196 protein-coding genes and 1 pseudogene (1 of these 197 only partly in view) are annotated in these 229,980 nt (G+C 71.3%); 69 read left to right on the top strand and 128 right to left on the bottom strand.

The window, feature by feature from the left end; all coding sequences use genetic code 11:
• Positions 1-812 carry the 3' portion of a serine hydrolase domain-containing protein gene (locus ACIQMR_RS27865; protein WP_401392771.1) on the top strand. It extends 415 nt beyond the left edge of the window, so 812 of the gene's 1,227 nt are visible here — the last part of the coding sequence; the start codon falls outside the window, past its left edge; it ends in the stop codon at positions 810-812.
• A gap of 175 nt (positions 813-987) precedes the next feature.
• Here the strand turns inward: ACIQMR_RS27865 and ACIQMR_RS27860 are convergent.
• The 4 genes and pseudogenes from ACIQMR_RS27860 to sucC all read right to left on the bottom strand — a co-directional run.
• Positions 988-1,227: pseudogene (locus tag ACIQMR_RS27860) on the bottom strand (hypothetical protein); the annotation flags it as partial.
• A 139-nt stretch (positions 1,228-1,366) separates the two neighbouring features.
• Positions 1,367-2,926 carry an aldehyde dehydrogenase family protein gene (locus tag ACIQMR_RS27855; RefSeq protein WP_401392768.1) on the bottom strand — a complete coding sequence of 520 codons (1,560 nt, stop codon included), beginning with the start codon at positions 2,924-2,926 and terminating at the stop codon, positions 1,367-1,369.
• A 128-nt stretch (positions 2,927-3,054) separates the two neighbouring features.
• Entirely contained in the window at positions 3,055-3,936 is an 882-nt protein-coding gene (sucD, locus tag ACIQMR_RS27850) for a succinate--CoA ligase subunit alpha (RefSeq protein ID WP_401392765.1), read from the bottom strand.
• A gap of 11 nt (positions 3,937-3,947) precedes the next feature.
• Positions 3,948-5,087 (bottom strand): ADP-forming succinate--CoA ligase subunit beta, encoded by a 1,140-nt coding sequence (gene sucC, locus ACIQMR_RS27845; RefSeq protein WP_401392763.1) that lies wholly within the window; start codon positions 5,085-5,087, stop codon positions 3,948-3,950.
• A 179-nt stretch (positions 5,088-5,266) separates the two neighbouring features.
• Between sucC and ACIQMR_RS27840 the strand changes: the two genes are divergently transcribed.
• The 4 genes from ACIQMR_RS27840 (at position 5,267) to ACIQMR_RS27825 (ending at position 11,860) form a co-directional block, all read left to right on the top strand.
• Positions 5,267-6,961 carry a thiamine pyrophosphate-binding protein gene (locus tag ACIQMR_RS27840; protein ID WP_401392760.1) on the top strand — a complete coding sequence of 565 codons (1,695 nt, stop codon included), beginning with the start codon at positions 5,267-5,269 and terminating at the stop codon, positions 6,959-6,961.
• A 12-nt stretch (positions 6,962-6,973) separates the two neighbouring features.
• Entirely contained in the window at positions 6,974-8,203 is a 1,230-nt protein-coding gene (frc, locus tag ACIQMR_RS27835) for a formyl-CoA transferase (RefSeq protein WP_401392757.1), read from the top strand.
• Positions 8,203-10,353, top strand: coding sequence for an acetate--CoA ligase family protein (locus ACIQMR_RS27830; RefSeq protein WP_401392754.1), 2,151 nt, complete (start codon positions 8,203-8,205; stop codon positions 10,351-10,353). The genes frc and ACIQMR_RS27830 overlap by 1 nt, the downstream gene beginning before the upstream one ends.
• A gap of 118 nt (positions 10,354-10,471) precedes the next feature.
• The gene (locus tag ACIQMR_RS27825) at positions 10,472-11,860 is read left to right on the top strand and encodes an OFA family MFS transporter (RefSeq protein ID WP_401392751.1); all 1,389 of its coding nucleotides are present in this window, start codon (positions 10,472-10,474) and stop codon (positions 11,858-11,860) included.
• Here the strand turns inward: ACIQMR_RS27825 and ACIQMR_RS27820 are convergent.
• The 16 genes from ACIQMR_RS27820 to ACIQMR_RS27745 all read right to left on the bottom strand — a co-directional run bounded on the left by ACIQMR_RS27820 (position 11,857) and on the right by ACIQMR_RS27745 (position 32,582).
• On the bottom strand, positions 11,857-12,888 hold the full coding sequence (locus ACIQMR_RS27820; protein ID WP_401392748.1) for a sugar phosphate isomerase/epimerase family protein: 1,032 nt from the start codon (positions 12,886-12,888) through the stop codon (positions 11,857-11,859). The two genes, ACIQMR_RS27825 and ACIQMR_RS27820, sit on opposite strands and share 4 nt — an antisense overlap.
• Positions 12,889-12,922: 34 nt before the next feature.
• The gene (locus ACIQMR_RS27815; RefSeq protein WP_401392745.1) at positions 12,923-14,326 is read right to left on the bottom strand and encodes a nucleotide pyrophosphatase/phosphodiesterase family protein; all 1,404 of its coding nucleotides are present in this window, start codon (positions 14,324-14,326) and stop codon (positions 12,923-12,925) included.
• Positions 14,323-15,522 carry a metabolite traffic protein EboE gene (gene eboE / locus ACIQMR_RS27810; protein WP_401392742.1) on the bottom strand — a complete coding sequence of 400 codons (1,200 nt, stop codon included), beginning with the start codon at positions 15,520-15,522 and terminating at the stop codon, positions 14,323-14,325. Before eboE ends, ACIQMR_RS27815 begins: the two co-directional genes overlap by 4 nt.
• 13 nt (positions 15,523-15,535) lie before the next feature.
• Positions 15,536-16,384 carry a TatD family hydrolase gene (locus ACIQMR_RS27805; RefSeq protein WP_401392739.1) on the bottom strand — a complete coding sequence of 283 codons (849 nt, stop codon included), beginning with the start codon at positions 16,382-16,384 and terminating at the stop codon, positions 15,536-15,538.
• Positions 16,384-16,974, bottom strand: a complete 591-nt coding sequence (locus tag ACIQMR_RS27800; protein WP_401392736.1) for an EboA domain-containing protein — start codon at positions 16,972-16,974, stop codon at positions 16,384-16,386. The genes ACIQMR_RS27805 and ACIQMR_RS27800 overlap by 1 nt, the downstream gene beginning before the upstream one ends.
• Positions 16,962-17,828, bottom strand: coding sequence for a sugar phosphate isomerase/epimerase family protein (locus ACIQMR_RS27795; RefSeq protein WP_401392733.1), 867 nt, complete (start codon positions 17,826-17,828; stop codon positions 16,962-16,964). Before ACIQMR_RS27795 ends, ACIQMR_RS27800 begins: the two co-directional genes overlap by 13 nt.
• Positions 17,825-19,066: an SCO3242 family prenyltransferase gene (locus ACIQMR_RS27790; RefSeq protein WP_401392809.1), complete on the bottom strand. Its 1,242-nt coding sequence runs from the start codon at positions 19,064-19,066 to the stop codon at positions 17,825-17,827. Before ACIQMR_RS27790 ends, ACIQMR_RS27795 begins: the two co-directional genes overlap by 4 nt.
• A 356-nt stretch (positions 19,067-19,422) precedes the next feature.
• The gene (locus tag ACIQMR_RS27785) at positions 19,423-20,574 is read right to left on the bottom strand and encodes an inositol-3-phosphate synthase (RefSeq protein ID WP_401392731.1); all 1,152 of its coding nucleotides are present in this window, start codon (positions 20,572-20,574) and stop codon (positions 19,423-19,425) included.
• Positions 20,575-20,667: 93 nt separating this feature from the next.
• Positions 20,668-24,384 (bottom strand): ThuA domain-containing protein, encoded by a 3,717-nt coding sequence (locus ACIQMR_RS27780; RefSeq protein ID WP_401392728.1) that lies wholly within the window; start codon positions 24,382-24,384, stop codon positions 20,668-20,670.
• Positions 24,385-24,676: 292 nt separating this feature from the next.
• A complete protein-coding gene (locus ACIQMR_RS27775; RefSeq protein ID WP_401392725.1) occupies positions 24,677-25,681 on the bottom strand; it encodes a sugar phosphate isomerase/epimerase family protein in 1,005 nt (334 codons plus the stop codon).
• 13 nt (positions 25,682-25,694) lie between these two features.
• On the bottom strand, positions 25,695-26,921 hold the full coding sequence (locus ACIQMR_RS27770; protein ID WP_401392722.1) for a Gfo/Idh/MocA family protein: 1,227 nt from the start codon (positions 26,919-26,921) through the stop codon (positions 25,695-25,697).
• Between the two features lie 45 nt (positions 26,922-26,966).
• Positions 26,967-28,013, bottom strand: coding sequence for a substrate-binding domain-containing protein (locus ACIQMR_RS27765; RefSeq protein ID WP_401392719.1), 1,047 nt, complete (start codon positions 28,011-28,013; stop codon positions 26,967-26,969).
• A 157-nt stretch (positions 28,014-28,170) separates the two neighbouring features.
• Positions 28,171-29,202: an ABC transporter permease gene (locus ACIQMR_RS27760; protein ID WP_401392716.1), complete on the bottom strand. Its 1,032-nt coding sequence runs from the start codon at positions 29,200-29,202 to the stop codon at positions 28,171-28,173.
• A complete protein-coding gene (locus ACIQMR_RS27755) occupies positions 29,199-30,734 on the bottom strand; it encodes a sugar ABC transporter ATP-binding protein (RefSeq protein ID WP_401392713.1) in 1,536 nt (511 codons plus the stop codon). The genes ACIQMR_RS27760 and ACIQMR_RS27755 overlap by 4 nt, the downstream gene beginning before the upstream one ends.
• A gap of 174 nt (positions 30,735-30,908) precedes the next feature.
• Positions 30,909-32,090: an ROK family protein gene (locus ACIQMR_RS27750; protein WP_401392806.1), complete on the bottom strand. Its 1,182-nt coding sequence runs from the start codon at positions 32,088-32,090 to the stop codon at positions 30,909-30,911.
• Positions 32,091-32,282: 192 nt separating this feature from the next.
• Positions 32,283-32,582 carry a hypothetical protein gene (locus ACIQMR_RS27745; RefSeq protein ID WP_401392710.1) on the bottom strand — a complete coding sequence of 100 codons (300 nt, stop codon included), beginning with the start codon at positions 32,580-32,582 and terminating at the stop codon, positions 32,283-32,285.
• A gap of 243 nt (positions 32,583-32,825) precedes the next feature.
• On the opposite strand from ACIQMR_RS27745, the gene ACIQMR_RS27740 reads away from it, so the two are divergent.
• Positions 32,826-33,680 carry an NAD(P)H-binding protein gene (locus ACIQMR_RS27740; RefSeq protein WP_401392707.1) on the top strand — a complete coding sequence of 285 codons (855 nt, stop codon included), beginning with the start codon at positions 32,826-32,828 and terminating at the stop codon, positions 33,678-33,680.
• Between the two features lie 210 nt (positions 33,681-33,890).
• Here ACIQMR_RS27740 and ACIQMR_RS27735 read toward each other — a convergent pair whose 3' ends face one another.
• From ACIQMR_RS27735 to ACIQMR_RS27720, 4 genes are all read right to left on the bottom strand, one after another.
• On the bottom strand, positions 33,891-36,494 hold the full coding sequence (locus ACIQMR_RS27735) for a SpoIIE family protein phosphatase (protein WP_401392705.1): 2,604 nt from the start codon (positions 36,492-36,494) through the stop codon (positions 33,891-33,893).
• Between the two features lie 49 nt (positions 36,495-36,543).
• Positions 36,544-37,218, bottom strand: a complete 675-nt coding sequence (locus tag ACIQMR_RS27730) for a GntR family transcriptional regulator (RefSeq protein WP_401392702.1) — start codon at positions 37,216-37,218, stop codon at positions 36,544-36,546.
• Positions 37,219-37,288: 70 nt separating this feature from the next.
• Entirely contained in the window at positions 37,289-38,233 is a 945-nt protein-coding gene (locus tag ACIQMR_RS27725) for a beta-ketoacyl-ACP synthase III (protein ID WP_401392699.1), read from the bottom strand.
• 200 nt (positions 38,234-38,433) lie between these two features.
• Entirely contained in the window at positions 38,434-38,790 is a 357-nt protein-coding gene (locus ACIQMR_RS27720) for a VOC family protein (RefSeq protein WP_401392696.1), read from the bottom strand.
• A 164-nt stretch (positions 38,791-38,954) separates the two neighbouring features.
• On the opposite strand from ACIQMR_RS27720, the gene ACIQMR_RS27715 reads away from it, so the two are divergent.
• Genes ACIQMR_RS27715 through fdhD form a run of 5 tightly spaced genes read left to right on the top strand, consistent with a single transcriptional unit; the run spans position 38,955 to position 45,371 of the window.
• Positions 38,955-39,926, top strand: coding sequence for a 2-dehydropantoate 2-reductase (locus ACIQMR_RS27715; RefSeq protein ID WP_401392694.1), 972 nt, complete (start codon positions 38,955-38,957; stop codon positions 39,924-39,926).
• Positions 39,923-41,854: a molybdopterin oxidoreductase family protein gene (locus ACIQMR_RS27710; RefSeq protein ID WP_401392691.1), complete on the top strand. Its 1,932-nt coding sequence runs from the start codon at positions 39,923-39,925 to the stop codon at positions 41,852-41,854. Before ACIQMR_RS27715 ends, ACIQMR_RS27710 begins: the two co-directional genes overlap by 4 nt.
• A 6-nt stretch (positions 41,855-41,860) precedes the next feature.
• Complete coding sequence (locus tag ACIQMR_RS27705) at positions 41,861-43,669, top strand: NADH-ubiquinone oxidoreductase-F iron-sulfur binding region domain-containing protein (protein ID WP_401392688.1); 1,809 nt, start codon at positions 41,861-41,863, stop codon at positions 43,667-43,669.
• Positions 43,666-44,526 (top strand): 2Fe-2S iron-sulfur cluster-binding protein, encoded by an 861-nt coding sequence (locus tag ACIQMR_RS27700; protein WP_401392685.1) that lies wholly within the window; start codon positions 43,666-43,668, stop codon positions 44,524-44,526. Before ACIQMR_RS27705 ends, ACIQMR_RS27700 begins: the two co-directional genes overlap by 4 nt.
• Before the next feature lie 5 nt (positions 44,527-44,531).
• The gene (gene fdhD, locus ACIQMR_RS27695; RefSeq protein WP_401392682.1) at positions 44,532-45,371 is read left to right on the top strand and encodes a formate dehydrogenase accessory sulfurtransferase FdhD; all 840 of its coding nucleotides are present in this window, start codon (positions 44,532-44,534) and stop codon (positions 45,369-45,371) included.
• Between the two features lie 92 nt (positions 45,372-45,463).
• On the opposite strand, the gene ACIQMR_RS27690 is transcribed toward fdhD, so the two are convergent.
• A complete protein-coding gene (locus ACIQMR_RS27690; protein ID WP_401392679.1) occupies positions 45,464-47,392 on the bottom strand; it encodes a LamG-like jellyroll fold domain-containing protein in 1,929 nt (642 codons plus the stop codon).
• A gap of 204 nt (positions 47,393-47,596) precedes the next feature.
• A complete protein-coding gene (locus ACIQMR_RS27685) occupies positions 47,597-48,625 on the bottom strand; it encodes a bile acid:sodium symporter family protein (protein WP_401392676.1) in 1,029 nt (342 codons plus the stop codon).
• A gap of 118 nt (positions 48,626-48,743) precedes the next feature.
• On the opposite strand from ACIQMR_RS27685, the gene ACIQMR_RS27680 reads away from it, so the two are divergent.
• The 7 genes from ACIQMR_RS27680 to ACIQMR_RS27650 all read left to right on the top strand — a co-directional run bounded on the left by ACIQMR_RS27680 (position 48,744) and on the right by ACIQMR_RS27650 (position 56,771).
• Positions 48,744-49,691, top strand: a complete 948-nt coding sequence (locus ACIQMR_RS27680; protein WP_401392673.1) for a LysR substrate-binding domain-containing protein — start codon at positions 48,744-48,746, stop codon at positions 49,689-49,691.
• A gap of 431 nt (positions 49,692-50,122) precedes the next feature.
• Positions 50,123-51,922, top strand: coding sequence for an AMP-dependent synthetase/ligase (locus ACIQMR_RS27675; protein ID WP_401392670.1), 1,800 nt, complete (start codon positions 50,123-50,125; stop codon positions 51,920-51,922).
• Positions 51,923-52,532: 610 nt separating this feature from the next.
• Complete coding sequence (locus ACIQMR_RS27670) at positions 52,533-53,369, top strand: aldo/keto reductase (protein WP_401392667.1); 837 nt, start codon at positions 52,533-52,535, stop codon at positions 53,367-53,369.
• Between the two features lie 121 nt (positions 53,370-53,490).
• Positions 53,491-53,961 carry an RICIN domain-containing protein gene (locus tag ACIQMR_RS27665; RefSeq protein WP_401392664.1) on the top strand — a complete coding sequence of 157 codons (471 nt, stop codon included), beginning with the start codon at positions 53,491-53,493 and terminating at the stop codon, positions 53,959-53,961.
• Between the two features lie 78 nt (positions 53,962-54,039).
• Entirely contained in the window at positions 54,040-54,945 is a 906-nt protein-coding gene (locus ACIQMR_RS27660; protein WP_401392661.1) for a LysR family transcriptional regulator, read from the top strand.
• A 99-nt stretch (positions 54,946-55,044) separates the two neighbouring features.
• Positions 55,045-55,611: a cysteine dioxygenase gene (locus tag ACIQMR_RS27655; RefSeq protein ID WP_401392659.1), complete on the top strand. Its 567-nt coding sequence runs from the start codon at positions 55,045-55,047 to the stop codon at positions 55,609-55,611.
• Positions 55,612-55,655: 44 nt separating this feature from the next.
• Positions 55,656-56,771, top strand: a complete 1,116-nt coding sequence (locus ACIQMR_RS27650) for a YeiH family protein (RefSeq protein WP_401392656.1) — start codon at positions 55,656-55,658, stop codon at positions 56,769-56,771.
• 52 nt (positions 56,772-56,823) lie between these two features.
• Here the strand turns inward: ACIQMR_RS27650 and ACIQMR_RS27645 are convergent, their stop codons facing one another.
• The 3 genes from ACIQMR_RS27645 to ACIQMR_RS27635 all read right to left on the bottom strand — a co-directional run bounded on the left by ACIQMR_RS27645 (position 56,824) and on the right by ACIQMR_RS27635 (position 59,043).
• A complete protein-coding gene (locus ACIQMR_RS27645) occupies positions 56,824-57,723 on the bottom strand; it encodes a class I SAM-dependent methyltransferase (protein WP_401392653.1) in 900 nt (299 codons plus the stop codon).
• 202 nt (positions 57,724-57,925) lie between these two features.
• Positions 57,926-58,732 carry a class I SAM-dependent methyltransferase gene (locus ACIQMR_RS27640; protein ID WP_401392804.1) on the bottom strand — a complete coding sequence of 269 codons (807 nt, stop codon included), beginning with the start codon at positions 58,730-58,732 and terminating at the stop codon, positions 57,926-57,928.
• 5 nt (positions 58,733-58,737) lie between these two features.
• Complete coding sequence (locus tag ACIQMR_RS27635) at positions 58,738-59,043, bottom strand: 4a-hydroxytetrahydrobiopterin dehydratase (RefSeq protein WP_340370597.1); 306 nt, start codon at positions 59,041-59,043, stop codon at positions 58,738-58,740.
• 49 nt (positions 59,044-59,092) lie between these two features.
• On the opposite strand from ACIQMR_RS27635, the gene ACIQMR_RS27630 reads away from it, so the two are divergent.
• On the top strand, positions 59,093-59,959 hold the full coding sequence (locus tag ACIQMR_RS27630; RefSeq protein WP_401392650.1) for a helix-turn-helix domain-containing protein: 867 nt from the start codon (positions 59,093-59,095) through the stop codon (positions 59,957-59,959).
• Between the two features lie 269 nt (positions 59,960-60,228).
• On the opposite strand, the gene ACIQMR_RS27625 is transcribed toward ACIQMR_RS27630, so the two are convergent.
• The 6 genes from ACIQMR_RS27625 to ACIQMR_RS27600 form a co-directional block, all read right to left on the bottom strand.
• Entirely contained in the window at positions 60,229-60,687 is a 459-nt protein-coding gene (locus ACIQMR_RS27625; protein WP_401392647.1) for a DUF3093 family protein, read from the bottom strand.
• Between the two features lie 60 nt (positions 60,688-60,747).
• The gene (locus tag ACIQMR_RS27620; protein ID WP_401392644.1) at positions 60,748-60,936 is read right to left on the bottom strand and encodes a hypothetical protein; all 189 of its coding nucleotides are present in this window, start codon (positions 60,934-60,936) and stop codon (positions 60,748-60,750) included.
• An 89-nt stretch (positions 60,937-61,025) separates the two neighbouring features.
• Positions 61,026-61,373: a hypothetical protein gene (locus ACIQMR_RS27615; RefSeq protein ID WP_266386575.1), complete on the bottom strand. Its 348-nt coding sequence runs from the start codon at positions 61,371-61,373 to the stop codon at positions 61,026-61,028.
• A 92-nt stretch (positions 61,374-61,465) separates the two neighbouring features.
• Positions 61,466-62,914 (bottom strand): amino acid permease, encoded by a 1,449-nt coding sequence (locus tag ACIQMR_RS27610; protein WP_401392640.1) that lies wholly within the window; start codon positions 62,912-62,914, stop codon positions 61,466-61,468.
• Positions 62,915-62,979: 65 nt separating this feature from the next.
• On the bottom strand, positions 62,980-65,139 hold the full coding sequence (locus tag ACIQMR_RS27605; protein WP_401392638.1) for an alkaline phosphatase family protein: 2,160 nt from the start codon (positions 65,137-65,139) through the stop codon (positions 62,980-62,982).
• 77 nt (positions 65,140-65,216) lie between these two features.
• Positions 65,217-65,660: a hypothetical protein gene (locus ACIQMR_RS27600; protein ID WP_401392635.1), complete on the bottom strand. Its 444-nt coding sequence runs from the start codon at positions 65,658-65,660 to the stop codon at positions 65,217-65,219.
• 145 nt (positions 65,661-65,805) lie between these two features.
• Between ACIQMR_RS27600 and ACIQMR_RS27595 the strand changes: the two genes are divergently transcribed.
• A complete protein-coding gene (locus ACIQMR_RS27595; RefSeq protein WP_401392632.1) occupies positions 65,806-66,579 on the top strand; it encodes an MBL fold metallo-hydrolase in 774 nt (257 codons plus the stop codon).
• Positions 66,576-67,232 (top strand): DedA family protein, encoded by a 657-nt coding sequence (locus ACIQMR_RS27590; RefSeq protein ID WP_401392630.1) that lies wholly within the window; start codon positions 66,576-66,578, stop codon positions 67,230-67,232. The genes ACIQMR_RS27595 and ACIQMR_RS27590 overlap by 4 nt, the downstream gene beginning before the upstream one ends.
• Here ACIQMR_RS27590 and ACIQMR_RS27585 read toward each other — a convergent pair.
• From ACIQMR_RS27585 to ACIQMR_RS27575, 3 genes are all read right to left on the bottom strand, one after another.
• Complete coding sequence (locus ACIQMR_RS27585; RefSeq protein WP_401392627.1) at positions 67,209-68,459, bottom strand: MBL fold metallo-hydrolase; 1,251 nt, start codon at positions 68,457-68,459, stop codon at positions 67,209-67,211. The genes ACIQMR_RS27590 and ACIQMR_RS27585 overlap by 24 nt on opposite strands.
• 112 nt (positions 68,460-68,571) lie before the next feature.
• Positions 68,572-69,789, bottom strand: a complete 1,218-nt coding sequence (locus ACIQMR_RS27580) for an aminotransferase class I/II-fold pyridoxal phosphate-dependent enzyme (RefSeq protein ID WP_401392624.1) — start codon at positions 69,787-69,789, stop codon at positions 68,572-68,574.
• A 456-nt stretch (positions 69,790-70,245) separates the two neighbouring features.
• Positions 70,246-70,818, bottom strand: coding sequence for a TIGR03086 family metal-binding protein (locus ACIQMR_RS27575; RefSeq protein WP_401392621.1), 573 nt, complete (start codon positions 70,816-70,818; stop codon positions 70,246-70,248).
• Between the two features lie 251 nt (positions 70,819-71,069).
• Between ACIQMR_RS27575 and ACIQMR_RS27570 the strand changes: the two genes are divergently transcribed.
• The 3 genes from ACIQMR_RS27570 to ACIQMR_RS27560 all read left to right on the top strand — a co-directional run bounded on the left by ACIQMR_RS27570 (position 71,070) and on the right by ACIQMR_RS27560 (position 74,075).
• The gene (locus ACIQMR_RS27570; RefSeq protein WP_401392801.1) at positions 71,070-72,578 is read left to right on the top strand and encodes a bifunctional phosphatase PAP2/diacylglycerol kinase family protein; all 1,509 of its coding nucleotides are present in this window, start codon (positions 71,070-71,072) and stop codon (positions 72,576-72,578) included.
• 102 nt (positions 72,579-72,680) lie between these two features.
• Positions 72,681-73,493 carry a methyltransferase domain-containing protein gene (locus tag ACIQMR_RS27565; RefSeq protein ID WP_401392619.1) on the top strand — a complete coding sequence of 271 codons (813 nt, stop codon included), beginning with the start codon at positions 72,681-72,683 and terminating at the stop codon, positions 73,491-73,493.
• A 222-nt stretch (positions 73,494-73,715) separates the two neighbouring features.
• Positions 73,716-74,075, top strand: a complete 360-nt coding sequence (locus tag ACIQMR_RS27560) for a VOC family protein (RefSeq protein ID WP_401392616.1) — start codon at positions 73,716-73,718, stop codon at positions 74,073-74,075.
• 69 nt (positions 74,076-74,144) lie between these two features.
• On the opposite strand, the gene ACIQMR_RS27555 is transcribed toward ACIQMR_RS27560, so the two are convergent.
• The gene (locus tag ACIQMR_RS27555) at positions 74,145-76,124 is read right to left on the bottom strand and encodes a DUF5107 domain-containing protein (protein WP_401392614.1); all 1,980 of its coding nucleotides are present in this window, start codon (positions 76,122-76,124) and stop codon (positions 74,145-74,147) included.
• A gap of 402 nt (positions 76,125-76,526) precedes the next feature.
• On the opposite strand from ACIQMR_RS27555, the gene ACIQMR_RS27550 reads away from it, so the two are divergent.
• Positions 76,527-77,099, top strand: coding sequence for a DUF4232 domain-containing protein (locus ACIQMR_RS27550; protein ID WP_401392611.1), 573 nt, complete (start codon positions 76,527-76,529; stop codon positions 77,097-77,099).
• Between the two features lie 71 nt (positions 77,100-77,170).
• Here ACIQMR_RS27550 and ACIQMR_RS27545 read toward each other — a convergent pair whose 3' ends face one another.
• From ACIQMR_RS27545 to ACIQMR_RS27530, 4 genes are all read right to left on the bottom strand, one after another.
• Complete coding sequence (locus ACIQMR_RS27545; protein ID WP_401392608.1) at positions 77,171-78,274, bottom strand: endonuclease/exonuclease/phosphatase family protein; 1,104 nt, start codon at positions 78,272-78,274, stop codon at positions 77,171-77,173.
• 209 nt (positions 78,275-78,483) lie between these two features.
• Positions 78,484-79,065, bottom strand: coding sequence for a GNAT family N-acetyltransferase (locus ACIQMR_RS27540; RefSeq protein WP_401392606.1), 582 nt, complete (start codon positions 79,063-79,065; stop codon positions 78,484-78,486).
• A 23-nt stretch (positions 79,066-79,088) separates the two neighbouring features.
• Positions 79,089-79,373, bottom strand: a complete 285-nt coding sequence (locus ACIQMR_RS27535) for a DUF1049 domain-containing protein (RefSeq protein ID WP_401392604.1) — start codon at positions 79,371-79,373, stop codon at positions 79,089-79,091.
• A 163-nt stretch (positions 79,374-79,536) separates the two neighbouring features.
• Positions 79,537-81,000, bottom strand: coding sequence for an MFS transporter (locus ACIQMR_RS27530; RefSeq protein ID WP_401392601.1), 1,464 nt, complete (start codon positions 80,998-81,000; stop codon positions 79,537-79,539).
• A gap of 262 nt (positions 81,001-81,262) precedes the next feature.
• On the opposite strand from ACIQMR_RS27530, the gene ACIQMR_RS27525 reads away from it, so the two are divergent.
• Together ACIQMR_RS27525 and ACIQMR_RS27520 are read left to right on the top strand one after the other, a co-directional pair.
• Entirely contained in the window at positions 81,263-82,012 is a 750-nt protein-coding gene (locus tag ACIQMR_RS27525) for a GntR family transcriptional regulator (RefSeq protein WP_401392598.1), read from the top strand.
• Positions 82,013-82,152: 140 nt separating this feature from the next.
• The gene (locus ACIQMR_RS27520) at positions 82,153-83,241 is read left to right on the top strand and encodes an adenosine deaminase (protein WP_401392595.1); all 1,089 of its coding nucleotides are present in this window, start codon (positions 82,153-82,155) and stop codon (positions 83,239-83,241) included.
• A 206-nt stretch (positions 83,242-83,447) separates the two neighbouring features.
• Here the strand turns inward: ACIQMR_RS27520 and ACIQMR_RS27515 are convergent, their stop codons facing one another.
• The 13 genes from ACIQMR_RS27515 to ACIQMR_RS27455 all read right to left on the bottom strand — a co-directional run bounded on the left by ACIQMR_RS27515 (position 83,448) and on the right by ACIQMR_RS27455 (position 98,623).
• On the bottom strand, positions 83,448-84,380 hold the full coding sequence (locus ACIQMR_RS27515; RefSeq protein WP_401392593.1) for an LD-carboxypeptidase: 933 nt from the start codon (positions 84,378-84,380) through the stop codon (positions 83,448-83,450).
• Between the two features lie 28 nt (positions 84,381-84,408).
• Positions 84,409-86,409 (bottom strand): LpqB family beta-propeller domain-containing protein, encoded by a 2,001-nt coding sequence (locus ACIQMR_RS27510; RefSeq protein ID WP_401392590.1) that lies wholly within the window; start codon positions 86,407-86,409, stop codon positions 84,409-84,411.
• A gap of 12 nt (positions 86,410-86,421) precedes the next feature.
• Positions 86,422-87,777, bottom strand: coding sequence for a M20/M25/M40 family metallo-hydrolase (locus ACIQMR_RS27505; RefSeq protein ID WP_401392587.1), 1,356 nt, complete (start codon positions 87,775-87,777; stop codon positions 86,422-86,424).
• Positions 87,770-88,603, bottom strand: coding sequence for a M55 family metallopeptidase (locus ACIQMR_RS27500; RefSeq protein WP_358666361.1), 834 nt, complete (start codon positions 88,601-88,603; stop codon positions 87,770-87,772). Before ACIQMR_RS27500 ends, ACIQMR_RS27505 begins: the two co-directional genes overlap by 8 nt.
• A 213-nt stretch (positions 88,604-88,816) precedes the next feature.
• The gene (locus tag ACIQMR_RS27495) at positions 88,817-89,023 is read right to left on the bottom strand and encodes a hypothetical protein (RefSeq protein ID WP_401392585.1); all 207 of its coding nucleotides are present in this window, start codon (positions 89,021-89,023) and stop codon (positions 88,817-88,819) included.
• 421 nt (positions 89,024-89,444) lie between these two features.
• Complete coding sequence (locus ACIQMR_RS27490) at positions 89,445-89,939, bottom strand: SUKH-4 family immunity protein (protein ID WP_401392582.1); 495 nt, start codon at positions 89,937-89,939, stop codon at positions 89,445-89,447.
• A gap of 124 nt (positions 89,940-90,063) precedes the next feature.
• Entirely contained in the window at positions 90,064-90,618 is a 555-nt protein-coding gene (locus ACIQMR_RS27485) for an SUKH-4 family immunity protein (protein WP_401392579.1), read from the bottom strand.
• A gap of 25 nt (positions 90,619-90,643) precedes the next feature.
• Entirely contained in the window at positions 90,644-92,170 is a 1,527-nt protein-coding gene (locus ACIQMR_RS27480) for a nucleic acid/nucleotide deaminase domain-containing protein (protein ID WP_401392576.1), read from the bottom strand.
• A 101-nt stretch (positions 92,171-92,271) separates the two neighbouring features.
• Entirely contained in the window at positions 92,272-93,381 is a 1,110-nt protein-coding gene (locus tag ACIQMR_RS27475; RefSeq protein ID WP_401392574.1) for a hypothetical protein, read from the bottom strand.
• Between the two features lie 7 nt (positions 93,382-93,388).
• Complete coding sequence (locus tag ACIQMR_RS27470; RefSeq protein WP_401392571.1) at positions 93,389-93,853, bottom strand: hypothetical protein; 465 nt, start codon at positions 93,851-93,853, stop codon at positions 93,389-93,391.
• 92 nt (positions 93,854-93,945) lie between these two features.
• A complete protein-coding gene (locus tag ACIQMR_RS27465; protein WP_401392568.1) occupies positions 93,946-94,833 on the bottom strand; it encodes a nucleic acid/nucleotide deaminase domain-containing protein in 888 nt (295 codons plus the stop codon).
• A gap of 559 nt (positions 94,834-95,392) precedes the next feature.
• Positions 95,393-97,819, bottom strand: a complete 2,427-nt coding sequence (locus ACIQMR_RS27460; protein WP_401392566.1) for an MFS transporter — start codon at positions 97,817-97,819, stop codon at positions 95,393-95,395.
• A gap of 360 nt (positions 97,820-98,179) precedes the next feature.
• On the bottom strand, positions 98,180-98,623 hold the full coding sequence (locus ACIQMR_RS27455) for an SRPBCC family protein (RefSeq protein ID WP_401392563.1): 444 nt from the start codon (positions 98,621-98,623) through the stop codon (positions 98,180-98,182).
• A gap of 134 nt (positions 98,624-98,757) precedes the next feature.
• Between ACIQMR_RS27455 and ACIQMR_RS27450 the strand changes: the two genes are divergently transcribed.
• From ACIQMR_RS27450 to ACIQMR_RS27440, 3 genes are all read left to right on the top strand, one after another.
• Positions 98,758-99,819 carry an Rv2578c family radical SAM protein gene (locus ACIQMR_RS27450; RefSeq protein ID WP_401392560.1) on the top strand — a complete coding sequence of 354 codons (1,062 nt, stop codon included), beginning with the start codon at positions 98,758-98,760 and terminating at the stop codon, positions 99,817-99,819.
• 183 nt (positions 99,820-100,002) lie between these two features.
• Positions 100,003-101,592, top strand: a complete 1,590-nt coding sequence (locus ACIQMR_RS27445; RefSeq protein ID WP_401392557.1) for an alpha/beta hydrolase — start codon at positions 100,003-100,005, stop codon at positions 101,590-101,592.
• A 115-nt stretch (positions 101,593-101,707) separates the two neighbouring features.
• Positions 101,708-102,322: a GNAT family N-acetyltransferase gene (locus ACIQMR_RS27440; RefSeq protein ID WP_401392554.1), complete on the top strand. Its 615-nt coding sequence runs from the start codon at positions 101,708-101,710 to the stop codon at positions 102,320-102,322.
• On the opposite strand, the gene ACIQMR_RS27435 is transcribed toward ACIQMR_RS27440, so the two are convergent.
• Entirely contained in the window at positions 102,271-102,846 is a 576-nt protein-coding gene (locus tag ACIQMR_RS27435; protein ID WP_401392552.1) for a HEAT repeat domain-containing protein, read from the bottom strand. The two genes, ACIQMR_RS27440 and ACIQMR_RS27435, sit on opposite strands and share 52 nt — an antisense overlap.
• A 405-nt stretch (positions 102,847-103,251) precedes the next feature.
• Between ACIQMR_RS27435 and ACIQMR_RS27430 the strand changes: the two genes are divergently transcribed.
• From ACIQMR_RS27430 to pssA, 9 genes are all read left to right on the top strand, one after another.
• Entirely contained in the window at positions 103,252-105,033 is a 1,782-nt protein-coding gene (locus ACIQMR_RS27430; RefSeq protein ID WP_401392550.1) for a 3-hydroxyacyl-CoA dehydrogenase family protein, read from the top strand.
• A gap of 103 nt (positions 105,034-105,136) precedes the next feature.
• A complete protein-coding gene (locus tag ACIQMR_RS27425) occupies positions 105,137-105,967 on the top strand; it encodes a TetR family transcriptional regulator (RefSeq protein ID WP_401392548.1) in 831 nt (276 codons plus the stop codon).
• Between the two features lie 462 nt (positions 105,968-106,429).
• Positions 106,430-107,767 (top strand): crotonyl-CoA carboxylase/reductase, encoded by a 1,338-nt coding sequence (gene ccrA / locus ACIQMR_RS27420; protein WP_401392546.1) that lies wholly within the window; start codon positions 106,430-106,432, stop codon positions 107,765-107,767.
• A gap of 16 nt (positions 107,768-107,783) precedes the next feature.
• Positions 107,784-109,796, top strand: a complete 2,013-nt coding sequence (locus ACIQMR_RS27415) for a protein meaA (protein WP_401392543.1) — start codon at positions 107,784-107,786, stop codon at positions 109,794-109,796.
• Positions 109,793-110,758 (top strand): HpcH/HpaI aldolase/citrate lyase family protein, encoded by a 966-nt coding sequence (locus tag ACIQMR_RS27410; protein WP_401392540.1) that lies wholly within the window; start codon positions 109,793-109,795, stop codon positions 110,756-110,758. The genes ACIQMR_RS27415 and ACIQMR_RS27410 overlap by 4 nt, the downstream gene beginning before the upstream one ends.
• A gap of 5 nt (positions 110,759-110,763) precedes the next feature.
• A complete protein-coding gene (locus ACIQMR_RS27405) occupies positions 110,764-111,288 on the top strand; it encodes a MaoC family dehydratase (RefSeq protein WP_351222726.1) in 525 nt (174 codons plus the stop codon).
• A 2-nt stretch (positions 111,289-111,290) separates the two neighbouring features.
• The gene (locus tag ACIQMR_RS27400) at positions 111,291-112,496 is read left to right on the top strand and encodes an acyl-CoA dehydrogenase family protein (protein ID WP_401392536.1); all 1,206 of its coding nucleotides are present in this window, start codon (positions 111,291-111,293) and stop codon (positions 112,494-112,496) included.
• 191 nt (positions 112,497-112,687) lie between these two features.
• Positions 112,688-113,335, top strand: coding sequence for a phosphatidylserine decarboxylase (locus tag ACIQMR_RS27395; RefSeq protein ID WP_266386686.1), 648 nt, complete (start codon positions 112,688-112,690; stop codon positions 113,333-113,335).
• Complete coding sequence (pssA, locus tag ACIQMR_RS27390) at positions 113,328-114,197, top strand: CDP-diacylglycerol--serine O-phosphatidyltransferase (protein WP_401392798.1); 870 nt, start codon at positions 113,328-113,330, stop codon at positions 114,195-114,197. The genes ACIQMR_RS27395 and pssA overlap by 8 nt, the downstream gene beginning before the upstream one ends.
• Before the next feature lie 460 nt (positions 114,198-114,657).
• Here the strand turns inward: pssA and ACIQMR_RS27385 are convergent, their stop codons facing one another.
• Positions 114,658-115,203 carry an ATP-binding protein gene (locus tag ACIQMR_RS27385; protein WP_401392532.1) on the bottom strand — a complete coding sequence of 182 codons (546 nt, stop codon included), beginning with the start codon at positions 115,201-115,203 and terminating at the stop codon, positions 114,658-114,660.
• Positions 115,204-115,370: 167 nt separating this feature from the next.
• Here ACIQMR_RS27385 and ACIQMR_RS27380 point away from each other — a divergent pair, with 167 nt between their 5' ends.
• The gene (locus tag ACIQMR_RS27380) at positions 115,371-115,604 is read left to right on the top strand and encodes a DUF397 domain-containing protein (RefSeq protein WP_401392529.1); all 234 of its coding nucleotides are present in this window, start codon (positions 115,371-115,373) and stop codon (positions 115,602-115,604) included.
• A gap of 92 nt (positions 115,605-115,696) precedes the next feature.
• Entirely contained in the window at positions 115,697-116,599 is a 903-nt protein-coding gene (locus ACIQMR_RS27375; RefSeq protein ID WP_401392526.1) for a helix-turn-helix domain-containing protein, read from the top strand.
• A gap of 185 nt (positions 116,600-116,784) precedes the next feature.
• Here the strand turns inward: ACIQMR_RS27375 and ACIQMR_RS27370 are convergent, their stop codons facing one another.
• Both ACIQMR_RS27370 and ACIQMR_RS27365 read right to left on the bottom strand, forming a co-directional pair.
• Positions 116,785-117,603 (bottom strand): SAM-dependent methyltransferase, encoded by an 819-nt coding sequence (locus ACIQMR_RS27370; protein ID WP_401392524.1) that lies wholly within the window; start codon positions 117,601-117,603, stop codon positions 116,785-116,787.
• A 278-nt stretch (positions 117,604-117,881) separates the two neighbouring features.
• Positions 117,882-119,012 (bottom strand): glycerate kinase, encoded by a 1,131-nt coding sequence (locus tag ACIQMR_RS27365; RefSeq protein ID WP_401392521.1) that lies wholly within the window; start codon positions 119,010-119,012, stop codon positions 117,882-117,884.
• 148 nt (positions 119,013-119,160) lie between these two features.
• Here ACIQMR_RS27365 and ACIQMR_RS27360 point away from each other — a divergent pair, with 148 nt between their 5' ends.
• The 3 genes from ACIQMR_RS27360 (at position 119,161) to ACIQMR_RS27350 (ending at position 121,724) form a co-directional block, all read left to right on the top strand.
• A complete protein-coding gene (locus tag ACIQMR_RS27360) occupies positions 119,161-120,300 on the top strand; it encodes an ADP-ribosylglycohydrolase family protein (RefSeq protein ID WP_401392518.1) in 1,140 nt (379 codons plus the stop codon).
• Between the two features lie 50 nt (positions 120,301-120,350).
• On the top strand, positions 120,351-120,842 hold the full coding sequence (locus tag ACIQMR_RS27355; RefSeq protein WP_401392515.1) for an NUDIX domain-containing protein: 492 nt from the start codon (positions 120,351-120,353) through the stop codon (positions 120,840-120,842).
• Positions 120,843-120,983: 141 nt separating this feature from the next.
• Positions 120,984-121,724 (top strand): SIR2 family NAD-dependent protein deacylase, encoded by a 741-nt coding sequence (locus ACIQMR_RS27350; protein ID WP_401392512.1) that lies wholly within the window; start codon positions 120,984-120,986, stop codon positions 121,722-121,724.
• Between the two features lie 45 nt (positions 121,725-121,769).
• Here ACIQMR_RS27350 and ACIQMR_RS27345 read toward each other — a convergent pair whose 3' ends face one another.
• The 4 genes from ACIQMR_RS27345 to ACIQMR_RS27330 form a co-directional block, all read right to left on the bottom strand.
• Positions 121,770-122,273 (bottom strand): methylated-DNA--[protein]-cysteine S-methyltransferase, encoded by a 504-nt coding sequence (locus ACIQMR_RS27345; RefSeq protein WP_401392509.1) that lies wholly within the window; start codon positions 122,271-122,273, stop codon positions 121,770-121,772.
• A gap of 9 nt (positions 122,274-122,282) precedes the next feature.
• On the bottom strand, positions 122,283-123,872 hold the full coding sequence (locus ACIQMR_RS27340) for an AlkA N-terminal domain-containing protein (protein WP_401392506.1): 1,590 nt from the start codon (positions 123,870-123,872) through the stop codon (positions 122,283-122,285).
• Between the two features lie 108 nt (positions 123,873-123,980).
• Positions 123,981-124,499, bottom strand: a complete 519-nt coding sequence (locus ACIQMR_RS27335; RefSeq protein WP_401392503.1) for an O-acetyl-ADP-ribose deacetylase — start codon at positions 124,497-124,499, stop codon at positions 123,981-123,983.
• 164 nt (positions 124,500-124,663) lie between these two features.
• Positions 124,664-126,079: a phytoene desaturase family protein gene (locus tag ACIQMR_RS27330; RefSeq protein ID WP_401392500.1), complete on the bottom strand. Its 1,416-nt coding sequence runs from the start codon at positions 126,077-126,079 to the stop codon at positions 124,664-124,666.
• A 482-nt stretch (positions 126,080-126,561) separates the two neighbouring features.
• On the opposite strand from ACIQMR_RS27330, the gene ACIQMR_RS27325 reads away from it, so the two are divergent.
• The gene (locus tag ACIQMR_RS27325; protein ID WP_401392497.1) at positions 126,562-127,047 is read left to right on the top strand and encodes a GNAT family N-acetyltransferase; all 486 of its coding nucleotides are present in this window, start codon (positions 126,562-126,564) and stop codon (positions 127,045-127,047) included.
• A 65-nt stretch (positions 127,048-127,112) separates the two neighbouring features.
• On the opposite strand, the gene ACIQMR_RS27320 is transcribed toward ACIQMR_RS27325, so the two are convergent.
• From ACIQMR_RS27320 to ACIQMR_RS27305, 4 genes are all read right to left on the bottom strand, one after another.
• Positions 127,113-127,712: a TetR/AcrR family transcriptional regulator gene (locus ACIQMR_RS27320; protein WP_401392795.1), complete on the bottom strand. Its 600-nt coding sequence runs from the start codon at positions 127,710-127,712 to the stop codon at positions 127,113-127,115.
• An 88-nt stretch (positions 127,713-127,800) separates the two neighbouring features.
• Entirely contained in the window at positions 127,801-128,541 is a 741-nt protein-coding gene (locus ACIQMR_RS27315; RefSeq protein WP_401392494.1) for a Type 1 glutamine amidotransferase-like domain-containing protein, read from the bottom strand.
• Between the two features lie 158 nt (positions 128,542-128,699).
• The gene (locus ACIQMR_RS27310; protein ID WP_401392491.1) at positions 128,700-129,557 is read right to left on the bottom strand and encodes an inositol monophosphatase family protein; all 858 of its coding nucleotides are present in this window, start codon (positions 129,555-129,557) and stop codon (positions 128,700-128,702) included.
• 107 nt (positions 129,558-129,664) lie between these two features.
• On the bottom strand, positions 129,665-131,470 hold the full coding sequence (locus ACIQMR_RS27305) for a gamma-glutamyltransferase family protein (protein WP_401392488.1): 1,806 nt from the start codon (positions 131,468-131,470) through the stop codon (positions 129,665-129,667).
• A gap of 764 nt (positions 131,471-132,234) precedes the next feature.
• On the opposite strand from ACIQMR_RS27305, the gene ACIQMR_RS27300 reads away from it, so the two are divergent.
• From ACIQMR_RS27300 to ACIQMR_RS27290, 3 genes are all read left to right on the top strand, one after another.
• Positions 132,235-133,440: a cytochrome P450 gene (locus ACIQMR_RS27300; RefSeq protein WP_401392485.1), complete on the top strand. Its 1,206-nt coding sequence runs from the start codon at positions 132,235-132,237 to the stop codon at positions 133,438-133,440.
• Between the two features lie 112 nt (positions 133,441-133,552).
• Positions 133,553-134,494 carry a D-2-hydroxyacid dehydrogenase family protein gene (locus ACIQMR_RS27295; protein WP_401392483.1) on the top strand — a complete coding sequence of 314 codons (942 nt, stop codon included), beginning with the start codon at positions 133,553-133,555 and terminating at the stop codon, positions 134,492-134,494.
• 253 nt (positions 134,495-134,747) lie between these two features.
• Positions 134,748-135,377, top strand: coding sequence for a hypothetical protein (locus ACIQMR_RS27290; RefSeq protein ID WP_401392480.1), 630 nt, complete (start codon positions 134,748-134,750; stop codon positions 135,375-135,377).
• A 123-nt stretch (positions 135,378-135,500) separates the two neighbouring features.
• On the opposite strand, the gene ACIQMR_RS27285 is transcribed toward ACIQMR_RS27290, so the two are convergent.
• From ACIQMR_RS27285 to ACIQMR_RS27275, 3 genes are all read right to left on the bottom strand, one after another.
• Complete coding sequence (locus tag ACIQMR_RS27285; protein ID WP_401392477.1) at positions 135,501-136,625, bottom strand: catalase family protein; 1,125 nt, start codon at positions 136,623-136,625, stop codon at positions 135,501-135,503.
• Positions 136,626-137,071: 446 nt separating this feature from the next.
• Positions 137,072-138,109 carry a methyltransferase domain-containing protein gene (locus ACIQMR_RS27280; protein WP_401392474.1) on the bottom strand — a complete coding sequence of 346 codons (1,038 nt, stop codon included), beginning with the start codon at positions 138,107-138,109 and terminating at the stop codon, positions 137,072-137,074.
• Between the two features lie 212 nt (positions 138,110-138,321).
• Positions 138,322-140,184, bottom strand: coding sequence for an alpha-L-fucosidase (locus ACIQMR_RS27275; RefSeq protein ID WP_401392471.1), 1,863 nt, complete (start codon positions 140,182-140,184; stop codon positions 138,322-138,324).
• 206 nt (positions 140,185-140,390) lie between these two features.
• Here ACIQMR_RS27275 and ACIQMR_RS27270 point away from each other — a divergent pair, with 206 nt between their 5' ends.
• Together ACIQMR_RS27270 and ACIQMR_RS27265 are read left to right on the top strand one after the other, a co-directional pair.
• Entirely contained in the window at positions 140,391-141,053 is a 663-nt protein-coding gene (locus ACIQMR_RS27270; protein ID WP_401392468.1) for a transcriptional regulator, read from the top strand.
• 4 nt (positions 141,054-141,057) lie between these two features.
• Positions 141,058-142,191, top strand: a complete 1,134-nt coding sequence (locus ACIQMR_RS27265; protein WP_401392466.1) for an aminotransferase class I/II-fold pyridoxal phosphate-dependent enzyme — start codon at positions 141,058-141,060, stop codon at positions 142,189-142,191.
• A gap of 239 nt (positions 142,192-142,430) precedes the next feature.
• On the opposite strand, the gene ACIQMR_RS27260 is transcribed toward ACIQMR_RS27265, so the two are convergent.
• From ACIQMR_RS27260 to ACIQMR_RS27250, 3 genes are all read right to left on the bottom strand, one after another.
• On the bottom strand, positions 142,431-144,047 hold the full coding sequence (locus ACIQMR_RS27260; RefSeq protein WP_401392463.1) for an FAD-binding oxidoreductase: 1,617 nt from the start codon (positions 144,045-144,047) through the stop codon (positions 142,431-142,433).
• Positions 144,048-144,148: 101 nt separating this feature from the next.
• Positions 144,149-144,745: a TetR/AcrR family transcriptional regulator gene (locus tag ACIQMR_RS27255; protein ID WP_401392460.1), complete on the bottom strand. Its 597-nt coding sequence runs from the start codon at positions 144,743-144,745 to the stop codon at positions 144,149-144,151.
• Between the two features lie 5 nt (positions 144,746-144,750).
• Positions 144,751-146,178, bottom strand: a complete 1,428-nt coding sequence (locus ACIQMR_RS27250) for an amidase (RefSeq protein WP_401392457.1) — start codon at positions 146,176-146,178, stop codon at positions 144,751-144,753.
• Between the two features lie 56 nt (positions 146,179-146,234).
• Between ACIQMR_RS27250 and ACIQMR_RS27245 the strand changes: the two genes are divergently transcribed.
• Positions 146,235-147,029 carry an SDR family NAD(P)-dependent oxidoreductase gene (locus tag ACIQMR_RS27245; RefSeq protein WP_401392454.1) on the top strand — a complete coding sequence of 265 codons (795 nt, stop codon included), beginning with the start codon at positions 146,235-146,237 and terminating at the stop codon, positions 147,027-147,029.
• 370 nt (positions 147,030-147,399) lie between these two features.
• On the opposite strand, the gene ACIQMR_RS27240 is transcribed toward ACIQMR_RS27245, so the two are convergent.
• The 13 genes from ACIQMR_RS27240 to ggt form a co-directional block, all read right to left on the bottom strand.
• Positions 147,400-148,941, bottom strand: a complete 1,542-nt coding sequence (locus tag ACIQMR_RS27240; RefSeq protein WP_401392451.1) for an NCS1 family nucleobase:cation symporter-1 — start codon at positions 148,939-148,941, stop codon at positions 147,400-147,402.
• Between the two features lie 41 nt (positions 148,942-148,982).
• Positions 148,983-149,984 (bottom strand): TIGR03842 family LLM class F420-dependent oxidoreductase, encoded by a 1,002-nt coding sequence (locus ACIQMR_RS27235; protein ID WP_401392448.1) that lies wholly within the window; start codon positions 149,982-149,984, stop codon positions 148,983-148,985.
• Positions 149,985-149,993: 9 nt separating this feature from the next.
• Positions 149,994-151,397 carry a dihydropyrimidinase gene (gene hydA, locus ACIQMR_RS27230; protein WP_401392445.1) on the bottom strand — a complete coding sequence of 468 codons (1,404 nt, stop codon included), beginning with the start codon at positions 151,395-151,397 and terminating at the stop codon, positions 149,994-149,996.
• Positions 151,398-151,416: 19 nt separating this feature from the next.
• On the bottom strand, positions 151,417-152,697 hold the full coding sequence (locus ACIQMR_RS27225) for an aspartate aminotransferase family protein (RefSeq protein ID WP_401392442.1): 1,281 nt from the start codon (positions 152,695-152,697) through the stop codon (positions 151,417-151,419).
• Positions 152,694-153,536: a nitrilase-related carbon-nitrogen hydrolase gene (locus ACIQMR_RS27220; RefSeq protein WP_266386781.1), complete on the bottom strand. Its 843-nt coding sequence runs from the start codon at positions 153,534-153,536 to the stop codon at positions 152,694-152,696. The genes ACIQMR_RS27225 and ACIQMR_RS27220 overlap by 4 nt, the downstream gene beginning before the upstream one ends.
• Before the next feature lie 178 nt (positions 153,537-153,714).
• A complete protein-coding gene (locus tag ACIQMR_RS27215; RefSeq protein ID WP_401392439.1) occupies positions 153,715-155,271 on the bottom strand; it encodes a UL36 very large tegument protein in 1,557 nt (518 codons plus the stop codon).
• Between the two features lie 94 nt (positions 155,272-155,365).
• Entirely contained in the window at positions 155,366-155,755 is a 390-nt protein-coding gene (locus ACIQMR_RS27210; protein ID WP_401392436.1) for a PPOX class F420-dependent oxidoreductase, read from the bottom strand.
• 22 nt (positions 155,756-155,777) lie between these two features.
• On the bottom strand, positions 155,778-156,029 hold the full coding sequence (locus tag ACIQMR_RS27205) for a helix-turn-helix domain-containing protein (protein ID WP_401392433.1): 252 nt from the start codon (positions 156,027-156,029) through the stop codon (positions 155,778-155,780).
• A gap of 82 nt (positions 156,030-156,111) precedes the next feature.
• Positions 156,112-157,344 (bottom strand): cytochrome P450, encoded by a 1,233-nt coding sequence (locus ACIQMR_RS27200; protein ID WP_401392431.1) that lies wholly within the window; start codon positions 157,342-157,344, stop codon positions 156,112-156,114.
• 27 nt (positions 157,345-157,371) lie between these two features.
• Positions 157,372-158,766, bottom strand: a complete 1,395-nt coding sequence (locus ACIQMR_RS27195) for an NAD(P)/FAD-dependent oxidoreductase (RefSeq protein WP_401392428.1) — start codon at positions 158,764-158,766, stop codon at positions 157,372-157,374.
• Positions 158,756-158,986, bottom strand: coding sequence for a ferredoxin (locus tag ACIQMR_RS27190; protein WP_266386798.1), 231 nt, complete (start codon positions 158,984-158,986; stop codon positions 158,756-158,758). The genes ACIQMR_RS27195 and ACIQMR_RS27190 overlap by 11 nt, the downstream gene beginning before the upstream one ends.
• A 104-nt stretch (positions 158,987-159,090) precedes the next feature.
• On the bottom strand, positions 159,091-159,729 hold the full coding sequence (locus ACIQMR_RS27185; protein WP_401392425.1) for a hypothetical protein: 639 nt from the start codon (positions 159,727-159,729) through the stop codon (positions 159,091-159,093).
• Between the two features lie 104 nt (positions 159,730-159,833).
• Positions 159,834-161,639, bottom strand: coding sequence for a gamma-glutamyltransferase (ggt, locus tag ACIQMR_RS27180; RefSeq protein WP_401392422.1), 1,806 nt, complete (start codon positions 161,637-161,639; stop codon positions 159,834-159,836).
• A gap of 105 nt (positions 161,640-161,744) precedes the next feature.
• Here ggt and ACIQMR_RS27175 point away from each other — a divergent pair, with 105 nt between their 5' ends.
• A complete protein-coding gene (locus tag ACIQMR_RS27175; protein ID WP_401392419.1) occupies positions 161,745-162,497 on the top strand; it encodes a hypothetical protein in 753 nt (250 codons plus the stop codon).
• Between the two features lie 63 nt (positions 162,498-162,560).
• Here the strand turns inward: ACIQMR_RS27175 and ACIQMR_RS27170 are convergent, their stop codons facing one another.
• Positions 162,561-163,826 (bottom strand): cytochrome P450, encoded by a 1,266-nt coding sequence (locus ACIQMR_RS27170; RefSeq protein WP_401392416.1) that lies wholly within the window; start codon positions 163,824-163,826, stop codon positions 162,561-162,563.
• A complete protein-coding gene (locus tag ACIQMR_RS27165) occupies positions 163,823-164,596 on the bottom strand; it encodes an alpha/beta fold hydrolase (protein WP_266386813.1) in 774 nt (257 codons plus the stop codon). Before ACIQMR_RS27165 ends, ACIQMR_RS27170 begins: the two co-directional genes overlap by 4 nt.
• Before the next feature lie 211 nt (positions 164,597-164,807).
• Between ACIQMR_RS27165 and ACIQMR_RS27160 the strand changes: the two genes are divergently transcribed.
• Together ACIQMR_RS27160 and ACIQMR_RS27155 are read left to right on the top strand one after the other, a co-directional pair.
• A complete protein-coding gene (locus ACIQMR_RS27160) occupies positions 164,808-166,022 on the top strand; it encodes an Ig-like domain-containing protein (protein ID WP_401392412.1) in 1,215 nt (404 codons plus the stop codon).
• Between the two features lie 112 nt (positions 166,023-166,134).
• Entirely contained in the window at positions 166,135-167,721 is a 1,587-nt protein-coding gene (locus ACIQMR_RS27155) for an alpha/beta fold hydrolase (RefSeq protein WP_401392409.1), read from the top strand.
• 249 nt (positions 167,722-167,970) lie between these two features.
• Here the strand turns inward: ACIQMR_RS27155 and ACIQMR_RS27150 are convergent, their stop codons facing one another.
• The 7 genes from ACIQMR_RS27150 to ACIQMR_RS27120 form a co-directional block, all read right to left on the bottom strand.
• Positions 167,971-168,411 carry a DUF6278 family protein gene (locus tag ACIQMR_RS27150; protein WP_385478684.1) on the bottom strand — a complete coding sequence of 147 codons (441 nt, stop codon included), beginning with the start codon at positions 168,409-168,411 and terminating at the stop codon, positions 167,971-167,973.
• A gap of 66 nt (positions 168,412-168,477) precedes the next feature.
• On the bottom strand, positions 168,478-169,257 hold the full coding sequence (locus ACIQMR_RS27145; RefSeq protein ID WP_401392405.1) for an exodeoxyribonuclease III: 780 nt from the start codon (positions 169,255-169,257) through the stop codon (positions 168,478-168,480).
• A gap of 29 nt (positions 169,258-169,286) precedes the next feature.
• Positions 169,287-169,919: an MBL fold metallo-hydrolase gene (locus tag ACIQMR_RS27140; protein ID WP_401392402.1), complete on the bottom strand. Its 633-nt coding sequence runs from the start codon at positions 169,917-169,919 to the stop codon at positions 169,287-169,289.
• A 113-nt stretch (positions 169,920-170,032) separates the two neighbouring features.
• Positions 170,033-171,328 (bottom strand): 4-carboxymuconolactone decarboxylase, encoded by a 1,296-nt coding sequence (gene pcaC, locus ACIQMR_RS27135; RefSeq protein WP_401392399.1) that lies wholly within the window; start codon positions 171,326-171,328, stop codon positions 170,033-170,035.
• Positions 171,329-171,356: 28 nt separating this feature from the next.
• A complete protein-coding gene (locus ACIQMR_RS27130; RefSeq protein WP_401392792.1) occupies positions 171,357-171,866 on the bottom strand; it encodes a hypothetical protein in 510 nt (169 codons plus the stop codon).
• Between the two features lie 65 nt (positions 171,867-171,931).
• On the bottom strand, positions 171,932-173,119 hold the full coding sequence (locus ACIQMR_RS27125; RefSeq protein WP_401392397.1) for an ROK family glucokinase: 1,188 nt from the start codon (positions 173,117-173,119) through the stop codon (positions 171,932-171,934).
• 172 nt (positions 173,120-173,291) lie between these two features.
• Positions 173,292-174,596, bottom strand: a complete 1,305-nt coding sequence (locus ACIQMR_RS27120) for a DUF2254 domain-containing protein (RefSeq protein ID WP_401392394.1) — start codon at positions 174,594-174,596, stop codon at positions 173,292-173,294.
• Positions 174,597-174,766: 170 nt separating this feature from the next.
• Between ACIQMR_RS27120 and ACIQMR_RS27115 the strand changes: the two genes are divergently transcribed.
• On the top strand, positions 174,767-176,647 hold the full coding sequence (locus tag ACIQMR_RS27115) for a glycoside hydrolase family 15 protein (RefSeq protein ID WP_401392391.1): 1,881 nt from the start codon (positions 174,767-174,769) through the stop codon (positions 176,645-176,647).
• 87 nt (positions 176,648-176,734) lie between these two features.
• Here the strand turns inward: ACIQMR_RS27115 and ACIQMR_RS27110 are convergent, their stop codons facing one another.
• From ACIQMR_RS27110 to ACIQMR_RS27065, 10 genes are all read right to left on the bottom strand, one after another.
• Entirely contained in the window at positions 176,735-178,543 is a 1,809-nt protein-coding gene (locus ACIQMR_RS27110) for a cation:proton antiporter (RefSeq protein WP_401392789.1), read from the bottom strand.
• A 22-nt stretch (positions 178,544-178,565) separates the two neighbouring features.
• Positions 178,566-179,618: a cytochrome d ubiquinol oxidase subunit II gene (locus ACIQMR_RS27105; RefSeq protein ID WP_401392388.1), complete on the bottom strand. Its 1,053-nt coding sequence runs from the start codon at positions 179,616-179,618 to the stop codon at positions 178,566-178,568.
• Positions 179,615-181,120 carry a cytochrome ubiquinol oxidase subunit I gene (locus ACIQMR_RS27100; RefSeq protein ID WP_401392386.1) on the bottom strand — a complete coding sequence of 502 codons (1,506 nt, stop codon included), beginning with the start codon at positions 181,118-181,120 and terminating at the stop codon, positions 179,615-179,617. Before ACIQMR_RS27100 ends, ACIQMR_RS27105 begins: the two co-directional genes overlap by 4 nt.
• A 43-nt stretch (positions 181,121-181,163) precedes the next feature.
• Positions 181,164-182,000, bottom strand: a complete 837-nt coding sequence (locus ACIQMR_RS27095) for an SDR family oxidoreductase (RefSeq protein ID WP_401392383.1) — start codon at positions 181,998-182,000, stop codon at positions 181,164-181,166.
• Between the two features lie 298 nt (positions 182,001-182,298).
• Positions 182,299-183,882 (bottom strand): GMC oxidoreductase, encoded by a 1,584-nt coding sequence (locus ACIQMR_RS27090; RefSeq protein ID WP_401392380.1) that lies wholly within the window; start codon positions 183,880-183,882, stop codon positions 182,299-182,301.
• 184 nt (positions 183,883-184,066) lie between these two features.
• On the bottom strand, positions 184,067-184,981 hold the full coding sequence (locus ACIQMR_RS27085) for a cyclase family protein (RefSeq protein WP_401392786.1): 915 nt from the start codon (positions 184,979-184,981) through the stop codon (positions 184,067-184,069).
• 8 nt (positions 184,982-184,989) lie between these two features.
• A complete protein-coding gene (locus ACIQMR_RS27080; RefSeq protein ID WP_401392377.1) occupies positions 184,990-186,378 on the bottom strand; it encodes a chloride channel protein in 1,389 nt (462 codons plus the stop codon).
• A gap of 12 nt (positions 186,379-186,390) precedes the next feature.
• Positions 186,391-186,717: an SHOCT domain-containing protein gene (locus ACIQMR_RS27075; protein ID WP_401392374.1), complete on the bottom strand. Its 327-nt coding sequence runs from the start codon at positions 186,715-186,717 to the stop codon at positions 186,391-186,393.
• Positions 186,718-186,765: 48 nt separating this feature from the next.
• A complete protein-coding gene (locus ACIQMR_RS27070; protein ID WP_401392371.1) occupies positions 186,766-187,230 on the bottom strand; it encodes a DUF6325 family protein in 465 nt (154 codons plus the stop codon).
• Between the two features lie 194 nt (positions 187,231-187,424).
• Positions 187,425-188,111, bottom strand: coding sequence for a GAP family protein (locus tag ACIQMR_RS27065; protein ID WP_401392368.1), 687 nt, complete (start codon positions 188,109-188,111; stop codon positions 187,425-187,427).
• A 286-nt stretch (positions 188,112-188,397) separates the two neighbouring features.
• Here ACIQMR_RS27065 and ACIQMR_RS27060 point away from each other — a divergent pair, with 286 nt between their 5' ends.
• Positions 188,398-189,282, top strand: a complete 885-nt coding sequence (locus ACIQMR_RS27060; protein ID WP_401392365.1) for a YhjD/YihY/BrkB family envelope integrity protein — start codon at positions 188,398-188,400, stop codon at positions 189,280-189,282.
• Positions 189,283-189,354: 72 nt separating this feature from the next.
• Here the strand turns inward: ACIQMR_RS27060 and ACIQMR_RS27055 are convergent, their stop codons facing one another.
• From ACIQMR_RS27055 to ACIQMR_RS27035, 5 genes are all read right to left on the bottom strand, one after another.
• Positions 189,355-190,245: an ATP-binding cassette domain-containing protein gene (locus tag ACIQMR_RS27055; protein ID WP_401392362.1), complete on the bottom strand. Its 891-nt coding sequence runs from the start codon at positions 190,243-190,245 to the stop codon at positions 189,355-189,357.
• On the bottom strand, positions 190,212-191,267 hold the full coding sequence (locus ACIQMR_RS27050) for an ABC transporter permease (protein ID WP_401392359.1): 1,056 nt from the start codon (positions 191,265-191,267) through the stop codon (positions 190,212-190,214). The genes ACIQMR_RS27055 and ACIQMR_RS27050 overlap by 34 nt, the downstream gene beginning before the upstream one ends.
• Complete coding sequence (locus ACIQMR_RS27045; RefSeq protein ID WP_401392783.1) at positions 191,264-192,247, bottom strand: sugar ABC transporter substrate-binding protein; 984 nt, start codon at positions 192,245-192,247, stop codon at positions 191,264-191,266. The genes ACIQMR_RS27050 and ACIQMR_RS27045 overlap by 4 nt, the downstream gene beginning before the upstream one ends.
• Before the next feature lie 137 nt (positions 192,248-192,384).
• The gene (locus ACIQMR_RS27040; RefSeq protein ID WP_401392356.1) at positions 192,385-193,380 is read right to left on the bottom strand and encodes a sugar ABC transporter substrate-binding protein; all 996 of its coding nucleotides are present in this window, start codon (positions 193,378-193,380) and stop codon (positions 192,385-192,387) included.
• 182 nt (positions 193,381-193,562) lie between these two features.
• Entirely contained in the window at positions 193,563-194,300 is a 738-nt protein-coding gene (locus ACIQMR_RS27035) for a GntR family transcriptional regulator (protein ID WP_401392780.1), read from the bottom strand.
• A gap of 137 nt (positions 194,301-194,437) precedes the next feature.
• Here ACIQMR_RS27035 and ACIQMR_RS27030 point away from each other — a divergent pair, with 137 nt between their 5' ends.
• Positions 194,438-195,442 carry a Gfo/Idh/MocA family oxidoreductase gene (locus tag ACIQMR_RS27030; RefSeq protein ID WP_401392353.1) on the top strand — a complete coding sequence of 335 codons (1,005 nt, stop codon included), beginning with the start codon at positions 194,438-194,440 and terminating at the stop codon, positions 195,440-195,442.
• Between the two features lie 110 nt (positions 195,443-195,552).
• Here ACIQMR_RS27030 and ACIQMR_RS27025 read toward each other — a convergent pair whose 3' ends face one another.
• From ACIQMR_RS27025 to ACIQMR_RS27015, 3 genes are read right to left on the bottom strand one after another with little or no spacing between them, the layout of a single operon-like run.
• Positions 195,553-196,746, bottom strand: a complete 1,194-nt coding sequence (locus ACIQMR_RS27025) for a cytochrome P450 (RefSeq protein ID WP_401392350.1) — start codon at positions 196,744-196,746, stop codon at positions 195,553-195,555.
• A 9-nt stretch (positions 196,747-196,755) separates the two neighbouring features.
• Complete coding sequence (locus ACIQMR_RS27020; RefSeq protein ID WP_401392347.1) at positions 196,756-197,427, bottom strand: response regulator; 672 nt, start codon at positions 197,425-197,427, stop codon at positions 196,756-196,758.
• The gene (locus ACIQMR_RS27015) at positions 197,424-198,653 is read right to left on the bottom strand and encodes a sensor histidine kinase (protein ID WP_401392344.1); all 1,230 of its coding nucleotides are present in this window, start codon (positions 198,651-198,653) and stop codon (positions 197,424-197,426) included. Before ACIQMR_RS27015 ends, ACIQMR_RS27020 begins: the two co-directional genes overlap by 4 nt.
• Before the next feature lie 146 nt (positions 198,654-198,799).
• Here ACIQMR_RS27015 and ACIQMR_RS27010 point away from each other — a divergent pair, with 146 nt between their 5' ends.
• Positions 198,800-199,024 (top strand): hypothetical protein, encoded by a 225-nt coding sequence (locus tag ACIQMR_RS27010; protein WP_401392341.1) that lies wholly within the window; start codon positions 198,800-198,802, stop codon positions 199,022-199,024.
• Between the two features lie 133 nt (positions 199,025-199,157).
• Here ACIQMR_RS27010 and ACIQMR_RS27005 read toward each other — a convergent pair whose 3' ends face one another.
• Complete coding sequence (locus ACIQMR_RS27005; protein WP_401392337.1) at positions 199,158-199,859, bottom strand: TetR/AcrR family transcriptional regulator; 702 nt, start codon at positions 199,857-199,859, stop codon at positions 199,158-199,160.
• Between the two features lie 104 nt (positions 199,860-199,963).
• Here ACIQMR_RS27005 and ACIQMR_RS27000 point away from each other — a divergent pair, with 104 nt between their 5' ends.
• Positions 199,964-201,229: a saccharopine dehydrogenase C-terminal domain-containing protein gene (locus tag ACIQMR_RS27000; protein ID WP_401392334.1), complete on the top strand. Its 1,266-nt coding sequence runs from the start codon at positions 199,964-199,966 to the stop codon at positions 201,227-201,229.
• 143 nt (positions 201,230-201,372) lie between these two features.
• Here the strand turns inward: ACIQMR_RS27000 and ACIQMR_RS26995 are convergent, their stop codons facing one another.
• Positions 201,373-202,254 (bottom strand): YegS/Rv2252/BmrU family lipid kinase, encoded by an 882-nt coding sequence (locus ACIQMR_RS26995; protein ID WP_401392331.1) that lies wholly within the window; start codon positions 202,252-202,254, stop codon positions 201,373-201,375.
• Positions 202,255-202,282: 28 nt separating this feature from the next.
• On the bottom strand, positions 202,283-203,878 hold the full coding sequence (locus ACIQMR_RS26990; RefSeq protein ID WP_401392328.1) for an FAD-binding oxidoreductase: 1,596 nt from the start codon (positions 203,876-203,878) through the stop codon (positions 202,283-202,285).
• A 73-nt stretch (positions 203,879-203,951) separates the two neighbouring features.
• Between ACIQMR_RS26990 and ACIQMR_RS26985 the strand changes: the two genes are divergently transcribed.
• Complete coding sequence (locus tag ACIQMR_RS26985) at positions 203,952-204,551, top strand: TetR/AcrR family transcriptional regulator (protein ID WP_266387027.1); 600 nt, start codon at positions 203,952-203,954, stop codon at positions 204,549-204,551.
• Complete coding sequence (locus tag ACIQMR_RS26980) at positions 204,548-206,194, top strand: glycerol-3-phosphate dehydrogenase/oxidase (protein WP_401392325.1); 1,647 nt, start codon at positions 204,548-204,550, stop codon at positions 206,192-206,194. Before ACIQMR_RS26985 ends, ACIQMR_RS26980 begins: the two co-directional genes overlap by 4 nt.
• A 76-nt stretch (positions 206,195-206,270) precedes the next feature.
• Here ACIQMR_RS26980 and ACIQMR_RS26975 read toward each other — a convergent pair whose 3' ends face one another.
• Positions 206,271-206,891, bottom strand: coding sequence for a dihydrofolate reductase family protein (locus ACIQMR_RS26975; protein WP_401392324.1), 621 nt, complete (start codon positions 206,889-206,891; stop codon positions 206,271-206,273).
• 207 nt (positions 206,892-207,098) lie between these two features.
• Between ACIQMR_RS26975 and ACIQMR_RS26970 the strand changes: the two genes are divergently transcribed.
• The gene (locus tag ACIQMR_RS26970) at positions 207,099-208,295 is read left to right on the top strand and encodes a DUF418 domain-containing protein (protein ID WP_401392321.1); all 1,197 of its coding nucleotides are present in this window, start codon (positions 207,099-207,101) and stop codon (positions 208,293-208,295) included.
• A 214-nt stretch (positions 208,296-208,509) separates the two neighbouring features.
• Here the strand turns inward: ACIQMR_RS26970 and alc are convergent, their stop codons facing one another.
• Both alc and allB read right to left on the bottom strand, forming a co-directional pair.
• Positions 208,510-209,631, bottom strand: coding sequence for an allantoicase (gene alc / locus ACIQMR_RS26965; protein ID WP_401392319.1), 1,122 nt, complete (start codon positions 209,629-209,631; stop codon positions 208,510-208,512).
• Between the two features lie 4 nt (positions 209,632-209,635).
• Positions 209,636-210,976 carry an allantoinase AllB gene (gene allB / locus ACIQMR_RS26960; RefSeq protein ID WP_401392777.1) on the bottom strand — a complete coding sequence of 447 codons (1,341 nt, stop codon included), beginning with the start codon at positions 210,974-210,976 and terminating at the stop codon, positions 209,636-209,638.
• A gap of 408 nt (positions 210,977-211,384) precedes the next feature.
• On the opposite strand from allB, the gene ACIQMR_RS26955 reads away from it, so the two are divergent.
• Entirely contained in the window at positions 211,385-212,191 is an 807-nt protein-coding gene (locus ACIQMR_RS26955; RefSeq protein ID WP_401392316.1) for an IclR family transcriptional regulator, read from the top strand.
• Between the two features lie 373 nt (positions 212,192-212,564).
• Here the strand turns inward: ACIQMR_RS26955 and ACIQMR_RS26950 are convergent, their stop codons facing one another.
• The gene (locus ACIQMR_RS26950) at positions 212,565-213,278 is read right to left on the bottom strand and encodes a class I SAM-dependent methyltransferase (protein WP_401392313.1); all 714 of its coding nucleotides are present in this window, start codon (positions 213,276-213,278) and stop codon (positions 212,565-212,567) included.
• Between the two features lie 36 nt (positions 213,279-213,314).
• The gene (locus tag ACIQMR_RS26945) at positions 213,315-213,626 is read right to left on the bottom strand and encodes a DUF5955 family protein (RefSeq protein ID WP_401392310.1); all 312 of its coding nucleotides are present in this window, start codon (positions 213,624-213,626) and stop codon (positions 213,315-213,317) included.
• A gap of 568 nt (positions 213,627-214,194) precedes the next feature.
• On the opposite strand from ACIQMR_RS26945, the gene ACIQMR_RS26940 reads away from it, so the two are divergent.
• The gene (locus tag ACIQMR_RS26940) at positions 214,195-214,806 is read left to right on the top strand and encodes an NTP transferase domain-containing protein (RefSeq protein ID WP_401392307.1); all 612 of its coding nucleotides are present in this window, start codon (positions 214,195-214,197) and stop codon (positions 214,804-214,806) included.
• 234 nt (positions 214,807-215,040) lie between these two features.
• Positions 215,041-216,663 (top strand): malate synthase A, encoded by a 1,623-nt coding sequence (gene aceB, locus ACIQMR_RS26935; RefSeq protein WP_401392304.1) that lies wholly within the window; start codon positions 215,041-215,043, stop codon positions 216,661-216,663.
• Between the two features lie 223 nt (positions 216,664-216,886).
• On the opposite strand, the gene ACIQMR_RS26930 is transcribed toward aceB, so the two are convergent.
• Entirely contained in the window at positions 216,887-219,244 is a 2,358-nt protein-coding gene (locus ACIQMR_RS26930) for a hypothetical protein (protein WP_401392301.1), read from the bottom strand.
• A 202-nt stretch (positions 219,245-219,446) separates the two neighbouring features.
• Positions 219,447-220,184: a DUF6333 family protein gene (locus ACIQMR_RS26925; RefSeq protein WP_401392298.1), complete on the bottom strand. Its 738-nt coding sequence runs from the start codon at positions 220,182-220,184 to the stop codon at positions 219,447-219,449.
• A 130-nt stretch (positions 220,185-220,314) separates the two neighbouring features.
• Between ACIQMR_RS26925 and ACIQMR_RS26920 the strand changes: the two genes are divergently transcribed.
• Positions 220,315-222,030: a restriction endonuclease fold toxin-2 domain-containing protein gene (locus ACIQMR_RS26920; protein ID WP_401392295.1), complete on the top strand. Its 1,716-nt coding sequence runs from the start codon at positions 220,315-220,317 to the stop codon at positions 222,028-222,030.
• A 25-nt stretch (positions 222,031-222,055) separates the two neighbouring features.
• Positions 222,056-222,511: a hypothetical protein gene (locus ACIQMR_RS26915; RefSeq protein ID WP_401392292.1), complete on the top strand. Its 456-nt coding sequence runs from the start codon at positions 222,056-222,058 to the stop codon at positions 222,509-222,511.
• Between the two features lie 107 nt (positions 222,512-222,618).
• On the opposite strand, the gene ACIQMR_RS26910 is transcribed toward ACIQMR_RS26915, so the two are convergent.
• The 3 genes from ACIQMR_RS26910 to ACIQMR_RS26900 form a co-directional block, all read right to left on the bottom strand.
• On the bottom strand, positions 222,619-223,575 hold the full coding sequence (locus ACIQMR_RS26910) for a fibronectin type III domain-containing protein (protein ID WP_401392289.1): 957 nt from the start codon (positions 223,573-223,575) through the stop codon (positions 222,619-222,621).
• 85 nt (positions 223,576-223,660) lie between these two features.
• A complete protein-coding gene (locus ACIQMR_RS26905; RefSeq protein ID WP_401392774.1) occupies positions 223,661-223,951 on the bottom strand; it encodes a SelT/SelW/SelH family protein in 291 nt (96 codons plus the stop codon).
• Positions 223,952-223,990: 39 nt separating this feature from the next.
• Positions 223,991-226,150, bottom strand: coding sequence for a hypothetical protein (locus tag ACIQMR_RS26900; protein WP_401392286.1), 2,160 nt, complete (start codon positions 226,148-226,150; stop codon positions 223,991-223,993).
• Positions 226,151-226,452: 302 nt separating this feature from the next.
• On the opposite strand from ACIQMR_RS26900, the gene ACIQMR_RS26895 reads away from it, so the two are divergent.
• Positions 226,453-227,082: a TIGR03086 family metal-binding protein gene (locus tag ACIQMR_RS26895; protein ID WP_401392284.1), complete on the top strand. Its 630-nt coding sequence runs from the start codon at positions 226,453-226,455 to the stop codon at positions 227,080-227,082.
• A 175-nt stretch (positions 227,083-227,257) separates the two neighbouring features.
• Complete coding sequence (locus tag ACIQMR_RS26890; protein ID WP_401392281.1) at positions 227,258-228,109, top strand: chitosanase; 852 nt, start codon at positions 227,258-227,260, stop codon at positions 228,107-228,109.
• A 95-nt stretch (positions 228,110-228,204) separates the two neighbouring features.
• Here the strand turns inward: ACIQMR_RS26890 and ACIQMR_RS26885 are convergent, their stop codons facing one another.
• Positions 228,205-229,680 carry a nucleobase:cation symporter-2 family protein gene (locus ACIQMR_RS26885; protein ID WP_401392278.1) on the bottom strand — a complete coding sequence of 492 codons (1,476 nt, stop codon included), beginning with the start codon at positions 229,678-229,680 and terminating at the stop codon, positions 228,205-228,207.
• Positions 229,681-229,980: the final 300 nt, after the last annotated feature.

Here is a 229,980-nt window from a genome sequence, read left to right as displayed (position 1 = left end):
GCCTGTGGGACTACACCAACGACATGTTCTACTACACCGTTCCGGGCTTCGAGTCGGTGCGGAACAAGGTGTTCACCTACCAGGAGCTGATCGACCTGTCGACGGCCCACAAGGTCAACAACGAACCGGGAGCCGCCTACAGCTACTCCAACACCAACTTCGTGGTACTGGGCCGGCTCATCGAGCACGTCACCGGTGTGCCGATGGCCACCCACTACCAGCAGCGCGTCTTCGAGCCGCTGAAGCTCAGGAACACCTCCTACGTGCACCCGCAGACCACCATCTCCGGTTCCCACGCACATGGCTACCTGCGCCAGGACGACACCACGCTGCCGCTGGTCGACTCCACCGAGCAGACCGTCTCCTGGGGGCAGTCGGCCGGAGCGGTCATCTCCAACGCGGCCGACCTCAACCGCTTCTTCTCCTCCCTCGTCTCCGGCAAGCTCCTCCCCCAGGCGCAGCTGCAGCAGATGATGAGCATGGTTCCGGTCAACTCGGACGGCACCCAGTCCTACGGACTCGGCCTGCGCGGCCGCAATCTCTCGTGCGGCGTGACGGTGTACGGCCACACGGGCACCGTCCAGGGCTACTACACCTACGCGTTCACCACGGCCGACGGCAAGCGCAGCATGACGTCCATGGCGAACACCTCCAACAACGGAACCGTGAACACCGTTCTCGGGGGCACGCTGGAGGCCGCCTTCTGCGGCACCACCGTCGCCAAGGCCGACAAGTTCGCGCCCTCCGACACGGAGGGGTTCACCGAGGACATCGCTCCCCAGGTGGTCCGCCACCGAGCGGCCCTGTCCTGACGAGTCGTCCGTGACCGGATGCCGGTCACGCCGAAGCGCCCCCGCTCACCGGCTCTGCGGCCGTGCGCGGGGGCGCGTTCGCCGTCGCACCGAAGCGGCTCCTGGGAACCGCCCCCGATCCGGCCGGCCAGAGGACGAACGGCTACTGAGGTTCCTTCCCGGAACGCTTCGTGCTCACGGACGAGACCTGCCCCTCCCGCATGATGCGCACCTTGTGCTCGCCGCAGTTCCGGCACGTCAGCTCGGACAAGGGCGACGTCACCCGCACCCCGTCCGTCTTGTGAATGATGAAGTCGTGTCCTGCGGCGTCCGTGTGGTGCTCGATCTCGTACGCCTGCTCCCAGCCGTATCCGCAGTGCATACAGGCAAAGGCATAGGCCGCGTGCTCGACGCGGATACCCGCGTTCTCGCTCATGTGAGCTCCTCTGGGGGTTGAGAGAGGTGTGCCGTGACCGGCTCGTCACACTCACTAGGACCCGACAACCACCGTGTTTGTGACAGCAGTGGCCTCTCCCCCCTGGGCTCCGCGGCCGACCGCCAGGGACGTCGGAGTGTCAGGCGTTGAGCTGGTAGTCCGGGAAGTTGCCGGGGAGCCGTTCGCCCGGATCACCTTCGGTGACCGCCTTCACCAGCAGCTCGCCGCCGACGAACGCGCCGCGCCAGGAGGCGCCGAAGCCGCCGAACAGTTCCTCGCGGTCGCCGCGTGAGCGGGGCTTTCCGCGGCCCACCTTGAAGGCGCGGATCTGCGGGGACAGCCGCTCGTGGGTGTCCGGGTCGTCGGTGGAGAGGGTGGCGACGAGGGCTCCGTTGGAGGCGTTCATCGCGGCGAGCAGTTCCGCCTCGGTGTCGACGAGGACGATGGTGTCGACGGGTCCGAAAGGTTCGGCGTGGTGGAGCGGGGAGGACGGCGGCGGGCCCAGGAGGGTGACCGGCGCGACGTAGGCACTGGTGTCCTGGCCTGGCAGGAAGTGGCCGTCCGTGAGTGAGCCGCGGTGGAGCGGGACGGCGCCGCGGTCGATGGCTTCGGCGACCTGGTCGGTCAGTTCCTTGGCCTTCGCGGCATTGATGAGGGGGCCGAAGTCCAGCTCGGGGAGGGGGTCGTCGGCGTGCTCGACGGCCAGGGGGTGGCCCAGGCGGATCGAGCGGACCGCGGGAAGGTAGGCGTCGAGGAAGTCGGCGAAGGCGCTGCGCTGCACGACGAAGCGCGGGTAGGCGGTGCAGCGCTGCTTGCCGTAGTCGAAGAGCTTGGGGATGACGGCGGTCAGGGCGTCCCAGTCGGAGTAGTTCCAGATCCCCCAGGTGTTGAGGCCCTCCTGTTCGAGGATGTGGCGCTTGCCGAGGTCGGCCACCGCGGTGGCGATACGGGCGCCGGTGTCGCGGCCGCCGACGAAGGAGACACAGCCGATCTCGGGGGCACGGACGAGGGCTTCGGACAGTTCGCCGCCGCTGCCGCTGACCAGGGTGACGGGGATTCCCTCGCGGGCGGCGAGCGCGCAGGCGAGGGTGAGGCAGGACAGTCCGCCGTCGGTGGGTGCTTTGGCGATGACCGCGTTTCCGGCCAGGGCCTGGACGAGCATCGCGTGGACGAGGACGGACATCGGGTAGTTCCAGCTCGCGATGTTGGAGACGGGGCCGGCGAGCGGGGTGCGGCCGGTGAGCATCGTCTCGATGCCGTCGACGTACCAGCGCGCCCCGTCGATGGCCCGGTCGACGTCGGCCTGCGCGAGTCGCCAGGGCTTGCCGATCTCGTGGACGAGGAGAAGGGAGAGCAGTTCGCGATGCTCGGTGAGAGCGTCAAGGGTGGCGGCGACGCGGGCGCGGCGTTCGGGCAGCGGGATGTGGCGCCAGGCGCGGTGCTGGTCGAGCGAGGCGCGGACGGCCTGGTGGGCGGTGGCCGCGTCGAGACGGGGCGGCCCGGCGATCGGGCCGCCGTCGACGGGGCTGGTGGCGGTGAGGGGGCGGCCGTCGGCCTGCCAGCGGCTGTCCCAGAGGTTGAGGACGCGGTCGTCACGGAACGCCTCGGGGGCGATGGTCAGACAGCGCTGCCAGGCTTCGGCCCAGGAGGTGCCGGGCTTGGGGACGAGGGTGCGGGGACTGTTGTGGGGTGATGCCATGGGTCTTCTCCGCTCTCGGTGCACAGTCGGGGCGGGAGGTCGAACGGCTCGTTCGGGGAGGAACGTGGTGAGCCCGGTACTACGAGCGTCACACAGCAGGAGTCAGGTGCGGGCGGTGTCACGCGGCGCTATCGGGCGAGATGGTCGCGTACCAGCTGTGCGGTCTCGCTGGGGGTGGAGCCGACGGTGACTCCGGCGGCTTCGAGTGCCGCCTTCTTGGCGTGCGCGGTGCCGGTGGAACCGGAGACGATGGCGCCGGCATGGCCCATGGTCCTGCCTTCCGGTGCCGTGAAGCCGGCGATGTATGCGATGACAGATTTTGAAATCTGTTCTCTGATAACTGTCGCCGCACGTTCCTCCGCGTCACCTCCGATCTCGCCGATCAGCACGATGAGCTCGGTGTCCGGATCGGCCTCGAAGGCGGCGAGGCAGTCGATGTGGCTCGTCCCGATGACGGGGTCGCCGCCGATGCCGACGGCCGAGGAGAAGCCGATGTCCCGCAGCTCGTGCATCAGTTGATACGTGAGCGTGCCGGACTTGGAGACGAGTCCGATCCTGCCCGGCGCCGGCGCGATGTCGGCGGGGATGATCCCGGCGTTGGACTGTCCGGGGCTGATCAGGCCGGGGCAGTTGGGCCCGATGACCCGTGTCCCGCGCGCTTTGGCGTACGCGGTGAAGGCGACGGCGTCGTGGACGGGCACGCCTTCGGTGATGACGACGGCGAGCCCGATGCCGGCGTCCACGGCCTCGGTGACGGCCGCCGCGGTGAACGCCGGCGGGACGAAGACGACGGTGGCGTCCGCTCCGGTGGCGTGGACTGCTTCGCGTACGGAGCCGAAGACGGGGACGGTGCGGTCGTCGAAGTCGACGGTGCGGCCGGCCTTGCGCGGGTTGACGCCGCCGACGATGTCGGTGCCGGCGGCGAGCATCCGGCGGGTGTGCTTCATGCCCTCGGCTCCGGTCATGCCCTGCACGAGGACCTTGCTGTCCTTGGTGAGATAGATGGCCATGTCCGGTCTCCTCACACTGCTGTGGCGTCGGTGGCGAGGACGGCGGCCCGGCGGGCGGCGGCGTCCATCGTGGTGGCCTGCTGGACGAGCGGGTGGGCGCGGGCGTCGAGGATGGCGCGGCCGCGTGCGGCGTTGTTGCCGTCGAGGCGTACGACGAGGGGTTTGGTCAGTCGTACGGTGTCGAGGGCGGTGACGATGCCGTCGGCGACGGCGTCGCAGGCCGTGATGCCGCCGAAGACGTTGACGAGGACGCTCCGGACTCCGGGGTCGTCGAGGACGGTGGCCAGGGCATCGGCCATGACCTGGGCGGATGCCCCTCCGCCGATGTCGAGGAAGTTCGCGGGCCGGGCGCCGCAGCCCGCGACGACGTCGAGGGTGGACATGACCAGTCCGGCGCCGTTGCCGATGATGCCGACTTCGCCGTCGAGGCGTACGTAGTTGAGGCCTCTGGCGGCCGCTGCGGCTTCCAGCGGGTCGTCGTGGGCGTCGGTGCGGTCGCCCCAGCGGGCCTGCCGGAAGCGGGCGTTGTCGTCGAGGGTGATCTTTCCGTCGAGGGCGAGGATGTCTCCCCCGGTGGTGCGGACGAGGGGGTTGACCTCGACGAGGAGTGCGTCCTCGTCGGTCAGGGCGCGCCAGAGGCGGTGGAGTACGGGTGCGGTGGCGGGTGGGAGGCCGGCGGCCGCTGCGATCTCGGCGGCCGTGGTTTCGCTGACGCCTTCGCGGGGGTCGACGGGGATGCGGGCGACGGCTCGGGGCCGGGTGGCGGCGACTTCCTCGATGTCCATGCCGCCTTCGGCGGAGGCGATGGCGAGGAAGTGGCCGGCGGCGCGGTCGAGGACGTAGGAGATGTAGTACTCGGCGTCGATGGCGGCGGGCCGGGCGAGCATGACCTTGTGCACGTGGTGGCCCTTGATGTCCATGCCGAGGATCTGGCGGGCGGTGAGTTCGGCGGCGGGTGGGTCGGCGGCGAGTTTGACGCCTCCTGCTTTGCCCCGGCCGCCGGTCTTGACCTGGGCCTTGACGATGACTCGGCCGCCGAGGCGTTCTGCGGCTGCGCGGGCTTCGCGGGCCGTGTCGGCGGTTTCGGCGTCGGGTACGGCGATGCCGTACTGCTGGAAGATCTCGCGTGCTTGGTACTCGTACAGATCCATGCCGGCTCCTGTCTAGGAAAGTGCCGCACGCCCCCTGGACACCACCCACCGGATGCGGGATAACAAGGTTCATACAGTATTCGTCGACTGTATGCAATCTGCTGGGAGGGCAGCCCTGAGCAGGTCGCACCGGCTCGGAGCACCCGACTCTCTCCCCTACGAAGGGACAGGACTTCGCCATGCCCGACGACAGCCAGGACCGTCAGCAGGACCTCATCTCCGGTGGGCATCTGGTCGCCAAGGCGCTCAAGGCCGAAGGCGTCGACGTCATCTACACCCTGTGCGGCGGCCACATCATCGACATCTACGACGGATGCGTGGACGAAGGCATCGAAGTCGTCGACGTACGCCATGAACAGGTCGCGGCGCATGCCGCCGACGGCTACGCCCGGATCACGGGCAAGCCGGGCTGCGCCGTGGTCACGGCGGGGCCGGGGACCACGGACGCCGTCACCGGGGTGGCCAACGCCTTCCGGGCCGAGTCCCCCATGCTGCTGATCGGCGGTCAGGGCGCGCACACCCAGCACAAGATGGGGTCGCTGCAGGACCTGCCGCATGTCGACATGATGACGCCGATCACCAAGTTCGCCGCGACCGTCCCGGACACCGCGCGGGCGGCGGACATGGTCTCGATGGCGTTCCGCGAGTGCTACCACGGCGCTCCCGGACCGTCGTTCCTGGAGATCCCCCGTGATGTCCTGGACGCGAAGGTGCCCGTGGACAAGGCGCGGGTGCCCGAGGCGGGGCGGTATCGGGCGTCGACGCGCTCGGCCGGCGATCCGGAAGCGGTGGAGAAGCTGGCGGATCTGCTGGTGCACGCGGAGAAGCCGGCGATCCTGCTGGGCAGTCAGGTGTGGACGACGCGGGCGACGGACGCGGCGGTCGAGTTCGTACGGGCGCTCAATGTGCCCGCGTACATGAACGGCGCGGGGCGGGGCACGTTGCCGCCCGGGGATCCGCACCACTTCCAGCTGTCGCGGCGGTACGCGTTCGCCAACGCCGATGTGATCGTGATCGTGGGGACGCCGTTCGACTTCCGGATGGGGTACGGGAAGCGGCTGTCGCCGGCGGCGACGGTGGTGCAGATCGACCTGGACTACCGGACGGTCGGAAAGAACCGTGACATCGATCTGGGGATCGTGGGTGACGCCGGGCGGGTCCTGAAGTCCGTGGTCGAATCGGTGTCCGGCCGTCTCGACGGAGGGTCGGTCAAGCGGAAGGCGTGGCTGGAGGAGCTCAGGACGGCGGAGCAGACGGCGCTGGAGAAGCGGCTGCCGCAGCTGAGGTCCGAGGCCTCGCCCATCCATCCGTACCGTCTCGTGAGCGAGATCAACGACTTCCTGACCGAGGATTCGATCTACATCGGCGACGGCGGCGACATCGTCACGTTCTCCGGGCAGGTCGTGCAGCCCAAGTCACCCGGGCACTGGATGGACCCGGGTCCGCTGGGCACGCTCGGTGTCGGCGTTCCGTTCGTGCTGGCGGCGAAGCAGGCCCGGCCGGACAAGGAGGTCGTGGCCCTCTTCGGTGACGGCGCGTTCAGTCTCACCGGGTGGGACTTCGAGACGCTGGTCCGCTACAACCTTCCCTTCGTCGGGATCGTCGGCAACAACTCGTCGATGAATCAGATCCGTTACGGCCAGGCGCAGAAGTACGGCCTGGAGCGTGAGCGGGTCGGCAACACACTCGGGGACGTCCACTACGACGAGTTCGCGCGGATGCTGGGCGGCTACGGCGAGGAGGTCCGCGACCCGGCCGACATCGGGCCGGCGTTGCGGCGTGCGCGTGAGTCGGGGCTGCCGTCGCTGATCAACGTCTGGGTGGACCCGGACGCGTACGCCCCCGGAACCATGAACCAGACCATGTACAAGTGAGGAGCGCCGGCCATGAGCAAGGCTCTTGAGGGCATCCGTGTCCTCGACATGACGCATGTCCAGTCCGGCCCTTCGGCGACGCAGCTTCTGGCGTGGCTGGGTGCGGACGTGGTGAAGCTGGAGGCGCCGGGCGGTGACATCACGCGCAGGCAGTTGCGTGATCTCCCCGACGTCGACTCGCTGTACTTCACGATGCTCAACTGCAACAAGCGGAGCATCACGCTCAACACCAAGTCCGAGCGCGGCAAGGAGCTGCTGACCGAGCTGATCCGGCGTTCCGATGTGCTGGTGGAGAACTTCGGGCCGGGTGCGGTGGACCGGATGGGGTTCACCTGGGAGCGCATCAGGGAGATCAATCCACGGATCGTCTATGCCTCCATCAAGGGGTTCGGTGAGGGCCCGTACACCAAGTTCAAGGCGTACGAGGTGGTGGCTCAGGCCATGGGCGGGTCGATGTCGACGACCGGGTTCGAGGACGGTCCGCCGCTGGCGACGGGTGCCCAGATCGGTGATTCGGGCACGGGGGTGCACGCGGTGGCGGGGATTCTCGCCGCGTTGTTCCAGCGGGAGCGCACCGGGCGCGGGCAGCGGGTCAATGTGGCCATGCAGCATGCCGTGCTCAACCTGTGCCGGGTGAAGTTGCGCGATCAGCAGCGGCTGGCCCATGGAGCCCTTGCCGAGTATCCCAACGAGGACTTCGGTGATGAGGTTCCCCGTTCGGGAAACGCGTCCGGTGGCGGTCAGCCGGGGTGGGCGGTGCGGTGTGCTCCGGGTGGTCCGAACGACTACGTGTACGTGATCGTGCAGCCGGTGGGGTGGGAGCCGCTGTCGCGGCTGATCGGCCGGCCGGAGCTCGCGGACGATCCCGAGTGGGCGACGCCGGAGGCGCGGCTTCCGAAGCTGGGGAAGATGTTCCAGCTGATCGAGGAGTGGTCGTCGACGCTTGCGAAGTGGGAGGTGCTGGAGCGGCTCAACGCCCACAACATCCCGTGCGGGCCGATCCTGTCGACGAAGGAGATCATCGAGGACGCGTCGCTGGTGGCGAACGAGATGGTCGTGGAGGTGGCGCATCCGGAGCGTGGTTCGTTCACGACGGTCGGCTCGCCGCTGAAGCTGTCGGACTCCGCGGTGGATGTGGTCCGTTCGCCGCTGCTGGGTGAGCACAACGCCGAGGTGTACGTGGGTGAGCTGGGGCTCGGGGACGAGGAGTTGCGGCTGCTGAGGACGGGTGGGGTGATCTAGTGACGTACGACGTCGACAAGGATGCGGTGCGGGCGCTGTTCGCGGCGGTGCGTGCGCAGGGCCGGACGGCGCTGACCGCGCCGGAGGGCAAGACGCTGGCCGATGCCTATGGGATCGCTGTTCCGGGCGAGGCGCTGGCGCGGGACGTGGAAGAGGCGGTGGTGTTCGCCGACCGGCTGGGCGGGAAGGTCGTTCTGAAGATCGTCTCACCGGATGTGCTGCACAAGACGGATGCGGGCGGTGTGGTCGTCGGGGTGGAGGGCGCCGCGGAGGTGCGTGCGGCGTTCCGGCGGATCGTGGAGAGTGTGCGGGCGTACGCGCCGGGCGCGCGGATCGACGGTGTGCAGGTGCAGCAGTTGCTGCCGCCGGGCCAGGAGGTCATCGTCGGCGCGGTCACGGATCCGACGTTCGGGAAGGTGGTGGCGTTCGGTCTCGGAGGTGTGCTGGTCGAGGTGCTGAAGGACGTCACGTTCCGGCTGGCGCCGGTGAGCGCGGACGAGGCGGCGTCGATGCTGGACTCGATCGGGGCGGCGGAGGTGCTGCGGGGGGTGCGTGGTGCGCCGCCGGTGGACCGGTGGGCGCTGGCGGAGCAGATCAGGCGGGTGTCGCGGCTGGTGGACGATTTCCCGGAGATCGCGGAGGTCGATCTCAATCCGGTGATCGCGACGCCGGACGGGGCGATGGCGGCGGACATCCGGGTGATCCTGTCGGAGGGGGCGCGCAAGGAGCGGCGCAGGTACGGCCGTGAGGAGATCCTGCGGTCGATGCGCCGGCTGATGGAGCCGCGGTCGGTGGCGGTGATCGGTGCGTCGAACGAGCAGGGCAAGATCGGGAATTCGGTGATGCGGAACCTGGTCGACGGTGGTTTCTCCGGGGAGATTCATCCGGTGAATCCCCGGGCCGATGACATTCTGGGCCGCAAGGCGTACAAGAGTGTCACCGACGTTCCCGGTGAGGTGGATGTGGCGGTCTTCGCGATTCCCGCCCGGTTCGTGGCCTCGGCGCTCGAGGAGGTGGGGCGCAAGGGGATTCCGAACGCGGTGCTGATCCCTTCGGGTTTCGCCGAGACGGGTGAGGTGGCGCTGCAGGACGAGATCGTGGCCATCGCGGAGCGGCACGAGGTGCGACTGCTGGGGCCGAACATCTATGGCTACTACTCGACGTGGCAGGAGCTGTGTGCCACGTTCTGCACGCCGTACGACGTGAAGGGCCCGGTGGCGTTGACGTCGCAGTCGGGCGGGATCGGTATGGCGATCCTGGGTTTCGCGCGGACGACGCGTACGGGTGTGTCGGCGATCGTCGGGCTCGGGAACAAGTCGGACATCGACGAGGACGATCTGCTGACGTGGTTCGGTGAGGATCCCCGTACCGAGTGCATCGCGATGCATCTGGAGGATCTGAAGGACGGTCGCGCCTTTGTGGAGGCGGCGCGTGCGACGGTGCCGAAGAAGCCGGTGGTGGTGCTGAAGGCGGGTCGTACGAGTGCGGGGGCGCGGGCGGCGGGTTCGCACACGGGCGCGCTGGCCGGTGATGACGCCGTGTACGACGACATTCTGCGGCAGGCCGGTGTAATCCGGGCGCCGGGTCTGGGCGAGATGCTGGAGTTCGCGCGGGCGCTGCCGGTGCTGCCGGCGCCCCGGGGCGACAATGTCGTGATCATCACGGGTGCGGGTGGTTCCGGTGTGCTGCTGTCGGACGCGATCGTCGACAACGGCCTTTCCCTGATGGAGATTCCGGAGGATCTGGACGCGGCGTTCCGGGCGTTCATCCCGCCTTTCGGGGCCGCGGGCAATCCGATCGACATCACGGGTGGTGAGCCGCCGTCGACGTACGAGGCGACGATCCGGCTGGGGATGGAGGATCCGCGGATTCACGCGCTGGTGCTGGGTTATTGGCACACGATCGTCACTCCCCCGATGGTGTTCGCGGAGCTGACGGCCCGGGTGGTGGAGGAGTTCCGGGCGCGGGGCGTCGAGAAGCCGGTGGTGGCGTCGCTGGCCGGCGATGTGGAGGTCGAGGAGGCGTGCGCGTATCTCTTCGAGCGGGGCGTGGTGGCGTATCCGTACACGACGGAGAAGCCGGTCGCTGTGCTGGGCGCGAAGTACGCGTGGGCGCGGGCGGCGGGGTTGCTGCCGGGCGGTGGTCGATGAGCTGAGTGACGGTACGGCCCACGGGGCCCGTGGCTTTCCGCTTGCCGCGGGCTCCGGCACGAAGAGTACGGACAGGGGGCGCTGGCCTGGCTTCTTCGACGCGAGGGGTTCGATCGACATGGCGACAACAGACATCTCCACGCCCGTCCCTTACAGGGAGGTGACGGACGCCAACGGCCGGGTGTACCGCATCGGTGAGTCCGATGTCGACATCATGGGCCGCAAACGCAAGTGGATGGTCATTCTGCCGTGGGTCGGCATGATGGGCATCAGTTCGGCGGAGTACGCGTTCGCGTCCGCCGAGGAGACTCTGCACACGGCGCACCAGTGGAGCAACCAGCACATTTTCTGGATGCTCGGGGTGTGGGTGTTCTTCCAGGCGGCGGTGGCTTTCCCGGCGGGCAAGCTGCGGGAGAGCGGGAAGCTGCCGGCGCGTTGGGCGATGATGCTGGGTGCTGTGGGCACCTTGCTGGGTTATCTGTCGCTCGCGTTCGCGCCGCACGTGGTGGTGGCGTACGTCGGGTTCGGCATGTTCAGCGGTATGGGTGCGGGCATGGTGTACGCGACGTGCGTGAACATGGTCGGCAAGTGGTATCCGGAGCGCAAGGGCGGCAAGACCGGTTTCGTCAACGGTGGTTTCGCCTATGGGTCGGTGCCGTTCGTGTTCATCTTCACCGGCTTCATGGACCTGACGAACTTCCGTTGGGTGCTGGTGTCGGTGGGTGTGTTCCTGGCGGGCGTGGTGGCCGTTTCCGGTCATTTCTTCCAGGACCCGCCGAAGAACTGGTGGCCGGCCGAGGTGGATCCGCTGCGGAAGCCGGACGATCCGCGGGCGCGGCGGGCGCTGGAGAAGAATCCGCCGGCGGTGAAGCAGTACACGCCGGCGGAGGCCTGGCGTACGGGCCGGGTGGCGTTGATGTGGTTCTGTCTGCTGTGCACCTCGGGTGTGAACATCTTCGGTATCGCGTTCCAGGTGCCGTTCGGTGACGAGGCGGGGTTCGCGGGCGGGATCGTGGCGACGGCGATGTCGCTGAAGGCCATCGTGAACGGCACGGGACGGGGTGTGATCGGCTGGCTGTCGGACCGGTACGGCCGTAAGCAGTGCCTGATCTTCGTGTGTGTGGTGCTGGGGTTGTCCCAGTACGGCATTCTGTGGTCGGGCAGCATCAGCAATCTGCCGCTGTTCCTGTTGTTCTCCAGCATTTCCGGATTCGGCGGCGGCGCGATCTTCCCGATGTTCGCGGCGATGACGGCGGACTATTTCGGTGAGAACAACAACGCGTCGAACTACGGGCTGGTGTACAGCTCGAAGCTGGTGTCCGGGCTGCTGGGGTCGGGCATGGGGGCCGTGGTGGTGGGCGCGTGGGGTTATGAGGGCGCGTTCGTCCTGGCGGGGTCGATCTCGTTGTTCGCCGGTGTGGTGGCGTTGTTCCTTCACGCCCCGGGGCGGCCGCGGGCCCGCCGTATTGAGGCGAACCCGCAGCCGATCAGCCGTGATGTGGTCTAGCAGTCCTTTTCCCGGAGCGAGTGGAGGTGTGCGCTCGACTTCCGGGCGAAGGTGAACGACTCGACGGGGTTGTCGTGCTCGGCCTGCCAGTGGTGGTCGAGGCGGCCCCCGCGGGTGCGGGTCACGGCCGAGATGAACCGCTTGTAGTCGATGTCTCCGTCCCCGACGTCCACCATTCGGTAGCCGTCGCGGGCGGAGTCGTCGTGTTCGCCGTCCTTGACGTGGAAGAGGGGGTAGCGGTCGGGCTGCTTGAGGACGTAGCGCAGCGGGTCGAAGGGGGCCGGGGTGCCGTCGACCCGCTTGGAGAAGCGGAACTGGCCGGCGTAGGCCCAGTAGATGTCCATCTCCAGGTACACGAGGTCGGGATCGGTCTCGGCGAGGAGTACGTCGTAGAGCCGTACGTCGGGCCTGTCGGTGGCGAAGGAGAATTCCTCGGCGTGGTTGTGCTGGTAGAACTTCATGCCGCGGGCCCTGGCGGCGGCGCCGTACTGGTTGAACTCCTCGGCGCAGCGCTTCCAGCCGTCGACGGTGGCGCCGTAGCGCCAGGGTCCCGATGCGGTGCCGATGTGCTTGAGGCCGAGGGCCTGGGCGTCGTCGAGGACCTTGTCGAGGTTCTGGGCGAAGGTGTACGCGTTCGGGTCGCCGTCGCTGTAGTAGCCGACGTGGCTGCCGATGGCGCGCAGTCCGTGGTCGCGGGTGAGGCGGCGCAGTTGCTCCAGGGTGATGGCTCCGGCGGAGCCCTGGGTGTAGCCGGCGTACTCGACCTCGTCGTAGCCGTACTTCTCGAGTTCGGCGAAGACGGCGGCGAAGCCGAGGGTGGAGACCTTGTCGCGGAGTGAGTAGAGCTGGATGCCGAGGCGGCCGGGGGGCAGGACGGGGCGGCCGTGGCCCTTGCCGTGGGCGGCGGCGGTGGGGGCGGTGGCGCCGAGGAGGGCTGCGGCGCTCGCTCCGGCGGCGACGCCGAGCATGCCGCGTCTGGTGAGCTTGCGGCTGAGCTCGGGATCGGTGTGCTTGCTCGTGCGGCTCATTGTGGATAACTCCTCGTTGTCGGTGGAGTGTGCTTCAGTGGAGTCCGGCGAGGTGAAGGAGCAGGGACTTCACATCGGTGGCCGCGACGCGGCCTGTTACGGCGCGGGGGGTGGAGCACAGAATGAGCGGACCTTCGTCATCGCTCGTGGGGAGGCGGCCATGGCTGCCGCGAATAGGTGAGGGGTCGAGCGGTACGACCGCCATGCGGTAGCGCATGCCGAGTTTCTTGCGGGCGAGGGCCGTTGCGGCCCTGACGCGGACGTAGGGGTCCTCGGGGTCCATGAACAGTTCGACGGGGTCGTAGCCGGGTTTGCGGTGGATCTCGACGAGCTGGGCGAAGTCGGGTGCCTTGGTGTCGTCGAGCCAGTAGTAGTACGTGAACCAGGCGTCGGGGTCGGCGACGGCGACGAGTTCGCCGGAGCGCGGATGGTCGAGGCCGTGGGCCTTCTTGCCTTCGTCGTCGAGGAGTTCGGCGATGCCGGCGAGTCCGCTGAGGGCTTCGCGGGTGGCGTCGAGGTCCTCGGGGCGGCGTACGTAGACATGCGCGAGCTGGTGGTCGGCGACGGCGAAGGCGCGCGATGCCATCGCGTCGAGGTATTCCATGCCGTCCTGGGTGTGGACTTCGAGGAGCCCTGCGCGCCGTAGTTCGCGGTTGATGTCGATGTGCCGGCTGACGCGGGTGATGCCGTACTCGGAGAGGGCGACGACGGTGCGGCCTTCGCCGGCGGCGTCGTCGAGGAGGGGGGCCATGGCCGTGTCGAGGTCGGCGGCCGCCCGGTGGGAGCGGGGGTCGTCGGGGCCGTAACGCTGGAGGTCGTAGTCGAGGTGCGGGAGGTAGCAGAGCGCGAGATCGGGGGTGCGGGTGCGCAGGATGTGGCGGGTGGCGTCGATGATCCAGCGGCTGGAGACGATGTCGGCTCCGGGTCCCCAGAAGTGGAAGAGGGGGAAGGTGCCGAATCTGTCGGTGAGTTCGTCGTGGAGGGCGGGCGGCCGGGTGTAGCAGTCGGGTTCCTTGCGGCCGTCGGCGTAGTAGACGGGGCGGGGGGTGACGGTGATGTCGGTGTCGGCGCCCATGGCGTACCACCAGCAGATGTTGGCGACGGTGTAGCCGGGGTGGGCGCGGCGGGCGGCGTCCCAGAGTTTGTCGCCGGCGACGAGTCCGTTGTGCTGCCGCCACAGCAGGACGTCGCCGAGTTCGCGGAAGTACCAGCCGTTGCCGACGATGCCGTGTTCGGAGGGGAGGGTGCCGGTGAGGAACGTCGACTGGGCCGCGCAGGTGACGGCGGGCAGCACGGTCCCGAGGGGGGCCTGTGAGCCGGCGGCGGCAAGGCGTTTCAGGTGGGGCATGTGGTTCAGCAGCTGGGGGGTGAGTCCGACGACGTCCAGGACGAGAAGGGGGGTGGGGCGTGCGGTGTCGGCGGGGGTGGTGTCGCTCATGGCAGTTCCTTGAGGCCGAGGTCGGTGAGCAGGTCACGGGCGAGGGTGAGTTCGGCGGCGATCCCGTCGGCGAGCTGGGCGCGGCTGCGGGGGCGCAGCTCCTCGGGGAGGGCCTGCCAGGTGTACGTCTCGACCTCGAGATGGCGGGTGAGCGGGGTGGGGCCGCCGACGAGGCGGGCCAGGGTGTCGCGGAGTACGGGGAGGGTGGAGGTGAGCGGCGGGGCGGGCGGCGCGTGCAGGGGGACGTGGAAGTGGGCGCGCCACGGGGTGGCGTCGGGGAGGGTGTCGGCGGCGAGGGCCTCGTGGAGGTCGTCGGTGCCACGCAGTCCGGCGGTGGAGGGTGGCTGTCCCGGGCGGCGCGCCCGGGGCCGGGTGCGGGTCTGGTGGAGGAAGCGGGGTTCGGCGAAGGCGGCGAGGGCGTCGCGTACGTCGGGGAGATGAGGGTGTTCTGCGTGCAGGGCGGCGGAGAGCTGCGCTTTGGGGATGGTGATGCCCGCGGTGGTGAGGGCGTGGATCGCGGGTCCGGGTTCTTCGAAGGAGGTGGCGAGGTGGCAGGTGTCGATGCAGATGCCGATGCGGGGGCTCGCTATGGCGGCGAGGGGGCGGATGGCGTCGGCGGTGGTCTCGACGACGCAGCCCGGTTCGGGTTCGAGGGCGATCCGGACGGATTTGCCGGTGAGTTCCTCGAGTGCGTCGAGGCGTTCGGCGAGGGTGGTCAGTGCGGTGTGGGCGGTGGTGGCGGCGTGTTCGTCGTAGCGGGTGCGCCAGGCCAGCGGGAGGGTGGAGACGGACCCTTCGGTGACGTCGTCGGGCAGCAGGGCGGCGAGGAGCCGGGCCAGGTCTCCGGTGTGGGCGAGGCGTTCCGGTTCGGCCCAGTCGGGGCGGTAGACGCGGTACTTGACCTCGTCGGCGCCGAAGCCCTCGTACGGGAAGCCGTTGAGTGTGACGACCTCCAGTCCGCGGCGGTCGAGTTCGGCGCGCAGGCCGCGCAGTGCCGCCGGGTCTGTGACCAGGGCGCGGGCGGCGTCTCTGGCGAGCCAGAGGCCGATGCCGAGCCGGTCACGGCCGAGGCGTTTGCGGACGGGTTCGCTGTGGTCGCGGAGCTGGGCGAGGACACCGTCGAGGGTTTCGGCGGGGTGGACGTTGGTGCAGTAGGACAGGTGGACCGTGGTGCCGTCGGGGTGGCGGAAGCGCATGGGTCTCGCCTCCTCATTCCCCGCCGCGGAGGATGGAGTTGCCCTCGTGCAGGGCCTCGGGAGCCGGGACGTCGAGTTGGAGGCGGCCGCTCTGCCCGTAGAAGGCGACGGGGTTGCGCCACAGCACCCGGTCGACGTCGTCGTCGGTGAATCCGGCGGCGAGCATGGCGTCGGCGGTCCTGCGGGTCTTCAGCGGGTCGCTCTTGCCCCAGTCGGCGGCCGAGTTGACCAGGACACGCTCCAGTCCGTGGGTCTTGAGGATGGCGACCATGCGGTCCTCGTCCATCTTGGTGTCGGGGTAGATGGAGAACCCGAGCCAGCAGCCGCTGTCGGCGGCGTCCTTCACCGTCGTCTCGTTGAGGTGGTCGAGCAGGACCCGTTCGGGGGCGAGTGATGACTCGCGGACGGCGTCGATGGTGCGGTGCAGGCCGGCGAGTTTGTCGCGGTGCGGGGTGTGGACGAGGGCGGGCAGTCCGTGGTCGGCGGCGAGCTGGAGCTGGGCGGCGAGGGCGGTGTCCTCGGCCGATGTCATGGAGTCGTAGCCGATCTCGCCGACGGCGACGACGTTGTCCTTGACGAGATAGCGGGGCAGTGCGTCCAGGACGGGGGTGCAGCGGGGGTCGTTGGCCTCCTTCGGGTTGAGGGCGATGGTGCAGTGGTGGGCGATGCCGTACTGGGCGGCACGGAAGGGTTCCCAGCCGAGGAGGGAGTCGAAGTAGTCGAAGAAGGAGGCGGGTGAGGTGCGGGGCTGGCCGAGCCAGAAGGAGGGTTCGACGAGGGCGCGGACACCCGCGGCGTACATCGCCTGGTAGTCGTCCGTGGTGCGGGAGGTCATGTGGATGTGGGGGTCGAAGATGCGCATCAGGACTCCTCCGTGGGGGACGTCAGGGCGAGGACGCGGTGGAGGTCGGCGGGGACGGGCCGGCCGGCGGCGGTGCGTTCCGCGGCGTAGTCGGCGAGCATCCGGGCGAGTTCGGTGTCGCCGTGGGCGCGGCGTTCGAGGCCGTCGGCGGTGTCGAGGGGCACCCCGGTGAACAGGCACTTCAGGACGGCGTGGCGCCAGGAGTGCGCGGGGAGGTGCTCGGCGGCGTAGGGGCCGACGGCGGCGGCGACGAGCCGGGTGTCGTTGGTGCGCAGGGCGTCCTCGACGAGGGGGAGGCCGGCGGCGGGGTCGGGTGCGAGCTGGGGCAGGGCGAGGAGGACGGCGCGGCGTTCGGCGGCGGTGCCCTGCTGATAGAGGCGGGTGAGGGTCGGGGCGTCCGCGTGGGCTTCCGTAAGGAGGTGGGTGCGTACGGAGTCGGCGTGGTCCTGGCCGCAGTGGCGGCCGGCGGTGGCGAAGCGCAGCTCCCAGACGGGGGTGGAGTGGGCGGCTTCGGCGAGGGCTTCGTGGAGCCAGGCCCGGGCGGCGCCGTCGAGCCGGGTGTCGAGTTCCTCGCGGGTCAGGATCGCCATGCGGGTGCTCCGTTCGTGGGCGTGTGGGAGCGGAGGAACTCGATGGAGGCGCGGGCGAGTTCGGGGCCCGCGTGGGAGTGGCGGGGCAGTTCGACGACGGTCAGCCCTCGGTAGCCGGTGGCGGCGAGGGCGTCGAGGACGGGCGGGAAGTCGATCTCGCCGTCGCCGAAGGGGAGGTGTTCGTGGACGCCGCGGCGCATGTCCTCGATCTGGACGTGGCGTAGCCAGGGCGCGGCCTGTTTGACGCATTCGGCGGGGGTTGCCGGTTCCAGACACTGGCAGTGGCCGATGTCGAGGGTGAGCCCGAGGGGTTCGGGGTCACCGAGGAGGGAGCGGAGGTGGTGGAAGTCGTCGAGGGTGGCGAGGAGATGGCCGGGTTCGGGTTCGACGGCGAGAGGGACACGGGCCGTGGCGGCGGCGTCGAGGACGGGGGTGAGGGCGGCTGCGAGGCGCTGCCAGGCGGTGTCGGGCGAGGTGGCGTCCGGGGTGATGCCGCTGAAGCAGTGCACGGCGTGGGCGCCGAGGTCGGCGGCGACCTGCACGGCACGCAGGAGGAGCGCGGTGCGGGCGGCGCGGCCCTCCGGGTCCGGATCGAGGAGGGACGGGCCGTGCTTGCGGCGCGGGTCGAGGACATAGCGGGCGCCGGTCTCGACGGTGACCTCGAGCCCCAGGTCGGCGAGGCGGCCCGCGAGACGGCGGGTGCGAGGGCCGAGGTCGGGGGCGAGGGGGTCGAGGTGCATGTGGTCGAGGGTGAGGCCGACGCCGTCGTAGCCGAGGTCGGCGAGGAGGACGAGGGCGTCGTCGAGACGGAGGTCGGTGAGGCCGTTGGTTCCGTAGCCGAGACGCAGGCTCATGTGGGGCTCACCTTCCGGGCGAGGCGGCGGGCGACGGGTATGAGGCCCAGGACCGCGAGCCCGGTGCCGGTCGCTCCGGCGCGGGCGGCGAGTGCGGCCTGCAGCGGGATCATGGCGCGGATGCCGGCGCCGACGGCGCGTTGGGTGAGGGGCGGGGAGGGGTTGAGGGCGGCGTGGAGGAGGGGGGTGAGGGTGGTGCGGACGTAGAGGGCGGTGGTGAGGGCGGCGACGACGGGCCCGGCGGGGTGCGCGGGGTGCGCTCCCCCGGTTGCGCGCGGCGCGGGATGCGTCGGAGGCAGGGACCGGGCCCTGACCGTGCCACGGGCGGCGGGCCGGGCTGCCCGCGCGGGGCGGCCGGTGGGCCCTGCGGGCCGGGTGTGCCGCCCGGGGCGTGCGGGTTTCGTCGCCGGGCCGGTCACGCGCCACGATGAGCGGTGGTTGGCGTCGCGGGCGGTGATCGCGGCGATGGCGAGGGTCGCCGCCAGCGCCGCGAGGGGGGCCTTGGTGGAGCCGCCCTGGGTTTCGTGGCGCGACACCGATGTCACGGCATAGGTGTGGGCGCCGAGCAGGGCCGCGTGGGGCAGCGCGCCGCGAAAGGCACGCGGCTGGGTGGCCGTTGCGCCGAGGAGGAGGTCCAGGGTGCGGGCCGAGGCCATGGCCGCGGGGCCGGCCGGGGTGTGCTTCAGGCGGACGTCGTACGCCCAGACGGCCCCCGCCAGAGCCGTGGCGACGGCCAGGGGGGCGCGGCCCGCGCGGGCGGCCAGGACGAGACCGGCAGCGCTGAGCGCGCCCGCCGCGCTCAGGGCCGCGGCGGGACTGATCCGCCCCGACGGGATGGGGCGGTGCGGGCGGTCGACGGCGTCCTCGTCGCGGTCGGCCCAGTCGTTGAGGGCCATGCCGGCTTCGTAGAGACACAGGGAGGAACCGATGGCGAGGAGAGTGCGGCGATCGGGGCGCACTCCCGCACAGGCCGCGCCCGCGAGGGCGTCGCCGGGAACGGTGAACAGGGCGGAGACGCGCAGGAGTTCGGCCCAAGCCCTGAGCCGCCCTCCCCCTGTGGGAGCCGTGCGGGACCTCGCACCCGCCGTCCGCGCGGGCGCGGGCGGGGGTGCGGGGAGAGGCCCCGTGGCCGTGGCCGTGGACGCGGGCTCGGACTCGGCCCCCGACGGCGTCTCGCCGGCGAGGACATGGCTCCCCGCCCCCCGTTCGGCCGGTGCCGTGGCACCCGAAGGTCCCACCGGAACCGCCCGGCTCGCCGTCCACGCGGACGCGGGCGCGAGCCCGGACGCGGGCGTGGTGTTCTCCGTGCTGGGCCCGGGCACGCCCCCCGGTGTCGTGCCCGGGCGGTCGTCGGCGGTCACGGTCGCCCGTGTGGGCTCCGTGGTCCGCGGTCGGGGGATTCCCCGGGCCGTCCGGGTCTCACCGCCGCCGCCGTCGGCGCCGTCCCCGCCTGTGGGCGCGGGGTCCGGCCGGCCGGCAGGCGACAGATGGGCCGCGGCGGAGCGCAGGAGACCCAGGACGGCCACGGCGCACAGCACGCCCGGGGTGGCCCGGCGCAGCACGCCCGGGGTGGCCCGGCGCAGGGCGGCCGGGGTCATCGGGGGTCCCGGAGGCGGTCCGCGAAGGCGAGCAGGGTCGCGTACTGGTCGGCGAGCGCCGACGGGGCTCCCGGATCGGGGTCCTTGAAGTAGAAGGCGAGTTCCGGAAGGGGACCGCCGATTCCGGCTTCATGGGCGCGGGCGGCGAGCCGGGCGAGGTCGAGGACGAGGGGGGCGGCGAGGGCGGAGTCGCAGCCCTGCCACGTGGTCTGCAGGACCATGCGGGCGCCGAGGAAGCCGTCGAAGGCGATGTGGTCCCAGGCGGTCTTCCAGTCGCCGAGGGCCGGGACGTCGTCGATGTGGACCTCGCCCTCGGGTGCGGTGCCGAGGGTGTCGGCGAGGACGCGTTCCTTGCCGGCGTTCTTCGCGGCGGCGGCCGCCGGGTCGGCAAGCGCCGCCCCGTCCCCGCCGCCCAGCAGGTTGGTGCCGGACCATGCCCGTACGGACAGGGCGCGTTGCACGAACATGGGGGCGAGTACGGAGCGGAGCAGCGTCTGGCCTGTCTTGCCGTCCCGGCCGGCGTGGGGAAGTCCGCGGGCCAGGGCGGCGTCGGTGAGGGCCGCGGTGCGCAGTCCGGTGGAGGGGGTGAAGTTGACGTAGGGGCAGCCGGCTTCGATCGCGGCGGCCGCGTAGAGGGAACTCGCGGGCAGCCGTTCGCAGTCCTGGCCGGGGGCGGGCTCGGTGGAGGCGACGTTGAGGACGACGGCCCGGGCCAGGTCGTGGCGGTGGACGAAGGCGGTGATGTCGGCGGCGAAGGCCGTGATCAGTTCTTCGTCCGTGCGGGTGTCGCCGGGGAGGGGGCCGCCGGTGCGGATCTCCTCGTCCGCCGCGGCGAGTTCGGTGCGTACGGCCGTCGGCAGGCCGTGCGGGAGGACGCCGCCCGCCGCGAGGTGTTCGGCTCGTTTGGGCAGGGGGCAGGCGGCGGTGTCGTGGCCGCCGAAGACCAGGGATGACAACGATGGCAGACCGGCCGCGGCGAACGGCTCGGTTTCCGTCACCATGCCCGTCGCCGGGTGCAGTCCGGCGGTGACCGCCACGCATCCGGCGACCGCGGTGGTGGCGACGGAGCCGCGGGCTCCGATCAGCCAGACCCCGGTGCGGCGTTCCTCGGTGTTCGTCACGGGCGTCTTGGGCGTCACGGGCGTCACGGGCTGCCTCCCTGGCTCGCTGTGGTGGGGCGGCGGGCGGGGGTACGGCGTCTCCCCGCCCGCCGCCGGCTTGTGGATCCGGCAGGGGCCGCCCTATGAGGACGAGGGCAGTTCCCTGAGCTGGATGTTGCGGAAGGACACCTGGTCGTCGGCGCCGTGGTTCTGGATGCCGACGTAGCCGTCCCTGAGGCTGCGGACCGGGTCGGTGTTGGTGAAGTCGTTGATCTTCACGCCGTTGAGGAAGACCTGGAGCCGCTCACCCTGGACCTTGATCTCGTAGCTGTTCCACTGGCCCGGGGGCCGCAGCACCCGGTCGCGGGCCTTGAGGTCGGCCGACTTGAAGCCATAGACGGCGCCGGTGGTGCGGTCGGCGGCGTCGGTGGCGTCGATCTGCACCTCGTAGCCCTTGTTCACGGCGGACCAGGGGTCGTCGGAGGCCGGGAAGCCGACGAAGATCCCGGAGTTGTCGTCGCCCGCCATCTTCCAGTCGAGCTTGAGCGAGTACGACTTCAGCTCCTTGGCCTGGTACCAGAGCATGCCCATGCCGCCCTCGGAGCGCAGTTCACCGTCGACGACATTGAACTTTCCGGGTCCGGCCTGCTTCCAGCCCTCCAGGGTCTGTCCGTTAAACAGGTCCCGGTAGCCGGTGGCCGGCTTGCAGTCGGCGTTGACCTGCCCGGAGGTGTAGCGCAGGCCGCCGAGCAGATGCTGCCGGAAGGCCGGTTCGGCGTAGGACTCCTTGGTGTGTCCGCCGCCGGTGTAGAAGGCGCGGCCGCCCTGGTAGGTCTGGCACCAGGCGATCGGGTGGTCGCCCTTCATGGTGCCGCCCTGATAGGTGGTCTCGTCGAGGGTGGCGAGGACACGGGCCTGGCCGCGGGGGTTGGTGCGGTAGTTGTACCACTCGTCGGTGCGCTCCCAGGCCGCGTCGAGGTGGGAGGTCGCCGGGTGGTCGTGGTCCTCGACCCGGACGGTGGCCTTCTGGATCTGCGGGTGGGAGTGGAAGTAGGCGCCGACGAGTCCGCCGTAGAAGGGCCAGTCGTACTCGGTGTCGGCGGCCGCGTGGACTCCCATGTAGCCGCCGCCGGTGGCGACGTAGTTCTCGAACGCCTTCTGCTGTTCGGCGTTCAGGACGTCACCGGTGGTCGACAGGAACACGACGGCGTCGTAGCGGGCGAGGTTGCTGGTGGTGAACTGGGCCGGTTCCTCGGTGGCGTCGACCGTGATGTTGCTGCCGGCACCGAGTTCCTTCAGGGCCGCCACACCGGCCGGGATGGAGTCGTGGCGGAAGCCTGCCGTCCTGGAGAAGACGAGGACCCGCTTGGCGCTGCGGTCGACGGGGGTGTCGGTGAGCTCGAAGTCGTCGACGTCGTAGAGCGCTCCGGCCCCGCCCTTGAAGACCAGGAACAGCTCGGTGGTCTTCTTCGGTACGGCGCGCAGCGGGACGTCGACGTCCTGGAAGGTCTCCCAGCCGCCGGTCACGGGTACGGGCGCCGAGCCGAGCAGGGTGCCGTTCGCCGAGCCGGTGCGGACCTCGAGGAAGCCGCCGGCGCCGCCGGAGGAGATGCGGGCGGTCAGCTTGGTGGAGCCGCTGAGGTTGTAGGGCTTGAAGGAGATCCAGTCTCCGTCGTCGATGTCGCCCACGGTCTTTCCTCCGTTGGCGGGCGCCTTGTCGTAGACCTTGACGCCGGACGAGCCGGTGTAGTGCTCGGCCTGCCGGTGGCGCGGCTGGAGCTGCGCCTGGTCGTGGCCGGTGAGGGGGGCCTGGCCGCCGCCTCCGCCGTCGGTGTACTCGGCGTCGAAGACCCCGAAGATGTTCGCGTTCGGGTCGTGGCCGCCGTCGGCGGACGTCTTGATGGTGCCGGTGCAGCCGTTCGCGGAGGTCACGGGGTGGCCGTGGCTGTCGTGGCCGAGGATGTAGGTGACCTTGACCTTGGCGCAGTCGACGGTGCCGTCCTCGGGGTCGGTGGCGGTGACCTTGAACGGGATCTCGTCACCGAAGTCGAACAGGGTTCCCTCGGCGGGGAGTTGCAGGGTCACCTTGGGCGCGGTGTTGCCGACGACGACCTGGACGCTGGCGGAGCCGGTGCGTCCGGTGGGGTCCTTCGCGGTGACGGTCGCGGTGTAGGTGCCGTTCTTGCGGTAGGTGTACGCCGGGTTCGCGGCCGTGGAGGTGCCGCCGTCGCCGAAGTCCCAGCTGTAGGTCAGGGCGTCGCCGTCGGCGTCGGTCGTGCCGGCCGAGGAGAAGGCGACCTTCAGCGGTGCCTTGCCGGAGGTCTTGTTCACGGTGGCCTCGGCGACCGGTGAGCGGCCTCCGGTGGCGTTCTCGATGCGGTACAGCGCGGAGTGCTCGTCGCCGCCGAACCAGGCGGTGCCGTAGTCGAGGACGTAGAGCGCGCCGTCCGGGCCGAAGCTCATGTCCATGATCTGCGTCCCGGTCCAGGGGACGTCGTTGATGGACTGGACGGCGCCGTCGGAGCCGTGCTCGATGCGCTTGATCCAGCGGCGGCCGAACTCGCCGGCGAAGAAGTCTCCGTCGTAGGCCTCGGGGAACTTCACCGGGGAGTCGAGGGCCGGGTCGTAGTGGTAGACGGGCCCGCCCATCGGGGACTCGGAGCCGGTGCCGAACTCGGGTACGGAGCCGCCGTCGTAGGGGATCCAGGCCGGCTCGGCGGGCGGCAGCTCGGTGAGGCCGGTGTTGTGCGGCGAGTCGTTCTTCGGGGCCGCACAGTCGAAGGTCTCCCCCGACACCTTCGTGGCGAAGTCGTAGTCGACGAAGGGGTCGTTGTCGCCGGTGCAGAACGGCCAGCCGAAGTTGCCGGGCTTGGTGACCCGGGCGAACTCGACCTGTCCGGCCGGTCCGCGCTTGGGGTCGGCCGCGCCCGCGTCGGGCCCGTAGTCGCCTACGTACAGCACTCCGGTCTTCTTGTCGACGCTGAAGCGGAACGGGTTGCGGAAGCCCATCGCGTAGATCTCGGGCCGGGTCTTGTCGGTGCCCGGGGCGAAGAGGTTGCCGTCGGGGACGGTGTAGGAGCCGTCGTCGGCGACCTTGATACGGAGGATCTTTCCGCGGAGGTCGTTGGTGTTGCCGGAGGTGCGGCGGGCGTCGTAGGCCGGGTTGCGGGTGGGCCGCTCGTCGATGGGGGTGTAGCCGTCGGAGGCGAACGGGTTGGAGTCGTCACCGGTCGACAGGTACAGGTTGCCCTGCGCGTCGAAGTCGATGTCTCCGCCGACGTGGCAGCAGATGCCGCGGGTGGCGGGGATGTCGATGACCTTCTTCTCGCTGGCGTTGTCGAGGGTGCCGTCGGCCTTGAGGACGAAGCGGGAGAGCCTGTTGACGCCGTCGTACTTGGCGAAGTCGGCGGCGGTGCCGTCGTTGGGGGCGTCGCCCGCGGGGGTGTCCAGCGGGGGCGCGTAGTAGAGGTAGATGGCCCGGTTCTCGCTGAAACCGGGGTCGATGCCGACGCCCTGGAGGCCTTCCTCGTCGTGCGCGTAGACGGGGATGGTGCCGACGACGCGGGTGTTGCCGGCCGCGTCGGTCGAGCGCAGTTCGCCGTCGCGCGAGGTGTGCAGCACGCTGCGGTCGGGCAGGACGGCGAGCGACATGGGTTCGCCGACCTCGGGCTCCCCCTTGGCGAGGGTGACCTGCTGGAACTCCTCGGCCGCCGCGGCCGGTTCCGCGTCGTGCGCGGGGGTCAGGGCGCCGACGGGGGCGGCGAGGGCGAGCGACGTCGCGGCGAGGAGGCCGCCGGTGAGGAGCGCGAGTCCCTTTCTGATGCGTACTCGCTGTGCTCCGGGCCGTTTTCTGTGCACGTGTGTCCTCCGGAAATAGCGGTCGTACGGGCGGGTGCTGCTGCCGTGCGGAAGGTCCCGGGACCGGCGTGCGCCGTCACGCTGGTCGGGTCACTGGTCGTGGTCGGGGAGTATGTTTCGGGGCTATGTCCTGTACACCTCAGGGACGGTAGCCGGGTTCGTCCTGGACCGAAAGCCCTTGCGCGGGAGGGAAGTTGAACTTTCTCCCGTGGCAGGACAAAGCTGTGTCCGATCCCGCAGGTCCGAGCCCGGTGGCGGCTGCCGCCACCGGGCTCGGACCTGCGGGATCGGGCTAGTCGCCGCCTCCGAAGGCCGCGTCGAACGACGCCGACGGCGGATCGAAGTCGTACCTCTTCAGCGTGGCAAGCGCTTCCGGCGCACCGGTCAGCCGGTCCATGCCGGCGTCCTCCCACTCCACCGACACGGGGCCGTCGTATCCGATCGAGCGGAGCATGCGGAACACGTCCTCCCACGGCACGTCACCGTGCCCGGCCGAGACGAAGTCCCAGCCCCGGCGCGGATCGCCCCACGGAAGGTGCGAGCCGAGCCGGCCGTTGCGGCCGTCGAGCCGCTTGCGCGCCTCCTTGCAGTCGACGTGGTAGATCCGGTCCCGGAAGTCGTAGAGGAAGCCGACCGGGTCGAGGTCCTGCCAGACGAAGTGGCTCGGGTCGAAGTTCAGCCCGAACACCGGCCGGTGGCCGACGGCCTCCAGCGCGCGGTGCGTGGTCCAGTAGTCGTAGGCGATCTCGCTGGGATGGACCTCGTGGGCGAAGCGCACACCCTCCGCGTCGAAGACGTCGAGGACCGGGTTCCACCGCTCGGCGAAGTCCTCGTAGCCCCGCTCGATCATCCGCTCCGGTACCGGGGGGAACATGGCGACGAGATGCCAGATCGAGGAGCCGGTGAAGCCGATGACGGTGCGTACGCCGAAGGCGGCCGCGGCCCGCGCGGTGTCCTGCAGCTCGCGCGCGGCCCGCTGCCGTACGCCCTCGGGCTCGCCGTCGCCCCAGATCCTCGCGGGCACGATGGCCTGGTGCCGCTCGTCGATCGGGTTGTCGCAGACGGCCTGGCCGACGAGGTGGTTGGAGATCGCCCAGCACTTCAGCCCGTACTTGTCGAGCAACGCCCGCCGCCCGTCCAGGTACGAGGGGTCGGCGAGGGCCTTGTCGACCTCGAAATGGTCACCCCAGCAGGCGAGTTCCAGCCCGTCGTAGCCGAAGTCACGGGCGAGCCGGCAGACCTCCTCCAGCGGCAGATCGGCCCACTGGCCGGTGAAGAGAGTGAAGGGACGTGGCACGTCGAGGACCTCCTCAGACGGGAACGGGTGTGTAGACGGCGTTCTTCTCTGCGCTCTCCTCCACCGCCGCGAGTACCCGCTGCACCTGCAGTCCGTCGGCGAACGACGGCGCGGGCGCGGTGGTGCCCGCGGCGATGGCCCGCACCAGGTCGCGGGCCTGGTGCACGAAGGTGTGCTCGTAGCCGAGGGCGTGACCGGGCGGCCACCACGCCTCCAGATAGGGATGGTCCGGCTCCGTGACGAGGATCCGCCGGAAGCCGGCCGACACCGCGGGCTCGGTGTGGTCGTGGAAGGACAGCTCGTTGAGCCGCTCCAGGTCGAAGGCGAGCGAGCCGCGCTCACCGTTGATCTCCAGCCGCAGGGCGTTCTTGCGACCCGCCGCCATCCTGGTCGCCTCGAAGGAGGCCAGTGCCCCGGAGGCGAGCCGCCCGGTGAACAGGGCCGCGTCGTCCACGGTGACCTCACCGCGCCCGCTCGCCCCGCTCGCCGAGAGCCCCGTGGAGGCTCCGGCGAGCAGCGGCCGCTCCCGTACGAAGGTCTCGGTGAGCGCGGAGACCCCGACCAGCTGCTCCCCCGTCAGGTACTGCGCGAGGTCCACGGCGTGCGCCCCCAGGTCGCCGAGCGCCCCCGATCCCGCGTGCTCGCGCTCCAGCCGCCAGGTCAGCGGGAAGTCCGGGTCGACGAGCCAGTCCTGCAGGTAGGTGATCCGTACGTGGCGCAGCGCACCGAGCCGGCCGTCGGCGATCAGCCGGCGGGCGTACGCGATCGCGGGCAGCCGCCGGTAGTTGAAGCCGACCATGGCGACCTGGCCGCGGGCGGCGGCCGCCTCGGCCGCGGCGACCATCGCCTCGGCCTCGGCGACCGAGTTGGCCAGCGGCTTCTCGCACAGGACGTGCTTGCCCGCCTCCAGCGCCGCGACGGCGATCTCCGCATGGCTGTCGCCCGGGGTGCAGATGTCGACCACCTGCACGTCGTCCCGGGCGATGAGGGCTCGCCAGTCGGTCTCCGCCGCCGCCCAGCCGTGCCGGTCGGCGGCGGCCCGGACGGCGGCCGCGTCACGGCCGCCGATCGCGGCGAGGACCGGGCGCAGCGGCAGGTCGAAGACCCGGCCCACGGTGCGCCAGCCCTGTGAGTGGGCGGCGCCCATGAACGCGTATCCGACCATGCCGACGCCGAGTGCCGGCTCCACGGGCGGCGGGGGCGGCCCGGCCTCGATGTCCCTCTGTTCCTTACCGGCCATACGGGTTCCTCCTCGTCGGTTGCGCGGTGGGGGCGGGCGGGCCGATCAGTTGAAGCCCGTGGGCAGATACTGGTCGACGTTGTCCTTGGTGACGACGGCCGAGTAGAGGGTGATGGAGGCGGGGATCTCCAGCTCCGCCATGCCGCTGACGCCCTTGGCCTGGCCGAGGGCGCGGGCCAGGTCGATGGCGGAGGCGGCCATCGTCGGCGGGTAGAGGACCGTTGCCTTCAGCACGCTGTTGTCGGCCTTGATGGCGTCCATCGCGGACTTGGCGCCTGCGCCGCCGACCATGAGGAAGTCGTCCCGGCCGGCCTGCTGGATGGCGCGCAGGGCACCCACGCCCTGGTCGTCGTCGTGGTTCCACAGCGCGTCGAACTGCTTCTGCGCCTGGAGCAGCTGGGCCATTTTGGCCTGGCCGGACTCGACGGTGAACTCGGCCGCCTGGCGGGCGACCTTCTTGATGTTGGGGTAGTTCTTCAGGGCGTCGTCGAAGCCCTGGGTGCGCTGCTTGGTGAGCTCCAGGTTGTCCATTCCGGCGAGCTCGATGACCTTGGCGTTCGGCTTGTCCTTGAGCTGCTCGCCGATGAAGCGGCCCGCGTTGAGGCCCATGCCGTAGTTGTCGCCGCCGATCCAGCAGCGGTACGCCTGCGGGGAGGCGAAGATCCGGTCCAGGTTGATCACCGGGATGCCGGCCTTCATGGCCTGGAGGCCGACCTGGGTGAGGGCCTTGCCGTCGGCCGGCAGGATCACCAGGACGTCGACCTTCTTGTTGATCAGCGTCTGGATCTGGCCGATCTGGGCGGCGGTGTCGTTCGAGCCCTCGGTGATCTCCAGGGTCACCTCGGAGTACTTCTTGGCGCGCTCCTTGGCGTTCTCGTTGATCGCGTTGAGCCAGCCGTGGTCGGCCTGCGGTCCGGCGAAGCCGATGGTGACGGCCTTTCCGGGCTTGTCGTCGGCGGCCGGGACGTTGTTGGTGGCCGTGTCGCTCTTCATCGGCTCGTTGCTCGTGCAGGCGGTGAGGAGGGCGCCGGCGGAGACGGCGGCGGTGCCGAAGAGCAGTCCTCTGCGGCTGGTGGCCGGGATTTCTGGCATGGCGATGGACCCCTTTCGGGCCAGGCGTGATCGGGCGTGCGGGGCGGGTTGAGAGGGGGAAGGGTGCGAGGTGTCACGTACGCGATGGCACGTACGCGACGGCACGAGCGCGGTGTCACGGGCGCAATGTCACACGCCCGGTGTCACATGTGCTGTGTCATGCCTCGCCGTTGCGCAAGGTGCTGCGCTGGACCAGGACGGCGGCCACGATGATCGCTCCCTTGGCGATCTGCTGGACGGCGCTCTCCAGATTGTTGAGGGCGAAGATGTTGGTGATGGTGGTGAAGACGAGGACACCGAGAACGGAGCCGACGATGGTGCCGCGGCCGCCGCTGAGCAGGGTGCCGCCGATGATCGCGGCGGCGATGGCGTCGAGTTCGTACAGGTTGCCGTTGGTGTTCTGGCCGGAGCCCGACAGGATGATCAGCAGGAAGGCAGCGATGCCGCAGCACAGCCCGGAGAGCAGATACAGGTAGAGCCGCTGGCGGCGTACGTCGATGCCAGCGAGCCGGGCCGCTTCCGCGTTGCCGCCGACGGCGACGGTGCGGCGCCCGAACGTGGTCCGGTTCAGTACCAGCCAGCCGACGGCGGTGACGGCGGCGAAGACCAGCACCAGCGGAGGGATGCCGAGCAGATAGGAGTCGGGGACGCCGAGGTCGAGCACCTGCTGCACGCTCACGATCTGCGTCTTGCCGTCGGTGATCTGCAGGGCGAGACCGCGTGCCGAGGCGAGCATGGCGAGGGTCGCGATGAACGGCACCATGCCGCCGTAGGCGATGAGCAGACCGTTGACCAGACCGCAGCCGACTCCGACGATCAGCGCGGTGAAGAGGATGCCCGCGAAGCCGTACTCCTGGGTGGCGAGGGTCGTCGCCCACACCGACGCCAGGGCCACGATCGCGCCGACGGACAGATCGATGCCGCCGCTGGTGATGACGAAGGTCATGCCGACGGTGACGACGCCGATGACGGACGCCTGGGTGAGCACCAGCTGGAGGTTGGAGGTGTCCAGGAAGGTGTCGGGCTTGGTGATGCCGCCGACCGCGACGAGCACGGCGAGGACGCCGAGCAGCGACAGGTTGCGGATGTCGGCGCGCAGTCCCAGGGCCGGCCGGCCGGCCTTGGCGGCCGGGGACGTGACCGGGGCCGGCGGGGGTGCCTGCGGGGCCTCGGAGGCGGGCTGCGTCATGAGCTCGGGCTCCCTTCCATGACGAGGTCGAGTACGCGGTGCTCGTCCAGCTCCCCGGCGGGCGCCGTGTGCACGACACGGCCTTCGCGGAGCACCAGCACCCGGTCGGCGAGGCCCAGCACTTCGGGGACCTCGCTGGAGACGAGGAGGACGGCGAGCCCTTCGTCGGCGAGCCGGCGGATCACCGCGTACAGCTCGGCGCGGGCGCCGACGTCGACGCCGCGGGTCGGCTCGTCCAGCAGCAGGACACGGCAGCCGCGCAGCAGCCAGCGGGCGAGGACCGCCTTCTGCTGGTTGCCGCCGGAGAGGGTGCGGATACGGGCGTCGGGATTGTCGGGGCGCAGCGACAGCTCCCGGGTGGCCCGCTGTGCGGCCCGGCGTTCGGCGCCGCGGTCGAGCCAGCCGCCGCGGGAGAAGCGGGACAGGGAGGACACCGACACGTTGCGGGTGACGGATTCCAGCATCAGCAGGCCCTGGGCCTTGCGTTCCTCGGGTGCGAGTCCGAGTCCGGCACGGACGGCGGAGCGTACGCTGCCGGGTTTGAGGGCGTGGCCGTCGACACTGACCCGGCCCGCGGTGGGCCTGCGGGCTCCGAAGATGGTCTCCAGGATCTCGGAGCGTCCCGAGCCGACGAGACCGGCGAGTCCGACGATCTCCCCCGGGCGCAGTTCCAGGTCGACGGGTGCGAACTCGCCGTCACGGGCCAGCCCTTGGACGCGCAGGACGGGGACGCCGCCGGGCGCGACGGTGGGCCGGCCGGGGAAGACGTACTCGACGTTGCGGCCGGTCATCATGGCAACGATGTCCCGCGTGGGGGTCTCCTTGGCGGGCAGCCCGCCGGCCACGGCCCGGCCGTCCTTGAGGACGGTGACGCGGTCGCCGATGCGGCGGATCTCCTCCAGCCGGTGGGAGATGTAGACGACGGCGACGCCGGCGGCGGTGAGGCCGGCGACGATACGGAAGAGGTTGTCGGTCTCGTCGGGGTCGAGGGCGGCGGACGGCTCGTCCATGACGATGAGGCGTACGTCGTGGGAGAGCGCGCGGGCCATGGAGACGATCTGCTGCTGGGCGGCGGAGAGTCGGCCGACCGGGCGGGCGGGATCGATCTCGGGGTGGCCGAGGCGGCGCAGGAGCGCGGTGGTGGCCTGACGGGCCTCCCGGCCGCGGACGACGAACCCGGCGGCGGTCGGCTCATGGCCGAGGAACACGTTCTCGGCGACCGACAGGCCCTCCACCAGGTCGAGTTCCTGGTAGATGGTGGCGATGCCGAGGCGCATGGCGGCGATGGGCGACTTCAGCGCGACGGGCTCGCCGCGCCAGGTGATCTGTCCGTCGTCGGGCTGGTGGGCTCCGGCGAGCACCTTGATGAGGGTGGACTTCCCGGCACCGTTCTGGCCGAGGAGGCAGTGGACCTCACCGGCCTGGACGTCCAGGTCCACCCCGTCGAGGGCGCGGACGCCGGGGAAGGACTTGGTGATGCCGGACATGGTGAGCAGGGGTGGTGCGGGGGGTGCGGGTGGTTCTGGTGCCATGGCGGATCCCCTCGGCGGATGCGGCCGGTGAGCGAGCAGGGCTGATGACCAGTGCGCGGTGCGGGTGGTGCCGTCAGGTGCGGGACGCCGGGTGGCTCGTGCCCGTCCGTTCCTTCCCCGGGCCTTCGTCCGGAGCCCCGTGCGGAACGGACGGCCATGGGCCGCCGGGGTTGATCAGGCGGGAGAGAACAGGTGGTCGCTGATGAGGCGGGCCGCGCCGATGACGCCGGCGGTGGGGCCCAGTTCGCCCAGCACGATGGGGAGATTGCCGGTGGCCAGCGGCAGTGACTGCCGGTAGACCTGGGTGCGGACGCTGGCGAGCAGGGTGTGGCCGAGTCCGGTGACCCCGCCGCCGATCACCACGAGGCCCGGGTTGAAGAAGCTGACGAGTCCGGCGATGACCTGGCCGACCCGGTTGCCGCCCTCGCGGATGAGGTCGAGTGAGGTCGAGTCGCCGGCCGCGGCCGCCGTGGCGACGTCGGCGGCGGTGAGCCTGCCCGCCGTGTCCAGCCGCGCGGCGAGCTCCGGCGACCGTCCGGTGCGGGCCGCGTCCTCGGCGTCGCGGGCGAGCGCGGCACCGCTGAAGTGGGCTTCCAGGCAGCCCTTGTTGCCGCAGGCGCAGGCACGTCCGTCGGCCTCGACCTGGATGTGGCCGATGTCGCCCGCGCTGCCGGTCGTACCCCGGTAGACCTCGCCGCCGACGACGATGCCGCAACCGATACCCGTACCGATCTTGATGCAGAGGAAGTCGCCGACGGAGCGTGCGACGCCCGCGTGCTGCTCCCCCATCGCCATCAGGTTCACGTCGTTGTCGACCATGACGGGGCAGCCGAGTTCCTGGCTGAGTGCCTCGCGGACCGGGAAGCCGTCCCAGCCGGGCATGATCGGTGGCGCGACGGGGACGCCTTCGGGGTAGCGGACGGGTCCCGGTACGCCGATGCCCGCGCCGTCGAAGCCCTCGGCGAGGCCGGAGGCCTTCAGCTTGGCGGCCATGGCGAGGACCTGCTCGAAGACGGCGACCGGGCCTTCCCGGACGTCCATCGGGTGGTTGAGGTGGCCGAGGACCTCCAGTTCGGCGTTGGTGACGGCGACATCGACGGAGGTGGCTCCGATGTCGACGCCGAGGAAGCGCAGGTTCGGGGCGAGCCGGATGTTGTGCGAACGGCGGCCGCCACGGGAGGCGGCGAGACCGTCCGCGACGACCAGCCCGGTCTCGAGCAGCCGGTCGACCTCGACGGCGAGCTTGGAACGGGAGAGGTCGACCTGATCGCCCAGCTGGGCGCGGGAGTTGGGACCGCCGTCACGCAACAGCCGCAGAAGTCGCGCCTGGTGCGCGTTGGCCGGTCGAGCCGTCATGCGTCTCACGCGCCCCTCCCTCCCCTGAACATCTGCATGGGGAACCCCAGTCAGCCGCTTCTGTCGGGCTTTCGAGGGGAACCTAGCAGCGCTTTCCCCGAGTGGGAAGAAGTTGAGCAGCAATCCACCACAACTTTCTCCACACCCAGGACAAAGCCGTGGGAGGGCAGCCGGTGACGGCCCGGCACCGGCTCAGGGGACGAGGTGGCTGAACCCCACTTCGTAGCGTTCGACGGAGACGATGCGCTGGCCTTCCCTGTGCGCGGTCTCCACCCGGATCTGGTCGGCGCGCTCCTCGCTCGCCCGCATGGTCTGCTCGTCCTCCCACAGGGTCAGCGACACGGCCTTGCCGGTCGCCCGCTCGACGAAGTAGTAGACGCCGAGGAAGCCGGGAAGTCCCCCTACCCGCTTGACGACCGCTTCCGCGTGCGCCGACTGATCGCCCTCGGCGGGGACGGGCGATCCCTGGTACCTGCTCAGTCTCGCGAACATCGCAGCTCCCCTTCCTCCACGGCCCTGCGCCGGGCGGCCGGCAGCCCCAGGACCAGCGTGCCCCGCGCGGCCGCTCCCCGCACGCCGCGCCGGGCACCCTGGGGCGGGCGCTGCGACGGCACCGGGTGGTGGGCGCTGCGACGCCACGGGGCACCGGGCGCTCCGATTGCACCGGGTGGCGGGCGCCACGGCCCGGCGCGAGACTGGGTTGGGAGTGCCCGGCCGCAGGTGGAGGGAACCCGCATGATTCTGGTGACCGGCGCCACGGGCCATGTCGGCTCGGAGCTGGTGAGCGCGCTGGCCCGGGCGGGAGCACCGGCGCGGGCGTTCAGCCGGTCCGCGGCCTCGGCGGATCTGCCCACGGGCGCTGAGGGAGTGTCAGGGGATCTGAACAGCGCCGCTTCGGTGGCGGCCGCGCTCGACGGCGTACGGGCCGTCTTCCTGATGCCCGGCCACCGGCAGGCGCACGAGTCGCTCACCGCCATGCGCGCGGCCGGGGTCGAACGGGTCGTGCTGCTGTCCGGCGCCTCGGTGCCCGACGGTGACATGTCGAACGCCGTGACCCGCTACATGGCCGAGGCGGAGGCGGCGGTCAGGGAGTCGGGGCTGCCGTGGACGTTTCTGCGCCCGTTCTCGTTCATGTCGAACACCCTGGAGTGGGCGGAGGCGCTGCGCGCGGGGAGCGACACCGTGCGCGCCCCGTTCGCCGGTGTACGCAGCGCCGTCGTCGACCCCCGCGACATCGCCGCCGTCACGGCGGTCGCGCTGACGGGGTCCGGTCACGAGGGCCGGGCCTACACGCTGTCCGGTCCCCAGGCGCTTCTGCCCGCCGACAGGGCGCGGATCCTCGGCGAGGTACTCGGCCGGACGCTGCGCTTCGAGGCGCTGTCGGACGAGGAGGCACGGGCCGTGATGGAGGCCCGGATGCCGGTCGAGTACGTCGACGCGTTCTTCGGCTTCTTCGCCGAGGGGACGCTGGACGAGTCGCCGGTGCTGCCTGCCGTCGGCGATCTGACGGGCCGCCCGCCACGGACGTTCGCCCAGTGGGCGCAGGCGCACGCCGACGCCTTCCGGGGTGCGGCCGCGTTCCGTATGTGAGACCGCGCCCCTGAGGGGGCCGTAGTTCCGGACGAGCGGCGTCGTACCTGCACCGGGCCGCAGTTCCCGAGGAGGGCCGTGCCGCCTGCACCGGGCCGCAGTTCCGGAATCGGGCCCGCAGTTCCGGACGAGCGCCGTCGTACCTGCGCCCCGGCCGTCGCTCCTGCATTCGGGCCTCCGGAACAGCGCCGTCGTTCCTGAGCCGGGCCGTCAGGATCCGCCCGGGTCTGCCAGGGTCCGGTCGGCCTCTCGCCCGGTCCAGCGGGCGGTGAGCAGCAGCGCGATGTCGTCGGGCCGGTCCGTGGCGTGCCGCGCCTCGCGGATGAGGCGGTCGGCGGTGTCGGCGATGGTGATCCCGCTGACCCTGGCGAGGGTGGAGCGCAGCCGCTCGATCCCGGCGTCGATGTCGGTGCCCGCCTCCTCGATGAGCCCGTCGGTGTAGAGGGCCAGCACCGCCCCCGGCTCCAGGGTGAATTCGGAGACGGGATACCCCTCCTCCGGGTCGACGCCGAGGACGATGCCGCCGGGAAGGTCCAGCACGTCGGTCCTTCCGTCGGGCCCGCGAAGCAGCGGCTGCGGGTGTCCGGCGCGCACGGCCTGGGCCGCCCCGGTCGCCGGGTCGAACCGTACGTAGCAGCAGGTGGCGAACTGAGCCGGGTCGAGGTCGATGAGCAGCCGGTTGGTTCCGCACATGACCTCCTCCGGCTCCCGGCCTGCCAGCGCGAACGCCCGAACGGCGCTGCGCAGTTGACCCATGATGGCGGCGGCGGACACTCCGTGGCCCTGGACGTCGCCGATGACGAGGGCGAGCCCGCGGTCGGTCTCGATGACGTCGTACCAGTCGCCGCCGACGTCCATGCCCTGGGTGCCGGGGAGGTAGCGGCCGGCGGTCTCCACGTTCCTGATGACGGGCAGCCGGTGCGGGAGGAGGGCGTCCTGGAGGCCGCGGGCCAGGGCGGATTCGCTGTCGTAGCGCTGTGCGCGTTCGAGGGCCTGGGCGATGAGTCCGGCGAGGGCGGTGAGGACGGTGCGTTCCTCGGGTGCGAAGCCGCGTGGGTGGTCGAAGCCGAGGATGCAGGAGCCGACGGGGCGGCCGGAGGCGATGAGCGGCAGGAAGGCCCGGGCTCCGACGGAGGCGTCGATGGCGAGCCCGGGGTAGGCGGCGGCCAGTTTGTCCATGGACTCGAAGAAGATCGGGCGGCCGGTGGTGAGGGTTTCGACGCCGGGAATGCGCGCGTCGAGGCCCACTCCGTCGAAGGGTTCGAGGAAGCCGGCCGGGAAGCCGGTCTCCCAGGCCAGATAGAGATGACGTTCGTGCAGGACGTAGATGGCCAGTTGCCGGCCGCCGAACGCGGGCAGCAGTTCCTCGGTGACGACCGCGGAGACCTGGCGGGCGGTGACGGCCTCGGTCAGGGCGATGGCCAGGGCCACCGGCCGGTACAGGGCGCTGGCCCGGTCGGCGGGTGAGGCGAAGGTGCCGATGCCCGCACCCGGGTGGCTGACGGAACCCGGGGTGTAGTCGGGGCGTTCGGCGGCGACGACCGTGCCGGTCACGCCCTGGTGGCCGGGGAAGAGGGTGAGCGTGAACCACTCGTCCTGCCCCCGGCCGGCCTGGAACTCGACGGCGGAGTGGGAGAGCAGCGCCGCCCGGTAGTAGTCCGCGTAGGCGGGCCGGTCGAGCCAGGGCACGGCTTCCCACAGCACCCGGCCGACGAGATCGTGGCGGTTGGTGCCGATCAGTTGCTCGGCGATGCGATTGACATAGGTGATGCGGCAGGCCCGGTCGAGGGCGAAGAGGCCGTCGGGAAGACGGTCCCCGGCCTCGCCCGCGATCATTCCGGCGCCGAGGTCGATGAGTGATCCGGTGATCCGGCACGCCGCCGTGCCGCAGGGGTGGTGCGCGGGTCGGCCCGCCAGTTCCACCAGGAGCGGCGGGCCCTCGATGTGGTGCAGCCGGATGCGGCGCACGACCGGCCGTCCGTGCCGGGCCGCTTCGCGGGCCATGGCCCACAACTGGTACGCGTCTTCGGGCACGACGCTCTCGGTGAGGGCGTCGATGGTGCCGGTGAAACCCGGGGAGTCGATGCCGAGGATGGCGCAGAGTTCCTCGTCCGCGGTGAGCGAGCCGCTGCCGAGGTCCCAGTCGAATCTGCCGATCCGTACGGGGCGGACGGCGGATCCGGGGGTCTGGGCGTCGGGGGCGTGGACGACGACCGGCTCCCACTCCCACAGCACGGGGGTGCCGGTGTCCTGGAGTTCGGTGAGGTCGGCGCCGAGCCGCAGGCCCGCCTCGGTGATGCGGCGACGGTCGGCTTCGCCGACCGGCTGCCCCGGGGTGGCGGGGCGCAGCGCCACGAGTACCCCGAACCGATCGTCGCCGCAGGTGACCGGGGCGTAGAGCGAGCCGAACGGGAAGGGCAGGCCGGCCATGAGTTGCGGGAAGCGCTGCATGGCCTCCTCGCCGTCGGCGAGGTGGATGGGCTGGGACCTGCGGTGGCACTCGGCCACCGGGAAGGGCCGGTTCACATGCATGCGCCACCACGGTCGCATCAGTTCGCCGGGCAGTCCGACGAGCACGGCGAGCCGCAGCAGGTTCGAGTTCTTCGAGCGCAGGTACACCCCACCGGCGTAGCCGCCCACGGCGCCGATCGCCTTGACCGCGGCCTCGGCGAGCACCAGGCCGAGCTCGTCCAGGTTGTGGACCGCGCCGCCGCTCGTCCCGCTCTGCGGCCCGCGCTCCGTGCGCGTGCCGGGCCTGGCCGCGCCGTACCAGGTCACACAGTAAGGATGCGCCCCGGCCGCCCGGGAGCGCACCTTCAGCCGGCCCGCCGAGGCACCGCCGCGGCCGTGGGGCGGGCGGGCCTCAGGCCTCGCGCTGGTGGTACGTCCTGCGGGTGTGTTCGGTGTGGGCCCGCATGACCTCGGTGGCGCGCCGCTCGTCGCGGGCCGAGATGGCGGCGATCAGCTCCCGGTGCTCGATCCAGGACTGCTTGCCGCGCTGGCGGGCGACGGGGGTGTAGTACCAGCGGACGCGCCGGTCGACCTGGCCGGCCAGTTCGGCGAGCACGACATTGCCGGCGAGTTCCATCACCTTGGCGTGGAAGGCGGCGTTGGTCGACACCGCCAGGTCCACGTCGTCGTCGGCGACGGCCCGCTCCCCCTTGGCGCAGAGCTCTTCGAGCGCCGCGATGCCGGCCGAGCCGGAGTTGGCGGCGGCGAGCCGGGCGGCCTCGGCCTCCAGGAGGGTACGGACCGACAGCAGCTGGTCGGCCTCCTCCTCCGTGGGCTCATGGACGAACGCGCCCTGGGCGGGGCGCAGATCGACCCATCCCTCGGTGTTGAGCCGCTGCAGTGCCTCTCGTACGGGCTGCCGGGACACACCGAGGTGACCTGCGAGTTCGCTCTCCACGAGATGCTGGCCGGGCTGCAGTGCGCGGGTGGTGATGAGCTCGAGCAGCGCCTCGTAGACGCGCTCGCGCAGCGGGCCGGGCCGCTCCAGCCTGGGCACGGATCCCTGCGGCAGTCCTGCGGACAACATCGGGTCCCCCTCTGTCCTGGGAGCTACGACACCAATTGGTTATCGTCTACAGTCTACCGAGCACAGTCCCTCAGGGGCAGCGGATCACCTGTCCCGCGTAGGACAGATTCCCGCCGAAGCCGAAGAGCAGTGCGGGCGCGCCGGGAGCGATATCGCCCCGTTCGACGAGCTTGGACAGGGCCATCGGGATCGAGGCGGCCGAGGTGTTGCCGGATTCCACGACGTCGCGGGCGACGACGGCGTTCACCGCGCCGATCCGGCGGGCGACGGGCTCGATGATCCGCAGATTGGCCTGGTGCAGGACGACGGCGGCGAGGTCCTCGGGGGTGATTCCCGCCCGCTCGCAGACCTGGCGGGCGATCGGCGGGAGCTGGGTGGTGGCCCAGCGGTAGACGGCCTGGCCCTCCTGGGCGAAGCGGGGCGGGGTGCCCTCGATCCGTACGGCGTTCCCCATCTCCGGGACGGAGCCCCACAGCACGGGCCCGATGCCCGCCTCGTGGTCGTCGCACGCCTCCACGACCGCGGCACCGGCCCCGTCGCCGACGAGGACGCAGGTGGTGCGGTCGGTCCAGTCGGTGACGTCGGTCATCTTGTCGGCGCCGATGACGAGCGCACGGGTGGCGGAGCCGGCGCGTACCGCGTGGTCGGCGGTGGCGAGGGCGTGGGTGAAGCCCGCGCAGACGACGTTGAGGTCCATGACCGCGGGGGATCCCATGCCGAGGCGGGCGGCGACCCGGGCCGCGGTGTTCGGGGAGCGGTCGATGGCGGTGGAGGTGGCGACGAGCACGAGGTCGATGTCGGCGGGCGTCAGCCCGGCGGCGGCGAGGGCCTTCGCGGCGGCATGGGCGGCCAGTTCGTCCACCGGTTCCGCGGGGCCCGCGACATGGCGGGTCCTGATGCCGACCCGGCTGGTGATCCATTCGTCGCTGGTGTCGACCCTCGCCGCCAGCTCGTCGTTGGTGAGCACCTTGGCGGGCTGGTAGTGCCCGAGCGCGGCGATACGAGTGCCGGTCATGCCCGGGCACCCCCCTTGCTGTCGAGATCAGGAACAGTCAGTCTCGTCAGCGACCGGTGGGTACGAGGGCGGCCGAACCGACAGGATTCGCCCTCTCGTCTTGGAGCTTCCGGTCAGCGCGTCGGTCTGGAGGGGCCGATCAGCCCTTCGGCCTGGAGGGGCCGATCAGCACGCCGCCGCCTCCGGCCCGGAAGGTCCGATCAGCGCGCCGGGGGCTGGTGCACCCCGAACGGCGAGCCCTGGTCGTCACGGCAGAAGCGGAAGCGGCCGAAGCGCGCGACGCTCTCCTCGCCCTCGGTGTCGGGGCCCTCGACCGTACCGCCCAGTTCGACGATCCGTTCCAGGGCTTCTTCAAGGTCGTCGACCTTGAAGAAGAGGTACGGCGTGGCCTCGGTGTCGGCGCCGTGGACCCCGCCGGGGACGGAGGGTGTGGTGATCGCGAAGCCGGTTCCGGTGGGCACCTCCTCGAAGGTCCAGCCGAAGAGATTCCCGTAGAAGGTACGGGCCTTCACGGGATCGTCCACACCGAGTTCGAAGAACGAGATCTCCCCGGCCATCGCTGGCTCCTGTCGTCCGACGGGCTGTCCTCTCCACGCTGCCACACGCCTTGTCGGCGGCAAATCCATACTGTAGACAATATATCGTCGACACGGTTCGACACCGTTCAGCCTGTCCCTGTCGCCCCGTTTCTCGGTTCCCTCGACCGAACGGAGAGCCTCACGTGAAAGTCGCAGTCGTCGGTGCCGGTGCGATCGGCGCCTACGTCGGAGCCGCGCTGACGCGCGCCGGAGCCGATGTCCATCTCATCGCCCGCGGCCCGCATCTGGCGGCCATGAAGCAGCACGGCGTCCGGGTGCTCAGCCCGCGCGGCGACCACACCGCGCGCGTCCACGCCACCGACCGGCCGGCCGACATCGGCCCGGTCGACCATGTGTTCCTGGGCCTGAAGGCCAACTCGTACGCGGCGTGCGGGCCGCTGATCGAGCCGCTGCTGAAGGACAGCACCACGATCGTCGCCGCCCAGAACGGCATCCCCTGGTGGTACTTCCACCGGCACGGCGGCCCCTACGACGGACAGCGCATCGAGAGCGTCGACCCGGGCGGGACGGTCAGCGCCGTGCTCGCCCCCGAACGGGCCGTCGGCTGCGTCGTGTACGCGGCGACCGAGCTGGCGGGCCCGGGGGTCGTCCGCCATCTCGAGGGCACCCGCTTCTCGGTCGGCGAGCCGGACCGCTCCCTGTCCGCGCGCTGTCGGGAGTTCAGCGAGGCGATGCGGGCCGGCGGCCTGAAGTGCCCGGTGGAACCGGACCTGCGCGACGACATCTGGATCAAACTGCTCGGCAACATCTCCTTCAACCCGATCAGCGCCCTCACCCGGGCGACGATGCGGGAGATGTGCCGGCACCGCACCACCCGCGAGGTCATCGAACAGATGATGACCGAGACGCTGCAGGTCGCCGCGGCCCTCGGCTGCCGGCCCGCCATCTCCGTCGAGCGGCGCCTCGCGGGCGCCGAGCGGGTGGGCGACCACCGCACCTCCACGCTCCAGGACCTGGAGAAGGGCAAACCCCTGGAGCTCGACGTACTGCTCGCCGCCGTGGTGGAACTCGCGGGGATCACCGCGGTGCCGGTGCCCACCCTGCGCACGGTGGCCGCCATCTCGGACCTGCTGGCGACGAGGAGCGCAGCGTGAAGAAGCGAGAGCGAACGAAACAGAACTACACCCGGCTCACCCACCCGCTCGTCCGCGACACGAAGAACGGCCCGCTGCGCAGGGCGAGTTGGGAGGAGGCGCTGGACCGGGCGGCGGACGGCTTCCGCCGGGCCCGCCGGGAGCACGGTCCCGACTCCTTCGCCATGCTCTCCTGCGCACGCGCCACCAACGAGATGAACTACGTGGCGCAGAAGTTCACCCGCGTGGTGATGGGCACCAACAACGTCGACTCCTGCAACCGGACCTGCCACGCCCCGAGCGTCGCCGGGCTCTCCGCCGCCTTCGGCTCCGGCGGCGGCACCTCCTCCTACGCGGAGGTGGAGCACACGGATGTCATCGTGATGTGGGGTTCCAACGCCCGCTTCGCGCACCCGATCTTCTTCCAGCACGTGCTGCGCGGGATACACAACGGGGCGCGGATGTACGCCGTCGATCCGCGCCGCACCTCCACCGCCGCCTGGGCCGAGAGCTGGCTGGGCCCCGACGTCGGCACGGACATCCCTCTCGCGCACGCCGTCGGCCGCGAGATCATCCACGCGGGGCTGGTCAACCGGGCCTTCGTGGAGCGTGCCACGACCGGGTTCGAGGAGTACGCGGCACTGGTCGAGCCCTGGACCCTGACCGCGGCGCAGAAGGTCACCGGGGTCCCCGCCGCGGCGATCCGGGAACTGGCCCACGCCTACGCCCGGGCCGAACGGGCCCAGCTGTGCTGGACCCTGGGCATCACCGAGCACCACAACGGCACAGACAACGTCCGCGCGCTCATCAATCTGGCCCTGCTCACCGGGCACGTGGGCCGCTACGGCTCGGGGGTGCAGCCGCTGCGCGGGCAGAACAACGTGCAGGGCGGCGGCGACATGGGCGCGATCCCCAACCGCCTGCCCGGCTTCCAGGACATCCTCGACCCGGCCCACCGGGCGAAGTTCGAGACCGCCTGGGACACGGCGATCCAGCCGCGGTACGGGATGACGCTCACCGACATGTTCGAGGCGATGGAGGAGGGCGGCCTGCGGGCGGTCTACTGCATCGGCGAGAACCCGGCCCAGTCCGAGGCCGACAGCGAACAGGCGATCCGCCGCCTCGCCGCGCTCGACCACCTCGTCGTCCAGGACATCTTCCTGACCAGGACGGCGGAGATGGCGGACGTGGTGCTGCCGGCGACCGCAGCCTGGGCGGAGACCGACGGGACGACCACCAACAGCGAACGGCGTGTCCAGCGGGTGCGGGCGGCGGTGACTCCGCCGGGCGAGGCACGCGAGGACATCGAGATCCTGTGTGACATGGCACATCGGCTCGGTCACGACTGGAAGTTCGCCGGCGCCGAGGCCGTGTGGAACGAACTGCGTGACCTGTCCCCCGACCACTTCGGCATGACCTACGAACGGCTGGAGGAGCACCAGGGCCTGCAGTGGCCCTGCCCCGACCTCGAACGGCTGCCGTCGAGCTTTCTGCACGGCCGGCTGTGGGAGGCGGACCCGGCCGCTCGGGGCCGGCTCGCGCCGTTCGGGCTCGTCGAGCACGATCCGCCGGTGGATCTGACCGACGAGCGCTATCCGATCCGGCTGACGACGGGACGCCGGCTCGACTCGTACAACACCGGGGTGCAGAGCGGGAGTTTCGCCTCACCGCTGCGGCGCGGCGAGTACGTGGAGCTGTGCCCGGAGGACGCGGAGCGCTACGGCGTCGTCGTCGGCGAGCGGGTCCGGGTGACCTCGCGGCGCGGTTCGGTGGTGGCACCGGTGTGGGTGGACACCGGGCTGCGGCCCGGGCTCGCGTTCATGACGATGCACTTTCCCGACGAGGTCGACACCAACCAGCTGACGATCGAGGCGAACTGCCCGATCGCGGGCACGGCCGAGTTCAAGGCCTCGGCGATACGGATCGAGAAGCTGCGGGTGGGGAGCTGAGGCACCATGGATCTGCACTTCGGCGACAGCAGGCCGACCGACGAGGAACGGGCCGCGGTGGACACGCTGCTCGGGCCGCCCGCCTCGGCGTGGGACGCGGCCCCCGGCAGCGACGGCTCCGGCCGGAGCGACGAGGACCTGCGATGGGCGCGCGGCGGCCACGCGGCGCGGGAGCGGCGCGATCTGCTGCTGCCGGGGCTGCACGCGGTGAACGACCGGGTGGGCTGGATCAGCGAGGGGGCGCTGGCGTATCTGTGCCGCCGGCTCATGGTGCCCCCGGCGGAGGCCTACGGGGTGGCGACGTTCTACTCGATGTTCTCCCTGCGGCCCCGTCCCACGACGGTCGTCCACGCGTGTACGGACCTGGCGTGCGCGGCGCGCGGCGCGGACCGGGTGTGCGCGGGACTGGAGGCGGCCGGGGTGTCGTTCGAGCGGAGCCCCTGCCTGGGGTTGTGCGAGCGGGCTCCGGCGGCGCTGGTGGTGCGCGCGGGCGAGTCCCCCGTGACCGCCGTCGTCGCCCCCGCGGACGCCGGGGCCGTCGCGGAGGCGGCGCGTGCTCCCGCGGACGCGGGCCCGGAGCCGGTTGCCGCGGACGCCGTTCCGCAGGCCGGGCAGGACGGGCTGGTGCTGCTGCGCCGGGTCGGGGCCGTGGACCCGTACAGCCTGGACGACTACCGGGCGCACGGCGGGTACACGGCGCTGCGCCGGGCGTTCGCGCTCGGGCCGGCCGGGGTGATCCGTGAGGTGACCGAGTCGGGCCTGGTCGGACGGGGCGGGGCGGCGTTCCCCACCGGGCGCAAGTGGCAGGCGACCGCCTCCCAGCCCGACGGCCCGCACTATCTCGTGTGCAACGCCGACGAGTCAGAGCCCGGCACGTTCAAGGACCGGGTGGTCATGGAGGGCGACCCGTACGCCGTCGTCGAGGCGATGACCGTCGCCGGCTACGCGGTGGGCGCGCACCGGGGCTACCTGTATCTGCGCGGCGAGTATCCGCGGGCCCTGCGCCTGCTGGAGAACGCCCTCACCGAGGCCCGCGCCCGGGGCCTGCTCGGCGACGACGTCCTCGGACAGGGCTACGCCTTCGACATCGAGATCCGGCGCGGCGCGGGCGCGTACATCTGCGGTGAGGAGACCGCGCTGTTCAACTCGATCGAGGGGTACCGGGGCGAGCCGCGCTCCAAGCCCCCGTTCCCGGTGGAGAAGGGCCTGTTCGGCAAGCCCACCGCGGCCAACAACGTCGAGACGCTCGTCAATGTCCTGCCGGTCCTCGCCCGGGGAGCGGAGGCCTTCACCGCCGCCGAGACGAAGCTGTTCTGTGTCTCGGGCAACGTGTCGCGGCCCGGCGTGTACGAGCTGCCGTTCGGTGCCACCCTCGGCGAACTCCTCGAACTCGCCGGGAAGCCGGAGCGGATGCGGGCCGTGCTGCTCGGCGGCGCGGCCGGCGGTTTCGTACGGCCCGACGAGATGGACATCCCCCTCACCTTCGAGGGGACCCGCGCGGCCGGCACGACCCTCGGCTCGGGTGTCGTCCTCGTCCTGGACGACCGGGTCGAGCTTGCCCGGATCCTGCTGCGCATCGCGGAGTTCTTCCGCGACGAGTCGTGCGGGCAGTGCGTGCCCTGCCGGGTGGGCACCGTCCGGCAGGAGGAGGCGCTGCGCCGGATCGCCGACCGCAGGGGCGCGGCGGCCGTCGACGACATCGCCCTGCTCCGGGAGGTGGGCCGTGCCATGCGGGACGCCTCGATCTGCGGTCTCGGGCAGACCGCGTGGAACGCCGTGGAGTCCGCCATCGACCGTCTGGGGGCGTACGCATGACCGCCGTACCGCTGGGACTGCCGCGCCGTCTCGTCGAGTTCACCCTGGACGGCGAGACCGTCAGGACCCCGGAGGGGTCCACGATCCTCGACGCCTGCCGGGCCGCCGGCAAGGACGTCCCGACGCTGTGCCAGGGCGACACGCTCACGCCGAAGAACGCCTGCCGGGTGTGTGTCGTCGAGGTCGAGGGCGCGCGGACGCTCGCCCCGGCCTGCTCCCGCCGTGCCGAGCCCGGCATGAGCGTGCACACGGACAGCGAGCGTGCCCGGCACAGCCGCAAGATCGTCCTGGAACTGCTCGCCTCCTCGGTCGACATGTCGACGACGCCCGGCGTCGCCGGATGGATCGAGGAGTACGGGGCCGAGCCCGGCCGGTTCGGCCCGGACGCGGCCCGGGTCGAGGAGGACCCGAAGGTCGACAACGAGCTGTACGTGCGCGACTACGGCAAGTGCATCCTCTGCTACAAGTGCGTCGACGCCTGTGGCGAGCAGTGGCAGAACACCTTCGCGATCGCCGTCGCGGGCCGCGGTTTCGACGCCCGGATCTCCACCGAGCACGCGGCCCCGCTCACCGACTCCGCGTGTGTGTACTGCGGCAACTGCATCGAGGTGTGCCCGACCGGCGCGCTGTCGTTCAAGTCCGAGTTCGACATGCGTGCGGCGGGTACATGGGACGAGTCGGCGCAGACGGAGACGACGACGGTGTGCGCCTACTGCGGTGTGGGGTGCAATGTGACCCTGCACGTGCAGGACAATGAGATCGTCAAGGTCACCTCGCCGCACGACAACCCGGTGACCCACGGCAACCTCTGCATCAAGGGCCGCTTCGGCTTCGCCCACGTACAGAATCGGGACTGATCACCATGGGACGGGTCACCGAGCGCCGCCGCACCATCCGGATCAGGAACGGGGCGGTGACGGACCGGCCGGACACACTCGTGGCCGAGGAGCCGCTGGAGATCCGGCTGAACGGCAGGCCGCTGGCGATCACCATGCGCACGCCGGGCGACGACTTCGCGCTCGCGGCCGGGTTCCTCGTCAGCGAGGGCGTGATCGGCTCGGCGGCCGAGGTGCGGTCGATCGTGTACTGCGCGGGCGCCAAGGACGACGGTACGAACACGTACAACGTGGTCGATGTGCAGCTCGTGCCGGGTGTTCCGGTGCCGGACATCACCCTGGAACGCCATGTGTACACGACGTCGTCGTGCGGCCTGTGCGGCAAGGCCAGCCTCGACGCGGTACGCACCACGACCCGCTTCCCCATCGCCGACACTCCGCCGGTCCGGGTCGAGCCCGCTCTGCTGGCCGGCCTCCCCGACCGGCTCCGGGCCGCGCAGCGGGTCTTCGACCGGACCGGCGGGCTGCACGCGGCGGCGCTGTTCTCGGAGGAAGGCGAACTGCTCGACGTCCGTGAGGACGTCGGCCGGCACAACGCCGTCGACAAGCTCGTCGGCCGGGCACTGCGCGAGGACCTGCTGCCGCTGTCCCGGGCGATCCTGCTGGTATCGGGCCGTGCGTCGTTCGAACTGGCGCAGAAGGCGGTGATGGCGGGGATCCCGGTGCTCGCGGCCGTCTCCGCGCCCTCGTCCCTGGCCGTCGACCTGGCGGCCGAGACCGGGCTGACGCTGGTCGGCTTTCTGCGCGGCCCGGACATGAACGTGTACGCGGGTGAGGAACGTCTCGCCCTTCGCTCGGGGGTGTGACGGACCCGGCCGGCGGGGAGCGCCCCCTGCGCCGGCCGGGTCCTTGCCCGCGTCGACGACGCCCCGGCGCCGACGAGCGCGGACAGGTGCCTCTAGGCGTTCATGAACGCGCCGGTGGGCAGGGCGCGCCCGGTGATGCGGACGTCGCCGATCCAGCCGCGGAAGAGCTGGTCGAGCCTGCCGCCGTACTCGTAGCCGCCGAGCAGCCAGGACAGTCCGAGGGTGGTCAGTCCCTGGGTGAAGGTGGCGGGATTGCGGGCGACCGGGCAGCCGTCGACGTACATCGTGGTGCGGCGGCCGTCGTTGACGACGGCGGCGTGCCACCAGGTGCCGAGCGGGAGTTCATGGCTCCAGTGGGTGACGAGTCCCTTCTGGTCGAGGGGCGCGGCGGCCCACTGGAGGGCGTGCCCGTCGGAGAGGGAGAGGGTGACCACGGGCTCCTCGGGGTCGCCGGTCTTCCCGGCCGCGCCGAGGGTGCCCTGGCGGCTGAGCAGCGCCGACCAGGCGTTGCGGGAGCTCGTCCAGTCGTCGGGCAGCATGAAGAACGCCTCGATGGTGTAACCGGAGCGGAATGTCTGGGTGTTGAGGGGCGCGCCCGGCACGGTCCGCAGACAGGCACCGCGCAGCGGGGGCTTCGAGCCGTCGAAGAAGAGGCTGCCGTGGCCGGGCTGGTCGGGGTGGTGCCGGCCGGACCAGCGCAGGGCGTCGGCGGGGCTGCCGGGGACGGCGCTGCGGATCAGGTCGTTGCCGTGGCCGGAGAGGTCGCGGACGCGGAGGTCCTCGTCCGCGGCGGAGCCGTCCGGCCGGCCGCTGTCGAAGCGCCAGTACGCGACGGTGCCGGGGAGCAGCATGCGCTCGGCGGGGCGGGGGCGGCGCGGGGTGAGGGGTGCGAAGCCGGCGAAGCGCTTCTCGAAGTCGACGGGGACGGAGAAGGAGTTGTCGGCGTCGGTGAGTTCGAGCTCGCGCCGCTCCAGGGCGTTGAGCCGGCCGGACTTCTCCTTGGCGAGGAGCCAGGGGGAGAACGTGGAGACGTCGATGGTGTTCCGGGACAGGTCGAAGCGGTAGAGGCGGATCATCGCGCTGCCGCCGAAGTAGCGGTCCTGGTAGTTGGTGACGTGCAGATGGACGTCGTTGCCTGCGGCGTTCGTGCGTACGGTGCGGGCGGCCGGCCAGAAGTGTCCGCCCAGGGCGAGGAAGATCTGGTCGTGGCTCTCGATGAGCTCGTCCCACAGGTGCTGCCCGAAGCCGGAGAGGCGCGCCTCCTCGCCGGCGGTGTCGGCGTACACGAGTTCATGGGTCGTGAGGACGACGGGTGTGCTCGGGTGCTGGGCGATGACGTTCTTCGCCCAGGCGATCCCGGCGGCGGACGGCCGCCAGTCCAGCGCCAGCACGAGCCAGGTGCGGCCCGCGGCACGGAAGCGGTGGTAGGTGTTGTAGCCGTCGGGCGAGGCGCCGCCGAAGGTGCGCAGCCCGCGCAGCCGCTGCGGTCCGAAGGCGTCGAGGTAGGGCGTCCGTCCGCGCTGATCGTCGGTCCGGGAGTCGATGTCGTGGTTCCCGGCGAGGACGCTGTAGCCGGCGCCGCGCCGGTCCAGGATCCGGAACGCCTCGCCGAGCGGGGCGAGTTCCTCCGCCCGGCCGTTCTCGGTGAGGTCGCCCAGGTGGGACAGGAACACGATGTTCTCGTCGCGGGCGTGGTCCACGACGTGGCGCAGCGCCGCCTCGACGGGCTCCTTGTGAATGCTCGCGCCGTCGAAGAGGTACTGGGTGTCGGGCATGACGGCGAGCGTGAACCGGGGGCTGTCGGTGTCGGTCCGCCATCCGGCAACGTTGTCGGACGTCGCCGCGGAAGCGGACGCGGACCCCGCGGCGGGCGCGGCGGCCGCGGACGTGCCGGTGAGCCCGCCGGCGGCGGTCGCCGCTCCCGCGACACCGGCCGCCCGCAGCACGGCCCTCCGGCTGGTCCCGCGTGTGCCGCCCGTCGCCGGAACGTCCCGGTCCGGCCCCTGGAGCTGACTGGACATGCTTCCCCACCCCTTGTTCCCGCCCTGGTCCCTCGTGACGACCGGGACGCTATGCGCGCGTCACATGTCACACCCCGCCACATCGGCAACGCCGGGAAGAAGACTGCGTGAACGGACCCGGGGGCAGAGGGCCGGGAGGAAGAGGGCCGGGGCAGCGGGAGCCGGGGAGGAGGGCTCCGAGGAAGGGAAGCGGGCGCAGCGAACTCAGCGGGCGGAGGCGCGCGCCGGTGTCCGTTCCGGCGCGGGCGCCGTCGGCTGAGGGTCGTTCGCCCGCCGTTTGGCGATGACGGCGCACACCATCAGCTGCATCTGGTGGAAGAGCATCAACGGCAGCACGGCGAGGCTCGCCTGCGCGCCGAAGAGGACGCTCGCCATCGGCAGCCCGGCCGCCAGACTCTTCTTGGAGCCGGCGAACTGGATCACGATGCGGTCGGCGCGTACGAAGCCGAGTCGCTTGGACCCGTACCAGGTCAGGCTCAGCATCACGGCCAGGAGCACCGCCTCCACGAGGAGCAGCGCACCCAGCCGTACGGGGGTGACCTGGTGCCAGATGCCGGCGATCATGCCTTCGCTGAAGGCGGTGTAGACGACGAGCAGGATCGAGCCGCGGTCGACGTAGCCGAGGAGCCTCCTGTGCCGGCCGAGGAAGCCTCCGATCCAGCGGCGCAGCAGCTGTCCCGACAGGAACGGCACCAGCAGCTGGAGCACGATCTTCAGCAGGGAGTCCGCCGTGAAGCCGCCCGCGCCGTGCCCGAGGAGCAGCGCGGCCAGCAGGGGGGTGAGGAGGATCCCGGCGAGGCTGGAGAAGGAGCCGGCGCAGATCGCCGCGGGCACGTTGCCGCGGGCCATCGAGGTGAACGCGATCGACGACTGGATGGTGGACGGCACGAGGCACAGGAAGAGGAGTCCGCCGTAGAGCGGCGGGGTGAGGACGGTGGGGACCAGTCCCCCGGCCGCCACTCCGAGGAGCGGGAAGAGGACGAACGTGGCGGCCAGCACGGTCAGATGCAGTCGCCAGTGCCGCAGTCCGTCCATCGCCTCGCGGGTCGACAGCCGCGCGCCGTAGAGGAAGAAGAGCAGCGCGACCGCGCCGGTGGCGGCTCCGTCGGTGACCGTGGCCGCCGCTCCGGACGCGGGGAGCAGCGCCGCGAGGAGCACGGTGGCGAGCAGCGCGAGGATGTAGGCGTCGACCGGCAGCCAGGACGGCGGTCGAAGGGGGGTGCGGCGGCTCATGTGCTCCACTAGCTCTCGGTTCAGGTCGTGCCCTCTCCATCGTCCACGCCCGCCGGGCGATCGGGAATCCCGTACACCGTTCTGACTGTCATCACGTTTCGTGATGGGCGCGGCTACCATGGGTTCCGTGTACGACCCGGCCCAGCTGCGCACCTTCCTCGCCGTGGCCCAGACGCTGAGCTTCACGCAGGCGGCCCGGCGGCTCGGCGTGCGTCAGTCGACGGTGAGCCAGCATGTGCGGCGGCTCGAGGAGGCGGCGGGCCGCCAGCTCTTCTCCCGGGACACGCACAGCGTGCAGCTCACCGAGGACGGCGAGGCGATGCTCGGCTTCGCGCGGACGATCCTGGAGGCGCACGAGCGGGCGGCGGCGTTCTTCACCGGGACGCGGCTGCGCGGCAGGCTGCGCTTCGGCGCGTCCGAGGACTTCGTGCTGACCCGGCTGCCGGAGATCCTCGAGTCGTTCCGCCGCGACCATCCCGAGGTCGATCTGGAGCTGACCGTCGAGCTCTCGGGCACGCTGCACGAGCAGCTGGAGGCGGGCCGGCTCGACCTCGTCCTCGCCAAGCGCCGCACGAGCGGCACGCGCGGCACACGCGGCACGCGCGGCAGCAGCACCAGCGGCGCTCAGGGCGCGCACGGCGAACTGGTCTGGCAGGACGCGCTGATCTGGATCGGCGCCCCGCAGCTGCGGCTGGACCCGGACCGCCCGGTCCCGCTGATCGTCTTCCCTCCGCCCGGCATCACCCGGGCCCGCGCGCTGGAGGTCCTCGAGGCGCAGGGGCGTGCCTGGCGCATCGCGTGCACGAGCACGAGCCTGAGCGCACTGGTCGCGGCGGCGCGGGCGGGCCTGGGGGTGATGGCCCATACGCGGGGGCTGATCCCGCCGGGTCTGGTACCGGTTCCGGCCCGCGCCGGGCTGCCGGAACTGGGCGACGTGGACTTCGTTCTGCTCCACGGCCACCGCGCGGGCGCCCCGCACGGCACCCAGGAGGCCGCGGACGCCCTGGCCGCCGCGATCCTGGCAGGTGGCGACCGGCTGCACCGGCCGGCGGGCGGCCCGCAGTGATGTCCGCCGGTTCCCGCTGAGCCGCCCGACACGCCTCGCCCTACTCGCACCGCCCGACACGCACCGCCCTACTCGCGCCGCCCGACACGCATCGCCCTAGTCGCACCGCCCTACTCGCACTGCCCGGCGGGCGGGCCGCGGTCCCCCGTGCCGGTCTCCGCCGCCCCCTCGCTCCGGGCGCCGGGTACAACCAGGGCGTGTTGGCCGCGTACAGATTCCGTGCAGATTCCATCTGTCGCGACTTACTCTTCGGTCAGAACATGGCCTGCCATCACCGTCGTTGGCCGGATTTGAGCGGCTGACCAGCGCCGATGCGAAATGTGCCGAGTTGTTGAAGGGTCTCCCGCATGACCGCCCGGTGGGGTACCGTCACCGGCGCTGTGCGGAGCGCCACAAGGAGCAGGTCATTGCGTGAGTTCACGGTTCCCCCCTTGGCGTCGGCCCCCCTTGTCGGCGGACTGGCGGATGCCGTGTTCGACCACGCCCAGACCGACCCCGAACGGGTCGCGCTCGGCCGCAAGGACGACGGCGGCCAGTGGCACGACATGACATCCGCCGACTTCCGCGACGAGGTGCTCGCCCTCGCGAAGGGACTGCTCGCCCAGGGCGTGCGGTTCGGCGACCGGGTCGCGATCATGTGCCGCACCCGCTACGAGTGGACGCTCTTCGACTTCGCGCTGTGGGCGGTCGGCGCACAGTCCGTTCCCGTCTACCCCACGTCCTCGGCCGAGCAGGTCCTGTGGATGCTGCACGACGCCGAGGTGTCGGCCTGCATGGTCGAGCACGAGGACCACGCGATGACGATCGGCTCGGTCATCGACCGGCTGCCGCACCTCAAGCGGCTGTGGCAGCTCGACAAGGGCGCGGTCGACGAACTCTTCGAGGCGGGCGCGCACATCGAGGACGACGTGGTGCACCGGCACCGGCGGGCGGTGACCCCGGAGTCCATCGCCACGGTGATCTACACCTCGGGGACGACCGGCCGGCCCAAGGGCTGTGTGATCACCCACGCCAACTTCATGTACGAGACCGACACGCTCATCGGGCGCTGGGAGCCGGTCTTCCACTCCAAGCCGGGCGACGAGGCCGCGACGCTGCTGTTCCTGCCGCTCGCGCACGTCTTCGGACGGATGGTGGAGGTCGCCGCGATCCTGGGCCGGGTCAAGATGGGACATCAGCCCGTGCTGCAGGCCAGTGCGCTGATCTCCGACCTCGCGTCCTTCCGGCCCACGTTCATCCTGGCCGTGCCGTACATCTTCGAGAAGGTCTTCAACGCCGCCCGGCGCAAGGCGGAGGCCGCGGGCAAGACGGGACCGTTCGACAAGGCCGTCGAGGTGGCGGTGCGGTACGCGGAGGCCATGGAGCACCGGGCCTTCGGGCTCGGGCCCGGTCCGTCCGCGAGCCTGCGCCTGCAGCACCAGTTCTTCGAGAAGGTCGTCTACCAGAAGGTCCGCGAGGCCATGGGCGGCCGGGTGCGGCACGCGATGTCCGGCGGTTCGGCCATGGACCGGCGCCTCGGCCTCTTCTTCGAGGGCGCGGGCGTCACCGTCTTCGAGGGATACGGGCTGACGGAGTCGACCGCGGCGGCGACCGCGAACCCGCCGGAGCGCACCAAGTACGGCACGGTCGGCCAGCCCATCCCGGGAACGACGGTCCACATCGCCGAGGACGGCGAGGTGTGGCTGCACGGCCCACAGCTCTTCTCCGGCTATCTGAACGACCCGAAGTCGACGGACGCCGTGCTCAACGAAGGCTGGTTGTCCACCGGCGACCTGGGGGCCCTGGACGAGGACGGCTATCTGACGATCACCGGGCGGAAGAAGGAGATCCTGGTGACGTCCGGCGGCAAGAGCGTGTCGCCGATCGGCCTCGAGGAGCGGGTGCGGGCCCATCCGCTGGTGGCGCAGTGCATCGTCGTCGGCAACGACCGTCCCTACATCGCGGCGCTGGTCACCGTGGACCACGAGGCCGTCGAGCACTGGCTGGCGATGCGCAACAGGGCGCCGATGAAACCGGCCGAGCTGGTGCGTGACCCGGATCTGGAGATGGAGGTCCGCCGGGCCGTGGTGGCCGCCAACACCCTGGTGTCCAAGGCCGAGTCCATCCGTACGTTCCGCATCCTGGCGCATCCGTTCAGCGAGGAGCACGGGCTGCTGACGCCGTCGCTGAAGCTGAAGCGGAAGGCGATCGAGACGGCGTACGCCAACGAGGTGGACGCGCTCTATCACTGAGGCGCCGCGTCTCGCCTCACAGCACCGCGCCTCGCCCCACCTCACCGCACAACGCCTCACCGCACAACGCCTCACCGCACAACGACTCGCCGAGCCCGGCACGCGCGCCACGACGGGCCGACGGCAGTCCAATTGACGACGCGTCAGTCATTGACGGCTTCTGCGGCGCCCGTCCGCCGTCCCGATCGCCGACGAGCCGTCGCGCGGACTCGCCCCGCGCGTCGCCGAGGAGGTCCTCCTGCTGCCGACCGATGCCGGCCGGACACCCCCGCAGCGCCTCCGGCCGGCGCCTGAGGCGGTCGGGTGCCGCCGACGTGGCGTCGTCCGCAGAAGGCAATCGGCGTGGTCACGGACCGTGTTCGCCAGACGCCTCCCCGTTCTCCTGGCCGCTTCGCACCCTTCTCCCCGACAGCCGCCCCATCGCCCCGGAGGCCGTCCGACGGGCGTCTCCGGGCGGGGCGCCGCCCACGTGCAGGGGTCGACAGGACCGGGGGCGCCGATACCCATAGGGTCGTGGTCGTACCGGCCGGTCTCCCCTGACGGGAATCCCCCGGCCGTTGTGATCGTTGACCATGGGAGCACTTCCCGACGACGTAAGGATCGACCGCTCGTGAGCAAGGTCCCCTCCATCACCCTCAACAACGGTGTCTCCATGCCGCAGCTCGGCTACGGCGTGTGGCAGGTGCCGGACGACGAGGCGGCGAAGGCCGTCGGTACGGCCCTGGAGGCCGGTTACCGCAGCATCGACACGGCAGCCATCTACGAGAACGAGAAGGGAACCGGCCAGGCCGTCGCCGCCTCCGGCATCCCCCGCGAGGAGCTTTTCCTCACCACCAAGCTCTGGAACAGCGAGCAGGGCTACGACTCGACGCTGCGCGCCTTCGACGCCTCGCTCACCCGGCTGGGCCTCGACTACGTCGATCTGTACCTGATCCACTGGCCGCTTCCGGCCAAGGACGCGTTCGTGGACACGTACAAGGCGTTCGAGACCATCCTCGCCGACGGCCGCGCCAAGGCGATCGGCGTGTCCAACTTCCTTCCCGCACACCTGGAGCGGCTGTTGGGCGAGACCTCGGTCGCGCCGGCCGTGAACCAGATCGAGCTCCACCCCCAGCTCCAGCAGGCCGAGTCGCGGGCGTTCCACGCCAAGCACGGCATCGCCACCGAGGCATGGTCCCCGCTCGGCCAGGGCCGCGGGCTGCTGGAGGTCCCGACGATCGTCGCGATCGCGCAGAAGCACGGGAAGACCCCGGCCCAGGCCGTGCTCCGCTGGCATCTGCAGCTGGGCAACGTCGTGATCCCCAAGTCCGTGACCCCGTCCCGGATCCAGGAGAACATCGACGTCTTCGACTTCGAGCTGGACGCCGACGATCTGGCGGCGTTCGGCGCCCTGGACGAGGGCCGGCGGCTCGGACCGGACCCGGCGACGTTCTCGCTGGGCGTCTGACACACCGGCGAGGTCAAGCGGGCGCGGGCGTGGCCCACGGCGTGACGGCCTGCCGCGCTCGCCGCGGCGGCCGAGGCCTGACCTGCCGCCGGCCATGGGGCCTCACGTAGGGTGAGGCCCCATGAGCAGGCCCCGCACCCCCGCAGCGCCCTTCCGGGAAGGCCGCTACCTCGTACGCAACGCCGGCAGCGGACTGCTGCTGGAGGTGTACAACGGCGCCAAGGGCAGCGGTGCCAATGTGCAGCAGGGCCGGGAGACCGGGGCGCCGGGGCAGCAGTGGGACGTCACGCACGCAGGCGGCGGCCTCTATCACCTCACCAACGTGAACAGCGGCAAGCGGCTCGACGTCGCCAACGCCTCCACCGAGAACGGCGCCAACGTCCAGCAGTGGAAGGCGAACAACTACGGCGCTCAGGAGTGGCTGATCGAGCAGCACCTCGACGCCCCCGGGACAGTGACGCTCATCAGCCACATCAGCGGGCTGCTGCTGGAGACCGAGGGCGGCTCCGGAGACGACGGTGCGAACGTGCGGCAGTGGGAGGACACCGACTCGCCGTTCCAGTGGTGGCGGCCGGAGCCTGTCGCCGGGTGATCCGCGCCGGATCAATCGGCCTGTTCTCACGGGGATTCACCTACTTTTGCCGTCCCAATTTCTGCTTATGCTTCTGCTGTGTTCGACTCCCGGTACATCAGGACTTTTCATGAGGTGGTCAGGACCGGCTCGTACTCGGCGGCCGCACGGTCGCTGGGCTACACCCAGCCGGCTGTCAGCCAGCAGATGAAGGCGCTGGAGCGGGACCTCGGCACCCCTCTGTTCACCAGGGTCGGCCGGGGCATCCGGCTCACCGAGGCCGGGGAGGCGCTGACCCGGCACACCGGCGTGATCCTCGACAGCCTGTCCGCGGCGCAGCAGCAGATCGACGCGATAGCGAGGCTCCGCGCGGGGCGGGTGCGGGTGTGCGCGTTCCCCAGCGCCGGGGCGACCCTCATCCCGGAGGCGATGGCCATGCTCGCCGCCGAACACCCCGGGATACGCGTCGAGTTGACCGAGAGCGAGCCGCCGGAGTCGCTGCGACTCGTGGCCGAAGGCGCGTGCGACATCTCCCTGGCCTTCAGTTATCCGGGCCAGTCGGCGGAGATTCCCGGCGAGCTGTCGGAGGTACGGCTGCTGGAGGACCCGCTGACGGTACTGCTCCCCACCGGGCATCCGCTGGCCCGCCGCCGCTCGGTGCGCCTGGCCGATCTGGCCCACGAACGGTGGATCGCGGGCTGTCTGCGCTGTCGTGCCAACTTCCTGCACGCCTGCGCCGAGGAGGGGTTCACCCCCGACATCGCGTGCACCACGGACGACAACCTGGTGATGCAGAGTCTGGTGGCGGCGGGGGTGGGGATCGCGATGGTGCCGCAGCTGGTGCTGTCGTTCCTCTGCCACCAGAAGGTCACGGGCCGGATCGTGGAGCCGCACACCCGCCGCCGGGTCCACGCCTACGCTCTGCGCGACCATCTCCGTATCCCCGCAACCGCCCTGGTGCTGGACCGGCTCGTGGCGGTGGCCGAGCGCAAGACCGGCTGCTGAGGAGCCGCCGCGCGCCGCCGCATCCATAAGCGGTGGTTGAGGACCCGGCAAGCAATCCCACGTGGACGCGCCGGAGTACGCGGGCGGACGCTGCGTTTCATGACGCCTTCGAACACAGCCACGAACTCCCCTCCGCGGACGACCGCCCGTCTGCGCTCGCTGGTGACGGAGATACGCGAGACCGTGAACCGCGGACTGTCCCCCGAGTCCACGGCACACCTCGTGGCGGAGCAGCTCCTGCCGCACCTCGGCAGGCCCGACCTGCTCACCGCCGAGCAGTGCGAGGGGGACCCGCGGCACTACCGGCAGCACGTCCTGCACGCCGAGCACGACGGCAGCTTCTCCGTCGTGGCCCTGGTCTGGCTGCCCGGGCAGCACACCCCCATCCACGATCATGTCTCCTGGTGCGTCACGGGTGTTCATGAGGGCGAGGAGCACGAACGCCGCTATCGCCTGGTCCCGCACGGCTCGACGGCCCGGCTGGTGGCCACCGAGGACGTGGTGAACCCGCGCGGCGCGGTCGCCGCGTTCGCTCCGCCCGGCGACATCCACCTCGTGCGCAACGCCGGGACCGGTGTGGCGCAGTCCCTCCATGTGTACGGCGCCGACATCGCCCGCCTCGGCACCAGCGTCCGGCGCGTCTACAGCCTGCCCGCCGACCGGTGATGGCCCTCGCGGGCTCCTGGGCGCACGGCATCACAGCGCGTGCAATGTCACGCGTCACTTCGCGCACTTCACACGGCACTTCACGTAGCGCTTCCGGTCCGGCCTCACGCGGGACCTCACGCGGCGCTTCACATGGGACGCCCGAGAAGGCGAACGGCCCCCGTCCCGGCCCCGGCGCCGGTCCGGGCCTGGTGCTCGCCGCCGGCGCAGTGGGTGCGGCGTGGCTGGTGCACCTCCTCGTGCCCGCCGTGCCGATGCTCACCGCCGCCGTCGTCCTCGGTATCGCCGCCGCGCACACCCCCTGGCTGCGCGCCCATGTCCGCGGCCGCTGCCGTACGGGTCTGACGCTGGCGTCGAAACGCTTGATGCGGGCCGGGATCGTGCTGCTCGGGCTCAAGCTGAGCATGGCGGACGTGCTGGGGCTGGGCTGGGCGACGGTCGCGATGGTGCTCGCCGTGGTGGCCGCCACGTTCTGCGGCACCTGGTGGCTGGGGCGCCGCCTCGGGCTGCCGGGCGACCAGCCGCTGCTCATCGCCACCGGCTACTCCATCTGCGGAGCGTCCGCGATCGGCGCGGTCGCCACGGTCCACGACAGCGACGACGAGGACGTCGCCACCTCGGTGGCGCTGGTGACGCTGTGCGGCACGCTCGCCATCGCCGTACTGCCGCTGCTGCACGGTCCCCTGGGGCTGACCGACGCCGAGTTCGGACGGTGGGTGGGGGCGGGCGTCCATGACGTGGGCCAGGTGGTGGCCACCGCCGGGACCGCGGGGGCGGACGCCCTGGGCGAGGCCGTCCTGGTCAAGCTGATGCGGGTGGCACTGCTGGCCCCGCTGGTCGCGGGCATCGTGGTCGGCGTGCGCCGCCGCGGCCGCGGCGCCCCCTCGGCCGGCCGGCCTCCCCTGGTCCCGCTGTTCGTCGTGGGATTCCTCGCCCTGGTGGCCCTGCGCACCACGGGCCTGCTCCCCGCCCCCGCCCTCGCGGCGGCCGGCACGGCTCAGGAACTCCTGCTCGCCGCCGCGCTGTTCGGCCTGGGCAGCGCGGTCCATCTGCCGTCCCTGACCCGCACCGGCCCGCGGGTCGCCGTGGCCGGGCTCACGGCCTGGGTGCTCATCGCCACGGTGTCGTACGCGGGCGTCCTGCTGACGGCGAGGCTCTAGGTGTACTGCCCAGGCACGTCGGTCAACCCGTCCAGGCCGTGTCCGAGACGGCTCAGCCCCGCCGGGCCGTGTGCACGGTGCGGGCCGCCAGCAGGAAGCAGTCAGGGCGGTGCATCAGTCCGTCCTTGTCGTCCGGGTCCAGCAGCCGTTCCAGTACGGCGGCGTCGTCGGCGTCCAGCCGGTCCCCCAGGGCCTTGCGCTGCCATGAGAAGGCGGAGACCAGATGCTCGCGCACGGGGGCGGTGACCGGGGCCGGGACGTCGAGGAGGAAGGAGCGGGTGACGGTGGGGGTCAGGCCGACCGCGGAGAGCAGAGCGCGCCAGTCCTCGATCTCCGTCCTGGCACCGGGCAGGGCGGCGCGCATCTCCTCGAACCACGCGGTGTTGGCGGCTTCGAGCCGGCCCTCCAGGCCGGGGCGGCCGATGCCGATGTCACGCGGCAGATGGCGCGGCGGCAGTCCGCCCTCGACGAGCGCGAGCAGCCCGCCGGGCCGCAGCAGCCGGGCGAAGCCGGCGAGGGCCGCGCGCTGATCGCCCAGGTGGTGCAGTGAGTTGCCCGCCCAGATGAGGTCCGCCTCGCCCAGATCCTCAATGCCGTCGGGGAGTTCGGCGTCATGGGTACGGACGCGGTCGCCGAGGCCGGTGCGCTCGGCGCGGGCGCGGGCCTGGTCGAGGAGGGCGGGTGTGCCGTCGACGGCGATGACCTCCGCGTACGGGAACGCCTCCGCGAGCAGACAGCTGATCACTCCCGGCCCGCTGCCGATGTCGAGGACGCGGCGTACGGCCGCGGCGGGAAGCTGCTCCCCGATCCAGGCCGCGGCCTGCGCGTACATCGGGCCCTGCAGTGCGGCTTGGCGTTCGAGGAGCGGGGCGAGTTCGTCCCAGTCCACGTCGGTCGTGGCGTGGGCGGGGTCGTGGCTGTCGCCCGCCCCGTGATGGTGGTGATGGCTCATGGCGCCAGGGTGCGCCCAGTGGGCCGGGATGGCGAGTTCTGTTGCCGTTCCGGCAAAACGGCGCGTGCTCGCATCCGCCCTGCGGTGAGCGGTGAGCGGTGAGCGGCGAGCGGCGAGCGGTGTGTGCGTGCACCGGCGTGAGCTGTGGAATCGAGCGAGGAAGGCGAAGGTAGCGGTGACGGTGACGGTCACGGTGAACGCATCAGCGAGGTGGTGGTGAGGACGCGGAGGAGCGGCGCAGTGCCAGGACCCGGTAGCGGGGCTCGGCGCGCGGTTCGTCCGGTTCGGGCAGGGCGGACAGTTCCGCCGCGAGCTTCTCGGCGACCGCGCCGCGGGCCGTGAGCCGTGACGCGTACTCGCCGCGGAGCAGGGCCTGCGCGGTGCGGCGCGGTGAGCGGCCCTGCCCATGGCCGGTGAAGTGGGTTTCTCCTGCCGGGCCGAGGCCGTGGGCCGCGGCGAACGCCTCGATGCGGGCCGCGCGGTCGTACGCCTGCGCGGTCCGGTACGGGGCGAGGACGGCGTCGATGTCGCTGCCGACGTCGTGCCCGGCGTCCTTGTCCACGGTGGTGACGAACACCCCGCCGGGGCGCAGCACACGCGCCGCCTCGGCCACCACGGTCCGGGCGTCCGGCACCAGGTGCAGCAGCCACACCGCGCTGACCGCGTCCACGGACGCGTCGGGCAGCGGCAGCCGGCGCACATCGGCGAGGACGACTCCCTCGACCCGGCCGGCGGCCATCCTGGCCATGCCGGGCGAGGAGTCGGCGCCGAGCACCCTAAGCCCCGGCCGGCCCAGCCGCTCGGTCACCAGCCCGGTGCCGCAGCCGATGTCGAGCAGCGCGCGGGCCGCGTCCGGGACGAGGGAGAGCACCGCCGCCGCGGCCGCGGCGGCACGGGGCGCGCCGCCGCGCGTGGCGTCGTAGACGGCGGCCTCGACGTCGTAGTCGAGGAAGGTGTTCCGGCCGGCGCTGACGCTCCCGGCCGTGTCGCAGGTCTCGTCGTCGTGCAGCACGGTCAGCTCGCGCCGTGGTTCGGGGCCACCGCTTCGACGCGGCGGGCGAGTTCGAAATCGCGTTCGGTGATCGCGCCGCCCGCGTCGTGCGAGTTCACGGTGAGGTTGACCGTGTTGTAGCCGAGGAGCAGGTCCGAGTGATGGTTCAGGTCCTCCTGGATCTGCGCGACATGGACGACCAGTGCGGTGGCGGCGAAGTGGGTGCCGAGCCGGTAGGTGCGGGCGATGCGGTCGCCCTCCTGTGACCAGCCGGGCAGTTCCCGCAGCCTGTCCTCGATCTCCTTCTGCGACAGCGGCTCTGTGGGCATGAGCGAGGCTCCCTCCGGATGTGTCTGTCGGCGACGTTACGGTGACCGTATGACAACTGTCGCGCCCGACACGGGAGTAGGGCCACTGCTGCGCGGCTGGCGAGAGCGGCGCGGACTGAGTCAGCTGGAGCTGGCCCTGCGCGCGGACTCCTCGGCGCGGCACATCAGTTTCGTCGAAACGGGCAGGTCCCGGCCGAGCGAGGAGATGACCCTGCGGCTCGCGGAGCAGCTGGAGGTGCCGGTGCGCGAGCGGAACGTGCTGCTGCTGGCGGCCGGTTACGCGCCGCGGTACGCGCAGACGCCGCTGGACGATCCCGCGATGGGTTCCCTGCGCGCGGGTATCGAGCAGCTGCTCCGGGGCTACGAGCCCTATCCGGCGCTGGTGGTCGACGGGACGTACACGGTGGTGTCGGCCAATCGGGGGATCGCGCTGCTCCTTCAGGGCCTGCCGGGCCATCTGCTCGCTCCCCCGCTGAACGCGATGCGGATCACGCTCCACCCGCAGGGCCTCGCACCGCGGATCCGGAATCTGCGGGAGTGGCGGGCTCATCTGCTGGCCCGGATGGAGCACCAGATGGCGCTGGTCCGCTCTCCGGAGCTGCGCGAGCTGTACGAGGAGGTCGCCGCGTATCCGTCCCCGGGCTCCGGGGGCGGCACGCCGGAGCACGGCGAGAACCGAGGTGACGGAGCGGGTGTGGAGGCCGGGGCGGACGGGACGGACGGGCCGGACGCGGCGTCGTATCCGCATGTCGCGCTGCCGCTGGTGATCGAGCACGAGGGCCGAGTGCTGTCCTTCGTCTCGTCGGTCTCGACGTTCAACACGCCGATGGACGTCACCGTCGCCGAGCTCGCCATCGAGACCTTGCTGCCGGCCGACCCGGCGACGGTGACGTACCTGCGGTCCCTCACCCCGTGACCGTGGCCCGCGAGGCCGACCACCGCAGCGCGGCGGAGCACGCGACGACGAGGGCCGCCCCGCACCGGGATGCAGCCCCGGTCCGGGATGCAGCCCTGGTCCGGGGTGCGGCCCTGCGCCCGCCGGAAGCCGGTCTGAGCCGCCGCCCTTGACCTCGGCGGCTCAGACCGGCGGCTGGGACCGGCGCGTCACACCGGCAGCTCGCACCGGGGGTGACACCGGCAGCTCGCACCGGCGGATCGCGCCGGAGGGTCGCACCGGCGGGCCTTTCAGACGGGCTGTGCCTCCGCTTTCGCGGCGTTGATGGCCCGGACCACCTGCAGGGGATGCCGGGTGGACACGTACAGGTAGCGGAACGGCACGGCCGGGTCGGCGACCTCGACCCGGACCGCCGTCGGGATGTACGCCCGCAGGGCGAAGCGCGCGTGCGGACCGGCCCGGAACGTGCGCCATTCCAGTGCCTCGTCCTCGTCCAGGATCTCGATCCAGCCGAGGCGTTCCACCCGCATCGCGAGCCCTTCGGTGATCAGTACGCCGTCCTGGACGCGCAGGCGTGCCGCGCCGTAGCCGACGAGCGCGGCCGCCAGGAGCACGGCGCTGACCGCCGCGGCGGTCAGCGCCGGTCCGATGCCGAGCGGAGCGACCGCGAGGGCGACTCCGCAGCTGGCCGCGGCGGCCAGCAACCACCAGCGCACCGGTACGACAAGGCGCTCCTGATAGGCAGTCATGAGACCGATGGTTTCACGCCGGGGGCCGCCCGGCGCGCCGGGGGCGTCCGGCGGCGTGGATCAGAGGCCGTCGCCGGACCGGGAGCCGGACCGGGACCCCGAGCGGGAGCCGAGGGCGTTTCCTTCGGAGGGCTCGGGGGGTTCGGGTTCTCGTTCGGCGGCACCGGGGACACCGTGCTCGTCCGGACCGGTGCGGACGACCTCGGCACGGATGATGGCGTTCACTGCGGCGTAGGGGTCGATGGGCATGGCTGTCTCCTTGCGCATGGTGAGGGTGTGAGGGGTGGTGCACGTCCGTCGGGACACGGCATGTCGTGGTGCCGGTCCCGTACGGGTCCTCAGCAGCGCAGGACCAGGAGCCTCGTGGCGGGGGGCGGGGGCGGCGCGGCCGCGGGCCGGGCCGCTCCACGGGGATACGGGCCGAGGGCGCCGGCGCCTTCGGTCGTGTCCCCGGGCGGCTCGCAGGCCCGCGCGGGGCGCCGCTCCGCCCGGACGGGCGGGGGCTGTTCCGTTTCGGAAGTGTCCTGCGGTGCCTCACCTGCCGGATCGGCGGGTGCGGAGGCCGGCGGGCGATCCGCACCGGGCGAGGTGACGGCCGTGGCGCCCGCCCGGGTCCCGAGTACGGCGACGAGCGCCATCAGGACGGCGAGCACGACACGGTCGGCACAGCGCACGGGACGGTTCACGGGCACAACCTCCTGGACATGCCACCTGTGCCCGGGAACCACCCGCGACGCGCCACCCTTGCCGGGAATTCGCCCTTTCGGACTACGTCCGGCTACGCCTGTCGGGCTGCCGTGTCCCCGTCGACCGCCGGCGTCGCCGTCCTCGCCGTCCTCGCCGTGGTCGCGGTCCGGTGGTTACGCGCCGACATCCACGCGTACACGAGGACACCGGCGAAGAGGAACAGCACGCCCTGGTAGACGGCCGCGTAACCGGACCCGGCGACCAGCCACACCGAGAAGCCGGCGGCGACGGCCGCGAGGACGCCGTCGCGCACCAGCCGTGCCCGGCTGACGCGGTGCGCCTGGCCCGAGGCCAGGTAGTAGATCTGCGCGGCCGTCGCCAGCAGATACGGCACGGTCGCCGTGAACGTCGTGACGAGGACGAGGATCTCGAACACGCCGCCGGAACCGGCCGTGTAGTTGTAGACCGTCAGCAGCGAGGCCAGGACGACGGTCACGAGCACTCCCACCGTCGGCACACCGCGCCGCTTGCGGGCGAAGGCGGCCGGGAAGAGGCCGTCGCGGGCAGCCGCGTACGGCGTCTGGGCGCTGAGCAGGGTCCACCCGTTCAGCGCGCCGACCATGGAGACGAGCGCCATGCACGCCACGGCAGAACCGCCCCAGGAGCCCCCGAACATGGCGTTGACGGCGTCCGAGAACGGGGCGGTGGAGCCGGTCAGTTCGTCGTGGGCGACGGTGCCGAACACCGCGAGCGTGCCGAGCAGATAGACCGCCGCGGCGCCGAGAGTGCCGAGGATGGTGGCGCGTCCGACATTGCGCCGCGGGTCGCGGACCTCGCCCGCGCTGACCGCCGCCGACTCCACGCCGAGGTAGCTGAAGAGCAGGATCGCGGCGGAGGCGGAGATCGCTCCGACCGTGCCGGAGCCGCTCGCCTCGAACGGCCCGAGGTTGTCCGCGTCGAAGAAGAACAGACCGCCCACGGCGACGAGCAGCAGCGGCACGAACTTCATGACGGTTGCGACGAGCTGGACGGCGCCGACGTACCGCGTGCCCGCCAGGTTGGCCACGGCCGGCAGCCACTGGAGCACCAGGGCAGCCGCCATGGTCGCCGGCTTGGAGTCGTGGAGCGGCAGGAGGACGTCGAGGTAGCCGACGGCGGCCACGGCGAGCGCGGCGTTCGACACCCAGGCCGTGATCCAGTACGACCAGGCGGCGAGGAATCCGGCGAAGTCACCGAAGGCCTCACGGGCGTAGACGTAGGGGCCGCCGGTGCGCGGATGGCGCTCGGCGAGCCGTCCGAAGACCAGGGCGAGCGCGATCGCCCCGACGGTCAGGACGGCGAAGGCGACCAGGCTGATCGTCCCGAAGGGGGCGACGGAGGCGGGCAGCAGGAAGATCCCGCCGCCGATGATGTTGCCCATGACCAGTGCGGTGGCGACGGGCAGCCCGAAACGCCTGGCGTGTTTGCTCCGGTCTTCGCCCGGCTCCCCGGCGGTGGCGATGGCGGTGGTCGGTTCGTTCCGGGGAACTGTGGTGGTCATGGGGGGTGGTGCGCCTTTCTCCGTACAACCCGACCATGGTCAGGGACGGTGAACACCGCACCAAATCACTCGGATTTGTCCTGCACGACCCGACCGGTGACCGGAAATGCTTCTTCCGGGCGGCCCGGTGACCGGGGATCCTCCACGGGGCCGAGGGGCACCTGCGGAGCGAACGGTTCGCCCCGGCATTCGTCCAGCCATCGCTGCAGCACCGTGTGCACCTGTTCGGCACCGACCAGCTCCGTGCCGTCGGCGACCGGCACGGACAGTTCGTACGGCGACAGGAGGAAGGGGTACGACTGCTCGCCGCCGAGCCCGCCGTGCGAGCCGATCTGTGCCTCGAAGGCGTGCACACGGCCGGTGACGGGGTCGTGCATGGAGTTGACCATGATGTCGGCGACGTGCGGGAACGAATCGGTGCGGCGGATCGCGTCGGCCGTTCCCGGCCCGAACACTGCCAGCGGCCCGGAGTCGTCGAGCGGGTCCACCGGCAGCTCCACCGTGCCCGACGCGTCCCGGCCGAGCACCACCGAGCCGTGCCGTTCGCTGCGCACCAGCAGGAAGCCGATGCCGGGATGTGAGGCGAGGGTGTGCAGCAGCGCGGGGTGGCGGCGGTCGATCTGTTCCCGGCTGGGGCGGCCCGGCAGCCCGGGGAAGGAGATCAGGCCCAGGTTCCCGGAAGCGAGGACGACCGGCTCGGACGGGCCGTCCGCCGGCTGCTCGGGGGCGCCGTCCTCCCCCATGGGCCGGTGCAGCGCGCCGAGCAGCGCGTGCCGGGCGGCGTCGCGGGCCTCGGCGCCGCTCTTCGTACGGCCGGCGCGGCGGGACACGGGCAGCCCGCAGCCGGCCCGGACGAGATCCTTCAGGGTGAGGCCGTAGGCGCCGTCGAAGGTCTCGCCGGGGCTCTGGCCGTGGTCGGACAGGAGCACGATCCGGTAGGTGCGGGGCGCGTGCTCGGCGACCTTGGCGATCAGGGCGAGGGAGCGGTCGATCCGTTCCAGGACCTTCGCCGCGTCCCGGCTGTGCGGTCCCGAGTGGTGGGCCACCTCGTCGTAGGCGACGAGGTCGGCGTAGACGGTGGTGCGTCCGGCGAGCATGTCCCCCATCACCGCGGCGACCACCACGTCCCGTTCGACGACGGTGGCGAAGGCCCGGATGAGGGGGTAGAGGCCGCCGCGCCCGGTGCGCGGCTCGTCGCCGCGCAGCCGGGAGCGGACCGACTGGCCGATCTCGCGGGCGACCTCCGCCACGAACGACACGGCGGTGCGTACGGCGTTGGCGGGGTCGGAGAAGTAGGCGAAGTAGCCGGCGCGGGAGCGGTTGGCCCGGCCGCGGCGGGCCGCGACGGAGAGCACCAGCGCGAGCTGGTCGGCGCCGCCGGTGAACAGGTTGCCGCGGCTTGCGCCGTCGAGGCTGAGCAGTCCGGCGTCCCGGGTCCGCCGCACGGCACGGCGCTGGAGCTCGACGGCGCTCGCGGGACGGTTGCTGACCATGATCCGGCCGGTGTCCTTCTCGTACCAGCGGAAACCGGGGACGTCGTGGTTCGAGCCGTGCAGGATGCCGAGCTGGCTGGCGCCGGTCTGGCTGGACCAGTCGGTACGCCAGCGGGTGAGCCGGTGCGAGGAGCCGAGCCAGCGCGCGACGGTGGGCATGAGCCCGTCCTCGACGGCCTGTACGAGCACGGCGTGCCCGACTCCGTCGAGCTGCAGGAACACGGTGCCGGGCGGGGCGCCGGCGCCGTTCGCTCCGCCGGGTCCGCCCCGTCTGCGGCGGCGGGTGGCGAGGCGGGAGAGGCGCCGCCGGTAGGCGTTGTCGTCACGGACGGCGAGTGCGGTGGAGGTGGCGGAGGCGACGGCGGACATGACGGCGGCGACGACGACGGCGGTCTCCGGGGCGGCCGCGCCGCCTCCGTCGGGGATCAGCCGGAGGGCGAGCAGCAGCAGCGAGCCGTTGAGGAAGAACACCAGCAGGCCCAGCACCAGCGCCGGCACCAGCAGGAAGGCGCGTACGACCAGGGGCCAGACCAGTGCGCTGAGCAGGCCGAACGCACCGGCGCCCCAGGCCGCGGTGATCGCGGTCCTGGTGATGCTCTCGCCGTCCTCCGACTGGAGCCGGAAGTCGGGCAGCGCCCCGGCGAGCGCGAGCAGCGTGAGGGTCGACACCGCCCACACCACGATGATCCGCCACAGCGCGCTGCCCGCGGTCCTCCATCGCCGTTCACCCACGCGCCGTCACAGCCTCTCGCCTCGCCTCCGTTCCAGCGTGTCACGCACGGAGAGCGGCCGGGCGCCCGTGCATCGGGTCAGCAGCCGTCGTAGCCCGCCGTCGGCATCGACATGCGCCGGTGCACGCTCGCCTTCATCGCCGCGTCGTACGCGGGCTCGGCGAGGCCCGCGGTGGCCAGGGGCACCCCGCGGCGTTCGCATTCGGCGGAGAACTCGGGCACGGAGGTCAGGGCGCGGGCGAGGACGCGCTCGTTGGGGGCGACGAAGAGGTCGACGAGGCCGGCGTCGACGTCGGCCCACAGACCGCGGTGGTCGGGACGGAGTCGGTAGAACAGCAGTTCGCGGGCGACGACGTATCCGTTGCCGGCGGCCCATCGGGCACACATGGCGTGCTGGCTGCGCGTGTCGACGAGGAACGGGTCGGCGTCGAGCTCCTCCAGCGGGGTCAGGCTGGCGATCGCCGCGACCCGCACGCCGTCGCGGACGTCGCCGCGCACGCCGTCGCCCCCTACGTCTGGCATGGACCGTTCCCCCTGCGTCGGCTGTCGTGGGCCGACCCTACTCCGGGTACGCCCGTAGGGGGGAGGCGCGCATCGGGGCGCGTGGAGGTCCGCCGGGTGTGCGAGCGCCTACGCTCGTACGCAGGCGACGACGTGGAGGCGGTGCGTGGCGGTGGAGGTCACCTGGTGGGGTCACGCCACCTGTACGGTCGAGGACTCCGGGGTGCGGGTGCTGACCGACCCGCTGTTCGCGGGCAGGCTGGCGCATCTGCGCCGGCGGCGCGGTGAACTGCCGCCGCCCGAGGCCGCGGACGCCGAGGTCGTGGTCGTCTCGCACTTGCACTGCGACCATCTGCATCTGCCGTCGCTGGCCCGGCTCGCCCCGGGCACCCGGCTGATCGTGCCACGCGGCGCGCAACGGGCGGTCCCGGGGCTGCGCAGGCTGGACGGGCTGCGGGTCATCGAGGTGGGCCCGGGCGACGAGGTCGCGGTGGAGGACCTGCGCGTACGGGCCGTGCCCGCGGCGCACGACGGACGGCGGCTGCCGGTGGGGCCGCACCGCTCTCCGGCGCTCGGCTATGTCATCCAGGGCACCGCGCGCACCTACTTCGCCGGGGACACCGGCCTGTTCGACGGTATGGCGGACGCGGTCGGCCCGGTGGACGTGGCGCTGCTGCCGGTCGGCGGCTGGGGCCCGTTCCTGGGGCACGGCCATCTGAACGCGGACCGCGCGGCGCGGGCCCTCGCGGCGCTGGCGCCCCGGTCGGCGGTGCCCGTGCACTACGGCACGTACTGGCCGATCGGGATGGACGCGATCCGGCCGCACGAGTTCCATTCGCCGGGCGATGAGTTCGTACGGAAGGCGGCGCGCCTCGCGCCGCGGGTGGCGGTGCACCGGCTGGGGCACGGCGAGAGCGTCCGGCCGGAGGTCGCGAGGTGACCCTCCAGGACGTGGTGGGGCAGTTGCCGCCGGAGTCCACACAGCAGGCCGTCGGCTATCCGTCGCTGTTCCTGCTGGTGGCGCTGGGTGCGCTGGTGCCCGTGGTGCCGACGGGGGCGGTGGTCAGCTCTGCGGCGGTGGTGGCGCTCCATCAGACCGCGCCGTTCTCCATGGTCTTCGTGTTCCTGGTCGCCGCGTCCGCGGCGTTCCTCGGGGACATCACGCTGTACTGGCTGGGCAGGCGCGGCGTCGGGTCGAAGAACGGTTCGAAGTGGCTGGAGGCGCTGAGGCAGCGTGCGGCGCCGGACCGGCTGGCGCAGGCTCAGCAGCGGCTCGACGAGCACGGCGTGACCGTGCTCGTCCTGTCCCGGCTGGTGCCGGCGGGACGGATTCCGGTGATGCTCGCCTGTCTGCTGGCGCGGATGCCGATGGCCCGGTTCGCGCGGGGCGATGCGCCCGCGTGCCTGACGTGGGCGGCCACGTACGGGCTGATCGGGATCCTCGGCGGCTCCCTGTTCGCCGAGCCGTGGCAGGGCGTGCTGGCGGCGGTGGGGCTGACGCTGCTGCTCAGCGGGGTGCCCGCGCTGTGGCACAGGCTCCGCGGACATCGCGGGCGTCGCGGGCGTCGCTCATCCGGCGGTCAGCACGCGTGATCCGCCGACCGGAAGGTCCCACAGCTCCTGGCGCGGCCTGCCGGTCTGCGCCCACGCGGTCAGCAGCCGCCGGATCGGCTCCATCACCGGCTCCGCGGAGAGCACGAACGTCGCCCAGTGCATCGGGGCCATGTTCCGCGCGCCGAGGTCCTCGAAGGCCTGCAGGGCCTCCTCCGGATCGGTGTGCACGGAGCTGAGCCACCAGCGCGGCGCGTACGCGCCGATCGGCAGCAGCGCCAGGTCGATCTCCGGGTGGCGGCGGCCGATCTCCTTGAACCAGTGGCCGTATCCGGTGTCGCCCGCGAAGTAGACCTGCCGGCCGCGCTGGTCGGTGAGGATCCAGCCGCCCCAGAGCGAGCGGCAGGTGTCGGTCAGCGTGCGTTTGGACCAGTGGTGGGCGGGGACGAACTCGAACCGGACCGAGCCCACCCCGCTCCCCGCGGGCAGTTCCGCCGTCTCCCACCAGTCGAGTTCGGTCACCCGGGTGAAGCGCCGGCGACGGAACCAGCCGCCGAGGCCCGCGGGCACGAACAGCGGGGTGCGCCTGGGCAGCCGCGCGATGGTGGGGGCGTCGAGGTGGTCGTAGTGGTTGTGGCTGATGACGACGGCGTCGACGGGGGGCAGGTCCTCCCAGCGGACGCCGACCGGGGTGAGCCGGGCGGGCGTACCGAGGATCCGGCGGGACCAGACGGGGTCGGTCAGCACCGTCAGCTCCCCGATCCCGATCACCCAGCTGGCGTGCCCGGCCCAGGTGACGGCGACCGTGCCCGGCTCAGCGTCGGGGAGCGGCCCGGGCGAGAAGGGCAGTCGGGGAATGTCCTTGAGCCCGGCGGCCGGGGGCCGCAGCGCCCCTTCCCTGGCCAGTCTGGCCATGGCCCGTACGCCGGGCAGCGGCGCGGTGAGCCGGTCGGCGAACGACCGCGGCCAGCGCCGGCTGAGCCCGAGCGGCCGCAACCCGGTCGGCGCCGCGGGCCTCCGTGCGGTCCCCGAAGACGCGGTGTGCGCCTGGCGTGCCTGGGGCGTCGTGGACGCCGCGGACGCCGCAGGCGTGTGGGCGGTGGAGGATGGCGGGTCGGTCGTATCGGTCGTGCCGGTTGTATCGGTCGTGCCGGCCGTGTGCGGGACGTGGCCCGGGGCGGTGCGGCCGAGGGCCCGCGCGGTGCCCGTGGTGCACGTGGTCGGCGCCGTCGGGGAAGGGCGCGGGGGCTGCTCCGTCTGTTCCGTCATCTGCGGCTCCGTTCAGCGCGGTGGGGGGCTCGCGGGGCGCGGTTTCCGGGTCGGGATCGGGATGGGGATGGGGGCCTGGAGGGGGACCGAGGTCATCGGAGGTCGTCGGACGTCATCGGAGTTCCTGGAACGCCGAGCGGAAGAAGGCCAACGCCCTGGCGACATGGGGCAGTTCCAGGGGCACCTCGGCCGCGAGGGCTTCGAGGCGCTCCTCGGGGCTCGCGCCGAGGAACGGGCCGGTGTCGAGGCGGACGCGCAGGGCGCCCAGTTCGTCGCCGAAGCGGTGGCCGCCGGGAACCGGGGTGCGCAGGCGGTCGCTGAGGTAGTCCTCCAGCTCCATCGAGTCGGTCACGCCGCGCCCGGCGAGCCGGGCACGCAGCGGACCGAGGTCGGCGTACAGATGGCGGCCGGCCTGAGGGGGCCGGGCCAGCGCGCCGGCGGTGAGGACCTCGTGGTGGACCGCGGTCGCGACCCGGGCATGGAGCGCGTTGGCGTGCGCGGACCTGGCGGTGACCGGGCCGGGTTCGCCGAGGGCGTGCGCGGCGGCGGCCGCGACCGGTCCGGCGACGAATCCGCCGAGCGCGGTGAGGATGTCGAGGACCCGGGCCCGCCGGTCGGTGGCGTGCGCGCTCGCCGGGAACCGGGCCACGGCGACCGGCCACGCGGCGGGTACGAGCGCTCCGGACAGGTCGCTGAGGACGGTCACGTCGTCGGGGCACATCTCGGCGGGGCTGAGCAGCACGTGTGCGTGCGGCTCGTGCACCGTGTCCCGCCAGGTCTCGTCGCTGATGATGTGCAGTCCTTCGTCGACCGCGGCCTCGCAGGCCTCGCGGACCAGTTCGGGCGGGGCGACGGTGGCGGTGGGGTCGTCGGCGACGGACAAGAGGACGACGTGCGGGGCGCCGCCCTCCGCCCGGATTCTGCGCACGGTCTCCAGCAGCGCGTACGGATCGGGTACGCCGCCGCTCTCGGCGGCGGTGGGCACGTGGTACGTGGGCCGGCCGAGGACCCTGGCCTGCGGTGTCCACCAGGCCGGGCAGGGCCGCGGCATGAGTACGTCGCCACCGTGTGCGGCGAGCAGGGCGAGCAGCAGCGGCTGGGCACCGGGGGCTGCCGCGATGTCCTCGGGGCGGCTGCGCAGCCCGCGCCGCCACCAGTAGCCGGCGGCGGCCTCGCGCAGCACCGGCCCGCCACCGGGCGGCTCGGGCGAGGTACGTCCGGCGGCGGCCGCGAGCACCTCGGCGAGTTCGGGCAGCACCGGCAGGCCGGGGTCCGGCGCGGGCGGGCCGTAACGGACCGGGCCGCGGCCTTCCGGATCCGTCCGCCGCATGCGCCCACCTCCCGTACTCACGGCCCGGGAATCCCTGCCCGGCCCACGTGCCCTTTATACGGAGGTTCGGGCCGCACCGCCGCTCCGGACGGGCCGTTCGGCCGTGGCCTTACCCGCCGCTCCGAGCGGCGACGGCGGTCGCGGCCACCGGCCCCGGGCCCCAACGCTCACTTCACGGGCGCCGGATGACGCACCGCCGGGGCGAACGGGTCAGGCGCACGGCGTCGGCGGAGGCGGTTCGCCGGTGGTGGGCCACCGGATCCTGCCCGTTGACGGCCACGGTGCGGTTCCTCGGCGCGCGCCGCCTACCGCGCGGGCCGCATTCCGGGGCGGACTCCGGGGGACGCGTCGCAGGGGCGCGTCCCAGGGGGCGATCGGCCGGCTTCAGGGGCGGCTTCAGGGGCGGCTTCAGGGGCGGCTTCAGGGGCGGCTTCAGGGGCGGATTCGAGGACGGCGTCAGGGACGGCGGCCCAGCAGACACAGCAGCTTCGTCTGCGCGTCCGCACCGGCCGGCGGCTGCACGGCGGGGCCGAACAGTCCGCTGCCGACGAGCTCCGTCGCGTACGGGGAGACCTCTCGTACGGTGAAGCCGACGAGTTCGTCGGGGAGCGTCTCGTCCGCGCCGATGCCCCTGGACAGATCCCAGGCGTGCACGGCCGTGTCCGCCACCATCTGGGAGCAGTAGGCGGCGACCGTGCTCTCGCCGTACGACAGCGTCACCGTGCGGTCGAGCGCGCCCGGTTCGCGGAAGGCCGCCTTGGCGGCGGAGGCGGCACGGTCCCAGGTGACGGCGGGATGCTCGCCGAGGACGTCGCCGTCGTAGGCGTCGCCGACGTCGGCGATGGTCCGGCCCTCGCCGACCAGGGGCGGCACCCAGAGCTGCTCGGAGACCACATGGTTGACGAGGTCCCGTACGGACCATTCGGCACAGGGTGTCGGCGCGTCCCACTGCTCCGGCCGGACGGCGTGCACCCGGTCGGTGAAGAGGGCGAGCGCCTCGGCGTGCCGGTCCAGCAGACGATTGTCCATACGCTCCACTGTGCTCCCGCGCATCGGCCCCGGCGAGCGCGCGACGGGAGGGTGCGCGGGGCCCGCCGTCCGCGGGTGGGAACTTCACGAGGGGCTGCTTGGGGTGCGGACGCCCGGGGTACCCGCGTTCCATGCCGGACCATCGCGAACACTCACCGCACCACCCCGCCCCCCATTTCGCCGCACCTCCCGTGCCTCGTCCGGGAGTGCGGCCCGAAGCCCGTTCGGCGCTCGCCCGGCGTATCGCCTCGATGCTCGCCGGATGGGACCGCCAGGCCTTCCATGTCGTGGCGACCCGCCATTGGCCGGGCGCCGATCCTCTGCTGCCGAAGCTCAGCCGGAGCGCGAACCACGGGGTCCTCTGGTTCGGCACGGCGGCCGGGATGGTCGCCCTCGGACGTGGCGCCCGGGCACGCAGGGCCGCGGTGCGGGGCGTGGCCTCGCTGACGCTGGCCTCCGCGACGATCAACACGGTGGCCAAGCGGTCGGTGCGCAGGGCGCGTCCCGTCCTCGATGCCGTGCCGCTGGTCAGGCAGCTGAAGCAGCAGCCGTTCACCACGTCCTTCCCCTCCGGGCACTCCGCCTCGGCGGCGGCGTTCGCCACGGGTGTGGCGATGGAGTCGAAGGCGTGGGGCGCGGTGGTCGCGCCCGTCGCGGCCGCGGTCGCGCTGTCCCGTGTGTACACCGGAGTGCACTATCCGAGCGATGTTCTCGTGGGCGCGGCACTCGGTGTGGGTGCGGCGTTCGCCGTGCGTGGTCTGGTGCCGACGCGCGACCAGCTCCCGCCGCCCGGCCGGCCGCACGCCCCGGCGCCGCTGCTGCCCGGTGGCAAGGACCTCGTGGTCGTCGCGAACCGCTCGTCCGGCGCGAACGGTTCCGGTGCGCTCGGGGGCCTTGCGGGCGCGGCTCTCACCGGCGGGGAGGACCCGACGGAGCTGGTACGGGACGCTCTGCCGCTGGCCCGCGTGGTCGAGTGCGCGCCGGAGGATCTCGACAACGCGCTGGAGGAAGCGGCGGCGAGCGGCTGCCGGGCGCTCGGCATCCTCGGCGGCGACGGCACGGTCAACCGGGCCGCGACCTTCGCCGCCCGGCACAATCTGCCGCTCGCCGTGTTCCCCGGCGGCACGCTCAACCACTTCGCGCACGACCTGGGCATCGAGACCGTCCACGACACCTGCCGGGCCCTGGCCTCGGGTGACGCGGTGCGGGTCGACCTGGGCCGGTTCACGCCCGGACCGGACGGCGCGCCCGAGGGCCACTTCATCAACACCTTCTCGCTGGGCGTGTATCCCGAGCTGGTGCGGGTGCGTGAGCGGTGGTCGCCCCGGATCGGCAGCTGGCCGGCCGGGGTGCTTGCCGCGCTGCGGACCCTGCGCGGACGGCATCCCCTGGAGGCCGAGTTCGACGGGCGCAGGCGACCCCTTTGGCTGCTGTTCGCCGGGAACGGCGTGTATCAGCGGGTCGGCCCGACGCCCGGCCGCCGCTACGACCTCGCGGACGGTCTGCTCGACGTACGGGTGGTGCACGGCGGGCGGGGCCCCGGGCTGCGGCTGCTGGCGGCGGCGCTCGCCGGTCCGCTGAGCCGCTCCCCCGTCCACGCGGCGGTGCGCCTGCGGCGGCTGCGGATCGCGGGTCTGCCGTCGGGCACTCCGCTCGCGTTCGACGGCGAAGTGGCCGAGGCGCCGACGGAGCTGACGGTGGAGAAGGTGCCCGAGGCGCTCATCGTGTACCGCCCGTCGGCCCCCGCGGCGACGTTCTGACCCGACCTGCCCATATACCGAGACGGCGGTCTCGACATTCGGGAGCCCGGCGTACCGTGGCCGTACCGCGTCGGGAGAGAGCAGGAGAGAGGGGCCACGGCCATGCCGAAGGAGACCGCTGTCTACACCCACGGGCACCACGAGTCGGTGCTGCGCTCGCACCGCTGGCGCACGGCGGCCAACTCGGCCGCGTATCTCGTTCCCGAACTGCGGCCCGGGGACGAGGTGCTGGACGTCGGCTGCGGTCCCGGCACGATCACGGCCGACCTGGCGGCCCTGGTCGCGCCCGGCACGGTGACCGCGGTCGACGCGGCCGCGGACGTGCTGGACCGGGCACGCGAGGTGGTGGCCGCACGGGCGCTCCTCAACGTCCGCTTCGCGGTCGCCGATGTCCACGCACTGGACTTTCCCGACGACTCCTTCGACGTCGTGCACGCCCACCAGGTCCTGCAGCACGTCGGCGACCCGGTGCTCGCGCTGCGCGAAATGCGCCGGGTGTGCCGGCCCGGCGGGATCGTCGCCGTCCGCGACAGCGACTACGGCGCCTTCGCCTGGTACCCCGGAGTCCCGGTCCTGGACGACTGGCTGGCGCTGTACCGCCGGGTGGCGCGGGCGAACGGCGGTGAACCGGACGCCGGCCGCAGGCTGTACTCCTGGGCCCGGCGCGCGGGGTTCACGGAGGTGACGGCGACCGCCTCCGCCTGGTGCTTCGTCACCCCGCGCGAACGTGAGTGGTGGAGCGGGCTGTGGGCGGACCGCACGACGGCGTCGGCCTATGCGGCGCTGGCCGTCGAGGGCGGGCACGCACAGCCGGGGCACCTGGCGGGCATCGCCGCGGGCTGGTACGAGTGGGGCCGCCAGGACGACGGCTGGTTCATGGTGCCGCACGGCGAACTGCTGTGCCGGGTGCGGTAGACCGGTACCTCCGCCGGATGGGGCACGCGGGCAGCTCCGCCGGGTCCCCGTGGGCCCGCGTCCCGTGGGCCCGCGTCCCGTGGGCCCGCATCCCGTGGGCCCGCATCCCGTGGGCCCGTGGGCGGGTGCGCCGCCGGGTGCGACGGTGCGGCCGGCGGGAGCGCGGTGGCGCGGGGCGGGAATCGATCTCGCGCCCTTCCGGCGCCAACTACCCTCGCCCGTATGGAGATCCTCGGAACCACGCTGCGTATCTGCGTCGACGACCTGGAGGCCGCGACCGGCTTCTACGAACGCCTCACCGGCACGCCCGCGCTCCGCTTCGATCGCGGCGGGGTGTCGGTCGCGGCGGTGGGATGCTTCCTCCTGATGAGCGGCCCCGAGTCGGAGCTGGACATCCTGCGCAAGGTGACGGCGACCATCGCGGTCGAGGACGTGGACGCGGCGCACTCGACGCTCACCGCGGTGGGCGCCACGGTGCTGGCGGGCCCGGTGCCGACCCCGGTGGGCCGCAATCTCATCGCGGTCCACCCGGACGGGGCGGTGTTCGAGTACGCCGACCGGAAGGCCGTGCCCGAGCAGTGAGGCGGTCCGCGCCGCGCGCTCGCCGTGCCCCGCCCCCGCGCCCCGGGCTCGGGCTCCCCGGGCGGCCGCTCACTCGGGCGTACGGAGCGGCCGCATCCTGAAGTCGTAGCGGGCGGGCAGCGGTTCGTCGGTCAGCTCCGCCCAGATGTCGCCGAGGATCTCGGCACCCTCCCTGAGGTCCGCCACCTCGAAGCCGTCGTCGAAGACGGCCCGTGCGGCGGCGCGGTCGCCCTCAGCAAGGAGCAGCCTGGCCTCCAGCAGCCGGAACCGGCCACGGTCGCGGAGTGCGGGCCACAGCCGGTCCTGGACCGCGCGGGCGGCCGCGGCACGGCCCGTGCCGAGGAGGCTCTCGAGCGTCTCGCGGGCCAGCGCCGCCGTCGCCGCGGTCCAGGCCTCCCCGTCGTCGCGGCGCTCCGCGCACAGGTCGTCGAAGGCCTCGGCGTACAACTCGGCCGCACGCTCCGGATGGCCGCCCGCACGGTCGGCGAGGGCGAGGCAGCGCAGCAGCGGCCAGCGCGAGGGGGCGAGCCGGAGACCGCGTTCCCAGCTCCGTACGGCCTGGGCGTGGTCGCCTGCGTGCCATTGGGCGACGCCGAGGTGGTACTCGGTGTGGGGTTCCGCGGGTGCGGTCTCCAGCATGTCGCGCCAGTGCGGGGCGACGAGGGTGGGGCCGGGCGGTGCGACACGGCGCGGCGCGGGCAGGACGCCGGTCCGCAGCAGCTCCAGCCACGGTGCCTGCTCCTCACCGAGGGTGGACGCGTCGAAGGGGGTTCCCGGCAGCTTGTGGCCGGCGCGGAGCACTTCGAGCGCGCCCCAGCCGGAGCCGGTGGCCAGCGTCTCGCCGGGTTCGGTGTCGGCGTACCGCTGCCATGCCTCGTGGGCGGCGTCGACGTCCGCGCGGGGCAGGGCCTCCTCAAGACGCGCGGCCGTCTCGGCGCGCGCCGCGGCCCAGTCGTCGCCGTGCACGGCCGCCGGGTCGGCGGCGAGCGGGCCGTACGCCTCCAGCCAGCTGAACTCCTGCCCGGCGTCGAGCCGTACGTGCTCCAGCTGGGTGCGGGCGAGCCCTGACTGGATCTCGGCGTAGCCGGGTGTGCCCGGCTCGGTCAGCCATCGCTGCCAGTTCCGTCCGCCGGACCCCGCGCCCCAGAGGAAGAGCTTGCGGCCGCGCAACCGGTCGGTCGAGGTCTGGACGAGCCCGCGGCCGTCCGCGTCGAGCGAGGCGATCCACTTACGGGCGTCGCCGGGAACGTCGTAGAAGTAGTCGGCGGGGTACTCACTGCGCAACGGGTACGTACGGTCCGTCCCGTCGTGCTCCGGCAGCGCCGTCTGCAGCAGGGTGCGTTCGTAGCCGAAGTGCCAGGCCGCCTCGGCCGGTGCGAGGACCCGGGTCCCCTGTCCCTCCGGTACGGCGGTGTTGGACCACCAGTAGACCGGCGCGGACCGCTCATGGGGATTGCGGATCCGCACGCCCACGTAGAGGAAGTCGGAGCCGTCGGGCAGCCAGAGGTCCACCTGGAACGGCAGGTCGCGCAGCCGCTCCCACTCCCAGAGCCTGACCATGTCGCCGCCGTCGGGAGCCGGGACCACGGCGGCGTGCAACGGCGCGCAGGAGAGGGTGGTGTGGCCGGTGGCGCCGGTGTTCCACTCGATGCCGCCGGAGAACCAGGCGCCGTTGAGGGCGAAGTCGGCGGGCTGGAGGACGGGGTTGCGGTAGACGAGCTCCCGGCCCGTGGGCTTGTGGTGCAGCGAGTGGACACGGCCGCCGAGCCCGGGCAGGACGGTGACCCGGAGCCGGTCGTTCTCGATCACGATCGTGTAGAGGTCCGCCGGTCCGCGGTCCCGCCCGTATCCGTCCCGCAGGCGGGTCGGCAGGACGGTGCGCAGCGGCTCGTACCCGATCTGCCGCGCCATGTCACGCGGCAGTCCCGCCCTGGTGCGGTCGTCGAGCGTGTGGACCTCGTCGAGGGGGTGCAGGGCGGGCAGCGGATTCTCCGGGCCCAACGGGGCCGCGGGCAGGGTCAGTACGGCACGTCGCACGGTCGTGGCCAAGGCAACCTCGCTTCGTTCGCGTCGCTCACACGGGGTCGCGCACCGGTCGGCAACTCCTGCGGCCGACGGCCCCGTTGACCATGGAACACGGTGAGCGCCGCACTGACCAGGGGTTCTCCGGGTCAGTCTTCGGCAAAGACCGCGACGTAAGGCCGCGACGAGCGGTTCGGCGAGGGGATCGGCGAGCGGCGCTCCCGCGCTGCTGCCGTCCGGACGAGGTCGGGGTCGGGGTCGGGAAGCGGCGGTGGACGGCGGTGGAAGGCCGGCCGGACCCCGATCCGGGATGCATCACCCAAATGGGTGATTTAGGGTGAAGTGGTCTGTGCTCGTCGGCGCTCGTGATCTTCCAGAGCAGCCCATCGCGGGTCCGGACGCCCCAGCCGCCCACGACGGAGGTACCGCATGTCATGGCCGAAACGCGCCCGCAAGGGCAAGCCCACCGACCGTAGCCGCATCCGTACGCATGCCGGGCGCGTCCTGGCCGCGGCGGCGGTCACCGCTCCGGTGGTCATGGCCACGCCTGCGGCAGCGGCACCGCCCCCGCCGCCCCCGCCGTGCCTGACGTCGGATCTGGCGCTGTCGTGGGCCCCCGGCGGCACGGCCGTGTCCGGCGGCAGGAATCCCGGTACCCAGCAGACGGCCGTCGTCACGCTGCGGAATCTCGAACGCTTCTCGTGCATGCTGGACGGCTTCCCGAAGGTGACACTCGCTCAGGGAGCGACGACCGAGACCCTCACCGACCAGAGGTCGGCCACGCACACGGCCGTGACGCTGGAACCCGGGAAGGCCGCCCGGTTCACCCTCACGTTCCTGGCCGCGCAGTCGGGCGACGACGGTGTCATCGAGCCGGTCACCGCGATCGTCACCCCACCCAACAACACGGCGTCGAAGAACCTGCGTTGGCGCTGGGGACCGGTCACCGAACAGGAGTCGGCCACGCGTCCCGGCAACTTCGTGGGCCCGGTCCACAACTGAGCCCGGCCGGTCCGCCGTGCCGGTCCCCGACGACCCCCGACGGTCGGCGACCGGTCACGGACGGCAACCGGTCAGTGATGGCGGTGGGTGGACACCCGGAAGGTGCTGAGCACAGCCTTGTGATCGGTGGGCCAGGTCCAGCTCGGCTCCCAGAACTTCTCCCGGCCGGTCTCTTCCACCCGCTCGTTGCGGACGATCGTCGTGGACGGACCGACGATCACACTGTCGAGCAGATCGATCCGCCGGTCCGGGTGGTAGAAGATGAAGTCGATCCGGTCCCGCTCGTCCGCCTTCGGAGCCCAGGTGAGCTGCCCCGGCTCGACACCGGGGTTGTCGCTCGGCCAGGTGAAGCCCGGCGAGCGAACGGGGTCGGGGTACACCTCACGGTAGCTGTCGCGGAAGCCGGCTTCCTCGATCGCCTTGGTCGTCGACCATTCGACCACCGTGCCGTTGTGGTCGAACAGGTTCCGGGTCCGGCGCGTCCAGTCCCGGTGCGACGGCTCGTTGAAGTCCCCGGCCAGCATGGTCAGCCGTCCCCGGCGGCGCTCCATCGCGGCGTCCGCCAGCACCGTCTTCGTCACCTCGGTACGCCCGGACGCCTCGTTGAGCCGGTTGATCAGGTCGACGTCGGTGATCGGGCCGGTCGGGATCTCGTCCCAGCCGTACTCGGACGTCTCCAAGGGGGCCGGGGTGCCGCCGCCGTAGCCGCGCGGGAGGTAGTTGGCGTAGTAGCGGTACTCGAGGTGCCCGGAGTAGGCCGCGACCTCGGTGCCGTCGACCGAGATGACCGCCTTCGACCAGTACGGGAAGGACTTGCTCTCGATGATCGGGTAGCGCGAGATCACGCCCGGATCGCTCGGGTTCGCGTTGTCGTAGAAGGTCAGGCCGCGCTCGGCGAGATCGGCCAGCGTGTTGGCCACCCGCTCCGGAGTCGACTCGCTGAGCATGACCACGTCCGGCCGGACCGCGGCGATGGTGTCGGCGATACCGGCCCGACCACCGGGGACCTGGCTGCCGCCCAGCCAGATGTTGAACTGCATGACCTTGAGCGTCCGGTGCGAGGGGCGGTGCCGGCCCTCCGCGACCTGGGTCCCGGCCTCGGCCGTGCCCACCCCCAGCACTGAGGCTCCGACCGTCGCGCCCACCATCCCGAGCAGCTCACGCCGCTTGACCATCGATGACCTCCGTCAATCACTGAAACATCTGTTGCCCGGGCACTTCTCGGCACCGGCCCGGACGAAGCATCGAGGCGCCCCGCGTACGACGGGTGAACCCGGGCGGAACATGGCGAGTTGCCTGCGTATCGGCACGGAGAGGGCGCAGAGCGGCCATTCCTCATCCAGCCGGGCAACCGTGCGAAGAGCATGCCCCACGGGGCGGCTCTTCAGGCGCTGATCTCCATCTCCGCCGTGATCGCCCACCGCTCGTGGTCGCGCCAGGCGCCGTCGATGAAGAGGAAGTCGGGCGAGAAGCCCTCCAGGCGGAAGCCCAGGCGGCGCACTAGGGCGATGGACGACGCGTTGCGGGGCTGGATGTTGGCTTCGAGGCGGTGCAGCCCGAGCGGGCCGAAGGCGTGGCGGACGACGAGGCCGAGCCCCTCGCTCATCAGTCCGCGGCCCGCGGCGTGCGCGAAGGCGCCGTAGCCGAGGGCCCCGCTGAGGAAGGCGCCCTCGACGATGTTGTTGATGTTGATGAATCCGGCGATGCGACCGTCCGCACGCTCGCACACCAGGAAGCCGGCCTTCGCCGGGTCCTCGATGAGCCTTCGGGCGTAGACGGTGTACGCGGCGGCCGTCTGGGGCGGGAACAGCCACGGCCGGTGCAGCCGGCCGCTCTCGCGGGCCAGCGCGGTGAACTCGGCCGCGTCGTCGAGGCGGAACGGGCGTATGACGGTCCGCGGGCCTTCGGCCACGAGTCCGCCGGAGGCGCCGTCGGGGCGGGGACGGGGACCGGGTCTGTCGGGCATGGCGCCAGGCTAGAGGGTGTCCGTCATCCGGTACGGCGGCGGAAGAGGTATCCGCCGCAGAGACCGCCGAGGACCCAGGTGGCCAGCAGGGCCAGATACAGCGGCATCGTGACCTCGGCGATCAGCAGCCTGATCCTCACCTGCCGGGTGTTCTCGAAGATGAAGACCAGGGTCAGGACCACGATCACCAGGCCGGCGATCCTGGCCGGGGTCAGTCGGCCGCGGAAGCCCTCCGGGCTCCGGACCGCGCGCTTCCCTCCGCCCTTCGTCCTGCTCCTCGCACCGGTCGACGTGTCCTTGCGGCTCATGGGACCAGGATGGACGGCCCCTGGTCCCATGAGGTGTGCGGAGGGGACCGTACGGGTGACTCGTACGGCGCCCCGTGCGGCGACGGACCGTGGGCGGCTGACCGTGCGGCGTCACCACCGGCCACCTGAGACGGCGGCCCGTGCGGCGGCGTCAGGCCCGGTCTCAGTGGTGGCTGAGCACCAGCCGCGGCTCGTCCTCGCCCTCCCCGGCCATCTCCGCCGGGTCCGGGCGCTGGATCAGCAGCGCGGTGACCACGCCGACCGCCAGCAGCGCGAGCGCGACGAACATGGCGTTCCGGTAGCCGGCCCCGGTGACGCCGTGCGCGTCGCTGCCCGCCGTGATCATCGCGGAGGCGAGGGCGATGCCGAGCGAGGCCCCGATGCCGAAGCAGGCACCGTTGAGCCCGGAGAGGGAGCCGGGCTTGTCCTTGGGCGCGGTGGTGACGGCCAGTCCGTTGAGGCCGGTGAGCATGAAGCCGCCGTACGTCACGCCGAGCGCGGCCAGCGTGGCGACCAGGATCCACTCGTTGTGCAGGAAGAGCGTGGCGAAGACGAAGATCACGAAGTTGGCGACGGCGCCGGTGACGACGATCGTGCGCCAGCCGAACTTCGGGCCGAGACGTCCGGTCAGCGGGGCCGAGACCACGCCGATGAGCTGGATGGGGGTCAGGAAGAGCACGGCGGCGGTCACGGCCGAGAGCCCGAGGCCGACCTCGCTGTCCTGGGCGAACAGCGGGATGGTCAGGGCGATCGCGCCGAAGGCTCCGCCGAGGGTGCAGATCGTGGTGATCAGCAGCGGCCAGGCACGGCGCGAGGCGAGGACCTCGATGTCGATGACCGGGTCGGTGGCGGACTTCTGCGAGACGACGAAGAAGGCGAGAGCGGCGACGCCGCCGAGCAGGAAGCCGAGGGTCAGCGGCGAGGCCCAGCCCCAGGCGGCGCCCTGGGCGAGACCGACGAGGACGCCGGTGAGGCCGAGGGAGAGCGCGGCTATGCCGCGCGAGTCGAACCGGCCCTCGGTGGTGGTGGGCGGTACGTCGGGGACGTACCTGCGGACGCCGATCAGGCCCGCGACGGCGATCAGCGCCGAGCAGACGAAGATGCCCCGGAAGCCGATGGTGTCGGCGATCTGGCCGCCCGCGATGGCGTCGACGCCCGCGAGGCCGCCGTTGACGGCGGTGATGATGCCCGCGGCCTTGCCGAAGCCGGCGGGGCTGAGCAGCTGGTTCAGGGTGAGGAAGGCCAGCGTGAACATGGCGGCGGAGACGCCCTGGAGGATCCGGCCCGCGATGAAGACCTCGATGTTCGGGGCAAGGACGCACAGCAGGTCTCCGGCGATCAGCACGATCGCGCAGAGGATCATCATGGGCTTGCGGCCGCGTCGGTCGCTGAGGCGAGCCAGGGTGACCTGGCCGATCGCCGCCATCAGGAAGAACAGCGTCTGGGAGAGACCCGCGGCGGCCGTCGTGGTGCCGAGGCGCTCGATGACGTCGGGCAGCGCCGGGCTCAGCATCGTGGCGTTGATCTGGTAGCCGAGTACGGCCAGCACCATGGCCGTCAGCATGCCGCCGCGGCCCGCCAGGTCGGAGTCGGCCCCGGAACGCGTCCGGCCGGGCGTGGATGACATGTCTTGGCCCCTTTGCCTTGGATGTCGGTCTCGAATCCACCGATGTGCGCATCGACAGGGCGGCAGCCCCTGGAGGCGCCTCGACCGCCTTGTCAGACAAGTACGCTCGAACAGCCTGAGATCTACGTGCGTAGAACGTCAAGGCCTTCCCGATGTGAATTACGGTGAGCGGGAAAATGAACCGTCAGGCGCGGCAGGCGGCCCGTCCACACGGCCGGTGACCGGGAAACAGGCAGCCTGACAAGTGAGCCGAGGAGGGGTCGTGGCAGTCGGCGGACAGCAGCGCAGGCCGGTCGTCGTCCTGTACGAGCGGATCGCGGACGCCATCCACGACGGCACCTATCCGCCCGGCTCCACCCTGCCGTCCGAGCCGCGGCTCGCCACCGAGCTGGGCGTCAGCCGGCCGGCCCTGCGGGAGGCCTTGCTGCTGCTCCAGGAGGACGGGCTGCTGACGGTCCGCCGCGGTGTCGGCAGGACGGTCAACGACCGCCCGCCGCGCCGCGGCTTCGAGCACATCCAGCCGCTGGAGGAACAGCTCTCCGCGGGGGCGCCGCTGCGGGTGCGGGCGCTGCTGCGGGCCGTCGAGGAGCCGACCGACTTCACCACCCAGCATCTGCTCGCCCCGGCCCGGGCGGAGCTTCGGTTCTGGGAGTCCCTGCTGTCGGGCGAGGGCGCCGCGGCCGCGCTCAGCCAGGAATGGGCGGCGCCCGACGACGTGCTGGACCGGGTCCATCCGGCCTTCGCGCAGGCCCTGCGCGGTACGGTCCGCGACGACCGGACGTCGATGCTGGCGGTGCTGGCCGGCGCGTCCCGGGGCGTGCCGTTGACCGCCCACTCGGGCGTGACGGCGACCGTGCTCGGCCGGCGGCGCGGGGCCCAGCTGAACCGCCCGGCCGACACCCCCGCCGTGCTGGTCACCCAGGTCGTACGGGCCGAGGGCGTTCCCGTCCTGGCCGCCAAGCACATGCTGCCGACGGGTGCTCCCGCCCTGCCCGTGCTCCAGTCGAACTAGGGGTATCGGCCTGGAGCCCGTGCCCGGCCGGCGGCGCCGTCGCCCGCAGGGCCGACGCGCACACGCTCGCGGCGCGGGATCCGGACGCGGGGCCGAGCTCCGGACGCGTCGGGCGGCACGGTGGCGTACACTCCCGCTGCATGCACTTGTCTGACAACTCTGCCACCGTCGCCGACTGGATCCGCCGCGCCCCCAAGGCCGTGCTCCACGACCATCTGGACGGCGGTCTGCGCCCCGCCACGATCGTCGAGCTGGCCCGGGAGTGCGGCTACGACGCCCTGCCCACCGAGGATCCCGCGGCGCTCGCCGTCTGGTTCCGCGACGCCGCGGACTCCGGATCGCTGGAGCGCTATTTGGAGACCTTCGCCCACACCTGCGCGGTGATGCAGACCCGCGAGTCCCTCTTCCGGATCGCCGCGGAGTGCGCCGAGGACCTGGCGGCCGACGGGGTCGTGTACGCCGAGGTGCGCTATGCGCCGGAGCAGCACCAGGAGCGCGGGCTCGGCCTCGACGAGGTCGTGGACGCCGTCAACGAGGGCTTCCGCGAGGGCGAGCGCCGGGCGGGTGGCCGTATCACCGTGCGCGCGCTGCTCACGGGCATGCGGCACACGCGGCGCTCGCTGGAGATAGCCGAGCTGACCGTGGCCCACCGGGACCGCGGGGTCGCCGGCTTCGACATCGCCGGCGGCGAGATCGGCAATCCGCCGGCCAACCACCTCCCCGCCTTCCAGCACCTCAAGCGGCACAACTGCCACTTCACGATCCACGCGGGCGAGGCCGTCGGTGCCGAGTCCATCCATGAGGCCGTCCAGATCTGCGGGGCCGAGCGGATCGGGCACGGTGTCCGTATCACCGACGACATCCGGGTCCACGACGACGGCACGGCCACGCTGGGCCACCTCGCCGCGTACGTCCGCGACAACCGGATCGCGCTGGAGGTCTGCCCGACGTCCAACCTCCAGACCGGTGCGGCGAAGGACTACGCGACGCACCCGATCGACCTGCTGCGCCGCCTGGGCTTCCGGGTCACGCTCAACACCGACAACCGTCTGGTCTCGGGCACGACCATGAGCCGCGAGTTCCAGCACATGGCGGACGCGTTCGGCTACGGGCCCGAGGTCTTCGAGCAGTTCACGGTCGCGGCCGTCGAGTCGGCGTTCCTGCCGCTGCCGGAGCGCCGCAGCCTCATCGACGAGGTGATCCGCCCGGGGTACGCGGCGATCGGCTGATCCCTCGGCACCGGACGGAGGCCAGGAACGCAGGCACCGGACGGAGCGAGGAACGCGGGCACCGGAGGCAGGCGCGGACTGAGGCATCGCACGCAGGCACCGGGCTGTTCCGCCGGACCGGGGCGGGATCCGGCCGGAACCCCGGCAGGCGCCCCGGTCCCGGCGGAACAGCACCGGGCACGACGCGGCCCGGCCGTGACCGGGCGTCAGGTCAGCGCCGGGGCGTCCAGCGTCAGCGTTCCCGTCTCGGCGTCCAGCACCGCCGGAACCCCGAGGGGCACGGTCAGCGTCGTGGGGCCGTGCCCGAAGCCGAGCTCCTCGGCGACCGGCACCCCGAGGCCTCCGAGCCGGTCCCGGAACAGCGTCCGGACGTTCTCGTACGGGCCGCAGTCCGCCCAGGAGCCGAGGGCCAGGCCGGCCACCCCGTCCAGCCATCCCGAACGCAGCAGCTGGGTGAGGATCCGGTCCAGTCGGTACGGCTCCTCCCCCACGTCCTCGATCAGCAGCAGTCCGCCGCGTGCCGAGGGCCGGGCGTGCGGGGTGCCGAGCTCGGCCGCGAGCAGGCTGACACAACCGCCCAGCGTGATGCCCCTCGCCCGGCCCGGCACCAGCGCGCGGGCGGTCTCCAGGCCGAGGGTCATGACCGACTCGGGCTCGAACAGCGTGGCGCGCAGCGACTCCTGCGTGGGGGCGTCCTTGAGGAACGTCTCCGCCGCGGTCATGGCGCCGTGCAGCGTCGACATCCCGGCGCGGACCGCGAACGCCTCGTGGAGCGCGGTCACATCGCTGTAGCCGATGAACGCCTTCGGGCCCGCCGCCCGTATCGCCGCCCAGTCGACGAGGTCCACCATGCGCTGGGCGCCGTAGCCGCCGCGGGCGCACATCACGGCGGAGACGGACGGATCGGTGTACGCCTGCTCGAGATCCCGGGCGCGGGCCTCGTCCGTTGCCGCGAGATACCCGAGCCGGGGATGCTCGTCCAGGACATGGCGCATGACGACCGGCTCCAGGTCCCAGCCGCGCAGAATGTCCAGCCCCGCCTCGAGCCGCTCGGCCGGTACGGGACCGCTCGGCGCGACGACGGCGATCCTGTCGCCCGGGACGAGACGCGGGGGCCGGGTCAGGGGCGTGAGGGTCACTGCGCGGGCTCCTGGTTCACTGCGTCCTTCATTTCTTCAGTTCGAGCTGGGGGACGTCGGCGCGTGCGATGCCGAAGGTCTGGCCGTACAGGGACAGTTCGGCCTCCAGGGCGCGGATCATGGTGTCCGCGCGGCGGAACCCATGGCTCTCCCCCTCGAACGCGATGTACGCGTGAGCGACGCCGCGTCCCGCCATCTGGGCGAGGAAACGCTCGCTCTGCACCGGTGGACAGATCGGGTCGTCCAGTCCCTGGAGCAGCAGGAAGGGCGCGGAGATCCGGTCGACGTGCTCGATGGGCGAGCGCTCCCGGTAGCGGCCGGGGACCTCGGCGAGCGGCCCGACCAGCGATTCGAGGTACCGGGACTCGAAGTCATGGGTCTCGTCGGTGGCCCAGCCCATCAGATCCAGGATGGGATAGATGATCGTGCCGCACGCGTACACGTCCGTGCCGGTGAGCGAGGCTGCGGTGGTCCAGCCTCCAGCGCTCCCGCCGCGGATCGCGAGCCGTTCGGGATCGGCGGTGCCTTCGGAGGCGAGGGCCTCCGCGACCGCGGCGCAGTCCTCGACGTCGACGACGCCCCACTGTTCGCGCAGCCGGTTGCGGTACTCCCGTCCGTAGCCCGTCGAACCGCCGTAGTTGACCTCGGCGACGCCGATGCCGCGCGAGGTGAAGTAGGCGATCTCCAGGTCCAGGACGAGCGGCGCGTGTCCGGTGGGCCCGCCGTGCGCCCACACCACGTAGGGCGGCAGTTCGTCGCCGGGGGCGATGCGGTCCGGGTTGTGCGGCGGATAGATGTGGGCGTGGATCTCCCGGTTGTCGGGCCCGGTGAAGGTGCGGATCTGGGGTTCGGGGTAGTAGGCGGGGTCGACGGAGTCGGTATGGGCCGAGCCGATGACGCGGGTCCTGCCGGTGCGGGTGTCGAGCTCCACCACCTCGTATCCGCTGCGCGGGCTCGCGGCGACGCCGACGACCCGGCTGCCGTGCGCGGCGAGCGTCGAGGCCCACTCGGTCCAGGGCCCGGCCGCGTCGACGAGCTCACCGGTCTCGGGGTCGAGTATCCCGAGGGCGGTGGAGCCCTTTCCGTGAATGACCGCGATCAGTCCGCTGTCCAGCGGCTGGAACCAGGTCAGGCCGATCTTCCACAGCGGGCCGCCGAACTCCTCGCCGCGGCCCTCGCAGAGACCGACGGCCGTCGGCTCGCCGCTGTCCAGGGCGTCCGGCCGGATACGGCGCAGCTCCCACCAGTTGCCGGGGTCCGAGACGAAGAGCAGGGATCCGTCCCGGGCCCAGCCGACCTGGGCCACCGACTCGTCGGGGCCGCCCGCGACGGGGTGCACGCCCGCGAACGGCCCGCCGTCCGTCACCTCGCCGATCATGGCTTCCGTGCCGTCCCAGGGCATGCGCGGATGGTCCCAGGCGATCCACGCGACACGGCGCCCGTCCGGGGACAGCCGGGGGCCGGTGACGAACCGGTGCCGGTCGTCGGTCAGTTCCCGCACGGCCGCGCGGTCCCCGGCGGCGGAACCGTCCAGCGGAACGGCCGCGATCACCCGCCGCAGATCGGTGGGACTCTCGCCGGTGAACTCCTCCAGCACGCACCAGACCTCGCCACGGTCCAGGTGGACGACCGGGTCGACCCAGCGCAGCCCGTCGCCCACCGTCGACACAGGGGTGAGCGGCCGCGGCTCACCGCCGCCGTCCGGTTCGTACGCGTACAGCCGCTGGTCGGGGTGGTGGACGAAGACGATGAGCGGGCCGCCCTCGGAGCGGGCGGCTCCGGCCCACGGCTGCCCGCCGTACTCGATGACCCGGCTGCGCACATTCCACGGGGCGGGCAGGACCGACTCCTCGGCTCCGCCGGCCCGGCGGCGGACCAGGGCCCGGCGCCCTCCCTCGGCGGGGCGCGGTGCGGTCCACCACACCTCGTCGCCGACGGTGCCGACGAACTCGGGACGGCCGTCGTGCGACGCCGCGAGCGCGGCGTCGATCGGCGACGGCCATGTGCCGTAGGCCCCCGTGGGTACCATTGCCAACTCCCCCTAAGCGGACTTCAGATAGTGGTCGAGAACGCGGACGCCGAAATGGAGTGCCTCGACGGGGACGCGCTCGTCGACGCCGTGGAACATCGCCGCGTAGTCGTACTCCTCGGGCAGCTTCAGCGGTGAGAAGCCGTACCCGGTGATACCGAGCCGGGAGAACTGCTTGGCGTCGGTACCGCCCGACATGCAGAACGGGACGACATGCCCGGCCGGGTCGAAGCGCTCGATCGCCGCGCGCAGCTTGGCGAACGTCGGGGAGTCGACGGGCGCCTCCAGGGCGACCTCCCGGTGGTGGAACTCCCAGTCGACGTCGGGTCCGGTGAGCCGGTCGAGCGTCTCCCTGAACTCCTCCTCGCCACCGGGCAGCATCCGCCCGTCCACGAAGGCGGTGGCATGCCCGGGGATCACATTGACCTTGTATCCGGCGTCGAGCATGGTCGGGTTGGCGCTGTTGCGCACGACGGGCTCGACGAGTGCGGCGGCCCGGCCCAGCTTGGCCATCAGGGCGTCCACGTCAAAGTCCGGTGCGTCGACGTCGACAACGATGCCGTGGAGCGCGGCGAGCTCGGACAGGGCGGCCCGCACGGTCCTCGTGAGGCGGACCGGCCACTCGTGGGCGCCGATCCTGCCGATGGCCGCGGCGAGTCTGGTGACCGCGTTGGCCCGGTTGACCTTGGAGCCGTGGCCCGCCCGGCCGTGGGCCGTGAGCTTCAGCCAGGCCGTACCGCGCTCGCCCGCTGCGATCGGGTAGAGCGACATCCCGGGTCCGGCGTGGAAGGTGAAGGCGCCGGACTCGCTGATGCCTTCCGTGCAGCCCTCGAAGAGCTCCGGGTGCTGATCGGCGAGGAAGCCCGAGCCGTCCTCCGCGCTCGCCTCCTCGTCCGCCGTGTAGGCGATGACGATGTCCCGCCGGGGCCGGATGCCGGCGCGCTTCCACGCCCGGACGACCGCGAGGACCATCGCGTCCATGTTCTTCATGTCGACCGCGCCGCGGCCCCAGACGACGCCGTCGCGCACCTCACCGGAGAAGGGGTGCACGGTCCAGTCGGCGGGCTCGGCCGGGACCACGTCGAGATGGCCGTGGACGAGCAGGGCGTCGGCGGACGGGTCGGTGCCCTCGATCCTGGCCACCACATTCGTACGGCCCGGGGTGCGCTCCAGCAGCACGGGCTCGAGTCCGGCTCCGGCGAGCCGCTCCGCGGCGTACTCGGCCGCGGGCCTCTCGCGGCAGTCGCCGCCGCCGCGGTTGGTGGTGTCGATACGGATGAGTTCGGAGGTGAAGGCCACGACCTCGTCGAGGGCGATGGCGTCGACCGGCGATCCGGTCTGCGTTTCGGGGCGGGTCACGTCAGCCATACTGCTCCTCCACAGCTGCGGAGACGATCGTCGTGACCGCCTTGAACGTGCGAATGGCCTCATACATCGTCTCGCTGGTGTAGACGGTGCGGCGCTCGCCGCTGCGGGCCGTGCCGGGCACCACCGTCGCGGCCGCGGCGAGATGCTCGGCGTCGAACTCCAGCTCCACCGTGAACGGACCACCCTGCACCGGCTCGTGGCGGACGGCGAGCGCGGTGGCCTCCTTGGCGGCCGAGCGGATGTCGGCCGCGGTTCGGGCGGGGGTACGGCACACCGCCGCGTACCGCGAGACATGGTCCTTGACCGCGACCTTGCGGGCCTCGGGCGCATACCCCAGGGCGTCGTCGCAGGTGAGGTCGTCGCCGGTCACCAGGATCACCGGAACGCCGTACTCCGCGACCACATGGGCGTTGAGCAGGCCCTCGCTCGCCCGGGTGCCGTTCAGCCAGACACCCGTGATCGAGTTCGCGAGGTAGGTGTGGGCCAGGACGCCCTCGGCGCCCGCGCCCGTGTGGTAGCCGACGAATGCGATGCCGTCCACATCCCCGTGCTGCACGCCTTCCACCATGGAGAGCGTCTTGTGGCGTCCTGTCAGCATTTCCGCACGCTCGTCCAGGCGCTCCAGCAGCAGATTGCGCATGGTCCAGTGCGCCTCATTGATGAGCACTTCGTCGGCACCGCCGTCGAAGAAGCCGAGCACCGCCGCGTTCACATCCGAGGTGAACAGGGACCGGCACCGCTCCCATTGCGGGGTGCCGGGCAGCACATCAGCCGGCCAGGTGACGCCGGTCGCGCCTTCCATGTCGGCGCTGATCAGGATCTTCATGCCAGGAACCGTACGCGCCGCCCGCCGAGCCGACCACCCCTGTGGATAACTCTTGGTGGTTCAGACCAATGATGTCCGTCACTCGGGCCCGCGACCAGCCATTTCAGGTGCCTGGAGCACGGGCTCGGAGCAGGTCACCCGTACCGGTCAGGAATTTCGAGCCACAGGATCCAGAATCGAGACATGGGCGTTCCCAAGCTGCTGGAAGCTGCCTCACTGCTGGTGCCCGAAGACGTCGCCGCCGAGAACGACATCACGGTGAACGACGTCTGGGAGTACCTCGCCCACGACGAGTGGGAAGTCGCTCTCGACCTGCTGGAGGAACTTGGTGATGTCCAGGCGTTTCCGCTCAGCTTCTGGCAGACCCTTGCCACCGCCGCAGAGCAGATGCGACTCGACAGAAGCGCGGCCTGGTGTCACTGGCGCTGCTACGAAACCCGAAACGGCATCATCCGAGCCGACCTCACCCTCAGGCCGGCTCACGAGGCACGCCGACAGACAGCCTTCTCTGGAGCCGGGATCCTCCGACCGATATGGAAAATCGGTCGAAGAACCCCGGCGGGCGAACCCGACCTCTGCACAGCCGGCCTTTGGGTGGAGTTCACGCCCTTCATGGAGCCCGGAGGGCAGGCCACGGTGCGCCTCGCCCCACTCTCCCCGTCGAAGTGGCAGCAGCTTCAACCCGGTCAAGTGATCACGATGCACGGGAAGCGGTACACCTGGCCAGGCCCTTCAGGAGGGCTGCCGCAGGGCCGCACAGGTGCACAAGGATCGCTGGGGCTCCAGACAAGCCCGCCGCCGGTCGACCTGGGGCGGGCCGGCCGCAAGCGGTTCGGGTGGTCTACCACATTTCCTCAAGCACTTCCTCGAGCATTCGGTTCCATTCGGACTCGGGGTCGTTCAGCGGAGTCGGATCGAATGCGTTGACTGCTTCACGGAACGCGTCGACCAGGTGGTCAACATCGGGGTCGGATTCCTTGTATGCGTCTTCGAGTTTCCGGAATTCGGTCAGGCAGTGCACGAGTGCGGCGATGTCTCGGTGCGCGAGCTGGTAGTCACGCGCGCTTTCCTGAAAGAGGTAAACCGCTCCCGAAGCGCGGGCAAGAGTCACGAGGGCTGCGGGCAGGTAGCCGAGGACCTGCCACCCCCGCGACTCCTCAGGGCAGTAGCGATTATCGAGAGCGAAGAGAGCGTGCAACTCGTAGGGGTCCTGCTCGTCTCCCGTCACCCCGGCGCGGGATGTGAAGAACCTGTCGTTCCGCAGGCCGACAGACCCAAGAAACTGAGTGGTCGCAGCATCGAGCGGACTGCCGTCTTGGATGGCGTGGAGCACCACTCCGTCCAGTCCATAAAGCCCAGCATGGCTCACTCCCGTTCCGTGAACATTTCCTTCAATCCGGATGCGTTGCGCGGGGAGCAGGGAAACACTGCGCTGGTTCGGTGCCAACGGAAGGCGGTTTTCACCACATCCCGTGCTCCAATTCCTCCAGTGACAGGTTCCATTGCGATTCTTCGTCGGCGAAGGGGGTGGGATCGAAGGCGCCGACGACCTGCTTGAAGCGTTCCGACAGGTATTCGGGATCCACATCGTTATCGTGGTCAATTTCAAGCTTGCGGAACTCGATGAGCGCGTACACCAGGGACTCGACATCCCGATGGAGTTCAACATAGCCGGATGACCCTTCCGGAAAGGCATACACCTTTGCGGACTTCGGATCCATGGCCACGAGGGAGGTGAACAGGTAGCCGAGCATCCACCAGGATCGGCTCTCCGCTGGACAGGACATGCCGTAGTGGGCGAAACGGGTCCCCAGGGTGATCGCGTCCAGATCTGCCGGGTAGGGGTCCGCAACGTCTTCCCGGGAGGCGAAGACCTCCGAATGCGGAAGCCCCACAGCGCTCAAAAAACTGGCCGAACGCGCATCGAAATCGGTGACCGCACTCTGCGGGAAGTACACGATGTTCTGCAGTCCGTAGGCCCGCATCAACTGGATGGGAGTCACAGAGAAGTTCACGCGATGATCCTACCTTAATGTGGCGCTACTTACCGTGAAGCGTCTTCAATTGGTTGACATATTTGGTGTGTTCGACGTTCGTTGTCTTGCCGTCATCCTTGTAGTAGTCCGCAACGTGGGTCACTTTCACGTCGTCCCCGAAATAGTAATCCAGCCAGCGCGCACACTCGGGATTCTTCCTGCAGGGTTCGCGCTCGGTGAAGACCTCCGTCAGCCCGTCCTGTTTGCCATTGTGCAGGAGCGGGCGACCGATCATGCGCTCCGAGTGCCCGTTCTTATTGCTGTAGCCGACAAGGATGGACTCTTCTCCGTCAGGGGCAACGTAGCGACCGGCAGCATAATTGGTCCCCTTGTAGTCGTCCCGCGCGATTCTGGCCGACTGTGTAGCCTGGACGAGGTTGTCCGTACTGTCGAAGCCGATCTTCTTCGAATCCGCCCTGCCCGGATGCTGCGAATCGGCGTAGAACTCGCTCTTCTCCTTCGGGGTGCTCGGGATCCACGCCTTCCCGTCGTTCAGCACAACACCGTTGAGTCGGCTCTTGTCTGAGTCGTCGAGCTTTTCCGTCCGTCCGTCTTCATACAGACGCTGCACCGATCCGTCAGCATTTAGAAGATAGGTGCGGACGTCGCCACCATCGACGTCCTCGCAGCTGTCGATGTCCTTCTTCTTCTGGCCGTCGGTGTTCTTGTGGTCCTTCTTGCTCTTGTCGATCTTGCCGCCGTGGTCTTCGAGGGTCTTGACCATCTCGTCGGCCTTCTTGTCGACCGCGTCCTCGGCTTTGTCCATGACGGTGGACAGCTTGTGGAAGCGGCTGTCCTTCTTCACCGACGTCTTGCGCCCGGCTCCGCCGGCCTTGAACTCGCCCTTCTTCTTGTCGAAGTTGGTGGCGGTCTCCTGGTAGCCGCCGACGGCCTGCTCGAACTCGTCGAACTCGATGACGAGGTCCTGGGCCATGTCCGCGCTGCCCGAGGCCATGACGTCATACGTGCTGCCGCCGCCGAGTTTGTCGGAGAACAGCTTGTCGATCTCCGAGAGGACCTTGGCTTCGATCTTGTCGGTGACGATCGAGGTGATCTGGTCTATGGCATAGTCGATGGCTTCCTGAATGATGAGCCGCGCGGCAGCGATGGCGGCCGCGGACAGCAGACCGCTGAGGCCGGCGGTGAAGAACATGCCGATGACACCGGCTGTGGCGGTGGCGGCCGTTGCGGTCAGCTTGCCGATGATTGCGACCTTGCAGGTGACGATAAGGCCGGCGCATTCGTCGAGGGCGCCGGCCAGGTCGTCGCAGCCCTTGGCGAAGGTCGCCAGATCCCTCGTGGTGAGCTTGCCCCAGCGGCGGTCGATGGCATTGACCGTCTCGCCCTTGCTCTTGCCGGCGACGATGTGCGAGCAGGCGTTGTTGCCTTCCTTGACCGCGTCACGTATGCCTTCGGCAAGATTCCGGTAGTCCTTGGCCGAGGCTTTGACTTCGTCCTCGTCGATCTGTGGCCAGTCGATGCCTATGAGGTCCATAACCTCTACCAGGTCATCGGGCAGTGTCATGCCCATGTCATCCCCCGTTCATACGCCAACCCCCCAACCCTTCACGCTGCCTGATCGGCCGTCAAGTTTGCACAGGTGAGGGCGCTGTGAATCAGTCAGCCACGCAGTCAGCTCGTCGAGGGACCGGTGCCCATGGGCGCCTGACGCGGGATGAGGCAAGTCATGGCCTCGTCCATCCCGATGAAGACCCGGCCGTCCCTGTCGAGGGCTACGGACCGGACGGGCGGTCCAGGACTGAGCGTTTGCTGCGCACCGGTCTCGCACTGGATCCACTGCACCGCGCCGTCGTTCCAAGCCACCACGAGGGAGGGTCCGCTGTCCGTGAGTGCGGCATCGAGGCAGTTCACGGGGCAGGGCCTTTGCACGAGTGGCCCGGGCATGGGGGCGTGGCCCGGGGCCCAGGCCCGAACGGTGCCGTCCGCACCACCGCTGTAGATGAGAGGCACTGTTGTTTCGCCGTCAACGGGGATGCTGAGTGCGGCCAGTGCATTCACTGGCCCGTTGTGCAACACAGCCGAGTCCGCGATATCTCCGATGGTTCGCACCGTGCCGGTGGTGTCGCCGAGCGCGACGGTCCCGAGGACGGGTCCCGCCGTGGAGGCGAGCGCCGTGCCAAGACATTCCTGCACGGCTGACAGCAGACGCTGCGTATCTGTGGGGCTGTCGTCGAGGAGCCTCGCGATACCTGACCCCACCGGCCGGACCGCCCAGCTGCTTTCGGCGTGGATGTGACCGGTCTCGTCGAGCAGCAGCACCGTGCCGTCAGCCATGACCATCATGTCCGCCGGTTCACGGCGACCGTGGGGCAAACGTCCGCGCGGGGAGGCGTCTGCCAGGTCCAGGGCCTTCACGATGCCGCCTGGGCCGGTCACCAGCAGACAGCCGGCCAGCGGCCCTTCGCCCAGGGCCAGCGAGGTGACGGCACCGGGCCAGGGAGGCGCCATGTCCCCGCGGACGCGGCTCCACTCCACAGTCCAGTCCGCCTCGGCCGCGAGCTCGGCAAGCGCGGGCGCAAGCCTCGGGTCAGCAGAGTCGCCCAGCACACAGAGAAGGCTCAGGGCGCGAGACGCGGGTGACTGTTCCCGGCACAGGGACTGCCCCGCTCTCCACCAGGCAGCGCGAAGCCCGTGGTCAGTCTCGCCGTCGCTCTCGTACGCGGCGGTGACCTGCCACGGATCGGCGGCACAGACCGCAACCGGATCGGAGAGGTCCACCACCGGGCCCTCAGGCCCTGGCACGGTACTGCCTTCGCTTTTGGGACGGGGACGCCTGCCACTGCTCGAAGCGACGCTGGTCCCGCCACTGCTCCAGGTCCAAGTCCAGCTCCGCGCACCCACTGCCGGCCAGGCGCTGATGTGCGGGGCTACCGGATCGGGATTCGACGATCAGCCGCAGATGCTCCAGGCGGGCCAGAGCGAGCACCAACTGGGCGCCTTCCCCTTCGTGAAGGTCGGGCAGGACGATCACTGTGCGCCGCTGATCACGCCCCAGCACGGCCACGAGTTCCCCCGGATCACGTGCCACGACGCCGAGCTGTTCGGCGAGCGACCAGACCGTGCCTCGCAGGCTCCGCCCCGCGCCGGGCGTGACGGCGTGGACCGCGCGCTCAGCCGGTGTCCCGCGCCGGCTGCCGTGGTGCACGAGCCAGGCGAGCAGCCCCGATTTCCCGGAGCTCTCCGATCCGGACACGAGACACAGGCGAGGAGCCTGTGGGTCGGCAAGCCATCCGAGCAGAGCTGCCGCCGCGGGTTCACGGCCGGCAGCAGGACGTTCCCACCGCATCAGTCACGCCTCGCCTGCTCGGCGGCGTGCGTGATCAGCTCCTTGAGTCCCTCTTCGCGGGACTCAGCGGTCGCCCCGTAGTCGAAGCTGTGGGTGAACTGCGCCTGCGGGAACGCCTCCTGCATCCAGACGGCACAGTAGTGGCCGGGCATCAGACATGGCTCGAGCTCACAGTAGACACGACGCACCTGGCCCGGCTGAACGCCCTCCCCTGAGAGGCGGCGCCAGATCAGCTCTTCCGGATGCGGCCGACCTGGCGCTGTGGCCTCGGTGACCACCTGCTTGGCCCCGGCGGCATCGACATACTCGAACGCCGCGGAGAACGGGAAGTTCAAGGTGTGCCGAATGTCGTCCAGAACGCGCGGCCACCAGGACTCCCTCTCCTCGAAGGCCGCCGCATCAATCCGCCGCAGCTCCGCGGACAGATCGCGGAAGACGGCCGCAGCCTCCTCCAGACCTGAGGCCGCCGCAATGAGCGGCTGCGCGCGGTCCAGCGCGAGCAGCGATGCACTCAGCGTCGAAACATCCGTGTTGACGAACATGTCATCCACGGCCTCCTGGAGCAGGACAGCCTGAACGGCCCCGTCGGGCCGCACGCACAGGTGCGCCAGACCGTCGAACCCGATCCGCGGCCAACTCTCCATCTCCGGATGCGGCCGCGGTGCAGACGAACGGGCAGCGACAGCGCCCAGAGCTACAGGCTCATCAACCAGCGGAGCGTGGAAATAGGGTGCAACTGCTACCGGTACGCCGCTGCCTTCGAGGAAGACCATCGCGGCTTCCGGCACGCGGGCACCCAACACGCCGGCCCGCCTGAATCGCCACAACCCCTCACGACCGAAGTGCTGAACCAGCTCATCGCGGCTCTCCGGAACGGGGGATGGCATGGGGACCTCGCAGTACAGGCAGGTGGCCGATGGTCACAGACGACCTTAACCGAGGGCAAGGACAGTGATGTCCCGCGACCTTGCTCTACCAGCGAGAGCAAGCCGGCATGGCCGCACACGGCACGATCCAACACGCAGAAGGGAAACCCACGCTGCTCAGGAAGCCCGCCATCTGGTCGGCTCTGCATGTGTCACTGCCGAATCGAGAGATGTCAGAGGGGCCCTCCACGGCAGGCCCCGGCATCCGCCGCAAAGAAACCGGGACCACCTGCACGCACGGAAGGCGGGCTGGCCGCAAGGGCGTGACTCCCCAGGGCGGGACCATCGCCGCGCGTGTTACACGTCTGAAGAGTTTCGCTGGGTGCCTGAGTTTCCGGCGGGCTTACTCCCATGCACCAGAGCCTGGGCCGCCGGCACTCGGCCCGGCCGCACGGACGTCGTCTTCGGCCTCGGCTTTCATGGCTACTTTCATGGCTGCGTACGGAGCCGCGCGGCCCCGGTAAGACCGGTGCGGAACGGGGTCTGCCCCAGGGCCCGAGGGGTGACGCGGTCCCGTGGGTCAGGAGTACTGGTCCTCGTGGCCCAGCTGGAGTTCGCGCTCCGTACGCCCCCCGGCCGCGACCTGCAGCACCGTCGCCACCGGCGGATAGCCCGCCGCGATGACCGTGTACTCGCCGGAGGACAGGTCGACGAAGCGGAAGGTCCCGTCGGGCCCGGTGGTGAGGGTGTCGACGACGTTGCCGGCTGCGTCCAGCAGCGTCACCCGCGCGTCCTCGACGGCCCGTCCGCCGCCGGCGCGCACCGTGCCGCGCAGCACCGCCCCGCCCGCGAGTTCGATGTCCTGCCGCGTCTCGCGCGCCGCCTGGACACTGACGGGCAGCGCGGCCGGGCGGAACGCGGGGGCGCTCGCGGCGAGGGTGTACTCCCCCGCCACCAGTTCACCGATCACATAGCCGCCCTCGCGTCCGCTCCGCGCGGAGGCGACCACGTCGCCGCGGACGTCGGTCAGCGTCACGGCGGCATCGCGCACCGGACTGCCGTCCGCGGTGACGACGTTCCCCGCGAGACGTCCCGCACCACCGAGCACGACGTCCAGTTCGACCGGCCGTTCGCCGACGGTCACCGACACCGCCTGTGGCTGATGCCCGCCGGCCGCCGCGATGAGCACGTAACTGCCGGATCCGGGCACGCTGAGCGCGTAGCGCCCGTCCTCACCGCTGGCGCCGCGCCCGATCTGCTGCCCCCGGACGTCGATGAGAGTGAGCGCGGCACGCGGGACGGTGCTGCCGTCGTGATGCTGCACGGTCCCGCAGACCGGCACCCCGGCACTGACCGGAGGGGCGGGCGAGTGAGCGGCCGGCGCCGTGCGGGCGTGCGGCACGGAGGTGGGGTCCGCCGAGGCGGGGGCGTGATGGGACACCAGCGGTTTCTCCTTGAGGAAGAAGGCGAGGAACAGCCCGAGGACGAGCACCGGTACGAGGTAGAGGAAGATCCGCGGCATCGCGTCGGCGTACGCCTGGATGTAGTGGTCGCGCAGCGCGGGCGGCATCGCGTGGACGAGCTGCGGGGTGAGGGACTCGGCGGCGGGAAGGCCGTCGGCGGCGTGGACGCGTCCGTCGAGCGCGTGGGTGAGCCGGTCGGCGAAGAGGGTGCCGAAGACTGCCGCGCCGACGCTGCCGCCGATCTGCCGGAAGTAGTTGTTGGCGCTGGTGGCGGTGCCGAGATCGGCGGGCGGTACGGAGTTCTGCACGGCCAGGATCAGTACCGGCATCACCATGCCCACGCCGATGCCGAGCACGGCTTGCCAGACCGAGTACTCGAGCCGGGTGGTGTCGGCCTCCAGCCGCGACAGCAGCCACATGCCGACGGCCGAGACGGCGGTGCCGGCCACCGGGTAGACCTTGTAGCGGCCGGTGCGGCTGATGAGCTGTCCCGAGACGATGGAGGCGGCGACGATGCCGCCCATCATGGGCAGCATCAGCAGCCCGGACTCGGTGGCGCTCGCACCGTCGACCATTTGCAGGAAGGTGGGCAGGTAGCTGGCCGCGCCGAAGAGGGCTACGCCGATCACGGCTCCGACGAGGCCGGTGATGTTGAACACCGAGTCGCGGAACAGCCGCAGGGGGATGACCGGTTCGGGCGCGTAGTGCTCGACGACGAGGAAGAGCAGGGTCGTTCCGGCGGCTCCCGCCGCGAGACCCAGGATGACGCGTGAGTCCCAGGCGTACTCCGTGCCGCCCCAGCTCGTCAGCAGGACCAGGCAGGTGGAGGCAGCCGCGAGGAAGAAGGCGCCGAGGACGTCGAAACGGGCCCGCGCGGGCGGCTTGGGCAGCTTCAGGACGACGGCCACGACCGCGAGCGTGACCAGGCCGAACGGCACGTTGATGTAGAAGCACCAGCGCCAGGAGAGATGGTCGGTGAAGAAGCCGCCCAGCAGTGGCCCGGCGACCGAGGCGAGCCCGAAGGCCGCGCCGATGAGGCCCATGAAGCGGCCGCGTTCCCTGGCCGGGACGATGTCGGCGATGATCGCCTGGACGCCGATCATCAGTCCGCCGGCGCCGATGCCCTGGATCGCGCGGAAGGCGATGAGCTCGTCCATCGTGCGGGACCAGCCGGCCAGGGCCGAGCCGATGACGAACACGACGATGGCGAACTGGAAGACGCCCTTGCGGCCGTAGAGGTCCCCGAGCTTTCCGTAGACCGGCAGTCCGATCGTCGCCGTGAGGAGATACGCGGTGATGGCCCAGGACATGCGGTCCAGGCCCTGGAGTTCACCGACGATCTTCGGCAGGGCGGTGGCGACGATCATCTGCTCCAGCGCGGCGAGCAGCAGAGCGAGCATCAGACTGAAGAAGACGAGGCGTACGCGGCGGGGGCTGCGGTCCTCCACGGCGTCGGCCGCTGCCGGGGCGGGGGGCGCGGGGGGCCCGGGACGACCGGCCGTCTCGGCGGTCTGCCCGTCCTTCACCAGAGTGGTCCCGCCCACGTACTGCTCCCCTCGTCGCGGCTGCGCGGCGTCATTCTTCGCATTACGCGCCAAGGAGGAGCAAGCGGGACGTTATCGGGAAACAGGGGCCGGAGAGGAGGGCGGACGGGCCGCCGGGGGCGCACAACGGGCGCTCATCAGGAGCTTTCCCGCGGCTCCCGGCACGCCGGGCGCACGAGTGAGCCACGGGGAAAACCACTCGAAACGGTGACCCTTGCCGCGCCCGTGAAGTGGGGCGTCACCCCGGGAAGACCGGGGCTCACACTCGCCGGACGGACCGCCGGACCACCGCCGGACAGGCCGCCCGACGAACCGTCGAACGGAAGGGCCACCGAACGGAAGGGCCACCGAACGAAAGTGCTACTTCTCCACCTCGGCGGCGAGCTTGGCGAGGACCTCGTCGTAGATACGGGCGAGCCCCTTGGGCGCGAAGGTCCGCTCGAAGAATCCGCCGATGCCGCCCGCGCCGTTCCAGACGGTGGTGACCACGGCCCGGGAGCGGCCCTCGCCGGCGGGCGTCACGGTCCAGGTGGTGACCATGGAGGAGTTGCGGTCCTTCTCGACCAGCTGTCCGTCGGTCGGCTCGGAGACCTCCAGCAGGCAGTCGCGGACGCGCTTGCTGGTGGCCTGGAGCTTCCAGTGGACGAGGGTGCCCTCGCCGTCGCCGCCCTCACGCACCTCGTACTCGCTGAAGTGCCCGGACAGGAGCTTCGCGCGGGTGTCCTTGTAGTCGGCCAGCGTGTCGAACACGGTCTCCGCGTCCGCCGCGATGACCCGCTCCGTCGTGGCCTCGACCTGCGCCATTGCTTCTCCTCCAGCACTCGGTTCCTGCGATGGACCAAGCCAACCACCTCACGCGGGGCCGCCCAAAATCGGGGTTGCGGCGATCAAGGGAACAAGTGTTCTATTCTGTGGTCAGTGCTACCGAGGAGGCGCCCATGCGCTGGGACAATCTCGCCGAGAACGGCCGGAACGCCACGGACCCCGAGAGCGCGACCCTGCCCGGGGACATCGCGCTCTTCGGCACGGACGCCGTGACCACACGCACCTTCGACACCCCCGAGTTCCGCGGGATCACCTTCCACGAGGTCCGCGCCCGTTCGATCCTGAACCGGGTGCCGGGCGCCTCACGAATGCCGTTCGAATGGACGGTGAATCCGTACCGGGGCTGCACGCATGCCTGTGTGTACTGCTTCGCCCGCAAGACCCACAGCTATCTGGACCTGGACACCGGACTCGGCTTCGACAGCCAGATCGTCGTCAAGGTCAACGCGCCGGAGTTGCTACGGCGCCAGCTGGCGTCGCGCCGCTGGCAGGGCGCGCACATCGCGATGGGCACGAACGTCGACTGCTACCAGCGGGCCGAGGGGCGCTACCGGCTGATGCCCGGCATCATCGGCGCCCTGCGCGACCACGCCAATCCGTTCTCGATCCTCACCAAGGGCACGCTGATCCTGCGTGATCTGGAGCTGCTGCGGCAGGCCGCGGAGGTGACCGACGTCGGGATCTCCGTCTCGGTCGGCTTCACGGACCCGGGGCTGTGGCGCTCGGTCGAGCCGGGTACGCCGTCGCCCGAGCGGCGCCTCGACGTGGTCCGGGCACTCACCGAGCACGGCATCGGCTGCGGAGTGCTGATGGCCCCGGTCGTCCCCTTCCTCGGCGATCACCCGGACCAGCTGCGCGCGACCGTACGGGCGATCGCGTCGGCCGGGGCGACGTCCGTGACGCCTCTCGTGCTGCATCTGCGGCCCGGAGCGCGCGAATGGTTCATGGCGTGGCTGGCCCGGGAACATCCGCACCTGGTGCGGCGGTACGAGCGGCTGTACGCGGAGGGCGCCTACGCGCCCAAGTGGTACCAGCGCCGGATCACCCGTCATGTGCACGAGCTGGCAACCGAGTTCGGGATAGGCCCGGCGCAACGCGGCACGCCCCGCCGGATCCCGCCGGCGACCGGCCCCGTTCCCGCCGAGCCCGCCGCGACCCAGCTCAGCCTCCTCTGACCGCCGCCCCGCCGTCCTCCCGCGAACGTCGTCCCGCGACCTCCGCCGTCCGCCGTCCCACCGCTGCTCCCTCATCAAACGGGTCACTTACGGCACGAACATGTCCCTGACGGTGGATATCGGGGAACGCTGCCCCGGGGCTCCGCGCCGCCCGGCCGCGCCCCCGTGATCCCGGGAGGACATGTGAACAGACGCGCAGGAGTGCTGGTCGCCATCGGCGCGACGGTGACCGCACTGGTCACCGGCACGCAGTCCGCCGCCACCGCGGAGCCGGCGGCGCCCCGCGCCGCGGCGCTGAAGTGGACCGCCTGCGCGACCGAGGAGCATCCGAAGCTCGAATGCTCGTCGGTGAAGGCGCCGCTGGACCACGCCGATCCGGGCGGCCGACAGATCACGCTGGCGCTCTCGCGGGTACGGCACACCGCCAGGACCTTCCAGGGACCGCTGCTGGTCAACCCGGGCGGGCCGGGCGCCTCCGGGCTGAAGACGGCCGCTTTCGTCGCGGCGTCGCTGCCCGCCAAGGTCGCGGCCCAGTACGACGTGATCGGGTTCGACCCGCGCGGAGTCGGCTCCTCACGGCCTGCGCTCAACTGCCGCCCCGGCCACTTCGCTCCCGTACGCCCCGACTCGCTCCCGCTCGACGTCCGGACCGAGCGGGCGAATCTGGCCAGGGCGCGATCCTTCGCCGTGGGCTGTGCGACCAGGCACGCCGATCTGCTGCCCCATATGAACACGGCCGCCATGGCGAAGGACCTCGACGTCGTACGGCGGGCCCTCGGCGCCGCGAAGATGAGCTACTTCGGGTACTCGTACGGCACCTATCTCGGCGCCGTGTACGCCAAGTACTTCCCGCAGCACGTCCGGCGCATGGTGCTCGACTCCGCGGTGAACCCCGACGGCGTCTGGTACCGCGCCAACCTCGGCCAGGACCTCGGCTTCGACGCCCGCCACAAGGCGTTCGCCGCCTGGGTGGCCAGGCACCACGCGACCTACCGGCTCGGCAGCGACCCGGCGAAGGTCGAGGCCGCCTGGTACGCGATGCGCACATCGCTGAGCAAGGCACCCGCGGCGAAGAGGATCGGCCCGGCCGAACTCGAGGACACCTTCCTGCCCGGCGGCTACTACAACGGCTTCTGGCCGTATCTCGCCGACGCGTTCGCCGCCTACGCGCGCACCGGAGCCACCACGTCGCTCGTGGAGGCGTACGAGTCCTTCGGCGCTGTCGACAAGCAGGGCGAGAACAGCTACTCCGTCTACACGGCGGTCCAGTGCCGGGACGCGGCGTGGCCCCGGAGCTGGGGCACCTGGCGCGACGACAACTGGGCGGTGCACGCGAAGGCCCCCTTCTCCACCTGGAACAACGCCTGGTACAACGCGCCGTGCGTGTTCTGGCCGCTGGAGCCCCTCGGCCCGACGGACGTCACCAACCACGCGGCGCCGCCGGTGCTGATCCTCCAGGCCACGGACGACGCGGCCACACCGTACGAGGGTGGTGTCACCCTCCACCGCAAACTGCAGGGCTCCCGGCTGGTCGTCGAGGACGGCGGCGGCAACCACGCGATCTCGCTGAGCGGGAACAAGTGCCTGGACCGCTATGTGACGGACTATCTGGCCACCGGAAAGCTGCCGCCGTCCGCCGCGGCCGGGCCCGCGGACGCGGTCTGCGCCGCGAAGCCCGAGCCGAAGCCGCTGAAGCCCGGGGTGCGGACGGGTGCCACGGACGGGGAGCGGGCCGGGGCCGCGCTGCACCGGCTGCTCGGCCACCGGAACTGACGGGTAGGACGGCCGGCGGAACCGACGGCTGGGAACCGACGGGCAGGAACCGACGGGCAACCGACGGGCGGGACCGGACGGAGCGTTGTCGGTGGCGTGCGCCAGGATGAGGGGCATGAGCCCGCACCCTCTCCATGTGCCCGCCCCTGACAGCGCCGTCCCCGGGGATCCGGCCGCGCGGCAGGTGCGCCTGCGGCGCATGACCGACGCCGACTGCGAGGCGGTCGCGGCCGTCCGGGTCGGGGGCTGGCGGCACGCCTACGCCGGGCTTATGCCTCAGGAGTACCTCGAGGCGATGGACGAGGCGGCGGACACGGCGCGGCGCCGGGCCCAGCTGGCCGCCGCGGACCGCGCCGGAGTGGTCCACCTGGTGGCCGAGACGGCGGCCGAGGTCGTCGGCTGGGGATGCTACGGGCCGTACCGCGAGGAGGACGCGACGACCGGCGACGGCGAGGTGTACGCGCTGTACGTACGGCCGGAGCGGATCGGGACCGGTGTGGGGCGGGCGCTGCTCACCGGGCTGATGTCCCTGGCGGCGGCGGACGGCCGGCCCGCGCTGCTGCTGTGGGTGCTCAAGGACAACGCGCGGGCGCGCCGCTTCTACGAGAAGGCCGGCTTCACGGCGGACGGAGCACAGGAGCCGTTCGAGGTGGGTGGCGCCGTGGTGCAGGAGGTGCGTTACGGGAGACGGCTCAGCGCGGCGGAGGCGGCGGCGGACAGCCGGGGGTGAGTGAGGGCCGACCGCAGGACCGGGCGGGCACGCTCGTCGGCGAGGGCGCCCAGTCCCTCGACACAGGCGAGTGCCACGCGCCAGTGCGGATCGCCGGGCGTCAGCCGCCGGTCGAGGGTGGTGATGAGCGCCGGGGCGGATTCGGGCGCGCGCAGAGCGGTGAGGAGGCGTACGGGGGTGAGGGCGTAGGCGACGCGCCGCTCGTTGGTGGCGAGCGCGGCGGCGGCCTGTGCGGTACGCGGGTCGCCGAGCCTGGTCAGGGCGTAGGAGGCGGAGACACAGCGGTCCGGGTCGCGGTGGTTGAGCAGCAGGACGAGGGGTTCGAAGGCACGGCGGTCTCCGGCACAGCCGAGCCGGAAGGCGGCGATCTCCCGCGCCCATAAGGGCCGTTGGGTCTCGGTCAGCACCGCGGCAAGGTCGTCCGGGTCGGCGACGTCGGTCAGCCGCCGGTGCAGTTCCTCCTCGTGCGGGCCGGACACTTCCCGCCGGGTGCGCCGTGCCAGGTCGTCCAGGTCCGCGTCCATACGGAGCAGCCTAGGTGTAGTGACCCGGCCCGGGCCCGGCACGATCCGGACGTCACCCGACGGTGGGCGCGGCGGGGCCGCGGAGCGCGGCGCAGATCACATCCGCACAGGGCTGGCGCGCTCGTTACTCGCCGGTTAACCTCAAGTGAGCGGGCAACACCCGCACTGCTCTCGGCGGCCTGGTGACGCAGCCGCCCGGGGGTGACTCCCAGGCCGCAGGGCCCGGGAGAGCTGGTCGGTTCGGCAGTTCGGCGTGACTCCGGGACAGGGTCCGTCGCCATCTTCATCGCGACATGCGCTCTGCGCGTGCCACGCGCCTCGCCCGGTCCGCGGCTGCGGACCGCGGGCGGCGCCCCGCGGCACGTACGCCCTCCCTCAGTCGTCACTCATTCCTGGAGTCCCGTGATGGACATCCCTCTCTCCACCATCGCCGTCGTCGGTCTCGGCACCATGGGCACCGGTATCGCCGAGGTCCTCGCCCGGGCCGGCCGTGAGGTCATCGGCATCGACGTCAGCGACGCCGCCGCCCGCCACGCCGTCACCGCCCTCGAAGCCTCCACCGCGCGCGCCGTCGAGCGTGAGCGCATCACCGAGGAGGAGCGCCGGAACATCCTCGCGCGCTTCCGCACCTTCTCCGACCTCCAGGCGGCCGCGGAAGCGGACCTCGTCATCGAGGTCGTGCCCGAGTCGTACGAGGCGAAGCAGCAGGTCATCCGGGCGCTCGACACCGTCGTGCGCCCGGAGACGATCATCGCCACCGGCACCAACGCGCTGTCGGTGACCCGGCTCGCCGCCGACTCCGCGCGCCCCGAGCGCGTCCTCGGCCTGCACTTCTTCAACCCGGCGCCGGCGATGAAGCTCGTCGAGGTGGTCTCCTCGGTGCTGACCGCCCCGCACGCGGTGGAGGCCGTCACCGTGCTCGCCCGTGACCTCGGCAAGGAGCCCGTCGCGGTCGGCGACCGGCCCGGTTTCGTCGCGGACGGGCTGCTCTTCGGCTACCTCAACCAGGCCGCCGCGATGTACGAGGCGAAGTACGCCTCCCGCGAGGACATCGACGCCGCGATGAAGCTCGGCTGCGGACTGCCGATGGGCCCGCTCGCGCTGCTGGACCTGATCGGCATCGACACGGCCCGCACCGTCCTGGACGCGATGTACGCCGAGTCCCACGACCGGCTGCACGCCCCCGCGCCGATCCTGAAGCAGCTCAGCGAGGCGGGACTGACCGGCCGCAAGTCGGGCCGCGGTTTCTACACCTACGAGGCACCGGACAGCGCCTCCGTCGTGCGCGACGCGCTGACGCCGCTGGAGGCCGCGCAGTCCGCCGGCGGACGCCCGGTGGCCTCGGTCGGCGTGGCCGGTTCGGGCACGATGGCGAGCGGCATCGCGGAGGTCTTCGCGAAGGCCGGCTACGACGTGGTCCTCGCCGCCCGCAGCCAGGAGAAGGCCGAGACTGCCAAGTCCCGTATCGCTAAATCCCTTTCGCGCTCTGTCGACAAGGGACGGATGACCTCCGAGGCCCGCGAACAGACGCTGGCACGGATCACCCCGGCCGGCTCGCTCGACGCGTTCGCCGAGGTCGACCTGGCTCTGGAGGCCGTCGCCGAGGACCTGGAGATCAAGCAGCAGCTGTTCGCCACCCTCGACAAGATCTGCAAGCCCGGCGCGGTGCTCGCCACCACGACGTCCTCGCTGCCCGTCGTCGCCTGCGCGCGCGCCACCTCGCGGCCCCAGGACGTCATCGGCATGCACTTCTTCAACCCGGCGCCGGCGATGAAGCTCGTCGAGATCGTCCGTACGGTCCTGACCTCCGACGAAGTCCACGCCACGGTCCGCGAGGTGACGACCAGGATCAGGAAGCACCCGGTGGACTGCGGCGACCGCGCCGGCTTCATCGTGAACGCGCTGCTGTTCCCGTACCTCAACAACGCGATCAAGATGGTGGAGGAGCACTACGCCTCGCTCGACGACATCGACGCGGCGATGAAGCTCGGCGGCGGCTATCCGATGGGGCCTTTCGAACTCCTCGACGTCGTCGGCCTCGATGTCTCGCTCGCGATCGAGAAGGTGCTCCACCGGGAGTTCCGGGACCCGGGCCTGGCCCCCGCGCCGCTGCTCGAGCACCTGGTGGCCGCGGGCTGCCTCGGCCGCAAGACCGGTCGCGGCTTCCGCGAATATGCCCGGCGCTGATTCCGGCCGCGCGAACGGATCGGGCTGGGGCGGGCTGCTGGACGGTGCGGGCGGCCCGCCCCTGCAGGCGCAGCCCGCCGCGCAGATGCAGTACGTTCAGGGCATGTCCCAGCCCGCTGACGCCCCCCGAAGGCCCTCCCGGACCTCCGCGCCCGCCTCGACCGACGCCCCGGAAAGCGCCGCGGGCAGCCGCGCCGCCGCTCAGCGGCTCAAGATGCGCCGGGAACTGGCCGCGGCGGCCATGGAACTGTTCGCCACCAAGGGATACGAGGCGACGACCGTCGACGAGATCGCCGCGACGGCGGGGGTCGCCCGCCGGACGTTCTTCCGGCACTTCCGCTCCAAGGAAGAGGCGATCTTCCCGGACCACGACGACACGCTCGTGCGGGCCGAGGCGGTGCTGAACGCCGCGCCGCCCCACGAGCACCCGCTGGACACCGTGTGCCGGGGCATCAAGGAAGTCATGAAGATGTACGCGGCCTCGCCCGCGGTCTCCGTCGAGCGCTACCGGCTGACCCGCGAGGTGCCGACGCTGCGCGAGCGGGAGATCGCCTCGGTGGCCCGCTACGAGCGGCTGTTCACCCGCTATCTGCTGGGCCACTTCGACGAGCGCGACCACCACGACGGCAACGACGACCCCCTGCTCGCCGAGGTGGCCGCGTCCGCCGTCGTCACCGCGCACAACCATGTGCTGCGGCGCTGGCTGCGGGCGGGCGGCCAGGGCGACGTGGAGGCGCAGCTCGACCACGCGTTCGCGATCGTCCGCGAGACGTTCGGATCCGGGATCGGCGCGGGGCGCTCGGGCCCGGGCCCGGAGCGGAGTCCCGCGGCTCAGGTCCAGTCGGGCGGGGAGGTCCTGGTCGCGGTGGCACGGACGGACGCCCCGCTGCCCGAGGTCATGCGCACGATCGAGCAGGCGCTGCGCGGCCGCTAGGAACGTTCCCCCGGGACACGCCCCGGGCTACGCGCCGGGCCCGAGACATGGGCCACATCACCCACCACTGTGTGGTCACAGACGGATACCGCATGCAACGGCCGCCCCCTCCGGGCGGCCGTTGTCGCAGGTCAGGCCCCTTATTCGATCGATCATCGCTCATCTGTGACCGGCAGATTGCATGTGAGTGAAATTGTTGGCACGCAGTGTCTTGCGGCCTGGCACGGGGTGCCATACGTTGATGTTGTCCGGGCGGCCGGCGTGCAGACAACTGTCGTACGTCGGCTGTCCCCGCAAGCCACCGGCTCGCGCGCCCGGACGCCTGCGTCACAGGCAACCTCCCGCGCCCACAAGCGCTGCTGGCACCACCCCGCCGAACCGACGGCACACCTCCACAGCAGACACTCCCCGACGCTCCCCTCAGCGTTCTCGTCTCGAACGCCATTCGCCGGAGGCAACACCGTGAAGGAAATCCTGGACGCGATCCAGTCGCCGGACAGCACGTCCGCCGACTTCGCCGCACTGCCGCTCCCCGAGTCGTACCGTGCGGTGACCGTGCACAAGGACGAGACCGAGATGTTCTCCGGTCTCACCACGCGCGAGAAGGACCCGCGCAAGTCGCTGCACCTCGACGACGTTCCCGTCCCGGAGCTCGGCCCCGGCGAGGCGCTCGTCGCGGTCATGGCCTCGTCGGTCAACTACAACTCCGTCTGGACCTCGATCTTCGAGCCGCTGTCGACCTTCGGCTTCCTGGAGCGCTACGGACGGCTCTCCGAGCTCACCAAGCGCCACGACCTGCCGTACCACATCATCGGCTCCGACCTGGCGGGCGTCGTCCTGCGCACCGGCCCGGGCGTGAACGCCTGGAACCCCGGTGACGAGGTCGTCGCGCACTGCCTCTCGGTCGAGCTGGAGTCCTCCGACGGCCACAACGACACGATGCTCGACCCCGAGCAGCGCATCTGGGGCTTCGAGACCAACTTCGGCGGCCTGGCGGAGATCGCCCTCGTCAAGTCGAACCAGCTGATGCCCAAGCCCAAGCACCTCAGCTGGGAGGAGGCCGCGGCCCCGGGCCTGGTGAACTCCACCGCATACCGCCAGCTGGTCTCGCGCAACGGCGCGGCGATGAAGCAGGGCGACAACGTGCTGATCTGGGGAGCGAGCGGCGGACTCGGCTCGTACGCCACGCAGTTCGCGCTCGCCGGCGGCGCCAACCCGATCTGCGTCGTCTCGAGCGACCAGAAGGCCGACATCTGCCGCTCCATGGGCGCCGAGGCGATCATCGACCGCAACGCCGAGGGCTACAAGTTCTGGAAGGACGAGCAGACCCAGGACCCGAAGGAGTGGAAGCGCTTCGGCAAGCGCATCCGTGAGTTCACCGGCGGCGAGGACATCGACATCGTCTTCGAGCACCCGGGACGCGAGACCTTCGGCGCGAGCGTCTTCGTCACCCGCAAGGGCGGCACCATCACCACCTGCGCCTCGACCTCGGGCTACATGCACGAGTACGACAACCGCTACCTGTGGATGTCGCTGAAGCGCATCATCGGCTCGCACTTCGCGAACTACCGCGAGGCGTGGGAGGCCAACCGCCTGATCGCCAAGGGCAAGATCCACCCCACCCTGTCGAAGGTGTACTCCCTGGAGGACACCGGCCAGGCCGCCTACGACGTCCACCGCAACCTCCACCAGGGCAAGGTCGGCGTCCTCGCGCTGGCGCCCGAGGAGGGCCTGGGCGTGCGCGACGAGGAACTGCGCGCCAAGCACCTCGACGCCATCAACCGCTTCCGGAACATCTGAGGCAGAGGTCCGTTCGATGACAGAGCGTCAGAAGGACCGGCCGTGGCTCATGCGCACGTACGCCGGTCACTCCACGGCCGAGGCGTCCAACGAGCTGTACCGGCGCAACCTCGCCAAGGGCCAGACCGGCCTGTCGGTCGCGTTCGACCTGCCCACGCAGACCGGCTACGACCCCGACCACATCCTCGCCCGCGGCGAGGTCGGCCGGGTCGGGGTCCCGGTCTCGCACCTCGGTGACATGCGGCGGCTGTTCCAGGACATCCCCCTGGAGCAGATGAACACCTCGATGACCATCAACGCCACGGCCATGTGGCTTCTGGCGCTCTATCAGGTGGTCGCGGAGGAGCAGGGCGCCGACATCACCAGACTCCAGGGGACGACGCAGAACGACATCGTCAAGGAGTACCTGTCGCGCGGGACGCACGTCTTCCCGCCCGGCCCGTCGCTGCGCCTGACCACCGACATGATCACCTACACGGTGGCGCACATCCCCAAGTGGAACCCGATCAACATCTGCAGCTACCACCTGCAGGAGGCGGGGGCCACGCCGGTCCAGGAGATCGCCTACGCGATGTCCACGGCGATCGCCGTCCTGGACGCCGTACGGGACTCGGGGCAGGTGCCGAAGGAGAAGTTCGGCGATGTCGTCGCCCGGATCTCCTTCTTCGTGAACGCGGGCGTCCGCTTCATCGAGGAGATGTGCAAGATGCGTGCCTTCGGGCGCATCTGGGACAAGGTCACGCGTGAGCGGTACGGCATCGAGAACGCCAAGCAGCGCCGTTTCCGCTACGGCGTCCAGGTCAACTCGCTCGGTCTGACCGAGGCCCAGCCGGAGAACAACGTCCAGCGCATCGTCCTCGAGATGCTGGCGGTGACCCTCTCCAAGGACGCCCGCGCCCGCGCCGTCCAGCTCCCGGCGTGGAACGAGGCCCTGGGCCTGCCGAGGCCCTGGGACCAGCAGTGGTCGCTGCGCATCCAGCAGGTGCTCGCCCATGAGAGCGATCTGCTGGAGTACGAGGACATCTTCGCGGGCTCGCACGTCATCGAGACCAAGGTCGACGCCCTCGTCACGGAGTCGCTCGCCGAGATCGACCGGATCCAGGAGATGGGCGGCGCGATGGCGGCCGTCGAGTCCGGGTACCTCAAGTCGCAGCTGGTGTCCTCGCACGCCGAGCGGCGCGCCCGGATCGAGGGCGGCCAGGAGAAGATCGTCGGCGTCAACATCTTCGAGACCACCGAGGAGAACCCGCTCACCGCGGATCTCGACACCGCGATCATGACGGTCGACCCGGCGAACGAGGCCCGGGTCGTCGCGAAGCTCCACGAGTGGCGCGACAACCGCGAGGAGGGCCGCGCCCAGGAGGCGCTGGCCGCTCTGAAGGCCACGGCCGCCGGCGACGGCAATCTGATGGCCGCCACCGTCGAGTGCGCCCGCGCGGGCGTCACCACCGGCGAGTGGGCGTGGGCGCTGCGGGACGTCTTCGGCGAGTTCCGCGCCCCGACGGGTGTGTCGTCCGCGCCGGTCGCGGTCACCGCCGAGGAGGGCACGCCGATGGCGCTCGTACGGGAGAAGGTCTCCCGTACCGCCGGCGAGCTGGGCTCGGGCCGGCTGCGGCTGCTGGTGGGCAAGCCCGGCCTGGACGGGCACTCCAACGGTGCCGAGCAGATCGCCGTACGCGCCCGCGACGCGGGCTTCGAGGTGGTCTACCAGGGCATCCGGCTCACGCCCGAACAGATCGTCAACGCGGCCCTCGCGGAGGACGTGCACTGCGTGGGCCTGTCGATCCTGTCCGGCTCGCACGCCGAGCTGGTGCCGGACGTACTGACCCGTCTGCGCGAGGCAGGCGCATCCGACATCCCGGTGATCGTGGGCGGGATCATCCCGAACAGCGACGCCGAGGACCTGAAGCGTGCGGGTGTGGCCGCCGTCTTCACCCCGAAGGACTTCGGTATCACGGGGATCATCGGCCGTATCGTCGACGAGATCCGGAAAGCGAACAAGCTCGACCCCCTGGAGGTCCCCGCATGACCAGCCCCGTGAACCGCCTGCGTCCGCGACGCTCCTGCCTCGCGGTGCCCGGTTCGAACCCGCGCTTCCTGGAGAAGGCCCAGGGACTGCCGGCCGACCAGGTCTTCCTGGACCTGGAGGACGCGTGCGCGCCGCTCGCCAAGCCCGAGGCGCGGCACACCATCGTCAAGTTCCTCAACGAGGGCGACTGGACGGGCAAGACGCGGGTCGTGCGGGTCAACGACTGGACGACGCACTGGACGTACCGGGACGTCGTCACGGTCGTCGAGGGCGCGGGCCAGAACCTCGACTGCATCATGCTGCCGAAGGTCCAGGACGCCGAGCAGATCGTGGCGCTCGATCTGCTGCTGACGCAGATCGAGAAGACCATGGGCTTCGAGGTCGGCAAGATCGGCATCGAGGCACAGATCGAGAACGCGCAGGGCCTCAACAACGTCAACGCGATCGCCCAGGCCTCCCCGCGCGTGGAGACGATCATCTTCGGCCCGGCCGACTTCATGGCGTCCATCAACATGAAGTCGCTGGTCGTCGGCGAGCAGCCGCCCGGCTACCCGGCGGACGCCTACCACTACATCCTGATGAAGATCCTCATGGCCGCCCGTGCCAACGACCTCCAGGCGATCGACGGCCCCTACCTGCAGATCCGCAACCAGGAGGGCTACCGCGCCGTGGCCCAGCGGGCCGCCGCCCTCGGCTTCGACGGCAAGTGGGTGCTGCACCCGGACCAGGTCGCCGCGGCCAACGAGATCTTCTCGCCCTCCCAGGAGGACTTCGACCACGCCGAGCTGATCCTGGACGCGTACGACTACTGCACGTCCGAGGCGGGCGGCAAGAAGGGCTCCGCGATGCTCGGCGACGAGATGATCGACGAGGCCAGCCGCAAGATGGCCCTCGTCATCTCCGGCAAGGGCCGCGCCGCCGGGATGACCCGTACCTCGAAGTTCGAAGCCCCGGAGGCCTGAGCATCATGCAGTTCGGACGCACATACGAGGAGTTCGAGGTCGGGGCCGTCTACAAGCACTGGCCCGGGAAGACGGTCACGGAGTACGACGACCACCTCTTCTGCCTGCTGACCATGAACCACCACCCGCTCCACATGGACACGAACTATGCGGAGAAGACGACCGACTTCGGTAAGAACGTCGTCGTGGGCAACTACATCTACTCGCTGCTGCTCGGCATGTCCGTGCCGGACGTCTCGGGCAAGGCGATCGCGAACCTGGAGATCGAGTCGCTGCGGCACGTCGCCCCGACGTTCCACGGCGACACGATCTACGGCGAGACGACCGTCCTCGACAAGACCCCGTCGAGGTCGAAGAGCGACCGCGGCATCGTCTACGTCGAGACGAAGGGCTACAAGCAGGACGGCACCCTGGTGTGCGTGTTCCGCCGCAAGGTGATGGTGCCCACCGAGACGTACATCAAGGAGCGCGGCGGCGAGCAGCCCGGCCGGCCCGAGCTGATCGAGCCCTCGAAGAAGGCGGAGAAGTAGTCATGGCCCGACTCGCCCAGACCGCTGGTCTGACCGACGTCCAGCAGGAGATCCTCTCGACCGTCCGGGACTTCGTCGACAAGGAGATCATCCCGGTCGCCACCGGGCTGGAGCACCGCGACGAGTACCCGCAGCAGATCGTCGACGGACTGAAGGAACTCGGGCTCTTCGGCCTGATGATTCCGGAGGAGTACGGGGGCCTGGGCGAGTCCCTCCTCACGTACGCGCTGTGCGTCGAGGAGATCGCCCGGGGCTGGATGTCCGTCTCGGGCATCATCAACACGCACTTCATCGTGGCGTACATGCTCAAGCAGCACGGCACCCAGGAGCAGAAGGACCACTTCCTGCCCCGGATGGCGGCCGGCGAGGTGCGCGGCGCGTTCTCGATGTCGGAGCCGGCGCTCGGTTCGGACGTGTCGGCGATCACGTCGAAGGCGGTGAAGGACGGTGACGAGTACGTCCTGAACGGCCAGAAGATGTGGCTGACGAACGGCGGCACGTCGACGCTCGTGGCTGTTCTCGTCCGAAGTGACGAAGGACACCCCGAGGGCACCGCCCCGCACAAGTCGATGACGACGTTCCTGGTCGAGAAGGAGCCGGGATTCGGAGAGGTGCGCCCGGGCCTCACCATTCCCGGGAAGATCGACAAGATGGGCTACAAGGGCGTCGACACGACCGAGCTCATCATGGACGGACTGCGCATTCCGGCCAATCGGGTCCTCGGCGGCACCACGGGCCGAGGGTTTTACCAAATGATGGACGGAGTGGAAGTCGGACGGGTGAACGTGGCGGCACGTGGCTGCGGCGTCGCTCAGCGTGCCTTCGAGCTGGGCGTCTCCTATGCCCAGCAGCGTCACACCTTCGGAAAGCCGATCGCACAGCACCAGGCCATTCAGTTCAAGCTCGCGGAGATGGCTACCAAGGTCGAGGCCGCCCATGCGATGATGGTCAACGCGGCACGCAAAAAGGACTCCGGGGAGCGAAACGACCTGGAGGCAGGGATGGCGAAGTACCTCGCCTCCGAATACTGCAAGGAAGTCGTCGAGGACGCCTTCCGGATCCACGGCGGTTACGGCTTCTCCAAGGAGTACGAGATCGAGCGTCTCTACCGCGAGGCCCCGATGCTGCTGATCGGCGAAGGTACCGCCGAGATCCAGAAAATGATCATTGGTCGCCGGCTCCTCGAGGAGTACCGGTTCCAGGGCTGAATGAGGCTTTTGAGTCGGTTCGGCCGGTTCGGGCGCGAACTAGATCACACTCCGGCAGCCTTTGGTGAAGGCTTCCGGCCGACCGACTCGGCTTCTGGCTTGCCCAGTTGCGGCCCGCAACCGATAGCATCGCCAAAAAGCCGCCGTCCCCTTTGTTGCCAGCGCGGCATCATCCGCTACGAAGGTCATCCATGCCCCACAGCCAAACCTCTGCACCTCGCGGCCGCGTCCGCCTCGCGCGCGGAGCATCGCCGTGGCTTCTGCCGACCGTCGCGACCGCGGCGCTCAGCCTGGCGCGTGCGCGCCGGTCGAAGCGTGCCGCGGCCATCGCCGTGCCCACCACCGCTCTCGCGGCGGGCATGCTGTGGTTCTTCCGCGACCCCGAGCGCGAGATCACCCAGGGCCGGGTCATCTCCCCGGCCGACGGTGTGGTGCAGAGCATCATGCCGTGGAAGGACGGGCGCACCCGCGTCGCGATCTTCATGAGCCCGCTGAATGTCCACGTCAACCGCGCCCCGCTCGCGGGCACGGTGACGTCCGTCGAGCACGTGCCCGGCGGGTTCGTCCCGGCGTTCAACAAGGAGAGCGAGAACAACGAGCGCGTTGTCTGGCACTTCGACACCGAACTCGGTGACATCGAGATGGTCCAGATCGCCGGCGCCGTGGCCCGCCGCATCGTTCCGTACATCCCGCAGGGGACCAAGGTGGAGCAGGGTGAGCGCATCGGCCTGATCCGCTTCGGCTCGCGCGTCGACATCTACCTCCCGGCGGGTGTCGAGGTCGCAGTCGAGGTCGGCCAGGCCACGACCGCGGGGGTGACTCGCATTGACCGTGATTGATCCCGAGACACAGGCGGGCTGGGTCGAAGGGACCGAGCCCGGGTCCGGGGCCGCGGACGAAGCGGAGGAGATGCCCCTCTCGCTGCGGCTGTCGATAGCGGACACCCTCACTCTCGGTAACGCGACGTGCGGATTCATGGCGGTGTACTTCACCACCACCGGAATCCTGATCCCGCACCTCACGGGCAGCGCCGAGACCGGCATGGCGCGCAACAGCGCCGCCACCGCCGTGATCCTGATGCTGGCCGCGGCGATCTTCGACCTGTTCGACGGCATCGTGGCCCGCAAGCTGCGCTCGTCCCCGATGGGCGCCGAGCTCGACAACCTCTCCGACCTGATCAGCTTCGGACTGGCCCCGGCCTACTTCGTACTCGTGTACGGCATGGTCACTCCCGGCGCGGACCTGCAGCAGAAGGTCTCGGCGGTGGCCGCGATCGTGGTGCTCCTCGCGGTGGTGCTCAGGCTTGCGCGCTTCTCGTGCGTGACGATGAAGGACGGCATGTTCCAGGGCATGCCGAGCCCCTTCGGCGCGCTGACGGTCGTCTCGATCGTGCTGCTCGAGCTGCCGTTCATCCCGACGCTGCTCGCGATCATCGGTACGGCCTGGCTCATGGTGAGCCGGGTCGAGTACCCGAAGCCGCGGGGTGTCCTCGCGGTGGCGATGCTGAGCTGGATCGTGGCCGCGATGGGCCTGCTGGCGGCCTGGGCCTTCGACGCCCCGGGCGGCCAGCTGCTGCTCCAGACCGGCTGCGCCCTGCAGATCGTGCTGGCGGCGACGATCCCGCTCTTCGCGACGGCACGGCGGGTGAACACCTTCCGCGACAACCGTCGCGAGGCACGGGCCTCGGCGCAGCTTCCGTAGCGGCTTCGCAGCGCGGTCAGAACCACCTCGAAGGGCCCGGGTGCATGGCACCCGGGCCCTTCGTCGTGCCGTGCTCGCGCGGGCGGGCGTTCGCGGGTCCGGGGTAGGCCGGGGTAGTCCGGGGACGGCGGCAGGTGAGCGGGCGGGCGCGCGGTGGCTGCGCCTCGGGAGGGCGGCGGTGTGGAGCGCCGCGCGCGGGAGCGCGGCGGGCGCGGACGTCGTGCGCGGGAGCGCGGCGGGCGCGGACGTCGTGCGCGGGAGCGCGGCGGGCGGGAGCGCGGCACGCGGGGAACCTGGTACGCCGGAGCGCGGAGACGCCGCGGGCGGGAGCGCGGCAGGCGCGGAACGTCGTGCGCGGGAGCGCGGCACGCGGGGAACCTGGTGCAGGGGTGTCGCGCCGGTGCGTACGCGACGGGGGCGGCTCCTGTCGGTGCCGGCGGTGCGCGGCACGCGGCCTGGCTCAGTCCTGGCCCGGGACCGCCAGGCTCGCCCACACCGTCTTGCCGCGTGGCTCCGTCGGCGACCAGGACCAGCTCTCGCTCAGCGCGTCGATCAGGTCCAGGCCGCGGCCGTCCGGAGCGGAGGCTTCGGCGGTGCGTGGACGCGGCGGCTCGGGGCTCGGGTCGGCGACCGAGCAGACGAGGTGTCCGGGTTCGCGGACGAGGCCCAGCCAGAGGGGGTACTCCGTGGCGGCCCCCTGCGGATCAGGGGCGAGCGCGTGCCGGACGGCGTTGGTGACGAGTTCGCTGACGATCAGCGACATGTCCGGGATGAGCGGCTCCAGCTCCCAGCCGTTCAGCGTGAGGGCGACGAACCGCCGCGCCTGGCGGGCGTTGAGAAGGGTGCCGTCCAGTCCGCACGCGGCGAACCCGCCGAGGGCGGGCAACCCGTCCAGGGCGTTGTCCTGCCATGTCGCACCAGAACCACCGGGCGACGGTTTCGGGCCGAACTGCGCTGACGCGCGCCGACTACCGTGCCCGGCCTTCGTGGTCGAGATGGTTGACATGTGAGTTGTCACTGTTCATGTCCCCCTGCAGGCCTGGGTGTTCGACGCTGCGGCAGCCGGTGGTGAACGAGTATTGTCGAGTCGGCCTCGGAAATGCAATTGCATCTGGGATTGCATTGACCAGATCCGGAGCGAACGAACGTGCGAACACAGAGAGGTTGGTGGGCATGGAGTTCTCCAACGGCATGCGGGCGGACGCGTTGAACTCGGCGAATTGGATCAAGAGCAGTCACAGCAACGCCACGGGTAACTGCGTGGAACTGGCGGCACTCCCGGACGGACAGGTGGCCGTGCGCAACTCCCGCGATCCGCAGGGACCTGCCCTCGTCTACACACGCGACGAGGTGGAGGCCTTCGTCGCGGGTGCCCGCGATGGCGATTTCGACGGCGTGATTGGCTGAAAACTGCTCCCGCGTCGACCATTTCCCCATGGCTCACCTATAGATGTACGGGATAGTGTCGTCGTCTTCTCAATAGTCCGCAGGAGCGCGCGATGGCTGCAGTAGAACCGGGCCCGTCGTTGTTCGCCGGGCCCTTGGGGGCGGTCGAGAGCAACCCGACCGCCCTGAAGGTGATCCTGGGCGGCAAGCTGCGCGAACTCCGCGCCGCCGCCGGGCTCGACCCCTCGGCCGTCGACGTCCGGCTCGGCTTCTCACGGTCCAAGACCAGCCGGATCGAGCTGGGCCGGCACGGCTGCAAGCCCGCCGACGCCCTCGCCCTGCTGGGTCTCTACGGCGTGGACGGGGAGGAACGCGTCGCGGAGTTCCTGCGGCTGGTGGAGCAGTCCCGCCGCAGCGACTGGTGGCGCACCTTCAGCGACGTCCTGTCCGACTTCTTCGCGCCGCTGGTCGCGCTGGAGGGGGCGGCGGCGACCATCCGTACGTACGAACCGTTCTACGTGCCGGGCCTGTTGCAGACCTCCGCGTACGCCCGCGCGGTGATCCAGTCCGGGCCCGCCCGCCTGTACACCCACGACGTGCAGCGTCGCGTCGATCTCCGGCAGGAACGGCAGCGTCAGCTGGACCAGCCCGACGGTCCGCGCCTGTGGGCCGTGATCGACGAGTCCGTGCTCATGCGTACGGTCGGCGGTCCGCAGGTGATGCGCGGTCAGCTGGAGCATCTCGCCGCGATGATGCAACTGCCCCGGATCACCCTGCAGATCGCCCCGCTGGACCTGACGGCATCGGTCGGCGTCGGTACGGGGGTGACGTATCTGCGCTTCGCGCTGAGCGACCTGAAGGACGCCGTCTACATCGAGCATCTGACCGACAGCACCTTCAGCCAGAAGCCACAGGTCGTCGAGCAGTACCGCGACATGATGGACCGGCTCGGTGCCTGCGCCCTCACGCCGAGGCAGTCACTGGACCTCATACAGGAGCGCCTGTCCCGCCTCTGAGCCTCTCGGAGACGTCATTCCGGCTCCGGCCTCTCCGGAGACTCGTGTCCCCGCTCCGAGCCTCTCCGAGGCCCCTGGGAGCCGCCGGCCGGTCCGTCCCCCGGGATTGTTCCGCAGCAACGCCGCGGCCCCCGGGCGGGAGAGACGTCCGGGGGCCGCGGTGCGTACGGTGGCGAGCAGAGCGCTCAGACGACGCGGCCCACGCCGCCCCACTCGATCCATTCGTCGGTCTGCTGGACGGGGGCGAGGTCGGTGTCGGGCCGCCAGGTGGACACCTCCACCAGACCCGGCTCCAGCACCTCCAGGCCCGCGCCCCGGAAGAACTCCGTCACGTCGTGCTCCTCGCGGACCCGGCCCCAGTGGCCCCCGGTGGCCTCCGCCATGAAGTCCGTGACGAACTTGCGGATCTCGGGCCGGTCACTGACCAGCTGACAGACCACCATGAAGCTGCCGGGAGCAAGACGTTCGGCGACCTGGCGGACGAGCCCGGCCGGATCGTCCTCGTCCGGAATGCAGTGCAGCACCGACACGAAGAGCGCGGCGACCGGCCGGCTGAAGTCGATCAGCCGTGTCGTCTCCTCGTGGCCGAAGATGCCCTCGGTGTCCCGCATGTCGGCCTGGATGACCGCGGTGCGGTCGTTCTCCTCCAGCAGCGCGCGGCCGTGTGCGAGCACGATGGGGTCGCTGTCCACGTAGACGACCCGCGACGCCGGGTCGACGGCCTGGGCGACCTGGTGGACGTTGTCCTGGGTCGGCAGCCCTGAGCCGTGGTCGACGAACTGGCGTATTCCGTAGTCGGCGGCCAGCGTTCGGACGACGCGCTGCAGGAAGCGACGGTTGTTGACCGCCAGCACCTTGGTGCTGGGAACCTGCTGCAACAACTGGGCGCAGGCGTCGCGGTCGGACTGGTAGTTGTCGTCGCCCCCCAGGAAGTAGTCGTACATTCGCGCCACGCTCGGCACCTTGGTGTCGATGGCGTCCGGGCTCCACGACTCGCGCTGCATCCAGTCCTCATTCACGTCAACGGGAAATCTGGTCGGGTAGGACGCACATGCTAAGGAGCACCGGGGAGGCGGTACAGGGCGTTGGAACAGCCCGGTTGCGGCAGGGCCTTCTTTCGGCCATTCGGGGGAATCCACTCCGCCGCGTGCGCGGACCGGGCCAGGGGCGGCCCGTCGGCCGGCTCAGGCCGATCCGCGGAGCAGGCCGGGGACGTGCCCCGGGCCCACCTGTGGTCCGCGGCCCGGATCCGAGCGGACCCGGGCCGGGCCGCCGGGCGTGATCAGGAGAGGAAGTCCCGGGCGATCGACTCCGCCGCGCGCTCGAGCAGAGGGCCCGCCTGGGCCATGCAGGTGGCCGGGTCGGGCTCCAGGTCGAGGAGCGCGTAGGCACGGCGGATGCCGGCGGCGGCGAGTGCCGTCGGCGGGAGCGCGAGGCGGCCGCACACCGCGACGACCTCGATGCCCTGCGCGCGGGCCGCCGCGGCGACGCCCGCCGGTGCCTTGCCGTGCAGCGTCTGCTCGTCGAGCGAGCCCTCGCCGGTGATGACGAGGGTGGCCCGGGACAGCGCCGGGGCGAAGCCGAGGATGTCGAGCATCACCTCGATGCCGGGCCGGAAGCTCGCGCCGAGCGCGACCAGCGCTCCGTAACCGATACCGCCCGCGGCTCCGGCGCCGGGCTGCCCGGCCTGCTCGGGGCCGAGGACCGACGCGTAGTGGGCGAGCGCCGCGTCGAGCGTGGCGACGTCCTCGGGCGAGGCGCCCTTCTGCGGCCCGAAGACGGCAGGCGCGCCCTTCGGGCCGGTCAGCGGATTGTCGACGTCGCTGGCGAGAACCAGTTCGACGTCCTTGAAACGGGCGTCCAGGCCGGACAGGTCGGCAGTCGCCAGGTCTGCCAGCGCACCGCCGCCGGGGCCGACGGGCCGCCCGTCCGCATCCAGGAAGCGCGCGCCCAGCGCGGCCAGCATCCCGGCCCCGCCGTCCGTCGTCGCGCTTCCGCCGACGCCGAAGACGATCGTCCGTGCTCCCGCGTCGAGAGCGGCGCGCAGCAGCTCGCCGGAGCCGTACGTCGTCGCCGTGAGTGGCGCGAACACGCCGTCGGGAAGGTGCTGCAGTCCGGACGCCTCGGCCATCTCCACCACGGCGGTGGTACCCCGCAGCGCGTACGCCGCCGTCACGGACTCACCGAGCGGCCCGGTCACCGGCACCTCACGCCGCTCGAACCCGGCCGCCACGGCCGCCGCGACCGTGCCGTCGCCGCCGTCGGCGACCGGCAGGGTCTCCACGGCAAGCTCCGGGACGACCCGCCGCAGCCCGGCCGTCACCCGCTCCGCGACCTGTACAGCCGTGAGCGAGCCCTTGAACTTGTCCGCCGCCACGAGCACGTGCGCGGCGGTAACTGCTCCGTCCGTCACCTTCTGTTTCCCTTGCTTTCGAACAGGCAGTCGCGCCGCGACGACCCTATCCGCACCAGCACCGATTGGAAAGCGGACGGGATCTGTCCTATATCAGCCGCTGCTGTCCGGGCGCGATCGATGAGCGGGTACGGGGTACACCCGAGTCATGACGCCTCCAGGCACCCTCCAGGGCCCCCGCACCGCCGAGCGGATCCTCGGCGGCTGGCTGGGCAGGATCGCCGGCAACATGCTCGGGAAGCCCGTCGAGCGCGGTGACTACTGGACCCGTGACCGCATCGACCGCTATCTGCGGCTCACCGGCGCGCTCCCGCTCACCGACTATCTCCCCGAGCCGCCCCCGGGTGCGGCGGCGGACTTCGAGCTGCGCCCGGAGTGGCGCAGTTGCGTCCGCGGCCGGATCCACGGCAGCTGCCGCGACGACGACGTCGACTACGCGATCCTCGGCCTCCATCTGCTGGAGACCCACGGCTTCTCCTTCACGACCGAGCAGGTCGGCGAGCTGTGGCTGCTGAGGCTGCCGTACCTGCAGACCTTCACGGCCGAGCGGGCGGCGTACCGCAACCTCACGGCCGGGCTGAAGCCGCCGCTCACCGCCACGTACGACAATCCCCACCAGGAGTGGATCGGCGCGCTGATCCGTGCGGACATCTTCGGCTGGACCTGCCCGGGCGATCCGGCCCGCGCGGCCTCCCTCGCCCGCCGGGACGCGGTGCTGTCCCACACCGGCAACGGGGTGTACGGGGCGATGTGGGCGGCGGCGATGATCGCCGCGGCCTTCACGGCGGCGACGGCCCGCGAGGCCGTCGAGACCGCCCTCGCCCGCGTGCCGGCGAGCTGCAGGCTCGCCCGTACCGTCCGCCGTGCGACGGCCCTGTACGACGCGGGCCTCCCCTGGTCCGACACGCTCACCGAGCTGGAGCGGGAGACCGGCCGCCTCGGCTGGATCCACGCCGTTCCGAACGCCGGTGTCATCACGGCCGGACTGCTGTACGGGGCGGGGGACTTCACGTCCACGATCACGCTGACCGTGCGCGGCGGCCTGGACACCGACTCCAACGGGGCGACGGCCGGTTCGGTCGCCGGGGTGCTGTGCGGCGCCTCCCGCATTCCGCCGCAGTGGACCCGGCCGCTGGAGGACCGGGTGCGCAGCGCGGTGTTCGGCTTCGACGGCGCACGGATCGGCGAACTGGCCAACCGGACCGCACGTTTGGCCGCCGCGGCACCGGCCGGCGCGGGTGCATGGACGGAAGACCCCTCCCGCCACCCCTCCCGCCACCGCTCCTGACCGGGACGACGGCCGGGTGCCCGATGTGCCCGGCCCACTACGCTGCGGGCGTGACCACCAACGAATACTCCGCGTACATCGCGTCGCTCCCCCGGGTACTCGCCGGGGCCGCCACCCTCTTCCGGGACGGCGAGGGCCGGGTGCTGCTCGTCGAGCCCAACTACCGTGCGGGATGGGCGCTTCCGGGCGGCACGGTCGAGTCCGACGCCGGAGAGACGCCCCGCGAGGCCGCCCGGCGGGAGACGCTGGAGGAGATCGGGCTGGACGTCGAACCGGGGCGGCTGCTCGCGATGGACTGGGTACGGGGGCAGGACCGGCCGCCGATCGTCGCGTACGTCTACGACGGCGGCGTGCTGAGCGGGGAGCGGTTCTCGGCGATCCGGCTCCAGGAGGAGGAGCTGATCTCCTGGAAGCTGGTGTCGCCCGAGGAGATCACGACCTATCTGCTCGGCACACTGGGCAATCGCGTCCTCGCCGCGCTGGACGCGCTCGATTCCGGCACGGGCCCGGTCGAGCTGGTCGACGGACGCCCGGGGCGGTGAAGGAAGGTCGGGCCGGATCCCGACCTCCCTGGGGGCAGGGGTCGCAGGGGGCGAGGGGCAGCTGCGAACCGTGGCCGTCATGCGCACAGGTGCGGGATTATCCGCTCGCCGCGCCGTGGCGTCGCTGCGTACGCTCGCGGCATGACTCTCGTCGCGATCCTCAGCGGCGCCGGTATCTCCACCGACTCCGGCATTCCCGACTACCGCGGGCCCAACGGCCTGTGGCGGCGTGACCCGGAGGCCGAGAAGCTGGTCACCTACGACTACTACATGGCCGACCCCGACATCCGCCGCCGCGCCTGGCGGATGCGGCGGGACGCGCCGACGCTGCGTGCGGAGCCCAACGCGGCACACCGGGCGGTCGCCGAACTGGAGCGCGGGCGGAACGGTGTGGCGGTGCGGGTGATCACGCAGAACGTCGACGGGCTGCACCAGCTCGCCGGGATGCCCGACCGCAAGGTCCTCGAACTCCACGGCACCGCACGCCGGGTGGAGTGCACGCGCTGCCACGCCCGCTCCGCCATGGAGGAAGCGCTCGTGCGCGTCGCCGACGGTGAGGAGGACCCGCCGTGCCAGGTCTGCGGCGGGATCCTCAAGTCGGCGACGGTGATGTTCGGACAGCGGCTCGACCCGGTCGTGCTGAGTGAGGCCATGGGCATCGCCAAGGCCTGCGAGGTCTTCATCGCGGTCGGTTCCAGCCTGCAGGTGCAGCCCGCCGCCTCGCTCGCCGGGAGCGCATCGGACAACGGCGCCCGGCTGATCGTCGTGAATGCCGAGCCGACGCCGTACGACGAACTCGCGGCCGAGATCATCCGCGAGCCGATCGGCACGGCACTGCCGGCGCTGCTGGAGCGCATCGCGGACGGCACCCAGGATACGTAGGACGTACGGGAGCCCTGGACGAGCGCGAGCCCTGGACGTACGGGCCTAGAACGCCGGGAACAGCGCGTCCTCCGGGGCGCCCTTCTCGAAGGCCAGCAGCCGCTGCTTGCGGTCGAGGCCGCCGCCGTAGCCGGTCAGGCTGCCGCTGGAGCCGATGACCCGGTGGCAGGGGACGATGATGCCGATCGGGTTCTTGCCGTTGGCCAGGCCGACCGCACGCGAGGCGCCGGGGTTGCCGAGGGCGTCGGCGAGTTCGCCGTACGTACGGGTCTCGCCGTACGGGATCAGGCACAGCTGCTCCCAGACGCTGCGCTGGAACGGGGTGCCCGCGAGGTGCAGCGGCAGGTCGAAGTCCTTCAGCTCACCCGCGAAGTAGGCGTCGAGCTGGTGGATCGTCGCGCCGAAGGGTCGCGGGTCGGGGTCGCCGAAGAGCTCCTCGGCGGGGCGGTGGCGCTGCCCGGTCATGTAGAGGCCGCTCAGGACGGAGTCCGTGGCGACGAGGGTGAGCGGACCGTACGGACTGTCGACGACGGTGTGGGTGCGGCTCATGGTGCTTCCTCAGACGGGGAGTCGGTTGATGGGGTGGTCGCCGGTGGCCCAGAGGTACTGGACCGCGTAGGCACGCCAGGGCCGCCAGGCCGCGGCGCGGGCGGTGAGCGCCGCCGGGGTCGACGGCAGGCCGAGGTCGGCCGCGGCGCGCCGGATGCCGAGGTCGGTGGGCAGGAAGGCGTCGGGGTCCCCCAGGCCGCGCATCGCGATGGCCTCGACGGTCCAGGGACCGAATCCGGGCAGTGCGGAGAGCTGCGCGCGGGCCTCGTTCCAGTCGCTGTCGGGACCGAGCCGCAGGGTGCCGTCGGCGAGGGCCCCGAACAGGGTGGTGAGGGTGGTGCGCCGGCTGCGCGGGAAGGCGAGTGTCTCCGGGTCGAGGCCTGCGAGCGCCTCGGGGGTCGGGAAGAGATGGGTGAGGCCGCCCTCGGCGTCATGGACGGGAGTGCCGTGGGCGGTGACCAGCCGGGCGGCGTGCGTGCGGGCCGCTGCGGTCGACACCTGCTGGCCGAGGACGGCCCGTACGGCGAACTCGGCGGCGTCGACGGTACGCGGCACCCGCCTGCCCGGCCCCTTGTCGACGAGCGGCGCGAGCAGCGGATCGGCGCGGAGCTGGTCGTCGACGGCGACGGGGTCGGCGTCCAGGTCGAGCATGCGGCGGCAGACGCTGATGGCGAAGGTCAGATCGCGGTGGTCGGTGAGGGACAGCCGGCAGGCGATGTGGTCCGGGCGCGGGGCCAGGGAGACGATGCCGTGGCCGTGCGGAAGCGTCAGGGTGCGGCGGTAGGCGCCGTCGCGCCACTCCTCCACGCCGGGGACCGCGGTCGCCGCCAAGTGCCCGAAGAGGTTGTCGGGGTTGAGGGGCGCGCGGAACGGCAGGCGCAGAGCGAGGACGCCGGGCGTGCCGGGGACCGGTTCCGTGGCGTGCTCGTGTCCTTGCCCATGGATTCGTGCATGTCCAGGGCTTCGTGCGTGTCCAGGGCCTCGTCCGTGCCCGGAGCCTCGTCCGTGCCCGTGTCCGCGGGCCGGGCGGGCGGCGGCACGGGTGCGCAGCTCGCTCGGGGCGAGCGCGAACACCTCGCGGACGGTGTCGTTGAAGGTCCGGATCGAGGAGAAGCCGGCGGCGAAGGCGACGTCGGCCATCGGCAGGGCGGTGGTCTCGATGAGCAGCCGCGCGGTCTGGGCGCGCTGCGCGCGGGCGAGGGCGAGCGGGCCCGCACCGACCTCGGCGAGCAGCTGGCGCTCGATCTGCCGGGTGGAGTAGCCGAGCCGGGCGGCGAGCCCGGGCACGCCTTCACGGTCGACGACCCCGTCCTGGATCAGCCGCATGGCACGGGCGACGGCGTCGGCGCGGACGTTCCACTCCGGCGAGCCGGGGCTGGTGTCGGGGCGGCACCGCTTGCACGCCCGGAAACCGGCCTGCTGGCACGCCGCCGCGCTGGGGTAGAAGGTCATGTTCTCGACCTTGGGCGGCACGGCGGGACAGCTGGGCCGGCAGTAGATCCGGGTCGTCAGCACCGCGGTGAAGAACCAGCCGTCGAACCGGGCGTCCTTGGACTGGACGGCCCTCACGCAACGCTCGGTGTCGGTGTCGGTGTGCATGGCTCAAGCATCGGCCACCGCAGGGGGCTGCGCTGGCGAGAAAACGACATCGACCCGGCGTGGCCGGGGCGGGCGCAAGCCCCGGGCGCGATCAGCTCAGGTGCGCGATCACCTCAACTGCGCGGCGAACGCCTGGTAGGCCGTGTCGTCGAAGAGCACGAAACGGACCTCCTCCACCGATGTCTCCGTGGTCCGTACGGTCTCGATCGCGATGCGGGCGCCGTCGTCCATCGGCCAGCCGTAGATGCCGGTGGAGACGGCGGGGAAGGCGACCGTGGCGGCGCCCAGTTCGTCGGCGACGCCCAGCGAGGCGCGGTAGCAGGAGGCGAGGAGGCCGGAGCGGTCCTCGGACTCCGAGTGGACCGGGCCGACGGTGTGGATGACCCATCGGGCCGGGAGTCTCCCCGCGGTCGTGGCGACCGCCCGGCCGGTCGGGAGGCCCTTGCCGTAGTGCGAGGCGCGCAGCTTGCGGCATGCGGCGAGGATCTCCGGGCCGCCGCGTCGGTGGATCGCCCCGTCGACGCCTCCGCCACCGAGCAGCGACGAGTTCGCGGCGTTGACGACGGCGTCGACGTGCTGCTCGGTGATGTCTCCGCGGACGAGGGTGATGGCGGGGTGCGTGCTCATACGGCCATCATGCCGCGCGGGCGCGTGGGCCAGGGGCGCCACTGGGCGCGCACAGACGTTACGAGCGCCTCGACGTCACCGGGCGCACGTGCGGCGCTGGGCGCCTCGACGTCACCGGGCGCACACAGGTCACGAGCGCCTCGATGCCACGGGGCGCACATGCGTCACCGGGCGCGCAGGTGCCGCCACACGGCCTTCGCCGCGTTGTGCCCGGACATGCCGTGCACTCCCGGGCCCGGCGGGGTCGCGGAGGAGCACAGGAAGACCGCCGGGTGGGGGGTCGCGTACGGGAAGAGGGACAGCTTGGGGCGCAGCAGCAGCTGGAGGCCTCTGGCCGCGCCACAGGCGATGTCGCCGCCCACGTAGTTGGCGTTGCGCGCGGCCAGTTCGGGCGGGCCCGCGGTGGCGCGGGCCAGGACACGGTCGCGGAAGTCCGGGGCGAAGCGCTCGATCTGCCGCTCGATCGCCTCGGTGAGGTCGCCCTCCCAGGCGTGCGGAACGTGGCCGTACACCCAGAAGACATGCTTGCCCTCGGGTGCCCGGGACGGGTCGACGAGGCTGGGCTGGGCGGTGATCAGGAAGGGGGTGCCGGGGACGCGGCCCCCGGATGCCTGCCGGAGCGCGGTGGCGATCTCACGGCTGCTGGGCCCGATCTGGACGGTGCCGGCGCGACGGGCCTCCTCGGCGGTCCACGGCACGGGCCCGTCCAGAGCGTAGTCGATCTTGAAGACGGCGGCTCCGTAGCGATAGCCGTCGTAGGCCCGGCCGAGGCCCGCGATCCGGGCGAGGGCGGTGGGCGAGGTGTCGAAGACATAGGCCCGGGCGGGCGGCAGGTCGTCGAGACGCTTGATCTCGGTGCCGGTGTGGATCGTGCCGCCGCAGTCCCGTACGTAGGCGGCGAGGGCGTCGGAGATCGACTGCGAACCGCCGCGCGGCAGCGGCCAGCCGCCCGCGTGTGCGGCGAGCGCGAAGACGAGTGCGACGGCACCGGTGCCGAAACCGCTCAGCGGGGCGATGACATGGGCGACGAGACCGGCGAACAGCGCGCGGGCGCGGTCGTCGCCGAACCGGCGCAGCAGCCAGGTGGACGGCGGCAGTCCGGTGAGGCCGAAGCGGGCGAGGGTGACGGGGTCGCGCGGCAGGGCGGTGCTCGGCAGGGACATGAAGTCCCGGGCGAGGGTGTCCCATCTGCCGAGGTACGGGGCGACGAGGCGGCGGTAGGCCCCCGCGTCGCGGGGCCCGAAGGAGGCGGCGGTCTCCGCGACGGAGCGGGAGAGAACGGCGGCGGTCCCGTCGTCGAAGGGGTGGGCCATGGGGAGCGGCGGGTGCAGCCACTCCAGCCCGTACCGCCCGAGCGGCATGGCCTTGAACGCGGGCGAGCCCACGCCCAGCGGGTGGACCGCGGAGCAGGGGTCGTGCCGGAAACCGGGGAGGGTGAGCTCCTCGGTCCTGGCGCCACCGCCGACGGTGTCCAGGGCCTCGAACACGGCGACCGAGAATCCGCGGCGCGCCAACTCCGCGGCGGCGGTCAGTCCGTTGGGCCCCGCCCCCACGACGACGGCATCGAGCATCGACGGCACCTTGGGACTCCTTCGTCTGCCGATGGCCAAGGAACCCAGGATATTCGGCGGCGCGGACAACGCCGTCGGCGGTAGCCTCCGCGGCGATGAACGACCAGGTGAGCGGCCCGACGGACGACCGGGCGGATGACCGGGCGACGGGCCCCGCGGACAACGGGATTCGCCGGCTCGTCGAAGCGATGGCGACCGCGCCGGCCCTGCCTCCGGCCGGGCCACCACCGGGCGAGTACGCGCGTACCGGCACCGGGGGTACGCCACGGCCCCGTACTCCCGTTCCGGGCGGGCCACGGCCGGGCCCCGGCGGCACACCTGGGGCGAACGGAGCAGGGACGCCCCGTGAAGCCGCTGCCCATCGTGCGGCGGTCCCCGGCTACGCTGACGCCCGGCGCCAAGGTGACGCGGACGCGGACGGTGGCACGCCGCCCCGGGACAGCGCCGGAACGCCTCGCCGCCCGACCGACAGCGTCAGAGTGGGAATCACCGTGTCGACAGAACAGCACCACGCCATCATCCGGTCCCCGAGCGGGGAAGATCTTGAGGATCTCCAGGCTCTCGCGCGTCGCACGATCGACGCTTGTTACCGCTCCTTCCTCGGCGACGAGGGAGTTGACTGGTTCATCGGCAGCGGCGCTTCGGACGCCCACGTGAAGAATCACCTGGAGCGGGGTGGAGTGCACTGCCTCGTCGGTCAGGAAGGCCGGATCATCGGCTTCACCATCCTCGAAGGCCCCACGATCGACCTGATGATGATCGACCCGGATCATCAGCGTCGAGGGCTGGGCCGCCTCCTGCTGCGGCATGCGGAAGCGGCGCTCCTCGCCCGATACTCGACGATCCGGCTCGAGAGCTTCGCGGACAATGCCGCGGCCAACTCGTTCTACGAGGCGTGCGGTTGGCTGCACGGGGACCGGCTGTCGGGCGAGGGACCGGCCAAGGTCGAGTACATCAAGAGCGGCAAGAACGACTGAGGGCTGCTCGTACCGGGTTGGCAGTGCCGGCGTGCCGGCGTCGCCAGGGCCGGCAGGTCACCACGTCACTTCTGGGGCCGAGTCGTCTCGTCCGCCGCCACGATGCGCTCCACCGCGGCCGTCACCAGCTGTTCACGCTCTGCCTCCGTGAAGACGTCCGGCAGGGTGAGCTGCTCAACGATCAGCCAGTTCAGCGTCAGCATGAGCAGCTTGACGGCCATGGCGTCGCCAGGGAGGCCGGAAGCCTCGTGATAGGCGACGTTGGCGTCGACGTCGGCTCGGACTCGCTCAGTGAGGACCTTGCGCAGTTCGGGGCGGCGGGTGGCCTCGAGGCGGAGCTCCAGCAGAGCGAGGTAACCGGTGCGAAAGGACGCGATGCGGCCGACGAGCTCGCGCATCAGTTCCGCGTAGGTCTCCCGGTCGCGGTCGGCCGCCTGCTGGCGGGCGATCGTGGCCTCGTCGGGCTGGAGCCGCTCGTAAACCCGGGCGCCGGCCTGAGTCAACAGGTCGTCTCGGCTGGCGAAGTAATTGGACGCCGTGCCGGCGGGAACGGTGGCCTCGGCATCCACGGCCCGGAAAGTCAGGCCTCGCGCGCCTTCCCGGGCCAGCACCTCGATCGCCGCGTCGACGAGGGCAGCCCGCCGCTGGTCGTTACGCCTCACCATCGACACCACTCCAGACGCAGCACTGTGTTCACACCACTTCAAGCAGAGTACTACGCGTGGTTCGACTTCTTGCTAGGGCGGTGACGGGTCAGGACCTCGGCGCGGGCAGCCTGCGGGGCTCGATGCGCTCCTCGGCGGCCCTGTCGCCGTCGCGTACGACGACGTAGGCGCTCTTGCCCGGAGCTTCCGTGACAGCCTCGACGAGTTGTGTGCCGCGGTAGACGAGACCCACGCCGTCGTCGGTGCAGTGTGTGTCCGGAAGGGTGCCGTCCGCGACCAGCCGGTGCACCAGGGGACGGCGGCCCGCGTCGGAGTCGTAGTGGACCCCGTTGCCGTAGGGCAGGAAGCCGAGGGCGTTGGTCAGCGGGCGCAGTTCGGGTCCGAAGGAGTCGGTGGTGCCGCCCCGGAACCAGCAGATCGATCCCGCGCTGACCCCGCTGAGCACGACTCCCGCCTGCCAGGCGCGGCGCAGGACGGCGTCGAGTCCGTGGACGCGCCATACCGCCAGCAGGTTGGCCACGGAGCCACCCATGACCCAGACGACGTCCTGGTCGAGGACGGCGCCCTCGATGTCCTCGAGGTTCGGCATGGGGAAGAGGTGGAGGGGTGTGAGGTCGAAGCCCGCCACGCGGGCAGCCTCGGTCATCCGCGAGCTGAAGTGTTCGGCGTCCCCGATGGCCGTGCCCACGTACATGACGCGGGGCCGGCGGCCGTGGACCCCGGAGAGCTCGACGGCGTGGTGCACCAGCGAATCGAAGGTCACCCTTGTGCGGTCTCCGGCGCGGTGCCCTCCGGACGTGGCGAGGATGGTGGGTTCCGGAGTGGTCATGGCACCTGACCCTACCGAGGCGCCGCTGCTCACTTCCCGACGGCCCACGCCCCACCGGAGCCGATCCGCCGAAGGCGTCCCACCGGAGCCGTCACCCTGGAGCCGTCCCACCGGAGCCATCGCGCCGAAGCCGACCTACCGCTCTGCGCTCCTGTCCGCTACCGCGCGCCCGCGGCGAGGAGGTCGTGGATCCGCCGTGTCGTGGCCGCGTCCCTGCCCGCCGTGAACGGCAGGGCGTTGCCGCCCGTGATGCGGAAGCGGTCGCCGGTCAGGGTCAGGTCCGTGCCGCCTGCTTCGGCGACGAGGAGGAGGCCCGCCGCGTGGTCCCACGCGTTCTCCCAGGAGAAGGCGACGGCATCGAGTTCACCGCGTGCCACCGCGAGGTACTCCAGGCCGGCGGAGCCGCACGGGCGGGCGTGGACGCCGTCGGTGCGCAGCGCGAGGAGGGCCTGCTTCTCCTCGGGAGTCGTGAAGTCCGGGTGGGACATGGCCACTTCGAGGACCGCGCCCGGCTCCGGCGAACCCGACCGTATCTCCGTGCCGTCCACCCGGGCGCCGTGGCCGCGCACCGCCGTCGCCATCTCGTCCAGCGCGGGGGCGTACGTCCACGACGCGAGCACCTCGCCGCGCCGGGCCAGCGCGACGAGCGTGCAGAAGCCGGGGTCGCCGTGCACGAACTGACGCGTGCCGTCCACGGGGTCGACGATCCACACGGGCGCGTCCTCGTGCAGCGCCCCGTACACCGCCGGGTCCGCGTGGACCGCTTCCTCACCCACCACGACCGAGCCGGGCAGCAGCGCCGTGAGGGACGCCGTCAGATGCTCCTCGGCGTTGCGGTCGGCCACCGTCACGAGGTCGTACGGACCGCTCTTCTCGACGATCTCGTGCGCGGCGAGCCGGCGGAATCGCGGCATGATCTCGGAGGCGGCCGCCTTGCGGACCGCCTCCTCGACCAGCGCGAGGATTCGGGACTCCCAGGGGTTTCCGGTCGTCCCGGACAAAAGCTCTTCGGTCATGCGTCCAGCAAAGCACGCCCCACTGACATCCCAGCTGCCGCCCGGTGACCACCGGATGGACACCCGGCCGATCTCAGGTCAAGACAAGGCGAACGCAAGGTGTCCGGTCAGCGGCCCACCGCATAACCCTGCATGCCACGCGGGTTCGCCGCGGCCGACAGCACACCGGTTTCCGGGTGCCGCGCGACCGCGCACAGCCGGCCCTCCGACCAGGACTCCCCGACCGTGACGTCATGGCCGCGCCGCCGCAGCTCCGCCACGACCTCGGGGTCCGTCCGGGACTCCACGGTGAGGGATCCGGGACGCATCCCGCGCGGGTGGAAGGAGCCGGGGAAGCTGTCGTTGTGCCAGTTCGGCGCGTCGATCGCGCCCTGCAGGTCCAGTCCGCCGCGGACCTCGCCGCGCAGCGCGACGGCCAGGAAGAAGTGCAGCTGCCACTGGTCCTGCTGGTCGCCGCCCGGTGTGCCGAAGGCCATCACCGGCTTCCCGTCGCGCAGCGCCAGGGACGGGGTGAGGGTGGTGCGGGGGCGGCGCCCCGGGGTGAGCGAGTTCGGCAGCCCCGGGTCGAGCCAGGCCATCTGCAGTCGCGTGCCGAGCGGAAAGCCCAGCTCCGGCACGACCGGGTTGGACTGGAGCCAGCCGCCGCTGGGCGTGGCCGCGACCATGTTGCCCCACCGGTCGACCACGTCGAGATGGCAGGTGTCGCCGCGCGTCGCGCCGTCGTTGGCGACGGTCGGCTCGCCGGCCCCCGCCGCCGGTCCGCCGGTGATGCCCATCGCGTCCAAGCCCGTCCCGCCCGCCGCGACGCCGAGGGCGTGCGCGCTGAGCACGGGGGCGCGTCCGCCGGGGCTTCCCGGCCGCAGCTCGTACGAGGCCTTCGCCCCGATCAGGCCCCGCCGCTCGGCGTTGTACGGCTCCGACAGCAGCGCCTCCAGCGGGACCTCCGCGGCGTCGCCGTACCAGGCCTCGCGGTCCGCCATGGCGAGCTTGCAGCCCTCGACGAGGAGGTGCACGTAGTCGGCGGAACCGTACTCCGGCAGTTCGGGCGGCAGCAGCGCCAACTGCTGCAGGAACGCCGGGCCCTGGCTCCAGCCGCCGGCCTTGCACAGCGTCCAGCCGCGCCAGTCGTACGTCGCCGGCGCCTCGTACGAGGCGGACCAGCCCGCGAGATCGGCCGCGGTGAGCGTGCCGGTGTGCCGGGTGCCGCTCGTGTCCATGGTGGGCACGGCGGACCGGCGGACCAGTGCCTCGGCGATGAAGCCCTCGCGCCAGACGGCCCGCGCCCGCTCGATCTGCTCGGTCCTGCTGCCGTCGCCGGCCTCCGCGATCAGCCGCCGCCAGGTCGCGGCCAGGGCCGGGTTGCGGAACAGTTCGCCGGGCCGCGGGGCCCGGCCGCCCGGCAGATACACCTCGGCGGAGGTCGTCCACTCCGTCTCGAACAGCGCGCGTACCGTCTCCACTGTCTCGCCGACCCGCTCGACCGGCGGGTGCCCGTCCTCCGCGTACCCGATGGCGTACTTCAGCACCTCGGCGGGCGTCCTGGTGCCGTGGTCGCGCAGCAGCACCATCCAGGCGTCGAAGGCGCCGGGGACGGCGGCGGCGAGCGGCCCGGTGCCGGGGACGAGACCGAGTCCGAGCCGCCGGTAGTGGTCGATGGTGGCGCCGGCGGGCGCGGGGCCCTGGCCGCACAGCACCCGCACCTCGCCGCCCGCGGGGGCGAGGATGATCGGGACCTCTCCGGCGGGGCCGTTGAGGTGCGGCTCGACGACGTGCAGGACGAAGCCCGCGGCTACGGCGGCGTCGAAGGCGTTCCCGCCGTCCTCCAGTACCGCCATCGCACACTGCGAGGCCAGCCAGTGGGTGGAGGACACCATGCCGAAGGTGCCCTGGAGGGTCGGTCGGGTCGTGAACACAGGGCCTCTCACCTCGCTGTTTACGTGCATCGGCCCGGATGATGGCCGCTCAGGACGGGTCCTGGGGAGGATCTGGCCAGTTCGCGCCAGGCATCTCCTCCTCAGCTCTCCAGCAGGCTATCGATCGCCCTGTGCCCCTTCTCCCCCGCCTCCGGCACGAAGTGGACGTGGTGGTCGAGGGTGATGGCCCCGGCGTCGAGTGGCCCGGTCAATGGGCGAGGGTTGCGACCGACCCTCCGCGCCTTGCCAGGTCCGGGCCGGCCGCCCGCGGCAACTCGACCTCGTTGCCGGGGTAGCTCCTCACCCGTCAGAACCATGCCTGACCAGCGAGAATCACCGGACCCTCCGCGGCTGAGAGGCGGCTTGCGAAGCCCCGCTCCCGCCTTGCGGGCCACCCCGAGGGAGTCGATCCTGAAGGAGAGGCATGCCAACAGATCGTGTGGAGCGAGCACAAGGGCTGCGGGGCCTGCGCCGCCGGTGATTCTTGCGTGCGGCCCTCGCCCGCTGTCCGACTCGCCGGGCGACCAGCTAGTCGTCACGCAAGGGACGCTCACCGAGGGGCGGTTCGTCGCGGTGTACGGGCGAGCAGCAGATAGCGGCCGGGGCACTCTTCCCGCCACGGGCGAGCAGCGGACAGCGGCCGGGGCCCTCTTCCCGCCCGAGCAGGGCGGCGTCGACGGCCGGACCGGGGCGGCGAGTCGAGTTCGTTCCGTCGCGTGCCTGATCACCGGCCCTGAGCCGTCCGGAGCCCCTCAGGAGACACCATGACGACCGACAGCATCTCCGCGCAGATCACCGACTACGCCAATCGAGCCGATCCGTACCCGCTCTACGCGGAGTTGCGCAAGACGCCGGTCCTGCGGGAGGACGACGGCACCTATCTGGTCAGCACCTACTACGAAGTGCGCAACCTGGCCAACGACCCGCGGCTGAGCAACGACACACGCCATCGTCCGCCGGGCCACGCCCGTCCCGGACAGCCGGCGGAGGAGACCGGCCTGCCGCCCAGCTTCATCTTCACCGACCCACCCGTGCACGACCGCCTGCGCGAGACCATCAACCGGCCGTTCGGTCCCCCGCACAGCCCCAGATTCCTCGACGACATGCGCGGAGACCTGGCCAAGGTCGTCACCGAACTCCTCGACGCCTTCGAAGGCAAGGACCAGGTCGACATCGTCGACGACTTCGCCTACCCCCTTCCCGTCACCGCCATCTGCAAGGTCCTCGGCGTGCCACGCGAGGACGAACCGCTCTTCCACGGCTGGGCCGACGCACTGGCATCGTCGGTCGATCCCCAGTCCGGCGGCAACGGCAAGGAAAAAGCACAGCGGGCACGCCAGGACATAGGCGCCTACCTGTCCGACCTGATCGAGACCAAACGCCGCCACCCCGGCCCCGGGATGCTCAGCGCGCTCGCCCCCGAGATGACACCGTCAGACCTGGAGGCGACCGCGGTGCTGCTCCTGGTCGCCGGCCACGAGACCACCGTCAACGCGATCACCAACACGACCCTCACCCTGCTGCGCCACCCCGGCGTCCTCGATCGCTTCCACAAGGAGCCGGACCTGGCCGTCCCTCTCATCGAGGAAGTGCTGCGGTACGAGCCCCCGGTCCAGTTCGTCCCGTGGACCACCACCCTGGCCGACGTCGACGTCGCCGGCACCACGATCCCCAAGGGCTCCCCGGTCTGGCTCATGATCGCTGCGGCCAACCGCGACCCCCGGCGCTTCGAGAACCCCGACCGGTTCGATCCCGACCGCGAGGACAACGAACACCTGGGCTTCTACACCGGCATCCACTACTGCTTCGGCGCCCCGCTCGCTCGCATGGAACTCCACCTGGCTGTGCCCGAACTCTTCCGCCGGGTCACCTTCTCCCGGCTGCTCGAGGACCCGCCGCCCTACCGCGCCAACGCGGTGCTGCGCGGACCGCGCCACCTTCCCGTGGCGATCGAGGACCTCGCACCCTGAGCGCCGCAGAAGCTCTGACCCCGGGCCTCGAAGATCAGGACGGCAGGCTCTGCTTCACCACGATCATCCCTGATCGTGCAGAAGCCCTGCCCGGTCTGGACGGGAACCAACGATGAAGATCGCGATTCTGGACGATTATCAGAATGTTGCCCTGAGTCTGGCTGACTGGGATTCACTGGACAGTCAAGTAGACGTCTTCAACGAGCCGTTCGGCGACGAGGACGCCGCCGTAGCGGCATTGGTCGACTACGACGCAGTGGTGGCGATGCGCGAGCGCACGCCGTTTTCCTCATCCACGCTGGGCCGACTGCCTCGGCTGAGACTGCTCGTCACCACCGCTCCCGTCAACGCGGCGATCGATGTCGACGCGGCCCGGGAGTTGGACATCACCGTCTGCGGCACGGGGTACTTGGCACACCCGACGGTTGAACTGACGTGGGGGCTCATACTCTCCGCGGCACGTTTGATTCCGCAGCAGGTGGCGTCCGTACGTGCCGGCGGCTGGCAAGTGGGCCTGGGCACGAGTCTGAACGGCGCCACCCTGGGAATCCTGGGCTTGGGACGACTGGGTGCCCGGGTCGCGGAAATCGGTGCGGCCTTCGGCATGAACACGATCGCCTGGAGCCAGAATCTCCAACCGGAGGAAGCCCTGGCGAAGGGCGCGACATGGGTCGCGCGCGAAGAGCTGTTCTCTCGCTCGGACATCCTGAGCATTCACCTCGTGCTCAGCGAGCGGACGCGCGGCCTGGTCGGCGAGCGTGAACTGCGCCTGATGAAGTCCACAGCGATCCTGGTCAACACGTCACGAGGGCCTTTGGTGGACGAGACCGCCCTCTTGCGGGCTCTCGACGAGAAATGGATCGCAGGGGCAGCACTGGACGTCTTCGACCGCGAACCGTTGCCCGCCGGCCATCCTCTGCGCTCCGTACCCAACGCCGTGGTGACCCCGCACATCGGGTACGTGAGCCGGGACCTGTACGAGGTCTTCTATCGGGATGCGGTCGAAGACATCGCAGCTTGGGCCGCAGGCTCGCCACTTCGCCTGCTGGCGTAGACCTCGTTCGGAGCTCGAAAGGCACGCCCGAACGGGAGACGAACTCATCTCGCGCGGCTCCGTCAACGGGTGCGACGCACGAATTCCAGCGGGACAATGGGACCACGTGGTACGTAGGTCAGGGGTTTTGATCAGCATGGAATCAGGGACCTGATACGTCTCGCGCAGATCCCTCCAACCGTGCCGAGGAGGTAGCCGAGCCAGGGATGGCCAGGGCGCACGAGGCGCAGGTGACCGAGAGGAGAAGGCAGCCATGGCACCGCAATCACAGCCGGCGACCGGATCTGAAGACGACGGGACCGTCGAGCAGAAGGCCCAGCAGATTCGGGAGGCGTTCGCCGACGCGCCGGAGCTGGCGAAGACGGCGCTGGAGAACGTCATTCAGGAGCTGAAGTCGGACGTCTCGCAGGCACCATCTGAGATGGTGAGCGCCGGCCGGGTCGGCAGCCGTCAGGGCACGGTCTCGGAGCTGACCCTGATCGCTCCGTTCGCGCCCGGCGGAGCCGAGCGGCTACGCGCGGTACTGAGGTTGGCGAAGGGCAACTTCGTCGGAGCGGAGAAGGTCGGCACCGTCCACGACATGCGCTTCGTCTTTCTGGACAATGATACGAAGATGCTCTTCGCCACCGCGTACGACGGTGAATGGGACACCTACATCGACGACTTCGTGGCGAAGGTTCCCAACTACCTGGACATGCTCTTCACCGCTTGGGAAGGCTGGCCGGGGCTTCACGACCCGTCGGCGAAAGACTGGATCGCCGAGCACCAGATCACGGCAGAGGGCTGGTACGTCGCCAATCCGCATCTGACGGTCGTGGAGACGCGACGGCTCGAGCGCGTCGGCAAGGCGCTGGACGAGTTCCTGGACAAGATCGGCGACTGAAGCCGTCATCGGGCCCCTGAACTGCGGAGATCGCGGCACTTGAACTGCGGAGATCGCGGCACTCTGGAGCTTCCCTCCGGGAAAGCTGACTGTCCGAGGCTTACAGATCGAGGTCAGTCGAGGTCAGGGCAGCACCTCGTCCGCGCTCTTCGGCTCGACCTGGGGCTGGTGGTTGTACGCGCGACGCACCCTGGCCGACGCGCTGTAGATCTGCCGCACCTGCATGATCTCGCCCAGCGGCCTGTGCTCGGCGGTGACGCGCCACTGGTTGAAGGCCAGGGCGTCGCTCCTCTCGAAGTTCTCCGGCCCCGAGATGTCCTGGCTCGGGATTCGCACCCGGGCGACGGTGACGAAGGGGGACCGGTCCTCCGGCCACTCGACGGTCAGGTCGTTGACCGGCATCGCGTCGAGGTCCGTACACAGCTGGACCTGCAGATCGAAGTCGAAGGAGCCTGCCTGGAGTTCGTCCACCAGCGTGGGCTGGAAGACGTCCGGCCGGCTTTCGACGTCGAGTTCGTGGTGGATCACATGGGAGGCGTTGTGCGGGGCCGGCGCGATGCGCACCTTGGCGATGTAGTCACCGTGGAGTACGGCGCCCATGGTCGTGTATGTGGTCAGCAGGGGGTTTCGCACAGGAGTCTGCGTTGCCGTCCGGACGAACGCGAACATTTCATCCCAGGCCCAGTCGGACCGCTCCAGTTTCCCTTTACCCGTGAGGAAGTCCGCGAGCAGATCGTTGAATCCTGTCTTGCCTCGCGCCACGTACTCAGGCAGGTCGTTGACCACCTCCTCGATCAACAGGTAGTGCCTCGCGGTATTGGCGATGAACGTCGTGTTGTTCTTGAGTACGAGATCGAAGGTCGTCGAGTCCGGCTCGTCCTCGACCAGTTTGACCCCCGGCACATCGAAGATCTTGATCGCACACCCCAGGCCGGTCCCGAGTCGCGCGTCCGCGCCCAGATGCGAGGCGGCGCTGGAGAAGCGCAGCAGGGCGCCGTGCCGGCCCGGCTCGGCGTAGATGCCCTGCGCATACGCCGGGGGAACGTTGTGCAGAATGTAAACCTCCGCTCTGGCGAGGCCGAACGATTTCGGATGGGCGCCTCGGACCGCCCTCCCCGTGCCCTCGACCTTCGGCGATTCCCGGCCCTTTTTCTCCCAGAATTCGATGATCGGCGCCAGTAGATCGTCGATGTCCGGGTCGATCGTCTCGACCTCGGGCGTATAGCGTATGAATTCGGATGGCGCCATCCCGCTCTCCTCCAAGTTCACACAAATTGCCGGACGAGGCATGCGAGCCCTCTCCACCACTTCCTGTTCCGACTTCCTCGGCCACTTCGGAATTCGGAATTCGGAGTCGAATGAAGGGAGAGTCGCGACTGCGGCAACCCGTCCGCGCTCGATGCGCCTACTGATCCAGTCTCATCCGCGGCATTGGGCCCCGCCACTCGGTTCTCCCGGCAACGTCTTCATCGCGGACGGTGATCGCGGAATCGCACGCTGAACAGGCGAATCCGTCACACGGCCCCCGCCTGCGAACCCGACTCTCTCGGCGCGGCCACGAAACGGAGTCCGGAAATCAGAGCAGACACGCGAGGGCGCAGCGCCAGATCACCGAGAACGATGCCGCCGAAGGCAGGGTGGCCGTGGCGATCGGGCACCTGCGTCGGCCCACGCCGGGACGCGAACACCCAGGACTACGAGGTGACTTCCGCGACGACGATGTACAGCGTGACCGCGGCGAAGAACGGGCCCGTGGCGAGGTGGTCGAGCCACTCCTGCGACGCCGGGGCGGACAGGTGGCCCGCGGCCACGGCGCGCTCGGTGTTGCGCTGAAGGCCGAGCACCTGATCCGCGGCCCGGACATCACGGAAGACCGATGTGACAGGGACGACGGCCGGCACGGCGAACCCCGCGTCCTGCGCCAGCCTGGCCAGTTGACGGCCGATGACCCCGTTGCGTACGACCTCGTCCGTGACGTGGTGGGCGTAGGCACGCGCCACGTCGATGTCGGGACAGTCGATGACCAGCGAATCCCAGTCGGGTTCCCCCATGACGAGTCGGCCGCCCGGACGCAGCACCCGCCGGGCCTCCGCGAGCACCTCGGCCGGGTCCGCCACGTGCTGGAGCACGCGGTCGGTCCGGGCACGGTCGATACTGCCGTCGCCGAAGGGAAGCCCGTGGACATCGGCCAGCCGCACCTCGACGGTGGTGAGACCCTCCGTGCGCCCGCGCGCCCGCTCGACCATCTCCTGGCTGGAATCGACGCCGATCACCCTCCCGGACGGCGTGACCGCCCCGGCGAGGGCGGCGAGATCCGTGCCCGGTCCGCAGCCCAGATCGAGTGCGGTGTCGCCAGGCCGGACATCCAGCGCGTCCAGCATGGCGCTCTTGTACGAACGACCCACGTCCGTCGCGGCCACTCGGTCGAGGTAACCGATCTCATCCGGAACGGCGCTCTCGAACACCCGCCCGGACATACGGGCCATGGAGTGCGCCTCCCGCTCGAGAAGTTCCCGCCCGGCGCGCGTCAGACGCACCGTGCGCCGTCGGTCCTCTCCCTCCAGGGGCTCCACCAGCCGCTTCGCCTCCAGGCGGGCCAACGCTCCATAGAGGCTCCCGGGACCGAGGCGGCGGCCGGAGACCCGCTCGATGGCCGCGTTGATGGCGTATCCGTGCAGCGGTCCGTCGGTCAGGACACACAGGACAAGCATCTGGGCGTCGTTGGTGCGCATGGCTGCTCCGGCTGTGGACGGGTTTCCGGGGTGCTTCCCGTGATGCTACGCGGCGTGTACTACGCGCAGCGTACTACGCGCCGGACGGTGAAACCGGCCTCCTACTGGGCAAGTTGGCGGCCCTGCCGCGGGCGCGGTGCGGCAGCCGCCCGCCGGGCAGCCCGTCCGCCCCGCGGCCGGGGTGGTCGCGGGGCGGAGGGGCGGGACGGCTGTCAGGGGGTGTAGAGCTGGGACCTGGGGACGACGGACTGTTCCATGCTGGGGCTGGACCAGAGCAGCTTCATGTGGGCCTCACCGCCCTGCTCCGTGTGCTCGACCTTGATCGCGTACTTCTGTCCCGCCTGGAGGCCGGTGACCGTGGCCTTGTTCACCTGAGGTGAGTGGGGAGTGGTGTTGTCGATGACGAGTTGTCCGTCGACCCAGAGGCGGACGGTGTCGTCGGAGACGGTGGTGAAGGTGAGCGGTTCGCCGTAGCGGGGCTGGATGGAGCCCGTCCAGCGGGTGGCGAAGTTGTCGGCCGGGATGGCCGCGGCCGGGGAGCCGTCGAAGCGGTACGCCTTGTTGACCGTGGGGTCGGTGACGGTGACGGCCGGAGTGCCGGAGAACGTGGTGTTGGCGAACGATTCCGCCTTCAGACCGGTGCCGGTGCCCGGCGAGGTGGGCGAGGGCGGGGTGATGGACAGTTCGATGACGGAGGCGGCGCCGTCGGTGGCCCCGCCGGAGGGCCTGATGTCGAAGCCGTCACCCGCCTTGGTGACCGTGACGGTCTGCGAACTGTTCAGCACACGGGCGCTGTTGACCGTGAACGGTGTCCTGGCGGTGAGGTGCACGGCCTGCCCGGCGGCAGGCCAGGAGGGCGTGAACACCGACGCGTACAGCTTGTCGTGGCCCTTGCGGGCGACCGCCCCCCATGCCGGGTCGGCGACGAGTCCGGTGGCGCCGCCCGTGCCGTACACGGCGGAGCCCTGGCCCGCGGTGTTCAGCCACCGGCCGACGTCACCGAGGCGGTTGAGGGACGGCGCGGGGATCCGGCCGAGCTTGTCGGGGCCTACGTTGAGCAGGTAGTTGCCGCTGCGGCTGGAGATGTCGAGCAGGTGCTGCACCACGGTGGTGGCGGTCTTCCAGTTGTTGTCGTGCTTCGCGTACCCCCAGCTGTTGTTGAGGGTCATGCAGCTCTCCCACAGCTGGCCGTCGACCGGCGCGCCGGGGATCTCCTGCTCGGGGGTGCCGTAGTCGCCGTCGACGACGCGCCGCTTGCCGACCCGGTTGTTGATGATCAGCTGGGGGTCGAGGCCGCGCAGGTACGTCTCCAGCGCGGCGCCGTCCTGCGGCGACCAGCGGTTGACGGGGTTGTCGGTGTCCCATTCGCCGTCGAACCAGAGCAGCGCCGGGTCGTAGCCGTCGATCAGCTCCTTGAGCTGCGCGTACATCCGGGTGCGGTACTTCGGGAAGGTGGCGGCGTCGGGGAAGTCCGGGTCGTGCCAGTCCCAGATCGAGTAGTAGAAGCCGAGCTTGATGCCCTGCGCGTCCGCGGCCGTCTTCAGCTCGGCGAGGAGGTCGCGGCCCGGGTCGAAGGACGAGTGGTCGCGCAGATTCCACGCGTTCTGCTTCGTCGGCCACATCGCGTATCCGTCGTGGTGCTTGGACGTGATCACGATGTACTTCTGTCCCGCGTTCTTCGCCGCCGTGACGATCGCGTTCGCGTCGAAGGCGGACGGGTTGAACTGCCGTGCGGCGGCCTCGTACTCGGCCATGGGGATGCCACAGGAACGCTTGATCCACTCGGCGTTCCGGCAGACGGTCCCGTCGGCGCGGGTGTACTCGCCCTCGTACTGCGAGTAGGCGCCGAAGTGGATGAACATCCCGAACTTGTCGTTGCGGAACCAGCTGGTGCGGGAGGACGTGAACGGATCGTCCGCCGCGTGGTTCGTCCCCGGCCCGGCGGCCGCGGCCGGCCCGGCACTCACGCCGGCTCCGGTGACGGCCAGCAGGAAGGCGCCCAGCAGGAGGGACAGCCCTCTGAGGGATCGGAGGACCGACCGGGGAACGGCACTGACGGCACGCATGGCAGGCATGGCGGCTCCAGAGACGGTGGTGGGGGGAGCGTGCGCGACAGGGCGTCCTACCTGTCGCACGCTGAAGAATGAGACTCGATACATCGGATGTCAATGGGTTCAACTCCCGTAAAGCAACCGGAAGTTCGGCAATCATGGAGCACATTCATCCGATGACGAGCCGACATGGTTGGACTTTCTGTCTAGTTTGGACGTACAGTCCACGCATGAGTGAGGTGGAGGACGGCGCGGATCCTCGTGTGCGGCAGTGGGCGCCGGTGTGCCAGGCCGTGGCGCTGCTGCTGGGCCCGTATGCCGAGGTGGTGCTGCACGATCCCGGCACCGACCGGATCCTGGGGATCTGGAATCCGCTGACCTCCCGGGGCCCCGGGGACCCGTCGCTCCTCGGCGAGCTGGACGCGCTCGATCCGTCCGCCCGCGACGTGTTCGGGCCGTACGAGAAGCTGCTCGCGGACGGGCGGCGGCTGTCGTCGGTCAGCGCGGTCCTGCGCGACCCCGCCGGGCAGCCGTCCGCGGTGCTGTGCGTCAACCTCGACCGCACGCCGCTGGAACAGGCCGCGGCGGTGCTGTCCGCCTTCGGCGCACCGAGCGTGGCCCGCCCGGAGCCGTTGTTCGAGCAGGACTGGACCGAACGCGTCCAGCACGTCGTCGGCGCGTACGTACGCGAGTGCGGCCGCCCCGTGGAGCGGCTCACCCGCCAGGACCGTCTCGCGCTCCTCGGCCGGCTGGACGAGGACGGCGTCTTCGCGGTGCGCCGTGCGACGCCGGTCGTCGCGGGCGCCCTGCGGATCTCCCGGTCCACCCTCTACGGTCTGCTGGCCGAGCTCAGAGCACCACGCGAGCTCAGAGCACCACGTACGAAGGACTAGATCCATGACCCGGCTGCCCGACTTCCGCCTGGAAACCTACTTCTCCCGTTGGGAGTTCACCGCGCGCCACCACCTGACCGCCTCCGACGTCCAGACCATGACGCTGGGCGAACTGCTCGCGCTGGGCGACGACGAGGACCGGGCCGCGTTCGAGCGGTTGCCGCTCGGCTACACCGAGACCTTCGGCGATCCCGCCCTGCGCGAGGTGATCGCCGGTACGTACGAGCGGGCGGACGCCGCCGACGTGCTCTGCTTCGCCGGCGCCGAAGAGGCCCTGTACCTGGCGATGAACGTGCTGCTCGGTCCCGGCGACCACGCGGTCGTGGTGACCCCGAACTACCAGGCGGCCGAGACCGTGCCGCTCGCCCTGTGCGACGTCACCGGCGTCGCGCTCGACGCCGACCGCGACTGGGCCCTGGATCTCGACCGGGTGAAGGCGGCGCTGCGGCCCAGCACCCGGGTCGTGTCGGTCAACTTCCCCAACAACCCCACCGGCAAGGTCATCGGCTCCGACGACTTCGCCGCACTCGCCGCGCTGTGCGACGAGCGCGGCATCCACCTGTTCAGCGACGAGGTCTACCGAGGGCTGGAACGCGACCCCGCCCGTACGCTGCCGCAGGCCGCCGACCTGTCCGAGCGCGCCCTGTCGCTGAACGTGACCTCGAAGTCCCTGGGCCTGCCGGGCCTGCGGATCGGCTGGATCACCTGCCGCGACCGGGCCCTCCTCGGCCGGCTGGAGCGGGCCAAGCACTACACCACCATCTGCAACGCGGCCCCCAGCGAGGTCCTGGCCCGGATCGCGCTCAAGGCCCGGGACGCGATCCTGGACCGCAACCGGGCACTGATCGCCCGGAACCTGCCCGCCTTCGACGCCTTCTTCGCGGCGTTCCCGGACGACTTCGACTGGCGGGCACCGGACGGCGGCTGCGTGGCGTACCCGCGCTACCTCGGGCCGGACGGTGTGGAGGAGTTCTGCACCAGGCTGGTGGAGGAGGCCGGGGTCCTGCTCCTGCCCGCGAGCATCTACCGCTCGGACCTCACCCCCGCCCCCACCGACCGGTTCCGCATCGGCATCGGCCGCCGCGACCCGGAAGAGGGCCTTGCCGCCTTCACCCGGTGGCTGCGGGAGCGCCGATGAGTGTTCCCGCCGTCGACGCCGCGCCCGACTGCGCCGTCCCGCACGGGCTCAGCGCCTGAACCACCGCCCGGCGCACCCCGGTTCCACGAGCCTCGGGCCGTGCATCGCGGCCGGATGCGAGATGTGCTCGGCCTGTCCTCGGCCACACCCCCACCCTCACCAGGTTCCACGTCGACCGGGGCAGGACCGGCGCGTACGAGGACCCGAGGAGGTCCGTCGAGGCGGCCGACTGCCGATGGTCAGAGCGACTGCGGGTGCCGGAAGAGGCGCCCGGGATCGTAGGCCGCCCGCACCCGCGCGAGGCGGTCGGCGTTCACGCCGTAGTACGCCCGGCGCCAGTCGCGGAGTTTGGGGTCCGTGTAGTTCTGGTACGCCTCGCCGCTCGCCCAGGGCCGCATCGCCCCGTGCGTACCGTCGAGCCAGGCCTGGTGCCGGGCCACGGTGGTCGCGGAGGCGGAGTCGGGCCAGGAGACGATGTACTGGGCCAGGAACAGCGCGTCGCGGTGGACGAAGGCCGTGTCCGTCGGCCGGACGCGGCCCACCGCGCCGCCGAGGGCGTCCAGGGCCACACTGCCCGCGCCGCCTCCGGTGAGGGCCGCGAGCTTCTCCACCCGGGCGAGCAGGGCCCGCACCCCGTCGGCCGGGATGCGCCGGGTGTAGAAGTCCGAGCGTGCCGCGTACGATTCGCGCGCCACCCGGCCCTGCGGGGTGCGGCCGGGCAGGCTGCCCTTCTGGTGGGACTGGGCGATGGTGAGGCCCGATACGCCGCCCATCACCTTCATCGCGTCCATGTAGGGCCGCGTGCGCACGGACACGGAGCGGGCGGGCGCGCCGACGGCGTCGGCGAGGCGATCGAGACGGTTCTCGATGTCCCCGCGGGTCCCGAGCGTCAGACCGCCGACCCGGACCGAGCCCGGCCGTCCTCCGACGGGTGCGGACAGATGCAGGTTGGCCCAGATCTCGTCGGGGGCGGTGGGGGCCCAGCGCTGCCATTCGCGGACGACGGCCGCGGCACTGGACCAGGGCCAGCTCAGGAAGAAGGTCGTGCACTGCGGTGCCGCGTGGGTGCGCAGCCGCAGTTCGGTGACGACGCCGAACTGGGCGTTCCCGCCGCCGCGCAGCGCCCAGAACAGATCCGGTTCCCGGCGGGCGTCCACGTCACGGATCCGGCCGTCGGCGGTGACGATGCGGGCGCCGGTGATGCTGTCGCTCGTCAGGCCGTAGGCGCGGCTGACGACACCGACGCCGCCGCCGAGTGCCAGTCCCGATATCCCCACCGTCGGGCAGGACCCGCCGGGCACGGTCCGTCCCCGCGCCGTCAGCCGGTCGTAGACGTCGATGAGTTTGGCTCCGGCACCGATCGTCGCGCCGGTCCCGGAGAGCGAGACGGCCGCCATCTTCTGTACGTCGACGATCAGTCCTGGCCCGGACGACCAGCCCGCGTACGAGTGCCCGCCGCTGCGTACCGCGACGGGGACCTGGTGCCGGCGGGCGAACTCCAGGCAGCTGCGGACGTCCTCGGGCCGTGCGCAGTACGCGATCCCGGCCGGCCGTACGCCATCGAAGCGGGGGTTGAAGAGGGTGCGCGCGGTGTCGTAGTCGCGGCTGCCGGGCCGTACGAGCGTGCCGTCGAGGCCGCGTGCGAGGGCCGTCCAGTCGCCGGCGCGGGGTGCGGCGGGAGCCCGGCCCGCGGTGGCGGCGGGTGCCCTGGAGGCGAAGACTCCGGCGGCGGTCGCGGCCGCGCCGGCGGCCATCCCGGCGCCGAGCAGTCCGCGCCGGGTGAGTCCGCCGCCGCTGCCGGCTCCCCTCTTCCCCTCCGTGGCCGTCGCGTTCGCCCGCCGTGCCGTCCCGCCCATCGTCCCGCCCCTCGCCCTTGGTCGACATCCGACCTGGAGGATGCGGGCAAGCGCCGGCCGGTTCCGTGCCCGCGCCACGTGATGGGCCCGATGACGGGCGATCAGCCGGCGCCGCGCACCAGCAGCAGCAGTGCGTCCGTGAGGTCCTGCGCCGGGGAGCCGGTGGCCAGGCGGCGCAGCTGGAGCCCGGTGACCAGCGCGACGGTGGAGGCGGCGAGCCGGTCGGCGTCGGGAACGCCGAGGGCGGTGAGGATCTGCGCGGCGAGCCGGTCGTAGGCGCTGAAGCACTCGGCGGCGGCCTCGCGGAGCCGCTCGTCGCGTCCCGCCTGGATGTACAGCTCGAAGGGTGCGATGTGTTCGCTGTCGAAGACGGTGCCGTCCGCGACCTGTCCGGCGAGCAGGGCCGCGCCGTCGATGTCGACGCCCTCGGCCTGGCCGGCGTCCGCGAGGTCGGTGAAGCGCCTGGTCTCCTCGCGGACGAAGTGCAACAACGCCTCACGCAGCAGCTCGTGCTGGCTGGCGAAGTGGTAGGTGACCGAACCGAGCGAGACCCCGGCCTCCTTGGCTATCCGCCGGTTGGTGACGGCGGCGATGCCGTCCTGGCCGATGATGCGCAGGACGGCGCCGATGATCCGCTGGCGGGTCGGGGGTATGGAGGGTGCGGCGGACGCCGCGGACGCGCTGGTCTGGCTGGACATGCGCGTCATTGTTCCACCGGGGCACCCCAGGTGATCAGGGGGTCGGGGTGGTGCTCGTGCCAGCGGAGGTCGTCCTCCAGCTGGGCGGCCAGCGAGATGAGCCGCTCCTCCCCGCCCGCGGGGCCGAGCAGCTGCGCACCGACGGGCAGCCCGTCGCCGGTGAAGCCCGCGGGGACGTTCACTCCGGGCCAGCCGAGGACGTTCCAGGGCCAGGCGTACGGGCACACCGCCGCCATGGCCTTGTTGGTCCGCCAGGCGCTGAGCCCGTCGAAGGTGCCGATGCGCGGCGGGGGCGCGGCGGTGGTCGGGGTGAGCAGCACGTCGTACGAGTCGAACAGCGCGCCGATACGGCTGTGCTGGCGGGCCTCACGGGCACGGGCGGCCCGTACGACCCGGCCGCCGAGCAGCCTGCCGTTGCGCAGGGCGGTGCGGGTGCGCGGGTCGAGCAGGTCCGGTTCGGGGTGCAGGGCGGCGATCTCGGCGATGCCCGTGGTGCCGCGCGGGACGAAGCCGAGGCCGATCAGCCCGTAGCGGGGCCGGGCCTCCTCGACATGGTGGCCGAGGCGGTCGAGGGCCTCGGCGAGCCGGGTCACGGCGCGGCGGACGTCGGGGTGGGGCCTGGCGCCGGTGAGCGTGAGCGGTGGCCGCCAGGCGAGGGCGATGCGCAGCCGGCCCGGTTCGCGGCGGGCCGCGGCCGAGGCGTCGATGGCGTCCGGCCGGTGCAGGTCCTCCGGGTGGGAGCCCTGGACGACGTCGAGCAGCAGGGCGGCGTCGGCGACGGTGCGGGCGAGCGGGCCGTTGACGGTGAGGCCCTGGAAGGCGTCGGTGTGCGGATGGACCGAGACGCGGCCGCGCTGCGGTTTGATGCCGACGAGATGGGTCCAGGCGGCGGGGATGCGGATGGAGCCGGCGCCGTCGGAGCCGAGGGCGGCGGGCACGAGGCCCGCGGCGACCGCGGCGGCCGAGCCGCCGGAGGAGCCGCCCGGGGTGTGGTCCGTGGACCAGGGGTTGCGGGTGGCGCCGAAGGCGGGGCCCTCGGTGAACGCCCATTGGCCCAGCTCGCAGGAGTTGGTCTTGCCGACGATGACGGCGCCGGCCGCGCGCAGCCGGCGTACCACCTCACCGTCGGCACGGGCGGGCGCGAGCTCCCCCTGGCAGCCGAACAGCGTGGGCAGCCCCGCCACATCGGTGTCGTCCTTGACGGCCATGGGCACGCCGAGCAGCGGCAGCCGCTCCCCCGCCGCCAGCCGGCGGTCGGCGTCCTGCGCCTCCGCGAGCGCGGCCTCGGCCCGTACGTGCCGGAAGGCGTTGAGGGTGGGCCGGCTCGCCTCGATGCGCTCGATCGACGCCTGGACGAGTTCCACCGAGGTGGCCTGGCCGTCCCTCAGTTTTCTTGCGTGCTCGACGAGTCCCGAGAAATCTGTTGTGGACATGGCCACCCTGCGCTCCTTATCGTTCGTTCGAACGAACAGAACTGGAGGGTAACCAGATGCGCATCACCGGATCAACCGTTCTGCTCACCGGTGTCACCGGCGGTATCGGCGCCGCGCTTGCGGCCGAACTCGCCCGCCGAGGCGCCCGGTTGATCCTCACGGGACGCCGCCCCGACGCGCTCGACCCCCTGGTGAAGGCGTACGACGCACGAGGAATCGTCGCCGATCTGGCCGACCCGGACGATGTCACGCGCCTCGCCCGCGAGGCGGCCGGCACCGAGATCCTCATCGCCAACGCCGCGCTGCCCTCCAGCGGCGAACTCCTCGACTACACCCCGGACCAGATCGACCGTGCCCTCGCGGTCAACCTCCGTGCCCCGGCCATGCTGGCCCGGCTGCTCGCCCCCGCCATGGTCGAGGCGGGCCGGGGCCATCTGGCGTTCGTCGGCTCCATCTCGGGCAAGACGGCGACGAAGCACTCGGCCCTCTACAACGCCACCAAGTTCGGGCTGCGCGGCTTCGGGCTCGCGCTGCGCCAGGACCTGCACGAGCACGGTGTCGGCGTGTCGGTGGTGCAGCCCGGATTCGTCCGGGACGCGGGCATGTTCGCGGCGACGGGTGCCGGGACGCCGGCGGGGCTGCGCACCGTCTCACCGCGGCAGGTCGTCGCGGGCGTGGTACGGGCCGTGGAGCGGGACCGCGCCGAAGTGAACGTGGCCCCGCCCGAGATGAGGGTCCTCAGTGCGATCGGCGGCCAGTTCCCCGGCTTCGCCGAGCGCGTCCAGCGCCGCTCCGGCGGCGCGGAGCGGACGGTCCGCCGGATCGTGGCGGCCCAGCGCGACAGCCGCTGACGCCGGCCCGGGTCCCGGGTCCCGGGTCCCGGGCCTCGGGCTCGGCCCCCGGCCCCGGCTAGTCCGGGATGCGCGGCTGCCAGGGACACGGGGCAGCCCGGGATGCGCGGCCACCAGGGACACGAGGCAGCCCGGGATGCGCGGCCACCAGGGACACGCCGCAGCCCGGAACACAGGGCGACCCGGGGACACGCCGCGGCCGGGAACACAGGGCGACCCGGGACATGCCGCGGCCGGCGCCTGCGTACCCCGCTCCGGCGGTCCGGGGCCGCGGCTCCTTCCGCTCCCGGGGGTCCGGACCGCTGGGGAGCGGTCCGGGCCCCCGGGTCCGCCGGGACCCGGCGGGTGTCCCCCGCCCCGTGTCCGGTGTTCAGTGCCGCCGGACCCGCTGCGGAAGCATCAGCAGCGTGTACAGCAGCAGCGCGGCCGCGAGCCCCACCGCCCAGCCGTAGTTCGCGAGCGGCTTCAGGAACGGGATCAGCCCCTCCTCGGGGAACGGTCCCTTCCCCGGCGCGGAGTGCGAGCCGCCCACCGCCAGCACGCCGCCCACCACGAAGGCGAGGACGGCGCGCCAGTTCCAGCCGGACGTGTACCAGTAGCGCCCTTCGGGCCGGTAGAGGTCCGCCAGGTCCAGATGGGCGCGGCGGATGATCCAGTAGTCGGCGATGAGGATGCCGGCGACGGTGCCGAGCAGTCCGCCGACGAGACCGAGCCAGGTGAAGATGTACAGCTCGGGGGTCTCGGTCAGCTTCCACGGCATGATGAGGACGCCGACGACGCCCGTGATCAGCGCGCCGGTACGGAAGTTGACGAAGCGCGGCGCGAGGTTCGCCAGGTCGTACGCGGGTGACACCACGTTCGCCGCGATGTTCACGGAGATCGTCGCGATCAGCACCGTCACCAGGGCGAACAGCAGCCCGAAGACGTTGTCCGTCTTGGCGGCGAGCTGGACCGGGTCCCAGATCGGCGCACCGTACACGGCCTGGGAGCCGGAGGTCACGAACACCGACAGCAGCGCGAAGAGCGTCATGGTCGTGGGCAGGCCCAGCGTCTGGCCCCAGACCTGGGCGCGCTGACCGGCGCCGAAGCGGGTGAAGTCCGGGATGTTGAGGGACAGGGTGGACCAGAAGGCGATCATCCCCATGAGAGCGGGGAAGAACACCGGCCAGAAGTCCTCGCCCCAGCCGAGCTTCGAGGGCTGGTCGAGCAGCGGGCCGAAGCCGCCCGCCTTCACGGCGATCCACACCAGCAGCACCAGCGCGCCGACGATGACGAACGGCGCCGCCCAGTTCTCGAATCTGCGCAGGGTCTCCATGCCCCGGTAGATGATGGCGAGTTCGAGCACCCAGAAGACGAGGAAGCACAGCCACAGCGTCCACGGCTGACCGCCGATCTCGGCCACCTCCGCCCAGCCGCCGAAGATGGTGCCGAGCAGCACGAAGATGCCCTGGCCGCCGATCCAGGTCTGGATGCCGAACCAGGCGCAGGCCACCGCGGCCCGGATCAGCGCCGGGAGGTTGGCGCCGCGCAGCCCGAAGGAGGCGCGCGCGAGCACCGGGAAGGGGATGCCGTACTTGGGCCCGGCGTGCCCGGTGAGCAGCATCGGGAACAGCACGATCACGTTGGCCAGCGCGATCGTGAAGACGGCCTGTTTCCAGTCCATGCCGAGCGCGACGAGCCCGGAGGCGAGCAGCCACGACGGGATGTTGTGGGCCATGCCGACCCACAGGGCGGCGAAGTTGTACGTGGTCCAGTGGCGCCGGGCGAACGGGACGGGCAGCAGATCGCCGTTGACGAAGCGGCCTTCGTCGGGGAGGGCGCCGGGGACGAGCTCCACCCGGCCCTGGGCATCGGTTATCTGGCCGGAGCCGGACGGGGAGGGGGACGGGGCCGGGGGGACGGTCGCGGTCATGGACGGGACCCTTCAGCGGTGGCCGGCGGGGAGGGCGGCCTTCAGCGGTTGAGTGCGGGGATGATCTCGGCCCCGTAGGCGTCGATCGTCGCTTCCTTCGCGTCGTGCATGTTGTAGACCGCGAACTGGTCCACGCCCAGGTCGCGCAGCGCCTTCAGCTTCTCGATGTGCGCGGACGCCGGGCCGAGCAGGCAGAAGCGGTCGACGATCTCGTCGGGCACGAAGTCCGTGGAGGGGTTTCCGGCCTTGCCGTGGTGGCTGTAGTCGTAGCCGTGCCGTTCCTTGATGTACGCGGTCAGCGCCTCCGGCACCATGTCCGAGTGCTCTCCGTAGCGGGAGACCAGATCGGCGACGTGGTTGCCGACCATCCCGCCGAACCACCGGCACTGGTCGCGGGCGTGCGCCAGATCGTCACCGACGTACGCGGGCGCGGCGACGCAGATGGTGATCGTCTCCGGGTCGCGTCCGGCCTCGACGGCCGCTGTGCGCACGGCCTTCACCATCCACTCGGTGAGGTAGGGGTCGGCGAGCTGGAGGATGAAGCCGTCGGCCCGCTGCCCGGCGAGGGCCAGCGCCTTGGGCCCGTACGCGGCCATCCACACCGGCAGTTTCCCCTCGCGGACCCAGGGGATCCGCAGCGGCTGTCCGTCGACGACCGTCTCGCGCCCCTCGGCGAGGTCGCGGATGACTCCGATCGCCTCGCCGAGCCGCGCCAGGGTGTTGGGCCGGCGGCCGGCGACGCGCATCGCGGAGTCGCCTCGGCCGATACCGCAGACGGTGCGGTTGCCGTACATGTCGTTGAGGGTGGCGAACGTGGAGGCGGTGACCTCCCACGTCCTGGTCCCGGGGTTGGTGACCATGGGGCCCACGTGCATCTTCTGCGTGTGTTCCAGGATCTGGCTGTAGATGACGAACGGCTCCTGCCACAGGACCGCCGAGTCGAACGTCCAGCCGTAGCGGAAGCCGTTGCGTTCCGCGCGCCGCATCAGGCCCACGACCGCCGAGGCGGGCGGATCGGTCTGCAGGACGAGTCCGAAGTCCACCGGGACCTCCTAGTTAAGGTACTGACAGGTGGAGCGGGGGGTGTACACGCCGTGGCCGGCCCGGCCCGTGAACTCCCGCTGGTCGATGACGACTTCGCCGCGCGACAGGACGGTCTCGACCTGTCCGGTGATCCGCTTGCCCTCGTAGGCCGAGTAGTCGACGTTCATGTGGTGGGTCTGCGCCGACAGGGTCTGCGACGCGCCCGGGTCGTACACGACGATGTCGGCGTCGGCGCCGGGGGCGATGGTGCCCTTCTTGGGGTAGAGGCCGAACATCCGGGCGGGCGAGGCGCAGGCGATCTCGATCCAGCGGCGGCGGGAGATGTGCCCGTCGAGGACCGCCTGGTGCAGCAGGTCCATCCGGTTCTCCACGCCCGGGAGCCCGTTGGGGATCTTGGAGAAGTCACCGCGGCCGAGGTCCTTCTGGCCCGTGAAGCAGAACGGGCAGTGGTCGGTGGAGACGACCTGGAGATCGTTGGTCCGCAGTCCCCGCCACAGCGCGGCCTGGTGCTCCTTGGGCCTGAGCGGGGTGCTGCACACGTACTTCGCGCCCTCGAAGTCCGGCTCGGCGAGATTGTCGGTGGACAGGAACAGATACTGCGGGCAGGTCTCGCCGAAGACCGGAAGTCCCTTGTCGCGGGCGGTGGCGAGCTCCGCGACGGCCTCCTCTGCCGAGACGTGGACGACGTACAGCGGAGCGCCGGCGACCCGGGCGAGCTGGATGGCGCGGTGCGTGGCCTCGGCCTCCAGCAGCACCTTGCGGACCTCGCCGTGGTAGCGGGGATCGGTCTCGCCACGCGCCAGGGCCTGTTCGACGAGGACGTCGATGGCGATGCCGTTCTCGGCGTGCATCATGATCAGCCCGCCGTTGGAGGTGCCTCGCTGCATGGCGCGCAGGATCTGGCCGTCGTCGCTGTAGAAGACGCCGGGATAGGCCATGAAGAGCTTGAAGGAGGTGACGCCCTCCTCGACGAGCAGGTCCATCTCCTTGAGCGAGGACTCGTTGACGTCGGAGAGGATCATGTGGAAGCCGTAGTCGATCGCGCAGTTGCCGTCGGCTTTCGCGTACCAGGCGTCGAGCCCTTCGCGCAGTCCCTGGCCCTGTGTCTGGACGGCGAAGTCCACGATGGTGGTGGTGCCGCCCCAGGCGGCGGCCCGCGTTCCGGTCTCGAACGTGTCGGAGGCGAAGGTGCCGCCGAACGGCAGCTCCATGTGGGTGTGCGCGTCCACACCGCCCGGGACGACGTACTTCCCGGTGGCGTCGATGGTGCGGTCGGCGCTCCAGCTCTCGGCGGCGGTGGAGCCGTGGGCGGCCAGCGCGGCGATGCGGCCGTCCTCGATCAGTACATCGGCATGGGTCTCGTCGGCCGCGGTGATGACGAGTCCGCCGCGGATCAGGGTGCGGTTGCTCATGGTCTTCCCCTCGCGTGGACTAGAGGCTGCGCAGCGTTCGTTCGAGGATCGAGGCGCCCTCTTCCGCCTCGGCGACGGTGAGGGACAGCGGCGGCGCGATCCGCAGCACGCTGGTGTTGTGGGCGCCGCCCTTGCCGATGAGCAGCCCGCCCTCGCGTGCCGCTTCGAGTACGGCCGTGGCGGCTTCCGGAAACGCCTCGTCCGTGCCGGGCCTGACCAGTTCGACACCGATCATCAGTCCGCGTCCACGCACCTCGCGCACGGCGGGGGCCCCTGCGGCGATGGCGCGGAGCCGCTCGATGAGCAGTCCGCCGACGCGGCGGGAGTTGCCCTGGAGGTCGTGTTCCAGGAGGTACGAGAGGTTCGCGAGCCCGGCGGCCGCGGTGACGGGTGAACCGCCGAAGGTGGAGATGGAGTTGGCGTCGATGCAGTTCATCACGTCGGCGCGGGCCACGACCCCGCCCAGCGACATGCCGTTGCCGATGCCCTTGGCGAAGGTGAGGATGTCCGGCGGGCCGCTCGCCGCGTGGGCCTGCCAGCCCCAGAAGTGGTCGCCGGTCCTGCCCCAGCCGGTCTGCACCTCGTCGGAGATCCACAGGATGCCGTGCCGGTCGAGGACTTCGCGGAACGCGGCGTAGAGGCCGTCCGGCGGCGAGGTGAATCCGCCGACGCCCTGGACCGGTTCGGCGATCAGCGCGGCCACGTCGTGGGTGTGGCCGAGCAGGTCCTCCAGATCGGCCACGCATGCCTCGGTGAACTGCGCGTCCGACAGCGCCGCGTACGGGCCGCGGGTGCGGACGCCCCCGTGCACGTACAGCGTCTGCAGCGGGGAGAGGCCGGTCGGGGACCAGGCGCGGTTGCCGGTGATGGACACGGCCGAGAAGGAGCGGCCGTGGTAGCTGTTGCGCATGGCCAGGATCTGGTTGGACCTGCGGTACGCGGTGGCCAGCAGCAGGGCGGTGTCGTTGGCCTCGGTACCGGAGGTGGTGAAGAAGACCCGGGCGTCGGGGATGCCGGAGAGGGCGGCGACGCGCTCGGCCAGTTCGACCATGGGGCGGTTCAGGTAGAGCGTGGAGGAATGGACGATCCGCCCGGCCTGCTCGCTCACGGCCTTGGTGACCTCGGGCAGGGCGTGGGCGGTCATCGTGGTGAGGATGCCGCCGAAGAAGTCGAGGTAGCGGTTGCCGGCCGCGTCCCAGACGTACCGTCCCTCGCCGTGGGTGATCTCGACGGGGTCCTTGTAGTAGAGGGCGACCCAGTCGGGGATGACGGCGCGGTGCCGCTCGTAGAGGTCGCTCACGGCTGCACCAGCCCCTCGTACGCGTCGGGCCTGCGGTCCCGGTAGAACGCCCACTGCTGGCGCACCTCGTCGATCAGGTCGAAGTCGAGGTCCCTGACGACCAGTTCCTCCGCCTTGTCGCTGGCGACGTCCCCGACGAACTGCCCGCGCGGGTTGACGAAGTAGCTCGTGCCGTAGAAGTCGTTGTCGCCGTACTCCTCCTGGCCGACCCTGTTGATGGCGGCGATGAAGTACTCGTTGGCGACGGCGGCGGCGGGCTGCTCCAGCTGCCAGAGGTAGGCGGACAGGCCCCGGGAGGTCGCCGACGGGTTGTAGACCAACTGGGCTCCTCCGAGTCCGAGTTGGCGCCATCCCTCCGGGAAGTGGCGGTCGTAGCAGATGTAGACGCCGACCTTGCCGACAGCGGTGTCGAAGACGGGCCAGCCGGCGTTGCCCGGCCTGAAGTAGTACTTCTCCCAGAATCCCTTGACCTGCGGGATGTGGTGCTTGCGGTACTTGCCGAGGTAGGTGCCGTCGGCGTCGATCACCGCGGCGGTGTTGTAGTAGAAGCCCGAGTCCTCGACCTCGAAGACGGGGACGACGATCACCATGCCGGTCTCCCGGGCGAGGTCCCGCATGCGCAGAACGGTGGGGCCGTCGGGTACGGGCTCCGCCCAGCGGTAGTGCTCGGCCTCCTGCACCTGGCAGAAGTACGGGGCGTTGAAGACCTCCTGGAACCCGATGACCTTGGCGCCCTGGCGGGCCGCCTCGCGAGCGTGCTCCTCATGTTTGGCGATCATGGATTCGGTGTCGCCGGTCCAGGTCGCCTGGACGAGTGCGGCGCGTACGACGTTGGTCATGAGCTGCTCCTTCGACAAGACGTCAGAGCCTCTACGCACGTAGATGCGATACGTAGGAGGAGAACGTAAGCCCCGTCACACACTGGGGCAAGACCATCGTCGACAACCCGCAGTGTCGATCATGTTTCGCACCCGAGCGGTCGACATACAGCGTATACCGTACGTTTTCCGGCGCACTTCAGCCGCTGATGAGCCCTGCGACGCGCAGCGCGTGCACGAGGTCGCGCTCCCGGTCGGCCGACACCGCACGGGCGGCGGAGAGCAGTTGCGGGACGAGGCGGCGGGGAGCCGTGGCGGCGATCCCGGCACTCTCCTCCGGGGTACGGACCCGCAGGAAGGCTTCCAGCAGGGCGTCCGCCTCGCGCCGGGCACCGGCGTCGGCGAGCGCGAGCACGGCGTCGGCGATCTCGCCCGCGGGGCGGGCGACGCCCTGGCGCAGCAGTTGGCCGCAGTCGTCGTCCCGGCCCGCCGCGGCGAGCGCGCCCGCGGCGGCGGCGAGCCGGCCGGGCGGCAGCGAGGCCACCTCCCAGAGCAGGGTGGCCCAGTCGGCGCCGAGCCCGGCGCGGTGCAACTCGGCCGCCAGCACCGGCAACCGGCCGACGGGACCGGCGGCGGCCTCGCACAGCAGCGCGTGCGCCTCTCCGCTGCGCCCCTCGGCCCGTAACCGCCAGAGGACGGCGACGGCCGCGAGGGCGGCACGCTCCTCCTCCGCGTCGCCCGGCGCCGCGTCGGGTTCCACGGCCGCGGCGGCCGGCTCGCCGGCTCCGCTCCCGCCGAACCGCGCGCCGCGCGGGCGCGTCCCGCCCATGGGCAGGTCGGGCACGTCGGTCACGGGTACGGCGACGGCCTCCTCGCCGTCCTCGCCGCCCTCGGCGTCGTCCAGCCAGGCGTATCTCGCCCCGCGCGGCCGCCGCTTCCCGCGCCGCCTGCCACCGCGCGCCGACACGTCCGGCCCGGCGGCCTGCTGACCCTGCGCCACCTCGTCCCCGGCCGCCCGCGTGGACGGCCGGGGCACCGCCGTCGGGTCCCGGTCCTCGCGGAACGACGGGCCCCTCACCTCCAGGCCGGACCATGCGTCGGGCTGCCCGGCGGCGCCGGACTCCTCCATGGCCCCGGGCTCCTCCATGGCCCCGGGCTCCTCCGCGGCGGGGCGGAACCACGCACCCGGTGCCGCGTCGCGTCGCGAGGCGTCCGCGGCGGACGGGCCGGCCAGGGTGAACGGGCCGGCCGGGGGCGGGCCCGGGGGCGGTGCGAGTGCGGCGAGGCGGGACGTGAGTTCCGAGCAGCGGGCCGTGGCGCGAGTGTGGTCGTCGTTGGTCCAGGACAGTTCATGGGCGAGGCGCTGGTGTTCGGGGCCGCCCTCGGGGAGGACGGCCAGCCGGCCCAGGAGTTCCTGCCCGCGTGCCGCCGCGTGGGCCTGTTCGCGGCGCATGAGTTCCAGCCGCTCCAGGAGGGCTTCGCCGCCGCCCGCCCGGCGGTCGTGGGCGGCCGCCGCGGCCGCGTGCAGCGCCCCTGCCCTCGCCGCCTCCGCCTCGTCGGCGACGAGGTCGTCCAGGAGCGAGCCCACCACGTCCCACGGCGGGACCTCCGCACCCCGCAGGCACGCCGACAGTCCGGCGAGGTCGCGCTGCCGGAAGACCGCGTACCAGCCGCTCTGCGGGTCGAGGCGTTCCGTCAGCTCCCTCAGGTACCGCGCGAACGCCCCCACCTGTACGGGGAGTTGATGCACCGCCATTGCCTGCCCGCCCTCCGCATCGGGTTCGCAGGCATTCGACCTCAGCCGTGTTACGCCACGGCTACGGGGAGTTTTCGTGGGCGGTGCGGATCGCTCAACGTGTCCGGAGCGTCACTGCGATGCCGGTGTGCGGGCGCTTGCCGAGGCGTACGACGGCGGCGGGCACGTCGACGAGCCAGAACTGCCAGGTGTACTTGCGGGCCAGGAGGCCCCGGACCTTCTTCAGCTCCGCGCCGTCCAGCAGCCGCGCCGTCCCCTCCACGACGTCGGCGCCCTCCTCGACGCGGCCGCGCACATCGCACGCGGTCACGGTGACCCGGCCGTCCCTGCGCAGCCGCTTGACCTTCCAGGAGTCGGAGCGGGTCCAGACGTAGACCTCACCGCCCTCGACGGCGAACCACACGGGCGTCGCGACGCCCGTCCCGTCCTTCCGGAACGTGGTGAGGCTGACGTACTTCGCGCGGTCGAGCTCCTGGAGGTCCACGCGCGCGAGCCTACGCGCCCCCTCAGGCCGGCACGAGCGCGCAGCGGGTCACGATCTCGTCCATGGACAGACCCAGCGCGCCCGCGAGCGCCGCCACCGTGAAGAACGCGGGCGTCGGCGCGCGGCCCGTCTCGATCTTGCGGAGCGTCTCGGCGGAGAGACGGGCGGCCGCGGCCACCTCCACCATGCTCCGCGAGCCGCGCGCCTCGCGGAGCATCCGGCCGAGCCGCTCTCCGCGTTCACGCTCTTCGGGTGTCAGGGGGGTACGCACCATGCCGTCATACTAATACCGCTTCAAGCGGCACGGTAATGGGCACGGTCGGGATCACGATGGCCGCCGTCGCGGCCTTGCCCGCTCAGGGCCTGATCTCGTCGCAGGCGATCGGCAGATGACGGGGACCGCGCAGGACGGCGTTCTGGCGGTACTCGGGCGGATCCTCCAGCAGCCGGGGATTGACGAGCCTGCGGGCAAGTTCGCTCAGCGCGAGCTGCGCCTCCAGCCTCGCGAGCGGCGCGCCGAAGCAGCTGTGGATGCCGCTGCCGAAGCCCAGGTGCTCGATGTCCTCGCGGTCCGGGTCGAAGCGCTCGGGCTCCTTGAACCGCTGCGGGTCGCGGTTGCCCGCGGCCACGACGAGCCACAGCGACGCGCCCTTGGGGATGGTGACGCCGCCGATCTCGATGTCCGCGAGCGTGGTGCGGTTCGGCACCAGTTGCACCGGAGGCTCGAAACGCAGCAGTTCCTCCACGATGGGGACCGCCAGCTTCGGGTCGTCGCGCAGCCGCTGGAGCACGTCCGGGTTGCGCAGCAGCGTCAGCATCCCGTTGGTGATCAGGTTGACCGTGGTCTCATGGCCGGCGATCAGCAACAGGGCGGAGGTGCTGAGCAGTTCCATCGTCGTCATCGACCCGTCCGGGCCCTTGAGATTCGCCAGTTCGGACAGCATGTCGTCCTGGGGGTTCTTGCGGCGCTCCTCGATCAGCCCGGCCAGATACATGCCCAGTTCCGTACGGGCCTTCTGCGCGACCTTGTTCCGTTCGGTCGGGTCCTCCCCCGGCATCGGGTCCAGGCTGGCGGCCAGGGTGTCCGCCCAGGTGTGGAAGCGCGACTCGTCCTCGCGCGGAACACCGAGCAGCCGGCAGATCACGGTCACCGGGAAGGGGTAGGAGAACTGCTCGACCAGATCGATCCGGTCCGTGCTCCCGATGCCGTCGATGAGGCCGGTGACGATCTCGTCCAGTTCGCCCCGCATCTCGTGGATCCGGCGCGCCTTGTGGGGCGGTCCGAACGAGGTGTTCGTCATCCGGCGCAGCCGGTCGTGCTCCGGGGGGTCGAGCCGGATGAAGCTGGGCGGCAGGGTCGACTCGTCGTTCGCGTCGAACCCGGGGCCTCCGGGCACGGCCAGATTGTGGGGATCGGAGCTGACGCGGGGATCGTGCAGCAGGCTCAGGATCTCCCAGTAGGTGCTCACGACGTACGCGCCGTCCCCCTCGTTGAGCACCGGCGTCTTGCGGAGCTCCGCGTACAAGGGATACGGGTTCGGACGGTTGCCGTACTCGAGGATCTGGCGCAGGAGATTGCCTTGGGTCATGACGAGTTCCTTGAGGTCGCGCGCGGATCAGTGCCGGCCGGGGGTGAAGGTGATCCGCCGGTCCGCCGGCGAATAGCCACTGAGGGTGACGGTCGGGCCGTGCGTGGGCACCGACGGGTCGGGGAAGTCGGCGGACACCGGCCGCGCTCCCTCGGGACGGCGGTCCACGGTCGGGAACTGCGGCGGGAACGGCGCGGTCGACTCGATCAGCTGCTGGTAGAAGGGCAGCCATCGCGCGTCGTCGAAGGTGACGGCGCCGATGACACGGTCCTGGAACCCGTAGACGGCGGCGAATCTGTGCTCGGCGAGCGAGCCCTGCGTGACGATGATCTCCGTACCCATGGACGGCACGCCGACCGACTTGATGTTGACGCCGAACTGGGAGGACCAGAAGGCGGGGATCCACATGTGGGGGCGGCGGTCCACGCTTTCGCAGAGCATGTTGTGCGCCGCGGTCTCGGCCTGGGTGACGGCGTTGCCCCAGTGCTCCAGGGACAGGAACTGGTAGTTGAACAGCGGGTGCGGGGAGCGTGCCACGTCACCGGCCACGAAGATGTCGTCGGTGACGATGCCGCGGATGTCGAAGGCCCGGCAGCCGGCGTCGCAGGCGATGCCGCGGGGGCCCGCGCCCAGGCCCGAGCCGGCGAGCCATTCGGTGTTGCGCGTCGCGCCGAGCGACACGACGACGACATCGGTCTCGACGCTGGAGCCGTCGGAGAGATGGGCGGCACGCACCCGGCCCGCCGAGTCGCCTTCGAGACCGGTCACCATGACGCCGGTGCGCAGGTCCACGCCGTTCTCGCGCTGCATCTGGGCGGCGACCTCACCGACGACGCCGCCGAGGGCGCCCACCAGGGGGGCGGCGCCGCGTTCCGCGACGGTGACCTCGATGTCCCGCTCGCGGCACGCGGAGGCGATCTCCGAGCCGGTGAACCCGGCTCCGATCACGAAGACCCGGCGGGGGCCGTCCGCCAGCCGCTTCTGCAGCGCGGTGGCGTCGTCGCGGGTGCGCAGGACGAAGACCCCGTCGAGTTCGGCCTCGCGCTCGTGCGGCCACGGCCGTGCGCGTACGCCGGTGGCGATCAGCAGCCGGTCGTACTCCACCTCGTCGCCGTCGGCCAGCCGCACCCGCTTGGCGGCCATGTCGAGCCCGGAGGCGGGGACCCCGAGCCGCCACTCGGCGTCGAGGGCGCGGCGCCGGGGCAGGGCCGTGTGGTCGGCGGTGGCCTTGCCCAGCAGGACGCCCTTGGACAGCGGGGGCCGGTCGTACGGCTCGTAGGGCTCGTCGCCGATCATCGTGAGCGTCCCGGCGAAGCCGCCGTCCCTCAGGGTCTCCGCGGCTCTGAGGCCGGCCAGGGAGGCGCCCACGACGACGATGCGGCCGTCGCGCTTGAGTCGGTCGAGGTATCCGTCAACGGACATCGAGAGGCTCCCTCGGGGTCACGGTCTCGTCGGACCGGTCCATGAGGATGGCCTGCACCGGACAGGCCGCCACGGCCTGGCTCACCTCGTCCCGGCGTGCCTCGTCGACCCGCGGGTTGTAGAGCAGCGACTCCTCGCCGTGCATTTCGAAGACGTCCGGTGCGAGGAACGCGCACTGCGCGTAGCCCTGACAGCGGTTGAGATCGACGACAACTCTCATCACGGTTCAGCCCTTCCCGTGCCCGGTCGGTCACCGGTGTCAGGATGCGCTCGCGTCCCCGTTGCCGCATGTCAAGGCGGGCCGCGGGAGTGAACCCTCGGGCGTCAGAGCACGTCGGCGGGCTCGGGCCGGGAGTGCAGCCGGAGCCTGATCAGATGGATGCCGATGATCACGGACCAGGCGGGGAAGACCATCTCGGACCACGGGAAGCCGGATCCCGCGACCAGGAGCACCAGGCCCGCCACGTATCCCAGGACGGCGAGGGGCCGCGGGAACACCCCGAGCCGGTGGCCGATGGTCGAGGTGGCGAAGATGAAGACGGCCGCCATCCGCATCGAATAGGTCGTCAGCAGGGTGTACGCGAAGTTGCGGCCGAACGCCGACGGCGACTGGTCGTCCACGATGCTGCCCGCGGCCGCGGCGGCGCCGAACATGCTGGCCACGAAGATCATCCCGCTGCCGAGGAACACCGTGGCGACGAACTTGTCCTCCGCCTCACCCACCTGCGCGCGCAGCGCGCCCATGAACCACAGGAAGAAGATCCCCGCGAACGGCACGAGCTCCAGCGCCAGGCGCACCGCTCTTCGCCGGTCGGGACTCAGCGTGTCGTCCGCCGCCCCGGCGGCCCCCTCGGGAATCGCCAGCCGCATCAGCACGATGGCGGCCGCCAGCAGCACCGCGAACACCACCCCGGCCAGCCCCGCGGCCCGCGGGGTCCGCAGCCGCTCTCTGTTCGGCTCCATGGACCACTCGCTTTCTCTCCCGTCCAGCAAGCAGCCCACCCGGTCCCTGCGCCACCGGAAGCAACCCAGGCGGGTTAGCTCGAGCCGGGGGCCGGGCGCGGGGCCTACGGGGTGGCCGGTTGGACCACCATCGCCGAGCCGCCGCCCCGGCGGGTCCTTTCCGCGGCTGCCAGCCAGCGGCCGTCCGGGAGGCGCTGGACGCCCGTGGCCGCTCCGATCTCCGGGTTCTGGCGGAAGGCGTGGCCGAGGGATTCCAGTTCGGCCCGCAGCGGGCTGTTCCATAGGGCAGGTTCGAGTTCGGTGGTGGGCTGGTTGCGCTGGCTGGCGCGGGGGGCGGCGATGGCGTCCACGAGGGGCAGGCGGCGGTCGATGACGCCGGTCAGTGTCTGCAGCGCCGTGGTGATGATGGTCGCGCCGCCCGGGGAGCCGAGCGCCAGTACGGGCCGGTCACGGTGGTCGAGGACGATCGTCGGCGACATGGAGGAGCGGGGGCGCTTGCCCGGGCCCGGCAGGTTCGGGTCGTGGACCGCGGGGTCGGCAGGGGCGAAGGAGAAGTCGGTCAGCTCGTTGTTCAGCAGGAAGCCGCGCCCGGGGACGGTGATGCCGCTGCCGCCGGTCGACTCGATGGTCAGGGTGTAGGCGACGACGTTGCCCCACTTGTCGGCGACCGTGAGATGCGTCGTGTTCTCGCCCTCGTACGTCGTCGGAGCAGCCTTCCCCGCGTGCGCGCAGGCCGCCGGCTTCCGCGGGTCGCCCGGCGCGAGCGGGCTGGTCAGGACCGCGTCGTCGCGGATCAGGCACGCCCGTGAGTCCGCGTACCGCTGCGAGAGCAGCTCCCGTACGGGGACGTCCTCGAACGCCGGGTCGCCGACCCAGCGTCCCCGGTCCGCGAACGCGATGCGGCTCGCCTCGATGAAGCGGTGCAGGTACTTCGCCTCGGACAGCCCCGAGAGGTCCGTCCCCTCCAGGATGTTGAGCGCCTCCCCGACGCTCGTGCCGCCGGACGACGACGGCGCCATGCCGTAGACGTCGAGCCCTCGGTACGTCATCCTCGTCGGCAGCCGCCGCAGCGTCCGGTAGTCGGCCAGGTCGCGCGCGGTCAGATCGCCGGGGCGCACGACGCGTGTCGCGCCCTCCCGTACGCCCGGCTCGCGCACGGTGTTCACGATGTCCCGGGCGATCGCGCCCCGGTACAGCGTGCCAGTGCCCTTGCTCGCGATCTCCCCGTACGTGCGCGCGAGCTCCGGGTTCCTGAACACCGATCCGACGACGGGCAGCTGCCCGCCCGGCAGGAACAGCTCCGCGGTGGCCGGGAAGTCCCGGAACCGCGCCTCGTTCGCCTGGGTCTGGGCGCGGAACGTCGCGTCCACGGTGAAGCCGTCCTTCGCCAGCCGCTCGGCCGGCTTCAGCAGCTGACGCAGCGGCCGGCTGCCCCACGCGCCGAGCGCCGCGTCCCAGGTCGCGGGCGTGCCGGGGGTGCCGACGCCGAGGCCGCTGGTCACGCCCTCCTCGAAGGGGACGGGCTTGCCGTTCTCCAGGAAGAGCGAGGTGTCGGCCGAGCGTGGCGCGGTCTCGCGGCCGTCGATCGTGTGGACGGTGCGGGTGCGGGCGTCGTAGTACACGAAGTAGCCGCCACCGCCGATGCCGGCCGAGTACGGCTCGGTGACACCGAGTGCCGCGGCCGTCGCGACCGCCGCGTCCACCGCGTTCCCGCCTCCGCGCAGCACCTCGATGCCCACGGCCGAGGCGTCCGCGTCGACACTCGCGACGGCTCCCCCGTGGCCGGCGGCCACGGGCTGCTTGACCGGCTCCGGTACCGCGGAGCCGGTCGGCGGCGCGGCACCACCGGCGGCCAGTACGGCCAGCACGACGGCGGGAACCGGAAGATGACGGACGGCTTTGCGACGCATGCGTACCTCCAGCCGGCGGACGTCCGCGCAGCGTAACGTCAGCGCACTCGGTGCGTCAGGACCACATCGAACATTGTTCCGCTCGGCCCGCTAGCATGCGCGCCCATGAATGAAGACCTGCGCAACATCGTGCTCGGCGTGGTGGCCGCCGGTATCAGTGCCTCGCTCGGCTGGATCGCCCGCACCTATCTGTGGCGTCGCAAGCTCCGTCGCAAGCAGGCCTTCTTCGGTCTCCCGGGCAATTCCGAGTGCCTGCTCGTGGTCAACCGCGAGGCCGGCAGCGAGGGCGCGGTCCACCGCTTCGACGTGTTCGCGCTGATGGAGCTGTCGGCGCTCGTGAAGGACTGCGGTGCGAATGCGCAGATCGTCCAGCACGACGTCGCCCAGCAGGGCTTCGGCGACCGCACCGAGTTCTGCGTCGGAGGCCCCTACTCCAATCGCCGGATGGCCGCGCACCTCAGCAGTCTCCTGCCCGGAGTGGCGATCAACACGGATGTGGAGCCGGGGCCCGACCGCGGCGCGTTCCAGATCGGCTCCGAGCGCTACCGCCTGGAGGCGGGCACCACCGAGTACGTGCTGCTGGCCCGGCTGACCGCGGGTGAGGGCGGCCGGCCGGTGTTCCTCTTCTGCGGGCAGCGGGCGATAACGAACCAGGCGGCCACCCGCTATCTGGCCCGCCACCACGAGAAGCTGGCGCGCAAGCACGGCGGCAACTCCTTCGTGCTGCTGCTGAAGGTCGTCAACACCCAGGCGTACGGCCCGGACGTCGTCGAACTCGTCGCCGATGTGACCCGGGCGGCGCAGTCCCCCGCCCCGGCGGTCCGCACATCCCACCGGGCCACGAGCAAGTCGGACTGAACGGGGCCTGACCGAGCGGGCCGCGCCGGGCCCGGCCGCACCGTCGGGTGTCCGCGAGCGGCGTCACGGCCCGTCCAGGCCCAGCGGCAGGGACTTGAGGCCGTTGATGAAGTTCGACACCAGCCGCCTCGGCGGCGCGGCCACCGACACCGCGGGAAGCAGCGCCCTCGCCTCCTCGTGCAGCACCCGCAGCTGGAGGCGGGCGAAGTGCGCGCCGAGGCAGACGTGCGGCCCGTCGCCGAAGGACACATGGGGGTTCGGGGAGCGGGCGAGGTCGAGGCGGTGGGGGTCGTCGAAGGCGCGTTCGTCGTAGTTGGCCGAGGCGTGGAAGACGACGACCTTGTCGCCCTCGCGTACGTCCTGGCCGCCGAGCGTCGTGTCGTGGGCCGCGGTGCGGCGGAAGGAGAGCACGGGCGGATGCCAGCGCAGCAGCTCGTCCACGGCGGTGTCCACCGCCACCTCCCGGGCCCGCAGCCTCCGCTGCTCGTCCGGATGCCGGGCGAGGACCAGGAAGCCGCCGGGTGCGGCGCTGCGGACGGTGTCGTTCCCGGCGACGGTGAGCAGGAAGAAGAACATCTCCAGTTCGGCGTCGGCGAGTTCGCCGCAGGCGAGCGAGGTCATGACGTCGTCGCCCGGGTTGCGGCGCTTGTACGCGGCGAGTTCCTGGGCGTAGTCGAACATCTCCCGCAGCATCGCGGGCGAACGCGGATCGACCGGCTCGCCGTCAGCTCCTCGTACGGGCGGCTCGTCCGGGTCCTGGTACGCGATGACGCGTTCGGTCCACTTCAGCAGCAGCCCCCGGTCGCTCTCCGGTACGCCGAGCAGGTCGGCGAGGTTGAGGAGCGCGTACTCGTCGGTGACGGCGGCGACGAGGTCGACGACGCCGCCGGCCTCCCGGGCCGCGCCGAGCAGCCGACGGGCCCGGTCGCGGGCGACGGCGGCGAAGCGGTCGACGCGGCCGGGGGTGAAGGCGCGGCTGACCAGCCGCCGCAGCCGGCCGTGGTCGGCCGGGCTCTGCCCCGCGCCGCGGGGCGAGGGGTCCTGGTTGAGCATCATGCGGCGGATGAACGGCAGATCGGCCGGGTCGGGGTCGCGGATCTGGGTCGCCCCGGCCCATGACGAGTACGTCCGCGCGTCCTTGAGGACGCGCACCACGTCGGCGTGCCGGGTGACGGCCCAGAAGCCGGGCCCCGCCGGCCAGCCCAGCACCTCGTACTCCTCCTGCCAGGCCACCGGGTGACGGTCGCGCAGTTCACGGAAGGAGTCGTGCGGCAGCCCGGCCGCGTAGCGCCGCGGGTCGAACACGTCGGGGACGGCGGTCGTGCTCATGCCGCCTCGGCCCGCAGGAAGTCCTCGACGGTACGGATCAGCTGCAGCGGTGTCTCGTCCATGGCGTAGTGCCCCGCGTGCGCCAGTTCGGCGACTTCGCCGCGTACGTAGGAACGCAGCCAGGTCTCCTGCATCAGGGCGGCGTTGACCGCCGGGTCGAGTGCGCCGGTCACGGCGAGCGCCGGAACGGTCGAGCCGTCGACGTCGGTGTGGAAGTCCTCCACGGCCCAGGAGTCGAGCCAGGCCCGGAACGCCTTGGCGTCGCTGCGCTCCACCGACCGCCGCACCATCCGGTCCAGCCAGGCGCCGGGCCGTACCGAACCGGTGGTGAGGTCGATGATGAGGCGCCGGTTCGCCGGGCGGTCGGCGGCGTCGGCGAACAGCCCCCACTGCTCGGGCGGCATCGGCATCCCGTGGGCCGGAACGGGCGAGACGCCGACGAGGCGCCGTACCCGGCCGGGTGCGAGGGCGAGCACCCGCTGGGCGACGGCGGCGCCCATTGAGTGCCCGACGAGCGAGAAGCGCTCCCAGCCGAGCCGCCCGGCGAGGCACAGCACATCGGCGGCGCCCTCGCTCGTGGTGTACGCGCCGGGCGTGCCCATCGCCTCACCGTAGCCGCGCAGATCGACGAAGGCGTACGTGAAGGACTCCAGGTCGAGGTCGGGGCGCACGGCGGCGAAGCCGTCGCGGTCGGCGAGCCAGCCGTGGACGGCGACGACCCGGTGCGGGCCGTCACCGAGCAGCGTGTGCGGGAGCACGAAGGGGGTCACGTCTTCTCCGTTCGCGGGGCAGCGGAGCGAGGGGACTGCGGGCGTACGCCACCACGGTGTACCGCCGTCCGCGGAACCGCCAGGGTGCAGAACCGGCGCACTGTCGGACACATCACACCCAACAGCGGTGGAAATTCCCGGCATATACGCAACCGTGCCTCTCGCTCGTTGCTCTCTTAAGGGGAGAGAGACAACTTCACGGAGGTCCGAGTTGAGCCGCAGCCGCGTCCGCGTCCGCACCCACCCGCGCACCCTGCGCGTCCGCCCGGCCGGCGTCGCCGCGACCGCCGGTGCCGTGGCCCTGACGGTCGCGCTGGCGGGGTGTTCCGGCGCCTCCGCCTCGGAGGACGGCCGGTCCGACGACAAGGGCAAACCACGGACGAGCATCACGGTGAACCTGCGGGGCACGCAGGCCAGGGCGGGCGAGCCCGTGCGGGTGACGCTCGCCGCGGGGAAGCTGCGGCAGGTCACGGTCACCGATTCCGAGGGCGGAAAGCTCGACGGCAAGGTCGCCGCCGACGGGCGCAGCTGGACCTCGTCCCGCAAGGCGGCGCCGGGCACGTCCTATGCGGTCGAGGCGCGGGACGACGAGGGCGGAACGGCGACGGCGCAGTTCACCACGGCCGCGCCGGAGAAGGTCAACAAGCTGGCCCTGGTGCCGGGCAAGAACGCGACGGTGGGCATCGCCCAGCCGCTGTCGATCGTCTTCGACCACGAGGTGAGGAACAAGGCGGAGGTCGAGCGCCACCTCAAGGTCGTCACCTCGGACGACACCCAGGGCTCCTGGGGCTGGATGGAGGACTGGTCGGGCAGGTCCCGGGTGGACTGGCGGCCGAAGGACTACTTCAAGCCCGGCACCAGGGTGACGCTCGACGCGGAGCTGAACGGTGTCGATTCGGGCGGTGACGGCGGCTGGTTCGTCCGTGACTACACGACCGGTTTCACGGTCGGCCGGCAGCAGGTGGTGAAGGTCGACCTCGACAACCACCGGCTGAAGCTGTTCCGCGACGGGACCCAGGTCAAGGACGTGCCGATGTCGGCCGGCACCCCGGGCGGCGAGAAGGGCTCCTGGCGCGGCACGGCGGTCCTGATGTCCAAGGAGGGCACGATCAACATGCGCTCCGAGACGGTCGGACTCGGCGACGCCTACGACAAGATGGTCGACTCCTCGATGCGGCTTACCTGGTCCGGGATGTACGCGCACGCCGCGCCGTGGAACGCCGCCTACTTCGGCAACGCCAACCGGAGTTCGGGCTGCGTCGGCATGAGCGACGCGGACGCCGCGGCGGTCTACGACGAGGTCCAGGTCGGCGACCCGTTCGAGATCACCGGTGCTGACGCCAAGGGCACGATCGCCCTCAACAACGGTTACGGGGCGTGGAATCTGGACTGGGCGGAGTGGCAGAAGAAGAGCGCCCTTCGCTGACACCATGTCCAACAATTGTTACGCTCGCGTAACTTACCGGCCGGTTACCTCAGGTAAGCCGTAGCGGTTACCGTCGGCTCACTTTCGGACTCGCCCAAGTCAGGAGTGAGCGATGGTCCACCCCCACAAGCCCCTGCGCACCTCGACGACCGGGGCCGTCTCGGCGGCCCTGCTGGCCGGGGCCGCCTTCGGGCTGGCCCCGGCCGCCCCGGCGGCGGCCACCGGGGCCGAGGCCGCGCCCGGTGTCCGGTTCGTCGACATCCGCGGCGACGGCGGCACCGTGCTGAAGGCCAATGTCGTCACCCCGGCGGACGCCGGCGGCTCGCGCACCTACCCCGTGATCGTGCTGCCGACCAGCTGGGCCACACCGCAGGTCGAGTACCTCGCGCAGGCCACGAAGCTCGCCGGTTCCGGCTATGTGGTGGTCAGTTACAACGCCCGCGGCTTCTGGCAGTCCGGCGGCCGGATCGAGGTGGCCGGGCCGCCGGACGTCGCCGACGCCTCCCGGGTCATCGACTGGGCGCTCGCCCACACCCCCGCCGACCCCTCCAGGGTGGGCATGGCGGGAGTGTCGTACGGCGCCGGGATCAGCCTGCTCGCCGCCGCGCACGACAAGCGCGTCAGGGCCGTCACGGCGCTCAGCGGCTGGGGCGATCTCATCGACTCCATCTACAGCGGCCGCACCCAGCACCTCCAGGCCGCCGCGATGCTCGGCGGCGCCGGGTATCTCACCGGCCGGCCCAGTGCCGAACTCGAGCAGATCCTCAAGGACTTCCTCGGCTCGAACCTGGCCAAGGAGGACGAGATGATCGCCTGGGGCAAGAAGCGATCCCCCGTCACATATCTCGACCGCATCAACGCCAACGGCACCGCCGTGATGCTCGGCAACGCCTGGGGCGACACCATCTTCCCGCCCAACCAGTACGCCGAGTTCTACGAACGGCTCACGGTGCCCAAGCGCCTGGAGTTCCGCCCGGGCGACCACGCGACCGCGGAGGCGACCGGTCTGCTGGGTCTGCCCAACGACACCTGGACCAGCGCCCACCGCTGGTTCGACCACCATCTCAAAGGCGCGGACAACGGCGTGGACCGCGAGCAGCCGGTCCGCCTCAAGTCCCGCTCCGGCGGCGGCTACGAGACCTACCCCGACTGGAAGTCGGTGGGCGCGGACGCCCGGAAGCTCGCCCTGGGCGGTACGAAGAGGATCCACGCGAACATCGATTCGGGCGCCAACGGCGGCATCCTGATGTTGTCGAACGCCCTGGACCAGTTCGTCAGGCTGCCCCCGACCGCTTCGATCCCGCTGCTGCCACGGTCGTTGGCCGCCGTGTGGCAGTCCGAGCGGTACGGCTCGGGCCGGCAGATCCGGGGGACGGCGAAGCTGCACACCACGCTCACCAGCACCAAGGAGAGCGGCACCCTCGTCGCCTATCTCTACGACGTGGGGCCGCTCGGCCTCGGCAAGCTGGTCAGCAATGCGCCGTACACGTTCCACGGCCGGACCGCGGGCAAGCCGTTCACCGTGGACCTGGAGTTGTTCTCCACCGCCTACGACGTCCCGGCCGGCCACCGTCTGGCCGTGGTCGTCGACACTGTCGACCCGCTCTACATCGAGCACAACCCGTCCGGCGCACAGCTGACCTTCTCCTCACCCGCGGCCGACCCCTCGTACCTGTCGGTCCCGCTGCGCGAGCAGTGATCACCGGCCGCTGCCGGGCCGGGCACGGCTCTACGAGCTACTGCCCGGCCCTGGAGAACGTGCGCCCCCCGCGTGGTTGTCGTTGACGTCCCTCAGCTCGATCAACAGATCGACGGCCATACGCTGCCCTGCCCCAATCTCAGCGGTGTCAAGACCACGCAAACTATCCAGCCGGACAAGGGACTTCACGCCTGACACGCACAAATGGGGCATAAGCGGTAATTGGCATCTAAATGCAATGGCGGGGTGTCAGGCCTCCGCCGCCTCCGCATAGACCTGGGACAGCTCGGGCGAACCGTGCACGGCCCAGCCCAGTCCCGCCTCCACCACATTGACCTCACGCCCCGAGGCGAGCCGCACCACGGGGTGGCCGCCGGGCCACACATGCCAGGCGGCACCCCGCACGGTCCGGACGATCACGGTGCCCAGATAGAGTCCCGCGTCGTTGCCCAGCCAGGGCAGTTCCTCCGGATCGTCCCGCCAGCGGGGCGGCAGCTGGTCGAGCGCCTCCAACGAGGCCGGGGTGTCGTCCAGTTCAAGCCCCTGCTGCCCCGCCCGGACCCGCAGCAGTTCGCACTCGGAGAGCAGCTCCGCCACACCCTCCGCGTCGCCGCCGACGGCGGAGGCAAGCGTCCGGCTCCCGTCACCGCCGTGCCGTTTGCGCCAGTTGTCCAAGAAAGGGATGTTCATACGGATCAGCCTCGCATTCCCATGGACGGGCGCACCACACGGCGCGCAGGAGGCGCCCCGGAGGTCTCAGAGGTCGAGGTCGACCACGACCGGGGCATGGTCCGAGGCGCCCTTGCCCTTGCGCTCCTCGCGGTCGACATAGCTGTCCTTGACCGCCTTGGCGAACGGCTCGTTGCCGTACACCAGGTCGATGCGCATGCCCCGGTTCTTGGGGAAGCACAGCTGGCGGTAGTCCCAGTACGTGAACGGCTGGTCGTACTTGAGCGGGCGCGGCACCACGTCGGCGAGGCCCACCTCGCGCAGACCGGCCAGCGCCGCACGCTCCGGCTCGGTCACATGGGTCATTCCCTCGAAGAACGAGCGATCCCACACATCGTCGTCGGTCGGTGCGATGTTGTAATCACCGAGCACCGCGAACGGCCGCTCCCCCGCGGCGTCCTCGGCGACCGCAGCCTTCAGCGCCTCCAGCCAGGCCAGCTTGTACGCATAGTGGTCATGGGCCACCTCCCGGCCGTTCGGCACATACACCGACCAGATCCGGACGCCGCCGCAGGTGGCGCTGAGCGCACGCGGCTCCTGCACACCGCCGTAGGCCGGGCCGCCGGCCAGGCCCTTCACGACGTCGTCGAGGCCCACCCGGGACAGGAGCGCCACTCCGTTCCACCTGCCGTCGGCGTTGACCGCAGACTCGTAGCCGAGCTCCTTCAGGGCATCGGCGGGGAACTGCTCGGCGGTGCACTTGGTCTCCTGGATGCACAGCACGTCGGTGCCGCTGCTCTCCAGCCAGGCGAGCAGCCGCGGCAGCCGGGCGGTGATCGAATTGACGTTGAACGTGGCGATGCGCATGCGGCAAGCCTAACCGCGGGGTCCGACAGTCAGATGTCGGCGGATTCCCCGGGGGCCAGCCTGCTGTGCTCGGCACCGCCCAGATTGCCGATGTGCGTGTCGTAGAGGGGGCGGGCGAGCTCGGTCAGCAGCGCGTCGTGGATGTCGATCGCGCGGCGCGGTCCGACCTCGCGTACGTAGTCGATGACCTCCGAGACCTTGTTCCAGGGAGCCATCACGGGGAGCATCAGCGTGTCCACCGGCCGGCCGGGGACGGTCAGGGCGTCGCCGGGGTGGAAGGCCGAACCGTCGACGAGGAAGCCGACATTGGTGATCCGCGGCAGTTCCGGGTGGATCACGGCGTGCAGCTCGCCGTGGACCTGGACGTCGAAGCCGGCCGCGGTGAAGGTGTCGCCGTCGCCGACGGTGTGGACGCGGCCGGGGAAGGCGGCGGAGAGCTGCTCGGCGACGCTGCGCAGGGTCCAGATCTCGGTGCCCGGACTCGCGTCGAGCGCGACGCGCAGGCGCTCCTCGCTGAAGTGGTCGGGATGCTCGTGCGTGACCAGCACGGCATCGGCACCGGCGGCGGAGTCCGGCTCGCTGAAGACGCCGGGGTCGATGACGAGGGTCCGCCCGTCCTTCTCCAGACGGACGCAGGCGTGCGACTTCTTCGTGAGCTTCACCGGGGTGACCTCCCTCTCGCGTACGGCGGGCCCCGAACGGATCTTTCCCCGCCCCGCCGCGGGCGTACCCCCGGGGCCGGAGACACCCCCGGGGTCCGGGGACACGCCCGGGGCTACTCGTGGGGAGTGGTCTCCTCCCGGATCACCGTCTGGGCGACCCGGAACGCGGAGTTCGCGGCCGGTACGCCGCAGTACACCGCCGCGTGGATCAGGATCTCGCGGATCTCCGCCGGGGTCAGCCCGTTCCGCAGCGCGGCCCGGGTGTGGAAGGACAGCTCGTCCAGGTGGCCGCCCGCGACCAGCGCGGTGAGCGTCACGACGCTGCGGGTACGGCGGTCCAGGCCGTCGCGGGTCCAGACCTCCCCCCAGGCGTAGCGGGTGATCAGCTCCTGGAAGTCACCGGTGAAGTCGTCGGCGCCCGCCATCGCCCGGTCCACGTGCGCGTCGCCCAGCACCGCCCGCCGGACCCTCATCCCGGCCTCGTACGGATCGGGCCGCACCGCGCCCACCGCCTGCGGCTGCTCGGCGGGCGGGGCGATCTCGGCGACCGGGGCGACGGGGGCGGAGACCGACGGGCCGATCGGTGGCACCGGAATCGCGTGGAGCGTGTCCTGCCAGGCCAGGGAGAAGTGGCGTACGAGCAGATCGGAGACCGCGCCCGGCTGCTCCACGGGCGCGAGGTGCGAGGCGCCGGGGACCAGCGCGAGCCGTGCGTCGGGTATCCCGGCGACCAGGGTGCGGGCCTCGGCGGGCCCGGTGAGCTGGTCCTCGGAGCCGACCAGGACCAGGGTGGGCACGCCGACCCGTCCCAGATCGGCGCGTACGTCGAACGCGGCGAGCGCCTCGCAGGCGGCGATGTAGCAGCCGGGGTCGGTGGTGCGCACCATCTGCACGGCCCACTCGACGATCGCGGGCTGCGCGCCCGCGAAGCCCGACGTGAACCAGCTCTCGGGCGCCGCGCGCGCCATCGGGTCGAGACCGTTCGTGCGGACGATCACACCGCGCCGGCGGAACTCGTCGGCGGTGCCGAACCTCGGCGAGGCGGCGACGAGCGCGAGCGACGCGACCCGGTGCGGCAGCCGCAGCGCCAGATCGATGCCGATCGCGCCGCCGATCGAGCAGCCCGCGTAGCCGAAGCGCTGGATGCCGAGCTCGTCGAGGGTGGCGACCAGGCGGTCGGCCAGTTCGGTCATCGAGCCCGCCGGGTGCGCGGGGGCGCCGCCGTGCCCCGGCAGGTCGAACCGCAGAACCCGCCACTGCCGGGACAGCTCCGGCACCTGCCGGTCCCACATGTGCCAGGTGGTGCCGAGCGAGGGCCCGAGGATCAGGACGGGCGCGTCGTCGGGACCGTCGATCCGGTACTGCAGGGTCTTCGGGGGCGTCTGCGTCTGCTCACTCACCCGCTCCACAGTACTGAGCGGAGGGTCCCGCTCCGGATCAGGGGGTCGCGGTCGAGACCACGAAAACCATGGGGGCGGACGGATCGGTCAGATCGACGGTGATGTCCTGGCTGGGGCGCGGATCGCGCTGCTTGTGCGTGGTGGCGGCCCAGGCGGCCTCCGGCCGGAAGGTCCAGCCGACGGTCCCGGCGTCGCGCTCGTGGACGGTGACGTCGCCGGTGTTCAGCCGGGAGCGACTGGTGCCCACCTTCGTGAGGTAGGAGTCCAGGCCCGCCGCGGTGGTGCGGAACTTGACGTAGAGCCGGCTGGACTTCCAGTTGCTGGTCTCGTAGTACGCGACCTCGGTGGACTTCTGCGGGATCGGCACCTCGAAGACCCGGCGCTTCATCTTGGAGGGCCAGCTGTCGCGCAGCCCGGTCGCCGAGGACTCGGCCTCCTTGTCCCGCCCGCTGTCGCGGCTCTGCTCGGCCGAGATCAGCAGATAGCCGGCCGGGACTCCGATCAGCAGCACGATGACGATCGCGGTCAGCCAGCGGCGGCGGATCATGTGGCGCCGGTCCTCGGGCGGACGCACGGGCTCCTCCACGGGCACGGTCTGTCGGGGCAGGGTCTTCACACGGGGTCCTGAGGGGTGGTGCGGGCACGGTCGTCGGTGTCGCCGTCGCCACCGGGGTTGCGCAGGGCCTGGGCGTACCGCTCGTATCTCTCGTACCGCTCGACGCGGCGCCGCTTGGCACGCCGGAAGCGGCGGGCGACCAGCCGGGCGAGATCGGCCGCACCGACCATACCCGCCTCCGGCCCGAGCTGGGCCTTCGCGATACGGGCCTCCGGCCGGTAGCCGCGGCCGGTGAGATGGCGGCGGAAGGCGTCCCTGGCGGGACAGATCAGCAGGTCGTCGGCCGCGCTGACACCGCCGCCGATGACGAAGCAGGACGGGTCGAGGGCGGCGGCGAGATTGGCGATGCCGACGCCGAGCCACTGGCCGATCTCCTGGAGCAGCTCGACGCACATGGCGTCGCCCTCCCGGGCCAGCTCGGTGATCAGCGGTCCGGTGATGTCCGGGATGCTGCCCTTGACCCGCTCGATGATGTTGTACGCGACCGGGGAGTCGGCCGCGGCCAGCTCGCGGGCCTCGCGGACCAGGGCGTTTCCGGAGCTGTACTGCTCCCAGCAGCCGCGGTTGCCGCAGGGGCAGCGGTGTCCGCCGGGCACGACCTGCATATGGCCGAACTCGCCGGCGACGCCGTACTTGCCGCGCTTGACCTGGCCGTCCTCCAGGATGGCGCCGCCGATGCCGGTGCCGAGCGTGATCATGACGAGGTGGTCCTCGCCGCGGCCCGCGCCGAAGCGCCATTCGGCCCAGGCGGCGGTGTTGGCGTCGTTGTCGACCATGACCGGGACGGCGAGCCGGTTCTGCAGCGAGTCGCGCAGTGGTTCGTTGCGCCAGGCGAGATGCGGGGCGAAGAGCACCGTGGAACGGTCGGCGTCGACCCAGCCGGCCGCGCCGATGCCGACGGCGTGCACGTCGTGCCGGTCGGAGAGGTCGAGGACCAGGTCGACGATGGTGTCCTCGACGACCCTGGGGCTCTTGGACTTGTCGGGGGTCTCGGTGCGGAGCTTCTCCAGGATGATGCCGTCGGCGTCGACGACCCCGGCCATCACCTTCGTACCGCCGATGTCGATGCCCACGGTCGGGACGCGGGGCGCGGTGAGGTGCGAGCGCCGTTCACGGGTGCCGACGGTCCGCAGGACGGTGGCGCGGGCGGCGCCTCGGTGGGCGAAGTCGCGGTACGTGCTCAAGGCGTCCCTGCGGGGGTGTGGGGGCGGTCCGGGTCGGCGGAGGCGGGCGGCACCCGCCGTGCCCGATTGTGCCATCCGGGCGGTGCGAGGGCCTTGAGCGGCCGCGGGCGGGACGGCGCCCGCGGGCGCTGTGGCCGGGGATCGGCCGGGCGCAGCGCCCCGCGAACGGCGCTCACGCCGGGGCCTCGCCGGGGCCGCCGCCGATGCCCTGCCGGTCGGCGATCAGCGCGGTCGCCCGCCGGGCGGGGTCGGTGAAGGCCCGGTCGACCGCCTCGTCGAGCAACGTGAGCTGTGCGCGCACGGGAGGCAGGTGTCCCTCGGGCAGGGCGCCGAGCAGGCCCTGGAGCAGGGCCCTGAGGCGCCTGCAGACCTGGGTGGAGGTCGCGCCGTACTCGCGGATCTCGGTCAGGGCCAGCTGGAGGAAGTCCTCCCAGGACCGGCCGGGGACCACCAGCCGGGGGCGGCCGCGGCGGTCACGGAGGGTGTAGACGCGGTGCAGCTCCACCCGCCCGATGGTGTGCAGCAGGGCCTCGATGTGGTTGAGGACCTGGACGGCGGTCGTGGGGTCGTTGACGGCCGGTGAGAGCGCCCTGATCGCGACGTCGACGAGGATGCGCAGGGCGAAGGCGGGATCCTGCTCGATGGTCCGCTCGACGCCGAGCGCGACGTACCCGGTGAGCTCGCGGTGGTCGATCGCCCGGTCGCCGTCGGGTGGCGCTCCGTACACCTCGATCAGTGCGGCGCCGGGCGGCACGAAGTCGCCCACCGGATGCCTGAGCACGAGGAGGCAGTCGTGGCGCTCCGCGGCGGTCGTCAGCCGGGCCACGTGGATGCCCTGGACGGCCCCGCCGCGCTCGGTGCGGACCAGGGTGACCGGGCCGTCCGGCAGCGGCCGCTCCGGCTCCCCGGCGCTGAGCCTCCCCTCCGCCTGGAGTGCGAGCCCCCGGTCGAGCAGCCGGCGGCCCGCCCCCGACACGAGGGCGGCGATGGCCACCGGCCGCAGGTTGTGGATGAAGCGGTTGAGATAGATCAGCAGGAGCATCAGGCTGACCGCGACGCCCGCGCCGGCGAGGGTGACGCCGAGGTTGGGCACGAAGTCCGTCTCGATCTGGCGCAGCAGCGAGAAGGCGAAGGCGAACGTCCCGGTGAACGTCGCGAGCACGGCTTTCTGCAGCCTGTCCCGGTACCACAGGCGCATGTAGCGCGGCGACAGCGAGCCCGTGGCCTGCTGGACGACGAGGATGCCGATGGTGACGACGAACCCGAGCAGGGCGACCATCGCACCGACGATGGAGCTGAGGACGCTGCTCGCGGTGGACGGGGAATACCGCCAGTGCTCCGGCACCTGGACCATGCCGTCCAGCCACACCGCGGCGTCCGCGAGAAGCACACCGAGGACGAGCCCGATCAGCGGGATGATCCACAGGCTGGCCTTGGCGTACTGCCGCAGCCGGAAAGCCGTCGCCCAGGACATCATCGTGTGCGCCCCCGGGTCTCACCTGGTGTGCGTTCTCGGGTTCGTCCTCGTGACCACGGTAGTGCCGTTCCCCACACCCCACGAATTTTCCTGAAAAGCCCGAATTGCGATGAGTGTCTAAGCTAATGGAGCGGCATCTGCCCGCGGACCCAGGGCGAAAGGGGCTCGGGATGGGCGACTACCCCCTCATCGAGGACCACGGACTGATCGGCGACCTGCAGACCGCGGCACTGGTCACCACCCACGGAACCATCGACTGGTACTGCTCACCACGCTTCGACTCCCCGAGCATCTTCGGGTCCCTGCTGGACAGCGAGAAGGGCGGCCACTTCAAGGTCGCGCCGGTGGACAAGACGTACGCGACGAAGCAGTTGTACATGCCGGACACCGCGGTCCTCGTCACCCGCTTCATGACCGAGGCGGGCGCCGGCGAGGTCGTCGACTTCATGCCGGTCACGGGGTCCACCGCGACCAGGCACCACCGCCTGGTCCGTCTGCTGCGGTGCGTGCGGGGCACCCTCACCTTCCAGGTCGACATCGCTCCGCGCTTCAACTACGGCCGCACGCCGCACAAACTGAACTACACCGAGCGGGGCGCCGTGTTCGTCACGGACGATCTGGAGCTGACCGTTCACGCGGTGCGCGAGCCCGGGGACGCACGGCTCGTTCCCCAGGACCTGGGCGACAACGACATGCACTTCACCCTGACCCTGGAAGCCGGCCAGGAGCGGGGCGTGGTGATGGAGACCTTCGCCGACGGACCGCCGCGCCACATCCACCACGCCGAGTACATGCAGCTCTTCGACGACACGGTGCAGTTCTGGCGCAACTGGCTGAGCCAGTCGCGCTATTCCGGCCGCTGGCGGGAGGCCGTCGAGCGCTCGGCGGTGACCCTGAAACTGATGACGTACGCGCCGAGCGGCGCGCTGGTGGCGGCACCGACCGCCGGACTGCCCGAGCAGCTGGGCGGCGAGCGGAACTGGGACTACCGGTTCACCTGGATCCGTGACGCCTCCTTCTCCATCTACGCCCTGCTGGGACTCGGCTTCACCGAGGAAGCGGTGGCGTTCATCGGCTGGCTGCGCGACCGGGTCCACGAGAAGGCGGGCTGCGACGGCGACTCCGGGCCGCTCAACATCATGTACCGGGTCGACGGCTCCTCCGACCTGGTCGAGGAGACCCTCGACCACTGGGAGGGCTACGCCGGGTCCCGCCCCGTGCGCATCGGCAACGGAGCCGCCGACCAGCTTCAGCTCGACATCTACGGCGAGGCGCTGGACAGCATCTTCTTCGCCCACCAGCGCGGCATCCAGCTCGACCACCGCGGCTGGACGTCCCTGCGCACCCTGCTCGACTGGCTCAGCGACCACTGGGACCAGGCCGAGGAGGGCCTGTGGGAGACCCGGGGCGGACGCCAGCACTTCACCTACGGACGGGTCATGTCCTGGGTGGCCTTCGACCGGGCCCTGCGGCTGGCCGCCGCGAGCGGCCGCCCGGCCTCGATGGCCCGCTGGAACATCGAACGCGACAAGATCTACGAGCAGGTCCTGGCCCGCGGCTGGGACCCCGAGCGCAAGGCGTTCGTGCAGCACTACGGCAGCCAGGTCCTCGACTCGTCGCTGCTGCGGATGGGCACCGTCGGCTTCATCACCCCGGACGACCCCATGTGGACCTCCACCCTGGCCGCCATGGACCGGGAGCTGGTCAACGACAGCCTGGTCTACCGCTACAACCCCGAGGCCTCGCCCGACGGCCTGAGCGGCTCCGAAGGCACCTTCTCCCTGTGCACGTTCATCTACGTCGACGCCCTCGCCCGGGCGGGCAGGCTGAGCGACGCGCGGCTCGTCCTGGAGAAGATGCTCACGTACGCCAACCATCTGGGCCTGTACTCCGAGGAGATCGACCTGACGGGACGTCAGCTCGGCAACTTCCCGCAGGCATTCACACATCTCGCGTTCATCGACACGGCGCTCACACTGGACGCCGAGCTCAACCTGGCGCGCAGCAGCGCCACTTCGCACCGGGCACGGGCTCCCGAGTCAGGCTTCTGAGCCGTCGGCGTCCACCGTTCCTGCCGCGGCCGCACCCGCCGTGGCCGCAGCCCCGCCACGCCCGCACCGCCGCGGCCGTGGCACGGGTCAGGGCCCGTCCGTGGGGTCCGCGGTGGCCTTCCCGGGACCCCCGGGACCGCCGGGAGCCGGGGTGAGCAGGACGACCGAGTCGCCGGCTTCCGGCCGGACGGTGCGGGCCTCGGTCACCGGGTCGAGCCGGCCGTCCGCCCGTACCACGAACAGGACGTCGTGCCCGGCGGGCAGGGCCTCCCCCGGCCCGCTCAGCACGAACCGCGCGCCCTGCTCGTACCGGGCCGCGAGAGCATGCCGGGCCAGGTCCCGGCCGAAGAGGACGTCCCGCCCGGTGCTGGTGGCGACGGCGCCGGAGCTGTCCGCCGGAGGACCGATCCGGTGGACCGGGCCGTCGACGCTGTCCCGTACGACGACCGAGACCAGTGCGTTGAAGTCGTCGTCGTCGGTCAGCAGCAGGACGGAGGTGATCCCTTCGAGCCGGGCCTGCGGATCCATCGCCGTGGCCAGGAGCTCACCCGGGGCCGACTCGATCCCGGCCCGTCCGATGCGCTCCCGCTGCTCCTCGGGCCCTGCCCACATCAGGACGTCCAGACCCGCCGACCTCAGACACCGCCCCAGAGCGACGGCCCAGGGCTCGCCGCCCACCAGGAGCGGCCGGGCGCCCACCGGGCGGGTGACTCCCAGCCGGCGCGCGACCGGCGCGGCGGTCAGCCCGTACACGGCGACCGTGCCCACGATGACCAGGAACGTGACGGGCAGGATCGTGGCGGCCCCGGCCAGCCCCTGCGCGGCCAGGGTGCCGGAGAACGCGGAAGCCGTGGACGCGGCGACGATGCCGCGCGGCGCCATCCAGCCGAGGAACGCCCGCTCCCCGCGCGGCAGTCCGGTCCGGTGCGTCGACAGCCAGGCGACGAGCGGCCGCACCACCAGGACGAGCACGGCGATCAGGACGAGGGCCGGCAGGAGTACGGGACGGACGGACGACGGGGCGACCCCGGCCGAGATCGACACGAACAGCAGGCCGATGATGAGCTGGACGAGGGTCTCGAAGAACGGGCGCCGGGCGGGCATGTCGAGCCCGGGGAGATTCGCCACGGCGAGCCCGGTGACGATCGCGGCGATCAGCCCCGTGTCCTCGCGCACGATGTCGCACGCCGCCGACACCGTGATGACGGTGGCCAGTTGGGCGAGGGTCCCGAGCGTCTCACCGAGCCGGAGCGTACGGAGGCAGAACCACAGCAGGGCCGCCCCCACCACGCCGCCCGCCAGCCCGACGAGCGCGCTGAGGAGGAACTCACCGAACCGGAACCCCCGGCTGATCTGGAAGTCACCGGCCAGGAGCGAGTGGAAGACGAGCGCCCCGAGGATGGCCCCGACCGGATCGATCAGGCTCCCTTCCCAGATCAGGATGCGCCGCAACCGCTCCGAGGGCCGTACGTGCTCCAGCAGCGGCCCCACCACCGTCGGTCCCGAGACGACGAGGATCACGCCCAGCATCACGGCCACGGCGAGCGGGACACCGAACAGCACGGGGCCGAGCAGCATGACGGCCGCGGAGGTGAGCACCACGCCGAGGACCAGGAGCCTCATCACCACCGAGCGGGTGGCCGCCCGCAGATGGCGCAGTTCGAGGCCGAGGCCGGCGTCGTAGAGGATCACGGCCACGCACAGCGAGACGATGGACACGAAGTTCGCCGGCGCCAGCTTGTCCGGATGGACGACATCGGTGAGGGCGCCCGCGGTGAAGCCGGCCGGGAGCAGCAGGATCAGCGCGGGCAGACGCAGCCGGTTGGCCAGGATCTGGGAGCCGACGGCGAGGACGACGGTCAGCCCGATGCCGAGGAGAAACTGGTCGGGGCTCAGCACGCTCGTCCCGTCCGCCTGGTCACTCGCCCTCGGCCGGGTTCCCTGGGGCGCCCCGCCGCAGATCGGCGTCGGTGAGGGACTCCAGCTCCCCGTGGGTGTCCAGCCAGTACAGCAGGACGAGGGCGGGACCGACCAGGATCAGCGCGACGAGCGTGACGAAGGCCAGCCAGGTCAGCGTCGTGGGATCACCCGCCGCTTCCCGCACGGTCAGGCTGGGCGGGATGAGGTACGGCCGCTGGGCGAAGCCCCAGGCCAGTACGGCCGCGGCGACCGTACCGGTGGCGGTGGTACGGGTCCAGGCACCCCGGGACCGCAGCAGCAGCCATGCCGTGGCGAGGGCGCAGACCACGGCCACGACGACGAGGACCAGCCCCAGGCCGTGGGTGAGGCCGTGCCAGAGATGCGGGGCGTCGCCGCGGACGACGAGGAAGGCGGCGAGACCGAGCAGGACCACGACGGCCAGACTGCCCAGCGCCCGGCGCCGGAAGTAGCCGACGAGATCGGGCGCGTCGAAGCGCTCCGCGTCCCGGGAGAGGAAGACCGCCCCCAGGAAGGCCGTGGCGGTGATGGTGAGCAGCCCGAAGAAGACGGACGTCGGGTTGGCCCAGACCTCGGCGGACGGCAGGGTTCCGGGCGCGGCCCGGCCGGAGGCGATCCCGCCGACGGCCGCGCCGAGGAAGAACGGGGTGAGGAGCGAGGCGATGGCGAACACCGCCCCGTACAGCCGCCGTCCGGCCACCCGCCGCATCGGCTTGCGCAGCGCGAAACCGGCACCGCGCAGCACCATGCCGACGGCGGCGAGCGCCAGCGGCAGCCACATCGCGGCGAACAGCGTCTGGAACAGCACAGGGAACCCGGTCCACATGATCACCAGGATGAAGATCAGCCAGACGTTGTTGACCTCCCACACGGGAGCCATCGCATGGTCGATCAGCCACCGCGGGCGCTTCCCGCGCTCCGCGCCGCCGGCGAACAGGTCCCAGAATCCGGCGCCGTAGTCCGTGCCGCCGGCGCAGGCGTAGGCGGCCACCGCGATCAGCAGCACCAGGGCGATCAGTCCGGCGAGCGTCATGAGGGACCGCCCTTGCGCGTGGCGGATTCCGGCGGGGCGGCGTCCTGCGGCCCGTGGCGGGGGCCGTAGGGGAGGTCGGTCTCCGGTTCACCGGCGAGGTGCCCGACACCCCCGGCCGCGTCCTCGAGCCGCCAGCGGGTCCGCATCTTCAGCAGCAGGGCGAGGAAGGAGCCGAAGATGAACACGTAGACGACGATGACCAGTCCGAACATGATCCACAGGGTGGTCGACCGGGTCGCGGTCACCGCCTCGGCGACCCGCATGTTCCCGTACACGATCCAGGGCTGGCGGCCCACCTCGGTCGTGATCCAGCCGCATTCGACGGCGACGACCGAGGCGACGCCGGCGCAGGCGGCGCTGCGCCAGAACCACCGTGACTGGGGCAGCCTGTTGGGCTCGGGCTCCTTGCGCCGCCGGAAGCGGATCCAGGCGTACCAGAGGACGAGCAGCACCAGCAGCGAGCCGATGACGACCATGATGTCGAACGCCCAGTGGGCGATGGTGGCCTGGGTGGCGTTCGGCCGGTCGGCCGCCGGGACCGAGGTGAGCCCGGTCACCTTCGTACTCGGCTTGAACCCGGCCAGCATCGAGTCCAGTTGGGGGATCTTGATGCCCCCGGAGACGGTTCCGTCGGGGTGGAGACGGCCGAAGATGTACTCCGGTACGTGGGTGTCGGTCTTCCAGACGATCTCCATCGCGGCGAACTTCACGGGCTGTTTGTGGAACACCGAGCGGGCGATGGAGTCGCCGAGCACGAACTGCACCGGGGTGAACACGGCGGCGACCGTGAACGGGACGGTGAAGCCGAGCCGGTGGTAGCGGTCCCTGCGGCCGCGCAGCCACCCCACGGCGTACACACCCGCGACGACGTACCCGGCGGTGACGAACATCGCCACCACGAAGTGCCAGTACTGCGGCCCGAACATCGGGGTGAAGATCGCCTTCCAGATGTCGACGTCGACCGGGTTGCCGGCGGAGTCGAGGGTGAAGCCCTGGGGCGTGTTCATCCACGAGTTGGCCGCGATGATGCCGAACGCGCCGAGCAGCGCGGTCGCGGGCAGCGGAAGGCCGAGCAGGAAGTGGGTGCGTGGTTTCAGCCGGCGCCAGCCGTAGAGGTAGATGGCGATGAGGATGGCTTCGAGGAAGAACGCCCAGGCCTCGACGCCGAATCCGATGCCGAAGACATCGCCCCACCGGCCCATGAGACCCGGCCAGAGGAGCCCGAACTCGAAGGAGAGGACCGTGCCCGTCACGACGCCGACGGCGAACTGGACCGCCATGACCGCCGACCAGCGCCGGGCGAGGAGCAGGGCGACGGCGTCGTTCCCGCGCAGTCCGCGGTAGTGCATGATCAGGGTGATCAGCGGCAGCGCCACCCCCATCGGCACCAGGATGATGTGCGAGGCGAGGGTGAACGCCATGAGCTCCCTGGCCGGGAGCAGCTGGGCGGGTGCGTCCGCCAGCAACAGCGCCTGGGCCGGCAGCTGGACCGAACTGTGCATGGGTGCCTTCGGTGGTCGGGGGCCCTACGGACGGGACACGCGTTCAGCCGCCGGTCGCGAATCCGGGGAACAGGGTCATCCCGCCGTCGACGTAGAGCGTGACGCCGACCACGTAGTCCATGAGGTCCGAGGCGAGCGCGACGGCGGCGCGGGCGATGTCCTCGGGGTCGCCGACACGGCCGTAGGGGATGAGCGTCAGCAGGTCCTTCTCGGCCTGGGGGGTGGACCATGCGCTGGTGTTGATCGGGGTCTTGATGGCGCCGGGCCCGATCGCGTTCACCCGGATCTTCCGGGGCGCCAGTTCCTGGGCGAGGGTCTGCATCATCATGTGCACACCGCCCTTGGAGGAGGCGTAGTTCACATGGCCGGCCCAGGGGATGAGCTGGTGCACCGAACTCATGCAGATGATCTTGCCGGCGGAGCGGGACACCTCGGGCACGACACCGCGCCGCATGAACTCCTTGGCGGCCTCCCTGGCGCAGAGGAACTGGCCGGTGAGGTTGACGTCGATGACCTTCTGCCACTGGGCGAGCGTCATCTCGGTGACGGGCGCGTCCCGCTGGAGGCCGGCGTTGGCGACCATGATGTCGATCGTCCCGAACTCCTGGACCATCCGGTCGACCATGGCCGCAACCTGGTTCTCCTGGGACACGTCGGCCTCGTGGGCGTAGGCGCGCACACCGAAGCCGGTGATCTCCTTGACGACCTCGTCGGCGGACTCGCTGCCCGCCACGTAGTTGACGACCACGTCGGCGCCCGCCCGGCCCAGGCCGATCGCGGTCGCCTTCCCGATGCCCGAGTTGGCACCGGTCACCAGCGCCTTCTGGCCCTTCAGCAGCTGCGGAACCTCGGACGATGCCGCTCCGGCCTGGGAACTCACGATGCCTCCTGGGTACGTGTCCGCGGCCGGGAGCCGCGGCGGCGCTGATCGGAACCCGCGCGCCACGCAACCACCGGCGCCCGCCGGCAGGCGCACAGCGCACGGCCGTGTGGGCCGTTGGGTGGTCGATGTTCGCCCGGTCGGCTCAGCGGGCCGGCCCCCGGCGCCGCCCGGCGCCCGGGGCGCGCGGTCCCTGGGCCGCGCAGTTCCTGGGCCGCTGCTCGGCTCCTCGGCTCCTCGTTCTCAGCTGCGTTCTCAGGTGTTCGTTCTCAGCCCTCGGTTCTCGGCTCTCCGCTCCTCAGCCGCGCAGGCGCTCGATGATGTGGTCACCGACGCGCAGGGCATTGGCCATGGCGGTCAGCGACGGGTTCACCGCGCCGATGCTCGGGAAGAAGCTCGTGTCGACGACGTAGAGGTTGTCGAGGTCGTGTGCCTTGCAGTTGACGTCCAGCGCCGAGCTCGTCGGGTCGTGGCCGAAGCGCACAGTGCCCGCCTGGTGGGCGGTCGCGCCGATGGGCATGCCCTTGTGCAGATAGATGCTGTGCGACAGCAGATGCTGCTCGTGCATCCCCAGATGGCCCAGCATGCCCTGCAGTTTGTGTCGCAGCCGGTCCAGCCCGGCGATGTTGTTGTTCTCGTCGAGGGCGAGATGGATGCCGCCGTCCCGGTCCAGGGTGACGCGGTTCTCCGGATCGGGGAGGTCCTCACCGCACAGCCAGAAGTCGACGGCGTGGTGGGCCAGCACCTCGAAGGGCATGTTCGGGGTCACGGCCCCGGCCCAGCGCGGGGCTTCACCGTGGATCTGCTCGGCGTCCGACTTGCCGAGCATCTGGATGCCGCCGAGCGGGAAGTCCCAGTCGTCGGCGCCCAGGTACCAGTCGTGCAGGGCGAGGGTCTTCTGGAACTGCGTGTCGTTGGGTTCCTTCGACACCGCCATCAGCGCCATGTTGTTGTGCCGCATGTAGTGGCGTCCGACGACGTCGGAGCGGTTGGCGAGTCCGCCCGGGTGGCGGTCGTTGGCCGATGCCAGCAGCAGGACGGCGGAGTTGACGGCGCCGCAGGCGACGACCACGACATGGCCGGTGAAGCGGGCCGGGGTGCCGTCCTCGAGCTCGGCGACGACGGTGCTGACGCTGCGTCCGCCGGCGTCGGTCTCCAGCCTCACCACATGGGCGTTGGTGATCATGTCGACGTTGTCGTGCTCCAGGGCGGGTTCGACGCAGATCACCTGCGCGTCGGACTTGCCGCGCACCAGGCAGGGAAAGCCGTCGACCCGGTTGCAGCGGATACAGGCACTGGAGTGGGTGGCCCGGCCGTTGTTGTCCTGCTGGAGATTGACCCCGATGGGCAGGTGGAAGGGGTGCAGCCCGCGCTTTTCGAGGTCGTCGCTCAACTGCTGGATGCGCGGCTCGTGCGCGACGGGCGGAAACGCGTACTCCTCGCTCGCCGGCCCTTCCCAGGGGTCCTCGCCGTGTCTGCCGTGGACCATGTAGAGGTGCTCGGCCTGGGTGTAGTACGGCTCCAGGTCTTCGTAACGGAGTGGCCAGGCAGGGGACATGCCTCCGTGGTGGCGGATCTCTCCGAAGTCCTGGGGGCGCAGCCGGAAGAGCGCGGCTCCGTAGAACTTGGTGTTGCCGCCGACGTAGTAGTTGACCTCCGGCGGGAACGTGTTGCCGTGCTTGTCGAACCAGAACTCGGGGGCGCGGTACTTGCCCTTGACGAACACGGCGGTGGAGTCCCAGTTGTCACGTTCCCGCGGGAGATAGCCGCCGCGCTCGAGGACGAGTACGCGATGGCCGGACGGGGCGAGGCGATGGGCGAGGGTGCCACCGCCCGCGCCGGTGCCGATGATGATCACGTCGTAGTGCGGGGATTCGTTCATGGCGGCCACCGTCCTCACGGTTCTTGCCTGGGGATCGGACGTACCAGGGGATCGGTCACGGGGGTCACGGGGCGGCGGGTCACAGGACGGAGAGCCCAGGGGCGGGGAGCCACCGGACGGCGGGTCACAGGACGGCGGGTCATCGGACGGCGGGTCACAGGACGGCGGGTCATCGGACGGCGGGTCACAGGACGGCGATCGGGTTGACCGGGGAGCCGGTGGCCTTCGGCAGCCGCAGCGGTGCGACCACGCACAGGAAACTCCAGCGGCCCTCCTGCTCGCAGGCCGGTGCCAGCTCCTCGAACTGCAGATAGTCCATCAGGTGCATCCCCATGGCCTGGACAGCCAGGACGTGGACGGGGAAGTCGACTCCTTCCACGGCGCTCGGTGCGGTGTCGTTGTTGCCGTCGCTGCCGAGCAGCGCGACCTGCCGGTCGGCGAGGAACTCGACGGCTTCCGGATGCAGTCCGGCGCGCGCCTCCGCGGCGTTCCAGGGCCCGGACTCCCGGCGTCTGCGCCGGTGGCCCACGCGTACGAGCAGGATGTCGCCCGGGCCCGTGCGCACGCCCTGCGCGGCCTCGGCCGCGGCCAGGTCGCCGGCCGTGACGTGGTCCCCCGGCTCCAGCCAGCGCACTCCCCTGAGCCGGGGGATGTCGAGGAGCACCCCGCGGCCCACGACGCCGTCGCGGACGACGTCGACGGTGAGCTCGGTGGCGCCCTGCGGGGTCACGCTGTCCGCCGGTACGCCGTTGTACAGCGCACCGTCGTACATGACATGGCACAGGGCGTCGAGATGGCTGTCCACGTCCCCGTGGACGTTCATGGCGAAGCGGTCGAGGGCGAAGCCCAGCCCGTCCGAGTGGTCGTCGCCCGGGCCGGGCGCCGTCATCCGATGCCGGGCCGGGTCCGGGTTGTCCGGGCCGGGCAGGGTCGCCACGGGCGCGGCGAGGGAGACCGTACGACCGGTCATGACCTCGCGGGTGGCCGCCACCACCCGGGTGGGCGTGAGGTGGTTCAGCGTGCCGCGCCGGTCGTCCGGGCCGTGGCGAGTCCGTTCCCGGACCTTGTCGTAGAGGGTCCGGAACGCCTCGGCGCTCATCGCGGCGGTCACGACGGTGCCCGCGCCCCGGCCTGGGCGGGGGCCTTGGTGGCGGGTGCGGACGGCGCCCCGTGGGCGCCCGGCAGCAGTTCGGTGGTGATGATCGCGACCACCGCCGCGAGGATCACCACGGGGGTCATGGCGATGCTGCCGAGCAGCAGGGCCACGAGCACCACACTGCTGACGGGCAGCCGCAGCGCGGCGGCGGCCGAAGCGGCCATACCGGCCGCCAGACCCGGGATGACGCCGAAACCCGGCAGAGGTGCCAGCAGGACGCCCGTCGCCGCGCCGAGGAACAGCGCAGGGAAGATGGGGCCGCCTCGCAGGCTGCCCAGGCACAGGGCGTAGGCGAGGCCCTTGAACGCGAGGACGGCGACGAGCGCTCCGACGCCCCATGAGGCGGGGTCCGCGGCCATCTGCACCATCGTGCTCTGGCCGGACGAGGCGACGTCGGCGGGCGAGCGGCCGGTGATCCCGGTGTACAGGGCCGCGCAGATGCCGGCGCCGAAGGCGAACAGGACGCTGAACGGGACGGGACGGGACCGTACGCGCACGGCCGCCAGTCGTCCCACGAACTGGATCGCGTGCACCAGCACGCCGACGACGACGCCGATGAGCAGCGTCCAGCCCACGTCCCCGGCGTCGAGGTGCGGGAACGGCCCGGACAGGTGCAGGCGCAGGCTGCCCGTCTGCAACCCGGTCCACCGGCCGAAGCCGGTGAACACCAGGGAGCCGACACCGCTGGAGAGCAGCGCGGGGAGCATGACCGCGACCAGCCGCGGACCGCCCACCCCGATGATCTCCATCAGCAGTACGGCGGCGATCACGGGGTTGCCGAGGACCACGGAGATGGCCGCCGCGGCACCGGCCGCGCCCAGGAGCGCGGTGTTCTGCGGTGTGACATTGCCCCGCGCGAGGTTACGGAACAGCAGTGCGAGACCACCGCCGAGCGCGATCAGCGGTGCCTCCGGCCCGAGGGTCGCGCCGAGCGGCAGGCTCGCCGCCGCCGCGATGACCACTCCGGGCAGGGCGGCGGCGGTGGCGCCGCCGGCCTGCAGCCCGTACGCGGGCACATGACCGCCCCCGCCGGGCAGCCGGGCGACGACCAGGCCGACGATCAGACCCGCGACCGGCAACAGCACCAACGGCCACCACCAGGGCGGGACCGGGCTGCCGAACGCCTTCGGCACGTCGTCCCACATCAGGTGCTCCAGCTGGTGCAACGCGACGAGGAACCAGAACGCGACCAGCGAGACCGGGATGCCGATCAGGGCGGAGAACAGCAGCACCCTCCGGTAGGAGGCACTGAGCAGGAGGCCGCGCAGAGCGTCCGGCTCGGGACGGGTGTCACCGGCCCCGGCCGCCTCCCGCTCCGGACCGGGCTCCCTATGCGTCATCGGTTGCGGCCCTCAGCCGAGAATCTTCTGCTTCTCGACCGCGAACTCCTGCTCGGTGAGGATCCCCTGGGCCTTCAGCTCGCCGAGTTCCTTCAACTTGTCGATCTTTCTGCCCATGTCGTCGTCGGGCGGCATCGGAGGCGGCACGGCCTCCGACGACGGGGCGGCGGCCGTGCTCTGCTGCACCTGCCCCTGGGGCTGGCCCTGGGCCTGTGCTTGTTGCTGCTGTTCCTGCTCGGCCCACCGGCCCGACTGCCGCCGCGACACGCGGTTGGACACCGCGGTGGCGGTTCCTGCGATGACGGCGGTGCGGGCGACGCGGCGGATGAGGCGTGGCATGTTCGTCTCCCAGTGCGTGTGAAGGGTGCGGACTGCGCGCGGGCCCGCTCAGGCCGCGGACGTCCCCTGGCCGCCCGTGCCCTCGACCTCGTCCAGGGACGCGAGCAGGGCCTGTACGGGAATCCGGCCCCCCGCCACCAACTGGGCGCCGCTCGCGCGCATGGCCCGGGCGAGCGGAGCGGCCCATGTGTTCTCGTACACCAGGACAGCGGCGGAGCTGCCCGGTTCGATGGCCGCGCCTGCCTCGTCGATGTCGTCCTGGCCCAGCAGGCCCGAGGACGCGCCTTCGAAGACGGTCAGGTCGAGGGTCCCGTCGCTGTCCACCTCGGACAGCTCCAGGAGCATGACGGAACCGTCAGTGTCCTTGCGGACGAACAGCAGGTCGAGAATGCGGATGATCCGGCGGTCGACCAGATCGACGAGCAGCGGAAAGCCGTCGCCCGTCATGCGATTCCCGGGGAACTCCACGACCAGGTAGTCGACGGGTCCCATTTCTTCGATGTCATCGCTCATGACCACTCCTTGCGAGCGCATCAGCGTTCCGGGGCGGCTCGCCTGCCGACGGCTCGGCGCGGCCTCGGGCACGCGGCGTCCCGTGTGACATTGCGGCACTCGAAGCCATTGCAGCACTCGCCGGGGTGCTTCGCACCTTCGGCACAACGGCTCCGCGGGCCGGGCCGACGGGGCCCGGTGCGGGGCCTCGGCGGTCAACTCGTCAGCTCGTAGATGCTGTTGCCGGTCAGCCACAGGCCCATCAGCAGACAGCCGACGATGATGGCCGGTTCCTCGTGCGCCTCCATCCAGGAGCGCAGCCGATGCAGGCGGGCTCCCGCGGCCTCGGGCGCGAACACCGTGTACAGCTCGGCCGCGAGCAGCGAGGCGGTCGCAAGGATGCAGAACCCGAACAGGGCCAGGTACGAGCTGAGATGGGACAGGTCCGCCTTCACGACGACGGTGGCGGCCGCTGCGACCATGCCCCACGGCTGGAGGAAGACGGCGAGCCCGGCCGCGGACCAGGAGGTCATCCGGTCCGTCCCCTTCTCCTTCCCCTTCCGGGAGTGCGCCCCGGCCGCGTGCTTGGCGCGGCCGGAGGGAGGCCTGCGTGGCGCGCCACGGCGCCGGCGCCGGTACTCGCCGTACGCGACCAGGCCGATGCCGATGGCGAGCTTGGCCGCGAGAGCGGCTGTGGAGGGCGGTGACCTGGGCGGCGGCGGGGTACCGCCGGTGAACAGCAGGACCGCGGCGATCACCGCTACGAGGCAGGCCAGCCAGGCGAGGATGAAGGCCAGACCCCGCCAGACGCCCTTGTGCGACGAGAGCACCAGCACGAACGCCATGATGGGCAACGGGTCGAGGGTGATGGCCACGGCGATGAGCAGCAAGTCCAGGACCATGACGCTCCCGTCTGCGGTCTGCGGGGGTCGGCCCCGACCGCCCCGTGGCCGGGCCGGCGCACCGGCTGCCCGCACCGCGTGCCGGTGCCCGGCCCGCTCACCGTCCATCGTCACCCCGGGTGACGGACTCACGCAAACAGAGCACAGCGGCCCCGCTGCGGGACGCCTGTGACGGCCGCTGCGACGCCTGGTGCAACGCCTGGTGTGACGTGTGATGTGGCACCTGGTCCGAGATGCCGCCGGGCACCCGGTCCCGCACCCTGGGACGCAGGGAAGGAGCAACGCCATGACCACGGGGCGCCGCGCTTCCTTCCTTCGCCCGTCGTGGTGGACGGCTCAGTTCGAGGCGAAGGGGGAGTCCCTGCGGGCGCTGGTCGCGCGCACGGAGACCCGCTTCCCCGTCGTCACGCATCTGACGGCCCGAATGATCTCGGTGAACATCCTGGACTCCGCGACCCGGCTGGCCGCGCAGTGTTTCCTCACCGCCGTCCCACTGCTGTTCGTCGTCGCCTCCTTCGCCCCGCAGGCGGTGCGCGACCAGCTGGTCAGCTCCGTGACCGCGGTGTTCGGGCTGTCAGGCGACTCCCGGGCGCAGCTGGAACAGATCTACAAGTCCAAGGACAGCAATCTGCGGGAGGCCACCGGTCTGGCCGGCGCCGTGATCGTGCTGCTGTCCGCCACCGCCTGCAGCCGGGCGATGCAGCGGCTTTGCAAGCGGGCCTGGCAGATCCCGCGGTCGGGCACGAGAATCGCCGCCTGGCGCTGGCTGGTCTGGATCGCGGTGTGGCTCGGCGTCCTGATCGTGCAGGGGCCCGTGCGCGACGGTTTCGGTGTCGGGCTGTGGGTGGCCGTTCCGGTCACGCTGCTGTCCCAGACGCTGCTGTGGTGGTGGAGCCAGCATCTGCTGCTCGGCGGTCTCATCGGCTGGCGCCCGCTGCTGCCCGGCGCGGTGCTGACCGGCTTCGCCGTCACGGTGCTGTCGATCGGAAGCCGGTACTACATGCCCGCCGCCATCAACCGGAACCTCGCCGAGTACGGCTCCTTCGGCTCGGTCTTCACCATGCTGTCCTGGCTGATCGTGCTCTGCGCCGCGATCGCGATCGGTGTCACGGCGGGGGCCGTACTGGCCCACGAACCCTGGGTCGCCCGCCGCCTCGGCTCGGTCCGCTGACCGTGCCCGGACCGCCGTGCGCACGTCGGTCGGTACGCGCCTGGTCCGTGCACACGTCGGTCCGTACCGGTGTCAGCCGTGGCCCAGGTCGTGTCCTCCGACGTGACGCGGGACGGGGGCGCGCTCCAGCTCATGGCGGAGGTCCTCGAGCTCGCTGCCGCCGGCCATCTGGCGGGTGAGCTCGTCCAGGGTGATCTCCGACTTGCGGTGGCTGCCGGCCATGGCGCCGCGCTTGAGCAGCACGAACCGGTCTCCGACGAGATAGGCGTGGTGCGGGTTGTGCGTGATCAGTACGACGCCGAGTCCGGCGTCGCGTGCGGCCGCCACGTACTTCAGTACGACGCCTGACTGCTTGACGCCGAGCGCCGCCGTCGGCTCGTCCAGGACCAGCACCCGGGCACCGAAGTAGACGGCTCGGGCGATGGCCACGCACTGCCGCTCGCCGCCGGACAGGGTGCCGATGGGCTGATCGACGTCGCGCAGGTCGATGCCCATGCGCAGCAGTTCGGCGCGGGTGGTCTCGCGCATCATCCTGACGTCGAGGCGTTTGAAGGGGCCTCTGCCCTTCGTCGGCTCGGAGCCGAGGAAGAAGTTCCGCCAGACGGGCATGAGCGGGACGACGGCGAGGTCCTGGTAGACGGTGGCGATGCCCCGGTCGAGGGCCTCGCGGGGCGAGGCCAGCACCGTCTCCTCGCCCTCGATCGAGAGGGTGCCCGTATCGTGCTGGTGCAGCCCCGCGATGATCTTGATGAGGGTGGACTTCCCGGCGCCGTTGTCGCCGAGGACGCAGGTGATGCCTCCCGCGTGGACTTCGAGCGACACCCCTTCGAGCGCGCGGATGTTGCCGTAGTACTTGCTGACGTCGTCGAGCTCCACGAGGGCCGTGGCCGTCTTGTGGGGTGTGGTCACCGTGTCCTTGGGGGGTGTTGTCACCGTGTCGCCTCCGCGCGCTTGCGGACCCATGCGTTCAGCAGGGTGGCCAGGAGGAGCATCGCTCCGAGGAAGAACTTGAACCAGTCCGGGTTCCACTCCGCGTACACGATGCCCTTGCTGGTCATGCCGAAGATGAAGGCACCGACCGCGGAGCCGATCGCCGAGCCGTAGCCACCGGTGATCAGACAGCCGCCGATGACGGCCGCGATGATGTAGATCAGCTCGTTGCCGACGCCTTCGCCCGACTGGACGACGTCGAACGAGAACAACAGATGCTGGCCGGAGATCCAGGCGCAGAACGCCACGCCCATGTACAGGACGATCTTGGTCCTGGCCACCGGCACGCCGACGGCGCGCGCCGCGCCGTCGGCGCCGCCGGCCGCGAAGATCCAGTTGCCGAAGCGGGTGCGCAGCAGGATCCAGGTGGCGACGGCGACCAGGGCGATCCACCACAGGATGGTCGTCTTGATGTCGACGCCGCCGACGGTGAAGGTGGCGAACACCTTCTTGGCCGAGGAGAAGCCCTCCATGTCGGCGATGGTCTTCGTCGACACGGTGCCGCTGATCAGCTTGGTGAAGCCGAGGTTCATGCCGGTCAGCATCAGGAACGTGCCGAGCGTGATGATGAAGCTCGGTAGCTTCGTCCGGACCAGCATGATGCCGTTGAAGGCGCCGATGGCGAGTGTGACCAGCAGCGAGACGAGGGCGCCGACCCAGACGTTCGCCGTCATCTGGTAGCTGAACATCGAGGAGACCAGCGCGGAGCTGGTCACCAGCACTCCGGCCGAGAGGTCGAACTCGCCGCCGATCATCAGCAGGGCGACGGGAACGGCCATGATGCCGATGGTCGACGCCGCGTACAGCACGGTGCTGAGGCTGGAGGTGCGCAGGAAGCTGTCGGCCACGAGGGAGAAGAAGACGAAGACGGCGGCCGCGCCGACGACCGAACCCAGTTCGGGACGGCCGAGCAGCTTCTTCAGCGGTGAGGTGCGCAGCAGCCGCTCGTCGATGGGGCCCGCCTTGTCGTGCGCGGGTGGTGCGGTCGCGGTCATCGGGTTCCCCGCTCCGTGTAGTCCTGCAGTTCGGCGGCGTCCTGTTCGGTGATGATCTGCGGTCCGGTGAGCACGGGCCGTCCGCCGCCGAGCACGTCGGCGTTGTAGCGGTGGAGCCACAGCAGGTCCACGGCCTCGTAGCCCTGGAGGTAGGGCTGCTGGTCGACGGCGAAGCCGAGCTTTCCCGCCCCGAGTGCGGCGGCGACCTTGGCGTTGAGGTCGAAGGTGTCGATCTCGGCCTTGCTCCCCGCGGTCTGCTTGGCCTGGACCGCGGCGTCCGCGAAGGGGGCGCCCAGGGTGACGACGGCGTCGATGGACGGGTCGGTCTGGAGTTTGGCCTCGATCGACGCCTGGACGTCGGGCATGTTGGTGCCGTCGACGTAGAGGTTCTGCAGGTTCCCCGCGAAGGTCTTCTTCGTGCCGGCGCAGCGCTGCTCGTGGCCCACGTTGCCCTGCTCGTGCAGGACGCAGAGGGCCTTCTTCTTCCCCCGCTTGTCGAGCTCGTCGCCGACGGCCTCACCGGCGACGGTCTCGTCCTGGCCGATGTGGCTGAGCGCGCCGAACGCCTTGGACTCGGCGGAGCCGGAGTTCACGGTGATCACCGGGATGCCGGCGCGGGTGGCCTTGGCGACGACGTCCTTCATCGCGTCCGGCTTGGCGAGCGTGACGATCAGCCCGTCGACGTCCTGGTCGATGTACGTCTGGACCAGCTGGGCCTGCTGCTGGGCCTCGTCGCTGTGGGCGTACAGGAACTTGATGTTGTCCTTGACCGCGGCCTGCTTCGCGCCCTTCTGGACGATGTCCCAGAAGGTGTCGCCGTCCCCGGAGTGGGTCACCATGGCGAAGGTCCAGCGGGGCGTGCTGACCGCGGCGCGGCCCTGGGCCTCGGCTGCCTTCCGCGCGTCCTCCGCGCGCTTGCCGCCGGTGGCGCTGCATCCCGCGAGGGATGCTCCGAGCACCGCCGCCAGCACCGCGCCGATCGCACGCACCCCTGTCCGAACCTTTGCCACGACGCCGTGCCCCTCTTGCTGTGCCTGGTGTACTCCGGGGTAAGTATCCCTGAGCACCCTCGCGGGGGTGGCGGGCGGGTGTGACATGGCACAGGTCACGGTGTACCTCACCGGGTGCCGTCGGCCGTGAGCTTCTCCAGCGCGGGGACGTCCTTCTCCGTCACCAGGGCCGGTCCCGTGAGCACCGGCTTGCCGCCGCCGATGACGTTGCCGTTGGTCTTGTTGAGCCACAGTTCGTCGATGGCGAGATAGCCCTGGAGGTAGGGCTGCTGGTCGACGGCGAAGCCGACCTCCTTGGCCTTGAGCCGCTTGACGACCTCGGCGTTGAGGTCGAAGGTGTCGATCTCCGCGCTGCTCCCCGCGGTCTTCCTGGCCTGGACGGAGGCGGCGGCGAACGGCGCGCCGAGGGTGACGACGGCGTCGATGTCCTTGCCGCTCTGCAGCTTCGCCTCGATGGAGGAGGTGGTGGCGGGCATGTTGGTGCCGTCGACGTTGAGGTTCTCCACGGTGCCCTTGAAGGTCTTCTTCACTCCCGCGCAGCGGTCCTCCAGCGAGACGTTGCCCTGCTCGTGGATGACGCAGACCGCCTTCTTCCTGCCCCGCGCGTTGAGCTCCTCGCCGACCGCCTCACCGGCGACGGACTCGTCCTGGCCGATGTGGCTGAGCGCGCCGACCTCCTGCGAGAACTGCCCGCCGGAGTTGATGGTGACGACGGGTATGCCCGCCGCGACGGCCTTCTTGACGACGTCCTTGACCGCCTCCGGTTTGGCGAGGGTGACGACGATGCCGTCCACGTCCTGGTCGATGTACGTCTGGACCAGCTGGGCCTGTTCCTTGCCCTCCTTGTTCGCGGCGTACAGGAACTCCACGTTGTCCTTCGCCGCCGCGTCCTTGGCGCCGCGCTGGACGATGTCCCAGAAGGTGTCGCCCTCTCCGGAGTGGGTCACCATGGCGATCTTCAGCCGCTCGGTCGTGGCGGGCTTGCCGCCGCCCTTGCCGCCGTCGGGCTTCTCCTCGGCGCCCTTTCCGCCGGAGCCGCTGCATCCGGCCACGGCGAGTGCGAGTGCGGCGAGCAGGACTGCTGCCGTGCGGGGTGTGCGCATGGTGGGGTCCGCCTTCTCTCCCGGCCGCCCGATTGCGGCTGGGTGAGTTTTTACGTCGGTGGCGCGAGCCCGTCAATACTTTGTCCGAACATTCTTACGCGGACATCGAGCGGCGGTGCGAGTCGCGGGTGCGAGTCGCGGGTGTCTTCCGGTTCGGTGCGCCAGGATCCGGAAGGCTCCGCTCACGGACGTACGAGCAGCTGGAACTCGAAGGCGTACCGCGAGGCGCGGTAGATGTGCGAGCCGAACTCGACCGCCCGTCCGGTGTCGTCGAACGTGGTGCGCTGCATCGTGAGCAGCGGCGCGCCGGTCTCCTCGCCGAGCAGTGCGGCCTCGTCACCGGTGGCGGCTCGGGCACCGACCGACTGCCGGGCGCTGTGCAAGGTGATTCCCGCGGCACGCATCATCCGGTAGAGCCCGGTGGACTCCAGCTGCCCGGTGTCCAGTGGCAGCAGTCCGGCGGGCAGATGGTTGCACAGATGGGCCATCGGCTCGCCGTGTGCGGACCGCAGCCGCTCTACGAGGTGGACGTCGCTGCCCTCGGCCACCCCGAGGGCGGCGGCGACCTCGGCGGTCGCGGGTTCGACGGTGTTGCGCAGAACCAGGGTCGCGGGGCGCTGGCCCGCCGCCTCCAGGTCGTCGTAGAGGCTGCTCAGCTCCAGCGGGCGCTTGACCTGGCTGTGCACGACCTGGGTGCCGACACCTCGGCGACGCACCAGCAGGCCCTTGTCGACGAGCGACTGGATGGCCTGGCGGACGGTGGGGCGGGACAGCCCGAGCCTGCCCGCCAGCTCGATCTCGTTGCCGAGGAGGCTGCCGGGCGTGAGCGTGCCGTGCTCGATGGCCGCCTCCAGCTGCTGGGACAGCTGGAAGTACAGCGGGACCGGGCTGGTGCGGTCCACGCTGAGCTGAAGCGGCACCGTGGCGTGCGTGGTGTCTCTGGGCTGCTTGGGCACGCTGCGAGAGTAGTCGCAGGGTCTGTTGACCGGAAGTTGTGTCGTTCGATTGTCAGGACAAATGCTTGACACGGCCCCGCGGCGGACTCCACCTTTGGGCCATGCGCATCGGACTCATCGGAACCGGACGTATCGGCGCCTTCCACGCGGGCGTCCTCAGTCGTCACCGCGAGGTGGGAGCCCTGGTGGTCGCGGACACCGACGCCCGGAGGGCGCGCGAGGTCGCCGACCGCATCGACGCCACCGCGGCGCCTTCCGTCGACGAGGTCTTCACCTGGGGCGTCGACGCCGTCGTGATCGCCTCCGCGACCGCCGCACACGCCGATCTGATCGGCCGGGCCGCGCGCGCCGGGCTGCCCGCCTTCTGCGAGAAGCCGATCGCGCTGGACCTGCCGGGGACGCTGGGCGCGCTGCGCGAGGTGGACGAGGCGGGCACCGTGCTGCAGCTGGGCTTCATGCGGCGCTTCGACGCCGGGTACGGCACGGCCCGTGAGCTGGTGCGTTCGGGGCGGCTCGGTCGGCTGCACACGGTGCGGGCCATCACCTCCGACCCGGCGCCGCCGCCCGCCGCGTATCTGCCGCTGTCGGGCGGGCTCTACCGCGACTGCCTGGTCCATGACTTCGACATCCTGCGCTGGATCACGGGCCGGGAGATCGTCGAGGTGTACGCCACCGGTTCCGACGCAGGGCCGGCGATGTTCCGGGAGGCGGGCGACGTCGACACGGCGGCGGCGGTGCTGACGCTGGACGACGGAACGCTGGCTTCCGCGACGGCGACGCGCTGCAACGGCGCCGGCTACGACGTCCGTATGGAACTGTGCGGAGAGTCGGACACCGTGGCCGTCGGCCTCGACGACCGTACGCCGATCACGTCCACCGAACCGCAGGGCCCGCCGCCCGCCGACAAGCCGTGGCCGGGCTTCCTGGAGCGGTTCGCCCCCGCCTACGAGGCCGAACTGGACGCCTTCATCCAGGTCGCGAGCGGTGAACTGGACAACCCGTGCGACGGCCGCGAGGCGCTGCAGGCGCTGCGCGTCGCGGAAGCCTGTGAGCTGTCCCGGCGGGAGCGGCGGCCCGTGCGGCTCGAGGAGATCCCGGGCCTCTGAGGCTGTCACACATCACCGGCGGCCTGTCGTACGGCGGCTGTCGCACGGCGACCGCCACCGATGACATGTCATCTGCCGCTTGTCACAGGTGACATGTCACCGGCCGGCTTTCACCAGCTGACGGTCAGTCGGCGCACGCCGCGCATCAGCATGCCCGGGAGCCAGTCGAGCGGGCCCTGCGAGGGGTCGGCGGCGAGGCCGGGGCAGCGTTCCAGGAGCGTACGGATCGCGATCCGGGCTTCCAGCCGCGCGAGAGGTGCGCCCAGGCAGTAGTGGATGCCGTGCCCGAAGGCCAGATGCCCCTGGCTCCTCGCGCCGCTCGCCGTGCGGCGGATGTCGAAGCGGTCGGGTCCGGGGAAGCGGGCCGGGTCGCGGTCGGCGGCCGCGAGCCCGACGAGGACGGGCTCCCCCGCGGGGACGACCGTGTCCCCGTAGCGAACCGGTTCGCGGGTGAACCGCATGGTGGCGGTCTCGACCGGCCCTTCGTACCGCAGCATCTCCTCGACCGCCCCGTCCATCAGCCCGAAGTCGGCTCGCAGCGCGGCCAGTTGGTCCGGGTGCCGGAGCAGAGCCCGTACCCCGTTGGAGATCAGGTTGACGGTGGTCTCGTGCCCGGCGATGAGCAGCAGATAGGCCATGGCGCGCAGTTCTGCCGCGGAGAGCCGGTCGCCGTCCTCGGCCCGTGTCCGCAGCAGGTCGGAGAGCAGGTCACCGGCGGGGCGGGTGCAGCGTTTGTCCTCGATGAGTTCGTCGAGGTACTCCGCGAGTTCCTCGACGGCGGTGCGTTCGCTCTGCGCACCGGTGGGCGCGACGATCTCGGTGGACCAGGCGCGGAAGCGGTCGCGGTCGGCGGCCGGTACTCCGAGGAGTTCGCAGATCACGGTGATGGGCAGGGGGAAGGCGAGTGCGTCGACGAGGTCGGCCCGCCCGGCCGGGAGCATGGTGTCGATCAGTTCGTCCGTGATCCGCTGGACGCGCGGGCGCAGTTCCTCGACGCGGCGCACGGTGAACTCCCGGGCGACGAGCTTGCGCAGCCGGGTGTGGTCCGGCGGGTCGAGGACCAGCAGATACGGTCCGATGATCTGCTCGTCCAGCATCTTCAGGCCCAGTACGCCGGGTGACTTGGACAACCGCTGGTCGGTGAGCGCCTCCCTCGCCTCCTCGTGGCCGACGATCAGCCACACCCGGTCGCCGGAGGGGATGATCACCTCGTGGACGGGCCCCGCCTCGCGCAGTTCGGCGTAGTACGGATACGGGTCGGCGGTGAACTCCGGCCCGTACTCCCCCAGATCGATGACGGCCATCGCGCGAGTCTACGAGGCCGCCCCCTCGTCCAGCATCCCCGCGTCATGGACCAGCAGCGCGATCTGGACCCGGTTGTTGAGGCCGAGTTTGGCGAGGATGCGGGACACATGGGTCTTCACGGTCGGCACGCTCATGTAGAGGCTCGCGGCGATCTCGGCGTTGGAGTGGCCACGGCCGACCGCGACGGCGACCTCGCGTTCCCGTTCGGCGAGGGTGCCGAGCCGGGCACGGGCGCGGCCGGGCCGGTCGTCGGGGGCGGAGCCCGCGACATGCGTCATGAGCTGGCGGGTGACGGCGGGCGAGAGCACCGGTTCGCCGGTCGCCACCCGCCGTACCGCGGCGACGATCTCGGTGGGCGGCGTGTCCTTGAGGACGAAGCCCGCGGCGCCGGCCCGCAGCGCGCGCAGCACCTGCTCGTCGGCGTGGAAGGTGGTGAGGACGACGACCTCGGGTGCGTCGGGGCGGGCCCGGAGCCGTTCGGTGGCGGTGAGCCCGTCCACGCGCGGCATCCGGATGTCCATGAGGACGACATCGGGCCGCAGCCGTTCGGTGAGGTCGGTGGCTTCGTCGCCGTCGGCGCCCTCCCCCACGATCTCGATGTCCTCCGCCCCGCCGAGCATGAAGGTGAGTCCTGCGCGCACGAGGGGGTCGTCGTCGACGATGAGCAGCCGGATGGTCATGAGGGCCACGGTAGCCACGATCGTACGGCGAACCCGCCGTCGTCCGTCTTTCCGTGCTCCAGGCTGCCGCCGGCGAGGGTGGCGCGTTCGGTCAGTCCGATGAGCCCCTGGCCGGAGCCGGGGACTTCGGTGACGGGGCCGTCGGGAGCGGGGTTGCGGACCGCGACGGTGAGCCCCTGGCCGGGGCCGCCGTGGACACTGACGGTGACCTCGGCCCCGGGGGCGTGCTTGCGGGCGTTGGTGAGGCCTTCCTGGGTGATGCGGTAGACGGTGCGGCCGGTGGCGGCGGGGACCGCGGCTGGCGCGGCGATCGCGTTGTCGAAGGTGACCCGCATACCGGCAAGGCGGGACTCGGCGACGAGCGCGTCGAGGGTGGCGAGGGTCGGCTGCGGACGGTCGTTCTCGTCCCCGTCGCCCGGGGCGCGCAGGACACCGATGATCTCGCGGAGGTCCTGAAGCGCCTCGTGGGCGCTGTCGCGGATCACGCCGGCGGCACGGGCGATCTCGGCCGGGGGCGCGCCGGGCCGGAACTCCAGTGCACCGGCGTGGACGCTGAGGAGGGTGAGCCGGTGGGCGAGTACGTCGTGCATCTCGCGGGCGATGGCCTCGCGGGCGAGGCGCTGGGCCTGCTCGGCGCGCAGGCCGGCCTCGGCCTCGGCCCGGTGGGCGCGTTCTCGCAGGGCGACGACGAGCTGCCGGCGGGAGCGTACGAGCATGGCCCAGCCGATGGCCGTCAGGACCAGCAGGACGCCCGCGATGATGTTGGCGGTGACGGAGGTCGTGGGATCGGGCCGGACGAAGGGCGTCGCGACGCTCGCGGCCAGGGCGAGCGCGCCGAGGACGGCGACCGGCCGGAAGGGCCGGTGCACGGCGAGGCTGAACAGGCTCACGAGCATCGCCCCGCCCGCGACGGGCACCACCAGCGAGACCGCGATCAGGGTGGCGGCGAGCCCGACGGGCCAGCGTCGTCGCAGCCAGACCGCGCAGCAGGCCAGCGCGCCGATGAGCTGGTCGGCGATGACGACGGCTCCCGCGTTGTCGGCCTCGCGGCTCGCCTCCGCGGCGAGCAGGCCGATGCCGGCGGCGAACAGGAACGCGACGGTGTCCACGATCCAGTCGCGCACGGTCCGCCGCGGCCGCTCCCTGCCACGGTCGCCCGGGAGCTCCTGGTTGAGCGGGTCGGCGATCGCCGAGGGCAGCAGCCAGGGGTATTCCGTACGCGTCATATCGACAAATCTACGCAGGTGGAGAGCGGCCGCGGACTCCCTCACGGAAGGAAGAGACCAAAGTCGCGCGACTTCAGACTGTCGGCGACGACAGCGGATACCGACGGCGGACGCACCACGTGGCGCGGGCGGGCGACGATCGTGGCATGCGGAAGATTCTCGAGTTCATCGGTGCTGCGCTGATCATCGTCGGCGTCTGCGGGGTGCTGCGGGAGCTGACCGGCGGCTGGTTCGCGCTCATGGGCTTCACCCGCTGGCTCATCGAACCGGTCGGCTTCCTGGACGGCAAGGAGCTGTACGCGCACATCGTGCTCGCCGTGCTCGGCTTCGCGTTCCTGACGGCCGCGGGCCGCAGCGCAAGCCGGCGGTGATGTGCACCGCGGACCGGCGGTGTTGCGCGCACCGCGGACCGACGCTGATGCGCGCACCGCGGACCGGCGGTGGTGCGCGTACCCCGGACCGGCGGTGGTGCGCGCCGCCGCAGGCCTCCGCGGGTGAGTCGCGTCATCGCTCCGTGAGTTGCGACGCTGCGCTGGCGATGAGCATGTCGAGTGCCGCCGGGTAGGCGCTGGTGTTCATCTCCGCGACCAGATAGGGCGCCGCGGGCGCGATGTGCGGGTGCGTGTCGGCCGGCAGGCGGGCGTAAGTCGCCTGCCAGACGGCCTCGTCGGCCAGCCGGGCCTCCTCGGGCAGGGCCAGGGCGGCGGCGTCCAGCGCGGCGAAGGCCAGGGTCTGGTCGATGAAGCAGTGGTAGATCCGCACGGCGGCGGGGACCGGGAAGCCCGCCCGGTGCAGCACACCGAGGATGGTCTCGTCCGAGGCGATCTCATGGGCTCGCCCGGAGACGCGGCTCGCCGTCAGCACCGCCGCCTGCGGATGCGCCAGATAGGCGGCGTGGATGCGCAGGCCCAGCTCCCGCAGGTCCGTGCGCCAGTCGTCCGTCGCCGACCAGCCCCGCAGCGCCCTGCCGATCAGCTCGTCACCGACGGCGAGGATCAGCTCGTCCATACCGCGGAAGTAGCGGTAGAGCGTGCTCGGGTCGGCCCCGAGCGCCGTCCCGAGCCGGCGCGCGGTCAGTCCCTCCCCGCCGTGCTCGCGCAGCATCCGCAGCGCCGTCTCGACGATCAGCTGCTCCGAAAGGACCACGCCCGTCCGGGTCGGACGGCGGCGTCGCCGCTCGGAATCCGCAACCACCTTCTTCGGCACTGGCCTGCCCCTCCTCTTATGCCAACGCCATTGACGCTACCAGTCGGCGGTGAGTTTCATCGGGGCCCCGGGACAGTCCCCGGGGAAGAGGGAAGGACCTGGTCATGCGCATCTTGCTGGTCGGCGCGGGTGGAGTGGGGACAGCCATCACCCGGATCGCCGCTCGCCGTGATTTCTTCGAACGGATGGTCGTCGCCGACTACGACGAGGCACGGGCCGGAGCCGCCGTGGCCGCCCTCGGGGCCTCCGGCTCAGGGTCCGGCTCCGGTTCCGGTTCCGGCGATCCGGCGTCGTCCCGGTTCGCCGCGGCCCGTATCGACGCCTCGGACGAGGCGTCGGTCACGGAGCTGCTGGAACGCGAGCGCTGCGACGTCCTGCTCAACGCGACGGATCCCCGCTTCGTCATGCCGTTGTTCCGCGCTTCGCTCGCCGCCGGCGCGCACTACGTCGACATGGCCATGTCCTTGTCACGACCGCACCCGGAGCGGCCGTACGAGGAGTGCGGGGTCAAGCTCGGCGACGAGCAGTTCGCCCTGGCCGACCGCTGGTCGCAGTCGGGCCGGCTGGCCCTCGTGGGCATGGGCGTGGAGCCGGGCCTCTCCGATGTCTTCGCCCGTCACGCCGCCGACGAACTCTTCGACTCCATCGAGGAGGTCGGCATCCGCGACGGCGCCGACCTCACGGTGGAGGGCTACGACTTCGCGCCCTCGTTCAGCATCTGGACGACGATCGAGGAGTGTCTCAATCCGCCGGTGGTGTTCGAGACCGGCCGCGGCTGGTTCACCACGCCGCCGTTCAGCGAGCCCGAGGTGTTCGACTTCCCCGAGGGGATCGGGCCCGTCGAGTGCGTGAACGTCGAGCACGAGGAGGTGCTGCTGGTCCCCCGCTGGGTCGACGCGGACCGCGTCACGTTCAAGTACGGGCTCGGCGCGGACTTCATCAACACGCTGCGGGTGCTGCACCAGCTGGGCCTGGACCGGACCGAGCCGGTCACGGTGAAGAGCTCCGACGGAACGCGGGTCCGGGTCTCGCCGCGCGACGTCGTCGCCGCCTGTCTGCCCGACCCGGCCACGCTCGGCGACCGGATGCGCGGCAAGACCTGCGCGGGCACCTGGGTCAAGGGCAGCAAGGACGGCCGGCCGCGCGAGGTGTACCTGTACCACGTCGTGGACAACGAGTGGTCCATGAAGGAGTACGGCAGCCAGGCCGTGGTGTGGCAGACGGCCGTGAACCCGGTCGTCGCGCTGGAACTCCTCGCGACCGGGGCGTGGTCGGGGACGGGCATCCTGGGGCCCGAGGCCTTCGAGGCGCGCCCCTTCCTGGATCTGCTGGAGCGGTACGGCTCCCCGTGGGGCATGCGCGAGCAGTGAGCGGGGTCGTGTGCTGGCCCCGATGGGGGCCGGGGCCAGTACACGTGTCGGGCGGTCCGCGGTCGCGCGGTCGGCAGGCGCGCGGTCAGGCGGTCCGCGGTCGGGGGCCCGCAGTCGGGCGGTCCGCGCGCGCGGTCGGGCGATCAGGCGAGGACGTTCAGCGCTCCCGGCTGCACCCTGACCGTCACCGGCAGTGTCGCGTCGACCTCGCCGTCCGCCCCGTACGGGATGGCGCGGTCGGCCTCGATGCGGATCTCCTTGCCCCGGAGGATCTCGACCTCGGGGCGCTCGATGTGGGCGCCGGTCTTCAGCTCGTTCATCATCGCGAAGAACAGGCGCCGGGGAGCGTGGCGGATGATGACGACATCCAGCATGCCGTCGTCGAGGCGCGCGCCGGGGGCGATGTTGCGGCCGAAGCCGTAGTAGCCGGAGTTGGCCGCGACCACGGTGTAGCCGCGCCGCTCATGGCGTACGCCGTCCACGGTGATGGTGTACGCCGCGGGCCGCCAGGTCGCGACGGCCCGCAGGCCGCCCGCGTAGTACGAGGCCGCGCCGCGCAGCACCTTCGAGGTGTTGGCGTGCCGGTTGGCCACCGCGTCGACCCCGGCGTACACGCTGCCGAGAACGGACACCCCCGCGTGGACGGCCGATTCGACCTGGATGGTGTCGACCGACCGGGGCGAGCCGTTCAGCAGCAGCTCGGCCAGAGCCGGCGCGTCGGTGGGCAGCCCCAGCGCACGGGCGAAGTCGTTGCCGCGCCCGGCGGGGACGAGACCGAGGACGGCATCGGTGCCGCTGAGGGCCCCGCCGACGCCACCGGCTATCCCGTCGCCGCCGACGGCGAGCACGACGTGGCCCTGCTCGCCGGCCTGCCGCGCCAGTTCCTGGGCGTGTTCCAGGCTGCGGCTGTACTGGGTGTCGAGCTGCGCCCCGGCCTCCCGGAGGAGGCGGGCCAGCGGAAGCAGGGCCGCCGTACCGCTGGAGCCGCCCGCGGTGGGGTTGACGACGGCGGTGAACTGTCGCATGAATGCGCCTCCGGAAGGCAGGGGCCGGTCAGCGGACGGGGATGAGCACGCCGGGGTTGAGGATCCCGGCGGGGTCGAGTTCGGCCTTGACGGCCTGCAGGACACGGACGCCGACCGGGCCGATCTCCTGGGTGAACCAGTCGCGGTGGTCGGTTCCGACGCCGTGATGATGGCTGATCGTGCCGCCGGCCGCCAGGATCGCGTCGTTGGCGGCCCGCTTCGCCGGGGCCCAGTGGGCGACGGGGTCCTCGCCCTGTGCGGAGACGACGGTGAAGTAGAGCGAGGCACCGTTCTCGTACACATGGGATATGTGACACATCACCAGTGGCGGTGTACCCGCGTCGGTCAGCGTGGTGGTGAGCGCCTGGCGGACGGCGTCGTAGAGCGCGGGCAGGGCGGACCAGAAGGCGGCGGTCTCCAGGGTTTCGGCGAAGGCGCCGGCGTCGAGGAGTGCGTCGCGCAGGTACGGGGCGTTGTAGCGGCCGTGGGCCCAGCGCTCGCCCGGCTCCTCGCCCGCGAACTCGCCGCCGCAGGCCAGCAGCACCTCGCGGGCGCGGGCGCGGCGGTCGGCGGTGTCCTCGGGCGTGCCCTCGTATCCGGCGACGGCCATGCAGCCGGCCGGCTGAGGGGCGTCGGCGCTGCCGATCCGGTCGGGCTGGGCGAGGCCGACGAAGGTCTCGGTCTCGTCGGAGAGCCGGAGCACGGTCGGCCGGGGCCCGTCCTGGGCGAGCTTGCGCAGTGCCGCGGCGCCCGCCTCGAAGGAGGGGAAGCGCCAGCCCTCGTAGATCCGGGTCTGCGGAAGGGGCCGGATCCGCACGGTCACCGAGGTGATCACACCGAGGGCGCCCTCGGAGCCGAGGACCAGCTGGCGCAGGTCGGGGCCGGCCGCGGAGCGGGGCGCGCGGCCGAGGTCCAGGGTGCCTTCGGGGGTGGCGAGGGTCAGGCCGAGCACCATCTCGTCGAAGCGGCCGTAGCCGGCCGAGGCCTGGCCGCTGGAGCGGGCGGCGGCGAATCCGCCGATGGAGGCCCACTCGAAGGACTGCGGGAAGTGGCCGAGCGTGAAGCCCTGTTCGTTGAGGAGTGCCTCGGCGTGGGGGGCGCGCAGTCCGGGCTGGAAGGTGGCGGTGCGGGAGACCTCGTCGAGGGAGAGCATGCTGTCGAGGCGGCGCAGGTCGAGGGCGACGAAGCCGCGCTTGCCCTCGGGGGCCAGGCCTCCGACGACGGAGGTGCCGCCGCCGAACGGCACAGCGGACAAGCCGTGCTCGACGCAGACCCGCAGGACGGCCAGGACCTCGTCGTGACTGCCGGGCAGGACGACGGCGGCGGGGATGTCGTCCACTTCGCCGGCGCGGATCCGCAGCAGGTCCGGGGTGGACTTGCCGCGGGTGTGCCGGATCCGGGTCTCCGCGTCGGTGCGCACGTGGACGCGGTCGCCGACGCAGCCGGTGAGGGCCTGGCGGGCCGCGTCGCTCAGCGCGGTCTCGGGCACGGCGATGTCGCCGAGCCCGGCGGTGCCGCTCTCGCGGGGGGTGACGCCGAGCAGATCGCGCAGCAGGCCGATCACCGAGTCGGGCAGCGGGGCCGCCTTGGCCGGGTCGCCCCAGCCGCTCCACAACATGTCCACTTCGTCTGTCCTTCACCGTCGGTTTCGCGGGGCGTGGTGCCACGCGGCCTGCACTGCCATTACACTGTGACAGATGACGCCCATTCGTCACAACCATGCGGACGGAGATGCCGTGCTCGACGCGGCACGTGACTGCGTCCTGGCCGTCGGCGTACGCCGGACCACCCTCACCGACGTGGCCCGGCGCGCCGGTGTGTCACGCATGACGTTGTACCGACGCTGGCCGGACGTACGGACCCTGGTCGGCGACCTGATGACCCGCGAGTGGATCGCGCTCGCCGTCGGCGCCATGCCCGCCACCGAAGCCGGAACACCCACCCGGGCCCGGCTGGTCGAGGGCCTGGTGGCCGGAGTCACGGCCTTCCGCGCCCATCCGCTCTTCCACAAGATCATCGATGTCGACCCCGAGCTGCTCCTGCCGTACGTGCTCGACCGCCGCGGCGCCAGCCAGGACGCCCTCCTCGGACTGATCACCGGCGCCCTCGCGGAGGGCCATGCCGACGGATCCGTCCGGCAGCTGCACCCCGACCTGCAGGCGCGTGCACTCCTGCTGGTCGTGCAGTCCTTCGCGATGTCACTGCGCACGATGACCGACCCGGCCGACCCCGAGCTCACCGACGCGGCCTTCCTCGAAGAGCTGCGGACCCTCCTGGAGAGGACCCTCACGCCATGAGCACCCCGAGCGCCGCCTCCTCGCCCGCCTCGCCTTCCGCACCCTCGTCGTCTTCCCCGGCCCTCTCGCTCTCCTCGCTACCCGCGCCCTCCTGGCCCTCTTCCCGTTCCTCGCTGAACGCGGCGCGCCGGGCGCGGGAGCTGGCCGGACTCGCCGACGGCACGGAGGTCGACGTCCTCGTCGTCGGCCTCGGCGCGACCGGCGCCGGAGCCGCCCTCGACGCCGCCTCGCGCGGGCTGTCCGTCGCCGCGATCGACGCGCACGACCTCGCGTTCGGCACCTCCCGCTGGAGCTCCAAGCTCATCCACGGCGGGCTGCGCTACCTCGCCAGCGCGCAGCTGGACGTCGCCCACGAGAGCGCCGTCGAACGGGGCATCCTCATGGAGCGCACCGCCCCGCACCTGGTGCGCGCCCAGCCCTTCGTGCTGCCCCTCACCCCGCTGGTGTCCCGCGCCCAGGCCGCGCTGGCCTGGGCGGGCTTCAGGGCCGGCGACCTGCTGCGGGCCTCCGCGCGCACGTCCCGGGCCACGCTGCCCGCCCCGCGCACCCTGTCCGCGGTCGAGACGCGGCACATGGCACCCTCGCTGCGGCCGACCGGGCTGCGCGGCGGACTGCTGTCCTGGGACGGCCAGCTCGCCGACGACGCCAGGCTGGTGACCGCCGTCGCCCGCACCGCCGCCGCGCACGGCGCCCGAGTCCTCACCCGGGTCCGTGCCCTCACCGTCGACGGCTCGGGCGCCACGGTCCGCGACGAACTGACCGGCGAGGAACTCCGGATCCGGGCGCGTGCGGTCGTCAACGCCACCGGCGTCTGGGCCGGCGGACTCGTCGGCGACATCCGGCTGCGGCCGTCCCGCGGCACACACCTCGTCCTGCGTTCTGAGGCCCTCGGCGGTCTCTCGGCCGGGATGCACATCCCGATCCCCGGCGAGTCCAACCGGTTCGTCCTGGTCCTGCCGCAGGGCGACGGCCGGGTGTACGTGGGCCTGACCGACGAACCGGTCGAGGGCGGAGTCCCCGACGTACCGGAGGTGCCCGAGACGGACATCGGCTTCCTCCTCGACGTCCTCGGCTCCGCGCTCGACGTGTCCGTGGGACGCGACGACGTGGTGGGTGCCTTCGCCGGGCTGCGTCCGCTGCTGGACACCTCCGGCTCCGGAGAGCCGGGCCGTACGGCCGACATCTCCCGCAAGCACGCGGTGCTGACGTCACCCGACGGTGTCGTCACGGTCGTCGGCGGAAAGCTCACCACCTACCGGCGGATGGCCCAGGACGCGGTCGACGCCGCCGTCACCGCGCGCGGCCTGGCCGCCGAGCGGTGCCGGACGGCCTCCCTGCCGCTGGTGGGCGCCGCCGCGCCGAGCACCCTGGCCGCGCTCGACGCGCCGCGGCGCCTGGTCCGCCGCTACGGGGCCGAGGCCCCGGCCGTCCACGCGCTCGGCCTCGCGGACCCTGCGCTCGCCCGGCCCGTCGTGCCCGGCCACCCGGTCACCGGAGCCGAACTCCTGTGGGCCGTACGCCATGAGGGAGCGCTCGACGAGTCCGATGTCCTCGACCGGCGAACCCGCATCGGCCTGGTCCCGCACGACCGCGAGGCCGCGCACACCGCGGCGCGCGAGGCGCTGGCCCGCGTCACCTCCTGACCCGGCGGTTCCTCCCGACGCGGCGCTCCTCGAGACCGGCCTGCTTCCGGCGCCGGGCCCGGCCCGGGGGCCGTCCTCACTCGGCGAGCTCGAACGCGCCGTACTCGGGACGGCCGGCGGTCCGGTACGTGTGGATCGCCACGCCCGTGCTCGTGGTCGAGGAGGCGGCGAGCTCGAAGCGCGTGGGCGGGGCGCCGTCGGCGAACAGCCGCATGCCCGCGCCGAGTACGACGGGGAAGACCAGCAGGTGGAACTCGTCGACGAGGTCGTGGGCCATCAGGGAACGGGCGAGGGCGCCGCTGCCGTGGATCTGCAGCTCGCCCTCGGTCCGCTGCTTGAGCCGGGCGACCTCCTCGGCGACGTTGCCGGAGACGATCGTCGAGTTGTTCCACTCGGCCTTCTCCAGGGTCGTGGAAACCACGTACTTGGGGAGGGAGTTGAGGCGGGAGGCGATCGGGTCGTTCTCGTCGGTCACCTTCGGCCACGCGCCGGCGAAGATCTCGTACGTACGGCGGCCGAGGAGGAAGCCCCCGACGCGGTCGAACACGCCGGTCATGAAGGCGCCGAAGTCGTCGTCCGCGTAGGGGTAGCTCCAGCCGCCGTGCGTGAAGCCGCCGCGGGTGTCCTCGTTCGGGCCGCCGGGTGCCTGGTAGACGCCGTCCAGGGTGATGAACTGGGTCAGGGTGAGCTGTGCCATGTCACATACCTTTCCTCGCTGCTCACATACTCCGACTCCTGAGGCGCCCGGAACTCATCGCGCTGCCCGATCACCGCGATGAGTGCGGACACCCGACGCGGTGCCGCGACGTCGTAGCCTGCGCCGTCGCCTCTACATCCTTCGGCGTAGCGCGCGTTCGTCATCGGCCATGACGAATCCCCCTGGAACGGCACGGACGATGAGGACATGACCAAGACTGTGCCCGCCCCGGCCGAGACATCGGGCGCGTCGGGCGGCCGGATGACCCTGCTCGACGTACTGCGCGGGACCGCCATCCTCGGCACGCTGATGACGAACGTATGGGTCTTCACCGCGCCCGGCGCGGAGTGGGGGATCCTCGAAGGCGCCGGGGGCGTGACGGGCTTCGGATCCGTCTCCGACGGCGCCGAGACCCTGTTCCGCCTCGTCGCGGACGGCAAGTTCCTGTCGATGCTGACGATCCTCTTCGGCGTCGGCCTCGCGATCCAGTTCGACTCCGCCGCTCGGCGCGGGCAACCCTGGCCGGGCCGGTACCGGGGCCGGGCCCTCTTCCTCCTCGCCGAGGGCACCGTCCATTTCGTCCTCGTCTTCGCGTGGGACGTCCTCATGGGCTACGCGGTCACGGCCCTGCTCGTCGCCTGGCTGCTGTCCCGCTCCGAGCGGGCTCGCCGACGCGCGATGTGGTGGGCGGGCGGCCTGCACCTGCTGCTGATGGGCGGGCTGACGGCGGCCCTGGTCGCGCTCGGGGACGAGGGCGTCACGGGAGGCGGCGGGGACGAGGGCGTCTCCCGTGAGGTCGTCGATCTGTACGCGCACGGCGGCTACGCGGACCAGGTCGCCTTCCGCCTGGAGAACGCCGTCGCCCTGCGGCTCGAGCCGGTGCTGTCGTTCGGCCTTCTGGTCTTCCTCTTCCTGCTCGGTGTACGGCTGTACCGGGCAGGGGCGTTCGGCCCCGACGCGGCCGGCCGGCGCATCCGAGCCCGGATGCTCGTCTGGGGCCTGGGACTGGGCGTACCGCTCACCGCGGTGTCGGCCCTCGCCGTGCCGGACGGCTTCCTCCTCAGCCGCTACTGCGCCGCCCCCTTGGTGGCTGTCGGCTACATCGGCCTGCTCGGCGCCGTCGTGGACCGGATCCGCCGCGGGGGCCGGCTCCTGAGCGGGGTCACCTCGGTGGGGCGGACGGCCCTGTCGGCCTACGTCCTGCAGAACGTCCTGTGCGTGCTCGTCTCGTACGGCATCGGCCTCGGCCTCGCGGACCGGTTCGGCGAGTCGGGCCGGCCCTGGTGGGTGATGGGCCTGTGGGCGGTGGTGTGCATCGTGCTGATGACGGGCTCCACGCTGTGGCTGCGGCGGTTCTCCAAGGGCCCGCTGGAATCCGTGCAGAGCTGGGCCCTGCGGCGCTGAACGCGCGCCACCGTCGCGGCGGGCGGGACGCACGCGTCACGGCAGCCGGGACGCACCGGCGCTGCCGGATCCGGTGCACCCCGCAGCGCACTCCGCCCCACGGGGCAGGCGTCCGCCCCGCAGGGCGAGTGTCCGCCCCACGGGGCAGGTGTCGTGCCCGCCGGATCCGCAAGGGCGGCTCGGGCACCGGTTCCCCGCGGTCCGGTGCCGCAGGTCAGCCGCCCAGTTCCCGGTGGCGGGCGGCCAGGTGGGCCGCGCCCTGGTCCGTGAGGGAGCCGAACAGCCGCAGGCGGGAGAAGCCGCCGTCCGGGAAGATGTCGATGCGTACGTGGGTGCCGAACGCAGGGGCGTCCAGCACGAAGCGGTGGTTGGTGTCGGGCTGGAGGCGGGTCCTGGGCACGAACTCGGTCCAGTCGCCGTCCTCGCCGCTGTCGCCGTCCTTGATGGACAGGGAGGCCCAGCCTGCCGAGTTCCCCTTCATACAGGCGGTGTCGATCTCGACGGCGCGGATCTCGGACTGGGCGACCAGCTGGTAGCGGATCCAGTCGTTGCCACGGTCACGGCGGCGCGCGGTCTCCCAGCCGTCGTCCATCTTGCGGGAGCGGCCGGGGTTGATGGTGTTGGCGGGCGGTGAGTAGAAGCGGTTGGACGCGTCCTGGACCGAGCCGCCGTTCTCCAGGGCCACGACGTCGAACGTGCCGAGCGTCGCGAGCCACTTGGGGTCCGGGACGACCTCGCCGTACACGCGCAGCCGGGCGATGCCGCCGTCGGGGTGCTGGTCGACGCGAAGGTGGGTGAAGCGCTGTTCGGTGGTGACCTCGAAGCCGTTGGCGGCGTGGCCGCCGACGGGGGTGCGCGGGACGAGGGTCGTCCACTTCACGCCGTCGGAGAGCAGTTCCTGCGGCGTGGGCGCGCCTTCCACCGAGGTGCCCTCGACGGAGACGGCCTGGGGCATGTTGCCGCGGAAGTGGGCGGTGTCGACGACGATGCCACGGATCACCCCGGGCGCGCCGAGGCGTACGAGGGCCCAGTCGTGGTCCTCGGCCGTCGGCCACGGCTGCTCGGCCGAGACGCCGCGGCGGCGCCGGGTCTCCCAGCCGTCCATGATCTTGCCCTTGTGGCCGAAGTGCTCGGGGTCGAACTCGGCGGGTTCGGGGAGCAGCAGGTTCTCGCGCTGGGCGAAGAACTCGTCGTTCGCGGCGATCACACCCGCGCCGAGCCGGCGGTCGGCGAGGTTGGCACAGTCGGCGAACGGGAAGTCCGCGGTGCGGTGGTCGGCGTACGGGTCGCCGCCCGCGTACGGGTTCGCGTTGCCGGTGAAGGACGGTATCGCCACGGTGTCAGTTGTTCCTTTCGAGCAGCCGGCCGGTCGGCTCGGCGAGGGTGCCGTTCTCCACGATCCGCGTGCCGCGCAGCCATGTCGACTTCACGACGCCGTGCAGGGTCTTTCCGGCGTAGGCCGTGACCTGGTTGCGGTGGTGGAGTTCGGCCGGGTCGACGGTGAAGGTCTCTTCGGGGGCGAGGACGGCGAAGTCGGCGTCGCGGCCGGCCTCGATGGCTCCCTTCTGCCGCAGCCCGGCCAGTTCGGCCGGGGCCGCCGACATCCAGCGGGCGATGTCCTCCAGGGTGCGGCCGCGCCTGCGGGCCTCGGTCCAGATGGCCGGCAGGCCCAGCTGGAGCGAGGAGATCCCGCCCCAGGCGGAGGCGAAGTCGGGGGTCTTGAGGTCGCTGGTGCAGGGCGAGTGGTCGGAGACGATGCAGTCGATCGTTCCGTCGGCCAGGCCCTGCCAGAGGGCGTCCTGGTTCGCCGCCTCGCGGATCGGCGGGCAGCACTTGAACTCGGTGGCCCCGTCGGGGACTTCCTCGGCGGTGAGGGTGAGGAAGTGCGGGCAGGACTCCGCGGTGATCCGCACGCCTTCCGCTCTGGCGGCGGCGATCAGCGGGAGCGCGTCGGCCGAGGACAGATGCAGGACGTGGACGCGGGCGTTCAGTCGCCTGGCCTGGGCGATGAGGTTGGCGATCGCGGTGTTCTCGGCGTCGCGGGGGCGGGAGGCGAGGAAGTCGGCGTACTTCGGGCCCTTGCGCTGCGGGGCGGCGGCCAGGTGGTGCGGGTCCTCGGCGTGCACGATCAGCAGTGCGCCGAAGCCGGCGATCTCGGCCAGGGAGCGGGCGAGCTGCTCCTGGTCGAGCTCGGGGAACTCGTCGACGCCGGACGGGGAGAGGAAGCATTTGAAGCCGAAGACGCCGGCGTCGTGGAGCGGACGCAGGTCCTTGACGTTGTCCGGGATCGCGCCGCCCCAGAAGCCGGTGTCCACGTGGGCCTTGGGCCGGGCCACGTCCTGTTTGACGCGCAGGTTGCCGACGGTGGTCGTGGGCGGGAGGGAGTTCAGCGGCATGTCCAGGAGCGTGGTGATGCCGCCGGCGGCCGCGGCGCGGGTGGCGGTCCAGAAGCCTTCCCACTCGGTGCGGCCGGGGTCGTTCACATGGACGTGGGTGTCGACGAGGCCGGGGAGGACGGCGTCGTCGCCGACGTCCTCGAGGCGGGCGCCGGCCGGCACCTCGGTGTCGTACGGGAGCACCGCGGCGATCCTTCCGGCGGCCACGGCGATCGTCGCGGGGCGTGTGCCGTCGGGGGTCACGACGCGTGTCGAGCGCAGCACCAGGTTCACGTTGCCGCTCACGTCGCTGCTCACGTCCTCGTTCACGTCGTTCACGTCCGTGTTCACGTCCGTGCTCACCTCCCTATCGGACACCCTGCCCCTCACTTCCGTACCTCGGCACTTCCGCACAGCGAAATTCAACGAACTGTTGAAGGAGTCTTCACTCCCGGCACCGGCCCGTCAAGACTTCCCCGGTCACTCCGGCGACCCGCCGACCCTCACTTAGAGGTTTCCACACAGTGGAATGGGAATTTCGAGTAGCAAAACGTAGCTATGCACAGCGCGAAAGTCGCGCGACCATCGGAGGTGGCCGCCGGGACCCGGACAAACGCGCCCTGACCGGCTCCGACGCCTCGCCGCAAGCGCTGTGCCCCGCGCAGCCGCCCGGTAGGCTGCTACCTTGCCCGTCCGCCTGAAAGGACCGTTGACGTGCCGACGTCCAGCGCCAGCACCACCGACGCCGCCAAGCCCGCCGCCCACAGCGGCGGTGTGCAGTCCCTCGAGCGCGCCTTCGATCTGCTCGAGCGGATGGCCGATGCCGGGGGCGAGGTCGGGCTGAGCGAACTCTCCGCGAGCAGCGGGCTCCCGCTGCCCACCATCCACCGCCTCATGCGCACCCTGGTCGCCTGCGGGTACGTACGCCAGCAGCCGAACCGCCGTTACGCCCTGGGCCCCCGGCTGATCCGCCTCGGCGAGAGCGCCTCCCGGCTGCTCGGCACCTGGGCCCGCCCGTACCTCGCCCGGCTCGTCGAGGAGACCGGCGAGACGGCGAACATGGCGCTGCTCGACGGCGACGAGATCGTCTATGTCGCTCAGGTGCCCTCCAAGCACTCGATGCGGATGTTCACCGAGGTCGGCCGGCGCGTGCTGCCCCACTCGACCGGCGTGGGCAAGGCGCTCCTGGCCGACGCACCGGCGGAGGAGGTACGGGCACTGCTCGCCCGCACCGGCATGCCGGCCGCCACCGAGAAGACCATCACCACGCCGGACGGTTTCCTCGACGCGCTGGAGCAGGTCCGCCGCGCCGGGTACGCGGTGGACGACAACGAGCAGGAGATCGGGGTGCGCTGCCTCGCCGTCCCGGTGCCCGACTCCCCCACCGCCGCCGCGATCTCCATCTCGGGACCTGCCGGCCGGGTCACGGAGGCGGCGACGGAGAAGATCGTCCCGATCCTGCAGACGGTGGCGAAGGAGCTGTCCGAGGCCCTGGCGAGCACCGCGGCGTCGCAGAGCTGAGTACGGGCCCGGCCCGCGCCGCGCCCACCGTCGGCGGACCTGGACGGGCCACGGGTCGAGGGCGGCACGGGACGGCCTGGCGGCAGTAGCGGCCGCAACCGGAAGGTGTCCGAAGGACGATCAGCCCGGCGTCGCCGGAAGTCGGCGACAGTCCCGCCCGGCATCCCCGGAAGGCGACCGAAGGCAAGTCCCGCCCGGCGTGCCCGGAAAGCGACCGAAGGACGAATCCCGCCCGGCGTCGCCGGAAGTCGGCGGACAGTCAGGCCCCGCGTGCCCGGAACGGAAGGCGACCGGAGGCCAGTCCCGCCCCGGCGTCGCCGGAAGTCTGCGGACAGTCACCCCGGCGTGCCCGTAAAGCGGCCCGGAGGACGAATCACGCCCGGCGTCGCGCCACCACCGTCGCGCAGCGCACGGATCCGTCCCGTCGGCGTCCCAGCCCCTCCATCGGCCGCAACTCCACCTCGAACCCGGCCCGTTGCAGCTCGGCGAGTACCTCACGCAGCGGGAAGGTGCGGTAGTACATGACGAAGCCGGGCCGCCACACCACGTTCCGTACCCGCATCACCGTGTCGAAGCCCAGCATCGCCAGGTACGCCGGCGAACCGAAGCGCGGCGGCGCACCGACGGGGAAGGCGAAGACTCCGCCCGGTTTCAGCACCGCGTGCACCTGTGCGAACAGCCCCGGTCGTTCCTTCGGCAGGAAGTGGCCGAACGCACCGAAGCTCACCGCCAGGTCGAAGTCCGGCCGGAACGGCAGGGCGCGCACATCCGCCCGTACCCAGTCCGCGCCGGGCTCGGCGTGCCGGGCCATGCCGAGCATGCCCGAGCTGAAGTCGACGCCGACGACGCGTTCCGCGCACAGTTGCCGCAGGGCGCCGGTCCCGGCTCCCGTACCGCAGCACAGGTCGAGCCCGGTGCGGAACGGACCGAAAGGCCGCAGCTCACGCACGGTTTCGTCGAGGATCCGGTCCGGCGTGCGGAACGGGGTCAGGTCGAACTTCGGCGCGAGCAGGTCGTAGCCGCGTTCGACCGACGAGAGCGCCTGGACGGCGAGTTCGCGGAGGGTCGGCCCCTGGGAGGTGAACATCGTCTCCCAGGGTATGCCGACCCGGTCCGGGCCGGGTCAGATCTTCGGCTCGCCGAACATCTCCACCGCGTTCCGTACGTTCGTCAGTCCGCCCGCCAGCGCGCTCACCGAACCGACCGCCCCGGCGATCAGCAGCAGTGAGCGCCGCAGCCGCCGGATCTCCGGCACTCCGCTGACCGCCATGGCGTCCATCGCCGCCAGTTCGTCCTCCGCGATCCCGCGGTCGGCGAACTCGGCCGGATGCCCGGCCAGTTCACGGCGGAGCCGGGAGACGGCAGCGCGCAGCTCCGTCACTCTCGGGTCCTCGCCGCTCCGTGTCACCCGCGTCTGCCCCACGCTCCGCAACAAAGCTCTCCCCCTCGCACATCGTCGTGCTGCCCGGTGAACGACCCGCCGGACGGTGGTCAAGCGCCTGGGGTCGCGGGCCAGTTAACGCCATTCCGTATGCGCTTCGCCACTCCGCGGTACGAAATTCAGCTCGACGTGTCTACTTCCCGCACCTTGCGCCGGACCGTCGGATCGGGCGTGACGCAGATGAGCCGGCCGTGGGCGCGACGTACGCGGCGGAACCGGCCGCGCCGGCGAGGACCACGGGGGACGGCGCGCCGCCGGGAGCGGCAGGCGCCCCACCGGGGACGGGTGGGCCCGCCGGCGCCGAGTCGAGCGGCGAGCCGGTGTCCGGCCGCCGTGCGCGGGTCGTCGTGCGCGGGTCGTCGTGCTCCAACGGCTGGAACACGCCGCGGTGTTCCGCTTGCCGACTGCTCATCGGTCCAGATACCTCGTGCTGAACTCCTGTGCCGGTAACGGCACCCTGATGCCGGAACGCCACCCTGATGCCGGAACGGCACCCTGTCCAAGGCCGTCGCGTCACCGCGCCACCGCGCCACTGCGCCGCCGGATGAGGTAAGCAGGGTGTATGGCTCACACTCCGGACAGACCGCAGGTCGTAGGACTGGTGCTGGCAGCGGGCGCCGGGCGCCGGCTGGGCGGGCGGCCGAAGGCGCTGCTGGAGCACCGCGGCCGCCCGCTGGTGGAGAACGCGGTGCGGGTGCTGCGGGCGGGCGGCTGCCGGTCCGTGCACGTCGTCCTGGGGGCGGCGGCGGACGAGGTGCGGCGGCGGGCCGAGCTGGCGGGCTGCGTCGTGACCGTCAATCCGGACTGGGAGGAGGGGATGGGCTCCTCCCTGCGGGCGGGCCTCGCCTCGCTCGGCGCGGCGGACGTACAGCCGGACGCGGTACTGGTGTCTCTGGTGGACCAGCCGGGAATCGGCGCGGCGGCGGTGGCGCGGGTCGTCGCCGCCTGCGAGTCGTCGTCCGCGCTGGTGTCGGCGGCGTACGACGGCCGGCGGGGCCATCCGGTGCTGTTCGGCGCCCGGCACTGGGCGGGGGTGGCGGAGCGCGCCTCGGGCGATCGCGGGGCGCGGGACTACCTGCTGGAGCACGAGGAGGAGATCACACTGGTCGAGTGCGGGGACGTGGCTCAGGCGTACGACATCGACACACCGGAGGATCTGGCGCACCTTGAGTGAACGGCATGGCACCGAGCGCCACGATGTGTCGACCCGGAGAATCTCGACATCAACAAACCATTGAACTTCCACCATGCGGTAACTACTATCCACTGATCAGAAGCGCCCCATACCTTCGGACGGGGCCGACGACCGTGTCTCGGAGCCCTGGCACTGAGTGCCGTGTGACGCCGCTGCGGCCGCCGGGCACCGCCCGTGAAGCTCGTAGAAGCTCGCTGAAGGAAGTGACAGCTCATGTCCGCACCAGCGCCGTCGCCGCTGGCCATCGTCGAAGCCGAACCACTGCCCCGGCAGGAGGAGGTGCTGACAGACGCGGCACTCGCCTTCGTCGCCGAGCTGCACCGGCGGTTCACCCCCCGGCGTGACGAGCTCCTCGCCCGCCGCGCCGATCGTCGTGCCGCGATCGCCCGCACCAGCACCCTCGACTTCCTCCCGGAGACCGCACAGATCCGCGAGGACGAGAGCTGGAAGGTCGCGCCGGCCCCGGCCGCGCTGAACGACCGGCGCGTCGAGATCACCGGCCCGACCGACCGCAAGATGACCATCAACGCCCTGAACTCGGGCGCGAAGGTCTGGCTCGCCGACTTCGAGGACGCCTCGGCACCCACCTGGGAGAACGTCGTCCTGGGCCAGCTCAATCTGATCGACGCCTACGAGCGCCGTATCGACTTCACCGACGACCGCACGGGCAAGTCGTACGCGCTGCGGCCGGCGGACGAACTCGCCACCGTCGTGATGCGCCCGCGGGGCTGGCACCTGGACGAGCGCCACCTGACGTTCGAGGGCCGCCCGGTCCCGGGTGCGCTCGTCGACTTCGGCCTGTACTTCTTCCACAACGCCAAGCGGCTCATCGACCTCGGCAAGGGCCCGTACTTCTACCTGCCCAAGACCGAGTCGCACCTGGAGGCCCGTCTCTGGAACGACGTCTTCGTCTTCGCCCAGGACTACGTCGGCATCCCGCAGGGCACCGTCCGCGCCACGGTCCTGATCGAGACGATCACGGCGGCGTACGAGATGGACGAGATCCTCTACGAGCTGAAGGACCACGCGGCCGGCCTCAACGCGGGCCGCTGGGACTATCTGTTCTCCATCGTCAAGAACTTCCGTGACGGCGGCGCCAAGTTCGTCCTCCCGGACCGCAACGCGGTGACGATGACCGCGCCGTTCATGCGCGCGTACACCGAACTCCTGGTCCGCACCTGCCACAGGCGCGGCGCCCACGCCATCGGCGGCATGGCGGCCTTCATCCCGTCGCGGCGCGACGCGGAGGTCAACAAGGTCGCCTTCGAGAAGGTCAAGGCCGACAAGGACCGCGAGGCCGCCGACGGCTTCGACGGCTCCTGGGTCGCCCACCCCGACCTGGTCCCGATCGCCCTGGCCTCCTTCGACGCGGTGCTCGGGGACAAGCCCAACCAGAAGGACCGCCTCCGCGAGGACGTGTCCGTGGCGGCGGGCGACCTGATCGCCATCGACTCGCTCGACGCCCACCCCACCTACGAGGGCCTGCGCAACGCCGTCCAGGTCGGGATCCGCTACATCGAGGCCTGGCTCCGCGGCCTCGGCGCCGTCGCCATCTTCAATCTGATGGAGGACGCCGCCACCGCCGAGATCTCCCGCTCCCAGATCTGGCAGTGGATCAACGCGGGCGTCGTCTTCGAGAACGGTGAACGCGCCACGCCAGAGCTGGCCCGCAAGGTCGCCGCCGAGGAACTGGCCGCGATCCGCGAGGAGATCGGCGAGGAGGCCTTCGCCGCCGGCAAGTGGCAGCAGGCCCACGACCTGCTGCTGCACGTCGCGCTGGACGAGGACTACGCGGACTTCCTCACCCTGCCGGCGTACGAGCAGCTCACCGGCTGATCTCCCGTACCCGTAACCGACGCCGCCCCCTGGACCGCATACGGCCGGGGGGCGGCTCACTGTCCGCACGGATCACACCGCCGCACAGATCGCACCGCAGGAACCGCAGGAGCCGCAGGAACCGCCGGAGAGCCCGGGAGCCGGCGGAGCCCGGGAACGGCCGAACAGCTGTCCCCCGCACCCAGGACACGAGTGCGGGGGACAGCGTCCGGGCAGGCAGCCGTCAGACGGACCGGCCGTCCGCGGACCTGCGGCGTCGCATCCACCATGTCAGCGCGCCGCCCGCGACCGCGAGCGCCGCGGCCAGCGCGGCGATCAGCCCGACCGGGGTGCTGTTGCCGGTGTCCGCGAGGTCACCGTCCGGGTCGTGCGCCGGCGGAGTCGTCCGGTCACCACCGGGTGCCGACGGGCCGGGTGCCGGGGTCGACGGGGTGCCGCTCGGCGTCGGGTCGCCCGGGCCGGTCGGCGTCGGCGTCGGCTTCGGGTCCTCCGGGGTGGTGGGCTGTTCGGAGGTGGACCCGCCGAGGAAGGCGGTCTGGCTGTCCTGGTAGGTCACCTCGGTCTGGACGGATGTCCTCGTGGTCTTGTCCAGGCCGCGGTGCTGGGTGTCGAACTGGGTGCGGCTGATGTTCTGCTTCGGCGCCTTGGAGAAGTCGACCCCGCCCATGGACAGGATCCACACCTTGCCGTCGTAGACGCGCTCGAACTTGTAATCGCCGTTCTTGAACGAGTGGACGTACTTGTCGTAGACGGTCTTCTTGTCCCAGTCCTTGTTCTCGCCCCTCAGCGGCCACCGCTTGACATCATTGCTGTTGATGATCTTGCGGAAGTCGGTGGGGCCGACCGCGTCCTGACGGCGGACGTACTCGGCGGCCACCCGTGAGGAGTAGACGCGGCGCAGGTCGGCGTAGGACTTGTCGTCGTTGACGCGGCGTTCGAGCTCCGGCTGGATCATCGTGAGGATCAGGGTCTCGGCCTGCTTGGTCTGCGCCTCGGTGAGCTTGCAGGTGTTGGTCGGCACATCGGGTCCGGTGGGGACCTCCATGTTGACCTTCAGCGGCGCGTCAAGGATGTAGATGCCGCCGTCCTGCTCCCGGACCTTCGCAGGCTTCGGGGTGATCCACTGGCGGATGATGGGCAGGCAGGGCATGCCCTCCGGGGTGCGGGGTGCCGCGCGCCAGAACTGCTCCCCGCGCTCGTACTTGTCGGGGTTCATCGCATCCGCGTAGTCGTGCTTGAGGGTCAGGTCGGCCTCCAGCAGGATGCGCCCGGCGTCGGTCCTCGCGAACTCCTTGTCCATGATGACGTCGGGGCGGATCGGGTTGAGGTTGACCCAGAACTTGTCCGGGGTCAGGGCGAGCCAGGTGAAGAAGGCGTCCGAGGCGAGCTGGAGGTTGGTGTCACCGCCGAAGCCCGGGTTCTCGTCCGGGTCCTTGACGTAGTCGGCCTTCATCGAATAGTCGAGGCCCTTGCCCTTGACGGGAGTGCCGACGTAGTTGATCTCCAGGGTGGAGAAGTCGATGCCTCCGGGCCCGCGGCCGAAGTAGCCGCCCTGGTTGTTCTGGTTGTACATCGCCTGGATACGGCGCGCTTCCTCGATCGTCTTCCCGGACCGCAGGGCCTGGTCGATGATCGGTCCCCGGCCGCCCTTGAGCGGGTCGGGGTTGAACCGCTTGTCGTAGTTGGTGTAGACGTTCGGCTTCTGCGTCCGCTCGATGGCGTTGGACCGGCGTTCGTTGATCCCGGCCTGGGTGCGGCTGGTGCCGCGGTCGCGCTTGAGGTCCTCGTCGAACTGCTTGATCCGGTCCCTCGTCGTGTCCTCGGTCCTGGCGCCGGTCAGGTACCGGAAGGTCGACTTCGGCTTCTCCTTGGCGATCTGCCGGTCGGCCTTGAGCTGGTCGGTCTCGACCTTGCCGTTGGACTTCATCTCGACCTTGCGCTCGGTGCGCCGGTTGTGCGCGTCCACGACGCGCGTGCGCTTCTCGCCGGTCTCGGGGTCGGTGTACTCGATCGGGTCCTGGCACCACCAGTCGGGGCCGACCATGTTGTACTTCTTGACCATGCGGGCCTCGAACGCGTCGCCCCGGAGCGGGTTGCCGTGGGCACCGATGTAGCGCACGTCGAGGAAGCGCCTGAAGTCCTTGTAGCCCGTCGAGTTGTCGTACTGCGAGTTGTAGCGGGCGTAGATCTCCATGACCTTGTCCGCCGGGCTCTTCGTCTTGTTGAACTTCCGCTGCCACTTGCGGTAGTCCTTGCCCGCCGCCTCGCGCTGGGCGTCGGTCGGCGGCTGCACCCCGTCGTACGCCTTCGCCGGGTTGTCGTACGTGTAGTTCTCGTCGTTCGGCCACGCGTCGTACGGAAGGCTGTCCGGCGGACCCGAGTTGGCCGGGGTGGAGGGGAACTTCTTCCCGAGGAACTTCTCGTCGCACCGCTTCGGCTTGACGTTGGGTGCCTTCGCGGCCTCCGCCACGTCGAGGGCCGGCAGTCCGGTCAGGGTCACGGCCGCCGCGGCGGTGAGGGCGACCGCGATGCGGCCCCACACACGCCGGTGGCGCGCCCGTTCGAGTATCTGAATGCTCACTGGCTTCTCCCCCGTGGGAGCCCCATTGCTGTCAGGAGACGTACGCGGCGCCATGGGCTCCGAGGTCAACTGGTGTGAATGCGCCGGTAGTTGTCCACTGTATGAGGAGAGCCTGCCGGGGATCCGGCATTCGGTCGGCATGTCCGCGCCAACTTGCGCGTGTTTCCGTATCGTTACGGTCGCAACGCGCCGGATCCGATCGTCAGAACGAGCCGAACCCGTCGGGCCCGCCGATCCAGGTCTCCTCGAGATCGCCGGTGGCCCCCTCGGTGTGCCGCACACGGAACACGGACAGCTCCCGGCCCTTGCGGAGCAGCGGGCTCACGCTCTGGAGGGCGAGCCGCACGAGAGCCTGCCAGGCGAAGTCCCCCGGATCGGCGTCGAGGTCGACGCCCTTGCGCTCCAGGTCCTCGGGGCGGACACCGAAGGCGTCGACGACCTGGCGCGGGCTGCCCTCGACATCCCAGTCCCCCTCACCGCTCCACCCCGCGGCGAACAGGCGTGCCCCATCCGGGTGGTGGATCACATGGGTTCCGTAGGTCATGTTGTGGTCGATCGTCGCCGAGCCGATGACGACCGCTCCGGGGAAGCTCTCGGCCAGCGCCTGCGCCTGATCGGCGAGAGGGAAGGCGCCGCCGGTGACGACGAGGGCGGGATCGTTGACCTCGGTCACTGCTCCCCAGCATCCGACACCGACCAGGTCGAGATCGGCACGGGTCTCGAAGGGCGGCCGCTCGGTCGCCTCGATCCGGCCCGCCTCCTCCACGACCGCGTCGATGGTCCCGAACGCCCCGGCGAACTCCCGCGCCCGTACCGGGTCATGAGCGGGCAGCTCCGCGGCGCCGCCGGGGAAGGGCCGTTCGACGAGGGTGAGCCTGAACTCCCCGTGCTGCGCGATGCCCTGCTCCGGCGGACAGTCCCAGAAGTCGTTGTCGGTCATGAACGCCACGGTAGCGAGCCCTCGGCAACATCGGCCGGGGCACGTCCGCTTGGGGCCTCGGCATGACGGGGCGACGCCGCGAGGGACTCCGGCGCGCCCGCCGGTCGGCGCACACGATCGTCCGAGAGCCGTGCAGACGATCCACCGATGCCCGTACTACGTTGATCACTTACGTCTGCAACGGGGAGGCAGCACGGTGAGTGGACTCGCACCGGACCTGAAGCACACCGCCGAAGGCATGATCCGCGGTTCGATGGGGCTGACAGAGGCAATGCGCGGGGCGCGCGACACGACCATTGCGCTCAGCCACGAACTCGCTCGCCAGCACGGGATGGCAGGGGATGACGACGCGGGTCGCGAATTCGCCAAGGTCTACGTCTCGGCGGCCTCCGAGACGCTGAACCAGATGGGCTTCAGCTCCTACATCCTCGGCGAGACGAGCCGCGGTCTCATGCGCACCGCTCGCGAGTTCATGACCCAGGAGAGCAAGGTCGCCTCCGCCTTCCTGCAGAGACAAGTCGACTTGACCCTCGGAATGGGCGACCCGGGGGCGGACTGCCCCGAGAACTACCTCGGCCTCGGGCGCGAACTGCCCGAAGTGGTTGGGGAGACGGCCTGGTACGACCAGTACGCCCCGGCGGGCAGAAGTGACAGGTTCAGAGGATCGCAGGAGAAGCTGCGGGACGTGGCCGGGTCCTGGCGACACGCGTCATCATTGATGCAACGCTTCCTGGAGGACGCGCAGACCTACGCCGGGACCGCACGCAACGCACACGCCGGCGAGGCGTCGAACTCCTTCCACGCATACGTGAAGAACTTCGTGGGCATGACCTGCCCGCCCGCCAAGGCCGAGCCCGAAGAGCCTCTGATCACCAACCTGGTCGCGGCCTGCTCCCAACTGGCCAAGGCGTGCGACCGGTACGCCGACCACGTGGACACCGCCGAGCCGAGGATTCGGCAGCACCTCAGCGACCTCTTCCAAGTGGACATGCCCTGGGACACGCCCATGTTCGGAGGCAACGGGTACGACGGCGGACTGCTCGACGCCGTCCTCGGCGACCCATGGATACGCGACCTGGGCAACGTGGCACACGCGCTCGACTCGTCGGCTGGACGCGTCAAGCTCCCGCAGCCCGAAGGCCCGACCGGACCGGCGCTTCCCGGATCGCCGCTGCTACCGCCGCCGTTCATCAGGGTGCCCGTGCCAGTCCCCGTGCGCATGGCGTCCTTCACGGGAATCGCGACACCCATGCTGCTTCCCACGGTCAACCCGGTTGATCCCGGCATCCCGTTCGCCGACCCCATACCGCCGGCGCCGGGGAGTACTCGCCTCCTTACGGCCACGGAGCAACAGCAGTTCCGGACCTGGGCGAATTCGCTGAGACCAGGTGGGCTGGCCGGAGGCGGCGGGCCTCACAACCCCGACAACGCCTACCAGCTGCGCATCGCCGGCTACCCCGAGCGTGAGGTGCCGCTTGCAGGACACGCCCGCGGACTCATGGTGGACGGTGTGCGCCCAGCGGACGGCCACCTCGTCGAAGCGAAGCATGTACGGGACCCGGACTGCACGAAGAAGAGCTTCAGATCCCTCGACAGAGTCGAGGAGACCTTGGCGAAGCCCGTCAAGGTCAACAGCCAAGGCAAGATCGCGTGGGATCCCGTGGTGGACTCCATGTACTCCGGCGACGAGAGAGAACTCACCAGGTACAAGCAGGCCATGGCCAATCCCGCGAACAGCGAGATACGTGGCTTGGAGATCGTCACGAACGGCAGGGACAATGCCGCTTACTGGCAATCCATGATGGCGATGACGGGTACTCCCGGATCGACGCGCTACGTGCCATGAATCAGCCGTGAATCAGAGGAACAGAGTGGCCACCGAACGCAATATCCGCACCAACATCGGTTTCTACCCGCCTCAGGAGGACGGCGGCGCCTGGCGGTCCAGCCTGCCGTCACTGGAGCGGGCGCTCCAGCAGGGGTTTCCCGACGCTGTCATCGACCACCGGACCTCGGCGGTGCACGGCCGGCAGGCGCTCGACTTCGAGATCGCACTGGCCCCCGACGTGTGGATCGTCGGCACCTCGTCCATGGAGGAGCCCGACTACGCTTTCATCACCCTCACGGATGTCACCGCCGACGAGGCGGCCGTCTTCGCCCTGTGGCTGCGTGACTCCTTCGCACCGGCTCCGGACCTCGTGCGATTCGTCAGCAGCCTCGCCATGGCCAACGGCGAGGCGAACCCATGGGTCCTTCCGGCCTCGGGTGGCAGCGAAGAGGTCCTGGCGGAGATCCGGCGTCACATCGACACCTTCGACACCTTCTGAACCTGCCGGTCTCGCAGCCGCATCGACGTCACCGGCACGTTCTCACCATGCTGATCGCCGGTTGCGCGGAGCAGCCGTTCTCCGGCGAGCAGCCCGACGAACGCGAACTAGCGGACCACCACCGTCCGCTGGGCCGAGAAGTCCCCCCAGTTGCCGTCCGGGAGCTTCGCGCGGAGTTTGACCGAGTAGCGGGTGCCCGGGGGGTCGGTGACGGTGAAGGTGTAGGTGGCGCGGCCGGGCGGGGGTTGGGTGCCCCAGACGATCGTGGTGGCGAGCTTGCCGTTGAGGAAGAGCTGGTGCTCCTTCACCGGGGCGCCGGTGTTCGGCGGGGTCCAGTGGAGGTCGACGCTGCCCTTGCGGGCGGTGGCGACGAGGCCGGTGGGGGCCGTGTTGGGGGCGGCGCCCGGGGCCGGGGTCGTGGTGAGGTCCACGGGGGCGCTGTCCGGGGAGGAGTTGTCGGCCGCGTCGCGGGCGCGGACCGTGAAGGTGTAGACCGTGCCGGGACGCAGGCCGGTGACTCGGGCCGTGGTGGCGGTGCCGGGCACGGTGTGGATCCGTGAATCGGCCTGGTAGATGTCGTACGCGGTCACCGCCTGGTCGTCGCGGGAGCGGCCCCAGGCGAGGGTGACCTCCCGCGCTCCCCGCACCCGCCCCGTCGCGCTGCCCGGTGGGGTCGGAGGACGGCTGTCGGCGACCGCCGGAGCCAGGGTGGTCGCCGGTACGGCGGAGCTGTGCGGCGAGGCGTTGCCGGCTCCGTCGAGGGCACGGACCGTGAAGGTGTAGGGGGTCGACGGGGTGAGCCCCTCGATGTCGGTCATGTGCGTGGCCGCGGGGACGGATTTCACCCGCGTACCGGCGCGGAAGACCTCGTAGGCGCTCACGCCGGTGTCGTCCGTCGCGCGCTCCCACATCACGTGGACGGAGGTGGCGCTGCTCGCCTGCGCGGTGACGCCGCGCGGCGCGGACGGGTTGTGGGTGTCCTTGGCCTGGGCGTCGCCGCCGCACGCGGTGAGCAGGAGCGCGGTCGCGCACGTCAACACGGACAACAGCAGGGGGCGTTGCACCGGACTGCCTCCTTCCGCCGGGGGCATTGGTCCAGACCTGTATGGCACAGGCGGAGCCGCCCCCGCAAGGGTGCGGAAGGAGCGGCTACCGTTCGGAGTGGCCCAGGGTCCGGCCCGGTGCCACGCGGTCCCTGACGGCGCGTTTCACCGCGGTCGGTTCGGGAAAGCCCTGCTGCCGGCGGTCCCATACGGTCTCGCCGTCGACGCGGACGACGAACACGCCCCCGATTCCGGGTTTCAGCCCGACTTCGGCGAGTTCGGACCTGTCGAAGGTGCCGAGGAGTTCCTGGGCGAGCCAGGCCGCGCGAGGCAGCCAGCGGCACTGGGTGCAGTACTCGATCTGGACGCGGTGCCCGCCGGGCTCCCGGTCTTCCATGGGCAGGGGCGCGTCATCTCCCGCGGACACCTGGCGGCCTCACCTTCCCGCGCCGCGGCGGCGTGCCGCGGTCCGTCCCGTCGTCGCCTTCGCCGCCTTCACGGCGTGCGCCGCCAAGTCTGCCACCCTGCCGTCCGGGTGACGGTCACGCAGGTCCTCCAGGACCCGGACCGCGCTCGCGGGGGCCACCTCGGTCAGCGCGGGCACGAGGGACTCCGCGCCGCCCGGCCAGGTCGTGGCGGCCTCGTCGAACGCGTCGAGGAGGGCCGTGGGGACCGGCTCCGGGTCGCGGTCCTCGGAGGCGGCGACGAAGGCGCGCATGTCCGCCGCCCAGCGGGCGTCCAGGTCGTCGAGGAGGAGCGCGGCGCGGGCGGTCGGGGGGACGAGGTCCAGGTCCGCGGGCTCGCCCCGGGAGTGGAGGAGGCGGTGGGCGTGGGCGCCGGTGACGGGGTCCGCGAGGGCCGTGCGCAGGGGGCCGTCGGGGACGGCCGCGCGGTCGAGGCGGTCGAAGAGCGCCCCGGTGAGGGTGCGGTGGAAGTCCTCGGCCTTGGCGGTGGAGACGGCGCGCAGCAGTGCGTCCCAGGCCTCGTCGGTCGCGCCCCGGGCCGTCGTCCACGTGGTCAGAGCCGCGGCCGCGGCGCCCGGCGGCCAGTACTGGACGGCGGCGACGGTCACCGCCGCGTCCCAGGACGCGACCGTCTCGTCGTCGGGTGCCGCGACATGCCCCACGGCCAGGACATGGCGGACGACGGCGTTGCCGAGCGGCGTGAGGCCGTAGGTGTCGCCGGTGCGGAAGACACAGCCGGTCTCCGCCAGCTCGTCGACCACGGCGGCCAGTTCACGTGCCGGTTCGCCGAGTTGCGCGCGGTCGGCCTCGGTCAGTTCCGGCAGGCCGAGGAGCGCGGAGAGTGCGTCGAGCGGGGGCGTCGAGTACGCGGGCGGCGCCGACTCCGGGACCGCGACCGGTGCGTCCTCGATGTCGGGGGAGATCGTCAGGTCGGTGTGGGCGGTGGCCTTGCGGGCCACGGACTCGGGGGTGCCGCCGCGTTCGTACAGCCCGTAGAGCACATGGGCGGCATCGAGGGCGTATTCCTCGTCCGGTGCCTTGTCCGGGTCGGAGCCGGAGGCGATGCGTTCGACGACGGCGGCCAGGATGTCGGCGGCGAGTTCGGTCAGTTCCTGCGGGGTTCCGTCGGTCCAGACGGCCGTGGCCGGTCCGGGGAATCCGCACTGCTCGGCGAGTTCGTGCACGTCGTCGGCTCCTGCCGCGAGCGCCGCCGGCAGCGGGGCGGCGTGCAGCAGCGCCCTGACCTCGCCGGGGGCGGGCAGGGCGGCCGGTGGCGGCAGCGGCGCGGCGGAGTCGCCGTAGTAGTCGAGGTGTTCGTCGAGGAAGCGGTCGGCGAGGACGACGTGGGGCAGGGCTTCCGGGCCTGGGGCGAGACCCTCGTACGGGCCGGAGAGCGCGGCGCAGAGGCCGGCGGCCGTCCAGCGGTCGGTCAGGGCCGCCGCCAGGTTCTCCAGCTCCGCGGTGAGCGCCTCCTCGGGCCGGTCGGCCGCGAGGGCGGGCGTGGCGGGAAGCAGGGGCCCGGCCGCGGAGGGGCCCTCGATGTCCTGGGCGAAGGCGGCCATCAGGGCCTCGGTGAGCCGGATGCGGGAGGCGAAGGTGCTCGCGGTGACGTCGGAACGGTGCAGCGGAGCGGGCAGTTCGGGGCGGTCGGCGTGCGGTGCCGCGTCCAGCGCGGCGAGCCAGGCCCGTACGGCCTCGGCGTCGTCCGCGTCGACCCCGTCCGCCCGCAGCAGCGACGCGTACCAGCGCGGCCAGGTCAGATTCCGGGGGTCGGCCATGGCCCGCTCACACTCCGGGACGGCCTCGTCCACAGCGGCGAGCAGGCGCGCGTGTCGCTTGGCGTTCAGGCGGCCCGCCGCGCGCACACGGTCCGCGAGCGCGGTGAGCACGTCCGGTACGGCGGCGAGCTCGTCCGGGTTCGCCCACAGCAGCAGGGGCAGATCCTCCACGAGCACCCGGCGCAGCAGCTCAGGCGTCGGCTCGGGCACGCCCGCGCGGCGGTCCGCGCCGTGCAGCGCCAGCAGCGTCAGCAGCGCGTCCGAGGTGCGTACGGGCAGGGCGGCCTTCCGCTCCGTCTCCGCCCAGGCGAGGAAGTCGTCGAGGCCGGTGTTCAGGGCACTGGTACGGGTCACTCAGGGAGCGTATGGGTGCTCGCCGGGGCCGGGGCGCTCGGCGCGAGCGGATGGCCCGATCGGGCGACCGGGACGGCCGGAACAACCGGAACAACCGGACGATCCGGCCGTCGGGAACGGTGGTGCCGTGATCACCACGGTCGGCGTGACCGCCCCGGGGCGGCCAGGGGTCCGGGGCGGCGCCGGTCCTCGCGTGCGCCCGGAGCGAGGGCGGGGCCGGGCGGGGCCGGACGGGACCGGCTGGGGCCGGGCGGGACCTGAGCGCACCGATGAGTTCCGGCTCGCGGTGGGGTCCTACAGTCATGGAGACGAGCAGCAAGAAGGATGCGAACAGCACGAACACGCCGGACCTCGGACCCGTGGCCGCCGGCATGGCACGGCTCGCGGCAGGCGTCACCGACGCGAGCCTCGGGAATGCGACGCCCTGTCCGAAGTACGCCGTACGAGAGCTCCTCGCCCATGTCGTCGGGCTGTCGGCGGCCTTCCGTGATGCCGCCGGCAAGGAATTCGGGCCGTCGACCGGCACGGACCCGGGCACGGTCGACTGGGTCCTGCAGGACGACTGGCGTACGGAGCTGCCGCGACTGCTGGAGGAGCTCGTGACCGCGTGGCGCGGTCCGGGCGCCTGGGAAGGCGACACCCAGGCAGGCGGGATCGTCTTCCCGGCCGCGATCGCGGGGCGGGTCGCCCTCAACGAACTCCTCCTCCACGCCTGGGACCTGGCCCGCGCCACGGGCCAGGACTACGCCCCGGACGAGGCCTGCCTGGAGGTGTCGTACGCCCTGTTGGCCCCGGCCGCGGACGACCCGGGCCGCGAGGGCATGTTCGGCCCGATCGTGCCCGTGCCCGAGGAGGCTCCGCTCCTCGACCGGGTCGTCGGCCTCAGCGGTCGCCGACCGGACTGGACCCCGCAGACGGCGGAAGACAGCTGAGAACGGCCGAAGACGGCTGAGGACGACTGAGGAGGTGAGGACGGCTGAGGCGCTCGGGAAACCGAACGGCCCGTGATCCGACGGCGCACGGGCGGGGTGTACGCGGACCGCACCCTCTGATAGGAAAGATTCCTAACAGAACAGCGGAGCGCTGAACTCCCCTTGGAGGTCACAGGTGCACGTCCCCCACCGAAGCACCACCGCACGACGTACCGTTCTCGCGACCGCCCTGCTCGGGCTCGCGGCCGCGGCCCTGCCCGGTACGGCGGGTGCCGCCCCTGAAGCAGCCGCGCCGGAGGACCCCGCCGGCGCGTACGCCATCGGGCTCGACGACCCGGCGAAGAAGGACATCGCCATGAAGCTGGTGTCCAGCGCGGAGAACTCCTCGCTGGACTGGCAGGCGCAGTACCAGTACATCGAGGACATCAGCGACGGCCGCGGCTACACGGCCGGCATCATCGGATTCTGTTCCGGCACCGGCGACATGCTCGATCTGGTCGAGCTCTACACGGACCGCCGGCCGGGCAACGTCCTCGCCGGCTACCTGCCCGCCCTGCGCGAGGTCGACGGAAGCGACTCGCACGAGGGCCTCGATCCGGACTACCCGGGCGACTGGCGCGCGGCGGCCCAGGACCCGGAGTTCAGGACGGCCCAGAACGACGAGCGCGACCGGGTCTACTTCGACCCGGCCGTCGGACGCGGCAAGAGCGACGGCATCGGCGTCCTCGGACAGTTCATCTACTACGACGCCATCGTCATGCACGGCGACGGCGGTGACAGCACCAGCTTCAGCAGCATCCGTGAGCGGGCGCTGGGTCGGGCGAGGCCGCCGGCGCAGGGAGGCGACGAGGTCGCGTATCTGCACGCCTTCCTCGACGCCCGGGTCTGGGCGATGAAACAGGAGGAGGCCCACGAGGACACGAGCCGCGTCGACACGGCGCAGCGGGTCTTCCTCGACGCGGGCAACCTCGGCCTGGACACGCCGCTGGACTGGAAGGTGTACGGCGACAGTTACCACCTCGACTGAGGGCGGCCCCGGCGCCTCGGAAGCACCGCACACGCAGCGGAGAAGTACCGCGGAAGTACGGCGACGGCGGCGTCCACGCCGTCGCCGTACGCGCCTCAGCGCACCGGAAGCGGGTCCGGGTGCGAGTCCGGGTGCGAGTCCGCATGCGGCTCCACGCCCGCCCCCGGCTGCGCCCCCGACTGCGACTGCGACTGCGACTCGGACGGCTCCTGGGACGAACGGCCTTTCACACCCAGGTGGTTGAAGGCCAGGTTCAGCACGATCGCCACCACACACCCGGTCGAGATCCCCGAGTCGAGCACCACCAGCAGGTCCTTCGGGAAGGCGTGGTAGAACTCCGGGGCCGCGATCGGGATCAGCCCGATGCCCACGGCCGCGGCGACGATCAGCGCGTTCTCGCCCTTCTCCAACGCCGCCGTGGCCAGGGTCTGGATGCCGCTCGCGGCGACCGAGCCGAAGAGGACGATGCCCGCACCGCCGAGGACCGGGAGCGGGACCAGGGCGATGACGGAGGCGGCGACGGGGCACAGCCCGAGCAGGACCAGGATGCCGCCGCCGGCCGCGACGACGTAGCGGCTGCGCACCTTCGTCATGGCGACCAGGCCGATGTTCTGCGCGAAGGCGCTGCACATGAAGCCGTTGAAGAGCGGGCTGATCGCGCTGCCGAGCGTGTCGGCGCGCAGGCCGCCCTCGATGGTCCGCTCGTCGGCCGGCCGGTCCACGATCCTGCCGAGGGCGAGCATGTCGGCCGTGGACTCGGTCATGCAGACGAGCATCACGATGCACATGGAGATGATGGCGGCGAGCTCGAACTGCGGCGCGCCGAAGTGGAACGGGGTCGGGAAGCCGATCGGATCCGCGTCGCGCAGGGCGTCGAGGCCCGTCATCCCCATGGGGATCGCGACGAGCGTGCCGGCGACCAGGCCGAGCAGGATGGCGATCTGCTGCAGGAAGCCGCGCAGCAGTTTCCTCAGGCCGAGCACGATCACGAGGGTGAGCGCCGCCATGCCGATGTTCTGCATCGACCCGAAGTCCGGTGCGGCCGAATCGCCGCCCTGCGCCCAGCGGAAGGCGACGGGAAGCAGGGAGACGCCGATCAGGGTGATGACGGTGCCGGTGACGACGGGCGGGAAGAACCGTACGAGTTTGGAGAAGTAGGGGGTCAGGACGAAACCCAGCACGCTCGCGACGATGATCGCGCCGAAGATGACGGCGATGCCGTCGTAGCCACGGTCCTTGCCGATGGCGATCATCGGGGTGACGCCGGCGAACGAGACGCCGTTGACGAAGGGGAGCCGGGCGCCGACCTTCCAGAACCCGAGGGTCTGGAGCAGGGTGGCTATGCCCGCGGTGAAGAGGCTGGCGCCCATCAGGAACGCGGTGTCCCTGGCGCTGAGGCCCACGGCGGGGCCGACGATCATCGGCGGGGCAACGACACCCGCATACATGGCGGCCACGTGCTGCAGGCCGCTGGTGAACATCTTGAAGGGCGGGAGCGTCTCGTCGACCGGGTGCTTGCGGTCTTCGGGGGCGGCGCCTGCATCGGGCTGAAACCTGGGCTGTGCTGCCACGGGCGGTTCCTCCGGTCGGTTAACACATCGGCATCGACGTGGGTGTCAGGGAGGTGGTGCGAAGTGGTGCGACGTACTGCGGGTGGTGCGTTGTTGTGGAGTGGTGATGCGCCCAGAGAAAGCGTGCCGATGGGGTGGCGACACGAGTCACCGTCCCGGGGGGGGGGGGGGGGTTTGGGCCCCCCCCCCCCCCGGCCCCCCCCCCCCCCCCCCCCCCCGGGGGCCCCCCCCCGGGCCGGGGCGCGCCCCCCCCCCCCCCCCGCGCGGGGGCCCGGGGCCCCCCCCCCCCCCTGCCCCCCC

It is taken from the genome of Streptomyces sp. NPDC091376, assembly GCF_044757085.1.
GTDB classification, from domain to species: domain Bacteria; phylum Actinomycetota; class Actinomycetes; order Streptomycetales; family Streptomycetaceae; genus Streptomyces; species Streptomyces pratisoli.
Note: the sequence above shows the minus strand (reverse complement) of the source record. Positions and strands in the feature narration are given on the sequence as shown.

Coding starts and splice junctions, on each gene's coding strand:
- ACIQMR_RS27855 (WP_401392768.1), bottom strand. CDS start 2,926: ATGGCATCACCCCACAACAGTCCCCGCACCCTCGTCCCCAAGCCCGGC.
- sucD (WP_401392765.1), bottom strand. CDS start 3,936: ATGGCCATCTATCTCACCAAGGACAGCAAGGTCCTCGTGCAGGGCATG.
- sucC (WP_401392763.1), bottom strand. CDS start 5,087: ATGGATCTGTACGAGTACCAAGCACGCGAGATCTTCCAGCAGTACGGC.
- ACIQMR_RS27840 (WP_401392760.1), top strand. CDS start 5,267: ATGCCCGACGACAGCCAGGACCGTCAGCAGGACCTCATCTCCGGTGGG.
- frc (WP_401392757.1), top strand. CDS start 6,974: ATGAGCAAGGCTCTTGAGGGCATCCGTGTCCTCGACATGACGCATGTC.
- ACIQMR_RS27825 (WP_401392751.1), top strand. CDS start 10,472: ATGGCGACAACAGACATCTCCACGCCCGTCCCTTACAGGGAGGTGACG.
- ACIQMR_RS27820 (WP_401392748.1), bottom strand. CDS start 12,888: ATGAGCCGCACGAGCAAGCACACCGATCCCGAGCTCAGCCGCAAGCTC.
- ACIQMR_RS27815 (WP_401392745.1), bottom strand. CDS start 14,326: ATGAGCGACACCACCCCCGCCGACACCGCACGCCCCACCCCCCTTCTC.
- eboE (WP_401392742.1), bottom strand. CDS start 15,522: ATGCGCTTCCGCCACCCCGACGGCACCACGGTCCACCTGTCCTACTGC.
- ACIQMR_RS27805 (WP_401392739.1), bottom strand. CDS start 16,384: ATGCGCATCTTCGACCCCCACATCCACATGACCTCCCGCACCACGGAC.
- ACIQMR_RS27800 (WP_401392736.1), bottom strand. CDS start 16,974: ATGGCGATCCTGACCCGCGAGGAACTCGACACCCGGCTCGACGGCGCC.
- ACIQMR_RS27795 (WP_401392733.1), bottom strand. CDS start 17,828: ATGAGCCTGCGTCTCGGCTACGGAACCAACGGCCTCACCGACCTCCGT.
- ACIQMR_RS27770 (WP_401392722.1), bottom strand. CDS start 26,921: ATGGCCGGTAAGGAACAGAGGGACATCGAGGCCGGGCCGCCCCCGCCG.
- ACIQMR_RS27765 (WP_401392719.1), bottom strand. CDS start 28,013: ATGCCAGAAATCCCGGCCACCAGCCGCAGAGGACTGCTCTTCGGCACC.
- ACIQMR_RS27760 (WP_401392716.1), bottom strand. CDS start 29,202: ATGACGCAGCCCGCCTCCGAGGCCCCGCAGGCACCCCCGCCGGCCCCG.
- ACIQMR_RS27755 (WP_401392713.1), bottom strand. CDS start 30,734: ATGGCACCAGAACCACCCGCACCCCCCGCACCACCCCTGCTCACCATG.
- ACIQMR_RS27750 (WP_401392806.1), bottom strand. CDS start 32,090: ATGACGGCTCGACCGGCCAACGCGCACCAGGCGCGACTTCTGCGGCTG.
- ACIQMR_RS27745 (WP_401392710.1), bottom strand. CDS start 32,582: ATGTTCGCGAGACTGAGCAGGTACCAGGGATCGCCCGTCCCCGCCGAG.
- ACIQMR_RS27740 (WP_401392707.1), top strand. CDS start 32,826: ATGATTCTGGTGACCGGCGCCACGGGCCATGTCGGCTCGGAGCTGGTG.
- ACIQMR_RS27730 (WP_401392702.1), bottom strand. CDS start 37,218: ATGTTGTCCGCAGGACTGCCGCAGGGATCCGTGCCCAGGCTGGAGCGG.
- ACIQMR_RS27725 (WP_401392699.1), bottom strand. CDS start 38,233: ATGACCGGCACTCGTATCGCCGCGCTCGGGCACTACCAGCCCGCCAAG.
- ACIQMR_RS27720 (WP_401392696.1), bottom strand. CDS start 38,790: ATGGCCGGGGAGATCTCGTTCTTCGAACTCGGTGTGGACGATCCCGTG.
- ACIQMR_RS27705 (WP_401392688.1), top strand. CDS start 41,861: ATGGATCTGCACTTCGGCGACAGCAGGCCGACCGACGAGGAACGGGCC.
- ACIQMR_RS27700 (WP_401392685.1), top strand. CDS start 43,666: ATGACCGCCGTACCGCTGGGACTGCCGCGCCGTCTCGTCGAGTTCACC.
- fdhD (WP_401392682.1), top strand. CDS start 44,532: ATGGGACGGGTCACCGAGCGCCGCCGCACCATCCGGATCAGGAACGGG.
- ACIQMR_RS27690 (WP_401392679.1), bottom strand. CDS start 47,392: ATGTCCAGTCAGCTCCAGGGGCCGGACCGGGACGTTCCGGCGACGGGC.
- ACIQMR_RS27685 (WP_401392676.1), bottom strand. CDS start 48,625: ATGAGCCGCCGCACCCCCCTTCGACCGCCGTCCTGGCTGCCGGTCGAC.
- ACIQMR_RS27680 (WP_401392673.1), top strand. CDS start 48,744: ATGGGTTCCGTGTACGACCCGGCCCAGCTGCGCACCTTCCTCGCCGTG.
- ACIQMR_RS27665 (WP_401392664.1), top strand. CDS start 53,491: ATGAGCAGGCCCCGCACCCCCGCAGCGCCCTTCCGGGAAGGCCGCTAC.
- ACIQMR_RS27655 (WP_401392659.1), top strand. CDS start 55,045: ATGACGCCTTCGAACACAGCCACGAACTCCCCTCCGCGGACGACCGCC.
- ACIQMR_RS27650 (WP_401392656.1), top strand. CDS start 55,656: ATGTCACGCGTCACTTCGCGCACTTCACACGGCACTTCACGTAGCGCT.
- ACIQMR_RS27645 (WP_401392653.1), bottom strand. CDS start 57,723: ATGAGCCATCACCACCATCACGGGGCGGGCGACAGCCACGACCCCGCC.
- ACIQMR_RS27635 (WP_340370597.1), bottom strand. CDS start 59,043: ATGCCCACAGAGCCGCTGTCGCAGAAGGAGATCGAGGACAGGCTGCGG.
- ACIQMR_RS27630 (WP_401392650.1), top strand. CDS start 59,093: ATGACAACTGTCGCGCCCGACACGGGAGTAGGGCCACTGCTGCGCGGC.
- ACIQMR_RS27625 (WP_401392647.1), bottom strand. CDS start 60,687: ATGACTGCCTATCAGGAGCGCCTTGTCGTACCGGTGCGCTGGTGGTTG.
- ACIQMR_RS27620 (WP_401392644.1), bottom strand. CDS start 60,936: ATGCCCATCGACCCCTACGCCGCAGTGAACGCCATCATCCGTGCCGAG.
- ACIQMR_RS27610 (WP_401392640.1), bottom strand. CDS start 62,914: ATGACCACCACAGTTCCCCGGAACGAACCGACCACCGCCATCGCCACC.
- ACIQMR_RS27600 (WP_401392635.1), bottom strand. CDS start 65,660: ATGCCAGACGTAGGGGGCGACGGCGTGCGCGGCGACGTCCGCGACGGC.
- ACIQMR_RS27585 (WP_401392627.1), bottom strand. CDS start 68,459: ATGACGGAACAGACGGAGCAGCCCCCGCGCCCTTCCCCGACGGCGCCG.
- ACIQMR_RS27580 (WP_401392624.1), bottom strand. CDS start 69,789: ATGCGGCGGACGGATCCGGAAGGCCGCGGCCCGGTCCGTTACGGCCCG.
- ACIQMR_RS27575 (WP_401392621.1), bottom strand. CDS start 70,818: ATGGACAATCGTCTGCTGGACCGGCACGCCGAGGCGCTCGCCCTCTTC.
- ACIQMR_RS27570 (WP_401392801.1), top strand. CDS start 71,070: ATGCTCGCCGGATGGGACCGCCAGGCCTTCCATGTCGTGGCGACCCGC.
- ACIQMR_RS27565 (WP_401392619.1), top strand. CDS start 72,681: ATGCCGAAGGAGACCGCTGTCTACACCCACGGGCACCACGAGTCGGTG.
- ACIQMR_RS27560 (WP_401392616.1), top strand. CDS start 73,716: ATGGAGATCCTCGGAACCACGCTGCGTATCTGCGTCGACGACCTGGAG.
- ACIQMR_RS27550 (WP_401392611.1), top strand. CDS start 76,527: ATGTCATGGCCGAAACGCGCCCGCAAGGGCAAGCCCACCGACCGTAGC.
- ACIQMR_RS27545 (WP_401392608.1), bottom strand. CDS start 78,274: ATGGTCAAGCGGCGTGAGCTGCTCGGGATGGTGGGCGCGACGGTCGGA.
- ACIQMR_RS27540 (WP_401392606.1), bottom strand. CDS start 79,065: ATGCCCGACAGACCCGGTCCCCGTCCCCGCCCCGACGGCGCCTCCGGC.
- ACIQMR_RS27535 (WP_401392604.1), bottom strand. CDS start 79,373: ATGAGCCGCAAGGACACGTCGACCGGTGCGAGGAGCAGGACGAAGGGC.
- ACIQMR_RS27530 (WP_401392601.1), bottom strand. CDS start 81,000: ATGTCATCCACGCCCGGCCGGACGCGTTCCGGGGCCGACTCCGACCTG.
- ACIQMR_RS27520 (WP_401392595.1), top strand. CDS start 82,153: ATGCACTTGTCTGACAACTCTGCCACCGTCGCCGACTGGATCCGCCGC.
- ACIQMR_RS27510 (WP_401392590.1), bottom strand. CDS start 86,409: ATGGTACCCACGGGGGCCTACGGCACATGGCCGTCGCCGATCGACGCC.
- ACIQMR_RS27505 (WP_401392587.1), bottom strand. CDS start 87,777: ATGGCTGACGTGACCCGCCCCGAAACGCAGACCGGATCGCCGGTCGAC.
- ACIQMR_RS27500 (WP_358666361.1), bottom strand. CDS start 88,603: ATGAAGATCCTGATCAGCGCCGACATGGAAGGCGCGACCGGCGTCACC.
- ACIQMR_RS27480 (WP_401392576.1), bottom strand. CDS start 92,170: ATGGGCATGACACTGCCCGATGACCTGGTAGAGGTTATGGACCTCATA.
- ACIQMR_RS27465 (WP_401392568.1), bottom strand. CDS start 94,833: ATGCCATCCCCCGTTCCGGAGAGCCGCGATGAGCTGGTTCAGCACTTC.
- ACIQMR_RS27455 (WP_401392563.1), bottom strand. CDS start 98,623: ATGGCGCAGGTCGAGGCCACGACGGAGCGGGTCATCGCGGCGGACGCG.
- ACIQMR_RS27450 (WP_401392560.1), top strand. CDS start 98,758: ATGCGCTGGGACAATCTCGCCGAGAACGGCCGGAACGCCACGGACCCC.
- ACIQMR_RS27440 (WP_401392554.1), top strand. CDS start 101,708: ATGAGCCCGCACCCTCTCCATGTGCCCGCCCCTGACAGCGCCGTCCCC.
- ACIQMR_RS27435 (WP_401392552.1), bottom strand. CDS start 102,846: ATGGACGCGGACCTGGACGACCTGGCACGGCGCACCCGGCGGGAAGTG.
- ACIQMR_RS27430 (WP_401392550.1), top strand. CDS start 103,252: ATGGACATCCCTCTCTCCACCATCGCCGTCGTCGGTCTCGGCACCATG.
- ACIQMR_RS27425 (WP_401392548.1), top strand. CDS start 105,137: ATGTCCCAGCCCGCTGACGCCCCCCGAAGGCCCTCCCGGACCTCCGCG.
- ACIQMR_RS27415 (WP_401392543.1), top strand. CDS start 107,784: ATGACAGAGCGTCAGAAGGACCGGCCGTGGCTCATGCGCACGTACGCC.
- ACIQMR_RS27410 (WP_401392540.1), top strand. CDS start 109,793: ATGACCAGCCCCGTGAACCGCCTGCGTCCGCGACGCTCCTGCCTCGCG.
- ACIQMR_RS27405 (WP_351222726.1), top strand. CDS start 110,764: ATGCAGTTCGGACGCACATACGAGGAGTTCGAGGTCGGGGCCGTCTAC.
- ACIQMR_RS27400 (WP_401392536.1), top strand. CDS start 111,291: ATGGCCCGACTCGCCCAGACCGCTGGTCTGACCGACGTCCAGCAGGAG.
- ACIQMR_RS27395 (WP_266386686.1), top strand. CDS start 112,688: ATGCCCCACAGCCAAACCTCTGCACCTCGCGGCCGCGTCCGCCTCGCG.
- ACIQMR_RS27385 (WP_401392532.1), bottom strand. CDS start 115,203: ATGTCAACCATCTCGACCACGAAGGCCGGGCACGGTAGTCGGCGCGCG.
- ACIQMR_RS27380 (WP_401392529.1), top strand. CDS start 115,371: ATGGAGTTCTCCAACGGCATGCGGGCGGACGCGTTGAACTCGGCGAAT.
- ACIQMR_RS27375 (WP_401392526.1), top strand. CDS start 115,697: ATGGCTGCAGTAGAACCGGGCCCGTCGTTGTTCGCCGGGCCCTTGGGG.
- ACIQMR_RS27370 (WP_401392524.1), bottom strand. CDS start 117,603: ATGCAGCGCGAGTCGTGGAGCCCGGACGCCATCGACACCAAGGTGCCG.
- ACIQMR_RS27360 (WP_401392518.1), top strand. CDS start 119,161: ATGACGCCTCCAGGCACCCTCCAGGGCCCCCGCACCGCCGAGCGGATC.
- ACIQMR_RS27350 (WP_401392512.1), top strand. CDS start 120,984: ATGACTCTCGTCGCGATCCTCAGCGGCGCCGGTATCTCCACCGACTCC.
- ACIQMR_RS27345 (WP_401392509.1), bottom strand. CDS start 122,273: ATGAGCCGCACCCACACCGTCGTCGACAGTCCGTACGGTCCGCTCACC.
- ACIQMR_RS27340 (WP_401392506.1), bottom strand. CDS start 123,872: ATGCACACCGACACCGACACCGAGCGTTGCGTGAGGGCCGTCCAGTCC.
- ACIQMR_RS27335 (WP_401392503.1), bottom strand. CDS start 124,499: ATGAGCACGCACCCCGCCATCACCCTCGTCCGCGGAGACATCACCGAG.
- ACIQMR_RS27320 (WP_401392795.1), bottom strand. CDS start 127,712: ATGGTGAGGCGTAACGACCAGCGGCGGGCTGCCCTCGTCGACGCGGCG.
- ACIQMR_RS27315 (WP_401392494.1), bottom strand. CDS start 128,541: ATGACCACTCCGGAACCCACCATCCTCGCCACGTCCGGAGGGCACCGC.
- ACIQMR_RS27310 (WP_401392491.1), bottom strand. CDS start 129,557: ATGACCGAAGAGCTTTTGTCCGGGACGACCGGAAACCCCTGGGAGTCC.
- ACIQMR_RS27300 (WP_401392485.1), top strand. CDS start 132,235: ATGACGACCGACAGCATCTCCGCGCAGATCACCGACTACGCCAATCGA.
- ACIQMR_RS27295 (WP_401392483.1), top strand. CDS start 133,553: ATGAAGATCGCGATTCTGGACGATTATCAGAATGTTGCCCTGAGTCTG.
- ACIQMR_RS27290 (WP_401392480.1), top strand. CDS start 134,748: ATGGCACCGCAATCACAGCCGGCGACCGGATCTGAAGACGACGGGACC.
- ACIQMR_RS27285 (WP_401392477.1), bottom strand. CDS start 136,625: ATGGCGCCATCCGAATTCATACGCTATACGCCCGAGGTCGAGACGATC.
- ACIQMR_RS27280 (WP_401392474.1), bottom strand. CDS start 138,109: ATGCGCACCAACGACGCCCAGATGCTTGTCCTGTGTGTCCTGACCGAC.
- ACIQMR_RS27275 (WP_401392471.1), bottom strand. CDS start 140,184: ATGCCTGCCATGCGTGCCGTCAGTGCCGTTCCCCGGTCGGTCCTCCGA.
- ACIQMR_RS27270 (WP_401392468.1), top strand. CDS start 140,391: ATGAGTGAGGTGGAGGACGGCGCGGATCCTCGTGTGCGGCAGTGGGCG.
- ACIQMR_RS27265 (WP_401392466.1), top strand. CDS start 141,058: ATGACCCGGCTGCCCGACTTCCGCCTGGAAACCTACTTCTCCCGTTGG.
- ACIQMR_RS27260 (WP_401392463.1), bottom strand. CDS start 144,047: ATGGGCGGGACGGCACGGCGGGCGAACGCGACGGCCACGGAGGGGAAG.
- ACIQMR_RS27255 (WP_401392460.1), bottom strand. CDS start 144,745: ATGTCCAGCCAGACCAGCGCGTCCGCGGCGTCCGCCGCACCCTCCATA.
- ACIQMR_RS27250 (WP_401392457.1), bottom strand. CDS start 146,178: ATGTCCACAACAGATTTCTCGGGACTCGTCGAGCACGCAAGAAAACTG.
- ACIQMR_RS27245 (WP_401392454.1), top strand. CDS start 146,235: ATGCGCATCACCGGATCAACCGTTCTGCTCACCGGTGTCACCGGCGGT.
- ACIQMR_RS27240 (WP_401392451.1), bottom strand. CDS start 148,941: ATGACCGCGACCGTCCCCCCGGCCCCGTCCCCCTCCCCGTCCGGCTCC.
- hydA (WP_401392445.1), bottom strand. CDS start 151,397: ATGAGCAACCGCACCCTGATCCGCGGCGGACTCGTCATCACCGCGGCC.
- ACIQMR_RS27220 (WP_266386781.1), bottom strand. CDS start 153,536: ATGACCAACGTCGTACGCGCCGCACTCGTCCAGGCGACCTGGACCGGC.
- ACIQMR_RS27215 (WP_401392439.1), bottom strand. CDS start 155,271: ATGGCGGTGCATCAACTCCCCGTACAGGTGGGGGCGTTCGCGCGGTAC.
- ACIQMR_RS27205 (WP_401392433.1), bottom strand. CDS start 156,029: ATGGTGCGTACCCCCCTGACACCCGAAGAGCGTGAACGCGGAGAGCGG.
- ACIQMR_RS27200 (WP_401392431.1), bottom strand. CDS start 157,344: ATGACCCAAGGCAATCTCCTGCGCCAGATCCTCGAGTACGGCAACCGT.
- ACIQMR_RS27195 (WP_401392428.1), bottom strand. CDS start 158,766: ATGTCCGTTGACGGATACCTCGACCGACTCAAGCGCGACGGCCGCATC.
- ACIQMR_RS27190 (WP_266386798.1), bottom strand. CDS start 158,986: ATGAGAGTTGTCGTCGATCTCAACCGCTGTCAGGGCTACGCGCAGTGC.
- ACIQMR_RS27185 (WP_401392425.1), bottom strand. CDS start 159,729: ATGGAGCCGAACAGAGAGCGGCTGCGGACCCCGCGGGCCGCGGGGCTG.
- ggt (WP_401392422.1), bottom strand. CDS start 161,639: ATGCGTCGCAAAGCCGTCCGTCATCTTCCGGTTCCCGCCGTCGTGCTG.
- ACIQMR_RS27175 (WP_401392419.1), top strand. CDS start 161,745: ATGAATGAAGACCTGCGCAACATCGTGCTCGGCGTGGTGGCCGCCGGT.
- ACIQMR_RS27170 (WP_401392416.1), bottom strand. CDS start 163,826: ATGAGCACGACCGCCGTCCCCGACGTGTTCGACCCGCGGCGCTACGCG.
- ACIQMR_RS27155 (WP_401392409.1), top strand. CDS start 166,135: ATGGTCCACCCCCACAAGCCCCTGCGCACCTCGACGACCGGGGCCGTC.
- ACIQMR_RS27150 (WP_385478684.1), bottom strand. CDS start 168,411: ATGAACATCCCTTTCTTGGACAACTGGCGCAAACGGCACGGCGGTGAC.
- ACIQMR_RS27145 (WP_401392405.1), bottom strand. CDS start 169,257: ATGCGCATCGCCACGTTCAACGTCAATTCGATCACCGCCCGGCTGCCG.
- ACIQMR_RS27130 (WP_401392792.1), bottom strand. CDS start 171,866: ATGATCCGCCGCCGCTGGCTGACCGCGATCGTCATCGTGCTGCTGATC.
- ACIQMR_RS27120 (WP_401392394.1), bottom strand. CDS start 174,596: ATGATGTCCTGGGCGACGGCTTTCCGGCTGCGGCAGTACGCCAAGGCC.
- ACIQMR_RS27115 (WP_401392391.1), top strand. CDS start 174,767: ATGGGCGACTACCCCCTCATCGAGGACCACGGACTGATCGGCGACCTG.
- ACIQMR_RS27105 (WP_401392388.1), bottom strand. CDS start 179,618: ATGACGCTCGCCGGACTGATCGCCCTGGTGCTGCTGATCGCGGTGGCC.
- ACIQMR_RS27100 (WP_401392386.1), bottom strand. CDS start 181,120: ATGCACAGTTCGGTCCAGCTGCCGGCCCAGGCGCTGTTGCTGGCGGAC.
- ACIQMR_RS27090 (WP_401392380.1), bottom strand. CDS start 183,882: ATGAACGAATCCCCGCACTACGACGTGATCATCATCGGCACCGGCGCG.
- ACIQMR_RS27085 (WP_401392786.1), bottom strand. CDS start 184,981: ATGAGCGCCGAGGCGTTCCGGACCCTCTACGACAAGGTCCGGGAACGG.
- ACIQMR_RS27080 (WP_401392377.1), bottom strand. CDS start 186,378: ATGACGCATAGGGAGCCCGGTCCGGAGCGGGAGGCGGCCGGGGCCGGT.
- ACIQMR_RS27075 (WP_401392374.1), bottom strand. CDS start 186,717: ATGCCACGCCTCATCCGCCGCGTCGCCCGCACCGCCGTCATCGCAGGA.
- ACIQMR_RS27070 (WP_401392371.1), bottom strand. CDS start 187,230: ATGAGCGATGACATCGAAGAAATGGGACCCGTCGACTACCTGGTCGTG.
- ACIQMR_RS27065 (WP_401392368.1), bottom strand. CDS start 188,111: ATGGTCCTGGACTTGCTGCTCATCGCCGTGGCCATCACCCTCGACCCG.
- ACIQMR_RS27060 (WP_401392365.1), top strand. CDS start 188,398: ATGACCACGGGGCGCCGCGCTTCCTTCCTTCGCCCGTCGTGGTGGACG.
- ACIQMR_RS27055 (WP_401392362.1), bottom strand. CDS start 190,245: ATGGGTCCGCAAGCGCGCGGAGGCGACACGGTGACAACACCCCCCAAG.
- ACIQMR_RS27050 (WP_401392359.1), bottom strand. CDS start 191,267: ATGACCGCGACCGCACCACCCGCGCACGACAAGGCGGGCCCCATCGAC.
- ACIQMR_RS27040 (WP_401392356.1), bottom strand. CDS start 193,380: ATGCGCACACCCCGCACGGCAGCAGTCCTGCTCGCCGCACTCGCACTC.
- ACIQMR_RS27030 (WP_401392353.1), top strand. CDS start 194,438: ATGCGCATCGGACTCATCGGAACCGGACGTATCGGCGCCTTCCACGCG.
- ACIQMR_RS27025 (WP_401392350.1), bottom strand. CDS start 196,746: ATGGCCGTCATCGATCTGGGGGAGTACGGGCCGGAGTTCACCGCCGAC.
- ACIQMR_RS27020 (WP_401392347.1), bottom strand. CDS start 197,427: ATGACCATCCGGCTGCTCATCGTCGACGACGACCCCCTCGTGCGCGCA.
- ACIQMR_RS27015 (WP_401392344.1), bottom strand. CDS start 198,653: ATGACGCGTACGGAATACCCCTGGCTGCTGCCCTCGGCGATCGCCGAC.
- ACIQMR_RS27010 (WP_401392341.1), top strand. CDS start 198,800: ATGCGGAAGATTCTCGAGTTCATCGGTGCTGCGCTGATCATCGTCGGC.
- ACIQMR_RS27000 (WP_401392334.1), top strand. CDS start 199,964: ATGCGCATCTTGCTGGTCGGCGCGGGTGGAGTGGGGACAGCCATCACC.
- ACIQMR_RS26995 (WP_401392331.1), bottom strand. CDS start 202,254: ATGCGACAGTTCACCGCCGTCGTCAACCCCACCGCGGGCGGCTCCAGC.
- ACIQMR_RS26985 (WP_266387027.1), top strand. CDS start 203,952: ATGACGCCCATTCGTCACAACCATGCGGACGGAGATGCCGTGCTCGAC.
- ACIQMR_RS26980 (WP_401392325.1), top strand. CDS start 204,548: ATGAGCACCCCGAGCGCCGCCTCCTCGCCCGCCTCGCCTTCCGCACCC.
- ACIQMR_RS26975 (WP_401392324.1), bottom strand. CDS start 206,891: ATGGCACAGCTCACCCTGACCCAGTTCATCACCCTGGACGGCGTCTAC.
- ACIQMR_RS26970 (WP_401392321.1), top strand. CDS start 207,099: ATGACCAAGACTGTGCCCGCCCCGGCCGAGACATCGGGCGCGTCGGGC.
- ACIQMR_RS26950 (WP_401392313.1), bottom strand. CDS start 213,278: ATGTTCACCTCCCAGGGGCCGACCCTCCGCGAACTCGCCGTCCAGGCG.
- ACIQMR_RS26940 (WP_401392307.1), top strand. CDS start 214,195: ATGGCTCACACTCCGGACAGACCGCAGGTCGTAGGACTGGTGCTGGCA.
- aceB (WP_401392304.1), top strand. CDS start 215,041: ATGTCCGCACCAGCGCCGTCGCCGCTGGCCATCGTCGAAGCCGAACCA.
- ACIQMR_RS26925 (WP_401392298.1), bottom strand. CDS start 220,184: ATGACCGACAACGACTTCTGGGACTGTCCGCCGGAGCAGGGCATCGCG.
- ACIQMR_RS26905 (WP_401392774.1), bottom strand. CDS start 223,951: ATGGAAGACCGGGAGCCCGGCGGGCACCGCGTCCAGATCGAGTACTGC.
- ACIQMR_RS26895 (WP_401392284.1), top strand. CDS start 226,453: ATGGAGACGAGCAGCAAGAAGGATGCGAACAGCACGAACACGCCGGAC.